The following is a 230686-nucleotide window of genomic DNA, read 5'->3' on the forward strand; positions in this document are numbered from 1 at the left end:
CAAGTATACTCAAACGATATAAAAGCTCAGGGAAAATCTCAGCATCACTTCTTATGGTGCTCTATTTTTTCAATATCATTATTGCCTTAAGTCAAAAACTTGATTTCTTGAAATATCTTACACCTTTTAAATATTTTGAAGCCAGTACATTGCTAAAAAATGGTGCTTTCGAGCTCAAGTACCTGATACTTTCACTTATAATTGTCATCGTTAGTATCATTGGAACTTATACGGTCTATCCACGAAGAGATTTGAGAATTTAATAAAATAAAAATAGACGCGTCATTAAACAGGGGGACGTATGCTTATCAGATATGCTACAGAAAAAGATATACCATCATGGCAAATGTTGGCCAAAGATGTTTCAGATATTTTTAGAGCACCTCTAATGTCTGAAGATCCTGAATTTATATCCTACATAAATTCAAAGATCATAAAGGACGAAGCGCTTGTTGCAGTAGACTTAATATCACAAAACTGTATGGGGTTCATTGGTTTTTCAAGAAAGAATAATAGAATCTCTTGGTTTGGCGTTTATAAGCAACATACAGGTAAGGGAATTGGCTCTAAGTTGTTAAAAGCTGCACTTGATATATTAGATCGAACACGAGAAATTACGGTAGAAACTTTTAGAGAAAGTTACGAACCCGGTGCAGCGGCAAGACATATCTACAAAAAATTTGGTTTTATAGATGTGGACAATACACTTTACGACAAAACCGGTAACTCAATTTGTAAAATGGCACTCAAACCTTATAAAGAAGAAACATTTAGTTATGTTGAAGAAACATTTCATAACAACAAAAACTTTTATCCCATGAAAATGATCAGAGAAATCCATCATTATGATTTAAGTCTTGATACACCTTCAGAAATTTCTGAAAATCGTGTTAAATATGAAATCCGTAAAGCTGCAAGAGCAGTTCTTTTAAACCCCAATGGTGAAATCTTTCTTTTACATGTAACTAAAGATAAGTACTATAAATTACCAGGTGGAGGTATCGAAGAAAACGAAGACCTACTTGATGCTCTTAGAAGAGAAGTTCTAGAAGAAGTAGGATGCCCAATCGATATCATTGCACCCATTGGATCAGTGATTGAATACAGAAAATATTTCGAACAATTACAGTTCTCATATGCTTTTTTATGCATACAAAACGGTCCAATTACACATACGCAATTTACTGATCAAGAAATAGAAGATGGCTTTATTGGCAACTGGTATTCTTATGATGCAGCCATAAACCTACTTGGTCAATTTCACGGAACTTCTTATATAGGAAAATTCATCACGAAAAGGGACTTTGACATCCTTGTTGAATCAAAGGAACAAATCAACAAAATACTTGGTGAAGGGGAGTTCAATGATTCGGTTGGCTACAATTAACGATGCACCAAGAATCGCCGAAATTAGTATTTACGGCTGGAGAACTGCTTATAAAAATTTGCTTCCTGAAACTTATCTCTATGGGAAACTCAGCACCATTAAACGCTATGAAATCTTACAAAAACAATTAGCCTCAAATGATTCATACTTTGTTTTTGAGGATGATCAGACTGGCCTTATAAAAGCTTTTATGGTGATTTCAGATTCAAGAGATCAACTATCCTTAGAAGAAAGTTCATTACCATCGCATGAACTAATTGCTATATATGTAGAACCTGCCTTTAAAGGACAGGGAATTGGAACGCAAATGATAAAATACTTTGAACAACTTGCTTATGAGTTGCAGAAATCACATACAATCATCTGGGTATTAAAAGAGAATTTTTCTAGTATAAAGTTTTATGAAAAAAATGGCTACAAATTCGATGGCAAAACCAAGAAGCTTGAACCATTTGGCCTTGAAGAAGTAAGGCTTAGTAAAATGAAGTGAATTAATGTAAAATGATTGATTTTAATTCAAAAAATAAAACTACCTCAAATGCTATAATGAGGTAGTTTTTTCTGGTGTAAAAAAAAATCCGATTTTTCAAAACAAACTGATTGACCGGTCGGTCTTTTAGTTGTATAATTTAGTTAAGCAATACAAGTTGGAGGTAAAAATGAATCAACAAGATAAGCGATTTGAAAAAGGAGAAGAAACTTATAGACGCGTCATACAAGCAGCACTTGAAATTATTTCTGAACAAGGTGTGAGTGGAATAACTGCATCAAAATTATCTGAAAGATCAAAGATTAGTAAAAGTAGCGTTTTTCATCACTTCTCATCAACTCAAGAGATTCCAGCAGCTGTTTTAAAGACGATCATGGAGATGATGATTAGACCTTTTGAATTGCCAGGGTCTAATGTAACGTTAGAGCAGTTTTTAATTGATCTGGGTGACGCACTTTTTAACATGGCAGAAGAACAAAGATATGTATATAAAGCATTTTTCTCGTTTTACCACGAAAGTATGTTCAACGAAGTATTAAGAGGTATGATAAAAACCTATTTGTATGCCTCAAAATCTGATTTGAAAAAGTTGTTGATCCAAGCTTTAGACGAGTGGAAAACGACACCTCATGATGAAGAAGAAAAAAATATAAGAGAACTTGAAGCAGAACAAATGAGTCTTTTGTTAATCTCAACTTTAGATGGTATTGGGTTACATTTACTTATGGGTGAGTCCGTACTGTCTTATAAAAATGCATGGCAGATGCAAGTAAAAAGTTTAAGGAGATATTTTCTATGAAAACAATTAAAATTCCAACATTTTTCCATGAAATATTAGGAGAAAGTCAAACGAAGATTGAATTAATAACCATTATGTGTTTTGCAGTTGTAGCCACAGCTACAGTACTTTATGGAACAATGTCTGAGTGGACAAGTTTAGGTGCATTAAAGCTAAGTGTTCTGATTTTACTTTATTTTGATATTTCTGGTGGCGTTATTGCGAACTTAAGTTATGGCACCAACCAACATTATAAAGTCAGTGTAAAAAGACGTCTTATATTTATTGCGATTCATATTCAGCCGTTACTTTTATCATTGGTTTTCTCTAATAGCTGGTGGATCTGCTTCTCGGTCTGGGGATATACAATTATCTCATCACTTTTAGTCAATCAATTTTATGGTCATCCAAGTCAAAAGATAATAGGGGGATTAATGTTGTTCATTGGCCTCATAGGATTACAGTTAATACCAGCTAATATTGTTGCACTTCAGATTATTTTGATGCTCTTTATGATAAAAGTGATCTATAGTTTTAGTGTGGACCATTATGCAAGTCGCTAAGTGGTTGGTTGATACTTTCGAAGCGGATCCCATGTTTCGATATGTTTTCGGTCAACAAAAAAAGAAGATGGAATCATTTTTCAATTTCCTAACGCGTAAGTCTAGCATTCTACATGAATGGGTTGTAACAGAAGAAGAAAATGGCGTCCCATTTGCTATCGCATTTGTGGAGACACCCAAAAGCAAAAAAGGCATATACATGTTCTTAAACCTCAAGTTTTGGAGTGAAACAATTCATTTAATCAAAGGAATAGGATTCCGAGGCTTTTCCAAATTGAATCATTACATGAAGTTAACTTCATCAGTAAGACTAAAGGAAAATCATTATTATTTGGTACTGATAGGTGTAGATGTAGCACATCAAGGAAACGGTGCTGGTAAACGTTTATTAAATAAAATTCATACTAGGGTAGACAATGATGATACTTCCACTGGAATTGGTTTAGATACAGAAAACCGTAATAATGTGACGTATTATGAGCACTTTGGCTATAAACTAGTAGAAGTAAAGCAACTAGGTGAAATAGAAGTATATTGTATGTTTCGAGGGAAAAATGCACAGGTATAACTTTAATGCCGTAGAATCAATATTCAAATTGATTCTACGGCATTTTTCTTAGTTTAACATTTATATTAAATTACATACTTGTAAAAATTACATACTTGTATTAAACTACAAATTTATATTGATTTACATATTATCAGTAATTTTTTCATAAACATCTAAACATTCGATTAGTAAATAACTTTAATATTATATTTAGCAATCAATGTAATTGGATGATAGGACTGTTTGGCTTTTTTGATCCCCTCAATGCCCATATCTTGTTCTCTGTTCACATAGATACACTGCTCTTTAACGAGATTGGCAAGTGAGTAATTAATCGCAGTATATGCCCCCATCACATCAGCTGCAGCTTTTTCAATGTGCACAAGAAAAGTATCATTCTGAATAAGTTCTCCAAAAGTTAGTGCTACTGGCGTATGATCTAAGTAAATCACGATACCAATTAAGCCTTTTCGACTATATGCATTCCATTCATTTAAGATGCGATAAATACCATTGTACTCATGGCAAAGATCATATGTTTCGCCACATCCATTAGCAATACACCAGTTTCTTGCAGCGGTGAGCGCATCATTTGCATTTGATGTGTCAATCGGTGAGATCACATACCGACCTTCATAGTTTTTGAAAAATTGATTCAAATGATTTTTTTTCTTGTGAAATTTGTTACCCGAAAGATTTGCAAGATTCTCAACCAAATATATATAATCATAGTCATCTTCGTTTGTATGAATATCTAATTTTACTTTTAAGTTTGAATTAAATAAAGCCTCGTCAGAATCAACATAAACAGTTAAAAACTGTTTAAACTCTTCGCTTACATGTCTAAAAACTATCCTAAATTTATATTGCGCCATATAATCAAATAGCATCTTTGTCGCTTTAGATAAGGCTGATAAATCTAAACTATCACCAACCGGTTCTGAAAGCATCATTTGATTAATATTATCTGGATGATAAACAAACCATACATAACCGCCGAGTTCAATATAGTGCAAATTGTATTTTTTATACCATATTGATAAATTAGTTAAATTAAGTTCACTCACGTGCGAAGTGTATTTCGTATAGTAAGGTCTTAATTTATCATACGCTTCAGGCGAAAAGGGGACAAAAATATCATATTCGTTATTCAACACTTTATCAGTTATTTCTTCAATTTGTATTTTATTAAAAGCATTCATAATATTCACCTCTAAACATGTATACCCAAGAATTCAATTGATAAAAGGATAAAAGGTGTCAGGTCATAGTTAGCCTTTTGGCTAACTATGACCTGACACCTTTTATCCTTTTTTATCTTATTTAGTTATTTAATTCTTGGGCAGCATACGTGCCGCCTAATCTACCTGATGTAAATGAGTAACCGATGCCTACACCATTGCCTACATAAGTGTCATTGAATAGTACGCCTTCTGATTCAAGACCAACAGCATACAAACCTTTCAATGGCACTCTATTATCATTAAGCACTTGGAACTTAGCGTTTACTAATAGACCACCCACTGAACCAAGGTTGTTGATTTCAGCTTTAATTGCATAGTAAGGACCTTCAGTACCCATCTCAGAAAGGTAAGCTGAATCTTTTCCAAAAGCTTCATCCTTACCCGTTGCAATTGCATTTTGATATTGATTAAAAGATTCTTTAAAAAGTTCAACATCCATCCCAGCATTCTTTGCTAAGTCTTCAACGGAACTACCTTTATAGCCATCTCCATTTGCAACCATTTGGTCTAAAACTGAAGCTATATTTTCCCATGGTGTATCAAGGGTAAACTGATCTGAAAAATCTGCATAAAATTCTGGTGGCATACCTGGAAGTCTAGGTGCTTCTATTCCTTGCATACCTAAAGTTTGAAGTTTATCAATTTGCTCTTGTGAAACAATAACATAATGATATGCACCGTTAAAGGCACTTGTATTCGCTGCAGCAACAGCTGTTAATGTCGCTGCTTCATCTCTAAAACGTGCACCAGATGGACCAACGTTCATAACTGTTGGTAAGTAGGTAAGCATTAAAGGATAACTTGCTTCAAAACTTGAGTATTCTTTCTTAAGTTTTGAAGTTGCTGATGCTAGAGTTTGATGTAGCATTTGACCACCAACATTGTCAGGTATTTTAGCACCTGCATCCCATGCCATTTTTAATCCTTCGCCAACATTTTGACCAAGTCCACCATTGATTCCTTCAAATCCGAACAATTCTTTTACCATTTCAGCATTTGCAGCATATCCACCGGTTGCTAGGATCACAATTTTAGCGTGAATTTCAACTTTTGTACCATCTAACTTCTCAGCAACTAAACCAGTAATTGCACCGTTTTCGTCTGTAATCAATGATTTACCTGTTGTTTCAGTCATTAACATACCACCGTTTGCTTCAACTGATTCTGAAATCATATTTCTAAGTAGTCCTTGTCTCGTTTCATATGGTGGTAACATGTGAAGTTGTTCCCCAAAAAAATTGATAAATGTTGTATTGTATCCTTTTGAAGAAAGCCAGTCGTATGTTTCACCAGATTTTACAACATATTGTCTTATCGCAGCAGCATCCACTCGCCAGTGATTGTTTACAATCCAACTAGAAATTTCATCTTCAACTGCTACCGTTAAGCCACTTGCAGTTGCCGCAGATGAATTATAAAATTTACCCGCCCAAGATAAATTGCTTGCACCACCAACCGTTGAAGTTTTTTCGATTAAAATTACTTTACTACCTTCATCTGCCGCTGAAACTGCTGCTGAAACACCTGAAGCACCTGCTCCAACAACCACGATATCCGTATCATAAGTTTCAACTTTATCAGCAGCTGATTTCACTACAGCTCTTGATTTTAAAACAGCAACATCGCCACCAGCCTCAAGAACTGCAGCTTCTACAGCTGATAAAAGTGCCTCACTTGAATACGATGCACCTGAAACCGAGTCAATTCCAAGCGATTGAGATTCAAGAATTTGAGTTTTCATACTTTCTAATGCTTCTTTACCTATGCCTTCTGTTTCTTGTTGATTTAATATTTCTATACTTTCGATTTTATCAGCAGAGAAGGTAACAGCTACTTCGATATTTCCTTCTTTACCTTCAGCAATACCATTAAATGTACCAACTGTGAATGACACTTCACTTTCTGAACTCTCTGTTGATACGACTTCTGTTAATACTGCAGTTGTCTCTGTATCTGCAGAGTTGTTACTACAGCCTGTAAACATCCCCATAATCATGATCACACACAACGATATGATCAGCCCTTTTTTAACTAACTTATTCATCAAATCCTCCTGACTATTTCTTAACAATCATATTTGCAGATGGCCATCTACTTTTCACCTTATGATAAACCTTAGTGCAATACCAAGGTCAAGTGATATTCGAAATATATTGTCTATTGATTAAATTTCAATTTTTGCATAGAATACTTTATGAACCAACGCACTTTTTAACAAATAACACTTACTACCCATAATTACGTAACATATAAAAAATAGGAGGCACCATGCGCTATTCAATTGGCGAATTTTCAGAATTAATCGGATTAACACCAGATACTTTACGTCTTTATGAAAAATACCATATTGTCAACCCAGTGAAAGACCCCAATAACGGTTACCGCTATTATGACGATTTAGACGTTAGAAATCTCCTCGCGTGCAGGCGTTTTAGAAGCTTTGATTTTCCGCTAGAGATAGCAGCGGAGTTAACAGTCAGTCCAAATATTGGTCGACTTGATGAAGCACTAAAAATTAAATTATCGGATATTGAGTCTGAAATTAAGCGCCTCGAGTGTATTAAAACTCAAATACATCAAACAATCAATACTGTTGAATTGGCGTATAAACAAGTACAGAACCAATACCTTTCTCCAATTACTGAAGTTGAATTACAAGGCATTTATCGATTGATACAAACCAATGAAAACACTTTGAGTCGAGAAATTTATCCATATAAGCATGATATTTCAAAATGGATGGAAGCCCTTCCAGATGTTATGTACTCATTTAAAACAGACCTTCAAAAGGACAGTAATTCAACATATACATGGGGAATGGCAATTGAAGAATCTAAGATGATCACACATAACCTTATATCCAATGATTATCTTGAATATTTGCCAGCTTCAAATTATTTAAAAGGATTATATTTAGCACCTAATTCAGAATACATGTCATCTGATATTTACTTGCCTTTGATTGAGTATGCAAAGGTAAACGACCTAGTCTACGGTGATTTTGTATGGGGAAAATTAATATCAACCATAAATGTAAAAAATCAAAATTGTACCTTGATGGAGGTCTACTTAAAAGTTAGCAAAAAGGTGTCAGGTCATAGTTAGCCTTTTGGCTAACTATGACCTGACACCTTTTTGCCTTGATGTTATTCTCTCCTCATGCTATAATAAATCGAATTTAATATTTCGGGAGCTCATGGATGGGCTGAGAGGGAACTTATAGTTTCGACCGTACCTGATTTGGATAATGCCAACGTAGGGAACACAACTGTGATTTTAAGGTTGTACCGTATTTTGGGGTGCAGCCTTTTTTATTTAATCTAAAAATTATAGATTAAAAGCGCACTCACTACACATCATTCATTTTAGAGATTTCTCATGTTCATCCAAGCCCTGTAAGGAGGCTATATGCAACATAAGGAATCTCTTTCTAATTTCAACCTAAGTATTTTATGGTTTGGCGCGGCAATCTCACTCGCCGAGATAATCACTGGTGCTTTAATTGCACCGCTTGGTCTTTCAAAAGGCTTGCTTGCTATCTTTATTGGCCATGTAATTGGATGCTTCATCTTATTACTAGCTGGTCAAATCGGCGCAAAGGAACAACTGCCAGCCATTGAAACCACCAGACTAAGCTTTGGTAATTTAGGTGCACCTTTTTTTGCAATCCTAAATATCATCCAATTAGTAGGCTGGACTGGCGTTATGATCGCAAACGGTACTGCTGCCATCAGTAGCCTTACACCGTTTAATACGTCTATGGTCAGTGTCTTAATCGCTGGTCTTATCGCACTTTGGATCATTATTGGATTTAATAAGATGAAATGGCTGAATTTGGCTGCAGTTATAAGTTTGTTTATCGTCAGCATCCTCTTAGGTGTGATTACTTTTGGCTCTCATGAAACAGTAACCTTTACTTCAGCTGATTTTTTATCTTTTGGAATGGCAATTGAGCTAAGTATTGTTATGCCACTATCATGGCTTCCGCTTATCTCTGACTACACCATGCTTTCGAAGTCGAAAAAGTTTGGACCAACTTCAAGTGCTATTGGCTATTTTTTGGGAAGTACTTTTATGTATGTGATTGGACTTGGCGCTGCACTTTATGCTGGTACAAGTGATATAGCTGTAATTTTATCCGCTGCCGGTCTTCCAGTGATCGCCATACTAATTGTCATACTTTCAACACTCACCACTACATTTTTAGATGTCTATTCTGCCGCGGTTAGCTTCAATGTCCTAAAAAAAGCCAACACAAAGGTAGTTTCACTATTCATCTGCATATTTGGTGCAATTCTTGCAATCTTAGTGCCAACCAGTCAATACGAGAATTTTCTGTATTTAATTGGTTCTGCATTTGCACCGATGTTTGCAATCCTTTTAACGGATTATTTTCTTCTACGTAAAGGCAATACGAGCACTCCAAATGGCTACTTGAATTTAGGCATCTGGGCTATAGGTGTGATCATCTATCGTTTTATGATGCAAGTAGATACACCTATAGGCAATAGTTTACCTACCATGCTCATCGTCATGGTGTTGATGTGGGGGATACAAAGGTTAAAAGTAAGAATTCATTCATAGCAATTATTTAGTTTGAATCAGATACAATCGCAAATTATCAAATTATTATATCAATCAAACAAACATTACACTTATAAACTATTTAATATGGAGGGCTACATGAAAAGAATTAACATTTCAGAAAATGAAGCTTTAAGAAATCAACTTATTGAGGCAAGAACGAAAGTCAAATCTGTACATCCACTAGTTCACAACATCACGAACTATGTCACTGTAAACGATTGTGCCAATATCTTACTCTCTGCAAATGCTTCGCCGATTATGTCAGACGACCTTATGGAAGTTGAAGAGATTACTAGCATCTGTGGTGCACTTGTTCTCAATATTGGCACGTTAAATGAGCGCACCATCAAAGCGATGCTGCTCGCTGGTAAAAAAGCAAGCGAGCTCGGTCATCCAATTGTTCTTGATCCTGTTGGTGCAGGTGCGTCAAAGCTAAGAACAAACACTGCTTTGGCTTTAATTGAGGCACTTGATGTGACGGTTATAAGAGGTAATATCTCTGAGCTAAAGGCACTATATCTTGGGGATTCTAGTACTCAGGGGGTTGATGCCAATGATGTAGATGCTATCTCTGAAAAGAATCTTGAAGGTGCCATCAAACTTGTCAATCAGATGGCGAAGCACTTTGGCACCATTATCGCCGTAACGGGTGCTATCGATATCGTTACAAATGGGGAAGAAGCATATGTCATCAAAAATGGTCATGAGAAGATGAAATACATCACTGGAACAGGTTGTATGCTGACTTCGCTGATTGGGGCATATGTGAGGGCTAACTCTGAGAATCCGGTTTTAGGTGTGGCGGCTGTAGTTTCACTTATGGGGAGTTGCGGAGAGCTTGCATGGTCATATTGTGATGAGCATAAGCTAGGAACGGGGACTATGAAAACGAGACTCATCGATCTCATCGGGAGTATCGATGATGCTAATTTTGCTTCGCTTATGAAAATTGAGAGAGTGGAATTAGATAAAAATGAGGGCATTTGATATGATGAATTTACCTATAAATGAAATGACTGATCACTTTCTGAAACATCGCTATCTAAATCGTATGAAATACGCATTATACCTCGTTACCGACCAAAGCTGGACTGACAATACGACGCTTGAGGCGCAAGTAGAAGCGGCTATATTGGGTGGGGTAACCATGGTACAGATTCGAGAGAAGACACTTGACGATGTGGCGTTTCTGGCTCTTGCAAAGAATGTTAAATCGGTTACTGACCGCTATAATGTACCTCTAATTATCAATGATAATCTCTATGTTGCAAAAGAAGCTGGGTGTTCTGGTGTACATGTAGGGCAAAGCGACGCTGAGTGCTTGCTAGCAAGAAAAGTACTTGGTGCTGGTGCAATCGTTGGGGTTTCTGTTACTACTGTTGAGGAGGCAATCAAGGCTGAAGCTGAAGGGGCAGATTATCTAGGTGTTGGGGCGATGTTCGCGACGCTTTCAAAAGAGGATGCTGCTTCAGTGAGTTTAGAAACGCTGAGTGAAATCACTTCGGCGGTAAATATACCAGTTGTGGCGATTGGTGGCATTAATCATGAAAACTTACGACAATTTAAAGGCACTGGTATAGCGGGTATATCTGTTATTTCAGCAATTTTATCACATCGAGAACCTCAGCTAATTACAAAGGCGTCTTGCGAACTTTATAATGGCATTTGTGCGACTTTGGAACTTACCACGCCAAGGTTAACGCCAGTTTTGACCATTGCGGGTTCTGACTGTAGTGGCGGCGCAGGTATCCAAGCGGATCTTAAGACTTTTGCAGCCCATGGCAAATACGGCATGAGTGTGATCACAGCTTTAACAGCTCAAAATACGCTAGGTGTCACCAATATTGCTAATTTATCGCCTGATTTTGTAAGGGATCAACTGAAAGCTGTTTTTGAAGATATCAAACCAAGTGCTATCAAGATTGGTATGGTTTCTAGTCCAGATATCATAAGGGTTATTGCGGATGAACTGGCGAGGTTAAATGAGTATGGTGAATCTTCTAAAATCCCAATTGTACTGGACCCGGTAATGGTTTCCACTAGTGGGAGCAAGTTAATTGAGGATGAAGCAATTTCAGCATTAATCTCGGATTTAATGCCGCTAGTTATGATGATTACACCTAATATCCATGAAGCTGAACTTCTTTCTAAAATAAAAATCGAGTCAAAGGAAGATATGATAAGAGCAGCGCAAATCATCAGTACTTTTTATTCAGGTGCAATCCTCATTAAAGGTGGACACTTAAAAGAGAGTAGTGCGGATCTGTTATACTATCCAACAGAAAAAGATGGAAAGATCGCGAAATACGAAAAATACGAAAAATACGAAAAAACAGGATTTAATGATACCGCATACTATACACATTGGTTTGAGCAAATACGCATATCTAACCCCAACACTCATGGTACAGGCTGCACTTTATCATCAGCTATTGCCTGTGCACTCGCTGAAACAACTAATCTTACAGAGGCCGTAGCCGAAGCCAAAGCTTATGTCACTGGTGCATTATATTCAGGTCTTGATCTCGGTATGGGAAGTGGACCACTTAATCACGGATGGCTAAAAGGTGTCAGGTCATAGTTAGCATTTATCCATAATATGGGATTTCAATGGATTATCTTTAAAAAACAAAAAAACCTAAACTAAGGAATTCTAGTAAGCTATACTAGTGCCTAGTTTAGGTTTTTTCATTTAAATCAATTACACTTTAATAATTCATTTTCTTATCAAACGTTGTAACTTTTCCTTCTGTATCTGTAATTGTAAATTCAAAAATGAATTTGTCATTTAAATCATCATTTATATTTGCTGTGAATTTTGCAGTATCATGTGCTTCATAAATTTCGTTAAAACTGTAGGTATCATGCGACTGCTTTAAAATTCCTTCTTTAATTAAAACATTTTCATATAATACTTTGTAAGTAATACTGCTAATTCCTTTTGAGTTTAACCATTCATTATCCGGATAAATCAATATTTTATCATTAATGAGTAAGTTGCCATAACTTTGGTCGAGTGCTCTATATACGTTTATATTATAGTTGATATAACCCTTATCAGGGGATCTCACACCCAACTCATTATAATAAACTTCCGCATTATAGACAGGGTCCATCCATTCAAGAACAGGTATTGCACCTAGTTTTTCTCTAAAGACTTGCGTTGGAGTCTCAATTACAAAGGTATATTCATAGTTTTTTTCATAGCTTAGATTTAAATCAGCTGTATAAACATTTTTTTGATCTGACGTAAGTGTGACTGTTTTAATAGCAGAATATTCCATTTGTTTTACATTTTCATCAATATACGCATTATATGGACCATATCGGTTATTTTGAACAGGATAATGCTCTGAATATTCTAAAACTTCTAATGAATATTTTGCATCAGCAGGTAATTTTGAAAAAGTTATTCTCATCTGAGTAGAATATTTCTTTTTATCATCTGCAAATTTGGAATCATTAAATATAATGCCGTCAAGTATGTAGTCAGCTTTTTCAGCATTTAACTGATAGATCTGCTGACTTATATCATTTCTAATCATTCTGATTTCATTCATCACTTGACCAACCGAAGTTTGAACATCATTTACCTTTTGAAAGTATGAATATTGAAAAAGTCCAAAAACTATTATTAAAACGATTGTTATCAATGTGCTATAATTTTTTTTCATTTAATAATCCTCCTATATTCAATTAAATTATACATGAGTTTTCATGTGCCATCTATAAACCAATTGAATTCTAATGTTAATTTAATCCGTTTGTATTATATAGCGTTATAGGTTCGCATGTTGTAATTTGACTAACTATTAAGTAACCATGACTCCTTTTGGATAACTATGGATAACTATGACCTGACACCTTTTAGCTTTTTTGTTGACAACTTATACAAATAGTACTATATTATCTATAACGAACACAACAAACAGCGTTGACGAGGAGGAGTACATTTTAGACGGATGCGTAGAGAGAAGATGGATGGTGAAAGTCTTCGTGAAGTCGAAATGGAAGTAGCCTTAGAGCTTTGAATTGAACGATATAACTGCTAAAATGCGTTATATTTATTAGACTTCAACGGATTTCCTCCGTTACTGGGAAACTATATCGGCCTTGGCCCGTATAGATAAAGTGCAGAGATTACTCTGAATTTAGGTGGTACCACGGACGCATAGTCCGCCCTAAGCGAAAGCTTAAGGCGGGCTTTTTTGTTTGTGTTTTCGTTGTTTTAGCAAAAATAAACGACCATTTAAAAAGGAGATTAAGATGAAAAAACATTACTGTGCACAGACAAGCGAAAAAGAGATGCAAGAACTATGGAGCGATACAGGCATCAACAAATTTAATCCAGATTCAACAAAGCCACTTTACAGCATAGATACACCACCACCAACCGTAAGCGGTAGCTTACACATAAGACACATCTTCTCATATTCACAAGCTGAGATCATCGCAAGATTTAGACGTATGACAGGCTTCAATGTATTTTATCCATTTGGTTTTGATGACAACGGTTTACCCACAGAAAGACTCGTAGAAAAGGTACTTGGAATCAAAGCGCACGAGATGCCAAGAAGTGAATTTATCACGTCGTGTATGGAGACTACAAAAAGCTATGAAGATGAATTCAAAGCACTTTGGTCATCACTTGGGTTTTCATGTGATTGGGAGATGCAATATGAGACCATAAGTCCAGAATCTCAGAGAATTAGCCAAACCTCATTTATCGAACTCTATAATAAGGGCAAAGCATACACAAAAGATTCACCCGTTTTATGGTGTACTGAGTGTGGAACTTCCATAGCACAGGCTGAGCTAGAAACTGCAGAAAAGGAAACCCATTTTTATACGCTAAAATTTATGTTAACGCAAATAGACAGTGAATCAGATGCCCAAGTAGATAGTGATGCAAATTCTGAGTCTTACCTCGAAGTTGCCACCACTAGACCAGAACTGCTTTATGGCTGCGTTTGTTTATTTATTCATCCAGATGATCCAAGAGCTACTAAACTAAAAGGCAAATCAGTTAATGTACCAATTTACAATTATGAAATCCCCATATTGACTGACGACACCGTTGACCCTCAAAAGGGATCAGGCATCGTAATGTGTGCCACATACGGCGATGCAACAGATGTAGAATGGGTAGAAAAACACAATTTACCCTACCGACGTACGATCACTGCAGATGGTCATATCGAGCCAACCATCCCACATATAGGAGGCATGACCATCCGCAAAGGGAGACAACAAATCGTAAACTTACTTGGACAAAATCAGTTAATCACAAAAGATGAAGCCATAAACCACATGATCGGCATCCACGAAAGATGTGGTACGCCTACAGAGATCATCCCGTCGAAACAATGGTACATCGATATTCTCACAGATAAGGAAAAATACCTTGAAGCTGGTGGTAAAATCAACTGGTATCCAACATATATGAAGCATCGCTACGTAAATTGGGTAGAAAACCTAAAATGGGATTGGTGTATTTCTAGACAAAGGTATTTTGGCGTACCAATACCTGTTTGGTACTGCACAAAATGTGGCTTGCCAAAGGCAGCAGACATCAAACAACTCCCAGTAAACCCACTAGAAACAACGCCTATAACTGCTTGCACATGTGGCAGTCACGACTTTACACCTGAAACAGGCGTTTTAGATACATGGGCAACTTCATCAATGAGCCCACAAATCAACGCTCACTGGAAGGGTGAAGGTGACATCAGCGAACAGTTACTTCCCATGAGCATGCACACACAAGCACATGAAATTATCAGAACATGGGCATTTTATTCCATCGTAAAAAGTCTCTACCATACTGGTGAAATTCCATGGAAAGATCTCATGATCTGCGGCTTCGTACTTGCTAAAAAAGGGGAGAAGATCAGTAAATCTAAAAATAACGCGGCACAGTCACCATCACAGCTAATTGAGGCGCACTCGGCCGATGCGCTAAGATACTGGGTTGCAGGTGCAAAACTAGGCACTGACACATTTTTCGATGCAGAAGAACTCGCCATTTCCAAACGTCTCATCAACAAACTCTGGAATGCATCTAAATTTTGTTTTATGCAGCTTGAAGGCTTCAAACCAGAACTAGAAGAACTTATAAATAGTGGGGGAAGTAGCTTCGCTTCTCAGGAACTAGATAGACAAAACGACACATTATTGCCACTAGACTGCTGGATCTTAAATGCGCTACAAAGAACAACTAATGAGGCAACAAGCGCACTTAACCAATATGAACTTGGACTAGCAAGGCATGCCATTGATCATTTTTTCTGGGATGACTTTTGCGACAACTACCTTGAACTTGCAAAAGAAAGACTCTATCAACCAGAAAAACACGGACTAAAGGCACAGCGCTCAGGCCGCATTGCACTATATCAACTTTTACTTGGCATCCTAAAGCTCTACGCACCCTATATGCCGCATATCACTGAGTACCTTTATCAGTATTTTTATAAAGACTTTGAAAAATCCATCTCACTACATCAACTTCAGTGGGATCAAACCAAAGAAATTGACACATTATACCTCACATTTGGAGAACAAATCAAAACTGCAATCACTGATGCTAGGCGCTATAAATCTGCAAACAACTTGTCCATGAAAACAGAGATTCCGTCACTTACGATTTCTGCAACACTAGAGACAAAACCACTGATAGAAGAAAGTATTAGCGACATAATAGCCTGCACACACGCAAACCACTGCAAAATCAACATTGGCTAATAGGTGTCAGGTCATTGTTAGCCAAATCTCAAATATAATTAGCTAAGATTACACAGAAGGAGGAGAAGATGAAGCTAAAAGTATATCATCGTAAAAAGTATTACTTAGTTCTGATACTTTGTTTAGTGGCTATTACAACGTTTATAGCTTCCTGCTCAAATTCCATTTCAGATCCCAACACAACTTCATCTTCTCAGCCTAGCTCTGAAAAACCATTGACTCAAAATCATACAGTAGACACCACTAATACATCCGGCACCGTTGAGGAAGCAAAGCCAACCTCTGAAAATGTTAAGAGCAACTCGCTGTATGCATTGGATGGGACGGTTGATACCAAGTTCTACCAGACAGCATCACCAGAGTCACAAGGTATGTCATCTGAAATACTCTATGATATGTATCAAGAAATCGATACAAGAGGACTTGATTTTCATCATATTATGATTTTAAGGAATGGGAAGATTGTAACTGAGGCACATTATTATCCTTATGGTGCAGATGATCTTCATATCGTTAACTCAATTACAAAAGATTTCACATCAGCACTTATTGGCATCGCCATAGATGACGGATTAATTGGTGGCGTAGATGATCCTGTCATCAACTATTTTGAAAACCGGATTATCAATAATATGTCTGATAACAAGCGAAAACTCACAATTGAAAACCTACTAACCATGACCGCTGGTATGGATTGGACTGAAGTTGGAAATTATGGTGGTAATCAGGACACCTATACACAAATGTGGCAAAGTGATGATCAAATTCAATTTATACTCGACCGAGATATTGTAGAACTACCTGGCACCACATTTTATTACAACACTGGCGCATCACATCTGTTGTCTGGCATCCTTACAAATGCAAGTGGCAAATCAGCATTTGATTATGGAACAGAAAAATTGTTTAAACCACTTGGTATTCACAAACTATACTGGAGTACAGATAATCAAGGTGTCAGTTCGGGTGGTAGTAGACTTTTTATTACACCTATCGACCTGGCAAAATTTGGCATGCTATATTTAAACCAAGGAAAATTTCAAGGCAAACAACTCATTCAAGAAGATTGGATCAGCACTTCAACATCCAAAATAATTGACACCCCACATGGACTTGCAGGACAGTGGGGTTATGGGTATCAGTGGTGGATGAATCCCTTTGGAGGATATTCTGGTAGAGGATACGCTGGGCAATATTTGTTCATATTGCCTGAGCAAAATATCGTTGCAGTTTTTATGGGATCCATGGGAGATAATTTTTATGCACCTGAACAACTAATGCGAGATTATGTCTTTAAGTCAGTGTTGTCAGACAGCAGTATTACTGCCAACAACATGTCAGACAACAAGCTTAAAGCATTGGAAAAAGAGCTTCCCATTGAACCTAATGCTTATACTGTTCCACTGATGCCTCAAATTGCCAGCATCGTGGACACCAAGACATTTACCTTGGATAGTGGTGAAAGTTTTATGTTGGATTTTGATCTAGATGCACCAAATACTTCAAACAAACAAATATCTAACAGCTCTTTTGCTACATTAACATGGCATGTTGAAGACTCAAATTATATCGTTAAAGTTGGACTTGATGGCATTTATCGCTTTGCAAATTGCTTAGATTTTTATGCAGATGGCAAAGTATCAGAAGTAGGTTTTATGGGGTCATGGGTGAACGACCATACATTTCAAATTAAGATTTGTCCAACTGATGCGGATTCAACCTATACACTTACACTTGAATACAGTGAAAACAAGCTAAACAAAACGCTCATTACAGATATGCTTGGATATTAAAATTATACAATTCAAGATTTTTTTAATTCATTTTAGGAAGGCTCATTTTAACTCAATTTCAGTATCATCATCTAGATCCTCGCATAAAAAAACAAAAGGTGTCCTGTCATAATTTGCCAAATGGCAAACAATGACCTGACACCTTTTATCTTTTCTTTAACTGTGGTACTATAAACCTTGAAAATCTACATCAGAAAATCAGGAGGCATTTCATGAAAAAAACCTTCATCGTACTTATGCTTATTATAGTAGTACTGATTGGTATGTTATTTACTCAGCGTCAAAAGATGTTGGGGAATATAGATGAATTTATTAAACCAAATGTAGTTGTCAACTTAGAAGGAACATCATTTGAAAACTTTAAATTTCCCGAAAATTTTGATATAAGAAAATACGAAGGAATCACACTAAACTTTATCGTTGAAAATAACCTCAATGCCAATATACTTTCACTAGAGAGCGAAGAATTCACCAAATTAACTGGTATCAATATCAAAATCAGACCTACTGACTACGATACATTTATACAGAAAATCAACCTTGATTTCATCTCAAAAGCAGGGGATTACCAGTTAATATATTCTGATCCATATCAAACACTCAATAGATTTCATGAAGACCTAGAACCTCTAAATAACTATACCCATAATTCAGAACTACCTACACTTCAAGTTTCACTTGATGATTTCTTTGAAAACCAGCTCAAAGTTTGCTCATACTTTAATAGTTCTGATCAGCTTTATGCCATTCCCTTTGATTCCACAACCATGATTATGTACTATCGAGAAGATGTTTTTAGAGATTTTAAAGATGATTTTTTTGAGGACAAAGGGTATGACTGGACACCGGGTGGTCCTGATTTTACTTGGGAGCGGTATATAGAAATTGCCAAATGGATAGATACCTATGTCCCTAACGAAATAGTGGAATATGGTAGTGGTCAAATGGCTCAAGCCCACAACTCAGTATTTTGCGAATTTTCTAATGTACTTGCTTCAAATGGTGGCGATTATTTTAGAGATGAAGGCATCAATACTTATGGTCTTAAAGCATTTAATAAGCTTGATGTCATGAGCGATACCTTTATCAAATCCCTTGAACAATATAAGAAAATAGTCGCTGCTGCTGCACCAGATAGCGTCAACTGGAACTGGGAAGATGCTGCTGATGCCTTTAGCAAAGGCAAAATTGCAATGATGGTTAACTGGGATGAAAACTATGCAACCTTAAACAACTCTTCTAACTTTAGAGTCCGCGGAAACGTAGGAACTGCCATCTTACCTTATGGTGATGTTAAAAGTGCAAACATTTATGGCGGATCAGGTATAGGGATAAATAAATATGCTTCTAAAGAAGAAAAAGAAGCTGCATGGTTTTTTATCTCATGGGCAACATCAAAAGAGATGCAACTTCGCATATTAACTGAGCCAACAGGTGGCGCTCTACCAACCATCAAATCGGCATACAAAGCAATAGATCCAGAGTTTAGAGCTTCTCATCCTCAGATAGATACAGTTCTAAGGGCATGGCAACCAGAAAATATCTATCTAAGACCTAAACTTGAAAATTTTTATTATATTGAACAAGCAATAATCGATAGTCTTCATACGATGATACTCGATAACCTTGATCCTAAAGACGTTGCACTAGACCTTTACAAAAAAATCTTAAGCAAGAGGTAGACCATGAGAAAAATAAAATTCTATAACAGCTTAAGATTTCAGCTGATCATCATCGTCGTCTTTTTCATCATCATACCTGTTCTAGTCCTATTTACACTTTTATCTAATACAGTCAAAGATACATTTAACGAAAAATACAGTGCCGTTGCCCAGCAATCTATCACAGAAACAGGTGGCAAAATCAACTATTTGTTAAGCGATATAGAAGACTATACAACCACAATTCTTGCCAATCGAACATTTCTTGATATGGTGTCAAACAATAAAACCCCAGATAGCGATATCAACGAAATTTTAAGAGGCTTTCTTGCTTCTCGCAACGATATCGACGGGATCTCACTAATTAACACTAAGAGCACATACTCCATAGGAACAAATAAAACGACGCCGCTTATATCTATTCAACAGATGCTAAGCGAGAGCAATGACAGTAGGCCCGTTTGGCTATCCACCGTTAAACAGAACATCAAGATTCTCTCAGGTATCTCTACACGCTATTATTTCTCAATCGCAAGAAATATCATCGATTTTAATACACTAGAGAACTACGGTACACTTGATGTAGATATAGAAGAAGTATTACTTGAACAAGCCTATGAAAATTTAATCGCAGATGATGGAGAAGTATTCATCATCGATGCAAATGGCACAATTGTAAGTCATCCAGATAAAAGTAAAATTGGAAAAACCATAGATACATCACCTTATTATCAAGAACTCAAACTCGCAAAACTTATAAAAACAAGTGGTAATATCCCATTTTATGAAGATGGGCAAGAAGAGATCGCATTTTATAGTGAACTAGAGACCAATGGCTGGCATATCATCAAAACCATCTCAAAAAACGATTTGTATGCAGAAATCACACAAATACAATCATTTTTCTTAATCGGTGCTGGCATATACGCTACACTCATGCTCATGTTCATCCTCGGTTTATCTTTTCAATACACCGAGCCGATGCTTAAAATCATACATGACCTCAAACGCGTTGAAAAAGGTGACTTAACCGTCAGGACAAAAGTTAACACAACAAACGAGATTTCAGAACTCAGTGACAGCATCAATAATATGATTGGCGAGATGGAACTCCTCATCGACAAACTAGTCACAGAAGAACGCAATAAGAGAGAAGTCGAACTTGAAGCACTCCATGCACAGATCAATCCACACTTTTTATATAACACACTTAACACCATCAAATGGATGGCTAAAATTCAAGGTGCAAACAGTGTAAGCAATGCCATTGTAGCACTTGTAAAACTGCTTAGAATCAGCATCAACATCAGCAGTGATTTTATCACGCTCAAAGAAGAAATGGAATACATTCAAAATTATGTTGTCATTCAAAAACTGAGGTTTAACGAAGATTTTGAAATTGATTACCAAATCCCAGATGAACTGATGGACTTGCTGCTCCCAAAACTGATCTTACAACCGATCATAGAAAACAGTATCATCTATGGCATGGAAAATGCAGAAAAACTTGCCATCATCATAGAGAGTTTTATCGAAGATAACAATACCGATTACACCATCAGAATCGTTGATAATGGCCCAGGTATCCCTGAAGAGGTACTCAGTCAAATTTCAAAAGACATAAACGTTGGATCAAAATTCAGCAAAGCTGGACTCAACAATATAAGTCAGAGAATCAAACTATTTTGCGGCGAACAGTACGGACTAGAAATCTTGACAAGCGAAGGAAATGGCACTACAGTATTGGTTAGATTACCAATAAAACGCTTAGACGAAATAGGAGGTTCAAATGTATAAGGTACTAATCGTTGATGATGAAGTGCTTGTAAGAATTGGACTTAAAAATACAATAGACTGGGAAGAAATTGGCTTCACAGTGATTGGAGAAGCCTCAAATGGAGAGCAAGGTTATTCCCAGTTTCTTAAGCTTGAACCAGATGTCATCATAACAGACATCAAGATGCCCAAACAAGATGGACTCTGGCTTACAGATAAAATTCATAGAGAAAATAAGAGCACGCGCATCTTGGTATTAACCTGCTATGATGAATTTCAATATGCCCGTACTGCACTTAAGAACGGCGCATATGATTATATCCTCAAATCAGAAATTGTGGATGACGAACTTATTGCACTTATGAAGAAACTCAAGACTTCACTGGACAACGAAAAGGGCGGCAGTGATCAAACACCTGCGAAGCATCACAACCAAAATGCCCTGAAAAGGTCACTGCTCAACGATCTCATCAAAGTAAAATTCAGTCTAGACGAACGTTTGTCCTTTAGATTTGAAGAACAAAACTTTACAGTCACAGGTACCAAATACGCATTTATCTATCTCGAAAGCAAACTAAACGATAAGCAAAACAGCAAACAAATCAGCGAGACTACCATTAATCTCATCATAGATCAGCTAAACGAAAAGGGGATCCACTATCTTTTTAATGGTTACATGGATGAGCACCTATTTTTGATCTCATCACCAGAGCTTACACTAACTAGCATTAACCGCATCACATCAGCCGTTCAAAACGGCGCAGTTCAGTATTTTGGCATCGCAGTTAATTTAGTTTATACCAATGCTTTCGAAGAATTTGATGCACTAAATTCTCAGCATGAGCACCTTATGGAAAAAGTCGAAACACTCTACTATATCCCGCATGATGAAGTTTATATTGAAAACGTTGATCATATAAAACTCAACCAAGCAGACACGCAAGAACTTAAACTCAAATATACCACGCAGTTCATCGATTATATCGGACAGGAAGACCGAGAATCGATCACTAAGGATATTGATGATTTGCTGTCGCTATTCAGAAACAAAAATTATCCGCCTAGGATAGCTAAACTCTTCATGACCCAGCTCGTGGGAGAACTATACAATGTATTTCAATATGTATTTGACGCACCCGAAGTTGCTTTTTCTTACAGCACTTTTCATGAAACAGTCATTAAAACAAAACACGTAGATGCACTTAAAGAGATCATCATCTCCTTATTTACCGCCATCGTAAAGGAGCTTCAGTATATCCGAGATCATCAGTCGAAATACATCATCAAAAGAGCCATCAATTTTGTAGAACATAATTATGATCAAAATATCTCCCTAGAAGATGTCGCAAAAGTACTCAACCTTTCAAAACAATATGTTTGTAGTGTTTTCAAAAGAGAGACAGGTCAAAATCTATCTACTTTTATCAACCAGATTCGTATCGAAAAAGCCAAACAATTGTTGCTCAATCCTATGTATCCAAGCAAAGAAATCTTTCATATGGTAGGCTACTCAAACCAGCAATACTTTACAAGAGTGTTCAAAAAAATTACAGGAATGACCACATCTGAGTGGCAACACAGTAAAAAATCTGATGAGACTGTGCAAAATTAAGATTGGCATCTCTAAACTTCACAAATAACGTTAATTTTGTACAAACAAATCTTAATATAGTGCAAATTTCATCAAATTATTTAGAAGACATTTAATAATTTCATAATATTGTACTAAAACTTGTGAATCGAGGGCATATATTGTCCCTCGATTTTGTTTTATCCTTAATACATGATTTAAGTGTGTGTGACACAAAAAAGACGATTTTAATTGTGCTACACATAAGGGCAAAGGGGAGGCAAAAAAGGATGAATCACGACGTCAAATTGAGAGTCCAAAATATCGAAAAATCATTTCCCGGTGTTAAAGCACTAGATAAAATCGAATTTTCGGTACGTAAAGGAACAGTTCATGTACTATGCGGCGAAAACGGTGCAGGTAAATCAACACTGATGAAGATCATCAACGGGATTTATCAACCAGATGCTGGCCAAATTATAATAGATGGGGTTGAAGTTCATATCAAAAATCCAATACAAGCAAGACAGCTTGGTATTTCTATGATTTTTCAAGAACTTAACTACATCCCAGAAATGACCCTTGAAGAAAGCTTGTTCGTAGGGAACTGGCCACTTGACAAAGCAAAGAAAATCGATTGGAAAGAAATAAGAAAAAGAACACTTGCATTACTTGAAAAAGAGAATCTAAAGTACAAACCCGATACCAAACTAAAAGATCTAACTGTCTCCGATATACAAATGTTAGAAATTTTAAAAGCAATCTCATATAATTCAGAAATTATCATTATGGATGAACCTACTTCGGCGATTACCAACAAAGAAGTTGAGATTCTCTTTAAGAAAATCTTTGAACTAAAGGCAAGAGGAACAGCCATCATCTATATCAGTCATAAAATGGATGAAATCTTCAGAATTGCTGATGACATCACCGTTTTTAGAGATGGAAAAGTAATTGACTCTAAACCCAGAGAATCACTTGATATTGAAACCGTCATTGCACTTATGGTAGGTAGAAAACTGGGCAAAGATTTTCCGAAAATTGATGTGCCAATAGGTGAACCTGTTTTAAGTGTAAAGTCACTATCAGGTGAAAAATTTAAAGATATCACATTTGATGTGAAAAAAGGTGAAATTGTTGGTTTTGCAGGTTTAATGGGTGCCGGAAGAACTGAAGTCATGCGTGCAATTTTCGGACTAGATGCCATTCACTCTGGTGATGTTCTAAAAAACAATCACGTCGTCCAGATTAAATCAGTCAAAGACAGTATCGGTCATAAAGTCGTGATGCTCTCTGAAGACAGAAGACGATTTGGTATCCTTCCAATAAGAAGCGTTAGAGAAAACATCAGTATTACCAATCTAAAAAAATTCATCCATAAAGGTAAACTACACGCTAAAGATGAATATGAAGCAGTCAAATACTACTGCGATAAAATGAACGTTAAAACACCAACATATGAAACAAACATTTCATCGTTAAGTGGTGGGAATCAACAGAAAGTCATGCTCGCAAAATGGCTCATCACTGATCCAGATGTTTTCATCGTCGACGAACCTACAAGAGGGATTGACGTCGGCGCAAAACATGAAATTTATAAGCTCATCTCAGATCTCGTTACTGAGGGCAAAAGCGTCATCATAGTGTCATCAGAGCTGCCAGAACTTATTGGCATGTGTGACCGGATCTATGTTATGGCAAAAGGTGAAATTATGGGTGTTCTTGGAAAAGAAGATTTCACACAGGAAAATATTATGCGCCTAGCCACAGGCACCACATCAAACATTTAGGAGTTGAGTTATGAAAAATTTTCTTCAGAAACTAAAAAAATCGAATTTAATGGGCACATTTAGTATTTATTTTGTCTTATTGGCACTATTTCTCGTCAGTATGCTTGCAAATGAAAACTTTGCTACCATAGGTAACTTATCAAATATTTCCAGACAAATTGCAGTTGGAACGATACTCGCATTTGGACAAACAATCTTAATCATCAACGGTATGCTAGATTTATCATCTGGTTCAGTACTTGCACTTGCAGGTGTTCTATCTGTTGATGCATATGTAAAAACTGGTTCACTCATTATGGCATTTGCCGTAGGAATTATCGTAGCAGTTGCATGTAATATCTTAAACGGCTTGATGGTTACTAAGTTTAAAACGCCACCTTTCATTGCAACACTTGCAATGATGGCAATGGCAAGAGGTGCTGCGCTACTTTATACAAACGGCCAAAACATCTATCAAATAGGTGACTATGTAATCTTCGGCCAAGGCTCACTTCTTGGTATACCAAACCCTGTTTGGTTCTTAGTTGCGGCGATGGCAGTAACCTGGTATCTACTAAAACACACTGTTTTTGGTCGTTCAGTTTATGCCATTGGTGGCAATGAAGAAGCTTCAAATGCATCGGGTATAAATGTAGACCGCGTCAAAATGAAAGCTTACATCATTAACGGTATATTTGTTGGTATCGCTGGAATCATCTTCATGTCTCGTGTAAATGGGGGACTACCAAACGGCGCAAATGGTTACGAATTTAAAGCATTAACTGCAGCTGTTATCGGTGGTACATCGTTCTCAGGTGGCGTTGGTACAGCATCAGGGACACTAGCAGGTGCATTCATCGTTGGTTTCCTTGACAATATAATGGTCCTTGTGGGTGTTAACTCATATCTTCAACAAATCGTAAGAGGTGCAATTATTGCATTAGCTGTTATCTATGATATCTACTTTAAAACAACACGCAAAAAGAACAAAGCGGCGAAAGGTTAATCTCGATTAAGTTCGGTTTAACATAGAAGATGATTAAAAATCATAGGAGGAGAAAATGAGAAAGGTTTTAGCATTATTATTGGTATTTGTGCTGGCTATGGGGATGTTAGCAGGATGTAGCACGGGTTCTGACACGGCTACTACAGCAGCAACAACGGCAGCAGCAGGTGGGGAAACAGCAGAAACTTATAGAGTTGCTTATATCGCAAGAGCACAAGCAGATTCATTTGCAGCATGGCTTGCAAATGCGGTTATGGAAGAAGCAGACAAATATGAAAACATCACAGTAGATGTATTTGATGGTCAAGCAAGTGATGACATTGAAAATGGGTTGATTGAAAATGCAATCACAAATAAATACGATGCAATTATCGTTCAACCTAACAATGGAGAAGCACAAAGACCATATGTTGAAAAATCAGTTGCAGCAGGTATTGTAACTATTACAACAAATGCAAGAATTTCTGGTATCGAAGGCGCATCTTCAGTAGATGCTGATCCATACCTCCAAGCAAAAGTTAACGCAGATGCTGCAGTAGAGCAAATTCCACAAAACGCAAAAGTTGTTGTGTTATTGGGCCCTCCAGGAAACTTCCACGCTGATTCAAGACGTGAAAGCTGGCAAAAAGAATTCTTCGACAAAAGACCTGATGTAGAAATCGTTGGCGAAGAAATTGCAAACTGGAACAAGGACGAAGCAATGAACTACATGGAAACTTGGGTACAAGCAAATGATCAAATTGATGCAATCATTGCTATGAACGATAACATGGCTGCTGGTGCACTTGAAGTTATCAAAGACAATGCAAAATTTAATAACATCTTAGCTTATGGCGTTGATGGTACTGCTGAAGCTTGTTTACTCATCAAAGATGGCAAACTAACTTCTACAAGCTTACAATCAGCTTATGCACTTGCAGAAGGCTTACTTGATACAAGTAACAAATTATTAACTGGTCAAGAAACTCAAATCGACATTGATATCGACTGTCCACTAATTACTCTTGACAACGTAGATGAATATATCGAAATGCACAAAAAAGCTGGTGCAATTCAATAATACTAGTATTTTTTTAGTAATCTCCCTGCGTAAGCGGCTTCATCGGCCGCTTACCATACATATAGCAAATTGACGCTAAATATACCATAAACTGCGTTTTTTTGCATATTAATCTAAACAACCTAGGAGGTTTGACATGAAAAATAAAGCGGCGTTTATGTCCGGTACAAACAATATGATTTTCAAAGACATTCCAGTACCTGAAATTGCACCACATGAGGTTCTTGTAGAAATTGACGTAGTTGGTATCTGTGGTTCTGATGGCCACTACTATGAACATGGAAACATCGGCGATTTCGTCGTTCAAGGTGATTTTATCCTAGGTCACGAGAGTGCAGGTTTTGTTGCTGCCGTAGGTAGTGACGTAACTTCACTAAAAGTCGGCGATCGAGTTGCACTTGAACCAGGTGTAGTTTGTGGCAAGTGCGAGCAATGTCTATCAGGTAAATATAACTTATGTGAACACGTTGAATTCTTTGCAACACCTCCATATCATGGCGTTTTCGCAAACTACGTAAAGCATCCCGAAAATTTATGCTTTAAATTACCAGAAAACGTATCAAACATGGAAGGCGCACTTGTTGAACCTTTAGCTGTTGGACTACATGCAGCATCGCAAGGCGACGTTAAACTTGGAGATACAGTTGTTGTTTTTGGTGCAGGTTGCATAGGACTCGTTTCGATGCTCGCAAGTAAAGCAAGAGGTGCTTCAAAAGTATACGTTGTCGACATCATTGATAAGCGCTTAGAATTTGCAAAAAAATTAGGTGCTACTGAAGTGATCAATGCAAAGAATGAAGATGTTATTGCAAAAATTGATGCACTTACAGAAGGAAAAGGGGCTCATGTTGTGATAGAAACAGCTGGCTCACCGATAACTATCGGTCAAAGTGCAAGTGTTTTAAGAAAAGCTGGTACTGTTGTACTCGTTGGTATGACAATAAAACCCGAGACAAATTATGATTTCATGAAATTGATGAGTAAAGAAGGTACTATCAAAACGATCTTTAGATATAGAAACCTTTACCCCGTAGCTATTAACGCAATTAGTAGCGGTACAATAGATGTTAAAAGTATTGTGACACATGAATTTGACTTTGAAAATATCAAGGAAGCTTTCGACTTTGTTGCTGAGAATCCAACAGACGTTGTAAAAGCAGTTATCAAAATCAAATAGAAAAGGGGTTTTCAGTATGTATTTTATAGGCGTGGATCTAGGGACTTCATCAGTAAAAATTCTTGTGATGGATGATAAAGGGCAAATACTAAGCACTGTTACAAAGGATTATCCACTTTATTTTCCAAAGGCATTATGGTCCGAACAAAATCCTCAAGATTGGTTAGAACAGTCGTTAGTCGGCATAAAAGAGGCACTACTAGGTTTAGAAACTTCAAAAGTTAAAGCCATTAGTTTTAGTGGTCAGATGCATGGTCTCGTCATGCTTGATTCACACGACAATGTCATCAGACCAGCCATTTTATGGAATGACCAAAGAAGTATTATAGAGACAAATTATCTAAATGAGGAAATTGGTATAGATAAGCTGACAAGTTATACTGGGAACATTGCATTTCCAGGATTTACAGCGCCAAAACTTCTTTGGGTTAAAGAAAACGAACCAGAAAACTTTGCAAAAATTAATAAAGTGATGTTACCGAAAGATTATCTAGCCTATAAAATGACTGGGAACTTTGCAACAGATTATGCTGATGCTTCAGGTTCACTATACCTTGATGTTGAAAGCAAAACATGGTCACAAGACATGCTAGAAATACTTGGTATTGAAGATGCTGTATTGCCAAAACTATATGAATCTTATGCATCAATTGGTACACTTAGTGAAGAAGTATCACTTTATCTTGGTTTTGATCATGAAGTGACCGTTACAATCGGGAGCGGCGATCAAGCCTGTGCAGCAGTAGGTGGAGGCGTGGTGTCACCAGGTCGTTGTTCTGTATCTCTGGGGACATCAGGAGTTGTTTTTGTTCACAGTGATACCTTTATCAAAGACCCTAACAACGGCTTACATGCCTTTTGCCATGCAAATGGCGCATATCATCTAATGGGATGCATGCTCTCTGCAGCGGGTTCGCTCAAGTGGTGGGTCGAAGAAATATTAAAATCAAATGACTATGATCATTTAATGGATTATGCTGAAGAAGCAAAACTCGATAACGGTCTATATTTCTTGCCTTATCTTATGGGTGAAAGAAGCCCTCACAATGATCCACATGCAAGAGGTGTGTTTTGGGGACTTAACTTATCTCACAGTCAAGGTGATATGACAAGAGCCGTCATTGAAGGCGTCGCTTTTGGACTTCGTGATTCCTTTGAAATCGTTCAGTCACTTGGACAAGAAATCACTGAAATTCGCATCAATGGTGGCGGCTCTAAAAATGACTTTTGGTGTCAAATGATTGCTGATGTACTGAGCACAAAAGTTGTAAAACTCGAGACAGATGCAGGACCTGCCTATGGTGCAGCGATTCTGGCAGCAGTCGGATCCGGTCAATTTGAATCTGTGAAGCAAGCCTGTGATACATTGATCAAGACAACCGACAGCTATATGCCTAGTGAAACTCAAGCAATAGCTTATGATAAAAAATATAAATCATTTGCAAAACTGTATCCTGCACTTAAAGCACTTTTCCCTGAGGTGTAAGAAAGCTAAAAGGTGTCAGGTCATAGTTAGCCAAAAGGCTAACTATGACCTGACACCTTTTAGCTTTCTTATTGCAAAGTTTAATAACTATTTAATATTTATAGTAGATTTTTTTAATGTCGTAGAAATATGATGAGAGTGTAGAGATTATCGGAAAGTTGTGATATGCCTATGTGCAGTGTTTATATCAATTGCTAATCACACATATAAATGGTAAACTTTAGTAAAAGAATCAAACCTCATGAACCTGTGAGACCAATAATGATATATTAGATGGAGGTTTTGATATGGGATTTATAATTGCAATTGTACTGGTCGCTTTTTTACTGATATTAATTACTACAAACGTAAGGATTGTTCCACAGTCTGAGGCCTATGTCCTAGAAAGACTAGGCGCTTATCTCACAACTTGGGAAACAGGTATTCATTTTAAAATTCCACTCATCGATCGCATCGCTAAAAAAGTCTCTCTAAAAGAGATCGTTGCAGACTTTCCACCACAGCCTGTAATTACTAAAGACAATGTTACAATGAAAATAGATACCGTTATTTTCTTTCAAATTACGGATGCAAAGCTCTATACTTATGGCGTAACACAACCGATGTTCGCAATCGAAAGTATAACTGCGACCACGCTAAGAAACCTTATCGGAGAACTTGAACTAGACGAATCATTATCATCTAGAGATCATGTTAACTCATCTATGAGAACAATTTTAGACATTGCAACTGATCCATGGGGGATAAAAGTTAACCGTGTTGAACTTAAAAACATTTTACCGCCTAAAGAGATTCAAGAAGCGATGGAAAAACAGATGCGCGCTGAAAGAGGAAGAAGAGAAATTATACTCCGCGCTGAGGGTGAAAAAAGCTCTACAATTCTTGTAGCAGAAGGGGAGAAAGAATCTCTAATCTTAAATGCTGAAGCTGAAAAACAATCTGCAATCCTATATGCTGAAGGTCGTAAAATCCAAAAGATTACTGAAGCAGATGGTGAAGCAGTTGCTATTAGAACAATTCAAAGTGCTACCGCTAAAGGCCTTGAGATGTTAAAAGAAGTACATGTTGATGAAGCTGTTTTAACTATCAGGGGACTTGAAGCACTGGCTAAAGTTGCAGATGGTAAATCAACTAAATTGATAATTCCTACTGATATAACAAATACAAATTATATGGCCAAAAGGGAATTAAGCAACAAATAAACCAGAAAAATTAATTAATAAACGTTTATGTATAAAGTGTAGCTGAGCACATTTATACATAACATATATAAGACAGGATTTCAGTAGTTTATATACTTGAAATTCTGTCTTTTTTCACTGTTAAGACCAAATGTAACTTTTGATCTGTAAACTATATTTTAAATACATAGGAGGTAAATATGTTATCTATTTTGGCACGTTTCAAATGGTTTTTTATGATTATAGCCGTTGAACTTTTCTTTTACTCAAGAGCGCAACCTGAAAATTATGAGTTATTCTTTTTTGGATGGGGTTTACTTTCATTTCTTTTGCTCATCAACAATATATTTAGACGCAGCGATCGTATGCCAATGCTCGGTGCAGGCGCTAATTCAAGTACAAGATATGCATACATGTCTACAGCATTAGTCGAAGAACAGTTTGAAGAAGGGAAGAAAAAAAAATTTGGTGGAGGCATTTTTGATTTTGTAAATCTATCTTATCTGATCTTGCTAGTCGTTAATATCATCGCATATATCCTTATTATGCCAAAATAAGTATGTTGCGTACCATATAAGTCTTTACAGCACTCTTAATATCGTTTATAATAGCAAAGAGTAAATCAGATGATCGCGTGCCTTTGGTACGAGGAAAGTCCGAGCTCCATAGAGCAGGGTGCTGGGTAATACCCAGTGGAGGTGACTCCAAGGATAGTGCAACAGAAATAGACCGCCTCGCAAGAGGTAAGGATGGAAAGGTGAGGTAAGAGCTCACCAGCGTATAGGTGACTATGCGGCTCTGTAAACCCCATCTGGAGCAAGACCAAGTAGGGTGTAAAAAAGAGGCTGCTCGTCTCTCCCAGTGGTAGGTCGCTTGAGCGTCTCGGCAACGATTCGCCTAGATAGATGATCGTCTAATACAGAACTCGGCTTATAGATTTACTCAACAAAGAAACCGCTTCCTGCAAAGGAATGCGGTTTCTTTGTTTTCTAATATCATTTATGAGCTGCTCTTGTAATATATGTTGAAAAATCAGAATTAACAGACTGAGTTTACCTTTAAATTAATAAAATATATTTATTTAAAACGATTTATTGTTATGTAAATCATAGATCACATAAACACCTGTAATATCAGGTGTTTTTTTTATAAGATAATATTATGTCACATAGAAAATTATAAGTTGTATAAATAAATCTATATTAAACAAAAATTAATATTGTTTAATTATAGTTCAGTTGATATAATCATTTAAATAAGAGAGCTACAAGGTTTTTAGTTATTACAAAGACATTATTTGAACTGCATGTATGCATAAAGAAAACGCACTAAAATAGATTAATTTGTCTTATGATTTTGAATTTCAATGTAGCTTTTTTAATTAAAATTTAAAAGGAGTTTATAATGAACCATTGCAAAAAATGCAACAAAGAAATTGATTCAAATGAGCATATATGTGCTGACTGCTTGATAATTGAGCAAAGAAACAAATCTGAGAATCCCCCAAATTTAGATTCTAAATTTAAAAAAATGCTCGACACATTAAAAAACTTCACCATCAACGATTTTAAAAAAATCGGAGTATTAAGCGCTTTAACTTATATTTCAATTTTTATTTTATCTTTTTTACTCAATTTAATTTTTAAAATTATTGTCAATTCTAATGTAGAAAATATGCTTGGAGAGTTAGGATTACTTACAAATTATAAAGATGCTCTCAGTGTATTTTTCAATCCAATTCAAACTATTAATTTGTTATTTCGGAATAATATCATAATATCAATTAATGATGTTCAGTCTTTTACTACGTTCGGGATTGGCTTAATTTTTTTTCAAGTTTTATTAATGACTTCAATCTTTATAGCATATAAATTATATTACTTAATACTTAAACAAGATTATCTACGAGTAAGCTATATTTTCACTTCTACAATTATCATTGGTATTTTTAATGCAATCTTAAATGTTATATTTGCTAGTCGCTCTGAAATTGATCTAATAATAATTTCAACTAGTTTTACAATTAAGGGTTCGACACTATATGGGTTGTTTATTATCCCTATAATCATTTTTTTTATTGGATATCTTTCTAAACGATTCATTGAGACCAAGATAAAAATATCCTTAAAAAAAGAAACAATCAAAGTATTATCTCAAAGAAATATTCCTTTTACATTATTTTCAATCGGCTTAATTTTATCCACAGTTATTCGTTCTTTGACGCTTTCAATACAGCTTGAATTAGGAATAATCAAAACATTCATTATAACTTTGATAACTATTCCAAATGTAATATTAATGTCTTTTTTCAATAGTTTAGGAGTTCCAAATACAATTGCATTTAATAATGAAATTAAATATTTCTATGATTTTTATTTCTCAGGAAATTTCAACATTCTTATTGCAATTTTTAATCTTGCCATGATGATGTTATTTGTGCTATCTTTGTTCAATTTTATGCAAACACATCAAAACTCAGTTTTTAAAAAAAATACACTAACAAGAAATGCTATTTTTTCAATTATTTGTTTGCTATTTGTAATCTATTTTTCCAGAACCTCATTTAGCTCAAGCATTAGTTTTTTGGGCGAAACCGAAAAAACAACGTTCTATTTAGGTTTGCCTTATTTTCTAACACTGCTAATTGCTTCTTCTTGGATTTTAGCAACTTTCAATTTGAACCACTTTAAACCTGAGCTTGTGAACGGTATTTCAAGTCCTATTAATACTTTTTTGAATAGAAAATACGCATTAATCGCTATAATTCTTTTTACGCTTATTTTAAATTTTCCATACTCATTTGTATTTGATAAATCAAATGGAGCATCATCTAGTTCAGCACCCTGGGAATCAAATAGTGAAAAACTAACTGATTCAGGAGAGATATCATATCAGTCAATTTCTAATGGCGAACATTTATTAATCGATAATAAAACCATACTAATTTCAAATTATAGTGGGCTCTACAAAATTGATATTCATTCTAAAGCAATAGAAAAAATATCTGAAAAAATGGTTTTTAGTGACATAATTTATTCAAACGGAAATATTTTCACTATATCTCCTATGGGATTACAAATTATTGATATTAACGGTGAAGAAAAATCACTTATACCACTCGTTACAAACTATAATATCTCAATAGATGGCCAGGCAATCTTAGATAGAGATACTGATCGTGTATTCAATCTATCTGGAGACCCTCTATACAAAATCAGGATTCCTTATGCTAAAATTTATTTGCTCGATCTTAAAACAGCGCTTATTATTGATGAGAATAGAACCTTATTAACTTATGACTTAGAAAGTGAAACATCTGAAGAAATAGCTGATTTTACTGGTTCTATTTATATCTATAATGATACTTATATGTACTCATCTATTGACGAAACTGGCAATCAAATTTATAAGGTCTTGAATTCCGATGTAACACTAAAAGACTTTCCTCAAAACAATATAATAGTAAAAGGTGGAGAATGGTATTTGGATTTTGAGTTAAATCAATTACTATGGCTAAATAAAGATAATACCCTGAGCAAAGAAAATCGTCCTTTTAAATTCGGAAAAAATTTAATTGTTGACCAAGTTGATTTAAACAATAACTCCTTATTAATTCGATCAAATACTGACTACTTTATATTTGATGTTCAAACTGGTCTACTAAGAAGTTTGAACATCGAGATGAAAGGAGAACTTAAAAATGAATAAGAGAATTTTATTATTATTGTTACTCGTGCTCTCTGGTATAATCCTGTCAGGCTGTGGTGCCGATATTACGCATTATCTCAATATAAATTCAGATTTCTCTGGAGACCGCTCTATCATTGTTAAGGTAGATTCAGAAGATTTAGAAAACATAAAGGGTGGGGAACCTGCATTAACTAAAGTACTAACTGAAAATAAACCTTCAGATATGTTATTAACTATTGATAAATCTGTAGAAAACGAAGTAATCTATAATTTAGTCTACACTTTTGAAAATTTTGAAGAGTACAAGATAAAGACTGAACGTATCATTTCTACTCCATTTAATGCAACTTATAACAGCTCAGCAGTAGAGGATAATCCCTTTAAGCATCATACGGACTTAACTGAGGATAATATTTTCAATTTGCTAACAAAATGGGCAATTGATGCAATAGATGAAAGTAATATTGTTAGTGAATCAAGCAGTTACTTTATAAACAGTACTAAAACCTATATTAATTTAAATGGTGAAGAATTTAGCCAATCAAATTTCGGGAACAATTCCAAATTTCAAAAGGACATTTTAGTTCCTTTTGAAAACGTTGAAGTTAATCTTGATTTGGATGCTAATAATCATTCTATAATCATGAGTCTAGACAATGTAAAAGCATCTGTCTTAGAACTAGAAAACATCAAGAATCTCTTAAATGAAAAATACAATACTGAGATCAAAACTGATGATACCCAAACACATTTTATTATGCAGTTTAATGGCAATGTAGAATTTGAGAATTTTCTACAAAACTCAAATATAGGAAATTTTTACTTTATTTCCACTTTAGAAAATCCGTTAAATATGAATGAAAAATTTGATATGAATTTGGCTTTAAACTCACTATGGGACGGAAAAACCAAAGCCAATCTTTATGCCTTAAATGTATCCAAAATAAATGCATTTGAAAATGAATACTCTACTTTTAATAGTTCTTGTGAAACTGATTTGACTTCAAATGATTTGCTGCAATTTTCAAGTAAATATGACTTCATAAATTTTAACTATAATTTTTCTAAGGAACTAAATGCAGAAAATATCAATGTAAGCAAGATAATTGAATCTCAAGATGAAATATCTAATATCATTAATCTCAGTATAAATTCGGATCTCTTTAATGATTTTGATAGCAATGAGATCAAAACATACCTTGAATCCGAGGGGTATAAAGTTGAAATTTTAACAACCCCTGACATTACAAATATTGAGCTTGAACAGACTTTAAATACTGATCATTCAATATCAAATACAATGGGCCTTCAAAGTTTCTATAAAACAATAAGACAAAATATGTTTTCAGATTACTATATTCACTACTATCAAGACTATAATTATGATTTATTAATTCCCTCTAAAGAATTTAATGTTTTAATAAAAATAAATAAAAAAACGCATCCTGAGCTGGTCTCAATTGACCATTCAACATACGACAAAGAGAATATCAATAAGTTTCTAGTAGGGGAATATTATGAATTCGAATCCTCTATTTTACCAACTGGTAATTTAGAAATTTTACTTTCTCACAAATCTTCTATTATGACTATAGTTGTATTTTCAATTTCTGTAGCAACAGTAATCGTACTTATATTTATTATTATGAGAAAAAGAAAAAAAACACCCAAGACTTCTGTTGATGCCTTCAATACTGACAATACTATAACCCAATAAGAGAAAATTAAATTAGTTTCCTTATATATTAAAACAAAGTCTGCATAAAAGGTGCAGGCTTTGTTTTATATGTCATATATTAAATTAACATGTAACTTTAATCGCATTTTAATATTGCCATGCTATAATGTTTTAAGCGTCAACTTACCCTATGAAATCTAATCATACGTATTCAATATATTTTTGTTTTTTTTAAAAGAAAATAGGAAAGTCAAATATAATTGTGTATATTAGGAACTTTTTAAGTGGTATATTCGTCTTAACTAGATATGCGTAATTTCGCATAGAATGATTTAGAAAGAAGGTAAGACATGCCTAGCATCAAAAGAATGTTGCGTTTTTGCATGGCATTCTCTACTGTAATAATTTTGCTTTTACTCATAATCAATGCGCTTATACTTTATACCGTTAGTGATCAGTTCCTTACAGTCGATGATATAGAAAACCTAACAGATGTTGATTGTATAATTGTACTTGGCGCTGGTGTAAAGCCTGATCAAACGCCTAGTCTTATGCTTAAAGATCGATTGGATCGTAGTCTCGAACTTTATGAAGTTGGCGTTTCAAAGAGACTCTTAATGAGTGGTGATCATGGCAAAGAAAATTATGATGAAGTAAACGTCATGAAACAATATGCAATTAATGCAGGAGTAAATTCTTCAATGATCTTTATGGACCATGCAGGATTTTCAACTTACGAAAGTATTTACCGTGCAAAAGATATATTTGGAGCACGTAAAGTTGTAATCGTGAGTCAAAAGTACCATTTGTCACGTGCACTTTTCATAGCTAATCGATTAGGGTTAGATGCCTATGGCGTTGCCGCAGTTGATATACAATATTCAGGACAACTTCAAAGGGAATTTAGAGAAGTATTAGCAAGAAATAAAGATTTTATTGTCACATTATTTAAACCTGAACCAACTTTTTTAGGAGATTCAATCTCACTATTAGAAAATGGTGATTTCACAAATGATTAATTGAATAACATAAGATTTGCAGTTCTTGCATTTTTATAGGAGGACTAAATGAACAAAAAAATAAAAATTGCACTCACAACTATATTACTCCTTGCTACAGTTATTACCTTGGTGGTATGGTTTACTCGAGTTCCAGATTTTTCAACACTTTCACCTGCCGAAATCACAGTTATAGCATTGCCATCACCACCCGAAATTTTCAATATCCTTAATCCAGAAGACATCGAAAAAGTCATGACGTTATTAAATGATGCAACTTATAAAAAAACCATAATACCAGCTGATAAGGGTTGGGAAATAAGTCTTAGCTATCCCGGTACTGATATTCAACTTCTAGATCAATATATCACCGTAAATGGAAAAACATTTCTTGCAACAGTAAACATTTCAAATCAAGTCAAAACATTGTTAACTGAACTAGGATACCTCAATCATTAGCTTCTACTAATGATTGTTTTTTTTTACTTAAATATTTTACCAATATCACAATTTGATTGCACCAATGTTACACTTTTCCAGTTACATAGACTGTATTAGGGGTATCTGTTAAAATAAGACATGATATAAACATAACACAACTTTAATATGCAGCTAATGTGTTTACACAATATGGAGGAAATATGAAATTCAACACTTTAAATAAGCTACTAAAAACCAAAGGCCTTGTCTTATTATTGATTTTGTTAATTGGCACTTCTGCGTTTTCATTTGCAGCTGATGAACCAGAAGATTCATATGGTCAAATATTATATGATATACAGCTCATCACTGGCTATGACGGGGATTTAATGCTTGACAAGGAAATATCACGCGTTGAAATGATTGCAATTATAAGTAAATTATACCCTGATGAATTTTCGAGTTATTTACCACCAGAGACAGCTACATTTAAAGATGTGCCTGCCACGCATTGGGGATTTAAGTATGTAGAGTTTGCCTATATGAAAGGAATAACAAATGGGAAAGGGGCATCGCTTTTTGGTGTAGATGACTCCGTTAATTATAACCAAGCAAGTATCTTTCTCATTAAGGCTTTAGGGTTCTCAATTGATGATGTGCAGTACGAAACTGCCGCTTATGAGATTGGTGCTGAGTATGGTCTTAAGTTACTCCTTCCAACAGATAGTTCAAAGTACCTTAAACGCTCAGAGATATTTGAAATGATCTCAAAAGCATTAATTATGAATGATGCTTCAGATGAACTGGGACTTTCTATGTTACCAATTCCAACCTCTGCGCACGAAGAAATTGTACTTCGAATTACCGCTGTCATCAATACACCAGTTGCAGTCTATCAAAGCGGGGCGTTTTTCAATATTTATTATGCCAATGGCGATGTGTATACCGGAGAATTTGATGGTAAGAACATACAGGGGAATGGCATGACCAAATTTGCAAACGGCGATTTATATATTGGGCAGTATAAAGATGGTGTATTTAATGGCTACGGTATCTATTTGTGGAGTGATAATGAAAATTATGAAGGTTATTGGTTAGAAGGTGCTTATCACGGTCTTGGGACTTATACTTATATAAGTGGCGCCTACCAATATGGCGAATGGGAAGATGATGCACTTGTCACACCTATTGAAGAACTATCTGATGATGATATTGCTGCAGGACTTGGAACCGATTCACCTTATATTACAATTTCTCTTACAGATACAGATGGCAATCCTATGAAGGGAATTGCACTTTCAATTACAGATCAGTTTAACGGTGTTAGTCATAGCTTAGTGACAGATGAAGCCGGTGAATTTGTAATCCCTAAGACTGGTGAATTTTCAATACTAAGCTTAGTCCTCAACGAAAATAGTGCCTATAGTTTTGCGATTACAAATAATTCATTTATTGTCACAACTGCAGGCATTTATAAAAACAACGCTTCATTTGAATTGATTAAACGTTAATCAACATTTTTATAACAAAAATAATATTCTTAAATATTAAAAGACGAGTCCTATATTTAACCTATTTAATCAGGTAATCACAGGGCTCGTCTTTCTACATATCCATTACAATTATTTTTTTGATTGTTTACCGAAGAACGATCATACTATAACGATTATCTATAGCTTGTATTAAGTGCCTTTAAGAGTGTACGGATATCAAAATGATGCGGTGTTACTGGTGCGATCTTTTTAGGAATACCCATAAGAGTATAAACTGCAATTCTAGCGGCTCTTATAGAGAATTCTTCTGTGAATACCATATCTTCAGGTATCTCTACAAATTGGCTAATCATAGCAAAATTCGTTGATCCTTCTGGTACTACACTCGGTCTATCACTAATTGCTCTAGGCTGGAACATGGAGATAATATAAGGCATCATACACGGAATGACATTAACCACTGTGGACATGATTTCATCCATATCATCTTCCATATGAAGGTGATAGAGTAACTCTGTAAGTAACTCTTCACCAGTACAATCGCGCATTGGTTTTTTTACAAAGTCACCAAGTTTGTCTGTATACAGTCCGTAACCCCAAAAAATAGTAGTATCTTCTGGTTGGTTTTTAAAATGCGGCTGTTTAGCTACAACAATTGACATCAGCCAACTTGAATCTTTAAAAGTCATTAGTGCGCCACTGCCAGGTTTATTTCTTGAGTATTTTTCTATCATTTTTAAAAATTTATCACCTTTTAGTGTTACGGTGAAAGATTCCCAATTAGACTCCTCTGGTTTACCAAAGAAAGCATCCGGATTACCTAAACCCTCTTTTTTAGAGGCTATATTTTTCCAAAATGAACCCGACAGTGGATTTTCAGGCACAAATGGAGCAGGGGAATGAAAACTGCCAAGTGTTGCATTGTCTGTCATACTACCATTGGTCGCGATGCAAAGATCATTTTCGCCAAGCTCGATTAGACCTTTACCACTTGCATCTTCATAATGAATTTTTGTGACAGTGATGCCATCACCGTTTGCAAAGTCTAGATCAACTACTTTGCATTTTAAACTAAAATCAACGCCTTTTTCCTCTAAAAACACTTTCATAGGCAATATAATTGAATCGTATTGGTTATAAGGTGTACGTGTAACACCTTCAAGCGTTTGAATTCTTGAAAACTCAAATACCATGCGTTGCATATAACGCTTAAACTCAATTAAGCTAGACCATTTTTGAAAGGCAAAAGTTGTCTGCCACATATACCAAAAATTAGTTTCAAAGAAATGTGGTGTTTGCGCAAACCAGTCTGAAATTCTAAGACGTTCAATTTTCTGTTCTGGAGCTAGCATTAATTTACCAAGTGCCATACGATCTGCTGTGTTAAAGCCCATGGACATCACGTCTAAAATTTCACCTTCCTTGTTAATTAATCTTGCATTAGCATGTGTTGGATTTGCATGATCAAATTCGAGGATCTCATCGCATACAGATAATCCTGGACGGTCTAAAGAAGGGATATGACTTAAAAGTTCCCATGTGTTCTCATAAGTTTCTTCATTAAGCATCCTGCCACCACGACAGACAAAACCATTAATTGCGTCACCAGCGCCATCATTGCTACCACCGAGCAGTGGTAAACCTTCGAGTATATGGATATTTTTTCCTTCTACGCCGCAATCTCTTATTAAATATACAGCTCCTGCAAGTGATGCCAATCCGCCGCCTACAAAATATATTTCTCTTTTTAAATTACTTTCAAAATTTTTGTTATTTTCCATAATATCATCTCCTTTGTTTTTTATTACAAGATAAAGATACTATAGAAAATCTAACCGCAATATAGACAAAGCCCCCTGTTTGTCTAAAAATCTGACAAAGTGGGGGCTTTGTATAAAATATTAATCTCTATTGATATATTTATCTATTGCACGTGCAATATCACCATCTACAAGTTTACTTAATCGGTCTATGATGATTTCTGGTTTTTCTTTTGTACCAGATTTTAACCACTCGAGCATCAGACTTACAAATCCGTAGGTATAAAATTTTGCAATAAAAGCTTTGTCTTCATCTGATACACCTTTTCCCGTTGCAACTTCTTCGACGACACTTAGCAACAAATCAAACGTCAAAGCATTGAGAAATTGTTCAAGATGATCTCGCCCAAGTGAATGAAAAGTACTCACGCAAAATTCTCGATTTGCTTCAACATATTGGAATATCTTTAAAAAACCCAGTTGCCAAGTATCATAACTCTTATAATTTCTGATTGATTCAAGTGCCTCAGTTTTATAAATCCATCCAAGTAAATCATATATATCTTGAAAATGATAATAAAACGTCTGTCTATTTACACCACAGGCTGTCACAAGATCTTTTATCGTAATATGTTCTAAAGATGTTTTTGACATCAACTTTTTTAGGGTATTCGCAAGTTCAATTTTAGTCCGATTAGACATAGGCCACCTCTTTTATATGCTATAGAATATTGAGTTAAAATATCTACCTATTCATTTTAGCAGATTTTAGTTTATTTTTTAATTCACAAACCATAAAATTTTATATATAATAGAAAGGCAATTCGACCCATTTATGATTTTATATGATGATTTCATTATTCATAGATTACACTATCATTCAGAAAACTTGCTAGGAGGAAAAATGCTAAAAAAATGTGAAAAGTGCGGTAGATTTTTTGGAGATGATACAGGTGGCAATATTTGTTCAGCATGTAAGCTTTCCAATACAAAATTTAAAACTACAGGCAATATCGAACGCGATAAATTTATATGTGCTAGAGACCTCGTATACGACAATCCTGATATTTCACCTCAAGGTATTATAGAATACATGGCTGATTTAGGCATTGACATCACACTTCGTGAAATAATGAAATACGTAGATGAAGGGCGTTTATCTCTTAATACGATTAAAGAAGGTAATCACTGTATCAAGTGTGGTACTAAAATCGGTTTTGGTAAATACTGTGATAGATGCCGTATTCGTTTAGAACATGAGGGCAATGCAGTCCATAATTCTGATGATGAGCAATCAAATCGTATAAAAATGCATATATCTTCAAAAAAATAACTTCTTATTTTTTACTTATAAAACACAGCTCTACTGAGTTGTGTTTTTTTATGTGCGTTATCAATATCCACTTTACAATAGAACATATGTTCTGTATAATATAATCAAACGTATGTTCTGTTTGTGTCGGCAAACCCGCTTGCTCAAAAGTCTAAGCTTAACATCTTTGATTAGACACATTCAGATCATACGTCTTGAAAGGATGATATGTTATGTCTAAAGTTATATTCCATATAGATGTCAATAGTGCTTATCTATCCTGGGAAGCTGTTCATAGACTACAACACGGTGATCCACTTGATCTACGTACAGTTCCTTCAGCCGTTGGAGGTGATCCGATAAAAAGGCATGGCATTATACTTGCCAAAAGTATCCCTGCAAAACCCTTTAAAATACAAACTGGAGAGAGTCTGATGGCCGCTTTTCAAAAGTGTCCTACACTTAAAGTAGTTCCTCCGAGATATGACTTGTATTTGCGTTCAAGCAATGCAATGATTGAGCTCATCAGTGAGTATTCCTCACAGATTCAGCGTTATAGCATTGATGAATGTTTTGTAGACTTTACCGATATGATTAAACTTTTTGGCGATCCTATTGAAGTTGCATATCTCATCAAAGAACGAATAAAAAAAGAGCTGGGTTTTACAGTTAGCATCGGGGTTTCAAGCAATAAGCTTTTAGCAAAAGTCGCAAGTGATCTTAAAAAGCCTGATGCTGTGACAACTCTTTTTCCAGAAGAAATTTCACAAAAAATGTGGCCACTTCCAGTTGGGGAGTTGTTTATGGTTGGACGCGCTACTGTAAAGAAACTCAATTTTTTAGGTATCGAAACTATTGGCGATCTTGCCAACTATGATGTAGATATTTTGAAAGGAAGTCTTAAGTCTCAAGGAATCCTCGTATGGAATTATGCCAATGGCATTGAAAATTCTCCTGTAAAAAAGAGCAATCATCTTGCTATAAAAAGTATTGGTAATTCATCAACAATTCCATTTGATATTGACAATCAAAAAGAGGCTCATCTTATGCTATTAAGCCTAAGTGAAATGGTTGCTATGCGACTTAGAGATAGTCAATATCTTGCGCGCCTTGTAAGCATCACTTATAAAACAAACAACTTCAATTCACTTGGACATCAAAAAAAATTTGAAATTCCAACAGATCATACCACCGAAATTTATCATTATGCAAGAACTCTTTTTGATGAACTATGGGATGGTACACCACTTCGACATCTCGGTGTAAGGGTTTCTGAATTATGTGAAAACGATTTTGTCCAGCTTCATCTATTTGACGCATATGCTAGACGAAAAAATGGAAAACTTGACCAAGTTATAGATGAACTTCGAGGACGATTTGAACCTAAATCGATTATGAGAGGTTGTTTTGTTGGAAGTGGTATTAAGCCATTAACAGGTGGTGTAGGTGAAGATGACTTTCCACTTATGAGTAGCATATTATAAGGGGGCGTAATAACTAGGTATATTATATTAATATACGTTGATTTTACAAGAAATCTGTATGAAAGGTTTTTATGAAAATGTGTTAGAGGGTAGTGAAAGTATGAAAGTAGTTCGAAAAGAAATAGATGTACTTTGTTGGTTTGATCAACAAGGTTATCCCAATCCAGTAAGATTTAGATTACTCGATGAAACTGGGGCGCATGTAATAATCAAAATAGATAAAGTCATTACAAGAGAGTTTGAAAAACTGGCAGGGAATAAAATGTTTGTTTTTACCTGCCAGTGTGTCATTCAGAAGGCTTTGCGTACGGTCGTAATCAAATATGAAATGGACAATTGTCGATGGATTTTATTTAAATATTAAAATAAATCTATGTTTCCTTACTATTTATCATTCATTTTTGGGATTCTGTTGCAGATGAGAGATTAGTTATGTTATAATTTATAGGTATAAAACTAATACTTGTGCTCAAGTAGTTTGAGTGCAAAATCAAAATTTATTAATATTAGGAGTGTGGTTTTTTTTGGAAGCAGGCGCGAGTTGGCAGATTATACTACTGGCGGTGTTGATTGGAATGTCTGCATTTTTTTCAGCATCAGAAACAGCATTAATGTCACTCAGTAAAATCAGAATCCGGCATTTGGTGGACGAAAAAGTTCGAGGTGCCGAGGCCGTTAGCAAGTTGGTTGAAAACCCAAACAAATTATTGGGATCAATCCTCGTGGGTAACAATGTCGTCAATATTGGAGCATCAGCTCTTGCAACATCACTTGCAATTCATTATTTAGGTAATGCAGGGGTTGGAATTGCAACTGGTATCATGACGCTTTTAGTACTCATATTTGGTGAAATTACACCAAAATCCCTTGCTACGCAGCATTCAGAGTTTATATCTCTGAAAATCGCTGGGATTATCAATTTTTTTGTTGTTATTTTCAATCCAATCGTTTTTTTATTATTGTTTTTTACAAATGGACTAATAAGATTATTGGGTGGTAAACCAGGTCGTACGCAACCTTTTATCACTGAGGATGAACTCAAAACAATGGTTACAGTTAGTCACGAAGAAGGCGTTTTGGAAGTAGAAGAGAAACAGATGATTTATAATGTGTTCGAGTTTGGAGATTCGCAAGTTAAGGATGTGATGACTCCTAGAACTGACATGGTTGCATTAGAAATTAACTCTTCTTATGAAAAAATTATTGAAACTTTTAGGTCCGAGCAATTTTCTAGAATTCCAATTTACCAAGAAACAACTGATAACATCATCGGGATACTTTATATCAAAGATTTAATTTTTAAAACTAGCGAAAATAAATCCTTTGACATACACGATTACACACGTGAGCCTTATTTCACATTTGAATTCAAAAAAACAACTGAGCTTTTCAAAGAACTTAGAGCAAAAAGAATTCCTATGGCCATAGTGCTTGATGAATATGGTGGTACTGCTGGGATAGTTACTGTTGAAGATTTAATTGAAGAAATCGTTGGTGATATTCGTGATGAATATGACGATCATGAGCAAGATATCGAAGTCGTTAAAGAAGATGAATACATTGTAGAAGGAAGTACTAGAATTGATGAGCTCAACGAACTCATTGGCGTCAAAATTGAATCTGAAGATTTTGATACCATAGGTGGATTTATAGTTGGCGAATTTGGTTATATTCCTGAAGTAGATGAATCCATTGAATATGAAGGCATTCGATTTGTCATAGAAGAAGTGGATAGAAATAGAATAGAGAAACTGAGAATTCACACATAAAAGTACGTAAGAACCCTCATTGTGAGGGTTCTTTTTTACAGGAGGAAAAAGTGCTAAATCAATTTTCGAGAACAGAATTACTAATTGGGGAAGATGGCATTCAAAAATTAAATGCATCTACAGTTGCAATATTTGGAGTTGGGGGCGTAGGTTCTTTTGCAGTTGAGGCGCTTGCCAGAACAGGTGTTGGTACATTTTATCTATATGATGACGATAAAGTTTGTTTGACCAATATCAACAGACAACTTATTGCAACAAGAAAAACAGTAGGACGCGTTAAAGTAGAAGTTATGAGCGACCGAATTAAGGAAATCAACCCAGAAGCAATAGTATACGCCAATCGTTTATTTTTTGGTCCAGAAACTGTCGCTGAAATTGATTTTGGAAAATTCGACTATATCATAGATGCAATAGATACAGTTTCATCTAAACTCCTATTAATTGAACTTGCTAATCAAGCAGGCATCCCAATTATGAGTAGTATGGGAGCGGGTAACAAACTTGATCCCACTCAATTTGAAGTAACGGATATCTACAAAACATCGGTTTGTCCACTGGCTAGAGTTATGAGAAAAGAACTCAAAAATAGAGGCGTTAAAAACTTAAAAGTTGTTTACTCCAAAGAACCGGCCATGAAACCTATTGAAAAAGAAGAATCCAGCTGCAAAACAAACTGTATTTGTCCTAAAGATGTTCAGAGAAATTGTAGTGCCAAAAGACAAGTCCCAGGTTCTATTGCTTTTGTACCTTCAGTAGCAGGATTAATTATTGCGGGTGAAGTCATTAAAGATTTAATGCAATCAAAAATTGAAACTATAAGTACAAATCCTGTCATTAACTTCTAGTTAATGAGGCGCTAATTCATAGATTATAAACCATCAAGTATTGCGTAGCATTTAACTTGCTAACCAACCCTTGATGGCAACCTACATAGATAATTATCATAAGGAGGATTTAATGATAAAATTCATCGCACGACGTATTTTGCATACCATTCCTTTGCTACTTGTCATGACAATTGTAATATTTATCTTAGTTGACGCAATGCCTGGCGATGAGCTGACTGCTTATATAAACTCTATACCCGAAGGGGAACCTAGGCCCTCATATGAGCAAATTCAACAGATGAGACTTGTTCTCGAATTAGACAAACCATGGCACATTCGTTACTTTGAGTGGTTAGGCAAAGCTTTAAAGGGTGATTTTGGTGTTTCACTCCATTATAGGAAGCCCGCTACAGAAGTAGTTTCTGTACTTGTATGGCATACATTTATGATTAACTCTGTTGCTCTACTTTTAACTTTTCTTATTTCAATCCCAATAGGTGTACGTTCAGCAGCTAGAAAAAACGGTATTTTTGACCGTGTAATTTCTACCTCAACGCTTATTCTTATTTCATTGCCATCTTTTTTTATAGGGCTTTATCTCATGCGGCTCATGGCAGTAAAACTTGCTATTGTTCCTGCAACTGGCATGCATTCCGTTATTTCACTTGTTAAAGGATATGACACAAAAGCAGATGAAATAATAGATGTTTTACATCACATGATACTGCCAGTTCTCACACTTACATTAGTAGGTATTGGAAGTGTCTCTAGATATGTTAGAAATGCAGTATTAGAAGTAATCCATCAAGATTATATTAGAACAGCAAGATCAAAAGGACTAAAAGAACGTCTCGTCATTTATAAACATGCATTACGAAATGCCCTTATACCCATTATTTCGCTCCTTGGTATTATGCTACCAACACTTTTTGTAGGTAACATATTTGTAGAAGCTATCTTTTCCTGGCCGGGAATTGGTTTAGAATTTCTCTACTCAATTTACAGACGTGATGGCGCTATGATTACACTTATTATTATGTTTTTCTCAGTTGCTTCCATTATGGGAAATCTACTAGCAGATTTATTATACGGTGTAGCGGATCCACGTATGAAGATAGAATAGGAGGACATCATGATCAAAGAACAGAATACACCTTGGAAATTGGCAAAAAAAAGACTATTACGTAATAAAATAGCTCTATTTGGCGCTTTTCTTCTTATATCAATTTTATGCTTCACATATCTTGGCCCTCTTTTTTCACCTTATATTGATGATCAGATAGATGTCGTTATGAGATTTAAAGCACCTAGTTTTGCGCATCCATTTGGAACCGATCGCTTAGGGCATGATATGATGACACAAATCATGAGGGGTGGACAAGTATCACTTGCGATTGCATCACTATCAGCTATTGTAACGCTATTCTTCGGAACTCTAGTTGGTGTATTTTCAGGATATTATGGAAAATGGGTTGATCAACTACTAATGCGATTTACTGAATTTGTATACGTTTTGCCATTACTTCCAATGATTATTGCATTTACAGCCATTTTTGCTTTTGGAGTGCCTCCTATAATACGTATGATTGGGACGATGATTATTTTTGGTTTCTTAAGTTTTCCACCACTGGCACGGTTGATAAGGGCTGAAATTATATCTTTAAAAAAGTTAGAATTTATCAAAGCATCTGAATTGCTTGGTATTTCAAAATTTTCGCAGATTTTCAAGCACTTGCTTCCAAATGTAGTTGGTGTTATTGTTGCATCTTCCACATCAATAATTGCCAATGCTATTTTGCTAGAACTTACACTTTCTTTCGTTGGAATGGGGTTTCCACCACCAACACCAACATGGGGAAACTTGATTCCAAACATAAGAGGAGATAGTATGGTATCTTCAGGCTATTACTGGATGTGGTTTTATCCTGTAAGTTTTATATCACTAACAATTATAAGTATCAACCTTTTAGGAGAAGGGCTTAGGGATGCTCTTGATCCAAAATCTGAAGGAAGATGAGTGATATTTCCATTTAATTAAGAATATATTACAACACGACGGAGGACCTTCTTTTGTATATTGTTTGTGATAAACTAGGACTATAGTATCAAAATAATATTTGCAATAGCGAATTATATCATAAATAAATTACAAATTAATACTGGAGGTTTTCATGGAAAGATTGATTACATGGTTAAAAGAACATACTATTGCAATGTTATCTCTACTTATTGTAGCTCTTGTTGCAATTCTTAGTTTGACATATATTAATTCATCACTGAAAAAGGACGTGCTCTCACAAGAGGATAAAATAGGGATTCTTGAAAAAGAACTTACTGCTAAACAAGGGGCAATAGATAACTTAAATGCTGAAAAAGAAAGTATGATTGGTCAAATTGCACAAAATGCAGTTGAATACGATTCAGAAATTGCAGATTTAAAACTGCAAGTTGGTGAACTCAATGATAAACTATCCAATTCTTACCAGTACCCATCATATTACATTGATTACCTAGCGCAAAATGGATTCGCAAGTCCAAGTCTACTTATAGATACATTATCTGATGAAAGTGATTTGATACCTGTTAAAGGGATCCTGGGAGGTACGATGTACTGGATTCCTCAAAATTCAATATTACTCAATGACAAATTCGTTTTTGCAGCATTTGAAGATGGTCATGTTGCTGGATTTGCATTGCTTCAATATAGTTTAAAAGGACAGGGCGAAGTCACTTGGAAAATAATTGAAACATACATGGACTAGTTTATTGATTTATGATGTGGACATGAAAGGGGAGTGCAGAATGCAAGTCATTACTTATGATGTTGTTGATCCTGTAGGTTTTCATGCAAGACCAGTATCACGTCTCGTTCAAGAAGCAAATCTTTTTGTCTCAGATATTTATATTAATTATAAAGAGTCAAGCGCTAATCTAAAGTCCGTTTTTAGTATCCTTGCATTGACTATTCCTGTTCATGCTCAAATTAAAATCACTATTAATGGCGAAGATGAAATTATAGCAAAAAATCATATTGAAAAAGTCTTAAGTGCGTTATAATAAGTTTACAATACATGTACAACAGTTATCAATTTCACATGCTATATATCATATAACTTTCAAGGAGATTAATATGGAACTAGTAACGCTTGTAGATAACCTTGTCTATGGTGAAGGCTTAATTGGCGAACATGGTTCGTCTTTTCTCATAAAAACCAAAGGCAAAAAAATACTATTTGATACTGGTCAAACCAATGCGCTTATTTCAAATGCGATGTATTTGGCAGAGGATTTAACAGATGTAGATTATGTCATTTTAAGTCACGGTCACTATGATCATTGTGGTGGCTTAGAAGCCTTTTTAGAAATTAATCACACAGCAACCATATACCTAAAACCCAAAGCCTTTAACGAGAAAATCTCTATCAGAGAAAATATAGAACATTTTGTTGGCTTTAAATTAAAAAAAGCGATTACTGAATACCCCAATACATTTATGTTAATTGAGGAAGATATCCAACTCGCTAACGGAATAGAAATTATAGCAAATATTCACACTTACACACATGACTTAGTTGATACGAGCCGTTTTTTTGTTAAAGATCACACCAATCTTGTTCAAGATCAATTCAATGATGAACTTTTTCTGTTTATTACTGAAGGGGAGAATGCATTTCTTTTTACAGGATGTTCCCATAAAGGAATACTAAATATACTAAAAACTGCATATGAAAAAAACGCACATAAAGATATTCAGTACGTTTTTGGAGGGATGCATTTTAATGGAGAATTGTTACGTCACCTCGATCAATACCTCATGCAGTTTAAACATTTTGGAATTCAATCCTTCTATGTCAACCACTGTACCGGGATTGACGGCTACTTTAGATTAAGATTAAAATTCCCGCAAAAAGTGAATTACGCTTTTACGGGATTTCATGTTGAGCTGTAAAGTAAATGTAATAATGAATTCTTGTATTTTCTGATTTCATATGAATAAAAAAAAGAAGGAGGGGTATATAATCGATAGACTTGAGAAGACGATTTCTTCATAGTCTATTATATATTTCCCCCCTATTTCCTCTAGTCAACTAGGGGATTTTTTTTTGAAACCTATAGGATCTTACTATTCATCTATATTCCTTCATCGTTATATGGCACAATTGCTTTTCTTTTTAAAGGTGTCGAAAGAATTATAGCTGTTCTTGTATCACCAATAGCTTGTATTTTATCAAGTAATGCTTCAAGGTGATGCGTATCCTCGCATATGACCTTAACCGTCATACAATCTTCACCCGTTACATGATAGCATTCAATAATTTCTCTCTCCTCAGAAGCTAGTTTCTTGAATCTTTGATGAGAACTTACCTTCATAGAAACATGTACAATTGCTTCAACATGAAGTTTAAGTTTTTTTGGATTTATAATCGCTGAGTAACCTTCAATAATTCCATTTTCCTCTAATCTTTTAATTCGCTCTGATACTGCTGGAGAAGTAAGGTTAACTCTCTGTCCAAGTTCTTTCATAGAAATGCGCGCTTCTTGTTGTAAAATTTTTATTATTCTAATATCTGTGGAATCCATGATTTTCTCCCTAATAAAAATTATCGTAATCCAAGTACTTTGATTTTGTCACATTCGACTTGTGACCCAATAAAATAAAGTGTAAATTCAATTATATTTATTAAATTAACTAAGAATAGTCTATCACTTTTGCAATCGCCTGTACAGAAATATATACAAATGATAAACTTTGGATGAATAACCAAGCTCAAAAAAAGTGGGATTTAGCAATAGGAGGTTTAGCAATGGCTGCGATAAAAATTACTGAAACAATATTAAGAGATGCACATCAATCACTAATCGCTACACGACTAAAAACAGATGAAATGGTTCCGATTTTAGAGCAACTTGATGCTGTCGGATATCACGCACTAGAATGTTGGGGAGGTGCTACTTTTGATGCCTCACTAAGGTATTTAAATGAGAATCCATGGGAACGTCTTAGAATCATTCGTAAAAATGTAAAAAACACAAAACTTCAAATGCTTTTAAGAGGTCAAAATATACTAGGCTATAAACATTATCCAGATGATGTTGTCACAGAGTTTGTAAAACGAGCAATTTCAAATGGTATAGATATAGTTAGAATTTTTGACGCCCTTAACGATATAAGAAATATTGAGACTGCACTATTAACAACAAAAAAAGAAGGCGCACACGCACAAGCTGCTATTTCATATACCATCAGTCCAGCACATACTATTGAAAAATATGTTGCACTTGCAAAGGATATGGAATCAATGGGAGCAGATTCAATTTGTATAAAAGATATGTCAGGTCTACTTACGCCATATGAAACTGAGAAACTTGTAAAAGCTCTAAAAAGCTCAGTTAAAGTGCCTCTTGAGATTCATTCACACTATACAAGTGGTTTAGCATCTATGTCGTATCTTAAAGCAATAGAATCCGGAATAGATATCATTGATACAGCTATATCTCCATTTGCTCTAGGTACATCTCAACCTGCTACCGAACCAATGGTTGCAGCACTTAAAGGTACAGCGTTTGATACAGGACTTGATCTAGGTAAACTCGATAAAGTAACTCAATATTTTGCACCAATTAGAGAAAGAGCAATTGATACGGGCCTTTTAGATCCGAAGATGTTAGGTGTCGATATCAACACTTTGGTTTATCAAGTTCCAGGAGGTATGTTGTCAAATCTTGTCTCTCAACTAAAAGCACAAAATGCACTTGATAAATACGAAGAAGTCTTAAAAGAAGTTCCGCGAGTACGTGAGGATCTTGGTTTTCCACCACTTGTGACACCTACAAGCCAAATGGTGGGGACTCAAGCAGTTTTAAATGTTATAATGGGTGAACGTTATAAAATGGTGCCAAAAGAAATCAAAGAATACGTTAAGGGCATGTATGGGCGTCCAACAGTACCTATAAAAGAAGAAATTATAAAAAAAATAATTGGCGATGAAGAAGTGATCACTTGTAGACCTGCTGATTTATTGAAGCCAATTTTAGCACTTGAAAGAGAAAAGATAAAAGAGTATATTGAAGAAGATGAAGATGTTCTTTCTTATACACTTTTTCCTAATGTAGCAGAAGATTATTTTAAATTTAGACAAGCTAAGAAATATAAAATTGATTCTGACATGGTGAATAAAGAAGAGAAGACGCATCCAGTTTAAAACAAAAATGGAGGCATAAATGTTCAATAAAAAAGAAACACCCACAGATCGAGATGCAAAGAAAAAGGCTAGAGATGCTGAAAATGATAAGTTAGTTTATGATACATGGCCACAAACTAGAGAGCAAGGTAAACTAAAATTCACTTTTCGATTTGGTGCGTTAACGTGGGGTTTTCCAACATTTTTAATCTACTCAGCGATAATGATTATACTAAATTTTTTCATTAAAGAGAGTGTTAAATACAATATCATGCAAGCAGCTTTTTCGCTTTTCTTCTTCATACTCTTTGGTATGATATACGGCTTATTTTTGTGGAAGAAAAACGAAAAAGTATTTCTTAAAAAATATCCTTATGGTAAAAAAACTAAATAGTTATTGAGTTAAACTTAAAATACACATTTGAGAATGTGTATTTTTTTATGTATAATAATGGAATTTTGTGTTGCAATTGTAATATTATGGGTTTATAATTGATTTATCTTATTTTACATTTATTGGAATTTTTATCAAGAAGGTGGCATAATGCATTATTTAGTAGAAAATAATTACACTAGGCGACTATATCAGCAACTTAAAATTCAATCGAATAAATTTGAAATCATCAGTAGAAGTGAACTCGACTTACTTTCAGAAACAGATACATTGATCATTGATGAAAGTGATCTCAATTTTATAGAGGCTGTCATTACTTCAAAAGAACAAGTTATTGTCTTAGGCGAATCTATAACGCCTTACAAGTGTATATCGAAGTATCAAAGCTATCGAAATATTCAAGCACAATTAAGCAACGCTAAGCTTCCAATCTATTTATTTACTAGTGAATCAAATATTGAATGTAGTGATATTTTTTTCAAATCTCTCGCTACACAATTGGGAATAGAGTATATAGTTTCACTAAATTATGTACCTAATAGTAATTTTTCACTTTACCAATGGTCAATAGATTCATCTATCGAAATCCCCAAACACACAATCATAGACCTAATTTCCACTGTTCCAGATTTATTTAATTCACCAGTAGAAGAAATTTTAGGTTTTGTTGATGCCATATCTCTAAAAAGCAGTGTCCTCATCATCAGTTATCCTCTAAAAAGTTGTCTCGATAAAAAACTGCTTGAGATCGCTAATACTGTATTTTTAGTTACATCAAACTTCGAATCAGATTATCCAACTCGAATAAAGCAATTTACAAACGCTACAATTTACTCATTTCCATACAATATACAAGAAATTAAGCCTCATAAAAACAATTCTAACTTTTTTGAAGGAAACCTGCTGAAAAATATAGAGAAAATGCAAGGAGTTAAATAGTGTATCAAATAATTGAGAAAATAAAAAAGGAAATTCAAGAAGAGATTAGTTTATTTAGTGAACAAGAAATAAAACAAGCAATACACCATAAAATTGATCTCTTGAATATTTTTAGTTTAGAAGATAAAAAGAAAATTTCTCTACTAATAGAAGATTCGATTTTTGGCTATGGCCTCATTCAACCACTTCTTAATCGCACAGAAATAACTGAAATAATGATTAATGGTACTGATAAAATTTACATTGAAATCGATGGAAAACTCCAAGTTACTAATTTTGCTTACGAAAATAAAACACAATTAATGCAACTCATCCATAAAATTTCTACTGAAGTTGGTCGAGAAGTTAATCTAACTTATCCAACTTTAGACGCAAGATTAAAGGATGGTTCACGAGTCAATGTTATTCTAGATCCTATTGCATTGAAAGGCCCTATAGTAACCATTAGAAAATTTAAGCAGGCACTTAGCAGTAGCGAGGAACTCATTAAGTCTGGCATGTTTACACAGACTCTCTCACAGTTAATGGAAATCCTTATAAAATGTAAATTTAATTTATTTATCTGCGGTGGAACAGGTACTGGTAAAACCACACTACTCAATTGTCTATCATCATACATTGATACAAACGAACGCATTATTACCATTGAAGATGCTGCTGAGCTCAATTTAAAACACCACAAAAATGTCGTCACTTTAGAAACAAGAAAAGCTCAAGGAAACAATGAGATTACTATGAGTCATCTTATCAAAAATGCACTTCGTATGCGACCTGATCGAATCATTGTAGGCGAAGTACGTGGAGATGAAGTAATAGATATGCTTCAGGCTATGAACACTGGCCATGATGGCTCGCTTTCTACAGGCCATAGCAATTCACCCTTTGATATGTTAACACGTCTCGAAGTCATCGCAAGTAGCTATAGTGAGATAAACCATCTCCTTATTCGAAAACAAATTATATCAGCTATTGATTTTATAATTTTTGTAGAGAAGCTTCCTAATGGATTAAGAAGTATTACGCAAATAGCTGAAGTTGAAAAAGGAACCTCAGACTATATATTAAATACTCTTTTTTCGGATGATTCACCAAGTGAACTTACTATAGGAGAACTTATCTCTAAAATTTCCATGAATCATAAAATCAGGAGGTATCATGATAAAATTCAAGATGTTTTCAATCAATAATTTAGATCGCTCAAAATTTATATTTGATCTTATATTTTATGCACTTGGATTTTATGCTTTTTACGCCAATATCGGATTAGTCGTTGTAAGTATAATACTAAATATTGTTTTGCTAAAAGTCAGTAATTACTATGATAAAGATTTAAATGCATATTATTTAGATAGTTTTATAGATTTTCTCAACCAAATCAATTCAAATTTAGCGATTGGCATGGGGTTCGATTCAGCAATAATAGCCTCATCAAAAGAGCTCCATCATGATCAAAGTTATTCTAGTCAGACATTGCATATAATCAATCGTTCCATTCAACTAGGTATTGATGTACAATCTATTTTTGAAATTCTCAACGAACGATTTCCGATTCCAGAGGCAACTCTTTTTTCAAGAATGATGCTTTTAAGTAAAGAAACAGGTTCAAATCCATCGAACATAGCAGATATTACACTAGATAAACTCTACATGACATATAAAGTCAAACAAGAAATAAATACAATTCTCTTTCAAAAGAAAATGGAGCAAAGCATCTTATGCATCGCACCAATGGTTATTATACTTTTTATCAAATCAACTTCTTCAGATTTCATGGTTATATTGTACCAAACACTTATTGGGAAAGGAGTAATGAGTTTGTCCTTTTTATTAATTATCATTATGAAATTTATTTCTGAGAAAATAGTACGATTTGATATTTAGCTAACATGCCATAAAATCAACTAAAGGAGGAGGCTGATGCACTATATCTTTGACACTTTAGGACAACTCAACAAGAAACTAGAGCAACTAAATTCTAAACTAGATAGTGCTTTAATCAAAACAGGTTTAAAACAAAACAAGAAAAAAATCACCTATTTTGAAAAAGAGCTAGCAATTCTTATTCAAGAATTTTTAATCAACTATGGCGCAGGAATAACACTTGAGCGCTCATTAAAACTTACTTTGAAGTCTCATTGTAAAGATGAAGACCTTATCAAACTAATGGGCGTCAATGCTTCTGCAATTGAAGCGATTAATCGTTTTGCAACTCATCAAGATCGTAAAGAAATTTGGCGTTTCGTAAGGTTAATCAATCAAATTCATACTACTGGTGCGAGTACATCAGTCAGTGCACTTGAAAAATATCATGACGAGCTCTGGCAAAACAAACTTACCCAAGCGAGGATGAAGTCTGAAACTGTTACAATTCAATTGACATTTTTACTTATGCTATCTCTAATTAGTGTCATTATGGTTGTTCTTACACCAGTTATACTCATGTTTTAATACTATATAATAAGGGGAGAATTCTATGTTCTTAAATAACTTAAAGTCAATTATCACTAAGAAAACAATACGCGTAAAACACTGCCTAAACTTCAATTTAAATTCGGAGTCCGGTATGGGCACAATTGAAATTGTTATCATTATTGCTGTACTAATTGGTTTAGCATTTCTATTTAGAACCTTTGCTGTTTCATTTTTTAATGAACTCACGCAAGGTATAAAAGACAATAATCAAATTGATAGCTTGTTTAATAATTAGTACTTATAAATGAGGAGAATCGCTTGCAAACAAATAGAATAATTATTCATACACAACAATTAGAAAAGTTTGAAGCTGATATGATCAATGAGGTTGACATCATGTGTTTTCAAACTTTTGCAGTGCACCAACTTCAAAATCAAAATATGCAGTTTATTGAGCTTTCCTGGGAAAAGAAGGGGTGTTATCAAACGATTAAGGAACTATTAGATGCAAAGTATCTTGATTTCGCATTTTTATCACACTTTGCTGAGCAAATAATTGATTTATATAAAGCATGTGATGACTATTTACTTATTATTGATAAAATAGATTTTTCACCTTCAAATATCTATTATGACCATTTCTTAAATCAATTTTTTTGGCGCTATGTTCCTATTAAAGATTTTAAATCCGATTTTGAAATTTCACAACTAATTGCTATTGTACTCCTGAAATCTGATATAATTGATGACCTACAAACAATTGAAAATTTGAGTTTATCACCTAAAGAATTACTCAATTGGTTAAAGCAACTTTCCAACAAAAAAGAGGCGTCAAACAAAAAAAAAATTTGGCATAGAATATGTCCAAAAAAGAAGTCTAATCAACTTATCAATCAACAGAGTAAAACTACTCATAAGATTTCGCATCCAATTCTCATGGTCAAAGCTAATCCAAATGAAAATTACAAATTATACTTTGATCACATTGTAATTGGTAGAGAAGATACTTGTAACATCCATATAAATTCACCTTCTGTAAGTCGTGAGCACGCTCTTATAGTTAAAACAGGGCATCATTATCACGTGAAAGACCTGGGTTCTACAAATGGAACCTTTTTAAATGGTAAGCAAATCGATATTTCAACACCAATTGTCAATGGTGATTGTATCCAAATTGGAGAAAAAGAATTAATATTTATACGTTAACTTTTGTGATATTATAGTACTTGTGACTAACAAAACTATTAATAAACCGCAAAAGGAGAACAAAATGAAAAATGATGTTAAAGAAATTCTTTATTCAGAAGCTCAGTTAAATGAAAAGGTTGAAGAACTTGCTGCTAGAATTTCAGCTGATTATAAAGATAAAGATCTTTTATTGATAGGTGTGTTAAAAGGGGCGAATGTTTTTATGTGTGATTTGATGAGAAAAATACCTTTTCCAATTCAAATTGATTTTATTGCTGCTTCTAGCTATGGACATTCTACTGAAAGTTCAGGTGTTGTGAAAATTCTAAAAGACCTTGATTATAGCATAGAAGGAAAAGACGTCATTATAGTAGAAGATATTATCGATACAGGATTAACACTCCATTATCTAACCGAAAATTTTAATTCAAGAAAACCAAACAGTTTAGAAATATGTACGCTTTTAGATAAACCAGAAAGAAGAATTGCAAAACTTGATGTAAAATATATTGGCTATCAAATTCCTGATGAATTCATCGTTGGTTATGGAATCGACTTTGCTGAACGCTATAGAAATTTACCTTATATAGCAACTCTTAAAGAATCTGTTTACTCATAATAAGGGGATTTTATAATTTTACTATTGTAAACTTATTATAAAAACTAGGTTTCTTGTTTGACGATTGGGTATCAATCCAGTATGATTGAACTGAAAATAAATAAGAGGTGATTATATGAATATCGCAAAGACCATTGACCATACGATTCTTAAACCAAACGTTACTGACGCTGATGTCATCAAAATTTGTAACGAAGCAAAAACACATGGCTTTTTTTCAGTTTGTGTAAATCCTTACTTTGTTCCGTTAGTAGCTTCTGAACTTAAAGGATCAGAAGTGAAAGTTACGTCAGTAATTGGTTTTCCTTTAGGTGCAAGTACCACTTTTATCAAAGCTGCTGAAGCAAAAAAAGCAGTAGAAGATGGTGCAAATGAAATCGATATGGTAATTAATGTATCGGCTTTAAAAGATGGCAAATATGATTTTGTTAAATCCGATATTGCTGCAGTAGTTGAAGCAATAAAAGGCAATGCAATTTTGAAAGTTATCTTAGAGACTTGTTTACTTACGAAAGACGAAATCGTTAAAGCGTGTGAACTCTCTAAAGAAGCTGGTGCTCAGTTTGTTAAAACTTCAACTGGTTTTAGCACTGGTGGTGCTACAGCTGAGGATGTTGCACTTATGAAAAAAACAGTAGGAGAGGCACTCGAAGTGAAAGCATCTGGTGGCGTTAGAGATTATGAAACAGCTATGGCTATGATCAATGCTGGGGCTACAAGAATTGGTGCTTCTGCTTCAATTGACATTGCTAACAAAAGCAATACTAGTACTTCAGATTATTAATTAAATAAAATATCGAAGCGAGTTGTCATAATATATTTATGTCAACTCGCTTTTTAAGTTATATCTCTCTATTTTCCAATTAAATTACAACTCACTGTTTATATAGTTTTAATTTTATTTCATTCGCAAATCATATATAATATATATATTAATCAAAAATAATACTAACATCTACAATAGGAGCTCAAAATGAATCTGAGAGATATTAAAATCACTTCTTTTTCAAAACTGATTATCGTTGCTACTGTTTTAATTCTCATTTTGACAAAAACAGCACTCTGGAAATATATTGCCGCTGCGCTTGCTCCTATATTAATGGCCTTTATTTTGGCATATATTATGGATTATGTTGTTCGATTTTTAGAAAAACGCGTAAAATTATCTAGGATGATCTCCATTTTAATTACCGTGGTTTTATTTATTGCTTTACTGACTCTACTTGGGTTTGTAATTTTTCCAAATATAGTTGAAGCAGTTGCATCATTGATTAAAGCAATTGGTGCAATAGACATGACTAAAGCTGTAGACTTTTCCTTTCTTAACCAGATCGATTTTAATAACATTTATTTGAAACAACTTCAGCAAACTATTGTTGATACATTAACACCTATGCTTCAAAAGTTAACTAATTTTACAGGTACCGCTGTAATGATCATCGTGAATCAGCTTCAGCAAATAACGTCTGGTTTAATTTCATTTCTTATTTCGTTTGTTATTGCACTTTATATGCTCGCTGAAAAGAACGATCTTATTGCTCGAATAAAACGATTACTTTATGCATACTTTAATGACAAACAAGTTCAATGGGTGTTTTATATCTCAAGGATGAGTGATATGATCTTTAAAGATTTCGTTATCGGCAAGCTAATTGATAGTACCATAATCGGTCTTTTATCTTATTTCATCTTTGTGTCATTTGGATTTGAATATTCTGTTGTTATTGCTTTAATTGTTGGCATAACAAATATGATTCCATATTTCGGACCATTTATCGGTGCTATACCAGCAGGAATTATTACTTTAATTGCTAATCCTACTCATCCAATTGATGTCGTATACATCTTATTACTTATCTTGATCATTCAACAACTGGATGGACTCGTGATAGGACCTTTTATACTAGGTGATTCAGTAGGTGTTTCTGCTTTTTGGATAATCGTCGCTGTAACAATTGGTGGTGCATCTTTTGGTATTTTAGGGATGTTTTTGGGCGTACCTGTATGTGTTCTGATAAAAACTTTAATTGAAGAAGACATTGAGAGAAAACTTGCTGCTAAAGGATATGATGGACTTGAAGAACAAAACTTGAGATTTAGAAAAAAACATCATAAGTCAACTTAAGTAAGGGGGATTAAATGACAAATATCATGGTAATTGACATAAATGCAACGACAGTCTATCGAATCCGGAAAATTCTTGATGGTATTCCTGTTGAAATTGTTAGTGCCACAACGATGTATGAAGCTATCAATCGCGTTGGTAATTTACAATCTGTATTAGATCTAATCATTATTGATGTCAATTTAGGCTCTGAAGATGGATATGATTTAATTACAAAACTCAAAGAGATAAATCCTAACCTTATGGTCATTATCTCAACAAGCCTAAATACGAGAAAGTCATTTGTAAGGGCAATTAGGGTAGGAGCCAATGATTATATTCTTAAGCCTTTTGATGATGAATACATGAAACAAAAACTTTTAACACATATTAAATTTATTGATAGTGCAAAAACATTACCAGCAACTTCACAAAAACAGATTGATACTTCTATATATAAATCTATCAAGAAAGCAGTTCGAGAAAACCATGAATTATTAATAGGACTAATTTTAGTTTACAATAAAAAAAATCCTGCTCAACCTGCTAATAACGTACGAGATATCGCTATTATCAAAGGGTTATACAAAGACTTAGAAGAATCACTCAATATAGAAGATGAAGTAATTTCATACAGCAATAATGGCTTTGTTATTGTACTACATAAAAAGTCAATCCATATGAAAACGGAAGTAGTAGCATTGTATAAAGGTATTTGTGAATCCTATTTTATCAATAAAAATGTTGATGAATTTGGCTTTGATATAGAATTTATAAATTTACCAAACGAAATTGATCCAAGGCAAAATGCATTAAGTATTTTAGCTGGTCGAATTGAAAAAAATATAGGTTAGTTCCATGCAATAGATGTGCCAAAAATGACATGAATAAACCTTTCATGTCATTAAATTTCTTAAATTTAACTTTTTTGTTATTTTATTTTTTAAAAAAAGTATTATAATATATATTAGTTTGACTTTACATTACCTTTAACTTAAATTATAAATCTGACCGAGGTGTCAATATGAAACAAACTTATAATGTAGGAGTAGACGTAGGTTCTACTACTGTTAAAATGGTTATCTTAGATGAAGATAACCAAATTATTTTTAAAGATTATCGTCGTCATTTCTCAGATGTTAAAAATACGGTAAGTACTCTTTTTGAAGATGCAAAAAACACTTTAAATGCTGCAAAACTCAAATTAATGATTACAGGTTCTGCTGGTCTAGGACTTGCAGAAAGTCTTGGTGTAGGTTTTGTACAAGAGGTTGTTGCCTGTTCAAAAGCTATAAAAAAATATGCCCCTTCAACTGATGTTGCAATTGAACTCGGCGGTGAAGATGCTAAAATTATGTATTTTGGAACAAGTGTAGAACAGCGTATGAATGGAACATGTGCTGGTGGTACGGGTTCGTTTATTGATCAAATGTCATCCTTGCTAAAAACTGATGCAACAGGTCTAAATCTACTTGCTACTCAACATAAAGAGATATATCCAATTGCCTCACGTTGTGGTGTGTTTGCAAAGACAGATATTCAACCTTTACTTAATGAAGGTGCATCCAGAGAAGATATTGCAGCGTCTGTACTACAAGCTGTTGTTAACCAAACGATCAGTGGACTTGCTTGCGGTAAACCTATTCGTGGTAAAGTTGCTTTTCTTGGTGGACCTTTATCATTTCTTTCAGAACTTAGAAAAAGATTTGAAGTAACTTTAAACTTAGCTGATGAAGATATTATAGCTATTGATAATCCTCAATATTTTGTAGCAATAGGTGCAGCTCTTCAGTCGTTTAATGCTGAAGCTTTGGAACCACAATGTATCTACGATAAAATGCCTAATATATATTGCGTTGGCCCTGACACGGATGGGCAACTTGACAAACTGTTTGAAACAGATGATGATTATGAATCATTTAAAGCAAGACACGCACTCCATAAAGTAAAACGCGGATCACTTTCTGATGTAACAGGAAATTTATATTTGGGCATCGATGCTGGTTCAACCACTACAAAAATAGCAGTAATTGATGATGCAAAAAATCTTGTCTTCAGCCATTATGGATCAAATGAAGGCAATCCATTAAGTACTACAATCGCTGCACTTAAACAGTTTTATAGCGAAAAACATCCTGAAGCTAAAATCGTTTATAGTACGGTTACTGGATATGGTGAAAGTTTAATAAAAGCTGCACTAAAAATTGATCATGGTGAAATTGAAACAGTTGCACATTACAAAGGCGCTGACTACTTTTTACCTGGCGTTGATTCAATTTTAGATATCGGCGGCCAAGATATGAAAAGCCTACGTATCAATGATGGTGTTATCAACTCAATTATGTTAAATGAAGCATGTTCATCTGGTTGTGGTTCATTTATTGAGACCTTTGCAAATTCAGTTAATCATACTGTACAAGATTTTTCAAAACTTGGTTTAATGTCGGAAAAACCTGTTGATCTAGGTACTCGTTGTACTGTTTTCATGAATTCACGTGTAAAACAAGCACAAAAAGACGGTGCAACTGTTGGAGATATATCAGCAGGAATATCTATGTCTGTTGTTAAAAATGCATTATTTAAAGTAATCAGAATGCGTTCAATTGAAGATTTGGGCGAAAAAATTGTTGTACAAGGTGGGACATTCTATAATGACGCTGTTCTTAGAGCACTAGAAAAAGTGTCTGGTAAAGAGGTTGTTAGACCTGATATCGCCGGCATCATGGGGGCATTTGGTTCTGCTTTAATCTCAAAAGAACGTTATAGTGAAGACTATGTAAGTGCAATGTTAAGGGACGATGCCTTAAACGATTTTAGTACTAAAACAGAGACAAAACACTGTAACCTTTGTGGTAATCATTGTCAACTCACTGTTAATCACTTTTCTGATAATCGACAATACATTACCGGCAATCGTTGTGAAAGAGGTGCGGGGATCGAGGTTTCTGAAAATACGCTTCCCAACTTATACGATTATAAATACAATAGGGTTTTTGATTATCCTGTTCTAAGTCGAAAAGAAGCACCTCGTGGAACGATTGGTATCCCAAGAGTTCTAAACATTTATGAAGACTATCCATTTTGGGTAACATTTTTCACTCAATTAGGATATAGAGTTGAACTTTCTACTCGTTCATCTAGAAAAATATATGAAATGGGTATGGAAACTATCCCATCAGAGAGTGTCTGTTATCCAGCTAAGTTAGTTCATGGTCATATTGAAGATTTAATCAATCGAAAAGTTGACAAGATATTTTATCCTTGTATTCCATACAATACTAAGGAAGATCAAAACGCTAACAATCATTACAATTGTCCTGTTGTTACCTCATATCCAGAGACAATTCACGTGAATGTAGATCATATAAAAAACAAACAAACAGCGTATCATCATCCATTTTTACCAATTGATTCGCCTGACCGCATGAAAAAAAGACTTTTTGAAGAACTAAAATCTTGGGGTCTAAATAAGGATGAAATCTATGGAGCAGTGGACAATGGATATGCTGCACTAGAAAAATACAAAGCCGATGTAAGACAACAAGGTGAATTGGCAATTCTATATTTAGAAAGACACAATATTAAAGGTATAATCCTTGCAGGAAGACCTTATCACGTCGATCCTGAAATCAACCACGGTATCCCAGAACTGATCAAGTCATATGGTTTTGCAGTTCTGTCTGAAGATGCAGTTGCACATCTTGACGATGTCAATAGACCTTTACGCGTGGTGGACCAATGGGTTTATCATACACGTCTGTATGCTGCTGCAACATTTGCTTCAAAACGAAAAGACATTGAACTTGTTCAGCTCAACTCATTTGGATGTGGTCTTGATGCGGTTACTTCTGATCAGGTTAAAGAAATTCTTGAAGGAACAGGTAAAATTAGCACACTCATCAAAATAGACGAGATCAACAACTTAGGCGCAATTAGAATTCGCGTAAGATCTTTAATCGCTGCTATCAACGAACGTGACAAAAGATGCTTTGTTCCTGTAGAATTTACTCCTGCAGCTGAGCGCGTCATTTTCACTGAAGAAATGAGAAAAACACATACAATTTTGGTTCCGCAAATGTCGCCAATTCACTTCCAATTTATTGAGGCTGCTTTGAAACCAGAAGGATATAATATCGAAGTTTTACCATCTATCGATACTGGTGCAATCGATGAGGGCTTAAAGTATGTTAATAATGATGCTTGCTATCCATCAATTTTAGTTGTCGGTCAAATGATGAATGCACTAAATTCTGGCAAATATGATTTGGATAAAACTGCATTAATCATCACTCAAACTGGTGGTGGATGTAGAGCGACTAACTATATCGCATTTATCAGACAAGCTCTAAAAAGTGCCAAAATGGATCATATTCCAGTTATCAGTCTCAACGCCTTGGGGTTAGAATCCAATCCTGGGTTTAAGATCACGAGACCACTACTAGAAAAACTTGTTCAAAGTATGTTATATGGTGATTTATTCATGCGTGTGCTCTATAAAACAAGACCTTATGAAGCTGTGAGCGGATCAGCAAATGCTCTTTATTCAGATTGGGTGGATAAATGTAAAGTATCACTTATGAAAGGGGACAAGAAAACTTTTAATAAAAATATTAAAGCTATTGTCGCTGATTTTGATGCTATTGCTTTAAATGATATTTACAAACCAAAAGTTGGTTTAGTGGGTGAGATTTTAGTGAAATTCCATCCAACTGCAAATAACAATATTGTTGAATTAATTGAAAAAGAAGGTGCTGAGGCAGTTATGCCAGATTTAATTGACTTCTTTTCATACACAGCATACAACAGCGTTATTAAGAACAAATATTTATCTGGTACTATGAAAGCAAGATTAACCAGCGAAGTGCTAATTGGATTAATTGAGTTTTATCGTAAGCCTATGGTTACTGCACTTAACAACAGTAACCGCTTTAGTGGTCCAAAACATATCAAAGAGCTTGGACGACTTGCTGAGCCACATCTATCTTTATGTAATCAAACTGGAGAAGGTTGGTTTCTAACTGCTGAGATGGTAGAACTAATTCATAGTGGCGTTGATAATATCGTCTGTATGCAACCCTTCGCCTGTTTACCAAATCATATAACTGGGAAAGGCATGATCAAAGAACTTAAACAAAGTTACCCAGAATCAAATATCGTTGCTATTGATTATGATCCTGGTGCTAGTGAAGTAAACCAAATCAACAGAATTAAGCTTATGTTAGCAACAGCGCACGAAAAAATATCACCTTCAAATGATAAATAAACTTTTTTAAATTTGTAAGGTATTGTTAAGCAGAACCTACTATAAGTGATTTATAGTAGGTTCTTATAATTTTTAATTAATATATTCTTTAATAAATAGACTGACGCTGTGTTAACCTTACATGGCAATCGTTTTTTATTTCTGATATAATGAAGTAGATAAATTATGGAGGTGTAGATTTGAGTACTCATATTAATGCAAAACTTGGCGATATCGCAGATATCGTATTATTACCTGGTGATCCGCTTAGAGCTAAATATATTGCTGAAACTTTCTTAGAAAATCCAGTATGTTACAATCAAGTTCGTGGAATGTCTGGCTTTACCGGAACTTATAATGGTGTTAGGGTATCTGTTCAAGGAACAGGTATGGGGATGCCATCTTTATCAATTTACGTTAACGAATTATTGCGCTTTTATGATGTTAAGAAACTAATTCGTGTTGGCTCGTGTGGTGCTATGAAACCACATGTAAAAATTAGAGATATCATTTTAGCTCAAGGTGCTTCTACAACATCAAATATGAATAATCGTCGTTTCGGTAGTGTAAATTTTGCTGCTATTGCTGACTTTGAATTACTTCATGAAACATATATGACAGCTAAAAGCAATGGCATGAAAGTTCATGTTGGTAATATTTTATCTGAAGATAGTTTCTATGAGGACTATAATAGCAATCGCAATGCTAAGTTAGTTGATTACAATATCTTAGCGGTTGAGATGGAGGCTGCTGAACTTTATACTTTAGCAGCTAAGTATGATGCCAGTGCACTATGCGTTTTAACAGTGAGTGATTCTTTAGTTACACAAGAAGAGACTACTGCTGAAGAAAGAGAGCGTACATTTGGCGAGATGATCAAATTAGTCTTAGATACTGTTACAAAATAATTAGCTGGTCTTAACGATAGATTAATTATCCTTGTCTCGTTTTTATGTCCTAATCGACCAAAACTTAATAAGTTTTAGACTTAGTAGGGTGCTTATGCACCCTTTTTTGTGTTATAATGTTGGATGAAATAGAGAAAGGGGCACTATTAATGGAAGATAAAATACTTATATTTGGTCATAAAAATCCCGACACAGATAGTGTAACCTCTGCGATTGCACTGTCATATTTAAAAAACAAATGTGGGCAGCTTACAGAACCATGTGTTTTAGGTGAAATTGCCAAAGAAGCTGAATTTGTACTTGATTATTTTGAAGTCCAGAAACCTCGAATGATTGAAAATGTCAAAATTCAGTTAAAAGATTTGGATTTTGATAGAATCTTGCCTTTGGAACCTTCAAATTCTATTCTAAAAGCGTATAATCATATGAATTCATATAAGATTAGAACTTTACCGATCGTAGATCCTGATGGATACCTCATCGGAATTATCACCATGAAAGATATTGCTATGAATGCAATCAATGGTGATTATCACGCTATACACACGACATTTAATAATATTAAGCAAGACTTAAATGCAGATATATTGAACTATGGTCACAGCGATATCAATGGGCATATTGTTATAACCGCATTTCATGAAACTACAATCATCAAACAGCATCGCATAGAACCTGATTCAATCGTCATCACAGGAGACCGTTTTGACATAATTGAACATGCTATTCTTACTAAAGTTCAGTTAATTATAGTAACAGGTGATTTGGAAATTCCGGAGTTGTTAATTGACAAGGCAAAAGTAAGTGGCGTTAACCTTATTCGTACATCGTATGACACTTATTCAACTTCAAAACTCATCAATCAAACGAACTTTGTCAGTACAATTATGAATACCAGTAGACTCATGAAGTTTAGAGTAGATGAATACCTTGAAAATTGTCGTGAAATTATCCAGACCTCTAAGCATTCAAAGTTTCCAGTGGTTGACGAACAAGGTAGATATCTAGGTATTATTGGTAGAACTCATTTTCTGAATCCAACAAAAAAGAATGTGATTCTTGTAGACCATAACGAATACTCACAGTCTGCAAACGGACTGGTTGAAGCAGAGGTGTTAGAAATTATTGATCACCATAAAATTGGTGATATCAATACCAATTTACCAATATCCTTTAGAAATATGCCTGTAGGAAGTACAAATACAATTATTTTTCAACTATTTAAAGAAGAAAATATCGATATTCCCAAAGAAATTGCAGGACTTATGCTTTCTGGAATTGTATCGGACACCTTATTTTTAAAATCACCTACTACAACTTATTTTGATGAACATGCCGTTTCAGTTTTAAAAGAAATTGCTGCGATTGATCTTTCAAAATATGCACTTGAAATGTTTAAAAATGGAACTTCTCTTGAAGGACGTACTGTCAGTGAAATTTTCTTTAATGATTTTAAAGAATTTGTTATTGAAGGGTATAAACTTGGTGTGTCTCAAGTTTTCACTCTTAATTTTGAAGAGATTATTGAAAATAAAGAAAAATACTTAAAATTAATTCAGAACATTCATGATGATAAGGATCATTTCTTAACTTTAATGCTCGTCACTGATATTATCAAAGAAGGCTCATATACTCTTTATGTAAGTAAGCACGATAGACTGATGAGCATGGCTTTTGAAAAATCAGTTGAACAAGGAACATTTATAGATAATATTGTTTCTCGAAAAAAACAAATTATTCCTATGCTTATTAACGCCATCAATATGATCAAATAGACCTCAAGGAGGAAACACAAATAAATGCTTAATAAATATAGCTATTATCACAAACTCGGAATTGAGCAAATTACGCTTTCTTATATTGAAAAGTGTGAAGCTCAAATTAATCCTCAATTTAAAGCTATTGATGACATTGCTGAGTTTAACCAGTTAAAAGTACTACATGCTATGCAAGAAAACAAATTATCAGATATACATTTTAACTGGAATACCGGTTATGGCTACGATGATATTGGTAGGGATGCTGTAGAAAATGTTTATAAGACTGTCTTCGGTGCAGAAGATGCTATTGTACGCCCGATTATCGTATCTGGAACTCATGCATTGACACTGATGTTAACGGGCATCCTTAGACCTAAACAACGAATGTTGAGCATCACAGGCAGACCATATGATACTCTTGAAAAAGTGATTGGACTGTCCAAATCAGAATCTATGTCTTTGTTAGACATAGGGGTAATCTATGATGAAGTTCCACTTAACCTGGAGGGTTCATTTGATGTGACAGCTATAAAAGAGGCTATGTCCAAACCAACTGATGTCATCTATATCCAACGTTCTGCTGGTTATGCATGGAGAAGGGGACTTAAGATCTCTGAAATAGCGGAAGTAATTAAACTAGTTAAAAAAATTGCTCCTAACTGTATAGTAATGGTGGATAACTGTTATGGTGAGTTCTTAGATTATCAAGAACCCACTGAGGTAGGCGCTGATTTAATAGCGGGAAGCTTAATTAAAAACCCCGGTGGTGGATTAGCACTTAGTGGTGGCTATATTGTAGGAAAAAGTCAACTAATTGAACAAGTTGCCGGACGTATGACATCTCCTGGAATTGGTAAAGAATGCGGATTGACATTTGGTCAAACACGTCCTATTTTACAAGGCCTTTTTATGGCACCAAAAGTCGTTAGCGGTGCGTTGAAAGGTGCGATACTATGTGCAAAAGTTTACGAAACACTTGGATACAAAGTAAATCCATCACCTGAAGCAAGCAGAAGTGACATCATACAAGCGATCGAATTTGGTACGCCTGACAAAGTCATTTCATTTTGTAGAGGTATACAAAGCGCATCACCAATTGATAGCTTTGTTACACCAGAACCATGGGCAATGCCTGGATATACCAGCGATGTCATAATGGCAGCAGGAGCTTTTGTACAAGGTTCTTCTATTGAACTAAGTGCTGACGCACCAATTAGACCTCCATACATTGCATATTTTCAAGGTGGTTTAACGTATGAACATTCTAAATTTGGAGTAATAAAATCTTTACAAACACTGCAAAATAGTAATTTAATTACTATCTAATAAAATCTATTAAATGGAGGGAACATGAATTATAATCAACGCGCACTTGAATTACACGAAGCTGCAAAAGGCAAAATCGAAGTAACAAGTAAAGTTAAACTTGAATCAAAAGATGACTTATCGATGGCTTACACACCAGGCGTTGCTGAACCATGTAGAAAAATTGCAGCTAATCCAGAAGATGTCTACAAGTACACATCTAAAGGCAACTTAGTTGCAGTAGTCTCTGATGGATCAGCCGTTTTAGGTTTAGGTAACATCGGCGCGAAAGCTGCTATTCCAGTCATGGAAGGCAAGGCTATACTTTTTAAAGCCTTTGCAAATGTTGATGCATTCCCAATTTGCGTAGAATCTCAGGAAGTCGATTCCATCGTCCAAACTGTAGTACAAATTGCTCCGGTATTTGGTGGTATTAATCTTGAAGACATTTCATCTCCTAGATGTGTTGAAGTTGAAAGGAAACTTAAGGAACTACTTGATATTCCTGTTTTCCATGACGATCAACATGGTACAGCTATCGTTGTTTGTTCAGCACTGATTAACGCACTTAAAATCGTTAACAAAAAAATTGAAGAAATAAAAATTGTTATTAACGGCGCAGGTTCAGCTGGTAATGCGATCGCTAGAATGCTTGTTGACTTAGGTGCTAAAAATATTCTTTCATGTGATCGTGCCGGAATCATTAGTAGAAACGTAAAACAAAAAAACTGGGTTCAAGATGAAATTGCACTAATAACCAATTCAAACTGTACAGAAGGTACATTAGCAGATGCAATGGATGGCGCTGACGTATTTATAGGCGTTTCATCCAAAGATGCAGTTTCAAAAGAAATGGTAACTTCAATGAATACTGATTCTATTGTTTTTGCGATGGCTAATCCAGATCCTGAAATTATGCCTGATTTAGCTAAAGAGGCAGGCGCAAGAATTGTAGGGACTGGTCGATCAGATTTTGCAAATCAAATCAATAACGTACTAGCTTTTCCAGGTATTTTCAGAGGCGCTTTAGATGCCAAAGCATCAGATATCAATGAAGCTATGAAAGTTGCAGCAGTTTATGCTATTGCAGACCTTATCTCTGCTGATGAATTAAATGATGAATATATCATCCCATCTGCACTTAACAAGAGCATTGGAGAAAAGGTTGCAACTGCAGTATACAAAGCAGCTGTTGATTCAGGTGTTTCTAGAGTATAGAAATAAATGTACAATAATAAAGCTAAAATAGCTTAAAGGGACATATAAAATGATATTTCATCATTTTATATGTCCCTTTAATAATTAGTTCAAGTATATCTCTATACGCTGATTTTAGTTAACTGTTACACTAGTTTTAGTTTAGTTTTATCAATTTTACCACTAAATAAAATAGTAATTATATTAGATTTTAGTAATCACCTTGAGCGATCATTGCATCAGCAACCTTTATAAATCCAGCGATATTTGCTCCTGCCACTAGATTATAGCCAAAACCGTAATCTTCAGATGCCTTTGCTGCGTTTTTATGGATGTTGATCATGATGTTTTTAAGTTTTGCATCAACTTCTTCAAATGTCCAAGAATAGCGCATAGAGTTTTGACTCATCTCAAGTGCAGAAGTCGCTACACCACCTGCATTTGCAGCTTTTGCAGGAGCAACTAGGATGTTATTATCAAGGAAGTACTTGACTGCTTCGTTGGTACATGGCATATTTGCGCCTTCACCAACAGCAGTAACACCATTAGCCACAAGTGTCTTCGCATGTTCCAATGTGATATCATTTTGAGTAGCACAAGGTAAAGCAACATCACATTTTATAGACCAAACAGCACCGTGACCTTCAACATATTTAGCTTCAGCATGTGTTTTGAGATACTCACTAATTCTTTTTCTTTCAACTTCTTTAAGTTGTTGAATCAAAGGTAAATCAATCCCATTCGCATCATATACATAACCGCTAGAATCTGACATCGCAACAACTTTTGCGCCTAATTGCGTTGCTTTTTGACAAGCATAAATCGCAACATTACCAGAACCGGAGATTGCAACAGTTTTTCCTTTCAAATCTTGACCATTGTGTTTAAGCATCTCTTCAACAAAATACACAAGACCATAGCCAGTAGCTTCTGTTCGAGCTAATGAACCGCCGTAAGTTAACCCTTTGCCAGTAAGTACACCATTTTCAAATGCGCCTCTTAAACGTCTATATTGACCATATAGGAAACCAATTTCACGCCCACCAACACCAATGTCCCCAGCTGGAACATCAACATCTGGTCCAATATGTCTATAAAGTTCAGTCATGAAACTTTGACAAAATCTCATAACCTCAGCATCTGATTTACCTTTTGGGTCAAAATCAGATCCACCTTTACCGCCACCAATAGGTAATCCAGTCAATGAATTTTTAAAAATCTGCTCGAATCCTAAAAATTTAACGATCCCAATATAAACAGAAGGGTGGAAGCGTAAACCACCTTTATATGGTCCAATCGCACCATTAAACTGCACTCTAAATCCACGATTGATATTTAAATTACCATGATCATCAACCCAAGGTACTCTAAAAACGATTTGTCTTTCTGGTTCAGTAATTCTTTCTAATATATTTGCTTTTTCATACTCTGGATGTTTTTTAATTACTGGTTCTAGTGATTCAAAAACTTCTTCTACAGCCTGTAAAAATTCCTTCTCATAAGGACTTCTAGTTTTAATACGCTCAAAAACAGATGTAATATACGACATACAAGTCTCCTTTAACAAATAATTTAGTACTACTAAAATAATATCACTTTTTTACGTTTAATAAAATAATCATTTTATAACAAAATAGTGATTTAATCACTTTCGTCCTAAAAAAGGCATCATTAAGTATAATTTACACTTAATGATGCCTTTTAAATTCTGTATTTGTAATTACATCTTTCTAAAAACACCTCTAACTTTTCCAAGAATCTGAACATCATCCACATAAATAGGAGACATAGATGCATTTTCTGGCTGCAATCTAACACGTGCTTTTTCTTTATAGAAAGTCTTAACTGTTGCACTATCATCAATCATAGCAACAACAATATCACCACTATTCGCGTCATCTTGCTTTTTAACTAAAACTAAATCTCTGTTAAAAATACCAGCTTCAATCATACTATCACCTTTAACTTTTAGCATAAAGTATACGCCTTCATCGACAAAATCAGAAGGAATGGGGAAGGTCTCATCAATACTTTCAACTGCTAAAATAGGTTGACCAGCAGTAATTTCACCAACTATTGGAACGAAACGTGTATCTCTAGCTAAAGAAACTACGTTTGAAACAGGTTCATTTTCCATATCGAAAATCTCTATTGCTCTAGGTTTAGTAGGATCTCTTCGGATCTTACCAAGCTCTTCTAATCTAGTAAGATGAGTATGAACAGTAGAAGTTGATTTAAGACCAACTGCTTGACAAATTTCACGTACCGAAGGTGGATAGCCTTTTTTTGAGACTTCGTCCTTTAAAAAATCTAAAATCATCTGTTGTTTCTTAGAGATAGAAGCACCCATATAATACCCCCTGTCATATTTTATATAGTTATCATTAAATTTATTATAGAACAAGTTTAAACTTAAAATAATATGCTCAATACCTTTAATTAAGCTGATTATAACATAAGCACTAAAAAAAATCAAACATTAGTTCTGTTTTTCTCTTTACAAAGAACGCACGTTCGTATATAATTGCATTATAAGAACACATGTTCTTTAAGTGCTAAAACTATAAGATAATATAAGAAAGGAAGTTGATCTTTATGAACCAATCAAAAAATCAGATGACATTCGACTATAATAGACAATCAGGCTACACTAAAACCAAAAAAAGAAAAAGATTATACATCGTCAATAGAGCGCGTTTTGTCATTATGACATTGATTACGCTTATATTGCTCAGTACAATCATTTCTTATATTTCTGGATTTATTATGTCTGAAGCTGCCACAAATCATACAGATATTTTTGTTAAAGTTGTTGCAGGGGATACGCTTTGGGATATTGCATCAAAATATAATTTTTATGAAGAGGATGTTCGTGCCGTTGTATATAGAATTAAAGAATACAACCACATGGATGAGAGTACCTTATTTATTGGACAGACCATTGCAGTTCCAACTTCTAATAGATAGACATTAAAACAATATTTGACATTAGTATTATGAATTGTTCTAAGGATAGCATCAATAAAACTTCAAATTTTACTTTTTATTTTTCTTCACTTCATTGTATTCATCTAGTAATTCATAATTATTAATCACATCACGCTTTGCATTCTTCTTATGTGCTGCGTAAAGCTGTGTTGTTGTTACATTATCATGATCAAGTAAATTTTGTACATCATATATAGAAAATCCATATTGAATTAATGAAGAGGCTGCAGTTGCACGTAATTTGTGCGGACTATAGCCTTTATCTCTAGAAGTCTGCATTGCAATTGATGTGTATTTTTTCACTAATTCTCTTATAGAGCGAACAGTCATTCTTGTACCTTGTAGTGATACAAAAAGAGGGTCATCAAGATTAATTGTATTTAATCTTTCTAATTTAACGTACTCATTAATTACAGATAACGCAGAATGATTTAAAGGCATATTAACTTCTTTTGCTCGTTTTCTATATATTTTAAATTCACCACGAGCATAGTTTATAGAACTGAGATTCAATTGCTGAATTTCACTAACTCTTAGGCCATAAGTTGTAAAAAGCACAAGCATCGCTTTATCTCTTAATTTAGTTTTTTCCCAATACTGTTTTTCTTTTTCCGTGAGTCCTTCACCAGTTTCAACAGCATTTATCATCCTTTGTACTTCTTCAATTTCAAGTCTCTTAATTGCATCAGGTTGTGGTTTGGGTAATTTTATAGGATTAAATCCTTCAGAGATGTTTTTTTCCATTAATTGATCTCTATAAAAGAACTTAAAAAGTACACTCAATGAAGATCGCTTACGTGCTAGGGAACGGTTGTGATTTTCCATAATATAATCAGCATTATCAGTTTCTACAATATAACGTGTACAAAAATCTGCAAGAAATAAATTAATATCTTTAGCTGTTATTTTATAAAACGCATCAGCGTCTATATCAACGGGTTTTTGAGCATCTGAAAATTGCAGCTCATTAACAAGATAATTACAAAAAAAGAGCACATCACTAAGGTATGCTAAGCGAGAGCTTAAAGCAACTGCATTTTTAAGATACATAAAGTAATCTGACATAAAATCAGGAAGTTGAGATTCTATCCATAAACATTTGCGAATCATTTCATTTTGTTTAATCACTATATTATCAGGAGTGTCAGATTTATTGTGTATTTTTAGTTTTTTATTTTTACTAAGTCGACTGTTTAGATCTCCTTGATTAATCCCAGTCAATTTGTTGGAATTAGAAGAGGGGGTCATTTTTTTCTTTGCCATATGCACTCCTTATTTTTCTATTTTCAACTATTCCCTAAATATACATTTGAGGAATAGTTGATACATACTTATTATAGCACACGTGAGCTATATTTACTATTAAAAAATCGCTCATATCTGTGTCTGCTTAACATCTAAGCTTTTCACTGATGTGAACGATTAATTAAACTTATTATTCTTTATCCACGATAAACTTCGATACAGGTTTAAGTGCATTCAATAGAATCATACCAATTCCAAATACTGAAACTAATTCACCCATTAAAACGCCACCCATAAGTACCAACAATCCATCTGGTATACCATAAGCAAGTTTTAATAAAAACCCAACAACTATTGTATTAATTAGTATTGGTGGCACGGTCACTAGCCATGCTTTTTTACGAAGCTTGTACGAAAGATACGCTGCTAACAAAGTGGCTAAACTACCAAATATTATATCCCAGATTACTGCACCGCCAACGATATTGGCAATCAGACAACCTACAAAAACACCAGGTATCGCAGCACTGGTAAAATAAGGCAAAATCGTCAACGCTTCAGCGATCCTAAATTGTATAGGCCCAAAACTGCTAAAACTAAATACCATAACGAGCACTACATAAAGCGCAGCAATTACACCTGCTTTTACCACATAATTTACATTTCTATTCATTTTTTCCTCCCTAGTTTTGTTTTATGACAGGATGGTTTCGAACTGTCACGCTTAAATGTGCTTCCTTACAAACAATTTATAAGTTATAAAATCATTAAAATACCCCCTAACAAACGTTAAGGGGTATAAAATAAACTTAAATATGACTTGATCAAAATCACGTATATAAGATTTAACACCCCTTGTTTTTTATAGTGGGTACCAAGGAAACACTATCATCTCGACTATTATAACATATTGTTTGATTTAGTAAATAAAATCATTCGTTTTTGTAGCATTTATACAAAAGAAAAAAAGTCACGCCACTAAAGCAGTTTATACCTACGTAATATACGAAGGGCATCTAAAGTTAATATGCCCGACCATTCACGCTTGGCAACTTCCCATTCCTCAAGATATGAATCCCAAGACCAACTCGGAATAATATGGCCAATTAGAGACAGTTTATTTAATAGAAATTGTAAGTTTTCATTTAACAAATCCTCTGATACTTCAAACAAATCAGCTTTGCTTAATTCTACAAATTTCAAAGGGTATGGCGTATAATTGTTCCAATCTTCAGGATTTATAGTAACTATTTTCTGATATGCAACAGTCAAGTACGGTAACATAATATCTTGATCGATGTCTGACATGTGATTGTACATTCTAATATAACACATAAGTTCATGTTCTTCGTCAAGATTACTAGATACAAGTTTGTTTAAGTAATAATTTTTAAGTTGTATGATGTCTAACTTGTCTCGAATATTTCTGAATTTGTATAAATACCCCACTATTTCAGCACTTGGGTTTCCACTTAACTCACGTTCAGTAGCTCGATACGTCCACCAAGGTGCATGTGGAAATAAATTAACCATTTTAGATGTTGACTCCCAACCCTTTAATTCTTCATTGTAGGTTGATTCCAGATACAATAGTGCTAAGTTGATTTGTTCAAGAGCACCTTCAGTCTCAGTAAATTCTGCCAATATTCTTAGGGCGATTGAAGTTGCCATTGGTGATGAAAATGACATTCTGAAATCTGGTTCTAAACCATTACCATATCCCCCATCTTTGTTTTGATACATCTTTAATGCCTTAACAACTTTCTCTCCACATGGTGATATAAAATAATGGCCTAACAATAATTTTTCGAGGTAACGAGCATTATTTAATATATAGCTTGAAGAAGCATCAAAAGCAGACTGATTAATGTTTTTCATAAATACCTCCAAAGTTATAGTTACTATTAATATAACCAATATTACTCAAGTTAAGCATTTATTTACCATTATATCGTCTGCTTTTTTAAATTTCATAATATAAAGCAATAATTTAACCAACCTAGACTTTTAAAGATACTTCCTTACCCAAAACATTGATATGTTTTTTTCTAATTGGTTCAACTTCACATTCTATAAATGTTGTGACTTGCTCTGAGCTTCTTCCTATATAATCTTGGGGATTAAGTAGTAGTTTAACATCATCGTGTGATAAGTTGAAAATCGGATCACTCACAATTCTATCTAATAAATCATTTTCTTTTCCTTCGATTTTTACTTGTTTGCCCGCTTCCATAGAATGCACACGGATTGCTTCATGTAATTCTTGTCGATCGCCGCCTTTTTTTACGGCTTCCATAATGATATTTTCTGTTGCCATAAAAGGAAGCTCAGCCATCACATGCTTTTCAATAACCCTTTCATAAACAACTAAGCCTGAGCTTACGTTATTTGCAATGTCGAGGCAAGCATCAATTGCTAAAAATGATTCTGAAACCGCCAAACGCTTATTCGCACTATCATCAAGTGTTCTTTCGAACCATTGTGTCGCAGCAACAAGCTGCGGACTTGTAGATAAAGACATCACATATTTACTTAAAGAGGATATCCTTTCACTTCTCATTGGATTTCTTTTATATGCCATTGCAGAAGATCCAATTTGTTTAGATTCAAAGGGCTCTTCAATCTCTTTTATCGATTGAAGCATTCTTAGATCATTGGTCATCTTGTGAAGAGAAATAGCTATACCATTTAAAACGCCTAAAACTTTAGCATCTATTTTGCGTGTATAGGTTTGTCCAGTAACACTTAGAGACTTTGCAAAACCCATTTTATGAGCAACCATTTCATCAAGTTTTATAACTTTCTCATGATCCCCATCAAATAAACTAAGGAACGATGCTTGTGTACCAGTAGTACCTTTTACACCTCTCATTTTAAGCTGTGACAGTAGTACTTCCAAATCTTCATAATCCATCACCAAATCCATCAACCAAAGTGTAGCTCTTTTACCAACCGTCGTCAGCTGAGCAGGTTGAAAGTGCGTATATCCCAACGTTGGAATGTGTTTAGTCTCATCTGCAAATTTTGATAATTTATCAATCAATATAGCTAACTTTTCTTTTACTAATAACAAGCCTTCACGCATTACAATTAAATCCGTATTATCACCCACATAGGCACTGGTTGCCCCTAAGTGAATAATTGGCTTAGCAGTTGGACATTGTTCTCCATATGCAAGGACATGGGACATAACATCATGTCTTACTTCTTTTTCGATTTGAGCAGCTCTTGCAAAATCTATATCATATATATGCATTTTCAACTCATCGATCTGAGCATCTGTAATATTAAGTCCAAGTTCTTTCTCACATTCAGCCAAGGCAATCCAAAGTTTTCTCCAATTTGAAAATTTATTATTTGGAGAAAATATCTTTAACATCTCTTCACTTGAATATCTTTCTATCAAAGGGTTTTGAAAAAATTCGTGCATTTGTTCCTCCTAAAATTTATTCTAGCTTTAATATACGAACATTTTTTTGCTAAAACTATTTAATATCCACTTTCTGTTTAATTATAATATAATACCACACCATTTACAAACAAAAAGAGCCTTAAAAGGCTCTTAATTAATATTTTTTAATTTTTTTATTCTTATCTAGGTTGAACAATTAATTTTATAGCAGTTCTTTCTTCACCATCGATGATGATATCAGAGAATGCTGGAATACATATCAAATCAATGCCTGAAGGAGAAACAAATCCTCTAGCAATAGCAATTGCTTTAATTGATTGATTAATTGCACCTGCACCAACTGCTTGTATCTCTGCGCCTCCATGTTCCCTAATTACACCGGCTAAAGCACCTGCGACAGAATTTGGATTTGATTTTGAGGATACTTTTAAAACTTCCATTTTAGGACCTCCATTATTATAATATATGCTTTTGTACGATTAGTTTAATTGCTGTTCTTTCTTCACCATTAATCTCTACTTCAGAAAAAGCCGGAATAAAAACCAAATCAAAACCACTTGGCAATAAAAAACCACGAGCAATGGCAATAGCCTTAATTGATTGATTAATTGCACCTGCGCCAATCGCTTGTATCTCAGCATGTCCTTGATCTCTTATGATACCAGCTAAAGCACCTGCGACTGAGTTTGGTTTCGAGTGCGTTGCTACTTTCAATACTTCCATTCCTACGATCCTCCTTAGTGCGAATGATATGAGAATATGTAGTTTTTATATACCCTTGATTTTTTATGTTAAACACATGTGATTTTTTCATTAAATTTGAAACAAAAAACATTATCAAAACAAAAAATTAAAAAGAAGAATTCACGAATGAATTCTTCTAATTTTCATAATAATTCTATGATTTATTTTGCAAAATCAGTTACCCTAGATTCTCTAATTACATTTACTTTAATTTGTCCAGGATAATCTAAATCTGCTTCAATTTTCTTGCTAATCTCTCTTGCTAATAAGAACATATCGTCATCACCAATTTTTTCAGGAATGACTACTACTCTAACTTCTCTTCCAGCTTGAATAGCAAAAGATTTTTCAACACCATCATAACCATTTGCAATATTCTCTAAAGATTCCAAACGTTTGATATATGTGTCTAATGTTTCTCTTCTCGCTCCCGGTCTTGCAGCAGACAATGCGTCAGCGGCAGTAACAAGAATCGCCTCGATAGACTCAGGCTCATAATCACCATGGTGTGTACTCATCGCATGGATGACTGCTTTTGATTCACGATATTTTCTAAGAATTTGCATACCTAATTCGATATGTGTTCCCTCTAAGTCATGATCTACAGCTTTTCCAATATCATGGAGAAGACCTGCACGTTTAGCTACTTTTACATCTGCACCAATCTCTGCTGCCATAAGTCCAGCAAGATGAGCTACTTCAATAGAATGCTTAAGAACATTCTGTCCATAACTAGTTCTATACTTCAATCGACCTACAAGCCTAATTAGCTCAGGATGTAAATTGTGAATGCCCACTTCAAAAGTTGCATTTTCACCTTCAGTTTTAATAATTTGTTCAATTTCTTTTTTAGACTTTTCAACCATTTCTTCTATTCGAGTTGGATGAATTCGACCATCAATAATTAATTTTTCAAGTGCCATTCTTGCAATTTCTCTTCTAATTGGATCAAAAGATGAAAGAATAACAGCTTCAGGGGTATCATCAATAATTAAATCTACTCCTGTTAACGTCTCAAGTGCTCTGATGTTACGTCCTTCTCTACCAATAATTCTGCCTTTCATCTCATCGTTAGGCAAGTTTACTAATGATACAGTACTTTCGGCTACGTAATCTGCAGCACACTTTTGAATCGCATAGGCTAAGATATCCTTCGCCTTTTTGTTCGCCTCTTCACGCGCTTTACCTTCAATTTCTTTTATAAGTACCACCGTGTCATGCTGAACATCTTTTTCTACATCCGCTAAAAGTTGATTCTTAGCTTCTTCTGTAGTTAATTGTGAGATGCGTTCTAATTCCTTGATTTGATTAGAGTATAAAATCTCAGCTTCCGCTTCTCTATCTTCAACAGTTTTAATCTTTACCGCAAGCTTATCTTCTTTCGTTTCAAGATTTAACGCTTTTTTATCAAGCGCTTCTTCTTTTTGAAGATTTCTGCGTTCAAGTTTTTGAATTTCGGCACGGCGATCCTTAGTTTCTCTATCAATTTCTTTGCGGATTTGATGTGCTTCTTCCTTAGCTTCTAAAACTTTTTCTTTCTTAACAGATTCTGCTGCTTTAGATGCTTCTGCAATGATTTCTTTAGCTTTAAATTCAGCGCTTAAAATTACTTTTTCAGCGGTATTTTTTCTAACCAAATAACCAACACCAAATGCAATTACTCCTGCTACAAGAGCAACTATTATAACTATTATTACAGGTACGTTTATGTCGTTCACCCCCTTACGTAAATTTTAAGACCAGCTTTACCGGTCTTTATATTCATGTATATAAGAAAATACAATCATACAATTAATTTTATAATTTTTCGCAAGAATTGTCAATACTAGTGATACGCCCAAAATCCCATAAATGCTATATTTGACATACTTTTTAACCGTTAACTGTCTATTTTCATAGAAGAAAAGCGTATGAATAAAGATCATACGCTAACTAAACAAAAGTTTATTCTATTTTTTCTATTTTTTCTTTCTTTTCTTTCTTCTCTCTCTTTGGTTCAATTGCTAAATTGAAAAAGACACGAACGTTATCTTCAATTATTTGGCAAGTTTCAGGATTTTGAATCAAATACTCTTTAGCGTTTTCTCTACCCTGTCCAATTTTATTGCCTTCATAGCTATACCAAGAACCTGATTTTTTAATGATGTCTGCATTACACGCAACATCCAGTATACTACCTTCTTTAGATATGCCTTGTCCATACATGATATCAAATTCAGCTTGCTTAAACGGAGGGGCAACTTTGTTTTTTACAACTTTTACTCTCGTTCTATTACCAATAACATCTGAATCTTTTTTAATTGAATCAATTCTTCTTACATCTAATCTTACAGAAGCATAAAACTTAAGTGCATTTCCACCAGTCGTAGTTTCTGGATTTCCAAACATTACGCCAATTTTCATCCTTAATTGATTGATGAAGATAACAGTACAATGTGACTTGTTAATAATGGCAGTTAGCTTTCTAAGCGCTTGAGACATCAATCTTGCCTGAAGTCCCATATGAGAATCACCCATTTCTCCAGTGATTTCTGCTTTTGGAACCAAAGCAGCAACTGAGTCAATTACAACAATATCAACTGCACCACTTCTCACAAGAGCATCTACAATTTCAAGAGCTTGTTCACCTGTATCAGGCTGCGAAACAATCAACTCATCTATATCAACACCAATCGCTTTTGCATAGACTGGATCTAAAGCATGCTCTGCATCTATAAATGCTGCTGTTCCACCTCTTTTTTGTACTTCTGCAATCATGTGAAGTGTAACAGTTGTCTTACCAGATGATTCAGGTCCAAAGATTTCGACGACACGTCCCTTAGGAATACCGCCAATTCCAAGAGCTATATCCAAATCAATCGAACCTGTTGGAATACTTTCGACATTCATTTTCGCAGACTCATCACCAAGTTTCATAATTGAACCTTTTCCAAATTGCTTCTCAATTTGTCCAAGTACATTTTCCAATGCTTTTTGTCTTTCACTCATAATCTATTACACCCGCTTTCATTATTAGAACGTTTGTTCTGTTTTATTATAGCATACATCCTTAAACATGCAAACACTTCTTTCAAATTATATCGTGAAAAGCATACAATGTCAATATTTTACATTTTTGATAGATAATCATACAATAATTTTAAAGCTTTATATACTGTTCTATTTTGAATCATCTCACGATCACCCGAAAATTTATTTTCAAAAGTATAAATATCGCCGCCGACCGCTATACCGATATAAACTAATCCTACAGGTTTCTCTGTGGTTCCGCCATTCGGACCTGCTACTCCAGTAATACTAATACCAATATCAACCCCTGTTTTTGTAATTAACCCTTTAACCATCTCATAACAGGTTTGGTGGCTTACTGCACCAAAAGTTTGTAATGTATCATGTGATACGTTCACATCTCTCATTTTTGCTTCGTTTGAGTATGTAACAATACCGCTGTCCACAACATCTGATGCGCCTGAATGTTTAATTAAAGAACTTACGAGTTTGCCACCAGTGCAAGATTCAACAAACGCGATTTTTTGTCTTTTTTCTTTTAAAAGACTAATAATCACGCGATCTATATCTTCACCTTTTTCAGAAACAATATAGTTGCCTATTCTATTTTTTATTATATCTACAAAACCATTAACGTCATCTATGTTCTTTTGAGCATCATCACCCGAAGCAGTTACTCTTAATAAAACTTTTCCATCTCCAGCATAGGTTGCTACAGTTGGGTTTGTCTGTCCCTCTATTAAATCAATTAACTTTTCTTCAACCGCAGATTCGCCATAATCATAAACGCTTAAATAGACAGAGTGCATCTTTGTAGCGTTTTTCTGTGTTAAATAGTTTTTAATATAAGTATCATATATATGTGCCATTTCACGTGGTGGTCCTGGTAAAACGATGATACATTGGTCACTCTCACTTATCTCAACAATACACGCTGGAGCAGTTCCTTTTGCATTATCAAGAATTATAGCTCCCTCTGGAAAATACGCTTGTCTTACGTTACTTTCAGGCATTGTACGATTAAACATTATAAACCTTTCTTTGATAATTGAAAGTGATCTTTCATCTAAAACCATTTTTAAGTTTAGAGCATCAGCAATAACTTCTTTTGATATATCATCAAGTGTTGGTCCTAATCCACCAGTAGTAATAATCACGTCGCAGGTATCTAAGAGCTCTAAAATCGCTTTTTTAATACGGTCTGGATTATCTCCAATCGTAAAGTGATAATAACTCCCGATCCCCAATGATGTTAATTCCCGACTTAAATAAGCAGCATTTGTATTCACTGTTTGTCCCATCAATAATTCTGTGCCAATTGCTAAAATTCCAGCTTTCATATATTGCCCTCCATAACTAGAATAATGTTAAATATGTTACAAAACGAAATGGTTGACATAATATCATTACGTCAACCATTTGGTTAATCTTTTAAAACTTGTTTATTTTTTACAATATAATCATAACCTGAGATAACTGTTAAAACAGTTGCTAATACGATCAAAACTTGATCCATTGGAAAATTAATCCATTCAAATGGATAATTATTAAGCAGTAATAGAATCACCATAAACATCTGGCTTATTGTTTTTGCCTTTCCCCACCAACTTGCAGCAATAACAATACCATCTGCTGCTGCAATTGCTCTAAAAATGCTAACTATGAATTCGCGAGATAGAATAATTATTACCACCCATGAATTTAGCACACCAAGTTCAACAAAACAAATTAACGCAGATGTAATCAACAATTTATCTGCTAATGGATCCATGAATTTTCCGAAATTTGTAATCAAATTATGTTTTCTTGCAAGATAGCCATCTAAAAAATCAGTAAATGATGCAAGTGAAAAAAAGATAAATGCCCACAATGAATATCCAGAAAGTAACATAAATACAAAAACTGGAATCATGAGTATTCTTAATAATGTTAATTTATTGGCGATATTCATGTTCATCATCTAACACTCCAATCAAGTCATATTCTAATGCATCAGTGATTTTAACATTAACAAAACTACCAAACTCTATTGATTTATCGGTATGAATATATACGACACCATCAATATCTGGCGAATCATATGCAGTACGTCCTACTAAAATTTTTCCTTCTTCAGCGACTTCTTCTACTACAACTTCATATATTCTTCCAATCCTGCTATAAGAAAGCGACTCAGATATAATCATCTGTTCAGACATAAGCGTATTTCTACGCTCTTGCTTGACTTCATCAGAAATCTTATTTTTTAACAGCATTGCAGGTGTATCTTCTTCATCCGAATATTCAAAAGCACCAAGTCGATCAAATTTTACTTTTTTAATAAACTTCATTAATATGTTAAAATCTTCTTTTGTTTCACCCGGAAATCCAACGATTACCGTTGTGCGAATAACAGAAAGAGGATCTTTCAATCGAATTTTATCAATAATTGATTCTATATCAGCTAAAGAAGTTCGTCGATTCATTAACTTGAGAATTTTATCACTTGCATGTTGAACTGGGATATCAAAGTAATTAATGACTTTATCATTTGAGAAAAAGCCTTCAAGTAATCGATCGTCTAAAATATCTGGATACGAATAATGCACACGAATCCAGTGTATTCCATCAATCTTTGCAAGCTCAGTCAACAAAACATCTAACTTGGGCATATCATAAATATCAATTCCATACCGACTTGTATCTTGAGCAATGATTAATAGTTCTTTAACACCCATTCCTGCTAAATCTTTAGCTTCATCGACAATATCTTCGATTTTTCTTGAGCGATATTTACCTCTTAACTTTGGAATAATACAATAAGTACACTTATTATCACACCCCTCCGAAATTTTTAAGTAGGCATAATGTTTAGGAGTCGTTAAAATTCTTGGTAATGATTCAGGTATTTCAATATCAATGTTTTTCATAAACATTTTTTCAGATTGATCCTTATAAATCAACTCAATTACATCATTGATCTCATAAAAGTTGCTTGTACCAATAATTGCATCTATTTCAGGAATTTCTTCAATTAGCGCTTCTGGATAACGTTGAGATAGACAGCCCGTAACAATTAGTTTTTCACAAGCAGCTGTCTGCTTAAGCCGAGAAAGCTCAAGGATTGCCTCTATAGACTCTTCTTTCGCATCATGGATAAACGAACAAGTATTTACAATCAATATCTGTGCATCAGATACATCATCACAGAGTTCATAATGGTCATCAAGGATTCCCAGCATAATTTCACTATCCGTTACATTTTTCGAGCATCCCAGTGTTTCAATGTAGACTTTTTTCATATATTCCTCACTTAAAATTCTTCTTGTTCATCATTATTTGAATTATCTTCTTCTTCAAAATCTGATTCATAGTTTGGTTCATAATCCGGTGTAAAATCAGGTTCCTCTTCTAGATTGCCTTGCCCTGTTATAGCACTAAGTTCTTCCACCGTGATTAGAACTTCTCTAGGCTTACTACCTCTACTAGGGCCTATAATGCCTCGTTCTTCCATGGCATCCACAAGTCTAGCAGCTCTGTTGTATCCAACCCTAAATCGTCTTTGCATTAGTGAAGCGGATGCTTGACCAGATTCAACTACGAAATTAATCGCATCTTCTAAATGCTCATCTACATCTTCCAAATTACTACCAATACTTTGAACCTCATCTAGAATTTCTTCATTATAAGAAACTTCATGATCTTGATTTTTGATATAGTCGACTAATGCTTCAACTTCTTCATCTGACATAAAAGCACCTTGTGCACGCTTAGGTTTTGATGCACCAATAGGGTAATAAAGCATATCTCCTTTACCTAACAATTTCTCAGCGCCACCCATATCAATTATTGTTCTTGAGTCAATTGATGAGGATACTGAAAAAGCTATACGAGATGGAATATTTGCCTTAATTAATCCAGTGATTACATCGACCGAAGGACGCTGAGTTGCAACAATAAGGTGAATACCAGCTGCACGTGCCATTTGAGCTAATCGGCAAATTGCGTCTTCTACTACATTAGGGGCAACCATCATTAAATCTGCAAGTTCATCAATAATTACCACGATTTGAGGCAAAATTTCCAGTCCATTTAGTTCTGCTTTTTTATTGTAGCTTTTCATATCTCTGACAACTTGTTCAGCAAACAATTTATAGCGACGCGTCATTTCATTAACAGCCCAATTAAGAGCTATTGAGGCTTTTTTGGGATCTGTTACTACTGGTAAAATAAGATGTGGAATGCCATTGTAATTACTCAATTCAACAACTTTTGGGTCAATCATTAAGAATTTAACTTCATCCGGTCTAGCGTTAAAAAGGATACTTGAAATAATCGTATTTACACAAACCGATTTTCCTGAACCAGTTGCACCAGCTATAAGTAAATGAGGCATACTAGCCAAATCGCCTATAATTGCATTGCCTGATATATCTTTTCCTAAGCCAATAGTAAGTTTTGATTTTTGTTTTTTAAACTCTGCTGAAGTAATTACTTCTCGTATCCTTACCATTGAAGTAACTTTGTTAGGCACTTCAATACCTATCGCTACCTTTCCAGGAATAGGTGCGATACGGACATGACTCGTCGCTAAATTAAGTGCGATATCATCACTCAAACCTACAATCTTACTAACTTTAACACCAGGGCTAGGTTGTACTTCAAACATAGTAATTGATGGTCCTCTTTTAACAGAAACAACTTTTGCATCCACATTAAAATTGTTAAGGGTATCTTCAAGTAATTTTGCCATTTCGATATATTCATTTTTATCTTCAACTTGTGATGATACATTCTCTTCTCTTAAAAGTTCAAGTGGTGGTAAATGATATGTTTCAATGACTTTCGTCGTATTTTGTTTGATTTCATCATTGACCGTTTGTCTCGTTTGAGGGTCAATATCAGACTCCTTGATTTTCTCGGGAGATTTCTCAACCATTTTGTCAACGGACTTGTCTGATGTCTGATTTCTATTGTTTGACGTCTTTTTATCATTATGATCAAAGAAGTCGATTGAGTTTGATTTGATTTCACTATTAGTAGCTGATTGCTTTATTTCATCATTCACATTATTTTCAACCTTGGGTGAAACTTTAACTGGTTCAGCATATGGATCAGCAATAATTTGAGCTTGCTCTTCATTAGGTTGTTTTTTCTGTTGCACTTTTGATGGAACTTTTGGTTGGGTTCCAGTTGCTTTAGAATTAGACGCTTCTATTTCATCTGTTTTGTTTTTCAAATTATCATTTTGTTTTTCATACGAGTCATAATCAAAAGATTTTACATCTTTTTTCTTGTTTCTTCGCATTGATTCAAGCTCACTTAAAAATCCTTGCTCAGCTGTTGAACCATTGGTATTCCATGTATTTTCAATTTTATCATTACTTTTTTCTTCTAGCTTTTGATTCTTTACATTTAACTTGTTCTCAACAATTGAAGCTTCAATCGCGCGTTCTTGTGCTTTTAACTGTTTTCTTTCTTCATTACTTCTTTTTTTCATTTCCCAAAGATCTTGTAAGGAAATTTTTGTGAAAATAATAAAGCCAATTAAAAAAGTAATTATTATCAACATATATGCACCAAAAATACCAATTAGCTTTATGGTACTTATTGTAAGAATATCACCAAAAACGCCTCCACCTTTTAATTCTGTTCCAAGTTCATATGCCAATTGAACACCACTTGATGCTAAATAGTCATCTCGTAAAATCAACTTTTGTTTTTCAATACCATCATAAGCGACTAAAGTAGAAAGCAAAAGTAATCCAACCATTATTAAAATCAATGATGTAGTCACTCTAACTTTAGCAGGCCTAAAATTTGGATTTAATCTAACAAAAACTAAAATAAAGAAGACAATTGGCAAACTATAACCAACATACGAAAATAGCCCTAGTATCGTTTGTGTAATTGCATGACCAATAACACCTACTGCACTAGTATATAAGCTGATCATCATAAAAAGCGTCACTGCAGCAAGCGATATCATCTTGAGTTCATATTTAATTTTGTAGTTTCGCTCTAGCTCTTGCTTGGTAGGCTTAGAAGTATTACGCTTTGCAGCAGGTCGCTTCGTCCCCGTTTTAGCAGTTGTACTAGAACGCGTTGTACTTTTCTTGGCAGTTGTCTTTGGCAAATGATCACCTCTTCTTATACACCAGTAGATCCAAATCCACCAGTTCCTCTATGTGTATCTTCAACATTTTCTACAGTTTCCCAATCAATTCTCTCATATTTTGCAATAATCAATTGGGCCACACGATCCCCTTTATTAATTGTAAAAGGTTCATTTCCTAAATTTATAATTGGGATTTTAAGTTCACCTCTATAATCACTATCAATTGTACCTACACAATTTACTAACGTAATACCATTTTTAATGGAAAGTCCACTACGTGCACGCACTTGTCCTTCATATCCAAGTGGAATTTCTACAAAAATACCTGTTGGTACTAATTGTCTTTCCATTGGTGCTATGGTTATCACCTCTTCATTATTAGAAAGTAAATCCATCCCCGATGCACCTAATGTCTTATATTCTGGCAATGGATTTTGTGATTGATTTACAATTTTTATTTTCATTTGTTCCCCCTACTTACTTTTCAATACTTTACAAAATTCTTCATAGAGCAGTGTTGTTTCCTGTGCTTCGATATCACCTACTATTGCAAGAGCAATTTGACTTGTATCCAAGCAAGAACCAATTAACTCTAATACACCATCTAATTGGATATTACTGATTTTATAAAGCATATCATCTATGTTTTTTTCTCTATGTGCAAATAATTCAATTCTGCCTATCATATCCATGTAGTTATCACTACCTTCTAAATTCAGAAAAAAACTACCTCTCAAATGATTTTTAGCATGTTCCATTGCTTCATTTGAAATTCGGTGTAACTTTATCTTATTGATTTCATCTGCAACAAGCATTAAAGTTTCTTTGAGATTCTCTTTTGAAACACCAAACGATATGCAAAGTGTACCTAAAGCATCATAAAAATTGGGTTCGGAATAGATTGAATAAACTAAACCACGATCTTCTCTAATACTTTGAAACAATCTCGAGCTATTAGTACCACCTAGAATATTGTTTAATACCATCATTTCATAACTTAGTTCATGATCAAACTTAATTCCCGGAAAATTAACAGCAACTTGAATTTGTTCAAAATCCTTTTTTCTTGATTCCACACCCCAATTATAAGTAGGATTTATCCTATGATCCTGTAAAGGAGATGTACTTTTCTTAAGTGATTTGAAATAATAATCAACTTTTTCTAATAAATCAACTTCATCAAAATCACCAGCAATTGAGATAACCATGTTTTCAGCTACATAATAAGTATCGAAATACGCTCTTATCATATGATGATTAAAACTATTCACTGTTTTTTTAGTTCCTAATATTGGGTATGAAAGTGGATGATCTTTAAAAGTGATTTCATTAATTAAATCAATCACCATTTCTTCAGCAGCATCTTCATACATGTTTATTTCATCGATTATTACTGTTTTCTCAGTTTCAATATGCTCAGCATTAAAAGTTGAATTTAATATCATATCTGATAAAATATCTAGACCAACTTCAAAGTCTAAACTAAGTGTCTTTGTATAAAAACAAGTACATTCTTTAGCGGTGTACGCGTTGATTTCACCACCGATTCCATCAATTAAGCTTGCAATCTCTTTAGCACTTCTATTTTTAGTCCCTTTAAAAAGCATGTGCTCGATGAAATGCGAAATACCATTGTTATCTTCATTTTCAAATGCGGAACCAGTCTTTACCCAAATACCTATAGAAATTGATTTGTATCCTTCTAATTTTTCGTAAACAACTGTGAGTCCATTATCTAATTGCACTTTATTATGCAAATGTTCACCTCTTATTTTAATATAACATATACATATCAAACCCCAGGCATCAGCGCATAGCGCCAAGACCTAGGGTTATTATTTATTACAAATTACTTATTATCTTCCAAAAGAACTTTTCTAGAAACATTGATACGACCTTGATCATCAATTTCAATAATCTTAACCGTTACTTCATCGCCGATATTTACTACATCTTCAACTTTAGCAACGCGTTTGTGATCTAATTGAGAGATATGACATAACCCTTCTTTACCATGACCTAACTCAACAAAAGCACCAAATTTCAAAATTCTAGTGATTTTTCCAGTATATACTTGTCCAACTTCCGGTACTTTTACAATACCTTGAATCTCAGCAAGTGCTTTTTCACCACCGATACCATCATTAGCAGTTATTAGTACAGAACCATCATCCGAGATATCGATTTTTACATTGTATGCTGAAGTAATTCTTGTAATTACTTTACCACCTGGTCCAATTACATCTCTGATTTTATCAGGGTTGATCTTGATTTGGAATACGCGTGGTGCATATTGTGACATTTCACTTCTTGGAGCACTCATAACTTCATTCATTTTACCTAAAATGTGTAATCTACCAATTCTAGCTTGTTCCATTGCAGTCTCTAACAATTCTTTGTTTAGACCATCTACTTTAATATCCATTTGAAGAGCGGTGATACCATTTTTAGTACCTGCAACTTTAAAGTCCATATCCCCAAGTGCATCTTCCATACCTTGAATATCACTTAAAATCTCGATTTTACCGTCTTCTTGAATAAGTCCCATCGCTATACCAGCAACTGAATCTTTAATTGGAACACCTGCATCTAATAATGAAAGTGTACTTCCGCAAATACTAGCTTGCGAACTTGAACCATTGCATGTTACAACTTCCGACACTACACGAATTGTATATGGGAAATCTTGTTCTGATGGAATAACTGGTAAAAGAGCACGCTCTCCTAAAGCACCATGTCCCACCGCACGTCTATTTACACGATTCATACCTACTTCACCAACAGAATAAGGTGGGAAGTTATAATGGTGCATATAACGTTTAGTTTCTTCAAGATCTAAGCCATCTATTCTTTGCGATTCACCCAGTGCGCCTAGTGTTGTTATACTTAAAGCTTGTGTTAAACCTCTAGTAAACAGCCCTGAGCCATGTGTTCTAGGTAACAAGCTAACATCACATGAGATCGGCCTAATTTGTGAAGGTGTTCTACCATCAGGTCTTAAACTTTCATTTACAATCATTCTTCTCATTGTTGTTTTTTCAATTGCTTTAAATTGACCTTTTAAGTACTCTGCACTATCAGGATGTGATTCTGAAAAATGAGCAATAAGCTCTTCTTCCAAGTCTTCTAAAGAAGCATTTCTATCGTGTTTATCAGTTATTCTAACCAACTGATTCATTTTTTCTTTTAAGAAATCGTTGATTTCAGCTTGGAATGCTTCGTCAACTTCTGGAACTGCGAATTCAAATTTTGTTTTACCAATTTCAGCAATGATGCCATTGATAAAAGCACAAATTTCTTTAATCGCTTCATGACCAAACATGATTGCGCCTAACATTACATCCTCTGGAAGAATGTCCGCACCAGCTTCAACCATTACTACTGCTTCATCTGTACCTGCAACAACTAGATTTAATTGAGATAACTCTTTTTCAGCAATTGTAGGGTTTAAAACATATTGTCCGTTCACATAGCCAACAGTTACTGCTCCAGCTGGTCCGTTGAATGGAATATCAGAAATACCAAGAGCTAAAGAAGCACCATTCATAGCAATTGTATCAGGCGTACAATCTTGATCTACTGAAAGGACAGTTGCAACAACTTGAACTTCATTTTTCATACCTTTTGGAAATAACGGTCTAATTGGTCTATCAATTAATCTAGATGTAAGAACAGCTCTTTCAGATGGACGTCCTTCTCTTTTGATAAAACCACCAGGAATTTTACCAACTGAATATAATTTTTCTTCAAATTCTACTGTAAGTGGGAAAAAATCAATTCCTAATTTTGGTTTTCTTGATGCCACAGCAGTTACAAGAACTACAGTTTCACCATAAGAGATCAGTGCAGATCCGTTAGCAAGATTGGCTACTTTACCAATTTCAACTTTGAAAGGTCTTCCTGCAATAGTTGTTTCAAAAATTTTTACTTCTTTTATCATGTCGCCGCCTAAAGCTTGGCAACCAGTTACTTGACTCATAAAGCCTCCTAGTTTAATAATGCCTTACGGAATTTATCCTACTTATTTCAAGTCAGTGCTCAAAAAAAGCATTCACTTCAAATAAGTAGGATATTAAGATAAATTCCACTAAGTGCAATTGTTTATAGTCTACTATATTATACTAAATTATATTGTAAATAGAAAGACATATTTAGTATCTGGGACAATTCCTGACACTCATAATTAGAAATTTTAACCATAATTTTATGACTAGCTAGATTAATTATAATAGAAATAAATTGTCACTCAAAAAACAAAGCTTGACCTAAGTCAAGCTTTAATTATCTAGATATTATTTTCTTAATCCAAGTTCAGCAATTAATTCTCTGTATTTTTCAAGTTGATTATTTTTCAAGTAGTTAAGAAGGTTTCTTCTTTTACCAACCATTTTAAGTAGGCCTCTTCTTGAATGGTGATCTTTCTTGTGTGTACCTAAATGCTCATTAAGTTCATTGATTCTGAATGTTAATAAAGCAATTTGTACTTCTGGAGAACCAGTGTCAGTTGGATGTGTTTTAAATTTCTCGATAATTTCCGTTTTTCTTTCTTTTGCGATCATAAGATCCCTCCTAGTTAAATTAAATATATGCCAACAGCCTAGTATTTCGTTGGAGACTCGAAAAACAAAGCTGTGGTAAACAACATATGAATTATATCATTTAGAGACTTTAATGTAAAGGAAAGATTGTTTATGCTAAATGTTGAAATAAGCCTTTGTTTTGCTCAAATCACCTTGCATAGCTACAATTAGTTCGTCAACATGATTAAACTTAATTTCAGCCCTTAATCGCTTCACAAAATGCACTTCAATAATTTCATCATACATTTCTTGATCAACACCCAAGATATAAGTTTCAAGATGAATACCCGTTTGTTCAAATGTAGGATTAAAACCAACATTTGTAACTGATGGATAAATATCACCTTTCCAAAGTGTCTCTGTAATATAGACCCCCGGTTTAATCGTGCTTATATTATCCTTGATTCGTAAGTTAGCAGTTGGGAAACCTAGTTTATGTCCCATTCCTTTTCCCCTGACTACTAAGCCTTTGATAAAATGTTTTCTACCTAAATAGAAATTTGCTTCTTCAATTCTTCCATCAGACAATAGTTCTCTTATAAGAGATGAAGATACTCTCACATCATTTCTCATAATTGGCTGAACAATTTCATACGTGTAGCCATATTTTTCTGATAGCTCAATTAACAGCGCTACATTCCCGTTAGCTTTTTTCCCAAATCGATAATCATATCCGACAGTTAAATGTTTCATGTTTAACTTATCAATTAAGATCGTTTTGACAAAATCTTCAGGTTCAAATAAAATCTGCGCCTCATCAAATCTAATCAAAGCCAGATAATCCACATCTACTCTTGTGAAAATTTGTACTTTTTCATCAATATCCATAATTTTAGGTGGAACTTGATCTGGCGTAAGAAACTCTTTAGGATGATTTGAAAAAGTATAAACAAATGATTTGAGGCCTTTTAAACGTGCAGCCTCCTTCATGATGTTTAAAACTTCAGCATGACCAATATGAAGTCCATCAAACGTTCCAAGAGCAACAGAAGTGGCTTCATTCTCTATATCTATTTCCTCAATTTCAAAAAAAATCTTCATTTTCTCACCTTGTTATAACAGATCTGATTCTTTCAATATTTTCTTAAAGAAAAGACCATTATCTTGTCGTTCAGCAATCCCCCAAAAGATGTCATCGATGTATACCTTGTATATCGATTCAGTTAACGACTCTTTGTAATGTTTTGCTAAATCTAGTTTTACACCATTATTCAGTAGTGTAATCATCTTAGGATTACCTCGCAGATACACGCTTGGCATCCACGAAAGTGCATCTTCTATGCTAACCATATAACTATCTATGTTTTCTAAACTAATCGCTTCGAGTTCTATCGCCATATCAAGATCAAAAGGTTCTGTCATCGTACGTCGTAATGCAGTCATATGTGCATAACAGCCCAGTTTCAAGCCAATATCATGACATAATGTTCTCACATAAGTTCCTTTTGAACAAACGACATCAAACTCAATTGTCTGTTGTCTGACAACTATATTTTCTAGTTCATATATCGTTCTTTTTCGAGCTTCTCTTTCAACGACTATTCCTTTTCTAGCCAAATCAACCAATTTCTCTCCACCAATTTTAAGTGCACTGTACATAGGTGGAATCTGATCAATTTCTCCGAGAAAAGTCTGCATCACAGTAAGAATTTCATCTTCACTTACATGAAATTCTTCTACTCGCTCCGTTACGGTTCCCCAGCAATCTTGCGTATCTGTAGCCATTCCAAGTTTCATTTCGCAATGATATGATTTTTTTCTATCTACTAAAAAATCTACAATTTTTGTAGCTCTTCCAATACAGATTGGCAATACGCCTGTAGCCATAGGATCAAGTGTACCTGTATGACCAATTTTTTTAGTTTTTAATTTTCGCCTCATTATCGCAACCACATCATGAGAAGTCATATTTTGAGGTTTGTCGATAACCACAACACCTGTTATTTCCAAAATAATTCCCCTTTTAATTTAAGGCTTTTGAAATCGCTTCAACTAATTTGCTTTCAATATTTTCAATTGTATCGTCCGATTTAAAACCAGCTGCTTTTGTATGTCCGCCACCTTTAAACGCAAGTGCTATTTCACTTACATCAAAGTTGTATTTTGATCTCATTGAAACCTTATGAGCGTGATCATATAAATGTCTGATGAAAACGACTACTTCAACACCACTTATATCTCTAACAAACTCAACAATTCCATCAGTATCATATTCGGATAATGCAAGTAAATCAATCAATTGTTTGCTTAATTTAACAACTGCACATTTACCATCACAATAAAGCTTTAAGGTTTCAAAAACTCTATTTAATAGCAGTAGTTTTTCATATGATTTATTCTGATATATCTCAACATTAAGACGATTAAAATCAAATCCAGTCGCCACTAATTTTTCACATATACTAAAAGTCAACGGTCTAGTGTTAGAATATCTAAAACTCCCAGTATCGGTAACGATAGCTGCGTATAGACCTTCTGCACTTTGTGCGTTGATAGTACAACCAAGCTCTTCCGTTAACATATAAACGATTTCGCCTGTTGATGATGCTTCAACTACAACGATATTAAGAGCAGCATAGTGCGTATTTGTTTTATGATGATCAATGCAAACTGTATGTTTACCCTTTCTAAAGAGAGGTTCTCTATCCTCAAAAAGTTTGGTTTCACCTGCATCAACTGCTATACATATGTCAAAAGCAACATCACTTACGTCGTCACTTTTCACGCATTTAAGTTCCCCTTCAAAAAGAAAGGATAAATTTGAGGGTATATCGTCATTTAAGACGATATACCCCATTTTGTTATATTGCTTTATTAAATGATAGACACCAATACATGAGCCTAAGGTATCACCATCAGGCATATTGTGAGGCAGAATTAAAACTGTCTCTAGTGATTGATCTTCTAACAATGCTTTTAATGCTTGAGTTTGTTCCATAATTTATTCCTCTTCATCTACTGTATCTTCGCTAGATTCTGCGTCAACATCAACTTCAGGTTCATCATGTTTAATATCAAGCGAACCCAATATTTCGTTAATATGCATCCCGTGTTCTACAGAATGATCTTGTTTAAATATTGGTTCTGGTGTATAGTGTAATTTTAGTTTTTTTCCAATCTCTTTACGGATAAAACCTTTTGCACTATTCAACCCATCGATATGTGTTTCCATATTATGATTCGGATCAAATACACTGATGTAAATAGTAGCAAATCTTAAATCATTTGTTACATCAACATGTGTTACCGAAGCAAGTTTAGAAACTCTTGGGTCTTTTATCTCAAACATCATAATATGACTTACTATTTTTTTAATCTCTTCAGAGATTTTTTTATTTCTAGATACAGACATTTGACGCCACCTTTCTATTGGATCTGTCAAAATTACCTTTTGACTTCTTCCATAATGAATGCTTCGATTTCGTCATTTTCCTTCAAATCATTGAATTTCTCAATGCCAATACCACATTCGTAGCCAGTTGCAACTTCTTTAACATCATCTTTAAAACGTTTTAACGAACTAATCTTTCCTTCGTTGATTACTATGCCCTCACGAATAACACGTACTTGAGCATTTCTAGTCACTTTACCAGTTGTTACATAACCACCAGCGATAACACCACCAGGAATTTTAAAAGTTGCACGAACTTGAATTCTTCCAAGAATAACTTCTTTATAAAGAGGATCAAGCATTCCTTTCATAGCAGTTTCAACATCATTGATTGCATTGTAAATAATTTGATAAGTTCTAATGTCAACGCCCTCTTGATCAGCAGTTGAAGTAACAATCGCTGAAGGTCTAACGTTAAAGCCAATGATGATTGCACTTGATGCCGATGCAAGTATAACATCAGATTCAGAAATCGCACCAACATCTGCTCTTATTATATTTACTCTAACTTCTTCGTTAGTGAGTTTTAGTAATGATTGCTTAATTGCTTCTACAGAACCTTGTACATCAGCTTTTATGATGATATTAAGTTCTTTCATTCCGCCTTCTTTAATACGTGAGAATATATCTTCGAGTGTAACACCAGGATTTTTGTTAAGCGATTTCTCTCTAAAGGCTATTGCATGTCTATCAGCAATTACACGAGCAGTTTTATCATCAGGTGTCACATAGATTTTTTCACCTGCTTGTGGAATATCACTTAAGCCATCAATTTCAACAGTAGTTGATGGTCCAATATGCTTAACTTTTTTACCTTTGTCATTATACATCGCTTTGATTTTACCAAATGTAGTTCCAGCAACTACTGGATCACCAACATTAAGTGTACCTTTTTCAAGGATAATTGTTGTAGCAGTACCACGACCTTTTACTACTTTAGCTTCAATAACAGTACCAACACCTGGACGCTTAGGATTAGCTTTAAGTTCTAGTACTTCTGAAACTAATAAAACCATTTCCAAAAGTTTATCTAGACCTTCACCAGTTTTAGCAGATACAGGCACTGCGATAACATCTCCACCCCACTCTTCAATTACTACCCCTCTATCAGATAGTTCTTGCTTAACGCGGTCAGGATTTGCATTTGGCTTATCAATTTTATTGATTGCAACGATAATTGGTACATTTGCAGCTTTACTATGGTCAATTGCTTCTATCGTTTGAGGCATTACACCATCATCTGCTGCAACCACTAGTATAGCTATATCAGTAACTTTTGCACCCCTAGCTCTAAGCGAAGTAAATGCCTCATGACCAGGTGTATCTAAAAATACGATTTTTTCGCCATTGTGAACAACTTCAGAAGCACCGATATGTTGCGTGATACCACCTGCTTCACCACTTGCTACTCCAGTGTTTCTAATCGCATCAAGCAATGATGTTTTACCATGGTCGACGTGACCCATAACAGTAACAACCGGTGCTCTTTTGACAAGGTCCTCTGGATTATCCGGTGTATCAAGATCAAAGATTTCAAATTGATTTTCGACTTCAACAACTTCTGCTTCTAAAAGAATATCATACTCTAATGCTACAGTTGCTGCAGTGTCATAATCAATCAGTTTATTTAATGAAGCCATATTGCCCATAGCCATTAATTTCATAATTACATCTGTAGCTGGCTTATTAATTGTTTCAGCAAAAGTTTTAATTGTCATTTCTGCAGGTACTAATACAACTTCTTTTGCTAGAATTTCATCTAATTTTTCTGATTTTTCTTTTTCTGTTTTTTCTTTGTATTTACCACTTTTTTGTTTTACTTTTTTACCAAAGTCAAACTCTCTTCTTGGATCAACTTCATTTACAATGATCTCTTCTTTGAGTAATTTTTTTGCTTTTTTTGATTTGTTTTCTAATTTATCTGTATCAAAAGTAACAACAATTTTATCTTTCTTCTGTTTTTTCTTCTTTGGTGTTTTTTCTTGAATATCCGATGTTGAAAAAGCACTCTTCATCGTATTGTCTAATTTTTTACCTTGAGAAGAACCGCCGCCTGAACCATATGGTCTAGAACCACCAGAACTGCCTGAACCAGATCTATTGTAACCGCCTTGACCGGAAGGTCTATTTCCTTTGTAGCCACCCTCGTTGTTATAGATTGGCTTACCATCCGGACCAACTGGTCTAGGTTTTCTCTCATATGCAGGTTTATTAGGATCATATGGTCTTTTCTCATATGCTGGCTTGTTAGGATCATATGGTCTTTTCTCATATGGTTTGTTAGGATCATATGGTCTTTTCTCATACGCTGGCTTGTTTGGATCATATGGTCTTTTTTCATATGGTTTTTTCTCATACGGTTTATTAGGATCATATGGTTTTTTCTCATATGCAGGTTTATTTGGATCGTATGGTTTTTTCTCATATGGTTTTCTATCGCCAGATCTATTATCATAAGAATTATTAGAGCGATTATAAGGTCTTTGTTGACCTTCACCCTGTGTTCCTTGTGAATTTTCACCTTGTGGTCTAGCTGGTCTATTTGGATCGTATGGTTTGCGTTCGTATGGTTTAGACGCATAACCTTGTTTTTGGTAATTATTATTATAAGGCTTTCTTTCACCACGATTATCCGTTGTTCCTTGACCTTGTGTAGTAGATTGTTCTGATGAAGACTGATTTGTGCCTTGGTTTGTGCGGTTATTATTATAATTTTTATTTCTGTTATCATATGGTCTGCTTTGAGATCTTCTATTTTCTTCTTCTTTGATCTCTTTAGTGCGATCATATATGATTTTATGATGCTTTTCAGGTTTTGGCTCCCCAGTTGTGGCATCTGTAGCAGGTGTACTACCTGATGTTACTGGTTTCGTTTCTTTTGTTTCATTTACTTTATCTGTTTTTGATTCTGTTCCTTCTGAAGCTTTCTTCATAAATCTTCCTTTTAGTTGTTTTATTTCCTGATCTTCTAACGTGCTCATATGGTTTTTAACTTCGTAACCAAGTTGATGCGCCGAGTCGATCAAATCTTTAGTAGATACATTAATTTCTTTTGCCAGTTCATGGATTCGGGTTTTTGACATTGCTTCACCTCCGGTTATAGAGCGTCAATTTTAGAAATTAAAGCCCGTGAAAATTTTTTGTTAGTTACGCCGAACAATCCATAGTTATCTTTGCCGATTGCTGCAGACAGTGACAACTTATTTGATAATACTCTATATGCAACACCTTCGGATTCACACAATCTCACCATTTTGGTCTTTGTGGATTCATTTAAATCTTCAGCAATGATGAGTAAAGATATCTTCTTGCTTTTAATGCCTTGTTCGCAAAGCGTTTCGCCAGGTACTAATTGGCCAGCCTTCCTTGCGAATCCCAAAAGTGATAAAACATTATTCATGTTCATCTAACCTTTCCTTTAATTTTTCGAACACTTCATCTTCAATTTTCGTCTCCAGTGCACGATTAAAGGCGTTCTTTTTTATAGCTAGATCAAAGCATGCTTTGTCTTTACAGATATAAGCGCCTCTTCCGTTTGCTTTACCTGTAAAATCTACAAATACTTCATTCTCATTATTTTTAACGACCCTGATCAATTCTTTCTTTGGTTTTTGTACACCGCAGGCAATGCATTTTCTCATGGGTATTTTTTTCATATTTATTCTTCATCTCCATATACTTCTTCATACTCGCCAATTTCTTTCAAGTATGCTTTATATTGTGTTTCATTCTTAATATCTATTTTCCAGCCTGTAAGTTTTGCAGCAAGTCTTGCATTCTGTCCTTCCTTACCAATTGCAAGTGACAATTGATAATCAGGTACAACTACTAATGCTGAATTGTCATCTTCATCTACTTCTACACGCATAACCTTCGAAGGACTAAGTGCGTTCGATATAAGAATAGCTGGATTTTCATTCCATTCTATTACATCGATTTTTTCACCTTGAAGTTCTTCAACGATATTTTGAACACGATGTCCTTTTTGACCAACACATGCGCCAACTGGATCAAGATCAGGATTTGATGAGTAAACTGCTATCTTCGTTCTAGAACCTGGTTCACGAGAAATACTCTTGATTTCAACTTCTCCATCATAAATCTCTGGCACTTCAAGTTCAAACAATCTTTTTACCAAACCAGGATGCGTTCTTGACACAAGAATTTGTGGTCCTTTAGTAGAGTTTTTAACTTCAGTAATAACAGTTTTAATTCTCTCGCCTTGAATATATTCTTCATGAGGAATTTGCTCATTTGGTTGCATGATTGCTTCTGTTCTACCTAGACTTATATATACTATACCTTTAGATACTCTATGAATAACGCCATTGACAATTTCACTCTCACGAGATGAATATTCATCATAAATCACGCCACGCTCAGCTTCTCTGATCTTTTGTACGACAACTTGTTTTGCAGATTGTGCTGCAATTCTACCGAAGTCTTTAGGAGCTACTTTTTCTCTTACGATGTCACCATTTTCAAAGTCCGGGTCAATAAGTTTAGCTTCTTCAACAGAAATTTGAGTGATTTCATCAATTACTTCATCAGCAACAATACGTACTGAATAAACATTTATTTCACCTGTATTTCTGTTCAGCTCAACTTCTACGTTATGCGTTGCTCCGAAATTGTTTTTGTATGCTTTTACCACAGCATCTTCAATCACGTCAAAAAGCATCGTAAGTTCAAGACCCTTTTCTTTTTCTAATTGCTCAAGCGCAAGTAATAATTCAGTTTTCACCTATATCCCTCCCTATTCAAATTCGACGACAAGTTTCGCCAAAGATACCTTACTTTTTGGAATTTCAATTTTTCCCATTGCTTCGTTTTCAATTACGATATGATCGTCAATTAATCCCACAAGCGTACCTGTAATTGCCTTTTGACCTTCAAAAGTATGAAACAATTTAAGTTGAATTACTCTACCTTTAAATTTTTCATAATCTTTATCTTTTTTTAGCACTCTTTCAACACCTGGTGAGGTAATTTCAAGAAAATACTGTTCTTCAATAGGGTCAACTTTATCTAGTTGTTCATTAAGATATTTACTAACAAGTTGGCAATCATCTAAGGTAACAGGCTCTTCTTTATCAATCGTTACTCTTAGATAACGATATGGACCTTCTTTTACAAACTCTACATCTACAATTTCCATATCGTGCGTTTTTACAAAGGGTGTCAATATATCTTCTACGACATCCACCACTCTCTTTTTTTTCATGTTTACACCTACTCTTTCACTTTCATTTATGTAGTAAAGATTTTATTTTTTACTGCCCAATAGTCCGCTCAATAACAAAGAGTGGGAAAACCCACTCTTGCTGTCAAAAACATATTTACTGGATTATTATAGCATAATTTTAGCTATTATGCAAATGAGAATAAAGACAACTGATTATCCTCAGGTAAGTCATCAAAGCATCCGTGCACCTTCATAGCCTCAATTACAGTTTTTGAAACTTTTGTTAATCTTTGAAAATCTTCAATGGATAAAAACTCAGAATTTTCATCACGAACATTTGAAATACTAAGTGCTGCCGACGCACCAACACCTTGAAGTGCTAAAAATGGTGGTAAGATTTTACCATCGACAATTTTAAACTGCACAGCATCTGACTTCATCAAATTAACTTTCATAAATGAGAAACCACGACTATAAAGCTCATCTGCAATTTCTAAGATTCCTTGTAAATCTTGTTCTTTTTTTGTTGGTTTTTCTAACCCTTCAAGTTCTTTTGTCTTTGCTCTAATCGCTTCAGTTCCTTTGCAAATAAGCTCAGCATCAAAATCATCAACTTTGGTCGAAAAATATGTTGCATAAAAGGCAAGAGGATGATGTACCTTAAAATAAGCTATTCTCACGGACATCATAACATAAGCCACAGCATGTGCCTTAGGGAACATGTATTGAATCGTTTGACATGACTCTATATACCAATCAGGAACATCCTTTTCTTTCATGGTTTTTATCTCATCTTCCTTTAAGCCTTTACCTTTACGTACATTTTCCATTATTTTAAATGCCGACAAAGGTTCCAGCTTCATTTGAAGCAAATAGTTCATAATGTCATCACGTGTTGCTATAACTTCTTTAATCGTTACAGTATTATTTCGAACTAAATCTTGTGCATTATTGACCCAAACATCGGTTCCGTGAGATAGTCCTGAAATCCTGACTAAGTCAGAAAATGTAGCAGGATTTGTATCTCTAAGCATTTGCCTTACAAATTTAGTTCCAAACTCAGGGATACCTAAACTACCTATATCCAAACTGTATTTTGGATCTTTGATTTTTAAGGGTTCAGCTGATGTAAAAATCTTCATCGTCTCACGATCATCAAGTGGTATATCAAAAACATTAACACCTGTTAATTCTTCAAGATACTTGATAATCGTCGGAACGTCATGCCCTAGTATATCTAGTTTTAGCAAGCGACCACTTATAGAATGGTAATCAAAATGTGTTGTAACAACCTCTGAACTCGTATCGTTAGCTGGAAACTGAATTGGGCAAAATTCATGTATATCACGATCAGCTGGTACAACCATAATCCCACCTGGATGCTGACCAGAAGTCCTCTTAACACCTGTTAATCCCTGAGACAAGCGTTCTATCTCAATTCGATGCATCTCGATTTCACGCTCTTCAAAGTACTTTTTAACATATCCATAAGCAGTTTTATCCGCAATAGTACCAATCGTACCAGCCTTAAACGTCTTACCTTTACCAAATAGCACTTCACAGTATTTATGAGCATTTGCTTGATAAACACCAGCAAAGTTAAGATCAATATCAGGTTCTTTATCACCATCGAAACCAAGAAAAGTTTCAAAAGGTATATCGAATCCATCTTTAAAATAAGTTGTACCGCAATGCGGGCAAACCTTATCTGGCATATCCACACCAGCACCAAAAACACCATCAGTAAAAAATTCAGAACTTTTGCAGTTTTTACAAATGTAATGAGGTGGTAATGGGTTTACTTCTGTTATATCACTCATAGTTGCAGCAAAAGAAGAACCAACAGACCCCCTTGAACCAACAAGATATCCGTCTTCAAGAGATTTTGCAACAAGCTTTTGAGCGATGATATACATAACCGCATAACCATTACCTATAATTGAATTTAATTCTCTTAATATTCTTTTTTCTACGATTTCAGGAAGCGGTACACCATATATTCGTTCAGCTTTTGCCATACACATGGATCTAAACTCATCATCAGCACCTTCAATTACAGGCGGAAACGTACCACTTGGAACAGGTTTTACATTTTCACATAAATCAGCGATTTTTCTAGGATTATCTATGACAAGTTCTTTAGCCCTATTGCCAAGATATTTAAACTCATCAAGCATTTCTTGTGTTGTTCTAAAATATAAAGGCGCTTGATTGTCTGCATCACTAAAACCGTTTCCCGCCATCAAAATTCTACGGTAAACTTCATCTTCAGGATTAAGAAAATGAACATCAGCAGTCGCGACTACGATTTTATCTAGTTGATCACCAATAGTTATTATCCGTTTATTAATTTCACGAATTTCATCAAGACTCTTAACTTTACCATTTGCGAGCATAAATGCATTGTTATCTACTGGTTGGATTTCTAAGTAATCATAGAAATCAGCTATTTCCAAAATTCTTTCGTTAGGTCTATTAATCATAATCGCTTTGTATAGCTCACCCGCTTCACATGCACTTCCTATTAAAAGCCCATCTCTTTTACTTCTCAATAGAGATTTAGGAATTCTAGGTTTTCTATAATACGTACGTAAATTTGAATGAGAAACAAGTTCATATAAATTTCTAAGACCACTTTGCGTTTGCGCTAATATAATAACATGTGACATCTCAAGCTGTGTATAATCATAATTTGCAATTGCATATCGGTTGATTTCTTGTAGTGTAAAGACTTCTTTTTCTTTCAACAGACCAATAAAGTGTGTAAATACCCTAGCAGTGGCAGAAGCATCTGCAACGGCTCTATGATGATCTGTAAGTGAAATTTTCAAATGTTTAGTTATCGCTTTTAGATTATGCTTTTTAATACTTGTTAAAAGCAATCTACTCAGAGCCAATGTATCGACGATAAGAGAAGTAAATGGTATTCCCATTTGTTCACAATAATACCTAATAAAAGAACAATCAAATGCAGCGTTATGTGCTACAACTGGTGCACCATCAACAAATTTCATAAATTCAGGCAAAACACTATCAAGTTTTGGCTCACCAGCAACCATCTCGTCAGAAATACCAGTTAAATCGGTGATGAGTGATGGAATGCTACGACCAGGATTGATTAATTGACTAAATTGATCAGTTATGACGCCATTGACAACTTTAACTGCACCAATCTCGATAATTGTATCCTTATGATATGAAAAACCAGTAGTTTCTATATCAAAAACAACAAAAGTATCTTCAACACTATAATCAGTAGCATGCTCAATAAGATCAACTTCATCATCAATGAGGTAACCTTCTAAACCATAGAGCACTTTGATCTTGTCACCTGCAGCTTGTGCTGCATCTGGAAAAGCTTGAAGGACACCATGATCTGTGATAGCAATTGCTGGATGCCCCCAATCTATTGCTGTTTGAATAATTTTTTTAACTGGTGCGATACCATCCATTTCACTCATATTTGTATGGAGATGGAGTTCAACACGTTTTTCTTCAGATGTATCAACACGTTTAGCTTCTACTTTACCTTTATTAACAGCAGAAAATAAAAGCACGGACTCTTTGTCAAACTGATCGTATCGATTGACACCCTCTACAATATACCAGTTACCTTGTTTAAGTTCAGGTAACAAACTTTCAAAATCATTCTTTTTAAGAAATTGCTTACATGCGATTGCATTGGACATATCAGAAAGAAAAAGTTTTAACAATATCTTTCCACCTTTGAGTTCACGTGACTCAAAATTCACCAATTTACCTTCAATTGCATAAGTTTCTTCTTCTTGATCTATATCGATAATTCGAGTTGTACTTCTTTTAATTTTATTTCTATAAAATACTTCTGGCGCATTAGACTTAACTGCTTTATAGGGGTCTCTAACTCTGAAATTTGAAGCCCCGTTTGAAGGACCATTTTGATTACTGTTTTGATTGCTACTCTGTTTCGCACTTTCTCTAATAGCTTCTTCGCTAAAACCACCCGTTGTACTGGCAACAATTGATTCGATTGTGGCATCTTGTTGTCTTGTAAACGCCTCATAACCCTCAACTTCACCTTTAATAGACTCAGTGGAAATTTCATAAGTTTTTTTTAGATTTTTTTCACAAATTAAGTGAATCATTTCATCAGTTTTATATTGGAAAAATGTGTTTTCAAGACCTTTATCATCAAACACAATGTGAATTCTACCATTATCAAACGAAATTTTTGAACGCTTTAATATGCTGGCTACAGCAGGATTTTTCCGGCGAATAACCATCAAAATATTATTCCAGTTCTCTTCAAGTTCAGCATTAGTACTTTCACTAGAATTTATATCTGAACTCACCTCAGGAGATGATGAGGGTGATTCCCCCCCACTCAAAGTCGAAATATTATTAACTACGTTTACACGAATATCAAATGTTTCGATAAAAGACAAATGTTTTTTTAAATTATGCTTAAAATCATTTATGTTGTTATCTGCAATTTGATTTTGAGCTTCCAGTAGAATACTTAAAACATCTTCACCACGTCTGTATTCAATTTTTTTCACTTCAACGTCATTAACCCTTAAAACTTCTTGGATTAACTGATTAAAAGGTTTCTTATCCATTTAATCACCTTTCATTCAACTGTTCCGATTACATACTCTCTATTTCCGAAAGTACAGCTTCAACAACTTCATCTTCTTTTAACTTTTTAATCACTAGACCTTTTTTAAAGAGTAAAAACTCATTTTTGCCACCAGCAATTCCAAGATCTGCTTCTTTCGCCTCACCTGGTCCATTGACAGCACACCCCATCACTGCAAGTGTAATTTGTTTGTTAATTCCTGCAACACGTTCTTCAAGAAGTTTTGCAATTCGCACCAAATCAACTTCTGTTCTACCGCATGTTGGACATGAGATGATTTTCACTCCAAAATGTCTAAGTTCAAGCACTTCTAAGATTTTCTTAGCCGCTTTAACCTCTTCAACTGGATCATCAGTTAGTGAAACACGTATCGTGCTTCCAATCCCATCATACAATAGTATCCCGATACCAATCGCCGACTTAACTGTCCCAGTATAATTTGTACCAGCCTCAGTAATCCCCAGATGAAGAGGATAATCCACTGTTTTACTGAGCAAACGATATGACTCTACAGTCAACTTGATATCTGAGGCCTTTAAAGATATAACTATATCATTAAAATTAAGTTCATCTAAAATGCTTATATGTCGCATTGCACTTTCTACAAGAGCTTCAGGTGTAACACCACCATGTTTTTGATAAAGCTCTTTATCTAAAGATCCACCATTAACACCAATTCGAATAGGAATCCCTTTGTCTTTTGCAAGTTCTATCACTTTCGTAACACGATCTTTACTTCCAATATTGCCGGGATTAAGTCGTATCTTGTCTACACCATTTTCCATTGCCGCTACTGCAAGTCTATAATCAAAGTGAATATCAGCAACGAGCGGAATATGAATTTGTTTTCTAATCTGTTTAATCGCATGGGCTGCTTCTAGAGTTGGCACAGCAACCCTAACAATTTCACAACCAGCATCTTCTAACCTCAGAATTTGAGAAACTGTTGCCTCAACGTTTTCTGTTTTTGTGTTACACATCGACTGTATTGCAACGGGAAAACCACCGCCAATATAACGATTCCCTATTTTCACTACTTTTTCTCTCATCATCTGTACCTACAATCTCTGTACATCTCGAATCACTAAAAATACCATCAATGCCATGAGAATTGCAAAACCGATAAAGTGTACATATCCTTCTTTTTCTCTATCGATTGGCTTTCCTTTGATCATCTCAATAATAACAAATATGATTCTACCACCATCAAGTGCTGGGAAAGGCAATAAATTTACAATCCCTAAGTTTATAGAGATATAAGCAGCAAGTAAGAGAAGATTCATAATACCAGTTTTAGAAACTTGTCCAACAATACTTACAAGCCCTACTGGACCAACAATATCACCTTGAACATTACCACGTCCTAACTGCGTAAAGAATTTGAAAATATCAGTGAAGAATGTACCGAACTGACGACCCGCCATTACAAAAGCTTGATCTACTTTCTTGACAAACTTAGTTTGGATACCAATTTGATAACCACTGCCCTCTTTAGGTTTAGGTGTTAAGGATAAATTAAGTGTATCATTACCACGTTTTACTGTAACTTCTATAGACTTTCCATCACTGCCATCAATACTTGCAATGACATCATCCCAACTTTTAATAGGTTGATCATCAATTGCTATGATTTCATCATTTACTTGTATACCAGCCTCTATTGCCGGATAATCCGCAATAACATCTCCAACATAATTAGAAGGTGCACCCATGCCAAACATGATAATCACCAATAATACATATGCCAAAATAAAGTTCATAATAGCACCCGCGGCTAATATAATTAACCTCGGTAAAGGCTTCTTATTTGAAAAACTTCTTGGATCATCAGAATCTTCATCTTCACCTTCCATTTTTACATAGCCACCTATAGGCAATGCTCTCAATGAATACAAAGTCTCTTTTCCTTGTTTTTTTAATATCACTGGACCCATACCAAGTGCAAATTCGTGAATTTTAATCCCATTTAACTTTGCGGTTGTAAAGTGACCCAATTCATGTGCAAATACAATCATACCAAATATAAAAACAAAACTAATAATTGTTAAAAACATAATGTCCATCCTTTCTGAATGAATACTTAAATTGCACCCCAACTAACCCAATAGTTTCTTAATGTATGTTCTGGTTTCTAAATCAGCTTCAAATATATCATCCAATGTTGGTTTTATAATGTTGGAAAATCTATTCATCGTACTTAAGATGGTATCGGAAATATCATAAAATCCAATTTTATCTTTTAGATATGATTCTACTAAGATTTCGTTTGCTGCATTCATAACCGTTGGCATCGTGCCCCCAAGCCTTAACGCCTCTATTGCTATGCCGAGACAAGGAAATCTATCTAGATCCGGTTTTTCAAATGTTAATGCACTTAATTTTGTAAAATCAAGTGGTTTCACAGAGTTAATATTTCTTTCCGGATAATCTAGAGCATAAATTATTGGTACGCGCATATCCGGCACTCCCAGTTGAGCAATCACTGAATGGTCTTTAAATTGTACCATGGAATGAATAATGCTTTGTGGATGTACAATGACTTCAATTTGCTCACTGGTCACATCGAATAACCATTTAGCTTCTATAAATTCAAGTCCTTTGTTCATAAGTGTCGCGGAATCAATGGTGATTTTTCTTCCCATAGTCCAGTTAGGATGTTTAAGTGCTTCTGATGCCTTTAAAATTCTAATTTCATCTTTAGAGTAATTTCTAAAAGCACCACCCGATGCAGTTAATATAATTTTATCTAAACTTTCAGAAGATTCACCATTTAAACACTGAAAAATAGCGCTATGTTCAGAATCTACAGGCAATATCTTGCTACCATATTGTTTTGCAAGTGGTATGATGATTTCGCCAGCAGTTACTAAAGTTTCTTTATTAGCAAGCGCTATTGTTTTACCCGCCTTAACTGCCTCAAGAGTCGGTTTAAGGCCTATATTCCCGACGACGGAAGTCAATACTATATCTACTTCTTTATCCGTCACAACTTGAATTAGACCGTCCATACCAACAAGGATATCAATAGATAAACTATCTAGTTCATATTTTAAAGATTTATAGTGTGTTTCATCAAAAACGACTACATAGCGAGGCGAAAAAAGTTTGGCTTGTTCAACTACTTTACTGATATTAGTATTGCAAGTTAATGCAAAAACCTCATACCGGTCACTTTCTCTAATGATATCAAGCGCTTGTGTACCAACTGAACCCGTTGACCCTAGAATTGTGATTTTCTTTTTTTGTTTGATCATAAGTTTCTCCATATAAAAACGAGCATATCACTATGCTCATTGTTTTCTATTATAAATAATTATTGATACTATTAAATAATACCATAAAATAGTACACAAGTGGTAAAGTGATGATTAAACTATCAAATCTATCCAACACACCACCATGTCCAGGCATGATTTTTCCAAAATCTTTGATTTCAAAGATCCGTTTTATTTTAGACGCTATTAAATCACCAATTTGTGAAAGAACACTTCCCACTAATCCAAGAAAAATTGCAAAAAATTGAAAATCCGGATTAAAGAAATATGCATATAAATAACTTACTATCAAACAAGCTATGATCCCCCCTAAGGAGCCTTCAACAGTCTTATTGGGACTAACAGTGGGAATCAATTTAGTCTTACCAATAAGTTTTCCTGTAAGATAAGCAAATGTATCCGTTACAAAAGCAATTATAAATGGATACCAAATGAAAAAATTATTATCTAAATTGGAGATCAATATAAGATGTGACAAAGAAAAAGCAACATAAAAGAAACCTAAAAAAGTCACCATCGCACCATTAATTGTCAATTTTGTAAAGACAACTAGCCCTAAGAGACAAAACGTAAAGACCGATACTAAGAATGTAAAGTAATCTTTAGAAAAAGCTCCGAAAAAACCTAAGTAAAGTGAAATGGTCATCAAATACCCCACCCAATTAGAGGCAATATATTTTTTTGAAAATGCTTTATAAAATTCGTATAATCCTATAATACTAATTGCAAAAGTTGCAATATATAGAAATACGCCTCCTTTTATAAGCACAAAGAAAAGCAAAGGCAGTGCAACTAAAGCAGATATTGTTCTCGTTAACATAATCGCTCCTTAAATCGCACCAAATCTGCGATTTCTTTTTTGATAATCATATAATGCTTTTTGATAAACTTGTTCATTGAAATCTGGCCAAAACACTGTCACAAATTCAAACTCCGAGTACGCTAATTGCCACAGGAGAAAATTACTAAGTCTTTTTTCACCACTTGTGCGTATCAACAAATCTGGATCAGGCATTCCATTCGTATATAGATACTGAGAAAACAAAGTCTCATCAATATTAGCACTATCTATTTTGCTAGATTTCACATCTTCTGAAATTTGTTTTACCGCACTGAGAAGTTCATCTCTAGCACCATAATTAAGCGCAATATTAAAGAACATGCTATCATTTTTTTCTGTTAACTTTATAGCATATTCAACTTGATCACGCGCATACTTAGGTAATCTATCTAAATCGCCTAATATATTTATTTTAATTTGATTTTCATGTATTTCATCCACTTCTGATTGAATAAATTTAACTAAAATATTCATTAAACCATTCACTTCATCCGATGGTCTCTTCCAATTTTCAGTTGAGAATGCATAAAAAGTAATATACTTAATACCAAGTCTCTTGCTTTCTTTTACAATTTTTTTTAAAGTTTCAGTTCCTGCATTATGTCCAACTAATCTTGGCATACCGCGACGTTTGGCCCATCTGCCATTTCCATCCATTATAAAGGCGACGTGTTGAGGCAAATTTTTTAGGTCCAATTCAATATGGCGCTTTTTAAAAAGCATATCACACCTCAAATATATGCCCTCCAATATGGAGGGCACTTGCATATTAAACTTCCATAATCTCTTCAGCTTTTTTTGTAACTGATTGATCAATATGAGCAACATATTCATCTACCATCTTTTGAACTTCCTTTTCACCTGATACTAAATCATCTTCAGATATTTCTTTTGCCTTTTCCATTTTTTTAAGGTGCTCAAGCGCATCTCTTCTTTCATTACGAAGTGCAACTTTAGCGTCTTCCCCAAGTTTCTTAATAAGTTTCTGAAGATCTTTTCTTCTTTCTTCAGTTAACATTGGAATAATTAATCTAAGCATTTTACCATCATTGCTAGGGTTAATACCTAAATCTGCTATTTGAATTGCTTTTTCAATATCTTTTAATATTGATGCATCATAAGGTTGGATTTGTAATATTCTTGGTTCTGGTACAGAAACACTTGCAAGTTGTTTAATCGGTGTTTCAGCGCCATAGTATTCCACTTTCACTTTATCAAGGATGAGTGGGTTCGCACGTCCTGCACGGATATGATTAAGCTCTTCTTTAAGTACACTTAAAGTTTTTTCCATTTTTTCGCTTAACGTTTCATGAACATGATTTCTCATTATTTCCTCCTAGATATTTTATTATTCGCCAGAAACAATTGTTCCAACGTTTTGTCCTTCACAAGCTTTCATAATATTCTCAGGAATATTGAGGTCGAAAACAGCAATTGGTATATGATTGTCCATACAAAGTGTGATTGCTGTAAAATCCATAACACCTAATTTTTTATTGAGAATTTCACTATAAGATAGCGTATCATATTTCTTAGCATCTGGATTTAGCATAGGATCTGAGTCATAAACACCATCAATCCTTTTAGCCAATAAAATCAATTCAGCATCCATCTCAGCAGCTCTAAGTGCAGCTGTAGTATCTGTAGAGAAAAACGGACTACCAGTACCTGCTGAAAAGATTACAACATCTCCTGCTTCAATGTACTGTACAGCTTTCTCGCGATTATAACTCTCAGCAAGAGGTGTCATTGGAATTGCACTAAGCATATGATTTTTAACACCTAAAAATTTTAAAGCGTCAGCCATGGCTAATGAGTTCATTACAGTTCCCATCATCCCCATATAATCAGCAGTAGTTCTTTCCATTCGTTTATTGCTTCTACCACGCCAAAAGTTTCCAGCACCAATAACAACACCAACTTGTATCCCTGCATCAGTAAGCTTTTTTACATAACCAGCTACATCTGCAACTACATCGTCGTCAACACCAAATCCTTTTTTACCTGCGAGTACTTCGCCACTTAATTTCAATATGACTCTTTTGTACTTATAGTCCACTTAAACTACCCCCGTTCACTCTTATTCTACAGCAATTTATAGTGCCATTCAAATATTTTTTCCTTAAAAAAGAGAACACAGCTTTGTGTTCTCTTCGCTTATTTCTAATAAAATTAACCTTGAAGTTGTTTAGCAACTTCTTCAGCAAAGTTTTCTTGTTTCTTTTCAAGGCCTTCACCAACTTCAAAACGTGAGAATCTTCTGATTGAAAGATTTTCGCCGATGAATGCAATTTTTTCTTTTAACAATTGACCAACTGTTTTATCTGGATCTTTGATAAACGGTTGCTCAAGTAAACAAACTTCTTTATAATATTTAGCGATTCTTCCATCAACCATCTTGTCAACGATTTGAGCAGGTTTGCCTTCGTTAAGCGCTTGATTTCTAAGAATTTCTTTTTCTTTTTCGATAGCATCAGTTGGTACATCTTCAATTCTGATATATAAAGGATTTGCTGCAGCAACTTGCATTGCAATATCTTTACCAAACTCTTGGAAATCAGCATTTTTAGCAACGAAATCAGTTTCACTGTTAATTTCAACAATTACACCAATTCTACCACTGTGGATGTATGATGCAATAATACCTTCTGACGCAACACGATCCATTTTTTTAGCAGCTTTTGCAATACCTTTTTCTCTAAGATATTTAACAGCTTCTTCAATATTACCATTTGTTTCAACAAGCGCTTTTTTACAATCCATCATACCAGCGCCAGTAGTTTCTCTAAGTTCTTTTACCATTGAAGCAGTAACTTCCATAATGTTCCTCCTCTTGTACTTGGTATTTACTTTTGTAAAACTCCAAGAACTCAATCTTCAAGCTTTATCATAAAGTTTATGACTTAAAAAAGGTAAGAGTAAGACTCTTACCTCTCAAATTATCAATACAATTAACTTTTACTTGTTATATAATTTATTCTGCTGGAACTTCAGCAACTGTTTCGTCAGTTAATTGCTCGCCTTGTTTAGCTTCAATAATAGCATCAGCCATTTTTCCAGCGATTAATTTTACTGCACGGATTGCATCATCATTACCTGGGATAACGAAATCAACTTCGTCTGGATCACAGTTAGTATCTACGATAGCAACTACAGGAATTCCTAAAGTTTTAGCTTCTTGAATAGCAATTTTTTCTTTTTTAGGATCAACAACAAACATAACACTTGGAAGTTTGTGCATATCCTTGATTCCACCTAAGAATTTCTCAAGTTTTTCTTTTTCAGCTCTTAATTTAATAACTTCTTTTTTAGGAAGTGCTTCAAAAGTACCGTCTAACTCCATTTTTTCAAGTTTGAATAATAAATCGATTCTTTTCTTGATTGTTTTGTAGTTAGTTAACATACCACCTAACCATCTTTGGTTAACGAAATACATACCTGATCTTCTAGCTTCAGTTTCGATAGCTTCTTGAGCTTGTTTTTTAGTACCAACAAATAATACAGTACCATTTTCATCAACAACACTTTTAACAAAAGAATATGCATCTTCAACTTTACCTACAGTTTTTTGTAAGTCGATGATATAGATACCATTTCTTTCTGTGAAGATGTATTCAGCCATTTTAGGGTTCCATCTTCTTGTTTGGTGACCAAAGTGTACACCAGCTTCTAGTAATTCTTTCATTGAAATTACAGACATTTTTGTTCCTCCTCGTTTTTTTCCTCCTTGCTTTTCATCTTTTAATGGGACTTTACAGCAACACCATCAAAATTGAAGCAAGTGTGATTTTTATTACCTTGGATATTATACCACAGCAAAAGCTATAGTACAACAAAATTTATTTTTTAAGTGATAAGAGCAATTGAATCTCGCCCATACCAATTCCAAGCTCTCTAGCTATCTGTGCTAACGATTTCCCAGTACTTCTCATTTCAATTATCTGATCAATAAGTTCTTGTTCATGATTATTATTTTTCCCTACTTCTAAAAGCTCCTGATCGGTAAAATCATTATCTAGTAATACTTGTTTTTTATCATCATTTTTTTTGTTCATATTGCTAATGTTTGCTCTAATCTCACCTGTACTATTGTGGGGTTTAGGTTCCAAGTGACTTGAAATAATTTGTTTTTTCAAAGTCTCAATCATTTGATTGATAAGTTCTATTTCTTTATCATGAATACTATATTTGCCTTCTAAATCTGAAGCAATATCATAAAAAGCCCTGTTCATCTCATCTATAGAAGATTGTAAATTTTCAAGCATATCAAAAAGATCGGAATCTTTATAAACTTTTGACTGTTCCAATAACATAGCTTGACTACGAACGGCTCTATTCAATTCAAAACGTATCAAAAAAATGGAACTGATAACAATAATCAGCCCAATTACAAAACTAACAATATACATTTTACACCTTCATATCAAAATGTGTCCCGAGAACACTTACTTTTTTATTCAGTTCTTGAGTTTTTTCATCTCCGTCTACATCATTTTTTTCTCTATCTGATTTGCCTTTACTGCGCTTTTTTCTCTTTTCTCGATCTTCTTCGTCTTCACTTTTTACGCGTCTCAAATCAGATCTTTCTGTATTATTAACTGTATGTGTCTTTAAAACAATTTCTTCTTTGTTCCGTGTTTGTGCCTGTGCCAGTTCATTATCAAGTTTGCTGATTACTGTTTGTTTGGCAGAATGAATTTCCTGCGTTTTTTGAACTACTATCTGCATATCAACTGGTCGAATAGACATATCAAGCACCTCAATTCATTAATAACCTATCGCTACAACCTCACCTTTATCTTTCGTAATTACAGTATGAGATAGCGCAAATTTCACATAATAACTTGTACTTCCTATTTTAACTCTTGTTCCAGGGTATATAGTTTTTGCTTTTAATTGAGCTCCACGGATATTATTAACAAGTTCATTTAACATTTTTAATCTTAAACGCTTTTCAGATAATTTGCTATCCATATCCAAGAAACTTCCGCTGTACTTTTTAAGCATAAAGAGTGAACGCTCGTCATCTGGATTTTGATCAACTTTTATTTTGAGGATTTTAATTGATTTATCAAGTTTATCGTGCATTTCAATAAGTTCTTTAACCTCTATTGATAAATTCTTCAGTTCATCAATAATTTCAACATCGACACCCATCTTTATCGAAGTTATAATTCCCATTTCGGAGCCAACAACATTTGCCTCAATATCACTTTTACTTGTTATTTCACCACCAACGATTAAGCCTTTTTTTCCTTTTACGGTAATCTTACCATCAGATTTCACAATACTGTTCATGATGGCTCCAGTTTCTATGTCCCCTCTACAAACAATTGTTGCACTATTGATAAAATTACTAGTTAATTGTCCCTCACAATATATATCTGCTTCATCATGACCCTGTATCCCTCTAGAAATCACAATATTTGAATTAGATTTTAGTGTTGCACCTTCTACGACACCATTAATCACCAAATCACCTTCGCATTCTATTGAATAGCCATTAGTGACATTGCCATTTACAATTACTTGTCCTTGAAAGTTTATATTTCCTGTCTCAACGCCTACATCACCTTTAATTTCTAGCATCTGAATAACAGCTATTTTATCATTATCTACCGTAACGGTTCCGTCAACATCTGCTATGGCGTTTAAACCATCAGCAGAAAGTGTTATGTTTTTACCAATTTTAAAGACGGCCTCTTTGCCATCTTTCGCTCTAATCACTTTCCCAGTTACTGTTGTTCCATTTTTTCCTTTAGTAGCAGGTGTTTTAACAGCCAAAACATCACCTTGTTTAACCGTCTCAACAAATCCCATGTTTTTAAAATCAACTCTTCCATCATCTAAAATCTGAGGTTTAGCACGATGCTCTTTGTTGAAAGTTAAATCAATAGTTGCATCTTTACCATTTTCATGAGGAATACCTTCAGCAACTATTTCATTAAAAACTGTATTTCCATTTTTACATATTGCTTCAATAATATTATATTTTAACCCAAAAATAATATTTTTATCTTTTAAGACCTTCACGATCTCATCCGCTTTGATAGATACACCAGGCGATAAAAACTCAACCGAGATAAAGGCCTTATAATAGTCATCAGATATTCTTACTGAAATATCAAATTTACTCTTAGCTTCGCTCATTATTTCCCCCTTAGAAACAAAAAGTTGATTGTTTTATAATACATACATTAACCGTTTATACTATATCTATCGGCATAAACATATGTTTTTATAATAAAATTATAACATATTTTTAGGATTAACAAAATATTATAAAAAACACATCTATTTCTGCAATCAATAGAGAAACAAATGCGCCTTAGTATAGACTACTTAATGATATTTTTAGCTTAGCAATCGCTTTTGTATGAATCTGAGAAACTCTTGATTCTGAGATACCTAATATCTCAGCAATTTCTTTATATGTGAGCTCTGAATAATAATACAGCTGCATAACTTTCTTTTCTTTCTCAGGTAACTTATCTATAGTTTCAGCGAGAATTCGCTTTACTTCACGGTCGGTATAATTATCTTCAGGTTGAAAATCAACAGAATCTGAAGCAATATCAAAATTGGAATTATCTTCTAGTCGTTCTTCTAATGAAACAACAGAATATGTTGTCACTTCCCCTATAAGCTTACCGTACTCTTCCATACTAACGCCAAGTTCTTTTGCAATATGTTCATCGGTCATATCATTACCGTAAACTTTTTGAACCCTACTTATGGCTTCTTCAACACGTTTGTATTTTTGCCTTGTACTTCTTGGAATCCAATCCATATGCCTAATTTGATCTATAATAGCACCTCGGATTCTGATATTTGCGTATGTCTCAAATTTAATCTGTTTCTTGTGATCAAATTTTTCAATTGCATCAATCAACCCTATAATGCCATAACCAAGTAAATCATCAAATTCAACATGGGCATTATAACTTGTATAAAGTCTACCCGCAATTATTTTGACCAAAGCAACATAATGAATAATAAGTTCGTCTTTAGCTTCTTTTATGTTTCGTTCTTTGTAATTGATCCAAAGCTGCTCTGTCATGTATAACACCTTCAATTTTAGATTTCCTTTATTCCTTTACCTGCTGTTTTGATAATAAGCTTTCCATTTTCGCTATAAAATTCAATTGTTCTACCAAAGTTTCCTCCAGTGTCATCCGCTTTTATTGGAATGCCCATGTTTTTTAATATTTCTCTCACAGCCTCAGCATTTCGCTCACCTATTTTCATAGAATCATTCTGTGAAGTAAATGAGAACATCTGTGCACCACCTGCAATTTTAGCTACAAATCTAGATTTTCTCGCACCTAGTTTTTCCATTTGATCAATGAGTTCTACAATGGCTGTATCTGCAAATTTTGCAACATTTTCGTTTTTTCTGATGGCTTTGCTGGATGGCAACATTATATGTGCCATCCCAGTAACCTTTGTTGTCGCATCATAAAGGCAGATTCCAACACAAGAACCAAGTCCTAAAGTTGTTAGCGCATCAGGATGCGAAACAACTTTAAGATCTGCCATCCCAACTTTTACCATGGTGCTCATAGTGTCACTCCCAGGCTTCCTAATAAGATTTCATATGAATCTAAGTCCGGAATTAGGAAAAAGTAGCCATCGACACTTTTTGCCTCTAGGACCTCGATGAATTCATTTTGAATAATCATTACATTGTCACTTAACTGACCGAAATGTATTGCTGGGACGCTTAGAATAGCGCCTGCCATATCAATCGAAAGTGCAGGTATAGAAATTTTAATTTTCAAATTCGTCAATCCAGATAATGATGAAATATATGACCCCGCTAAAATATTACCTATTTCTTTTAAAGCAGAAACAGTAAATTCATCAAAATCAGCATTTTCACGCGGCATCAACAAATCAACTAAATTAAAAGCTGACTTTTGATCAAGAACGAACATAATGCTCCCTGTCATGTCACCTTCAATTTTAAAGAAAATACCACAAACAACGTTTTCGGGTCCCCCAAGTAGTTCAGGTACTTGATCAAAATCAAGTAACTTAACTACCGGTACCTTCATATCTATTTTTTTGTCTATCATTTTAGCAAGAGAAGTCGCTGCATTACCAGCACCAATATTGCCAATTTCTCTTAATACATCAAGAATAATCGTGTTATTCATGTTATCAAATTCAAATCCCATTGAAGTCTCCTATTCAACGTGCTCAATATTGAGCACCTTGTATAAATCTATCAACATGATAATGCGACCATTTTTTTTGCCAATGTTTTTAATGAATTCATTGTTAATTTCTTTCTTTACATTTGGCGCAGCATCAATATCATCTTCCATAATTTGCAACACTTCAGATGATGAATCAACCAACATACCAATCTTGTTTTCATCCAAATTAACGATGATTATTCTAGATTCTTCTGAAGTTGGTTTTTTATCAAGACCAAATCTTGCTCTTAGATCTACAACTGGTACAATAATACCTCTTAAATTTACGACACCTTTAATATAATTAAGTGTATATGGAATTCTAGTAATTGGTAATACTTTTTCTATATTCTCAACATTTTGTATGTTGATACCATAATACTCTTGATTTAGTCTAAAGGTTACAAACTCTCTGATTTCGCTCATCATATCACCTCTGTTAGAATAATTGGTTAGGATCGACAATAAGTGCTACACTACCATTTCCTAATATAGTAGCACCCGCTATCGCTTTAATGCCTGTTAAATATTTACCCAGTGATTTAATAACGATTTCTTGTTGTCCGATGAGACTATCAACAACTAAACCAGCCTCTATATCACCTTTCTTAACAATAACAACAATTAGTTCATCAAGTTCTTCGTGATCATATTCAATATCTAAAACATCTTTCATGCGAATAATTGGCAATGTTTTGTTTCTGTAAAGAACAACTTCTTGATCTTGAACCATAGTGATTTTGTTTGTTTCGATTGTTGTAATTTCTTTAATATTGTTAAGTGGAATAGCAAATTTTTCTTCATTTAAATTAACCATTAGTGCTTGGATAATTGCAAGAGTAAGTGGCAACCTAATAACAAACTTACTGCCTTGTCCCATATTTGAAACGACTTCAACAGTACCGTTAATTGCTTCAATCTTAGATTTTACAACATCTAGACCAACGCCTCTACCTGATAAATCGGTAACTTTATCTACAGTACTAAATCCTGCCTTAAACAGCAAATTGATAAGCTCTTTATCTGGCATTACATCTGCTTCTTCTTTAGTTACTATATTTTTTTCAATCGCTTTGCGTTTAATGACTTCAGGATTAATTCCTTTACCATCATCTTCAACTTCGATAACTACAGTATTGCCATCTGGATATGCTCTAAGAGCAACAAAACCAGTTTCCTCTTTTCCAAGTTTAGCTCTCTCAGCAGGAGATTCTATACCATGATCCAAAGAGTTTCTAATTAAATGAATTAATGGGTCTCCAATTTCATCAATAACAGTTCTATCAACTTCAGTTTCCTCACCTGACATAAATAGCTTAATATTTTTGCCAAGTTCTCTCGATAGGTCACGAACCAATCTAGGGAATCTATTAAAGGTTCTTTCAACCGGAACCATTCTAACTTTCATAACTGCATCATGAAGACTAGTTGTAATGCGTTCAAGATACTCGATTGCTTCATTCATATTATTTTTATTGCCTTGATCATCAGATTTCTGACTAGTTGTATCGAGATCTTCAAGTCTCGTCTTAATAATAATCAACTCACTTACAAGGTTCATAAGGTTATCTAATCTGCCAATTTCAACACGAACAGTTTTAGAAGTTTTTCCTTTTTCGCCTTTGCTTTGACTGTCTTCTTTAGTTTTAAGTTCAGACTCTTTCACTTCAACGTGTTCAAGGTCTACTTCTACATCTTCTTTCTTTTCCTCTACAGCAAACTCTATCTCAGTAAGAGGTTTTACTACAACAGCAGAAAGTTCAGAAATCCTCATCAGTTCAGTGTGAACATAACTCTCATCAAGTTTACTAAAATAAAGAATTTCAAATGAATCATCAAATCTTTCATCTTCTATTTCTTCAGCCAAGGGATATGATTTTAGAATTTCTCCAAATCTCTCGAGTGTATTAAAAACTATAAAAGCTCTTGCAGCTTTAAGCATACAACCGCTATCCAAAGTAATCTTGATAAGATAAGGTTTAACTCCCATCTCAAAAGCTTTATTTAACAAACTATCAATATCATTTAAAGGGATATGAAAATCACCTTCATCGGTTGAAGTTGTTGAAGTACTACTTGGTTGAACAGATTCGTCTTTTTTTGTTTTTGGTTTATCAGATGGTGAGCCAACTGTGCTTTTGTTTTCTGCAATAAAAGCAAGCTTCTTAACAAGTTCAGAAGAATCCAAATCACCTTCTTTGCCTGTTTTTTCGAGATTTTCAATATATTCTTCCAATGCATCAAAGCATTCAAACAATATATCAACGATTGTGCTATCCACTTTTAAAACACCATTTCTTACTAAATCGAGTACATTTTCCATCTTATGTGTTAAATCTGCAACTTTTGTGAACCCCATCGTCCCTGACATGCCTTTAAGTGTATGGGCAATTCTGAAAATTTCACCTAAATGTGATAAATTCTCTACGTCGCCTTCAAGTATGAGAAGGATTTCATTCATTGTCTGTAAATGCTCTTTTGATTCATCGATAAATATTTCTAAATATTGACTCATATCCATATGCACTACACCTCCATGGCTTTTACTATTTCGTTTGCAATATTATTAAGGCTTACAACCTTATCTACCACACCTAATTTAATTGTTGATTTTGGCATACCGAAAACCACACAACTTTCTTCATCTTGAGCAATGATATAACCACGATTAGCTTTAACTTTGACCAGGCCATCAGCCCCATCTGCACCCATCCCTGTCATAATCACACCTATAACATCACGGTCATTCAATTCCGCTATAGAATACATCATAGCATCAACTGATGGTTTATGTCCACTAACACGATCACCATTATCTAATTTTATCACAAATTGCCCCGCTTGTTTAGTCACTTTTATATGACTATCACCTGGAGCAAGGTATGCAACGCCTGCACAGATAATATCTCCATCCTCAGCTTCTTTCACTTGTATTTGACTCATACCGTCTAAACGTTCGGCTAGTGATTTTGTAAAGCCAGGTGGCATATGCTGAACGATTAGTATTCCAGCATCAATGTCTCTAGGTATATATGGAATAACATCTTGCAACGCTCTTGGACCACCTGTGGATGTCCCAATTGCTATCAGTTTTTTAAACTTAGTCCTTGAACCAATATTCTTTGTGCGGCTTTGCTCAGATTTTTGAACAACTGGCGTCGGCCTAGTCTGCCTCATCACCATAGAGGGTTTACTAATTTTAGTGCGACTAGCAATTCTAATTTTACTTAAAAGTTCTTCTCTAACTTCGGGGGTTGAAACTTTAATTAGAGACGTTGGCTTCGTAATAAAATCGAAAGCACCATAATCTAACGCCTTTAATGTCTCAACTGCTCCATTTGTGGTTAAACTGCTTAACATGATTACAGGCATTGGACTAACTTCCATAATCTGTTTAAGCGCAGTCAAACCATCCATCTTTGGCATTTCAACATCCATTGTGACAACCGCTGGTTTTAAAGAAACAATCATTTGAAGCGCTTCTTCACCATTTTTGGCAGTTCCAACTACCTCCATGCCAGCATCACTGGAAATCATATCTGCAATTACTTTTCTCATAAAAGCTGAATCATCAACTACTAATACTCTAATTTTCATCACATCAAACCCTTTTTAATTAAATTTCGTTCAACTTCAAACACATAAGCTACAATTTTTGATTGTGTAACTGAATCAAGCTCTAGAAACTTAATACCCACTTCATACCGTTTAGTATCTTTTTTCTCAATTCTTGTGACTTCACCTTTAAAAAGAACCCAAGAGCCAGAAATTTTAAATTCGCCCTTAACAAAATCACCACATTGAAATTCGATTTGTGTTACAACTTTTAACCCACCGCCACTTAAATCAAGTGTATCAAAAGCTACTTTCTCAGTAATGGTCTCATCTATAATAAATTCATTTTCGTTTTTGTACTTACGTAACATTCTTTCTCTCAATTGCTCTATCTCTTGATCACTCAGCCTTTTTTCGAATAAAAAATGTCCAATAGAGATTAAATTTACTCTGAAAAATTTTCTTCTTTGAATTCGTTTAATATCAGATTCAAGAGCAATTACGACACTCGGTAAGTTATCATACGAAATGCGTTCTATCATAATACCTTTAAATAAATACATCCCATTATTTTCTATAAAAAACCTAAAATAGTAAGTATAACTCTTTTCAAGAGGATAAAGAACACCATCTTTTATGGGGTTTGAGAGTATAATTTGTGTATTATGAGTTACCTCATAGACAAAAGAAGATAATGTTAAAGATTCATTGTTAGTCTTAAAAATCATTATATCAACTTCATCTGCAATTTTTAAATATTTCTCAAAGCCCTCCATACGCCACCTTTAATTTAAATTTTATTCATCAGTCGATTTAAAAATGATTTGAAGCTATTGTTACTCTTTGCGTATTTGTGATTATTATCTAGATTATATGCAATATTTTCAATACCTTTACTTGCTATAGCTCTAGGATACGCATCAAGAAGCGGTGTTTGTTTACGAACAGCACGCTTTAAATTAGAGTCTTCAAATATATACCCCAAATTTTCAAGTTCCCTATTAAGAAATTTTGTAACTGCTTGTTCCAACTTATTAAATACTTCGTCACCCTCTTCGTTACTATCTACTCTATTAATGATAAGTTTTATCCTTTTTTGGTCATCATTTGTAATATTCTTAATTAAAGCATATGCATCTGTAATCGAAGTTGGGTCTGGCGTAATGATAAGAACAACATCTGAGGCTGCCTCTACAAAAGATAGAACAGATTTACTTAGTCCAGCACCTGTATCTATCAAAATATAATCTGAAATTGTATTAAAATAACTTAACGTATGAATCAATTTCTCTAATTGATTCTGATCCAAATCAATGAGATCCATAATTCCAGAACCACCTGAAATAATATTTATATCATAAGGCCCCTTAACCATACTATCTTGAACAGATATTTCACCTTTAATAACATTAGACAAATTATATTTTGTCACAATTCCAAACAAGACATCAACATTAGCTAATCCCAAATCTGCATCAATAATTGTAACTCTTTTACCCAATTTTGCTAAAGCAATTCCCAAATTCACAGTAAAGTTAGTTTTTCCGACGCCACCTTTACCACTTGAAATCGTTATAATCCTGGCATCAGATACGTCGTTTGAACCTTCTCCAACAATATCTCTAAGCTTTTGTGCTTGATCCATCTCAATCCCCCGATTATTTATGTTGGTCAAAAATATATTGGATAATTCTTTCTTTGTCAGCTACTTCAATATCATCAGGAACACTTTGTCCTATAGTAAAGTACGATAGTGGTTTTCCAGTCAACACTTTCAAATTTAGAATATTACCAAAATTAGTTGCTTCATCAAGTTTTGTAAATAACAATCTGTACTCTTTAAGAAAGGAATAAGAATCTATAATACTTTTCATATCTTTAAAACTAGTCGTCATATTCATCACCAAGAAGATTTTAACTTCTTTAAGGTATCTCACTAATTCATCATAGTCCGACTTAAGTTCTTTGCTTTTGTGACTTCTTCCTGCTGTATCAATTAAAATATAGTCTTTATCTTGAAAACGGTCAATTGCATCTTGAAGTTCGCTTGCTTCATATATAACTTCAAGAGGAATTCCCAATATTTCACTATAAGTTTTTAGTTGCTCAACAGCAGCAATTCTATAGGTATCAGCGGTAATTAGACCTATCTTCTTATTATCAACTAGGGAAAGTCTAGCTGCAATTTTTGCTAAAGTCGTTGTTTTTCCCACACCGGTAGGACCAAGAAACATATATACGTTAGGCTTGTTAGGGATATCAGTATCAATAGTTTTAATGTCTCCTAGATACTCCCTAGCAATTACTTTCATAGCATTTAGAATTGTCTCATGATTTTTTTCATTGATATTAATTTGTCTTTGAACTATTTCTAGAATCTTTTTAGCAATAGACTCTTGAATGTCTAGTTCTTTTAAGAAATCAATATACTTTTCTTCAGGTGTTTGACTATGTGCTGGCGTTTGATGTTCAATGTTTTCAACTTTTTTAATCAGATTAGTAACCATCTGTTTAAGTTCTTGTAGCTCTTTGTTATCATATGGTACATTTGGGTGGTCTGCCCCAAGCTGATTTATATTGAGCTCCTGTTTCCTATTTGCTGGCATACTAGATAGTGGATTCGATACCAGAGGTTCTTGTACAATTGAACTTCTGTTAATGTCAATTTTCTCTTGTTCAAGTGTCTTGGACATCTCAAGTCTAGGAGCATTATCATTCTTAATATTTGTTTTCGGATTTTTTTCTTATCTTCAACAATTATAGGCTCATCAATAGCTGCAACAACTTCCAATAATGGCTTTTTAAAGAATTTAAAAAGACCACCCGTTTTAATCTTTCTAGTATTTAAAATTACAGCATCAATGCCTAGCTCGCTTTTGATTTTAATCATTGCTTCATTCATATCATTAACGATATATCGTTTGACTTTCATTAAATACTCACCATCCCAGCTGATTGTATGTCTATATCAGATTCAATCTCATTATACGAAAGTACAATAAGATCAGGAATCGCTTGCGCTGACATTCTTTTAAAGTAGAGTCTTACAATTGGTGCTGTTACAACTATAGGCATTTCACCCATTTGCATCAATTTTCTCACTTCTGTCGCAAGACTTGCTAAAATCCCTTGTGTTTTTATTGGATCAATGGCTAAATATGTGCCATTTTCATTTTGATCAATTGCCTCCATCAGCATATTTTCTAAATTTTGATCCAAAGTCACAACTTTAGCCTGACCAAAGGGAAAATATGTTTTCGATAATTGTTTCGATAATTTTTGTCTTGAATATTCAGTCAAGATATTAATATCTCTTGTTGATCTTGCATGGTCTGCCAATGCTTCTAAGACAGAAACTAAGTTTCGAACAGATATACCTTCAGCTAAAAGATTTGACAAAACCTTTTGGATATCACCAAGACTCATAAGTCCAGGAATTAACTCTTCAACTAGTGTTGGATTTGTTTCTTTCGCATTTTCAATTAATTGTTTTACATCCTCACGACTAATTAACTCATAGGCATATTTTTTAATGACTTCTGTTAAATGTGTAGAAATAACTGACGATGGATCTACAACTGTAAATCCAAGAAGTTCTGCCTTTTCACGCAAATCAGACTTAATCCATTTTGCTGGTAAACCAAATGCAGGTTCAATCGTTTCTATACCCTCAATTTCACCTTCAACAGCCCCAGGACTCATCGCAAGATAATGATCAAATACAATATTACCTTTTGCCATGTCATTGCCCTTAATCTTTATCAAATACTGATTTGAGTCAAGCTGAATATTGTCTCTAAGTCTTATAATAGGGACAATCAAACCTAACTCTAAAGCAATTTGTCGTCTAATCATAACTAATCTATCAAACAAATCACCACCTTGGTTTGGATCTGCTAAAGGAATAATACCGTAACCAAATTCAAGTTCTATAGGATCAACTTGCAAAAGCGGCATAATATTTTCTGGTCTTCGCATATCTTCTTTCGACGTATCAGGCTCAATTTCCTCCTGTTCTTGTTCAAAAGCTTCCTTTTTTTTACGATTTTGTGTAGCATAACCTGCAACCAAAATCAAAGTACCGATCAACAAGAATGGAAAATTTGGAAGTGGTGTCACAGCGCCAAGTATAATTACTACAATACCTACAATATATTGAACTTTACTCTGTGCAAACAATTGACCGATAACTTCAGTACCAAGATTCGCTTCTGAAGCTGACCGTGTAACGATAACACCAGTTGCTACAGAAATCATAAGTGCTGGTAACTGACTGACAAGACCATCACCAACTGTTAAAAGTGTAAAACGCTCAATTGATTGTGGCAACGTAAGCCCCATTGTCATTGCTCCAAGGATAAATCCAGCTAAAATATTTATCATGGTAATTAAAATACCAGCGATAGCATCACCTTTAACGAACTTACTGGCACCATCCATTGCACCATAAAAATCAGCTTCTCTTTGAATTTTTCTTCTTCTAATCTTTGCATCTGTTTCTGAAATTAATCCCGAGTTCAAATCGGCATCAATTGCCATCTGTTTACCAGGCATTGCGTCAAGTGTAAATCTAGCAGCAACCTCTGAAACCCGCTCAGAACCTTTTGTAATAACTAAGAACTGAATAATCATAATGATAAGAAATATGATAAAACCAACAATTGCATTTCCGCCGATAACAAAGGAACCAAAGGATGCGATTACTTCACCAGCAGTACCCGTGGATAAAATACTCATTGTAGTTCTTATGTTAAGTGCGAGCCTGAACAAAGTGGTTATTAATAGCATTGATGGAAAAACACTAAATTCAAGGGCCTCATTTACAAACATTGAGAGCATTAATATAGTTAATGAGAGAGAGATGTTAAGCGCTAAAAAAAAGTCCAATAGTCCTAATGGTACTGGAACGATAATTAGTACAATGATTGTAACGACAAGCATCGCGACTATAATGTCACTAAAGCGCATATTTCATGCCTCCTAATTTTTTTTCTTTAAAGAATAAACATATGCTAGTACTTCAGCTACTGCTTCATATAAATCTCCCGGTATAAAAGAACCAATGTCGACAGTTTTATATATCGTTTGAGCTAAAGGTTTGTTTTCTACTATTGGTACATTATTTTCTGAAGCAATTCGCTTAATATTTTGAGCGATCAAATCTTGTCCTTTGGCTGTTACAAGAGGTGCATCCCCGATACTGGCATCATATTTTAGCGCAACTGCAAAGTGAGTTGGATTAGTGATAATCACATCCGCCTTAGGTACTTCTTGCATCATTCGACTCATCGCCAAAGTCCGCTGTTTTTCTTTTATTTTCGATTTTAATTGAGGATCTCCCTCACTCTGTTTATATTCTTCTTTGATTTCTTGCTTAGACATCATTAAGTCTTTGTTGTTTTTCCAGCGTTTATAAGCAAAATCAAAAACAGCAATAACAAAAAGTAAAATTGCACATCGTATAACTACACCATAAATCAAGCTCCACATAACAAGTACAATAGGTCCAAGTTCGAGTTCCTGTGTAATTAGCAACTCCCTCATATGACCAGCGATATAACTTATTGCCACGTATAAAAGCAATACCGCTTTAGAAACTGATTTTAGCATCTCAACCAAAGATCTTGTTGAAAACATATTTTTCAGACCTTTTAAAGGATTGATTTTCTCCAGTTTAGGTTTTATCGTTTCAGTTGTGAAAATAAATCCTACTTGTATATAAGACAACAACAAACCAGATACAAGAGCAACGAGCAATAAAGGAAGTGACATTTTCAAAATGAAAAATATAGTTTCACTCATAAATTTGTTAATTCCATTAGAAGAAAATAAACTTGCTGTATCCACAGTAAGATTCATTGCGAACTGATAATAACCAATTAAATTTTCTACATAATAATTACTAAAAAAGGAAAAAGCCATAAAAACAGCTAATAAAGAAACCGCACCATTTAGATCTTTTGATTGTGGAATTTGTCCCTTTTCTCGTGAATCTTGCATTTTCTTAGAGGTAGGTTGTTCCGTTTTTTCTTCAGAGAATAATTGCAAATCAAAATAACGTAACATCTATTGTCCTCTCTACAACTAATATATGTTCAGATAATCACTGACGTACATAAAAACAGAATTTAATATGGTACTGAATATTTCATATAAATAGGGCATCAAAATAATAAACATTAAAAGACCAAAGAAAATTTTAAAAGGCATTCCTAATATAAATATATTCATACCAGGCATCGCTTTGGAAAGTAAACCCAATATTATATTGGCAATTAACACCGTAATCATAAAAGGTGCAGCTATTTGCAGACCAATGATAAAGGATTGGCCAACAACATCAAGTATCATTGGAAATGAGCCTGCTACATTAAAAAAAGACCCCAACTGTATCTTACTAAACGAAACCACCAGTGCAGTAATTAATTCATGATGCAAATTTAACTGTAGAAAAATCAATGTCGAAAAAACATAAAATACATTTGATGTGATCGGTATCTGCGATTCATCCATTGGGTTAATAACACTTACTATAGAAAACCCAAGCTCATGATCAATCATATCTCCTGCGAAATAAATAAAGTTAAAAAACACAGAAATCAATAATCCTATGAAAATACCGATTAATAGTTCGTTAGCCATCAATATAGCAAAACCAAGAAAGCTTGTCACATCATACGTAATGGTTGAATTTACAAAAGGATATACAATTAGTGTTGTGAAAAATATAAATCCAATTTTCATGGGAATCGGATAATTTCTACTGCCAAAAATTGGAGCGGTAAATACCATGCCTCCAATTCTACCGGCGACTAAAAATATATCAAGTAATGGAATCGAAAAAGTCATACTGCCACCTAATAGATAATAAGATCAATAAAATCCAAGATATAAATAGTATATGCCACAAGAGAATTAAGCATCCACGAACCCGTAAATAACATAACTGCAAATACAACAATAATCTTAGGAACAAAAGCCAGTGTTGCTTCTTGAATTTGTGTGGTAGCTTGAAAAATAGCTATAAGTAATCCAATCAATAACCCACTAAGTAGCATGGGGGCCGCTAGTAGCAAGATGGTTTTTATAGACTCTGTAAATAAATCAATTATCATTTCCTCGGTCATATTACCCTCCTACCTAATACTTAACACTAATTTTTCGACAATCAAGTGCCATCCATCAACTAAAATAAATAACAAAATTTTAATTGGCAGTGAGATCATAACAGGTGGTAGCATCATCATCCCCAGTGCCATCAGCGTCGAAGCGACAATCATATCTACAACTATAAACGGCATAAAGATTAAAAAGCCGATCTCAAAGCTCAATTTTAACTCGCTTAAAATAAATGCGGGAATCAGAACAGCCATAGAGATATCATCGTTTGAATTAACTTCATCCACTTGAGCAATATCCAAAAAAAGCGCCAAATCCTTTGAACGAACCTGTGCCAACATGAACTCTTTAAAAGGATCTGAGGCAAGGTCCACAGCTTCTTCTAAGGAAACAGTGCCTTCTTGCAATGGTACATATGCATTTTCATAAACATCTGTGAAAACGGGCGCCATAACAAAAAGTGTCAAAAACAAAGCTAAACCAATTAAGGTTTGATTTGGTGGTGTCGCCTGAAGTGATAAAGCACGGCGAACAAAACCCAAAACTATTATAAACCTTGTAAAAGATGTCATCATAATCAAAATTGATGGCGCTAATGACAAAACAGTTAATAAGATGAGTATTTGAATACTATTGGCTATTTGTACATCACCATCACCGCCAGAAACAGTTACGTTGATATCTGGAATTTGGAGGGTGGTTGCTGCAAAATCTATATTGGCTGGAATCATAAGGATTACCAAAAATGCCAATATGATTAACCCTTTAAAATGTCTACTAGTTAGAGTCATCCTTACTATCCTTTGTATTTTTTTGCGAATCTCTTTTCGAAATAGATGTTTTAAGTTGCTCAAAAAAAGCACCTGATTGAGGTTCAATTGACTTAGAAGACTCAATATTTAGATGCTCTCGTTTATCAATTAATCTCATACCATTTTTATCACTGCTGATCATATAATGTATACCATCAAGCTCAACTAAAAACAAGTACTTGTCATTAGTAATTGCAACACGTTCTATAACCTTCATGTTTTTGTTCCTGATGCCTACAAATTGTTTTTTTGTAAGGTATTTTGAAATACCCCACAATAAGAACAAAAACACTGTGGCCACAATAATATACTTTATCATGAACAAAGTGTCAGATGTACTTTTATATGGAGTCGTTAAACCCGCTAGAGAACAGGTGAAAATGTTCATAACATTTCACCTATCCTAAAACTTTCTTTACAGCTTCTATTACGCGATCTGCTTGAAATGGTTTAACAATAAAATCTCTCGCTCCAGCTTGAATAGATTCGATAACCATGGCTTGCTGACCCATAGCCGAACACATGACAACTTTTGCATTTGGATCAAATGATTTGATTTCTTTAACGGCTTGAATACCATCAACCTCAGGCATAGTAATATCCATAATTACTAACTCCGGTTTAAGTTCTTTATATTTTTCAATTGCTTTTTGGCCATTTTCAGCCTCTCCAACAACGTCATAGCCGTTTTTTGTTAATACATCTTTGATCATCATCCTCATAAATGCTGCATCATCGACTACTAATATTGTATTAGCCATATTTATCCTCCTTAAAAATTATTCACTTACTCTTCTTGGTATTATAATATCTGTGATCCTAATGCCGTAATTTTCATCAACAACGACAACCTCTCCCTTAGCAATTCGTTTGCCGTTTGCAAGAACATCAAGTGGTTCACCAACAAGACGATCTAACTCGATGACTGTTCCAACACCAAAATCGAGAATTTCATTAATCTTTTTACCTGTTTTACCTAATTCAACGGTAATTTCAAGCGGTACATCTCTGATTAAATCTATATCATTATTATAATACATTTGAGCAGAATTGCTATCAAAATTTTCAAATTGCAATGGAACTGCATTAACTTTTTCTCCTGTTACCCTTTGTTTCGGCTCATCTTCCTCATAATAATATTGGTTTTTAGGAGGTTCTTTCTTCGGCGAAATATTTTCTTCCGGTTGAGTTTCAGGCTTAGAAGCCTGTGGTTGCGCTGATACTACAGGTTCTTCATCATGTGTTGCACCAATAATCGTTGAAACCATTTGTTTAGCAACTTCAAGTGGTAACACCTGCATAATTTCACTATCAATTAAATCTCCAACGGTCATTCTAAACGCTATTTTAACAACTTGATCTTGCTTCGTTACACCAAATTGAGAATAGTCGAGTTCAGAAATCTTATCATGATAAGCCTCAGGAGGAGAAATATCAATTTTTTTACCTAACATTTCAGACAGAGAAGTTGAAGAAGAACCAATCATTTGATTCATTGCTTCACTAATTGCACTTAGATGCAGGTCATTAAGCTCATTAGAAATATTAGTACCATCGCCACCCATCATTAAATCAGTGATGATCTTAACATCTTTTTCATGAAGAATTAAAAAGTTAACGCCTTCAATACCTACTTTATAAGTAATGTTAATTAAAACTGAAGGATCTAAAAATTCTTTTGCGAGTTCTTCCATGGTTGTTTCAGATACTTTTGGTGTTGTAATTGTAACTTTTTTGTTTAGCAATGTAAATAAGGTCGTTGCAGCAGTACCCATACTTATATTACCAATTTCACCTATTGCATCTGCTTCTTCTGCAGTTAAACCTTCTATAGTTGAAGCTGAAGACGAAGGACCCCCACCACCTAGTAAAGCATCTATTTCTTCTTGGGATAGCATATCACTCATCTAATTCATCTCCTTCCTCAATTATTTCTGAAATCATAATGGCAACATTTTTCTTTTTGATACCTGGTTTAGCCTTATATTTCAGTTGATTTTCTACATAAATATCAAGCGGTTCCTCTACATTTTTGTTAAGTAAAATAATATCGCCTTTTTGTAAATTAAGAAGTTCAGATACCGTTATATTTGAACCACCTACTACAGCAGTCATATTTAACCTTGAACGACTAATTCCCGTTTCAAGCGCTTCACGTTCCTCATCAGTAACTTCTTTCTTGTTACTAGTAGCAAACCATAACCTCGAACTTAAACTCGGTAGAATAGGTTCAATAACGAAATGTGGTATACATATGTTGATCATTCCTTCATTTTCACCAATGTGTAAATTAAAAGTAATTAAAGCAACCGATTCTGCCGGTGATACAATTTGAGCAAACTGTGCATTTGTTTCAATATTTTCAAGCTTAGGTCTAAGTTCAACTATATTTCCCCAAGGTTCTTTTAGTAAGTTGATAAATTTTATCAAAATATTTCTTAAAAGTGTCATCTCAATTTCTGTTAAAGATCTACTTTCTTTAGACGACATCCCAGATGCTTTTCCTGTTCCACCTAAAACTCTTTCGATCATGGCATTGGCTATATCAGCTGAAACATCGATGATAACTTGACCATCAAATGGCGCAAAATCAACAATTCCTAAAATTGCAGGATTTGATATAGAGTTACTAAATTCAGTATAAATTAAACTTTGTACAGAGATTACATCTACTTCAATATAAGTTCGTAAATACCCAGAAAGAAAGTTATTTAGTAATCTAGAAAAATTCTCATGGATAATTTCAAGCGTTCTTAGTTGATCTTTTGCAAATTTATCAGGACGGCTGAAATCATATTTTCTAACTTTCTTCTCTTTTTTCTCTTCTTCTATCTCACTGACGTCCACTTCGCCAGTGCTAAGCGCCGCGAGTAGTTCGTCAATTTCGTTTTGGGATAAAACGTCAGGCATGATTTCACCTCCTTTAGTTCTTAGAATATCTTTATACTTTCAAGATGAATATCGGCTATATTGTGGTAAAACTTAACCTTGAATCACAAAAGGTTGTATATAAATATTTGTAATGACTTCTTCATCAGATTCTAGAAGTTCAATTACCATGTCTTTTATACGATCTCTTAATTTTTGCTTGCCATTTGCTTTTTCAATATCCGTTGAAAGGGTAGCGCGCATAATTTCGTCAATATTATTTCGCAGCTTAATTTTATTTGTATCAAAAACAGCCAACATAGTTTCGTCAGTGTATTCAATGGTAACTTGATACTTCACAATTTTCCCACTATTTTCGTCTAGTAAATTTGAATATTCTTCATCAAATGTATATACAAAATAAACAATAGGTTTCTCAGTTGGCGTTCTAGTTAATAGAAATACAGCTGCTCCAGCTCCAATTACAACTACTAAAACGACTGCAATTATAATAATTAACATTTTTTTATTCATTGATTTCCTCCGGCATTTGTCGTATCTTGAGTTGCCGCCACAGCTTTCTTAATCACAACTATATCAACGCGTCTATTGGCTGAACGCCCCTCAGCGCTATCATTTGTATCTATAGGGTGATATTCACTATAACCTGCAGCAGAAAGTCTCGCTGGTGTAAAAGTTGATTGTTCTATAAAATAGCGCACCACATTTGTCGCTCTTGCAGTTGAAAGTTCCCAGTTAGAAGGATATTGAGCAGAGATATTGGGCACGTTATCAGTATGACCTTCAACACGAATCTCTTCGTTGATCAATTCTTCTGTCGTTAATAATTGACTTAAAAAATCTAATATGCCAAAAGAACCTTGTTTAACCGTTGCACTTCCAGGATCAAATAAAACATTATCTTTAAATCTGATAATAAGACCACGGTCCTCGAGTTCGATGTCAACTTGATTTTGCATCTGATTTTGTTCTAAGTATTGCTCAACTTGCTCTTTTAAATTTTCAAGTTTAGACTGCTCAACAACTTGTTGTGATGAAGTCTGACTTTCTGGCATTCCATCAAAAACCAAAGGCGCTTCTGATAGAGACTTACCCCCAGACAATACACCAGCAGATCCTTGAAAAGACTGCATTACAGCTTCAAATTTTTGAGCATCTATCGAAGAAAACGCAAAGAGTAGAACGAAAAAGCACATTAGCAGCGTAACAAGGTCACCATACGTACCCATCCATTCGGGTAAACCAGCTTTACATTCGGGACATTTATCCTTAGCCATTGTCTGATTTCGCCTCCTGTGTGCCTACTTTTTTCCTTACTGATGGCGGTAAGAATACTTTTAGTTTTTCCTCAATAATCCTAGGGTTCTCACCAGCTTGAATTGAAAGTAGTCCTTCTATCATAACATTTCTAATTAACAACTCTTCATTGCTCTTTAGAGCAAGTTTTCCTGCCATAGGAATAAAAATTAAGTTAGCAAGTATTGCACCGTAAAAAGTGGTAATTAAAGCAACTGCCATAGCAGGTCCGATTGAAGAAGGATCTGATAGGTTTTGAAGCATGGCAACAAGACCAATCAAGGTTCCGATCATACCAAATGCAGGACCAAGAGATCCAAAAGTATCCATCATCGACTTCCCTTTACTATGTCTAGCAGATATGTTTTCAATTTCAGTTTCTAAAATATTTTTAACCAACTCAGGGTCTGTACCATCTACGATTAACATAACGCCCTTTTGAAGAAAATCATCCTTAATTTCAGATACAGCTTCTTCAAGTGCTAGGAGACCTTCTCTTCTAGCAACATTCGCAAGCTCAATGATCTTTGTGATGATTTGATCAATATCAAATTCGTTATTTTTCATAGTTTTACCGAAAATTTTACCTAGATTAAGCACTTCCTTAAGTGGAAACGCAACTAAAAAGCCGGAAAACATACCCCCGACAACTACAACCACAGAGGGCGCATCAAAGTACCATCCCAGTTGTCCCCCAAGTAAAATTGACCATACTATAAAACCTGCACCCAATACGAGTCCTAAAATCGTTGTTATATCCAATGTGAACACCTCTTTTATTTAATATGAAAATTTCTTCAGACTTTACTTATATATTGACTGATTTTAGAGTTATATTCAATGATTCTTTCTATAACATACTCAATATTTTCTTTTATAATCACTTTTTTTCCAGTTGTAAGTGTGATCATTGTATCAGGTGTCGCTTCAATGAATTCAATTAAGTTCGAATTAAGGTAGATTGGCTCCCCGTTTAGTCTAGTCACTTTTATCATCTGTAAGCATCCTTTCTCACATCCTGAAAACTATCATAAGTACAAATCAAGAGTGAATCCATTCGGATTCACTCCGACTTATCTTCTATTATCGCTTAAGATTAACTAACTCTTGTAAAATCTCATCACTAGTTGTGATGACACGTGAGTTCGCTTGAAATCCTCTTTGTGTTGTTATCATATCCGTAAATTGAGCCGCTAAATCAACATTACTCATCTCAAGCGCTCCTGGTGTAACCGCCCCAAAACTACCAGTTGCTGGCGCACCGTATTTAGGCGTACCTGAGTTAGGTGTATTTTGAAACAAGTTTCCACCAATTTTTTCCAAACCAGCCGGGTTGTCAAAATCAACAAGGCCTAACGTTTGAAGTACTTTCCTCTCGCCGTTTGTATAAATTCCAATAATTTCACCTTTAGAAGATATATTAAAAGTATCTATAGAACCAGCTGAGTTACCATTAAGTTGAACGCCTTTTGCATCTGACTCTTTTGAAACTTGTGTGAAAGTTCTTACTCCACCAGCTATATCAGCATTTGCAAAGAACATTGATCGATCAAGTGGAATAGTAATATCAGCAGCGCCTGGAACTGTCATAGTTAAGGTACCCGAAACTGAAACATCAGGAGTAGAATCCGGATCTGCAAGAGTATTGAGCGTTACAAGGTCAACTATTTCGCCGCTTTCATTAAATTTAGCATATATATGACCAGCAGTAGTTGCCGAAGCTGCAGGATCAGGATAAACTTGCGTACCAGCAGTATTAGAAATGGTTATTTCTCTATAAGAGTAATTGTAAACAGCTGCAGATGCGGCAGGATCATATTTTGGATCATTAGGATCAACGGTTTTTTTCGCTGTAGTTATAAGTGGTGCATTTTTAAAATTAACGTTTATTGTATGCACATCACCTAGCGAATCATAAAGGTCTGCTGTTGTTGTATAATTTGTATCGGTAAAATTTAAATTACCACTAATTGTTAAGTTAGTTGTTGCAGTTGCATTTTTAGTATCAGACATATTGACTTGAATTGGTTTCATATTTACATCTAGTACTTTTAAACCTTCAGTTGTAACTAAATAACCTTGTTCATCCATTTGAAAGTTACCCGCTCTAGTGTAGTATTTATTTTGAGCATTGGCATCATTAGTTACGACGAAAAAACCAGAACCATCAATCATCAAATCTGTCGCTACATCTGTTCTTTGAATAGAACCTTTTGAATGATTTACAGCTATCGAAGCCACATTCGCTCCTAAGCCGACTTGCATTGGGTTAGTTCCACCTCGTGAATCAGAAGATGAACTTGCACCTTTTAATGTTTGACTATACATTTCAGAAAAAGAAACTGAAGATGCTTTAAATCCAACAGTGTTAACATTTGCGATATTGTTACCAATAACGTCCATTCTTAACTGGTGAGCTCTTAAAGAAGATACACCAGAAAACATTGATCTCATCATAAAATTAACCTCCTAACACAGTGGGGTCTATCATTCGGATATTCCCCTATAGCTTCCTTAAAAGGTCCAGCTACACTATTACCGCGCCATCTATATTAGTAAATACATTGTCTTTTAATTGCTCATCTAAAGCAGCAGTTATAATCGTCTTATTTTGTACACTTGCGACAAACACTTTGTTATCCATCATAATAAGTGCTTCTCTAACGCCCTTTGTTTTCGCTTTATCAACACCATTGTTGATTCGACCTAATTCATCATCCGATAACTCGATATTTCTAGAACTCAATCGATCCATTGCATGTTTTGAAAATTTCACATGATCAATTGATTTGATTTTACTTAAAACATCGTTAAACGAAGGACCTGTTACATTGGTCTTTGAATTGTTTGAATCACCACTAACAGGTTTAGGCGATACCACTTGCGAGCGTCTAATCATATAATCGTTATTCATATTTTTAAAATCACTCATCTTATCACCACCCTAGTGTCCAAGTAAAGAATACACCTCTTCATCAGTTACAGGTTCTGTACTATCTGCACCAACATAACTTGATAGTAATGCATTCATTTTTACAAGTTCATTAAGAATTTTAGTATTTTGTTCTATAATCTCTTTTTGACTATTAACCATATCTTCTGAGCCTTCAGATGTGCCAGAAAGTTTTTCAATCGCCGCTGCCATATCTTCCATCTGTTTTGACATTAAAGCACTTAACTGATTAGTCGTTTCAGATGATGCTGCAATATTTGACAACTGCTCTACCGATGAAAATTGAGCCATTTGGTTCATGTATTCAGTATTATCAGTTGGATTTAAAGGATTTTGGTTTTGTAGTTGAACCATCATCAATTTAAGAAAAGCATCTTTATCCAACACTTGATTTTTTTGTCTAGTTGCGTTTTCAGCATCATTAGAAATTGCATTTAAACGCTTTATTTGATCTTCAGTGAAAGATCCGCTTACATTAAAAGCCATATTTACCTCCTAACCATAATAACTAAAAGTCGATCCTTCTAGTTCGTTTAACTCATACCGGCTAATCTGCTCTAATGGCTCTATATCTAAATTGCCTTCAAGTCTATTACCGTTTTTTTTCTGTTGATCTTTCCCGCGTCCTTGAAAATCAAATGCTTCTTGACCTTCTTTTTTCCCACTATCAACGCTTACGTTAATTTGATCAACTGCATAGCCTTTATTACTTAATGACTGTTTCAAATCGTCTAAGTTCGATTCAATAGCAGCTTTAACAATTTCATTCTCAACCTTTAATTCAGCTAATACTACACCTTTTTGAATATTAAGTTTTAACTCTACGTTGCCAAGTTGTTCTGGTTGTAATTTTACGATCATTGATGTGCCTTGATCGCTTAACTTAATTTGACCTTTTATAGCCTCCATAAGTTGCGATACAACTTCTTGTTTTAACGCTGGAGTAACTGCAACGGTCTGTGTTGTTACAGAATTTCCATTCTTCATCGTCACTTGATGTAAAGAAACACCATTGCTATCTTCAACAACCTTCACTTCAGTTTCTACTGGTACCGAATCAGTTACAACACTTTGCGTTGGTTTAGTAGCTACATTTTGAGAAACAACACTCTCTGATACAACGTTCGATTGATTCACTTTATTCTGCGATTGATTATTCTCTGATTTTGAATCACTATCATTTGAATCAGTATTATTTGATGTAGTTGTCTCAACAATTGAGGCGTTCATCTTAGCGCCTGTAGACACTTCTAAATCTGGTTGTTCAACCGTTTCAGTTAACTTTGAATTGGTTTCATTTGTTGATATAGCTGACAGTAGTGTTTGACTCAATTCTTGTGGCATTACTTCAGTACTTGTATCTGTGGCTTCTAATGTGCTAACGACTTGAGAAATTTTTTGAATCAACTGACTCTCAAAAGATTTGCTCTCAGATTTGTCTTGATCAACTTCTTTAGTTGCTATTTTATCGAGAGTTTCAATCACTTGATTGAGTTGTTTTACGATTTGACTGATATCTTTTGATGATAAATTTTGTCCTAAAGCTGAATCGATTTCAAGTGAGTCTAAAATATCACCCATTGTCTTAAGCATTTCTCCTAGCTCAGGACCACCATCTAACAACTTTTGTAATCCAGTTACATCTAAATTTAAAGATGCTAACAATTGATCAAGCTGTTCATCGTTCATTCCTGTTTCTTTTTTTAACTTTTGCTTTAGCTTTTCAGTCAAATCACTTTTCACATCATCTTTTTCAGCATTTTTAGACGCCTTTTCAATTTTCTGTGATGGTTTATTTTGGAATTTATCATCATCATAAACATCATTATTTTCATTTGATGATTTTGAAACCCCAATATCTGATTGTTTCTTACCCGCATTATTCACTTCAGAAGCAATAGATTTCAATGAAAACTGGTTGTCTTTTTTCTCATATTCATTTTTGGTGTTTAAGCTTCTATCACTATAGCTGGAGCTTTTCACATCCGGCTTAGTGATTGACTCATTTTTTCTAGTAAGGATTTGATTGAAAACATCAACACTAGAATTTTGAGCAACATTTTTAATTTCAATTAAAGGATTGAGAGCTTGCTTATTGTTGAGCAATTCTCGTAGTTGCATACACACCTCCTAATTTTGTGGTAGTGCGAGTTTTCTTGTCAATTCGGAGGACAACGTTTGATCTAATGACGAAAGAATTGTAGCAATCTTATCTTGTGGGAAACTTGTAAGAATCCTCAATATCAAATCTTCATCAGAAATAGTGATCAAATCGCCATTATTGAGCTCATATACCTTTGATGGAGAGGCATTAAGCATCATGTTCTTAACAATTGATACTACCTTTGTCGTATCCATCTTAGAATAGACATTGATTAACTCTTTAACATTATCGTCAAATTCTCGGTATATCTTTAGCGATTTTAATATATCTGGCGTTAATAAATCTTTTCCAGAATCCAGTAACTCATTGGCTTTGATTTTAGCTACTACATCAAAGACAAAAGCTTCATTATTTGATTTTGCTAAAACCTCGCCTGCTTTTTTTGCTCCCAAGTTTTTATAGATTATCGCAAGGTCTTCAAGTGAGTAAATAGAAGTGTCTCCAATGGTATTTACAAGGCTATCCGCGGCTTCCGAAGAATATACACCTGCTATTTGAATCAAGTCCTCTTCACGTCTTTGTAAGCTACTATATGCATTCTTAATTGAAAGTGCCTTAGCGTCAGATAGAGCAGCATAAATTTTATCTCGATCAACTTGATCCAACTGATACAGCAAATTTACTGCAGTGTTATCATCAATATACTCGAAAATAGCTGCTGCATTTTTATGACCATTGATACTATCTTCAATAATCTTATTGACTTCATCTACACCAGCGGTAAGTGGCAAACCTGAAATATAAGCTGCTTGAGCCTTTAAATCATCAGCTTGTTCAGACGAAATCCCCTGAACAGTATTGGCTAGTGCGTCTTTATTTACAGTAGCCTCACGAATTGCTTCAAGAATATTCTTAGTTTTATTGGGATTAATTCTCAACATATCTTTAATGACATCATCATAGGCACGATTATCATCCTTTTGTAAAATTAACAACTTATCTACTGCTCTTGACTCATCAAGACCTAACATATAATCTGAAACGACTCTTATCTGCTCAAGTTCTTCAGCTCTAGTTGGAAATTTTTCGAAATATGTACCCACTGGTCCTGGTGCATTTGACATAATACCATTAACAGTAAGTTTAAAATCTTTATTAAAAAAATAAAGCGTTCCCAATGCCAATAACGGAGTCAAGAACAAAATCAATAAAACGACAAGGCATCCACCTTTACCGCCAGATTTTTTTTCTTTGTCCTTAGATTCAGATTTGGGGATTTCGGGTATTTTTTCAGCCATATTTAATCTCCATTCTTTTTGTTATTGGAAAAATTGACTACTTCTTCAATTAATTTCGCATCAGCTTCGTTTATTGCTTCAATAAATTCATTTAACGCTTGTTCTTTTAATTTATCCATTATTTTTCGCTCTTTCATAGCCTCAACTAATTTTGATTGTGTCAATATGATTTGCTCATCTAATTTAACTATTTCACCTAATAGTTTTTCTCTTTTTTTCTTATAATAAGTTTTGCCTTGATTAAACTGGGACATCTCTGATCTTGCAGTCCCCTCGTTAAGTAACTTTTCAATATGGTGGTTATAGCTTAGGGCATTCTCATTTAAAGCGTCCAAAGCTTCAAGCTTAGTTTGTCTTAACGAAATATATTTTGCAAGTTCGTTCTTTACTTGATCTTCTTTATCCATTCGCATTTTTAAAACGCTTTCATACCTAAATGAGAATTTCTTCATAACCTATACCAAACTCCTTAGGACTACTTAACAATTTCTTTTAGCACATCTAAACTGGTGTCAAATTCTGCACGTTCGTTCGTTCTTTGTTTTAGAAAAGCGTTGATTTGATCAATTTTTGATATTGCAAGGTCAATATGAGGATTTGTCCCCTTTGCATAAGCGCCAATATTGATTAAATCTTCTGAATTGCGATATGTTGCCAAAATTTCTTTAAATCGTAAAGCTGCAAGCAAATGCTCTTCATCTATAATATTAGGCATTACCCTACTAGCACTATCTAAAACATCAATTGCTGGATAATGACCAAGTGCGGCAAGTTTTCTTGTCAAAATAATATGACCATCTAAGATTCCTCTAACGGCATCAGAAATAGGTTCATTAAAGTCATCTCCATCAACTAGAACAGTATAAAGCCCCGTAATTGAGCCAACCGCAGAGTTCCCCGCACGTTCAAGCAATCTAGGTAATACAGCAAAAACTGATGGTGTGTACCCTCTTGTCACTGGTGGTTCTCCTATAGCCAGTCCTATTTCTCTTTGAGCCATAGAAAAACGAGTTACAGAATCCATCATGAGTATGACATTTTTACCTTTGTCTCTAAAATACTCAGCGATTGAAGTTGCAATTAATGCAGCTTTTACCCTTACAAGTGCCGGTTTATCTGATGTAGCAACAACAACAACTGATCGTTTAAGCCCTTCTTCGCCTAAGTCATTATCAATAAACTCTCTAACTTCTCTTCCTCTCTCTCCTACCAGTGCGATGACATTGACATCCGCTTTAGTATACTTTGCAATCATTCCCAAAAGTGTACTTTTACCTACTCCAGAACCTGCAAATATACCTATACGTTGTCCTCTGCCACAAGTTAAAAGCGCATCTAAAGTACGTATCCCTAGTGGAATTGGCTCAACAATTTTATCCCTAAAAAGCGGATTAGGTGGATCGTTGTTAGCAGCATACTTTTTATCTGCAGCTGGTTTACCAAGTTCATCTATTGGGTTACCAAGCCCATCTAGTATTCGGCCTAATAATGCTTCAGAAACATCAACTTGAAGGGCATGACCTAAGGCAACTACTTTGCTCCCCGGTCCTATTCCTTTCATATCACCTAAAGGCATGATCAGTACTTTATCGTTATTAAAACCAACAACTTCACCTTTTAATGGTTCCGTATTTTTTATCGGATAAATATCGCATACTTCACCGATTTCCACTGCTGGGCCAATTGACTCTATCATCATCCCGATAATCTTAGAAACTCTACCACTGAATTTAAGAACGGCATTTTCTTTAAGTGCAGTGCTATATTTTTCTAGCATATCAATCACCTTTCAATAAATCATCAAACAACTTCTTAATTTGTTCCAGCTGAGTACTTAAACTACTGTCTATACTGCCAGATTCAGTGTCGATGATACAAGAGCCATTTTGCAAGGAAGGATCTCTTTTTATATCTATTTCTTCAATTTTATCACTGGTAGCTAAAAGCATTGGCTTTATAGAAAGTGCTTGATTATAATCTTCATTAGAAACACGAATAGAGACCAAATGTGATTTTGTCACTCGACTTATACCTTGTCTAATCAAAGATTCGATTAAAGTCTGATCGGTCTCTACTTTATAATCCAACACTTTTTCCAAAGCTTCCACAACAATATTGATCATCTCAGGTTCAGTTTTTCGAAACAAGTCTTGTCTCATCTGTAACCATTCTTCTTTTATCGCGATCGCTTCGTCAATTATTTGTTTAGCAATTTCCTGACTATCATCAACACCTCTATTATATCCATCTTGGTAACCTTCTGCTTTGGACTGCTCCATGATTCCTTTGGCTTGATCGTAGGCATTGGCAACTATAGCATCACTGCTATTTTGCGCACTTGTCATTTTTTGCTCATACTCACGGTCTGCTTCTTCTAGTATTTGATTCGCTTCGACCTTTGCAGATTCAATTATTTGATTAGCTGCCAAATTAGGTTCATTCCCTTCATTGGCAGCTATTTCTTCAACTTCTATCGTAGACTCGATTTCATGAGCTTTAGTAGATAACACAAAAGCCTTGTCATCTATCACAACTCGCGACGATTTAAACACCTTAGACAATTAATTCATCTCCTCCGCCTCTAGCGATAATGATTTCATTTGCTTCTTCAAGTTTTCTGATGATATTAACAATTTTTTGTTGTGCTTCTTCAACATCTCTGAGTCTTACTGGCCCCATAAAGTCCATATCTTCACGCAGCATCTCGGTCATACGCTTTGACATGTTTGCAAAGATCATCTCTTTAACTTCTTCAGTCGCACCTTTAAGCGCAATCGCTAAATCGCTGTTGTCCACTTCTCTGATAAAACGTTGGATACCAACGCTGTCCAAATTGACAATATCTTCGAAAACAAACATTTTTTTGCGAATTTCTTCAACAAGCTCAGCATTTTGAATTTCCAGTGTTTCAAGAATATATTTTTCAGTACCTCTGTCAACAGAGTTAAGAATATCAACAATACACTGAATTCCACCCGTTGCAGAATAATCTTGCGTAACCATTGAAGACAATTTTCGTTCTAAGACCAGCTCAACTTCCTTGATAATCTCAGGAGATGTACTTCCCATAGTTGCTATTCTCTGTGCAACATCAGCTTGCTTTTCTTGAGGTAAAGCAGATAATACTTGCGCAGATTGATTTGGGTTGAGATATGACAAAATCAAAGCTAAAGTCTGCGGATGTTCGTTCTGGATAAAGTTTAACAATTGATTTGCATCTGTTTTTTTAACAAAATCAAATGGTTTAACTTGAAGTGACGAAGTTAATTTATTGATAATTTCAAGTGCTTTTTGAGAGCCCATCGCTTTTTCAAGGACTTCTTTAGCATAGTTGATACCACCTTCTGATATAAACTCTTGTGCCAAACATACTTGATAGAACTCTTCAAGAACGCTTTCTCTTTCTTCGGGTGTGATTCTATTTACATTTGCAATTTCCAAAGTAAGTTCTTCAATTTCATCATCATGCATATGGCTAAACAGCGCGGCCGAACGTTCTGGTCCAAGGGCAATTAGCAAAATGGCAGCTTTGGTCTTTCCAGAAATTTTTCCTTTTTTAGTAGCCATCTTCCCTCCTAATTATCATTTAACCAAGCACGCAATAACGCTGCTGCGGCTTCTGGATTATTGTCAACAAATTTTTCGATATGGTATTTAGGACTACCTTTATCTTCAGGTGTAGATTCAATTTCTTCAAGTGATTTTTCGATTTCTGCATCTCTAATTGCTGCTTGTTCTGCATCATCACGTTTTTTACGATTTCTTCTTAGAATCATGATTCCTACAATTACTGCTACAAGCGTAATAAGACCTGCTATAATCAAAACTAAAATTGGTATACCAAATATTGTGCCCGCTGTATCCTGTCCAGTATATACATTGTAATATTCCATCGGATCTTGGAATTCTTGTACAAGCACTTGGATATTGCCGTTGTCTGTTCCCGCAGACATAGCGATCAAACTCACCAATTCTGTTTTATGTTCATCTGTAAGTTGTCCATCTACAAGAGATTTAGAGTTTAATAAAACACCTATAGAAAGTGACTTGACATCTCCCTGTGATTTAACTATTTCACGATAAATTTCGTTGAGTTCATAATTTAAGGTTTCACTCGCTTTTTCATATGTTGATCCAGCGCCAGTATTTTCTACAACAGAAGTCGCATCTCCAGTATTAGAATCCGTACCAGGTACACCAGTAGCTGAATCACTAATTACATTTTCCTTGATATTAGTAGCACTTCGTACCATGCCATTAATTTCACCTTCAATTGGTGGACTAAAAAGCGTTTGAGTTTCAGTTTGTTGGTTAAAATCAAGTACTAAGTTCGGTTGAACTTCCACATTGCCAACGCCATATAGTTTTTCTAAAAAAGTCGTTAAATCTTGTTGTAATTGTTTTTGAACACGTTGTTGTAAATCAAATTGTGTATTCGCATTAAAACCTGATCCTGACTCTTGATTGTTAAGTTGTATACCTGAATCATCTAGGATTGTAACATTTTCAGGTTTCAGATCTTTTACAGCGTTGATAATTAAATTAACAATACCACTTACCTGTGCTTCACTTATATTAACACCTGGCTTAAAACTAATTACAACTGAAGCTTTAGATTGTATATCATCTTTAATAAAATAATTGCTTTCTTTTGGGATTTGTAATATTACTGTTGCATTTTCTACAGCTGTAATCGTCTCAATTGATTTTTCAACTGCCGCAGCTGTAGCTTGTATATACATTTGATCTCGCGTTTGAGATGTCATTGTAATTGACTCACTACTAAAAACATCTGACCAACTAAAATTACCTGCTTGTCCAGATACAGCAAGTTCCATACGCGCCTTAGATACATCGGCTTCAGGAACAGAAACAACAGAAGTATCATTACTATCCTTCCATGCAATTCCCATATCGTCTAACTTGGTAGTAATTACTTGTGCTTCAGCGGGTGTCAAACCTTGTGCAACAACTACATATTTTGTACGCGTCAAAAACAGGATACCAAAAGTGACTAGCAAAATTGCCACTATAGTTCCTGCAATAACTAATATTTTATTATTTCGACTTAAACTATTAAACAGATTGACGACACGCTCGCGAAGCTGGTTAAAAAAATTCCCCATGAATTACACCTCGTAGTTATTGTTTGGCATCATAATTGAAGCCTCATAATTTCACTGTAGGCAGCAAGCACCTTATTGGTGACTTCAACAGCTAAATTAATTGACAAATCTGCTTTCATTGCAGCTATTGTAACATCAGACACATTATCAATAGCACCAATTGAAAATAAACTGTCCATTTTTTCTGAATACAATTGATCATCACTTACCTTTTGAAGAGATTGTGCGAGCAATTCTGAGAAATTAACACTTTCATCTTGCAATGTGTTATTAATATCTATCAATTTTTTATCTTTAACCAAAATCGAATTTTGGAGTTGATCAATTTTCAAAATAGCACCACACCTTTCTTATAAAACTATAACAAATGTCACTTTTATAGTATACATGATTTTTATCAAATTACATCCTAGACTATTTTCCTATTTCCAATGCTTTCATAGCCATAGTTTTTGTTGTGTTAACAGCAGTAATATTTGCTTCGTAAGCCCTAGAAGCCGAAATCAAATTGATCATTTCATTGACAACTTCTACATTGGGCAAATTAACATATCCGTTTTCATCTGCATCTGGATGATTGGGATTATATTCTTTCTTAAAAGCAGATTGATCTTCAACAATCCCAGCAATTTCAACACCATTACCAACAGTAGAAGTACCTGAAGCTGAGTTTAGCATTTGCTCAAATGAATTTGCTTCTTGTGCTCGAAATACAGCAACTTTTCTACGATAAGGCGTACCACTTGCGGTCCTAGTTACATTTGCATTCGCAATATTTTCTGATATCAAATCCATTCTTAATCGCTCTGCTGTTAATCCTGATGCACTTACATTAATTGAATTGAAAAAGCCCATAACATCATCTCCTATTTATTAATTCTAAAAGCAGTCTTAAGTCTTGAAAATTGTCCATTTACTTCATTGACGACAGTATTGTAATAAATAGTGTTCTTTGCCATTTCCGCATTTTCCACATCAATGTCTACGTTATTACCATCAACTCTGTAACTTGTATCACTAATGGTTTCTGCTGTTATATCTTCCGTATAAGCTGAAGCAATATGCTTTGGATTAGTCTTAGTCATTGTAACTGACTGGTTGTAATTCATTTGATTTTTAAGAACTTCTTCAAAATTAACTGTTTGTCGTTTATAACCAGGTGTATTTACATTTGCAATGTTATTGGAAATTGCACTATTCTTTTGCCAAGACCCACTTAATGCTTTGCCCATTAAGTCGATTTTTTGAAATGAATTTTTTAACATATCATCGCCTCCAATTATTTATGTTTAATTTATCGGTCATTCAAGCTTAAATGTTGAATTTCACTCAAAATTTTTACCTATACAAGATATACTTTCCTAAACTATATTTTAAACTATATATTGTAGAAAATAAAGTGTTTTTCAGAAAAACACTACTATTGAGGCATCTCACATCCATATTTCTATAAAAAAATAAAAAACCAGCAACAAGTGCTGGTTCTAAAATTAATTTTTGATTTTTCTCAGTTCATCAAGTAAGTGTTCATTTAAAACTTTAATATACGTCCCTTTCATACCGAGTGAACGCGTCTCTATAACGCCTGCACTTTCAAACTTTCTAAGTGCATTTACGATTACCGAACGTGTAATACCAGCTTTATCTGCAATTTTACTTGCAATCAACAAGCCTTCTTCACCATTAAGTTCCTCAAAAATATGAATAACTGCTTCAAATTCAGAATATGAAAGTGTACTAATTGCCATTTGAACAACAGCTTTTTTTCTTACAATATCTTCATGCGCATCACTTTTTGCCCTTATAATTTCAAGACCAATAATTGTTGCTGCATATTCAGCAAGAATCAAATCTTCTTCAAGGTAAATACGATCACGACGTGCAATTATGAATGTACCAAGTCGCTGTGCATTACCAATCACAGGTACAATTGTTGCAAACTTTGAATAACTGCCTAAATCATTTTTGAAAAGTTCAATTAATTTGTCTTGAGTTATATTGAAAAGCGTTTCATTTATTTTCAACAGTTGCTCTTGTTCTTCAGCATTATAGAACTGTTCACCTGCCTCAGTTGATACAACTGCGCTGTCTTCGTAATCGTATAAGCTCACACCTAAAATTTTTCCGCGCTTGCTCACGACATATACATTTGAGTCTAAAATATTCATCATTGTCGTACATAAATCCTTAAAGGATAGGTGCGTTGCACCTGACGTTTGAAGTATCGAATTCAACTTCCTCATTTTACCTAAAATATTGCTTTCCAACTCAATTCCTCCTAATTTTGTTCTACATAATCACAAGTAGAACTATGACACTTAATTAATTCTTGTTTTTTAGTTTTCTTAATCACTAACTGATCATCACATTTTGGGCATTTACGATCAATTGGCATATCCCAAGACACAAAATTACATCTAGGAAATTCTGAACAACCATAAAAAACCTTTAACTTCTTAGATTTTCTCTCGATTATCTCACCATCATCACATAAAGGACATTTTATGCCAAGTTTTTTTAGAATTGGTTTTGTATTATCACAATTTGGATAATCAGAACACGCTAAAAATTTACCATAACGCCCATGTCTAATCAACATTTTCTTGCCACATTTCTCACAATCGATATCTGTTTCCTCGGTTAAATCAACTTTCTCAATTTCTTGATCTGCTCTTTCAAGTAGTTCAACAAAAGGTTTATAGAAGTTTCGAATGATGTTTTTCCAACTTTCATCGCCCTCTTCAATATTGTCAAACTTCGTCTCCATTCCAGCAGTAAAATCAATATCAACTATATTAGAAAAATAGTCGCTCATAATTTCATCAATTATAAAGCCAAGTTCTGTTGGTTTTAAACTTTTCTTGTCTTTGTCTACATACCCTCTGCTTAAAATAGTAGAAATGGTAGGCGCATAAGTACTTGGTCTTCCAATTCCCTTTTCTTCCATCTCTTTAACAAGTGATGCTTCTGTAAATCTTGCAGGTGGTTGCGTAAAATGTTGGGTTGGATCATAACTTTCAATTGGTATAATCTCACCTTCATTTAAATCTGGTAAAATTCGATCCGCTTGATTTCCTAAGCTATAAACTTTCATAAAACCTTCAAACAATAGTTTACTACCATTTACTCTAAATAAATAGCTGCCTATTTTGATTTCAACACTGTGAGCTTCAAATTCAGCACTAGCCATTTGACTAGCCACGAATCTTGACCAAATCAAATCATATAGTTTCATCTGATCTTTGTTAAGCGCTGATTCAATATCTGATGGAGATAGCTCTACCATAGTAGGTCTAATCGCCTCATGTGCATCTTGAGAATTCTTTGAGTTTTTTTGTTTTTTTTCTTCTTTGCCCAGTAAATCTTCTCCGAACTTCTCGCTAATATATGCTCTACAGCTTTCTTTAGCTACTTCGGATATACGCGTTGAATCCGTTCTCATATATGTGATTAAACCAACAGTTCCATGACCTTTAATCGCAATACCTTCATACAATTGCTGAGCAATAATCATCGTTTTCTTTGTTGTAAATCCATATCTATTTGAAGCTTCTTGTTGCAATGAACTGGTAATAAAAGGTGCATAAGGGTTTCTATATTTCTTTTTCTTTTCCACTTTATTAATAACTGCATCTTTATTTTCTAAGTCAGAAAGAATTTTGTTAACACCGTCTTCATTCTCAGGTACAATTTTTCCTGATGCATCCCCATAAAAATCCAATTTTAATGGTTCTTTATCAGATATTAATTTTGTTGTAGCTTCTATTTTCCAGTATTCTTGTGGAACAAAATTAATAATATCCCTTTCGCGGTCGCATATAAGCTTTGTAGCAACTGATTGCACACGGCCAGCGCTCAAGCCTTTTTTAACTTTTCGCCACAATATAGGGCTAATTGAGTAACCAACTAAACGATCGAGAATACGCCTTGCTTGTTGCGCATCAACTAATTTTACATCAATTGCTCGCGGAACCTTTACAGCATTTTTAATTGCGTCTTTTGTGATTTCGTGGAAAGTTACACGACATGGTGAGGCCACATCAATTCCCAAGATAAAAGCTAAATGCCATGCGATCGCCTCACCTTCTCGGTCAGGGTCAGTTGCGAGATAAACTTTATCCGCCTTTTTAGCAGCGCTCTTTAGCGATTTAATTAAATCACCTTTACCTCTTATGTTAATATATTTGGGGTCAAAATCATTTTCTATGTCGACACCCATTGTGCTTTTTGGTAAATCTCTAACGTGACCGATAGAAGCAACTACTTTATAGTTTTTACCAAGAAATTTTTCTATTGTTTTCGCCTTTGCAGGTGATTCTACAATTACTAAGATATTTGACATTTACTTACTCCAATATGTTTTTTGCTTGCCTTTGAGTGTACTTAATAAATTTATATAGAAAAAAACTTCTTGTCAAGACTTTTTTATAACAAAGTTATTTCGTTTATCCCTGAATACTCGCATAAATCTTCTAATATCAACTCGCTTACTGCTGCGAAAATTTCAGAATATTCAAACTTAGTTGAGGCGACTATTTCATCTAAACTTAGATTCTTCATCTTTTTAACAATAAAATAGATCTGTTTTGCAAGTTTTGATAATCCCTCAGGAAAGTTTATTGAATCAGGCATAATTTCTATGTCGATCCCAATTGATTCAAGAACATGTTCAAAATTTATGAGCGGTGTTGCACCATCGTAAATCAATCGATTAGAGCCACTTGATTGTGGAGATAAAATACTGCCTGGTAAAGCATATACAGTTTTGCCTTGCTCAATTGCATGTTGTGCTGTAATCAATGAACCACTTTTTTCTCCTGCTTCAATAATAATTACAACATCTGAAATTGCACTGATAATTCTATTTCGTAAAGGAAATTGATAGCGATTTGGGGTGGTACAAGTTCTGCTTTCTGACAAAATTAGACTATCCGCTTCGAGAATGTTTTGATAGATTTTTGTGTTTGTTTGTGGATATACATGGTTTACATCGGTAGGAAGTACTGCTACAGTATTTCCGCCAGCATCCAGTGCACCCTTGTGAGCCATTGCATCAATGCCAAGAGCAAGTCCACTTACTATAGTAACACCTCTATGTGCTAAATATTTAGACAAATCATAAGCTATTTTTCTACCATATGCTGTAGGTTTTCTACTCCCAATAATGGCAATTCGATTACCGGATGTTAAAAGACTTTTATTGCCTTTTACATACAACAATTTAACTAAAGGTTTATAATTACGTAGCACCAATGGAAATGTATAATTAAGAGGTGAAATCACTTCTACTCCACACTCAATCATCTCAGATAATTCCTGCCTGCTTTTATCTTTAATTATTTTAAGTTCAACCGCAGAGTATTCAATTTTATGACATTCAGATTCAAAATGCAACTTATTTTCAATAATATATTGCCATCTAATATGTTGATAGTCTCCAAAGTACTGTAAAACTCTTTTTTTAATGCTATTATCCCAAGGTATTGACTCTAACATCCAGCAATTGATAATATATTGTTCCATTTTCACCTCATGTAAAAAAATTAGACATTTGTTGGTTGGTTAGGTATGAATAGGCTTCTAGTAAATGATTTTTTTCAACATGCTCACTGCATGCTAAGTCAGCTATAGTCCTAGCGATGCCTACTAATTTGCCGAGGCTTCGCATAGATAATTTCCCCTTCGAATGATATTTAATAGCGATTGATCTCGCCCCCTCATCTAGACCATATAGTATGTTATCATCAAGGATCCCATTGGATTCTTTGGTTGATTTTTCATGTTTTGCCTCCATCACTCTATTCTGTCTAAAAGTAATTGCCTTTTGAATATTGCCCCGTATTTCTAAAGAACTGACTTTCTGATTTGAAGCATTGCTTATCTCACTATTTTCGACTCGATCCATAAATAGGGTCATATCAATTCTATCCAAAATCGGCCATGATAGTTTTCCTATATACCTTTTCACTTCATAATGAGAACAAGTACAAAGATCTTCTTTTGATAAATAATGGCCGCACGGACATGGATTCATAGTTGCAATTAAGGCAAACCTAGAAGGATAATTTAGCGATCGACCTCCTCTAGAGAGATTTACACTTCCGCTTGATAAGGGTTCACGCAATGCTTCAATAGCATCTGATTTGAATTCTCCAACCTCATCAAGGTAGAGAATCCCATTATGTGCTTTTGATATTTCTCCAGGTAAAATCGCCGATCCTCCACCTACCAGTCCAATTCTACTGATCGTGTGGTGTGGTGATCTAAAAGGTCTATACTGAATCAGCCCTTTTGGACTTTCCTCTTCTGAAACACTATAGATTTTTGTAAGTTCAATTTTTTCTTCTAATGTAATCTTAGGCATAATTGTTTCTAACCGTTGAGCAATCATGCTTTTTCCACATCCAGGTGGGCCTATAATCAAGAGATTATGAGTGCCAGCTATTGCTATTTCAGCTGCACGAATCGCTTGTTTTTGTCCAATCACTTCTGAGAAATCCTTGTCAAATTTTCTTTCCTTAACTTCATATGAAACCAATTTTGATCCAACTTTAAGTGAATTTGACTCAATATCTCTAATTAAGGTATCTAAACGCTCATATGGATAAATATCTAGTCCTTTGACAAAAGAAGCCTCCAAATAATTTTCATGTGGTAGTACAACACGTTTTACGCCAGATGTTTTTAAACCTTCAAGCAGGCTCAGTACTCCCTGAATCGGTAAAATACCCCCTTCTAAAGTCAATTCACCAATAAATGCAAAAGTTTCTACAATTTTATAACTTTCCTTTACTATGCAAACATAGATCCCCATTGCCATAGCTAAATCAAGATGTGAACCATCTTTCTTGAGGTTGGCCGGATAAAGATTTTGAATGATTCGATCATCAGGATATCTTATACCTGATGATTTTAATGCAGATTTAATTCTTTCTTTTGATTCCTTTACGATGGTACTTGGTAGTCCAACAATAATATGATTAGGCAGTCCTCTTAGTATATTGGTTTCAATTTCTACGGGTTGTCCTTCTATACCCCAAATAACAGACGCATGAATTCTACTGTACATTTCGCCTCCAAATAATGTAACATATTTATATATTAACCATTATTTTACATTTTGTAAACAAAAAAAAGACATTCCATAATAAGAGTTCAATATAAAAATGCATAAAATTTCAATTTTTTCAGTTGTATAATTATTGTTTGTTAAGAAAATATATTTTCTATCCAATCATATTCAATATTCTCTTCCACCTTAAGAATACCAAGGAAACTCACATTAAACTTGAGAAAAGTGTTACTTTGGGTTTTAACATAGTGCAAAGCAGTTTTCTTCATTCGTTCCATCTTCTTAGCATTAATTGCCTGTCTAGGGGAGCCGTAAGCTAAGCTTGAACGATACTTAACTTCAACAAAATAAAGTATACTTTTTTTGGAAAGTATCAAGTCAATCTCTCCAAAAGGGCAAAAATAGTTCTTATCTACCAATATAAAACCTTTATCTTCAAGATGTTTTAGGGCTAATTCCTCATATATTTTTCCAATTGAACGTTTGTTTTTCATCTACCATTCCTTTATCTTGATCAAGTTTCTTCTATATATAATACAGCAGGTCAATAGCTTTATTACTTCAAATTATTTTTTTTAGACTGATCGACTTGACTAATAAATACCAGAACTTCAGCTACAACTTCATATAATTCGTATGGAATTTGTTCCCCTAGTTCTAATTGCTTCAACTGATTAGATAACTTTTCATCTTCATAGATAGGTATATCATACTCTTTTGCTTTTTTAAGTATATTTTCCGCAATCAACCCCACACCTTTGGCAATAAGTTGAGGCGCAGCATCTTTTTCAGGATTAAATCTCAATGCATTGGCAATTTTTGTTTTTTGATTATGCGCCATTTTTTCACCTATACCTTTATATCAAATCCGAATCCATTTTCTTCATAATCAAACGTATTAAGCTCAAACTTTTGATTCTCTCTTAAGCTAAAGCTCAAATTAAACTGGTATTGGCTAAAAGTATTCAACGATTCGGTTAATAGACCTTTTGAATCTTCAAACACTTTTTTGGTAAGATCAGTTTCAAAATTAAAAGCCAAAGAAACTTGATTTTTCAATTTATGAATTACACATCTTACTTCACCACAATAATCAGTATTTAAAGCTACTAACATAGTAAAATCTTCAAAATCAGATTTTTTTTGATTTTTTTTATAATATAATGAAACCTTTTGGTCACGCTCTCCTTGTTGAATATTGATTGGCATGTACACAACTTGATCATTTACTGGCTTAGATAATACTGCATGCTCTTTGAGCATTGCTATATCTTGTTCTAACTTAGTCTTAACTTCAGAGTCAGGCAACTTAGTTCTGATCAAATCAGAAAGTTTTGTTAACTTTTCAATATCTTCATCTTCACTTTTCATAACTTCAAGTAGTGCGATCACACTTTCTTTATCAAACTTCAAATTGCTCATATGACTTAAGATAGAGTCAAATTTTTGGACAATAATATCTTTATTATTTATTTGTTCGTTAGCTGCAAAAACAGTTTTAATCGAGACTGGTTGTTCATTTTTCAAATGTAGTATATCCGACTCTAAGTTGAATTCTAACAATAAGTTTTTAATTGCTTCAGCCGTGTTTCCACTGTCATTAAATTTATTTACGATTAAATTCAATAACTGTTTTGCATCCTTTTCTAGAAAATTTGAATTTAAATGGATTTCTTCATTAAGACGAGTATTAACGCCTTCATTAGCATTAAGATTGGTTTGGATTTCATTCGCAGTTATAGCTGATGGGTTTTGTGCAGTTGGCGTTTGTGGTAGTGACAAATTGGATATATTACTTTGACTTGAAGGATTTTGGGTCATTACACTCTCTTTTGGGACCGTGTTTGTCAACTCAACTAAATTTGAAGTTTGAGCGGCCTGATCTGGCGAGATTTTAGACGCATTATTGGGCGTATTTCCCGAACTCGTTTGCGCTTCACTTTGTTGAATCAACTTCATAACAAGCGCCTTAATAGGCGTAGACAATTCTTTTGAAAAATCCACTGTCACGCCCTGTTTAAGCTCGCCTACGAGCGTTTTGACTTCTATTAAGCTTTGTCTAATTGCTTGAAAATTTTCCTTTGTCATTGGAACATTAGCGGATTTCATCGCTTCCACTATTTCTCCATTTTCAGCACTAATGATCACACCTAATTTATTAAGTATTTCAGAGGCATTTACACTTGATTGTGAATCGTTTGCCAATTGACCATTTGTTTCGGTCATTATATTGGCGATCAATGCCCCCTCTTTATAATCAACAATCTTTAGCGTCAAAGCTTGTTGATCAGATAATTTAGCATCTCCTATATTAACAAGTAATTGCTGTTCGCCCGAAACAAAAAGAGCAGTTTGATTTTGAGTAGCACCAGAAATATGCCCCTGCAAAACTTTTCCTACCATAGATTTTAATTCTGTATTTGTTTGACCTTTGACGAAACTAATCGTGCTTTGAACGATATTATTTTGGGAGATCCTCATTTTCAACCCCCTTTAAAAAACTTCTACGATGCTCAGGTAATAAGCCATGAGCGCGAATAGCTTTATAGTGAACGTCTGTACCATATCCCTTATTTGATTCAAAACCATAATCAGGGTACATTTTAGCAAGCTTGAGCATCATGCGATCTCGACTTACTTTAGCTAAAATAGATGCCGCTGCGATACTAACACTTTTTGAATCACCTTTAATGATGTCTTTTTGCGGTAGATCGATATTGGGTAGCTTGAGCGCATCTATTAATAAGTAATCTGGTGCTATTTCCATAGCGGATATAGCTCTACTCATCGCAAGTTTAGTTGCATTTAGAATATTGATTTCATCAATTTCGATGTGGTCAGCAACGCCTATACCATAAGAAACAGCTTCACTTACAATCACATCAAACAAGCGTTCTCTTTGTTCAGCCGATAGTTTTTTTGAATCATCTATACCTGTAAAATCCATATCGGGTTTAAGTATTACTGCTGCGGCAACAACAGGGCCAATTAAAGGGCCTCTACCCGCTTCATCAAGTCCAGCAACAAAACAATATCCATTTTGCCATGCAAGTTGTTCAAACTGAACAATCTTTTCCAAACGTTCAATTTCTAGCCTTCTTAACTCCATTTTTCGTTCCATTGTTTTTGCAATTTGTTGACAAGCAACTCTACCATCATTTCTTAGTAACTTGATAAAAGATTCACGATCAGACACTTCAAGACTTTCAACATTTAATTTAATTTCTTTGATGCTATATCTACTTAAATCCGTTGCTGATATAATCTCACTTCTATCTTTAGACATATTGATAACCTCTATATCGGTATTTTATCATATAAACTATATTGTCGATTCACTTTTTATTTCAATGTCTTCTTGGACTTCATCTGAATCTTTAATTGGAATTTCTAACGTGATTTTACCAATAATACCTTTTCTAAAATCGTCGACAATTAACCTAGATGCTTTTTCTAGATCAACTTCATTGCCCTTAACAAGACAACCTCGTTTACGTCCTATTGCAGTCATTATCTCAACCGTATCTTCGATTGATTCATCAATTTTATAGCGTTCTTTGAACAAGTGATCATAATCTACCTTAAGTAAGTTAATCAAATGAAAAGCTATATCTTCAATATTTAGGACTTCATCTTTAATAGCACCTGAACAAGCTAATTTGATACCCATCATATCTTCTTCAATTTTAGGCCAAAGTATACCTGGTGTGTCGAACAACTCTAAATCCTTGTTTAGTCTAATCCATTGCTTGCCTCTTGTTACGCCTGGTTTATTGCCTGTTTTTGCTGCACTTTTTCCTGCAAGCTTATTTATCAACGATGATTTACCAACGTTAGGTATACCTACAATCATAGCTCTAATTGGTCGCATGAGTCGTCCTTGACGCTTTGCTTTTTCAATGACTTCTATAGAAGCAGCTCTTGCTTCATTAATTAATTCCGCCACGCCTTCACCCGTCAAAGAATTGATAGGGATTGCTTTTATACCTAACCCCTCATAGTATTGTATCCATCGTTTTGTTCGCTGTGGGTCTGCTAAATCGAATTTGTTAAGGGCAACAACTCGATTTTTATGTCCTACTAATTGATCAAATTGAGGATTTCTGCTACTAATGGGAATTCTAGCATCTAACAATTCGATTACGACATCTACTAATTTGAGATTTGCTTCAATCAAATCTCTTGTTTTTTTCATATGCCCTGGATACCAGTTTATACTCATTCATTACTCCTTTATAGTCATATGTTAATTTTAACATATTCTTGTGATTACTAGAAACGCTTTATAATATGTCTATATAAATCTAAAGGGACCTATAAAGGTCCCTTTTGATTATTTGGTCAAGATTACTTGAATTTTTTCTTTTCTTTAACTTTAGCAGATTTGCCAAGTCTAGCTCTTAAATAATTCAATTTAGCTCTTCTTACTTTACCTTCTCTTACTACTTCGATTTTCTCGATTTTTGGAGAATGTAATGGTAATGTTTTCTCAACGCCTACACCGTAAGAAATTTTTCTTACTGTGAAAGTTTCAGAAACGCCGCCGTTTTGTCTCTTAAGAACAGTTCCTTCGAAAAGCTGAATTCTCTCTCTCTTACCTTCTTTTACTTTAAGGTGTACTTTTACAGTATCACCAACGTTAAAAGCTGGAAGATCATTTCTTAATTGTTCATTATCGATAGTCTTAATGATATTTTGGTTCATATAACTACCTCCTTCCTTCGTAGACGTTCTTAATAGCGATTGCTAAAAGAGGACCATCCGTATTACAACAAAATGTATTATATCATCTAAACGCACTGATTACAAGTACTTTTTAAGCAATTTAAGTACTGATTTTTCATGCGGTTTATTCTTATATTTTTCAAACAAATCAGGTCTTCTTTCTTTGGTAACCATCATCGATTGTTCTAGTCGCCACTTGGCTATCTCTCCATGGTGTCCAGAAAGTAAAACATCTGGTATTTTAATACCATCAATTTGGGCTGGCCTCGTATAATGTGGATATTCTAAAAGATCCATTGCAAAGCTTTCTTCATCGGCAGAAGAATGATTGGTGAGTACACTATCCACCATACGGCTCACACTATCTACAACGACCATGGCTGCAAGTTCTCCACCTGTGAGTACATAATCTCCTATAGATAACTCTTCATCCACATAGTTATCTATGAAGCGCTGGTCCACACCTTCATAGTGCCCACACACCAAAACTAACTCATCCAATTTTGAAAGTTCAACAACTTTCTCATGATTAAGTGTTGTTCCTCTTGGAGACATGTAGATCACCTTAGAATTTCGTTTTCTTTCAATTGATTCAAGTGCATCTCGGAGCGGTTGCACAGCCATAACCATGCCAGCACCACCACCGAATGGATAATCATCAACTTTTTTGTGCTTGTCTTTCGAAAAATCTCGTATTTGCACCGTATCAATTGAAATTACTTTTTTGTCCACTGCATTACCAATAATACTCGTTTCCATAAAACTTGTAAATTGTTCGGGAAACAAAGTTAAGATATGAAACTTCATTCCATCATCCCCTCAATTAAATGAACGGTGATTTTTTTCTGTTTAATGTCAATTTGTTTTACAAACTCATCAACTACTGGGATATAAAATATTTTTCCGTCAGACACCTTTTTAATTTCATATAAGTCTTGTGCTGTATTTTGTAGTACATCTTTTAAGTGTCCTAGCAAGTCACCATTTTCATCCAATATTTCACAACCAATCAAGTCCACAACATAATGACCCTCGCCATCATCAGGGCTATCTTTTCTTTCAATATAAACATTTTTATTAAGAAGTTCTGTAATTTTGTTAATATCATCGTAGCCTTTAAATTTAAGCAGCACCATGTTTTTATGTACTCTTGAAGATTCAATCAAGTACTTCGCTTTACCAAAGCCTTCAATATACAAGTAATCAAAAAATTCAAATTTATCTAGATCGTCTGTATAAGGATAAATTTTAATTTCTCCTTTGACGCCATGTGTATTGACAATCTTGCCCATGTTAAAGCAGCCTTCCATAGTTCCTCCAATTTATCTTACATATAGTTAAAATTATGCTTATGAAAATAGCTATTTCAAGTAGACTCACAAGAAATAGCTAATATCATTAATTATTGTATGATTTCTACAACAACTCTCTTGTTTTCTTTAGTTGCAGCAGCCTTGACAACTGTACGAATTGCCTTAGCGATTCTACCTTGTTTACCAATCACTTTGCCCATATCTTCTGGAGCAACCTTAAGCTCGATGATAACAGATTGAGAACCCTCAACCTCTCTAACTTCAACGCTTTCTGGATGATCTACCAAGGAAGCCGCAATGATTTTTACCAATTCGCTCATTTCATCACCTCGTATGCTAATTACTTCGCATCGTAAACGCCGTGTTTTTTGAAAAGCGCTTTTACAGTTTCAGTAGGTTGTGCACCATTGCTTAACCATTGATTTGCTTTTTCAGTATCAAGTTTAACTTGTTCAGTTTCTAAAAGTGGATTAAAGTAACCGATTTGATCGATAAACTTACCATCTCTTGGAGATCTTGAATCTGCAACAACAACTCTATAGAAAGGTTTTTTCTTAGAACCCATTCTTGTTAATCTGATCTTAACTGCCATAATTTTCACCTCCTTAATTTATTTACTCTTATCATGAATATAAAATATGAAAAGCTATATCAAAAGAACGGAAATTTAAAGCCCCCGCCTCTTTTCATCTTTTTCTCCATACCACCAAATTGCTTCATCATCTTCTTCGTTTGCTCAAATTGCTTTAGCAAACGATTTACTTCCGACACATGAACACCACAGCCAGTAGCGATTCTTTTCTTTCTGCTACCATTGATGATATCGGGCGTTTGTCTTTCTTTTGGCGTCATAGACTGTATAATCGCCTTTGTGCGCACCAAATCTTTATCATTAACTTCGACACCTTTCATTGCTTTGCTGTTCATCCCCGGAAGCATGCCCAACAAGTCTCCAATTGGTCCCATATTCTGAATTTGTTCAAGTTGATCTAAGAAATCTTCTAAATCAAAACTTTGATTCTTCATTTTCTTTTCAAGCTTCTTAGCTTTTTCCTCATCGAAATTTTCTTGTGCTTTTTCGATAAGAGAAAGTACATCACCCATACCAAGGATACGAGATGCCATACGATCAGGATAAAACTCTTCAATATCAGTTAGTTTTTCTCCTATACATGCATATTTAATCGGCTTGCCTGTTACAGCGCGAACAGATAGTGCCGCTCCACCACGCGTATCTCCATCAAGTTTAGTGAGAATTACACCACTAATTTCAAGTTGGCTATTAAAATGTTCTGCTACATTAACAGCATCTTGCCCTGTCATAGAATCCAGTACCAAAAGAATCTCGTTTGGTGTAACAGCATCTTTAATTTGTATCAATTCTTGCATCAAATTTTCATCAATGTGCAAACGTCCAGCTGTATCAATAATGACGACATCATTGTTGAAGTGTATCGCGTGCGCCAAACCCGCTTTTGCAATATCAACAGGGCTTTTTTCATTGCCTTGCTCAAATACTGGTACATCTACTTTTTCACCAACAACTTTCAATTGTTGAATAGCTGCCGGTCTATAAACGTCACAAGCGACCAAGAGTGGTCTTTTACCTTGCTTTTTTAATATGCTACCGAGTTTACCACAAGTCGTTGTTTTACCAGCACCTTGGAGACCAGCCATCAATATAACTGTAGGCGGTTTAGATCCAAAGTCTATTTTACTTTGTGTTTTACCCATCAAGTTGGTTAATTCTTCATTTACTAATTTAATAACCTGTTGACCAGGTGTCAAACTTTGTAAAACAGATTCGCCAATAGCTCTTTCAGTAAGTGTATTGATAAAGTCTTTAACGACCTTGAAATTTACATCAGCTTCTAAAAGTGCAAGCTTGACTTCTCTCATAGCGTCTTTGACATCTTTTTCGTTTAATTTTCCTTTACCCCGCAACTGGTTAAAGGCGCCTTGTAGTTTTTCAGCTAAGCTTTCAAATGCCACTTATTGCCCTCCTATATGAGCTTCGTTTATTCGATTTCTTTTTCGATGATTTTTCGTACATCTAAAATCAAACTTTCCGAATGCGTCGTTTCATATTCTTCAATCAGCTGAAGGATTTTTTCAAATGCTTTTTGTTTGTCACTAAATCGCTCATACAAACCCAACTGGTTTTCATAGTTCTCAAGTACTTTTTCAGTTCTTTTAATGGTATCATGAACCGCTTGTCGACTTATGTTGTTTAGTTCTGAGATTTCACCAAGAGAGTAATCAAGGTTACAAAATAAATCCATAATCTCATTTTGTTTATCTGTCAACATCTTACCATAGAACAAATATAAAGCGTCCAGTCGCATCTTTTTCTCAAACATAGCATCCTCACAAATTATAAATCATATCGTAGTGTCTGTCAAGCAAAAAACCTTTACAACTTTTTTAATTGAATAAAGCCTCAACAAAATCATGTGGATCAAAATTTTGAAGATCTTCAATCCCTTCACCCACACCTATAAGTTTTACTGGAATTCCAAGTTCTGAGTTAATTGCCATGACAACGCCTCCCTTAGCAGTTCCATCTAATTTTGTCAGAACAATTCCCGATACATTTGCAGCTTCATTAAACACTTTTGCTTGTTGAATCGCATTTTGACCTGTAGTCGCATCAAGCACTAGAAGCACTTCACGTTTTGTATTGGGATATTCTCTATCAATTACTCTAAAAACTTTTGAGAGTTCATTCATCAAATTAACTTTGTTATGAAGTCTTCCTGCAGTATCACAGATTAAGACATCTGTCTTCTTAGCTTTTGCTGATTGAATTGCATCAAAAATTACTGCCGCAGGATCAGAACCTTCCGACTGATGAACGACATTGACACCCACTCGCTCACCCCAGACCATCAATTGGTCTATCGCGGCTGCTCTAAAAGTATCTGCAGCAGCAATAAGCACTGATTTACCCTCAGACTTTATATGATGTGCGATTTTGCCGATTGAAGTTGTCTTTCCGACACCATTTACACCAATAACAATTACAATCGTCGGTTCATCTCCAACATTAAATGGAACACTGTTGTTCTCACGTAACATATCTTCAACTACATCTTTAAAAACATCTTTAACACCAGAAGCATCTTTGATCTTTCTTTGTTTAAGCGTTTCTCTAAGTCTTTCTATTAATTTATGCGTGGTTGGAATACCAACATCTGCAATTATTAATATTTCTTCTAATTCATCAAATAATTCATCATCAATTTCACCATAATTATTAAATAAATCATCAATTTTATCTGTTATGCCTTTTCTAGTTTTATCTAGTCCGTCTTTTAGTTTATTAAAAAATGAAAATGCCATAATGCCTCCTATAGTGTCTAAATGAATTTCCTTTATTACTTTTGATTGATTCTATTTTATATTTAATCTAGCTGAGCTGCAATATCTTCAAGTTTGACACTTAACACTTTGGAGATGCCATACTCCTCCATGGTCACACCATAAAGTGTATCTGCAACTTCCATTGTACCTTTACGGTGTGTGATGACAACAAACTGTGAATTCGCAGCATATTCTTTTATGAAATCAGCAAAACGATAGACATTGACATCATCCAGCGCGGCTTCAATCTCATCAAGTATACAAAATGGTGTTGGTTTAGTTGATAAAATTGCAAATAAAAGTGCTATTGCAGTTAATGCCTTTTCACCACCTGAAAGCAAGTTAATGCTTTGAAGTTTTTTTCCAGGTGGCTGTGCAATAATTTCAATATCACACTCTAAGATGTCATCATAATCAGTAAGAATAAGTTCAGCATCTCCACCATTAAAGAGAGATTTAAAAGTCCCTTTAAAATAATCATTGATAATCTCAAAATTCTCTTTGAACATGACAATCATTTTCTTTTCAAGGTCTACAATTATTTTTTCTAGCTGCCCAATAGCCTCAAGTAAATCTTTCTTTTGTTCCGTTAAGAAAGTAAATCGTGTAGAAACCTCTTCATATTCTTTAATCGCGTTAATATTTACAGTACCCAACAGCTTAAGTTCCGACCTCAACTGTTTCATCTCAGATTTTTGATAAGGTACTTCCTCGATTTGTAATGCTTCAGCAATACTCATTTCGTATTTTTCCCAAAGTTCTGATACAACTGTATCTTTTTCAACTTCAATTTTTGCTTTCTTAACTTCGAGTTTATGCAATTGATCTTTTGTGCTTTCGTGTTTAGTACTTAAATTAGTAAGTTCTTTAGTTATCTGATCCAACGCCTTATATTCGCCTTGTTTAACCACAGATCTCTCTTCGATATCCTTTTTACAAGCTTGTAAGTCTGTACTTATTTGAATCAATCTCTTTGACATTTCTGCAACTTGTTCGTCATATACTGCATTACGTTCATTAAAATCGACAATTTGTTTTTTTCTCATTTCAAGACGTTGTTCATGCGTCTCCATATCATCTTGGATCCTAAGTACCTCACGTTGTTTAAAAGCAATTGTTTGATCAAGTGAAGCAATCTTAATTTTCAGTGCATTACTATCCTCTGTAAGGCGTTTAACTTCTATTTCCAGTGCTTCAAGGCTGTCATTTGCATCGGTTAGAGCGTTTTCAACTGCACTCACTTCTTTTGTAAGAGATGCAATCAACAATTTATTAGATTCAATTGTTTCAAGCGATTCATCGTATTCTTGTAAAAGAGTAGTGTAATCGGCTTTATACTTTTCATATACATCTTTCGAAGCCCCAACAGCTTGATCGTGATTGTCTCTTACATGCTCTAACCTGATAATCTCAAGCCTTAACTTATCTTGATCTTCACGAATCATCTTCACACGCATCTCATGATCTAACACAGTCATATTTAGCTGTTCTATTTTCTCCGAAAGACTAGACTTTGATGCTGTTAGTTTATCTATGAGCTCTCCTAGTTCTGTGATACGTCGTTTCCGCCCTAATATATTTGAGACTTTTGATCTAAAAGAACCACCAGAGATCGCGCCTCCTGGTACAAGTATATCTCCTTGAAGTGTAATTACTTTATACTTTAGATTTTTGATGCGAATCAGACGACTTGCGGTATCAAAGTCCTCTACAATCAGAATTCTACCAAGTAAAAACTCAGAAAGATTTTCAAATTTTTTATCTACTTTAACAAGGTCTTTCGCTACACCTATAAATCCGGCTTCGTTCTTAGCTTTATTGATTAGCTCTGATTGTTGACCTTTTTCTTCTAAATTCTCAAGTGGCAAAAAAGTCACACGACCTAAATTGTTTTTTCTCAAATAATCAATTGATCTTTTAGCATCCGAAATTTTTTCACATACAATATTTTGTATCGCACGACCTAAAGCGACTTCAATAGCAACTTCATATTTCTTTGGCACTTCAATTATTGTTGCAACTATACCGATAATTCCCGATTGATCTTCGAGTCTCATCAAGATATCTTTAACGCCTTTATCGTAACCATCAAACTCTTCTTCTAAAGTTTTTAATAGCTTGTGTTCCGTTTCAGCTTGTGACAATTGATTATTTGTTATTTCAAATTCTTTAACTGACTCAAGCTGCGTTTTTTTATTGTACTCCATAAATTGAATAGCACTTGCAAGCTTTTCATTTAAATCGCTTTTTTGTTGATTTGAAGACTCTAGAATCTTAAGAACTGCTTCTTTATCAGTGGTTGATTGCTCTATAATCGTATTTTGTAGTGCCAGTTGTTCCTTTAAACCTAAGATTTTTTCATTTAAAGTGCCACTTAAACGCGTCAAAGTATCATTCTCTTGTTTCTTCAGTTCAATCTGATTTAACTGATCAATAACACCGCGTTTGTGCTGATCATTGGCAAATTTGGTATCTATCAAAGACTGTTCAGCACCACTTAGTTTATCAAGCAAAGCACTAAGTTTTTCAGTATTTATTTTATGTTCTTCATCTAACGCTTCTTTTTCATCTGATAGTAGTTCCAACCCTCGAGTCGTATTTTTCTTACTATCTTCAAGCTCACCCAATTCTTCTTCAAGTCTTTTGATATTTAAAGTTGTATTGGCGATTTTTTCTTGAACAAGCTCCTTGTCACCATGAGTTTTACTTTCGTAGTTCTGAAGTTCATGAAACTGTGCTTCAAGCGCCCTTATTTCTTTATTGATGTCATACATTTGACGATCTTTGTCATTGTAAACTGCTTTAAGATCGACCTGACTATCATCAATTGCTTTAAGAAGATCTTCTAAAGAGCGCATCTGTTCTAAATATTCTAACAGAGATTGTTCACATTCCAAATAACGCTTAGCATAATAATTAAGTTCAATATTTTTAAGCGCTTCCGTTAAGTCTATATATTGTTTTGCTCTTTCACTTTCAAGTTTAAGTGGTTCTACGCGATCTTCGATCTCAGATAGAATATCTTGAATACGAAGTAAATTTTCGTTAGTTGCTTTTAACTTCTTTTGAGACTCTTGTTTTCTCGACTTATACTTGATAATGCCTGCTGCTTCTTCAAATAACAATCGACGTTCATCTTTATTGTTACTTAAAATCTCATCAATCCTGCCTTGTCCAATAATCGAATAGCCTTCACGTCCAATTCCTGTATCCATAAAAAGCTCTCTAACATCTTTTAGACGACAAGGTAATTGGTTGATGAAATATTCACTTTCACCAGATCTATGAACGCGCCTGACAACAGTAATTTCTTCATAATCTAGCGGGAAAAACTGACTGGTATTATCAAAAGTTAATTTAACTTCTGCAAGTCCTAGTGATTTACGATGTTTAGTTCCATTAAAGATAACATCTTCCATTTTGTTTCCGCGTAGTGTCTTAACACGTTGCTCCCCTAAGACCCACCTTACCGCATCAGTAATATTGCTTTTTCCACTTCCGTTAGGTCCCACAACACATGTTACGCCCTCTCGAAATTCTACTACTGTTTTATCAGCAAAGGATTTAAACCCTCTCATCTCTACTCGTTTTAAATACACAGATGCACCTCTATCAATTCATTATTGTTATTTTGGTTATATGATCATCTATAGCAATCCATACTGTATTGTAATCAACTTCCAAATTACTTTTAATTACCATTTGTTTATGACCAATCGATAACATATCAAAAAAAGATTTTAAATTTATTTTATTTTGACCAATCATCATGGATAGTTGGGACGGATGTGTCCATATGCTAATACACTTAAAATTGTTGACCTTCTGAATATTATTTTTAAGCCAAGCCTCAACTTTGTTTTTAAAAACTTTACTTAAAACCAATTCTCCAAAAGCAGGATGAAATGGACCTGCTATAACTGCGCTATCAAAATCTATTAAATCAGTTCTTTGAAGGCCCATGCGAATAACTGGAATATGATGATGATTTAATTCATTTAGAGCCCAAGCACACCACAGCATTGCATCATCAACCGTTAGTGGCTTGTACATTCCATTTAAATAGATCGCTTCAAGCTCAGTGTCTTTAATCACCAAAGCTGGATACAACCTTACACAGCTTGGTTCCAGTCGAACAGTCTCAGCAACAGAGCTTCGAAATTTTTCAAAATTATCACCTGGTAACCCCAACATCAACTGAATTCCCACTTCAATTCCAGCAATTTTTAGTCTAGTTACTGCCTCAGCAACTACAGAACTTGAGTGTCCACGCTTTGAAACGATTAAAACTTGATCATCAAAAGATTGACACCCCAGTTCAACTAAGTCCACTTTGTACTTAATCAGGGTTTTGATCACCTTTTCATCTACATAATCAGGGCGAGTGGACAATCGAATTTTATCAACCAAACCACGCTGTTTTAAATCAGAAGCCACGCTCAGGTATGCATCTTGCCTCACCTTTTCTATACCAGTGAAACTACCACCAAAAAAAGCGAGCTCGATTTGATCTCGCTTCATGGTTTCTAAATAACTTTGCACAAAAGCTTCAAGTTCATTGGGTGAAATGGCATCGTCTACACCGTTTATTTTACGTTGGTTACAAAACACACAATCATTAGGACATCCCATATGTGAAACAAAAACTGGGATAATTCCAACACTATTTTTCATTAGTAACAAGCCTCTTTAATCCTTCTTTTGCTGCTTCCTGTTCAGATTCTTTTTTACTATGACCAGAACCGATACCTATCGTCTCATCGTTAAGTTTAACTTCAGTAAAGAAAATTTTCGAATGATCTGGGCCCTCTTCTCTTACAATTTCATATTTTATACGATTGCCTTTTTGAACCTGTATGACTTCCTGTAACCTTGTCTTATAATCTACAAAGAGCTTTCCTTGTACAGCATCCTCTATAATTGGTTTTAATTGACTTAGAACAAATTTCCTTGCACATTCCATACCACCATCTAGAAAAATAGCTGCAATTAAAGCTTCAAACGCATCTGATAAAATAGACGTTCTTTCTCTACCACCTGTAAGTTCTTCTCCTCTACCAAAGAGCATAAACTCACCTATGCGTAAAGCTCTAGAAGCTTCGCCTAAAGATGCCTCGCAGACAATCTTTGCTCTGATTTTAGTAAGTTGACCTTCTTCGAGTTGCGCGTAGTGACTAAATAAAAATTCACTGATAGTTAGTCCCAAAACGGAATCACCTAAGAATTCTAATCGTTCGTTATTTTTTAATTTTGCTTTTTTGTTCTCATTTGAATATGAGCTATGTGTTAAAGCTCTAATCAAATAATGTGAATCCTGAAACTTGTAGCCAATAAGGCTCTCCAATTCAACAAATCTTGCTTCCATAATTTTTCCTTTCTTCATCTAGAAAGGGCACTTAAATATATTATTACTCTTTGGAGTCAATCATTGCGTCATAATATATTTAAACGACCTTTAAATGGGCACACTATTCATTTTATAATTTTACTTAGAAAAAGACAATGCTTTAATTAAAAAAAGCCCTTGTCAGACAAGAACAAGGGCTTAGGTCCTAATTTATTTCTGGTTTTACTTTTTTACTTTCGGTTACAGATTACTTTTAGAATTTTCTTTAGTTTATACTTCTGATTCTTGTTCCTCTTTCATCTCTGGCTTTGGAAATGAAGCAACTTTTTTCTTGATTTCTTCAACCAAATGACTATCTAGACCAATTTGTGCATATTTAATTGCATTCATAAAAGCTTTGGCATTGGAAGAACCGTGTGCCTTAACAACAAGTCCATTGAGACCTAGAAGTGGCGCTCCACCGTATTCTGTGTAATCAAGCATCTTCTTGAAGTCGCTCAAATTGTTTTTAAGGATCATACCACCTATTTTTCCAATCATATTTTTCATAATTTGCGTTTTTAGTCCCGCTACAAGCTGTAGTGCAACACCTTCAGTTAACTTAAGTATGATGTTACCCGTAAAGCCATCTGCGACAATTACATCTACGTTGCCACTAGGAACGTCTCTTCCTTCGACATTCCCAACAAAGTTTAGATCCGTCTCTTTTAACAGTTGATGTGTTTCAATATAAAGTGGGGTGCCTTTGGTTTCTTCAGCACCAATATTTACAAGTGCAACTTTAGGCTGCTTGATCCCAATTACCTTTTCTGCATACATACTTCCCATATATGCAAATTCAATAAGATTTCTTGATTTACATTCTGCGTTTGCACCTGCATCGACTAAAACAGATGCACCAACCATTGTTGGATATATTGTACACAGTGCAGGTCTACTTATACCCTTGATTCGTCCAACTTTTAGCAGTCCACCCGCTAGAAGTGCTCCTGTATTTCCAGCAGATACAAAAGCATCGATTTCACCTTTTCTAAGTGCTTTTAGACCTACAACCATAGATGAATCATCTTTTGATTTAATAGCCTTAACAGGTTTATCATCGTTTTCTATAACTTCAGTAGTATGTACAACTTCTATTCTTGATTGTTCGTACTTATACTTGTTCAGTTCATTTTTAATTTTAACCTCATCGCCATAGATGACTATGTTACTAGCAACAAGAGATAGTGCGTCTACAGCACCTTTTACTGTTTCTATCGGGCCATGATCGCCACCCATTCCGTCAAAACCAATTTTCATTTTGCACCTCATCTAATTCTCTTTATTTACAACACTTGTTTTTATTTATTTTAATGATAAAGAAAAAAAGTAAAAAAGGCAATAGCCTAATTGACTATTGCCTTTGCAAGAAGCTCATGCCTCTAATTATTTTGCGTCTCTGCTGTGGTAATATCCACACTCAGCACATTCTCTGTGTGATACATTTGCCGCTTTACATTTTGGACATTCGATAATGTTTGGAGCTACCATTTTGATATTTGATGCTCTTCTCTTATCTCTTCTCGCTTTACCTATCTTACGCTTAGGTACTGCCATATCTTAACACCTCCTTAATCTAAGTGAATAAATTCTTAAGTGCCTCAAGTCTCGGGTCAATTTTCGTTTCATCACACTCACACATACCCTTGTTAAGATCTTTTCCACATTGAGGACAAAGTCCTGCGCAATCTTCATTACAAAGTATTTGTAGTGGCAAATTTAATGTTATATCTTCCTCAAGTACAGGCATAAGCTCTAGAACACCGTCCTTAACCTCAACAAAGTCTTCACTTTCTTCAGTTTCTAAGGGCGTCACCAATATGCGTTCAACTGTACTTTGGAGGTTAACGTTAACGTCTTTTAAGCATCTGTGGCATTCGAAAACCAAATCTCCAGAATAAGAGAGGGTTAATTCATAGCGCTTACCCATCTTTTTGATAGTACCCAAAACATGGATTGCTGATGCGTTCACACACTCAATTGACTCTAAAAAAGACTTGTCAAGATCAAGACTCGACTCAAAATCCGCTTGATTTTGAAGTCCTTTTATAACCTTTGAAAAATCAAGGATCATTTTTTCACCTCTTCAATGCAACATTAATATTATAATTACTGCAAAGAGGTTTGTCAAGTAAAACTACTTAACTAATTCTAAAGTATCTCTAGCAATAGTTAATTCCTCATTTGTAGGAACAACCATGATTTTTACTTTAGAATCATCTGTATTAACAAAAGCTTCTTTGCCTCTAACCTTATTTTTTACCGGATCTAATACAGCTCCCATAAACTCAAGGTTTTTACAAATTTCCTCTCTGCTTTCTACGCCATTTTCGCCTAATCCAGCAGTAAATACGATTGCGTCTACACCACCGAGAACAGCAGCGTATGCAGCAATATATTTTCTCACGTTGCTGTGGTATATGTCAAGTGCTAAAATTGCTCTTTCATTACCAGCTGCAGCCGCATCTTCTACATCTCTAAAGTCACTGCTAACGCCAGAAATTCCAAGCACACCTGATTTTTTGTTCATAATATCATTCATTTGCTCAAGTGTTATGTTTTCTTTACCCATAACATAAGTTACAATTTGTGGATCGATATCGCCACAACGTGTTCCCATTACTAAACCTTCAAGTGGTGTGAATCCCATTGAAGTATCTACAGATTTTCCACCGTCAATTGCTGCAAGTGAAGCGCCATTACCAAGGTGACATGTGATAATCTTAGTTTCACTAAGTGGCTTTCCTAAAAGTTCTGCAGTTCTTTGAGATACATATCTATGACTTGTTCCGTGGAAACCATATCTTCTCACATGATCTTTTTCATAGTATTCATAAGGAAGTGCATATACATATGCACTTGCAGGCATAGTTTGGTGGAATGCAGTATCAAATACAGCTACATTTTTAACACCAGGTAATAATTCTTCAATTGCACTGATACCAATGATGTTAGGTGGATTATGAAGTGGTGCAAGTTCAATACACTCTTCGAGTGCAGCCATAACTGACTTGTCCACAATAACTGACGCACTGTATTTTTCACCAGCATGTACAACACGATGTCCTACGGCATTAATTTCTTGAAGTGAAGCAATCGCGCCATGCTCTGGATGAACAATTGCATCAAGAACTTGTGCAAGTGCATCCTTATGATCTTTCATTGCTACTTCAATCGTTTTTTTATCTTTTCCCTCTACTTCATGTTTAAGCCTAGAGCCTTCAATTCCTATTCTCTCTACAAGACCCTTTGCTAAAACACTCTCATCTTCCATGTTAAACAATTGGTATTTGAGTGATGAGCTCCCACAATTGATAACTAAAACATTCATTAAATGCCCTCCTTGATATATATATCTTAAGATATAGTAATTAGTAGTGATTTCGGTCATACATTTATATTATAATGTAATTGAGTGAATTTTCAATACTAACGGAGGATATTGATGAAAATTATTGGCATCGTATCAGAATATAACCCTTTTCACAACGGACACGCCTATCAAGTACAAAAATCAATACAAGAATTAGATGCCGATGGCGTAATCGCTATCATGAGTGGTAATTTTGTTCAGCGTGGGCACCCTGCTTTTATGGACAAATGGACACGGGCTAAAATGGCCGTCGTATCTGGTGTTAACTTAGTCATAGAATTGCCAACTTATTTCGCAACATCTAGTGCAGAAGCCTTTGCATATGGCGCAGTAGCACTTTTAGAATCAACTGGAGTTGTTACACATCTCTCTTTCGGCTCTGAAACTGATCACTTAAATGTATTAAAAGAAATTGCTTACGCGCTAGTTTTTCCAAATAAAGTATATCAAGATTCATTTTCACTAGCTTTAGAAAAAGGAATTTCCTTCCCCGCTGCTAGATCGCAAGCGCTTCAAATAGCATACCCTGATCTCATGGCAAATATTGACCTCAACCAATCCAACACAATCCTAGTGATAGAGTATCTCAAAGCACTTATTCAGCTTGAAAGCAACATTGAGCCTTTTCTCGTTAAACGCATAGGCAAAAGCTATCATGATACTTCCACAAATGATAAATATGTAAGTGCTACAGGTATTAGAGAAGCACTTTATCACCATCAAGATATCACGTCACATTTACCAAAAGAGGCTTACGACATCCTTTCAAAATCAATCTACTCCCCAGTTTTTATGAAAGATTTTGAAACGATGCTACTATACAGACTTCGATTAATGACCAAACAAGAACTTGCCTTAGTTAGAGATGTCAATGAGGGACTAGAAAACAAAATTGTTGATGGCGCTGTTAGATGTAGTTCCTATGAAGACTTAACCAATCATTTAAAATCAAAACGCTATACCATGACACGCATCAATAGAGTCCTAACAAATGCTTTACTTAATATAAATCAAGATAAGTTAGATCTAAGACAGTATGGTTATATAAGAGTGCTTGCATTTGATGAAGTCGGTCAAAAAATTCTTCGTCAAATGAAAAAAAATGGGTATTATCCTATTATCACAAATATCAATAAACATCAGGACTATCTAAAAGACAATCCATTGATGCAACTTGATATACGTGCTTCTAATCTCTATCAGCTTTCACAAAGAGATATTGCGCTTAGAATAGGCGGTAGGGATTATTTAGAAAAACCATATATGCATCAGAAAATAGGGAGGAACGAATGAAAAAAGTATTAGGCAATGGCTACGTAAGATTAGTTGATGTGATGGGCAGTGATTTATCTGTAGTCAATTCTGCACGTGTTAGTTATAACAAAGCCACCAACGAACTTAGACCAGAAGATGAGAAACTCATCAACTTTTTAGCACGTAACGACCATACCAGCCCCTTTAGGCATGCAACACTTCAATTTGAGGTCTATGCACCACTAATGTGCGCTCGGCAATGGTGGAAATACTTGATTGGTTCATCGCATCAAGACCCCTTCACAGCTTGGAACGAATCAAGTAGACGCTATGTAACAGAAGAGATTGAGTTTTATTTACCCGCAAGTGATGCTTGGAGAAGCAAACCTGAAAATTCAAAGCAAGGTAGCGGACCTTGTCTAGACGAAAAAATAGGAGGCGAAGCACTTAATCGTTTGCTGAAACAGATAGATTATGGCATGGAAAATTATAACTGGGCTATAGAAAACGGTGTTGCTACTGAACAAGCTAGATTATTTATACCAAGCGCCTACGGCCTAATGGTGAGATGGTACTGGACAGCTTCTCTACAAGGTGTAGCGCACTTTTTAGCACAAAGAACCGATGGACATGCACAGTCCGAAATTAGAGAATATGCAAACGCAGTTAAAGAGTTAGCGACAGAACGATTTCCAGTCTCCATCGCAGCACTCCTTCAAAATTTATAATAAAATTTACCAAGTTATGTAAAAAACAAAAGCGTCAAGCACAAGATTAATTTATGTGTTTGACGCTTTTAAATATTTGATTTTCAAATTATTTATTTGAACTCATCTAATTCATCGATATTTTCTTTGATTGTGTATAGGATCTTCGAGATGTTGAGTTCCACTCGCTTCATTACTTCTTCAGCATATTCATAAGAACCGCTTCTTATACCTTCAGCTCTATTTTCAGCTTCATGTATAAGTTCTTGTGCTTTAGCGCGTGCATGCCTCATAATTTCATGCTCATTAATTAATTCTTTCGCACGATTAGTAGCATCGATAAGAATCTCTGTTTCTTGAGCCTTTGCAGTCTCAATAATTCTTAACTCCTCATGTCTAGCGTTGTTCACTAATTCATCTGCAAGACTAGTAGCCTCCTCGATAATTTGAACCTTTTGAGACTTAATAAATCTTACCTGTTGGTATTCATCAGGCAACAACATATTGATATCTTTGATAATACTTAATAGTTCTTGACGATCTACTAAAATCTTTCCAGTTAATGGAACAGTTGGAGAAGCCTCAAGTTTATCCTCAAATTCTTCAAGGAGTTCAAGAACTCTTAACTCTAATTCTTGTTTATTATTACCGCTCATTGCTACCTCCTACTTTTTGCTCAATAGCATCTCGTACTTCTGGTGTAACAAAGTTAGTGATATCACCACCGAAACTTGCAACTTCTTTAACGATACTAGAGCTAAGATACATATAATCTGTTCTTGTCATTATAAATGTTGTTTCTATCTCTCTACATAACTTTTGGTTAACACTTGCCATTTGAAATTCCGCTTCAAAGTCTGAAATAGCTCTTAAACCTTTAACTAAAATTCTCAAATTGTTCTGTTTTAAATAATCTATAAGTAACCCTTCATGTTGATCCACTTCCACATTTTCGATATGTTCAGTTGCTGTTTTAAGAAGTGCAACTCTTTCGTCCACATCAAACATAGGTTTTTTACTTTTGTTATACATCACTGTAACAATCACTTTATCAAAAATTTTACTTGAACGTTCAATAATATCTAAATGTCCTAACGTTACCGGATCAAAACTTCCAGGATATACAGCTGTCTTCATGTACGCCTCCTAAACACTGTCACACCAATTTTACCATATTTTTTAGTTTTTAACGACTCGAAATATTCAGAAGTCGTAATTATTTCCAAATCTCCAATAGCATGCTCAATGACTAGCAACCCATTTTCTGCAAGGACGTCAAACTTCTCAACCGCTTCTAAACACTTTACAATATGACCTGATAAGTAAGGCGGATCCATCACGATTAAATCAATTTTTGTATCATTTAAGTTTCCTAGCACATCATATACATCTCGATTGAGTATCGTAGCTCCCTCTTCAAGTTTTGTCTTTAAAATATTACGCTCAATAATTTCTTTTGATCTAGGATTTTTCTCAACAAAAATAACACTTTCAGCACCTCGGCTTAAGAGTTCAATTCCCAGCGCACCAGAACCAGAAAACAAATCTAAACAATTTGCGCCATAAATTCGGGTTTGAATCATACTAAATATCGCTTCTTTAACACGATCAGTTGTTGGTCTTGTATCAAGCCCTTCAAGGGTTTCAAGAGTGACTCCTCTTGCACTTCCTGAAATTACACGCATCTCTTCACTTCCCATCTATTTTTTATAAAGTAAACCATTTCTCTAGATTATGACTCTGACGATTAATCAATCCTACATAATCTTGATTATCCATATTGTATTCATCTAAAATAAAACGGATATGTTTTTGAACTTCCACAATCACATCCTTATGCTTCGTAAGATCAGCTAATTTAAGTTCAGGAATACCGTGTTGCCTCAATCCAAAAACCTCACCTGGTCCCCTAATTTCAAGATCTTTTTCAGCAACAACAAAACCATCACCAGAATTAACAAGCGTTTCTACCCTGAGTTTAGCAGTTGCAGATAATTTCTCACTCACTAAAAAACAATATGACTGTTCAGCACCTCTTCCAACTCGCCCCCTAAGTTGATGTAATTGCGACAAACCAAACCTCTCAGTATTCATAATCACCATAATCGTAGCATTGGCAACATGTATACCTACTTCGATCACAGTCGTCGATACAAGCAAATCAACCTCACCGGATTTAAACGCATGCATCAGCAGTTCTTTTTCCTGCGCCTTCATTTTACCATGAATAAGCCCAACCTTAAACGACTCAAATCTCTTCTGCATCTCTTTATAAATTTCTTCTGCAGAATTTAAGTCTAATGTTTCAGAGGACTCTATCAAAGGACATACGATATACCCCTGTCTGCCCTCCTCTAGTTTACTCCGTATAAAAGTATACATTTCTTCTTTTTTGGATTTATTGATAAAATGTGTTTTAATGGGCTTTCTACCCTGTGGCATCTGAGCAATCACAGAAACATCCATATCTCCGTATATAATCAGAGACAATGTTCGCGGAATTGGTGTAGCAGACATTATAAGTGCATGTGGTCTATCAGATTTTTGCAGTGCAAGTAAGCGTTGTCTTATTCCAAAGCGATGTTGCTCGTCAGTAATAACAACACCAAGTTCTTTAAAAATCACATCCTCTTGCAAAACAGCGTGTGTCCCAATAATCACCTTGATTTCACCATTTTTAATAGCCTCTTTTAGTTTTTTCTTTTGAGAAGCTATTACATTTGAAGTTAAAAGACAAACACTAATTTCTGGATAAAACATTTTAAAAGTCTCGTAATGTTGCTCAGCTAACAGTGTCGTAGGCGCAACTAAAGTACCTTGTTTGCCATTTGTCACTGCTGCAAGCAATGTCAAAAAAGCAATGACTGTCTTACCCGAACCAACATCGCCTTGCACCAGTCTGTTCATACTATAACCGCTTTTCATATCATCATAAATCTGAGTCATAACTTGTTTTTGCGCTTCTGTAAGCTCAAAAGGTAAGGCGTTTTGATATTCATCTAATTGCTTTGTGATTATATAAGGTTTTAAAGTCGGTTTATGATAATTGCGTTTTAACAAAATTAGTCTTAGCTGAAGTAAAAACAATTCTTCATATATCAATCGATTTCTTGCCGCCTTGTAATTTTCTTTTGATGTTGGAAAATGAATTTCACGAAGCGCAAATGATAATGGTGCAAGTCCGGCCATTTTTATCAAAGACTCCGGTAATGTTTCTTCTAAATTCGCAAGACAGTAACTTAACACTTGTCTATGTATCGCTACAAGTTCAGATTGATGAATACCAAGTGTTGCGTTGTATATAGGTAATATCGATAGAAAAGACTTTTCATTTGCCTCAGCATATTCTGGTTGCTTAATCTTAAATGTAGGTCCGTTTTTTTCAATTTTTCCATGAAAAAAATAGAGCTGATTTTCAGTGAAGTGCCCCATAATATACGTTGCTGAAAAAAAGATGATTTCTCCAGTAAAATAACCATCTGTAACATCTAAGATTAGCATCTCTTTTTTTATTTTAGGCAAAAACTTCGTACGTTTACGCACAATCTTTGCTTGAATAACACCAATTTCTTCATGTCCTATTTCAGACACATGCCTAACTTTTCTTCTATCCACATATCGAAAAGGATAGTCATAAAGAACATCTTGGTATGTTTCCAAGCCAATTTTTTTTAGTTTTTGCGCTTTTTTCTCACCTACACCCTTTAAAAGAGTCAATGGTTGTTGAAACACACATACACCTCATTAAATAATGATCATACTCAGTTTGATTATAGATTCTCAACTGTAACGACCTGAAAAAAAAGGCAAGGCTAAGCAAATAAGCTTATTTGCAAGTCTTGCCTTCATTCATACTCAAATTTTTATAATCTATTCTATCGAACAAACATAATAATAAATGGGTTGACCACCTGAATAAATATCAATTTCAAGCTCTGGATACGCCTCACTAATAACGTCTACAATCTCTTCAGCATCTTGCTTAGTCACATCAGAACCGTAGTACAAAGATAATATTTCAGAATCGTCGTTAATCGTATTTTTAATTGAATCTAAGATAACATTTTTAATTTCTTTACCAACGCCTTTGATTTCACCATCTGCAACTGCTAAATAATCATCTTTTTCTATCGCTAAATCATTAAAAGTAGTATTTCTTACAGAATACGTAATCTGAATAGTCTTGACATTAGAAAGACTTTGAACCATTGCCTGATAATTCTCATCAGCACTTTTATCTCTATCAAATTCCAACATAGCGGTGATACATTGGGGCATAGTTTTTGATGGAATAACATATACATCTTTATCCGAAAGTTCTTTCGCTTGATTTGCAGCCATAATTATATTGCTGTTATTAGGGAAAATAAAGATGTGTTTTGAAGGACAATTTGCAATTTCTTTCATAAAATCTTCTGTACTCGGGTTCATAGTTTGTCCACCCGTGATACTACCATGAATTCCCAAGTCTTTAAAAATATTTACGAAACCATCACCCATAGCAACACCTATAAAACCATAGTCTTCTTCATATGGCAGTTCCGCGTTCACGTCTTTTTTATCTTCAACTTTATCAGCTAATTTGTCTTGATCATGGGCACCTTCTATAATTGTGCTGTGTTGATCCCTCATATTTTCGATTTTAACTTTTTTCAGAGAACCATACTTAAGTGCTTCTTCTAGGGCAGTACCTGGATTGTTGGTATGAACATGTACTTTGATCAAATCATCATCTTGAACAAATACCATGCTATCGCCCATTTTTTCAATAATTTGACGTAATTCTTGTCCATTCATTGAATCGCCTTCGATAATAAACTCAGTGCAATATGCAAATTCTATATCATCAGTATTAATTATATTTTGAGCAGGCATAATAGACTCTTCTTCAGTTTTAATAGCATCAAAGCTAGATTCAACACCTTGCATGGCATCTAGACATCCTTGCAATATACATATAAGGCCTTTACCACCTGCATCAACCACACCTGCTTGTTTAAGCACTGGTAGATATTCAGGTGTTAGTTCTAAAGTTTCTTCACCAATCTTGATTAAAAGTTTCATGAGATCAACAAGTTCCAAATCTTCATGAACATATTCCATACTCTTATCAGCAATTTTTCTAATGACCGTTAAAATTGTTCCTTCCACTGGCTTAAGTACAGCACTATATGCAGTATCAGCAGCATCTTTAAAAGCTATACACAAATCTGTAGAAGTTAACTCAGTTTTTCCCTTACAGCCCTTTGCAAAACCACGAAAAATTTGTGATAATATAACGCCAGAATTTCCTCTTGCGCCCATTAAAGAACCCTTCGAAATAGATTTTGATACTTCTTCAACTGTTTCAAAACTTTGTTTTGTTAGCCCTTCAATTGCAGAATTCATCGTAAGTGACATATTCGTACCTGTATCCCCATCTGGTACTGGGAAAACATTTAGTGAATCTACTAATCCTTTGTTTTTATTTAGCTCTACAGTTCCTTGCTTAAACATTTTGGCAAGCAACTCAGCATTAATGGTTTTAAGTTCCACGTGACTTCCTCCCTGTTACTCCTGTACTTTGACGCCTTCAATGTTTAAGTTTACCTCAAGAACATTTAAGCCCGTTTGCGTTTCAACATTATACTTCACTTTTTCAATGATGTTTTCAGCAACAACAGAGAGTTTAGTACCGTATTGAACGATTACAAATAAATCTATACGAATGCCTTCTTCTTCTACACCAATCTCAACACCTTTCGAAAGATGTTCTCCTTTGAGAATTTTAGCAAGTCCGCTCTTAGCCGATTTATATGTCATACCGACGAGACCATAGCACTCCATTGCAGAAACAGCAGCAATAGTAGCCACGACTTCGCTTTTAATGGTAATATCACCAATTTCATTATTTATCTTTATAGACATGATTTACCTCCTTTATAGACATAACTTTACCATGTTATAATTATTTTAAAGGAATATCCACTTAATATCAAGTTAATAAGGTATGAACACATAAATAATTACAAAAAATACATGGTCAAAACGATTTTTTACTTGAAATATGGTGTCTGCTCTGTTAAAATAAATTTGTTATGTTACGAGTCATTCACTCGAAGGAGGTGTAATAAATGGGAAGATCGTGTGAAGTATGTGGCAAGGGTAAAGTTTCAGGTAACACTGTCAGCCACGCAAATAATCACAACAGAAGAACTTGGTCACCTAACCTTAGAAGCGTTAAAGCTTCTGTAAATGGTGGTACTAAGAGAATCAAGGTTTGCAGCAGATGTTTACGTTCTGGTAAAGTTGAAAGAGCGGTTTAATCAAACGACAAACGCAAAAATTAGGTCATGCACATGCATGACCTTTTTTTAATTTGATTTATACATAATACGATTAATCACTGGATATAATCAGATAACCACTGCCTTCAGTTATATGAACTGTAGCATGTTCTTCTGACAATTCATTACTGATGCCAACAGTCTCGGCAAACTTGATATTTGCTTCATAGAGCGGATACTTAAAACCGCGTAGGTTAACGCCTTTAAAACCGTTTTCTAATGGAATCAACGAAATATAACGCTTTTGCACTAGTACTTCTGGCATTTCTTTATAGTAAGGAGCATCAATTTTTTCAATATAGTTTTGTTCATCTATCAAGATAAAATTTTCTTCTCGTGCAAGTAAGAATAATACGCTTAGCATATGATCTGCTCGCCCACCTAACCCCCCGATAACTACAACTTTATCTAAGGCGTGTCTTTTTACAAGATCAAAGGCAAGTTCTGCATCTGTAAAGTCTTTTTCAGCTGGATACGTATGAACCCGTGCATCAGGCCATAACTCTTTATATACTTCTAAATCAACAATAGAATCAAAATCACCTAAAATCTCTGTTGCATTAATTTTCAATTTGCTTAACAATTGACAACCACCGTCTACACCCAAAACCACTTCAATATGTCGCGGATCAACATACCTTTTAATTTGTTGATCAAGTTCCAAAACGGAGGAATAAGAGCCGTTGAGAGAAATCAACCCCCATCTCATAATCTTTGACGAAAAGCCTTTACAGTTTCATCGATATTGGGTGTATTGAAAATCGCTGAGCCTGCAACAATTATGTCTGCTCCAGCAGTTACTACTTCTCTAACATTGTCTAGATTTATACCACCATCTACTTCGATTTCACAATTAAGTCCCGCATCTTTAATCATTTTTTTAAGACGTACTATTTTATCTGTGGTTGATTTGATATAACTTTGACCACCAAAACCAGGATTTACTGACATTAGTAACACCATATCTAGTTCGGGTAAAATCTCCTCTAATGTATGAATAGGCGTTCCAGGGTTAAGTGTAACAGCAGCTCTTACGCCATAACTCTTAATCAATTGTATTGTCCTATGAATATGAGGACAAGCTTCTATATGCACATTGATGAGGTCTGCACCTGCATCAACAAAGTCTTTAACATACAAGTCAGGATTTTCAATCATCAAGTGAACATCTGTAAAAAGCTTTGTTTTCCCTTTTAACGACTTTAAAATCGGAGCACCAAAAGAGATGTTCGGAACAAAATGCCCATCCATTACATCAATGTGCAGATACTCAACGCCTGCACGCTCTACTTCTTTAACATGTTCTAGCAACCTTGAAAAGTCAGCTGATAATATTGAAGGTGCAATCTTTACCATTTGTTTAATCTCCTTCTCTGTTCAACAATTTCATTATAAATATAAATATAAGCATCATATCTTTGTTTATTAATTAAGTCCTCATTCAAAGCTTTCTTCACTTCACATCCTGGCTCATTTTGATGTAAACAGTTATCAAATCTGCAAAGTTCAGCATATTTTTTAAACTCCGGAAAATAATCGGGCAAATCTTCCGGATCAACTTCAGAAACTGAAAGTGATGTAAATCCTGGTGTATCGACTATGATACCGCCATTTATAATCTCAAAAAGTTCAGAATGTCTTGTTGTATGCTTACCCCTTTTGATTTTCGCACTTACCTCACCAGTCTCAACAGCATAATCAGCGATTGCATTAAGCAAAGAAGATTTACCAGCTCCTGAAGGACCTGAAAACACATTAATCTTACCCGCTAGCGTCTCGATCAACTCATCAACCCCCGCTTTGGATAGTGCACAAGTTTTTAAAACTTTATATCCAGCGGCTTCATAGATCTTCTTATAAGCATCAAAATCAAAATTAACATCCAAATCAGCTTTGTTAAAACAGACAACCACATCAAGCGCTGAATGTTCTGCAAGAACGATCATTTTATCCAAAAGTGTCATATTGGGCATTGGATCCTTAATTGAAAAAACGACTACCGCTTGATCAACGTTTGCTACAACTGGCCGAATTAAACTGTTTCTTCTTTCGTGAATTTCTTCGATCATGCCTAACTTTTTCTCAGCATCATGAACTGAAATCGTAACATAATCACCCACCATAGGAATAATTTTATCATTTTTAAATTTACCACGCGCTTTGCATTCGTAGAGAATTCCATCTCGCTTAACATAATAGAACCCTCCAATGCCTTTGAAAATTATTCCATGTGACATTATTTATACTCCTTAGAATTGTATGTCTTGTTCAAGTCTCACGATATCGCCATAATAAACACGTATTTTTGCATTTCCAGAGCCTTTCACTGTCGTTTGTACTACAATATCTGTTCCTTCAGATTTAGAATGTACTTTTTCATATACAACAGTGTTTTGATCTCCTTGAATCATTATAATCTTTATATTCTCAGTTTCACTTTCAAATTTATCAGTTTCGATTGTAACAGTGAGTTTTAGCTCGCTAGATACCTCTTCAGATGTTGGTTCAGTTGAAGCCTCAACCGTTGTCTCTTCTGGACCACTACTTACGACAACTTCAACAAAAGTACCTTGATCCACTTCAGTTCCTACTCTCGTGTTGGAAATTATTTGACCTTTTTCTATTGTTTCACTTGTTTCATATGTGATGTTTCCAAGTTTTAGTCCAATTGAATTTAAGGTACTTTCTGCTTCTCTTATTGTCTTAGTTTCTAATGAAGGTACCATTACAGTTTTAGTTTCAAGACCTTGACTGACAACAATGTCAATCACAGTGCCTTGAGGCATTTTGATACCAGCTTTAGGTGTCTGACTGATAATCATACCTTCTGGTAAATCGTTAAACTCATAAGTAGGTTCTCCTACAACAAAACCATCATTTTCAATCATCACTTTTGCTTCTGTTAAGGTTTGTTGCTTGACATTTGGTATAATCGATTGAATTCCACCACTACTTATGACAAGTTTAATGGTAAATCCTTCTTTAACTTCATCACCTTCATTATAAGACTGAGAAATAACATGTCCCTCTTCGATATCATTATGAACCCTTTGTTCAGTAGTATCAGCTTTTAGACCAACGTTGTTCAGCTCTCTTATAGCATCTTCGGTTGTCATGTTTATGACATTTGGAACTTGAACAGTGCCTACATCAAAAATATCTTTAAATTTACCAACAGCTACAATACCAAAAACGATCATTGCCAAAACAAGTGCTGCTAAAATGACTAAAGTCATGTTTAGTTTATTCTTTTCAGGTGATGGTGTGTTCCCACTTGAATTTACAGGACTCTTCTTTTGTGGGTTAACAGAATTTGGCGATCTTTTTTTAGTTTGATATGCCATGAGTTCCTCCTCTGTTATTTTCGGTAAAACTGCGGTTTCATGATTATCATAGTGATCAAGTGGAACAACAAAATTTTTGTCTGTACGCAAACTTTTAAGATCTTCAATTAATTCAAGGATAGATTGGTAACGGTCATTGGGCATTTTTTCTGTAGCCTTGAGAATAATTGAAGCCAATCCATCACTTACTGTTTCATTAATCATTTGCGGATTTGGCATCTCATCTTTTATTTGCTTTAAAGCGATAGTAACAGGTGAATCTCCTTCAAAAGGCAAAGTTTTGGTTGCAAGCTCATATAACAATATGCCAAGTGAATAAATATCACTTCTTGCATCTACAAAACCACCTCGTGCTTGTTCAGGTGATGCATAATGTACTGATCCAATTACTTCTTTAGTATTGACGATAGTAGCAGTTGTAGCTGCACGAGCTATCCCAAAATCTGCAACCTTAACGCTTCCATTTTCATTGATCAGAATATTTTGAGATTTAATATCACGATGTACGATTTCATTTTGGTGCGCTTGAGATAACGCCGATCCAATCTGAAGGCCTATGTTTAAAATTGCATCTTCCTTCATGAAACCTTGCATCTTATTGAGGTAGTCTCTTAAAGTGTTTCCATTGACAAGTTCCATCACGATATAGTGAACATCACTATTAAAGCCTACATCAAACACATTTACTATGTTTGGGTGAGACAAACTTGCAGCTGCTTGTGACTCTTTTTGAAATTTCTTAACAAACTCTTCATCCGCATTGAACTCAGGCTTTAAAACTTTCACTGCGACCAATCTATTTAGCACGTTGTCTCTTCCTTTGTAAACAACTGCCATGCCTCCAACACCTAGTATCTCTATAATCTCATATCTATTTCCTAAGTTAGTACCTATTAACTGTGACATTTGTTCCTCCTTAAAGTTCAACGCAAATTACAGTAATGTTATCTTTTCCACCACTGTTATTTGCTGAGTCTACCATCGTTTTGGGAATTTCATCAAACGGTCTACTGTTGACAATTTCCAGAAGTTCATGAGATGTCACCATATTGGTTAAGCCATCAGAACATAAGATAATATGACTAAATTCTTGTACGTTAAATTTTTTTGTAAATATTTCAAACTTTCGATCTACACCAAGTGCACTTGTTATTATATTACGATCCGGATGAATCGCAGCTTCATCAGCACTTATGCTACCTATTTTCACCAATTCAGCAACCAGTGAATGGTCCTCGGAAAGCTGAACCAAGTTACCCTTTTGAACACCATAGCATCTGCTATCTCCTACATTAAAGACCCAAAGTTCATCACCGTAGACACATGCAATGACTGCTGTAGTTCCCATTCCACGACATTCAGGATGACTTTTGACATATTCTAGTATGGCTTCATTTGCTTTGTTTAACAAATTGGGGATATCTCTTTCAAGATCTGGAGAAGTTAGCGCATTATACCCTTCCATAAGTGTAACTGCAGCAATTTCTGATGCAACTTCCCCCGCTTGATAACCTCCCATGCCATCAGCAATTATAAAGATTTCTAAATTTTCATGTATTAAATAGTAATCTTCATTATTTTCTCTTGTGATGCCAACATCTGTAAGTGCTATAGCTCTCATTTTATACCTCTTTAATCGACAACTGTCTATTTATAATTCACATAACATTTAGAGTGTCATTTTTTTCATCTTAGCTATAAAAAAACCATCTGTTTGATGTACACTTGGAAATAGTGTCAAATAGCTTTGATCAGAGATGTTCTCAATTTCAAAGTCTGGATGATCTGATAAAAAAGAATCTACAATTTCCTGATTTTCATGCACGTTTAAAGTACAAGTACTGTAAAGCAAAGTTCCGCCCGGTTTTACATATCTACTTGATATAGATAATATTTCACTTTGAATTGGAACCAGTTCATTTAAACTTTCTAGGGATTTATTATATTTTATATCTGGTTTTCGTCGAATGATACCTAGGCCTGAACATGGTGCATCAACCATCACGATATCCGCCTGCTCAATTAGTGTTTCATCAACCAGCATCGCATCAAACTGCTCTATCTTGATATTTTTAAGATTAAGTCTTTGAGCATTTTCAGAGATCAGTTTTAATTTTTCTTCATGTAAATCTCGCGCAATAACTTGCCCAGTTTGATTTAAAAGTTGAGCTACATGCGTCGTTTTTCCACCTGGCGCTGCACAAACATCTATTATTACATCACCATCTTTAACACCTGCATATTTTCCAACACACATTGAACTTATATCCTGAATTGCAAACGCACCATTTTCAAAGCCTGGAATTTCCTTTACTGAATAACCATTTAGGTCATCAATTAATAGCCCTTCCTCAATAAGTTCTGACTCTTTATATTTTATACCCACTTGATCTAAAGTGAGTTTAAAAGCATCAACAGAGATGCTGTTTGTATTAACTCGTATAGATAATTTAGGTGTCTTATTGCTGCTAAACATTAGTTTTTCAGCAAATGCTATACCATATTGTTCAATCCAAAATGCTACTAACCACTCTGGAAAAGAATACATTATACTCAGATGAGTAATTGGATGTTGTTTGCGATTTGGAAGTTCAATATTTTTACCTTTCCTAATGAAATTACGCAATATCCCATTCACAAAACTTCCATTTGATTGAGAAATACTTTTAGCAAGCTTTACTGACTCATCAACTGCAGCAGATTCTGGTATTTTATCCATGAATTTTAACTGGTAAAAACCCATTCTTAAAATATTGACAACACTTCTATCAATTCGAGTGAACCTTTGTGCAGATAGTTTTCTTATATAATAGTCAAGTAATAGCTTGTTTTCCAAAACACCAAAAACAAGCTGTGAAGTTAAACGTCGATCCGCTGAATCAATCTCATACTGATTAAGGGTTCTCCCCAATACAACATGAGAAAACTCATGCATTTGTTCTATTTCATCTAAAATTCTTAACGATAATTTTCTTGCATTAATTTTCATATATTCTCCTTGCTTATCTGAACCATTATACCAAAGAAACAGTACGAATTTAAGTCATATAAGTGAATTATCAATTATTTTTAATATGTACGCAATAAATAGTGATAAAAGAAGACCACCAAACAAGATATAAGTTATCTTACCTGGTGGCCTTGTGAATAAGAATCAATCTCCTCTTCTATTAAGCAACAACATCCTTACCAATTGGCCAATTGCCATTGCGGCTGCTGCTACATATGTCATTGCAGCTGCACGAAGCACTTTTCTAGCATCTGTATTTTCATCTGAACTTAGTATGCCATACGATTCCATCATATTGATCGCTCTAGAACTTGCGTTAAATTCAACCGGTAAAGTTACCAATTGGAAAACAACAGAAAAAGAAAAGAAAATAATACCAATCGTGATAAATTGCGGCATAGAAAGTATTATTCCTATAAAAAACAAAGGCCATAAAGCTTGAGAGCCTAGTTGAGCAGCAGGTAAAATTGCTGTTCTAAACTTAAGTGGCACATAACCATTTGCATGTTGTAGTGCATGTCCAGTTTCGTGACAAGCGACACTTACCGAAGCAATAGAAGGATTATCATAAACTGGTTCTGAAAGTCTCACTGTTTTGGTTCTAGGATCATAATGATCTGTTAAATATCCTGAAACTCTCTCAATTCTAACATCTGTTAGTCCATTGTTTCTAAGAATCATTGCAGCAGCTTCTGCGCCTGTCAACCCTCTCATATTTCTAACTTTGTGATATTTGCTAAACGTCGATTTCACACCCATACTCGCTAAAGAAGCAAGTATAAAAAGTATAAAAATCATAAAATAACCGCTACCACCGTATAACATAACTTACCTCCTTATATTAGTATTTTTCCTATTTCCACGTCATTTCCTAGTAAAAAAGCCTGCGTTAACATCCTTTTATTACTGCCAAGTTGAAGTTCATCAACTCGTAACACACCTTCACCAGTTTTAACATATATTGCTTTTTTATCTTTGAATACAATTTCCCCTGGCACTGAAGTTTTGAATATATTTATGTCAGATGCACTTAGATTGGAAAGACTGCTAAACTCCTCATTATCTAAATTCTTCGCACTAAAAATCTTGAAAGTTACCTCGTCTAACTGAGTATGAGCTATTGGCCAAGGGTTAAATCCTCTTATTCTATTTTCAATCTGTTTTGCACTCATATGCCAATCGATTCGAGTTACGTTTTTGTCAAGCATCATGGCGTGAGAGCTTTCAGCATCAATCTGTGGTACAGGAATAATTGTTCCCTTTTCAAGTCGTTCCAATGTCTCAATTAACAAATCAGCACCAACTACTGCAAGTTCTTCAAACAACTCACCTGCTGTTTTTCGATCTACTGAAACTTCAGATTTTAACAACATATCACCTGTATCAATTCCCGCTGCCATCAACATCGTCGTTACACCTGTAGTTTCTAAGCCATCAGCGATCGCCCAATTAATAGGTGCAGCACCTCTGTAACTCGGCAAAAGTGAACCATGTACATTGATACAACCAAACTTTGGTATGTCTAAAATCTCTTGAGATAAAATCTGACCATATGCGACTACAACTATTACATCCGGTTTATAATCTTTGATAAGTGTTGGCCAATGTTCTTTTCTAATTTTATCAGGTTGATATACTGTAAAACCAAGTTCTTCAGCAACTAATTTTACAGGTGGAGATGCTAACTTCTTGCCTCTTCCCTTGGGTTTGTCAGGTTGTGTGAACACTGCCAATACTTCATGGTGTTTTGCAACTGACTTTAAAGTCTCTACTGCAAAATCAGGTGTTCCCATATATATTACTTTCATCTAACAATCATCCTTTAAATTTATTTATTCTGCTTTATCTTCTAATACAACTTGCTTATCAATGTATAAGATACCATCTAGATGATCAATTTCATGGCATAAAATTCTTGCCATTAAATCTTCACCCTCTATTTCATAGGTCTCACCATCTAAATCTTCAAACTGAACCGTTACTGATAAAGGTCTTTTTACCATGCCATGTCTTCCAGGTAAACTTAAGCACCCTTCTTCCTCCATCTGCAAACCACTTTGATCAACAATTCTAGGATTTATAAGTGCCATTGGACCATCTTCATCATACAAGTCAAAAACAATTACACGTTTTAAGACACCAATTTGTGGAGCCGCAAGACCAACGCCATCTGCATGGTGCATCGTTTCAATCATATCTTCAACTAAAACATCTAACTTTTTATCAAAAGCAGTAACTTCCTTTGATACTTTTCTTAAGATAGGATCATTATCCGTTCTAATAATGCGAATTGCCATTTGTGCCTCCTAAAAATATAATCTATATCATTATAATATATTTGTTGCGTCTAAATCCATACTTATTTTGCAATTTCTAACCCCTGCGAAGTGTTCTTCCAATGATTTTAATGCCGACTTAATATCATTTACGCTTTCAGGTTTTACTTTAATTAGGATTTGCCATCTATAAACGTTATCTATTTTCTTTAATAATGCAGGATTTGCAGGGTATAATTCAATATCATTTTGTAAACCTTTTTTTAACAATTTTTTTGACAAGTAAACATGGCTTCTTTTCGCATAATTTTCAACGTCTTCAGCTTTACTCGATGAAAAGACTAAATTGATCAATTGATAAAAAGGTGGATATTTTAGAGCTTTACGATAAGCAATTTCATATTCATAAAAAGACTCATAATTTTCTTGATTCAGTGCATAATGATCAGGAGAGTAAGTTTGAAGTATAACTTCACCTTCAAGTTCACCTCTACCCGCTCTACCTGCAACCTGATTAAACAGTTGATACGCACGCTCGGCAGCTTGGTATTGAGGTAAATTTAACAACAAATCAGCGGATAAAATGCCAATGAGGGTAACCTTTCTAAAATCCAATCCCTTAGCAACCATCTGTGTTCCGATTAGTATATCCGTTTCTTCTGCCTCTACTTCTGAGATGATCCGTTCAACACTTCCTTTTTTAGAGGTAGTCGTCTTATCCATACGTGTGATTCTAGCCTCAGGAAAAATCTCAGCAAGTTGTTCTTCAACCTTTTCTGTTCCTACACCAAAAAACTTAAAGTACTTACTTTCACACTTAGGGCATATCTTAGGAACGTATGTCTCATAGTTACAATAATTACATTTTACTGTTTTAGCTCCTTTAAAGTATGTTAATGTCACATCACAATTTGGGCAAGCTAAAGTAAACCCGCAACTTCTGCAAGAAACAAAAGTACTATGTCCTTTTCGATTTAAGAATATGATAATCTGTTCCTTTTTTTCTAGGCGTTCACGCATAGCTTCATAAAGTCTTTCACTTAAAATAGACTTGTTCCCCTTAGTAAGTTCTTGTCTCATATCAATCACTTCTAATTTTGGAACTTGCATATCGTTAAATCTTTGGTTTAATTTGATTAAGTGCTTTTTCTCATTTAAAGCTTCATAATACTCTTTAATAGACGGGGTCGCCGAACCAGAAACAAGGAGCCCTTGGCTTTGGTTAACTCTAAATTTCGCAACTTCATAAGTTGCATATTTGGGCCGTTTTTCAGATCTATATGCAGTCTCGTGACTTTCATCTATAATAATTACACCGATGTCATCACATGGTGCAAAAACAGCTGACCTAGCACCAATTATGATGTCAAATTTTCCTTCTCTTATTCCTTTCCATTGATCATAGCGTTCGCCAGCTGAGATTTTCGAATGCATCAGTGCTATTCGTTCTTCACCAAATCGACTTGCGAAACGTGCTACAATTTGAGGTGTTAGCGATATCTCTGGAACTACCAAAATCGCTTTTTTACCTTGATCAAGAACATATTTAATAAGTTCAGCATAAACTTCAGTTTTACCACTTCCCGTAACACCATGTACTAAAAAATCATTAGATTGATTTGATTCATAGCGCGAAATTATTTCATCGTATATCATCTTTTGCTGATCATTGAGCTTTACACCACTTTTATCAAATTTACTTTTCATAAAAATTGGCATTCTAAGATCATCTTTTTCTTCAATTTCTATAACACCACTAGAGACAAATCCATCTATGACACTTTTAGGAATTTTTAAAGCATCTTGAACTTCAAGACGCTTTACCACTGGATTTTCGACTAGATATTTTGCAAGTTTAAGCTTTGCAGAATGTGATTTAGGAATACTTTCAATATACTGAATTAAATCTCCTGAAACTACAAGCCATTCTACTTTTCTCTCTTTAACATTTTGCTCATAACCATATTCAAGTTCAATCGCACCTAGTGCAAGAAGTCTATTTAGCGCATTTTTTTTTGTTGATTCTTTTAATGCAGCACCAATAGACGAAAATTCCTTTTCACCACTTTGTAACTCGTTAAGAATTTCTTGTTCATTTTTTTTAATTTGATGTGCTTCAAAGTCAAATGCTAGATTTTTAGAATAATAGCGCTTTTGAGTCACTAAAGTTCCAGAGGGTAAAAAAAGTTGTATAGCTTCAGCATAAGCACATAAGGTATCATCGACAATGGCTTGCACACAGGCTAACATATTTTCTGACAAATTGATGCCATCTTGGAAAACATAGTGAATTTTCTTGATCTTAACCTCTTCTCCATGAAGATGAGACTCCGAAATTGCCCAGACGATTCCCTCTATATAGCCTGATGTACCAAATGAAACCAATACTCTAGACCCTATTTTCACTCTACTTATAAAGTTACTTGGAATTTCATAAGTAAAAGTTCTATCAATCTCTGAAGCGTTTCTCAAAATTATTATTTCTGCATACATGTCATCACAATCCTTTAACTGCTTTGTATCTTAGCAACTTTCACTATTAAAAACCCTAGTCTGTATTTATGGTAACAGTCTAGGGTCAGTTTTAATCTGATTATAAATTCTTATAGCTTCTGAAATACTTTATCTAAAATAATAGCGGCTACTTCTGATTTTGCCATGCAATCATAAACATCAGCCGATCCATCTTTATCATATATTGTTATGATATTCGTATCGACATCAAATCCTGCTCCTTTTGCAGTAACATCATTAGCGACTATAAAGTCAAGGTTCTTCTCAACCAGTTTTTTCTTTGCATAAGCTTCAACATTTTGCGTTTCAGCAGCAAATCCCACTAAAACTTGATGTGTCTTAAGTTCACCAACGCGCTTTAAGATATCAGGATTTTTTTCAAAATTCATCTTCATTTGACCGTCGGTTTTTTTGATTTTTTCTTCACTATAATTGACTATTTTATAATCCGAAGGGGCAGCAGCTTTAATAACTACGTCTACCTCTAGATTATCCATAACTGCATCATACATCTCCCTCGTTGATGTCACTGGTATAAAATTAAGTCCTCTTGGGGGAGTAAGTTGTGTCGGTCCACTTATGAGTGTCACATCTGCACCTTGGTCAACAGCTACCTGGGCAATCGCATAACCCATTTTACCACTAGAATGATTGGTAATATATCTCACTGGATCAATTGCTTCTCTCGTTGGTCCAGCTGTAATCAATATGCGTTTTCCTGACAATGGTTTAGACTTGGTAAAATAATCTACAACATTTTGAACGATAAATTCAGGATCAGCGAGCTTACCTGCACCAACATCACCACAAGCGAGCCTACCAGATTCAGGTAAAATCATATGATAACCAAATTCTTGTAATTTCTTTACATTTGATTGCATGATGCGATTTTCATACATCTTTGTATTCATAGCTAGGGCAAAATATACGGGTGCAACTGTTGCCATCAGTGTTGTTGTTAAGAAATCATCTGCAATCCCACCTGCGACTTTACCTATTATGTTAGCTGTAGCAGGTACAACGAGGAACAAATCCGCTCTCTTTGCAAGTGATATATGTTCAACATCCCAAGTTTTGGGATCTTCAAACATATCAGTAACAACATAATTTTGAGAAATAGATTGAAAAGTCAGTGGCTGAATAAACTTAGTGCTATGTTCAGTCATTATCACATAAACATTTGCACCTTGTTTCTTTAAACGACTGACTACATCTGCTGCTTTATATGCTGCAATTCCGCCAGTTACCCCTATGACAATATTTTTTCCATTTAACATAATGGGTTCCTTCCTATCTAGATACGGTCTTGTGGCTCTTCAGGAATATTGACTTTTACTTCATCATGCATGATTTCATCAATTGCAATAGATAATGGTTTTTCAATATCAAAATCGATTGAATCATCATCTCCGTTAATTATAAATCTCGCTCTTTTAGCAGCAACGATACAAAGTGCGTAACGATTACCTACCTTTTCAATTAATTCATCGATTGATGGCTTTAACATTATTTTTCCTCCTTAAATCTACAAACAATTTCTTCTATATCGGCGTTAACACGGCATTTTTCTGCAGTTATAATCGCCTGTAATGTATCAGTAGCATTTGTAACTGTATCATTTACGATAAAATAATCGTAATTTTTAATAAGTTCAATCTCACTAACAGCACTTGAAAGCCTTTTTTTAAGACTCTCTGGTGTCTCGGATCCCCTACCTTCAATACGTGTTTTTAACGTTTTCATCGAAGGCGGTAAGATAAAGACAAAAACACCTTCAGGATATTTTTTCTTAACTTGGAGCGCACCTTGAATATCTATTTCTAAAAGCACATTATTTCCTGCGGAAATTTGATCTACAACAAAATCTTTAGGTGTGCCGTAATAATTATCATAGACACAGGCATGTTCTAAGAAACCGTCTTCTTCGATAAGTCCAACGAATTGATCTCTGGATAAAAAATGATAGCTAACCCCGTCAACTTCTCCATTTCTAGGTTGACGCGTTGTAGCTGATACTGAAACTAAAATACCACTGTCTCTCTTAAGTAGCTCTTTACATATAGTACCTTTTCCAGCACCGGAAGGTCCAGAAACAATGATCAATAACCCCTTGCGATTCATACACACTCCCTTTATCTACTCAATATTTTGAATTTGCTCTCTAATTTGTTCAATATCACTTTTGAGTTCGATGACTAGGTTAGATATGTCGATATCTGGAGATTTCGACCCGATTGTATTAATTTCTCTATTTAATTCTTGAACTAAGAAGTCTAGTTTTCTGCCAACAGGTTCAGTCGAAGTCAATATTGTATCAATTTGCTCTAAGTGAGAATATATTCTTACAATTTCTTCATTGATATTAGTTTTATCCGCATAGATAGCGATCTCGTTGGCTAACCTCATCTCATCAATCTCAGCTTTCATATCAAGTAGCAAATCTGAAATTCTTTCTCTAGTCTTAGCACGATAATTTTCGACAATCCTTGGTGTGTGTACTTCGATTGCAGATAAAGTGTTTTTGATGTTTGCAACTTTGCTTAAAATATCACCGCGTAGTTGTTCACCTTCAAGTGCTCTCATCGCTACTATTCTATCAATCGCTTGATCTATAGCAGGTTCAATAGCAAGCCAATAATCTTCCTCACCTCTCTCAAGATACGAAACCTCGATTCCCTCTTGCACACGTGTGAGCATAGATAAATTCAGATCATCTTTAATCCCATAACGACTTTGGATTTCTTTATAAACTTTTACGTATTTATCCAATACTTCAAAATTCGCCGAAACTTCGTAATTATCGTAAGCCTTTTCTTCTAAGTTGACATATACATCGATGCGACCACGCGAAAGTTTGGCTTTAATTTTATTCTTCATTCGATCTTCGAAAACATTGAGTTTCTTCGGCATCTTGATGATGATGTCGCAATATCTATTGTTGACTGACTTAATCTCCAAAGTCACATCAAATGCTTCGTTACTAAATTCGCCACGGCCAAAACCCGTCATGCTATATATCATTATAACCTCCAAAATCTTTACATCATTAAATTATAGCATAATTCAATTTGTTTATTCAAGGAATTTGACGAAACAACATGATATTGTGATATTTACCCCGATTGATGATTGTTTAAATTAATGTTATACTTTCAGATGTAACTTTTACATTCATAAAGGAGGCCAATATGGCATTTGACGGTCTACTCATGCACCAACTAAGCTCAGAGCTACAAACGCTTTTGGTTGGCGGTCGTATCGACAAGGTATTTCAGCCTGAAAAGGATGAACTCACTATAAATATAAGGGGCAACTTAGGAAATCAAAATCTATTTATCTCAGTTGATTCCTCAATGCCTTTCATCACTTGTATCTCTGATAGAAAAGAAAACCCGCAAGCGCCACCAATGTTTTGTATGCTCATGCGTAAACACCTCACCGGCGGTAAAATTCATGCAGTTGAGCAAATTGATTATGAACGTGTTTTTGTCTTCACTATTGAATCTAAAAACGAACTCGGTGATCCAGAGATGAAAAAACTCATCGTAGAGATTATGGGTAAACACTCTAATATTATTTTGACCAAAGAAGACTTTACAATTATTGATAGCATCAAACGCATCACACCAGATATGAGCAGAGTGAGAAGCATCCTACCTGGATTAGAATATACATTTTTAGAAACTGAGAAAATTTCTTTTTCAAAGTCAAATTCTGAAATCATAGCGCATTTAAAAAAACACGCGAATACACAAAAACTATACAAATCTTTTTATGAAAATATTCAAGGCTTTAGCCCACTTGCCTCAAAATGGTTATGTAGACGTTTAAATCTTGATCCCTCAATGGCATTTGACGCACTTGTTGATGCTGACTATGCACGTATGGGCGCTTTTTTTGATGAATTAAGAATCCCAACAAATCAAGATGGTAAAGGCTATGTGTATTATGATCATCAAGAAAATGCAAAGATGATTTATTATATGGATAACATGGATCCACTGTTAGTCTCTCACTCTTATCCAACATTGATACGAGCAGTTGAAAAGTTTTATCTTCGTACAAATCGCGAAAATAAAATGCATCAACGTACGCAATCACTTAAAAAGTTAGTGGCACAACGTATCGAACGTTATACAACAAAACTTGCAAAACAGGAGCTTGAACTTATTGATGCAGAAAATGCAGATGATGCACGAAAAATTGGTGATTTAATATTATCAAATATCTATGCGATCTCTAAAGGTATGAATAGAATTGATCTTTTGGATTATTACGTAGACCCACCTGTTATGAGACAGATAGAACTCGATACACGACTTGAACCTTCAGAAAATGCACAGCTTCATTTTAAAAAATATAACAAACTAAAAAACGCACTTCTTGAACTAACGCGTCAAATTGAAGATACGCGTGCCGATGTTGTTTATCTAGAAAATGTATTAACTCATCTTGAGCACAGTGAAGACATGAAACTTGTTGATGAGATAAAAGATGAGCTCATTGGTCAAGGATATATTAAAGGTAGACCTCAGAAAAAAGCACACAAAACTGCAAAACTTAGTTACAAGAAATACCAGTCTAGTTCAGGCTTTGAAATATGGGTTGGTAAAAGCAGTTTACAGAACGATTTAATTACTACAAAACTCGCATCAAACAAAGACATGTGGCTTCATACAAAAGATATACCTGGTTCTCATGTGCTCATAAGAACTGGAGGAAGTACACCTGATGAACAAACCCTGTATGAAGCTGCTATGATCGCTGCTTTCTACTCAAAAGCAAGGGAATCAAGCAACGTTCCAGTGGATTACACTTTAATCAAGAACGTATCTAAGCCAAGTGGTGCAAAACCTGGTATGGTGATCTACGTTGGCAATAAAACGCTTTATGTTACCCCTAAACACGAAATGATAGAATCGCTTGAAATCCCTCAAAAACATTAAGGAGAATTTGATTATGAATCAAAAAAAAAATCCTTTACTCATTATTTTGATCTTGGTACTTGCATGTACTGTCATAGCCATAAATTTTTGGGAAATTAATCTAAGAAAGAATACTTTAACAATTGGTTTAACCCCTCAGCAAATGACGTTACTAAGCAGTAAAGTACCTTTTGATCTTGGAGATCCTTTTAAAGTCAAACTTGTTACTTACGAGACTGAACAAGCGCTACTGCAAGCTATCTATGCTAAAAAAGTTGATGTATATATTCTAGATACTTACCGCTATATAGAACAGTTTGCCAAGCTCCCTGGTTCAAGAGCAGTCTTTGGTATCCCAAGCGATTATTTTCTCATTACCCTTTCAGACGAACAAGTTAAAAGACCACGAGTTGGGATGCTAAGTAACAGTATTTCAGAACATCTACTCAAGGGAAAAGTATATTCCGAACATCTATATAGTGATTACAAAGAATGCTTGCAAGCACTTAATAATGGGCTTATAGATCAAGCTGTCCTTCAAGAAAGATATGTCGACGAATCAAAATTTAAAGTGCTCTCTAAACTGAGCTCACTTGGCTATAAAGAAGACCTATTAATCGTCTCTACCTCTTGGCTTGAAAAAAACGATGATGAAGATCTTGCGCTTTTAAATAATATTGCTTCTATGTATGAAATGAATCTCGAAAAACCTAATGAGACACAATTGGTTGATGTCATGACAGAACTTTTTACATCGGAAAACATTCCAACAAGATACTATTACAAGGACCTCGTTTATACAACTGGTTTATAAAACTGGTTATAAAACTTTAAAAATTCATTTTAAGATACCGTTTTGTTTATATTTTATTCATAATTATATTCTATACTCAAATGTATAAGATAAAGTGCATTATTAAACAGGTTGGTGAATTATGACTCAAGAAAATCGATTTAACACAATACAAGTATTAGGCTTGATTTTAGCTGTTTTAGGGCTAATCTTCGTTGCCTTTCCAACAATTATAGGTATTTTTGCTGTCACTGTTATTACTTTGATGTTTCTTGTCATAGGCTTCTTTGCAATGACTTTTGCAATTTTTGTTAAGAGTCGTTTATCGATGCTTGTAAGTTTAGTAATAATTGGTGTTGGTTTTTATGCACTTGCAAATCCACAATACGTTCTTTTTCTAATCGGACTCGCTTGTATGTTTGCTGGTGTAAATGGCGTGGTTTTAACTTTCTCAAAACTTAAAAATAAAAATGAAGGTACTATAATCTCTTCAATCTTGTTGATGCTTTTGGGGGTTTTTGCCATGATCAATACAAAAGCAGCTCTTTCAACTGTTGTAATGATTCTAGGTATTATCATTGTCATTATGGGGATTATTGTATTTTTCGTAGGGACAACGTTACCTAAGAAAAAAAATAAGACTTTCTTTTATTCCTTCACCTCTGCGTCATATGCTCACGATAATGAAAGTGACAAACCTAAAACAAGCAACAGAGTAATTGTTAATATAGACAATGATGACGTTGAAGAAATTGAATACAAAGATATTTAATTAGATTCTAAAAATGGCTACACGCTTCTTACTGAAGTTGTGTAGCTTTTTTACTTTTTTGTAGACAACAAAATAGTGATTATTCTATAAATACATGGTAAAATAAAATAAATTTTGATAATTTTGAATTGTCACATAATTCGTCGTTGCTTTTATCTTACTTACAAGGGGTGTCTACTATGAAATTTAAATCTTTATCAATGCGTTTCTTTATTTCAATACTTATTTTTTATGCGGCAATGGTTGGACTGAGCGTTATGAAGGTGGAAATTTTAACTCTATCTTTATCTATGCTTGCATTATTTCTAGTTCTAGCTTTTCTGTATCGCCTGTACATCAACAAGCAAGTTAAACTGGTCTCAGACTATCTCGAAAAAATTGGTACTGGAGATGTAACAGCAACACTTGATCATCACGTATCATATGAACTCAAAAAAGTGACGGATATAGTTGCTCAGTCAAATAAAAGTACAAAGACAATTATCGGGAAAATGCTAACAACATCAGAACAATTACTTAACTTGATCGAAAAAATCAAGCATTCTGGGGATGACATGGAAAATTCTTTCACACTTGTTTCTAGGAATATCAACGAAATCTCTAATTCCATAGATAATATGTCTAAAGAGTCTTTAGATATGCAACAAGAAGCTGAACAAATGCGTGATGAAATGCAAGTTGTTTCAAGCAATTCCGAGACTGCAGAAGATATTGCAAAACTAATGAAAGCCAATTTAGATATGAACAACAAAAACACACTAGATCTTATCAATCGCATGAAATCTAGTGCTGATAGAAACACACAAATTTCTCATGAAGTTGCACAGTTACAAGCTGAAATGAACAAAATTATAGAAATTGTAAATGTAATCAGTAATATTTCCTCTCAAACAAACTTATTGGCACTCAACGCGTCTATAGAAGCTGCCCGTGCTGGCGAAGCTGGTAGAGGCTTTGCAGTAGTAGCAGATGAGGTGAGAAAACTTGCCGAGCAATCTAACACCTCCTCAGAAGGTATCAGTAAGATGATAGATGAAATAGTACATAAAACTGAGCAAATTACTGTTAAAATCACTAATGAAGTTAAAAATGCAAACGACAATGTCGCTTTTGCCGATGAGTCAAATGAACTTTTAACAGTTAGTTATGAGTCTGTAGATAACACCATTGATATTATTAAAAACATCATCGATCAGATTGAACATCAAAGTAGTTCTACAGATGATGTTTACAAACTCATTAAAAATATCTCTGAAGAAAGCCAAGAAGTTACTGCTAATGTGGAAGAAACGGCTGCCTTAACTGATGTGCAACTTTCAAACCTCAGTACAATTGTTTCATCTTTAGAAAATTTACTAGCGATTTCAAACGATCTTGGCGCTGTTGTAAGCGAATATAAGAAAGGGTTGGTAATAAGTCCAGAGGTAAAATCCAAAATTGATCAATCATTAAAGTTTTTAAAAGAACAAGCAAACAAATTTTCAGCTAAAAATATCAAAGAAATTAACAACACGCATTTAGCAGAAGTTAAAAGAAAATCATCTGATTATGAGCTGGTAGCACTCTTAGATGCAACAGGAACAGCATTTGCATTTTCTCAAGATGTTGGTGTTTCAAAACTTGATGCCTCTCATAGACCGTTCTATAAACAAAGCATTTTAGGAAACGATTATCATTCTGAACCTTATATCTCGTCTATTACAAATGATTACTGCGTCAGCGTCTCTACTCCCATTAGACAAGAAGGGAAAGTTACAGGTATTCTAGTACTAGATCTCACCATCTAATTAATCACCATTTAGGTGCACTTTAAAACTACATGATAATTACAACATCAACTGCATCGGTGTGTGATGAATAAAAAAGGAGCGACAAAATGATTGATCAGATCATTTATGTCGCTCTTATTTATAGCCTTTTCTAATTTTGATAAATACTTACTTCACTTGCATCGTCCATTTCTTCAAGCTTTACTTTTACTACTTCTTTACTTGAGGTAGGGACATTTTTACCAACATAATCCGGTCTAATTGGTAATTCTCTATGTCCTCTATCCACCAAAACTGCAAGTTGAATTGAACTTGGACGTCCATAATCTATGATAGCATCCATTGCCGCTCTAACAGTTCTTCCCGTATAAATAACATCATCTACCAGAATCACTATTTTTCCATCGATTTTAAAATCCAGTACCAATCCTTTAACATCTGGCTCATAACTCTTTAAAGACAAGTCATCTCTGTAAAGGGTTATATCAAGTTCGCCAACAGGTAACTGTTTCCCTTCAATCAAAGCGATCTTACTCGCTAAGCGATGGGCTAAAGGAACACCTCTTGATTTGATGCCAATTAAAACAACATCTTCGATTCCTTTGTTTTTCTCAATAATTTCATGTGCCAATCGTGTCAATGATCGATCGATCATCTTGTCATCTAATAGTTTAGCCTTGAATTCCATAACAGCTACTTCTCCTATCCTTTAATTAGTTCATTCATTATTTCAATCCCTGACATTTTCTCAAAAGTTCTTGAAAATAAAATGGGATATCAGAATCAAAAGTCATTAGTTCCATTGTTGTGGGATGTACAAATCCAATTTTTTTAGCGTGAAGCGCTTGCCCATCGTGTTTAACACGTTCATTCTTTTGTCCATAAATAGGATCACCAAGAATAGGATGACCAATAGACGCCATATGAACTCTAATTTGATGCGTCCTCCCCGTCTCAAGTCTCAATCTAACAAACGTATGGTATTTATACCTTTCAATCACTTCAAAATGAGTAACCGCATTTCGGCCAGTACTGATAATAGCCATTTTTTTTCTATCTTGAGGATGACGACCAAGCGGTGCATCAACAGTACCACTCTCTTTACTTATCGTACCATTTACTATAGCAATATATTTTCTAATTGTCGTTTTTTCTTTAAGTTGATGCGCCAACCACTCATGTGATTTATCGTTTTTAGCTACCATAAGAAGCCCCGATGTATCTTTGTCTATACGGTGTACAATACCTGGACGGATAACACCATTTATAGTCGATAACCTCTCTGATATATACATAAGCGCATTTACCAATGTACCTGTATAATTCCCTGGAGCGGGGTGTACAACCATGCCCTGAGGTTTATTTACGATAATGACATCATCATCTTCATATATGATCTCTAGTGGAATGTTTTCAGCTGTAATTTCCAAGACTTGAGGATCGGGAATTTGAACTTCTACCTCGTCATCAATTTTAACTAAAAACTTCTTAACTGTATTAACAGTTCCATTGACACTTACATGACCTTCTCCAATTAATTTTTGAATATAATTTCTTGAGAGATCTTCAAGTTCACTACTTACAAATTGATCCAATCGCATTTCTTCAGTTTCACATATTAAACTAATTTTATTGTTCATTTTACCATCCTAATTTTTCTAATGTCTTTTTATTATATCCACTATCAAAGATTTAATCAATTTATTACAATAAAAACGCATACTTCTATTTATTATTTGATATAATATTTCAATAGTTGTGCATTTTGATTGTACAACATCCTGGAGGAAAAATGGAACTACAAATTGAAATTAAAAGAGTTATACGAATTGCTACTAGAACCGGTAGAATTATGCTTCAAAATGGAGCTGAAACATATAGAGTTGAAGATACTGTTAAGCGGATGGTTGAATCGAGGGTTATCTCATCTAAAAAATTTGAAACTGTAAATGTTTTTGTTATTCCTACTGGGATTATATTAAGTGCGGATTATGAAAATGAAACTACCACTGTTTTAGAAAGAGTTTATCCCGAAGGCATTGATCTCGAATGTATAGATCGTGCCAATGAATTTTCCAGAAAATTTACTAATGGTATTATGAGCTTAGAACAAGCCGAAAGCGCCCTCGAAGAACTTTCAAATCCACCAAAATTCTCTAAAGTTATCCGTATTTTAGCAAGTGGTATGGGTGGTGGCTTTTTCATTTTTCTTTTTGGAGGCACTCTAACTGAGTTTTTCTTAGCCTATATTGCATCAGCGGCTACTATTTTATGTATGGATGGTCTCGCGTCTAAACACCTTAATTTTTTTATCAAAAATATCATTGGTGGTTTTGCAGCATCGCTTTTAGGTGTTATCTTAGTGCAGTTTACCCGATGGATTGGCTTTGAAGCAAACCTAAACATCGTCATCATTGGACCTTTAATGACACTTGTTCCAGGCGTTTCATTAACCAATGGAATACGCGATTTGATCTCAGGTGAATTACTCGCCGGAAGTGCAAAAATTATGGAAGCCTTATTTATCGCAATCGCACTCGCTTTTGGTGTTGGCATGGTTCTACAATTTAGCTTGAAACTTATATAAGGAGGCGACATATGGTTTATATTTCACAAGCAATTTACTCATTTCTCAGCGTCGTCGGATTTTCAGTTTTATTTAACTTACCTCGCAAATTGATATTTGCAGCGAGTATATCTGGTATGTTTGGTTGGTTACTTTATTACTTTTTCCAGTCATTTAGCACAAATTTCATCGTCCCAGCCTTTGTAGGATCAATAGTGGTAGGACTCATTGGAGAAGTCCTTGCTGCAGTAAAAAAACATCCCGCTACAATTTTCACTATCCCTGGAATTATTCCATTTGTTCCAGGCTATGGTATATATTACACCATGCTTCATATTGTAGAGAAAGACTTTGATTTGGCTTTAACAACTGGTGCAGAGTCTCTATTTATAGCGATCTCTATTGCATGTGGTATTGTTCTAGCAACTTCATTTGTTAGGATAATTAAGCCAAATATAGAAAAATTGTTGCGCTAATTTCAAATTATATTTAAAATATTCGCATCTTAAAAAATGGGCTGTTTCAACTTGAAACAGCCCATTGTCATACTATTTTACTTAGGTGGCATAACCATTGCTTTACCGTCAATCACTATCTCACCGTGCTGGTTTGTACATGTTGTTCTAAGAATCAAACGATTTTTCTCTTCAATTCTTTCTATAACTTCAACTTTAGCTTCAATTGTGTCACCAAATCTAACAGGTTTTCTAAAGCTCAACTCTTGTGATAAATAAATTGTCCCTGGACCTGGTAAATGGCATCCCAACACAGTAGAAATCAAACTTGCTGTTAACATACCATGTGCAATTCTCTCTTTAAACATTCCTTTTTCTGCTTCTACAGCATTGATATGAGCTGGATTGAAATCACCGCTAATACCTGCATACATATAGACATCTGATTCTGAAATTGTCTTAGTGAAACTTGCAGTATCTCCAACTTGGATTTTATCAATAGTCTTTAACATATAAAGCCTCCTATAATCGTAAACCACCGTTTACAGATAAATTGTGACCTGTTATAAATGATGCTTCGTCACTTGCTAAGAATAGAACTGCATTTGCAATTTCTTGTGGCTCGCCTAATCTACCTAACATTGTTTTAGCTCTAATAGGATCTAAAACTTTATCAGGTACTGTTTTCATCATTTCTGTATTTACATAACCAGGAGCTACTGAGTTTACGCGAATCGCTTCGCCTTTTCTTGAAAATTCTTTAGCCCAAGTTTTAGCAAGCGCAATAACTCCAGCTTTTGTAGCAGCATAGTTTGATTGACCCACATTACCATATTCACCAACTACTGAAGCAATATTGATAATAGAACCAGTCTTTTGCTCTAACATAACAGGTGCAACTGCTTGTGTTAGGTTAAATACGCCTTTAAGATTTACATCAATAACAAGATCCCACATTTCTTCAGTCATCTTGTTTACAAGTGCATCTCTAGTGATACCAGCATTATTAACTAAGATATCAATGTGTCCGTATTTCTTTACAGTTTCCGCAATAAACTGTTCAATATCTGAACGTTTAGTCACGTTAAGCTTGTATCCTTCTACATTCTCGCATGTGTAAGATAAATCTGACATATCTACAGCGATTACTTTAGCGCCTTCTCTTGCAAAGGTTTCACTAATGCATTGTCCAATACCTTGTGCGCCGCCAGTTACAACAGCTACCTTACCTTCAAGTCTTTTCATTTCAAACCTCCTAAAATCCCATTGAAATTTCTTCGACAATAAACATTGCAATTCTTATGCCAATATTTTAGATTTAAACCTATTAAACAGAAAAAAAAATTTATTTATCTTTAAAATTAGTCTGTTCAATTTGTAAATCTAAAGATACAATACTATTATAACAAAAACTACTATATTTGGGAGGTAAATATGTCAAACAATATAAATAATGAGAAAATTAATGCTTTCTTTGATTATTTCAATAACACTTCGCGTACAACTGTAGAATTTTTAGTAGATGGCATCGGTTGGTTAGTCGTTTTGAAAGAAAACATAGAAATTGTATCTGACAATTGGTTTGCATCTACAAAATATACTTCATCTACATGTAAGGTTTTAGAACCCGATACTGCAAGCTTGATATGCTTCACAAATATATATCAAAAAAATTCGACTTTTGTTGAAAATAACAATAATGTGAAATATAATTTACTTTTTGATGAAATCTGTATTTTCGTTGATAAAATAGTAGCATTCCACTAAGCTGAAAATAATTAAATTAATTTGAGTCATAAAAAAGCAACATGAAAACGTTAATTCGTTTTATCATGTTGCTTTTGTTTTACATAGATTGTTCTGCAATTTTAGCAAGCGGACTGCGTTCAACTTGCTTAAGTGTAACATGTCCTGTAAGTGGATAGGGTTTCATCTTCTCGATGGTATAAACCAATCCATTTGATTTGGCATCTACAAGTACATTATCAATTTGATTGTCACTTGGATCACCTATAAATACAAACTTAGAACCAAAACCAGCACGAGTAAGCATAAGTTTAGCCAAATGTGGGGTAATTTCTTGAGCTTCATCGACAATTACCAAAGCATCTGTTAGCGTTCTACCTCTCATATAGGTAAATGTTTTAGTTTCAATGACACCAAAACGTCTATATTGTTCTATAAAGTCGTCTACGCTAAACTCTGGCTTTTCAGAGTAAACCATATGCCTTCCTTTACCAATCGTCTCTTTTTGCTTCTTGAGTACTTTTTGATCGACGAGGCTTTCTATCGCATCATAAAAACTACCCATCCACGGTCTAAGTTTTTCTTCTTCAGTCCCAGGCAAATAACCAATGTCATTTCCAGCAGGTACAACAGGTCTAACAAAAACCACTTTTCTATATTGTCCTTGCTCGATGACCTTTTGAAGTGCAACTGCTGTTGCAAGTATCGTTTTCCCCGAACCTGCACCTCCAGAGATTGTAACAAAATGAATGTCAGGGTTTAAAAGTAATTCGTATGCCATTTTTTGTTCTCTATTGATGGGCACTAATCCCCAAGAGACCTCAGACTGATATTTCAGTGGCACAATTTTATCCCCATCATATCTTGCCAAAATTTCATGACCATCACGATCCAGACTTTTAATGTGCAAGAACTCATTTGGAAATAGAGTCTTTTCTAATTCTTTAGGAACGTTTAACCCGCCTGCATATATCGCATCAATGTCTTTGCTATACATTTCAGTATCCATATAACCTCTGTAAAGGTCGTCTGTTTCAACTTTATCGTTTTGATAGTCCTGTATGTCAAGTCCGATTGCATCGCCCTTAATCGCCATATACAAGTCTTTAGTGACAAGTATAGTTTGGGTGGGTTCGTATATTTCCTGTAATTTTTTAGCTACTGCCAATATCTTTGTATCATTTTTATTATAATCCAAGCCATCTGGTAATGATGTAAAATCCATATGGTTGAGTTCTATTCTTAAGGTTCCACCATTTTCTAGCTTAACACCTTCAGATAAGCTACCAGTTTTTCTGATATTACTGAGTTCTCTAGCAGCACTTCTTGCGTGATAACCTACAATTCCCTCTCTCTTTTTAAGATGGTCAAGTTCTTCAACACAAATTATGGGGATAATGATGTGGTTATCTTCAAATTTGTAAAAGCAAAGCGGATCATGGATCATGACATTGGTATCTAAAATATAATTTTTAATCATAATTGCCTCCTTTAGCTTCTAATACTCATAAGTTTAAACTACAAAGATTATTAACGTGTTTGAAGGAAATCAAGAACTTGTAAAATTAAATCATGAAATTATAATAATTTTTCAATGGCTTTTGCGTAAATCTGAGTACATTTTATAAAAGCATTTATATCAATATATTCATCCGTTTGATGTGCAACCTTTTCTTGACCAGGAAAGACAGGTCCGAAAGCAACTATATTGGGCATAGACCTCGCATAAGTGGCTCCGCCTGTGGAGATGGGTTCTCCTGAGAGACCTGTCTCTTCCTCATAGATTCCAACTAACGTTTTCACTAAAAAAGAGTCTCTTTCAGCATACAGAGGCGCCAAATAGTCAACTTCTTCATACTCAAGTCCATACTTTTCTGCAACTCTAGTAATACCATCAACAACGAATTTTTTCTCAATTGTTACAGGTATTCTCATATCGATTCCAAGTATTTCTCCATAGTTACTAAGATCAATTTGGTTTACAGATAAAGTCAACACACCCGAAGGACCATCTTCACAACTACCAAAGATTAACTCACCATGATGTGTAAAGCCAATTTTTTCTGTTAAAAAGTCAACAACTGGTGATTCAATACCTATCCCTTGTAATGCACACGCCATTCTAACAATCGCATTGATTCCTGCAGATGGTTTAGCAGCATGAGCACTTCTACCGATTACATAGAGTTCATCTTCTTCAATTTCATAATCGAACCCTAATTTTTTAAGTTGTTTTTCAAGCCTAAATAAATGATCACCAATATAGAAAGCAGATTCCGGAACAGCGTTCATCGCTGTGCCTCCTCTTACTCTTAGTTCTGATTTCTTACCTGACTTAAGCCTGAATTGTAGCAATCCCTTTTCAGCATAGATTACCGGAAAATTAGAATCAGGCGTAAATCCCATAATAGGTAATTCTTCCTTGCTTACATACTGACAGATGCCTCTCCATGAATTTTCTTCATCAGTACCAATAATAATCCTCACACGTTTTTTAAATTTTACTTGTGCATCAATCAATGCCTTAACTGCATAAATAGCGGCAATCAAAGGACCTTTATCGTCGATAGCACCTCTTCCAAATAATTTTCCATTTTCTATTTCTCCATTATACGGCGGATGCTTCCAATTGTCTTTATCACCCTCAGAAACCACATCAATATGACCTAAAATCCCTATCAAATCATCTCCACTGCCATATTCTGCATAGCCATAATAACCTTCAGGATCATAGTACGTTTTAAAACCAATTTTTTCACATATCTCAAGTGTTTTCTTTAAAGCAAGATCGATCGCATTACCAAAAGGTTTTGTTTCATCAGTTTCATCTATTACACTAGGAATACTGAGCAGTTCAACAAGAGCTTTAATCATTTCATCTTGATTGGATATCACATTATTTCGAATTTGCATACCTTCGCCCCCTCACCTTATAACCACCTTAGTGATCATGATTTATTTAATATATAACCTCTATTTAAATCAACAATCAACTATTTCACACTATGTAGTTGTTTTTTTTTATGTTTTTCTAGAATTTCATAAAGCAACCCCCGCTAAACCTATAAATTTAGCAGGGGTAAAAGTTATGCTTTCTTATATTTTTGTGATATAAAGACCAACCTCATGACCATTAAGTTGATGCCATTCATAAGGTTGTTCAGAATTTGGTAAAAGTTCAGTTGCAAGTGTTTCTGATTTTACATAATCAGCATATTCTTCTATTGCACTTTCAAATACTTCTGGTGCTTTGTAGTATATCGTAATTTGATCCATCATTTCAAAATCATTTGATTTTCTAAGTTGTTGAACTCTAGAAACTAATTCTCTTGCATATCCTTCTTTGATCAACGCTTCAGTTAAATGTGTATCAAGTATAATAAATCGATTGTTTTCCATTTTAACTGTAAAACCTTCTTTTGCGTTAATATTTACTAGAACATGCTCTGCTGCTGCGTCAAATGCTTCTCCAGCGACTTGAAGTGTTACAGTTTCGCCAGAATCAAACTTCATTGCATAAACCTGTGGATCAAGTTCAGCTAATGCTTTTCCAAAAGCACCCATGTTTTTACCCATGATTGGACCAAGCACTTTGAAATTAGGTTTGAGTTGGAAGTTCATATAGTTTGGTAAATCATAAGTGAACTTCACATTTTTAACGTTTAACTCTTCTTTAATTAAATCTACTAAGTCACTGATCAGTTCTTCGTGTTTTCCATCCACTATAACCTCTTGGATTGGTTGTCTAACCTTGATCTTAACAGATTCTCTAGCCGATCTCCCCAGTGTTACGAGCTCTCTGATTAAGTCCATTCTCGCTTCAACATGTTTATCGATAAGGTCGATTTTAACAACTGGATACTCGCTTACATGAACTGAAGTATCGCCTGTAAGGTTTCTGTAGATCTCCTCTGTTAAGAACGGGGCAAAAGGTGCTGCAAGCTGACAAACTGCAATCAAAACTTCATTTGTAGTATTGTAAACAGATTTTTTGTCTTCAGTAAGTTCAGAATCCCAGAAGCGTCTTCTAGATCTTCTGATATACCAATTAGACAGATCTTCGCTCACAAATTCTTGAATTTTTCTAACGGCTTTTGTCATGTCAAACACATCTAGATCATCTCTAACTGCTTTGGTTAAAGAATTGAGTTTTGAAAGAATCCAGCGATCAAGTTCAGGTCTCTCTTTGGGCTCAACATAGAAACTATTAACATCGATTTTGTCAGTGTTTGCATAGAGTGTAAAGAAATTATATACGTTCTTAATTGTTCCAAAGAACTTAGAATTAACTTCAATTAGCCCATCTTCATCGAACTTTGTTGGTGTCCAAGCTGGAGATACATAATAAAGATACCATCTTACTACATCAGCCCCATATTTATCAAGAAGTTCAAATGCATCTACACCATTGCCTCTTGATTTCGACATTTTTTTACCGTGTTTATCTAAGATCAAATCATTTACAAGTACATTTTTATAAGGTGCTGTCCCCATTACAAAAGTACTGATCGCTATCAGTGAATAAAACCATCCTCTTGTTTGGTCAATTCCCTCACAGATAAAGTCAGCTGGGAAAAGCGAATCAAATTCTTCTTTGTTTTCAAAAGGATAATGGTGTTGCGCAAACGGCATCGCCCCACTATCAAACCAGCAGTCTATTACATCTGGAACGCGGTGCATCACATCACCACACTGATCACACTTCAAGTGAACATCATCCACGTATGGTCTATGCAGTTCAATATCTGCACTTATTTCTTCAATTGCCCTTTCTGCGAGTTCTGCTCTAGAACTCACTGAAGTTGTGTGACCACAGTTACATCTCCAAATATTTAGAGGCGTTCCCCAATATCTACTCCTAGAAATTGCCCAATCATTAAGATTTTCAAGCCAGTTTCCAAAACGTTTCTCTCCAACATAATCGGGATACCAATTTACTTTATTGTTATTTTCAATTAGTAAATCTTTAAGTTTTGTCATTTCGATGTACCAACTAGGTTTTGCATAATAAAGAAGAGGTGTACTACATCTCCAACAATGCGGATAGTTGTGTTCCATTTTTTGACGTTTGAACAATTTGTTATTCTCAGCAAGCCATGTTACAATCTCAGGATCGGCATCAATTACAAATGTCCCTTTCCATGGTGTTTCTGTATATTTTCCTTCTTCATCAACAGGCTGAAGCACTGGCAAGCCATATCTTACACCTGTATTATAATCATCTTCACCAAAAGCAGGTGCCGTATGAACAATACCTGTTCCATCTTCTACAGTAACATAATCAGCACATGTAACAAAAAATGCTTTTTTATCAACATTGACAAACGGCATAATTTGCTCATATTCTACATACTCAAGTTCTTTACCTTTAAGTTCCTCAAGCACTTCAAATTCACCTTCTAGAACTTTAGGGGCAAGATTTTTTTCAATATATAATACTTCATCATTATATTTTACTTTTACATAAGTCTCATTTGGATTAACGGTCAATGCAACATTTGAAGCTAATGTCCAAGGTGTAGTTGTCCATACAAGGAAGTACTCGTCAACATCTTTTCTTTTAAATTTAACATATACCGTCACAGTCTTAATTTCTTGGTAGCCTTGAGCCACTTCATGTGAAGCAAGACCAGTTCCACATCTTGGACAGTAAGGCAGAATTTTATGTCCTTCATAGATATAGCCTTCTTTGAAGAACTTATCTAAAATCCACCACTCACTTTCAATATAATTATTCTCAAGTGTAATATATGGATGGTCTAGATCTATCAAGTAAGCCATTTTCTTAGTCATTTCTCGCCATGCATCTTCATATTCAAACACTGACGAACGACATTGATGATTAAAATTTTCAATTCCATATGCTTCAATCGCTGTTTTGTCGTTAAGATTTAATCGTTTCTCAACTTCAATTTCTACAGGTAAGCCATGAGTATCCCATCCTGCCTTTCTTTTCACTTGATAGCCTTGCATGGTTTTAATTCTACATACTGAGTCTTTTAAAGCACGCGCCAAAACGTGATGAATACCAGGCTTTCCATTTGCTGTTGGGGGGCCTTCATAGAAAATAAATGATGGTTTTCCCTCTCTAGATTCAACACTTAATTTTAATAAATCGATGTCTTCCCAATAATCTCTGACTAGTTTTTCATTTTCTGCAACTAATTTTTTTGTCAATTCTTTGTAACTCATCATTGCCATCCTTTCAAATATATTCTCAAAAAAATAAAATCCCATAGCGTAAGCTATGGGACGAATAAACCGTGGTACCACCCAAATTACATCTAACCTAAATTAAATGTGTCTTTCTCATGATAACGGTATTTAACCGGTCTGACCTACTTTGGGTATTTCGAACAGACAACTATGGGTGATATTCATCTTACAAAAGCGTATCAGTTCGCACCAAACACTGACTCTCTTAACGGTTGTAAAATTACTCGTCCCAATTTTAGTTTATATCTTATGATTTTTTTATAATTATAGCTGAATACTGTATACTCGTCAACTATGGAATGAAAAATTAGCTTTATTCATTTGCAGTTTCTTCAAGTGCCTTCAACTGGTTTTCTACTAAGACTTTAAATCGCATTTGAAAAGTTTGAAGTGCATGTTTTGCTTCTTCATGTCTTTTCAGAACATTAAGCACTTCATTGTTCGCATCACTGATCATGCGCTTAGCTTGTTCATCAGCACGTTCTATAATAAAATCTGCTTTATCATTGGCTGACTTAATCATATCCTCTGAAGTTCTTTGTGCTAGAATCATAGCCTCGTTGATGGTCTTTTCCATTGCTTGATAACGTTCTAACTGTTTTTCATAATCATGTATTTTCGCAGTTGTATCGATGTTAACTTGTATCAAGTCTTCCATGCTACGCACAATTAGCGCTAAAAACTCTTCCACTTCAACTTCGTTATAACCTCTTAGTCCCTTACGAAAATGCTTATTTTGTATATCGAGTGGTGTTAACATAGTTCCCCCTATCCATCAGCGTGTGATCACGGATAAAACAATCCGAATTCTATCTTTTTTTGTCACGCCTAAAACCTCATCTACATGAAAACGACCATATCCCCTTACAGAAATCAAATCGGTCTCTTTAGGAGAATATTCAGGTTTAGATATAACTTGATGATTAACTTTAACTTTTTCACCCTGCACTAAAACCTGCGCTTGAGATCGAGAAAGATTATAGCATGTAGCAATGACACTATCTAATCTTAAGGATTTAACAGTCGCGTTAATTTTTTTAGTTTCATTTTGCTTAATTCGTACTTGGTCACAAGAAATTCGCTTGATGGAAACGCCAGCTCTACCAACTTTATCGACGCTATTTTCAAAATAACTTGATAATTCAGATGAAACAGCCACTTGGAATCCACCCTCAAAAACAACTATATCACCAATTTTATTGCGCTTAATTCCTAATGCCATAAGTGCACCTAAAGCGTCCTTATGTTCTAAAGTATTAAATTTTTGATTATAAGAGACTTCTAAAAGTGCGATACTTTTATCAAGACTTGGCACTTCTACATACTCTGGTAAAAACACAAGTTTAGCTCTTTCAAAATCAGAAAACACACCCCACTTTATAAGTGTAAGTTCCGTATGTTGATGACATATTTGATCAAATGCATATATCAAGTCCGGAGATAGAAATTCAGTGATTTGTATCTCAAAAAAACTATCAGCTCGCATCAACAAATCCAATGTTTTGATAAAAAGACCATCCTCATCAATAAAATTAGCATAATGATGAATGACCCATTTTCGATCTATCATAAAACTGCTAAAACCACAGCCATGAGAATTTGAACCAATATAAGTGCCGCTAAAGGACTAAAATCCACCATATTGCCGCCAATTTTCATTCTAAACAGAAAACTTCTGATAGGACTAAGTATCGGTTCTGTTACAGCAATTAGAATTCTCATAATGGGATTGTTAGGATCTTTAATAAACCAAGATAGCATAGCACGACCAAAAATCAAATAGGTAACGAACTGTAAAAAATAATATATTGCGACTTTAAGCTCTAACATAATTCTCCCCTCTATTATTCGCGAAGCCAAGTACTAGCAGGCGTTTCGCTTTTGTTAATTACATCTCCTGTAATATCGACATTTTGTGGTGCAAGCACAAAAATGCCTTTTGCAACTTGTTGAATGTGACCATCAAGCGCATAAAGTGCACCTGAACAAAAATCAAAGATCTTTCTACCTAAATCTTTCTCAAGTTCAGAAATATTCATAACTACTGGTCTTCTACTCTTTAAAGTGTCAACAATATGAGTAGACTCTTCAAAACTCTTTGGATTGAATAAAACAACATTCATCTGAGCATTAGAATGAATATTCAAAATTTTATTAGATGTTTTTATCGTATTCATAGATTTTTGAGTTGCATCTGAAATTGCATTTAGCGTCATATTTGTTTCTTCCATTTCTAAATCCGTACGCTTCATGTCCTCATAAAAATCTTCAGTACGATCTTCTTCTTCATGAGAATCTACGCCCCAGAAAAATTTAATCTTATCAATAAAACGATCAGCCATATATGCTCCTCCTTTAAGGATTTTATATTCTTTTTCCATAGATTTTAGTTCCGATACGCAACATATTAGAACCTTCTTCTAGTGCTACCTCATAATCATTTGACATTCCCATTGATAAGTAGGTCGACTTTACATTTTCAAAATTGTAGTCTTCTAACCCATCAAAAAGTTGTTTCATTATCTTAAAATCATCTCTCAACATTTCAGGATCATCTAAAAATGGGGCTATGTTCATAAGCCCACACACTCTGATATGAGGTAAATTTGATATGTCTTTCAACAATGTTTTCAATTCTTCAGGAGAAACACCAAATTTTTGAGTTTCATCAGCCACATTAACTTGGATGAGGATATCTTGAGTTTTGCCAATCCTACCTGCTCTAGTAGAAATTTCTTGTGCCAATTTCAGGCTATCTACTGAGTGAATTAAATCTACCTTATCAATAATATATTTTACTTTATTTGTTTGTAAATGTCCAATAAGATGCCATTTTACACCCTTATTTACATCATCAAATTTTCTAATCACTTCTTGTACTCGATTTTCTGCTACATTTTGGATCCCATACTCAATAGAAGCATTCATTACATCTGCTTCATATGTTTTTGTAACGCCAAGAAGTGTAATTTCTTCGGCTGATTTACCAATTCTGTTGCAGACTGCTGCAATATCCTTTTTAACTTCATTGATATGTTCAGCCAAATATGAATAGCTCAAGAACTAACCCCCCTCAAAAAAAATATTATTCCATACGGTCGCCAGTTTTATACTTACTTCCATCTCTGACAACTTCTTGATTTAACTTTATGCTTCTTACAATCCCCGTTTTTTCATCGAAAAATTGTTCATTGTAAACAATTGCATATTCGTCATCATAACCAAGTATTTTTACAGGTGTAAAAACTAGTTTTCGCTCTTTATCAACCGTATATACACCTATAGTCCCGTCGATGTTCACGATAGAATCCATGAAAATCTTTAAACCTCTATAATTCTCTCTAACAATACTACAATTGATCAATCTTCTACTAAAGAAACCATCAAAACCTTCTCTAAGTTGAATTACAGCAACTGCTTTTTCATTGTTTGTAAAGACATCATAAACTTCTCCCTCTAATGTCTTTCCATCTATAACAGCAGAAATACTTTGCACATTTTTATAAGTGTCAATCTCTTCGTTTGCAACAACAGCAGCGATAAAATAGTTGGCATTGTCGACAATTTTAAAGAGTTTGTCTTTTGGTTTTACAGAAGTATGGATTAATGAACTCTCTTGCAATTCTAAAGAACTAATTTCATCATAATTGATATTATAAAGGTTATCAATAGTCAGAAAGTCCTCATAACCATCCATTTTATACGTTAAAACACCACTTGCGGGTGAATAAATCGCTTGTTTTTGACCTTCCATCAAAGCGCCTTCTCCAATGGTCTTTTCAGAGTATGATGCGGTTCTATTGGATAAAAATTTGTTCTCATTTTGCAATTTATCCAGCCGTTCGAGTTTCTGAATTAACTCTTGTTTTAAAGATGGAATAAGATCATACTGTCCTGCCGACATTTGAAAAAGGATTTCATTTTTCAAAGTCGTAATATCATATTCAAGTAAATTATAATCAAACTCTATTTTCTTTCTATTCAATTCCCTCTCAGTAGCTTCTTCTTCAATTGCTTCTGAGCCATCATTAAAAATCTCAGCGATTTGATGGTTTTTTTCAACAACTTCACCTTCATTCGCAAAATAAGTGATTTTACCCGTCAAATTGGTATCAACAACGAGCTCATTACGAAGCACAAGTGCTTGATATTGATTTTCAATGTTCAAATTGCCCACTTCGACTAAGTAAGTCTTTTGTTCACTGTAAAACAGATCAATTCCAAGTCTGACAATGAAATAGATAAAAATTCCAAAGACTGCCAAGCTCATAATGATACGTCCATATTTGGGTCTGCGCTTTTTCCGAATCGGTTTGGTCATGAATAACCCCTTCTAGAGAAAATAAATTAATTCCAGTTTTCTAAATTTGTGGCATACTCATCAAGTTCATGTTTTCTTTGACGCGTCATAAGATGATTGACAGCTTCCCTTGCATTTTTGTTTTCATACAAAACTTGATAAAGTTCTTTTGTAATAGGCATCTCTAATCCATGTTTCTTCATCAGTACATACGCCGCTTTTACTGTATAAGCACCTTCAACTACCATGCCAACTTTTTCAATCGCTTCAGTTAATGTTAATCCTTGACCTAGCATAATCCCGCATCGACGATTTCTACTGTGCATACTTGTACAAGTAACGATTAAGTCACCAACACCTGCTAATCCTTTAAAAGTCTCAGCGTTGGCACCCATTGCAATTCCTAAAATAGCAATTTCACGTATACCTCTTGTGATTAGTGCCGCCTTGGCGTTGTCACCATAACCCAAACCATCGCTAACACCAGCACCAAGTGCAATTATATTTTTAAGTGCGCCACTGATCTCTACACCGATTACATCAGGGTTCGTATAAACCCTTAGAAAATCATTGGAAAACAAATCTTGTATGCACTCAGCTGCTACACGTGATTTTGATGCTGAAACCAATGCAGTTGGAAGACCTAGTGCAACTTCTTCTGCATGGGATGGACCAGACAGTGCTACGAAAGTAGCCTTTGGTAAAATCCGTTCTGTAATTTGAGATACAGTTTCCAGTGTCTCCATGTCAATGCCCTTAGAAACATTTACAATGATTACATCCTCTTTGATGAGATTTTCATCTACAAAAGAGGCTAACGTTTTACTGTATTGCTGCGAAGGTACAGAAAAAAGAATCACATCAGCATGATTAAATGCTTTAATTTTATCATTTGTAAACTCTATATTTTCAGAAATAATTACACCTGGTAGATATTTCTCGTTTTTACGTGTTTGATTGATTAAATCTATTTGTTCTTTACCTCTTGCCCATACAGTCACATGATGACCATTCTCATTTAAAACCATTGAAAGAGCAGTTCCCCAGCTGCCAGCTGCTATCACCGTTATTTTCAAATTATACCTCCTTAAGATGCTGCATACAATTAGACTCTAAAGGTTATTATAACACAATTTGAAGCACGAAACCATCACTCAAAAGCTAATTAAAATTTCCTTCATCTTCATCAAAATCGTCTTCATCTTCGTCATAGTCGTCTTCATCTTCGTCATAGTCGTCTTCGTCGTCTTCGTCATAATCATCATCTTCATAAGGTTCATCATCAGTTTGTGGGGTTCTTATTAATGGATTGCCATCATCATCTTCCTCTTCAATCAAATCATCATCAATATCATCTTCTGGTCTTGGCGCTTCATCAAATGGATATTCTGTCATATAAGTCCCCTTTAGATTTGACTTTAAAAAAAAGACACAGAAATTTACTGTGTCTTTTGACACGTTATGTGCCTATTACTCGCCCCTTGCTTTAACTTTAAACACAATTGGCGTTCCTTCATAGTTAAAGTTTTTGCGTATTTGATTTTCTAGATAACGCACATATGAAAAGTGTGCTAGTTCTGCTAAATTTACAAAAAGTACAAAAGTTGGTGGCTTAACAGATACTTGAGTTGCATAGTAAATCTTAAGTCTTTTTCCTTTATCAGAAGGCACCTGATTTAGTGCAATTGCTTCATTGATAATATCATTTAACACGCCTGTTGAAATTCTAAGTGCATGGTTATTGGATACATATTTCGCTTGTTCTAGCAACTGGTTTATCCGCTGCCCTGTTAAGGCTGAAACGAACATCACAGGTGCATACATCATAAAAGGAAATTCTTCTTTAACGCGCATTTTGAATTCGTTAAACGTATGGTTATCTTTTTCGAGAAGATCCCATTTATTAATAACAAATATAGAAGCTTTTCCAGCTTCATGTGCATAACCAGCAACTTTTTTATCTTGATCAGTTATACCTTCAGCTGCATCAATGAGGATAAAGCATACATCAGAACGTTCAATCGCAGTAATTGTTCTGAGAACACTGTAACGTTCAATTGACTCATTAACTTTTGATTTTCTTCTTATACCTGCTGTATCTATTAAGACATATTTCTGATCCTTATATTCAAAAGGCGTATCTATTGCATCACGAGTTGTACCAGCAACATCAGAAACGATAACTCTATTCTCACCAATGATCTTATTAACCATTGATGATTTTCCAACATTTGGCTTACCTATTAGCGCGATACGAATTGTATCATCATCTTCTTCTAAAGCTTCATGAGGTGGAAACATTTTTACAACATCATCTAGTAAATCTCCAAGCCCCATAGCGTTAACAGAAGAAATCATAACAGGTTCACCTAAACCTAAATCAAAATAGTCATAAAAATGATCTGGTTTTTTGTATTGATCAATTTTGTTAAGTACTAGTAAAACTGGTTTTTTTGATCTTCTAAGCATTTGAGCAATATCTTCGTCAGCTGTTGTATACGAATGCTTACCATCACAAACAAAGATGATAACATCAGCAGTGTCAATTGCTATTTGAGCTTGGTCTCTCATTTGAGACATGATGATGTCAGTTGAGTCAGGTTCAATACCACCTGTATCAATCATTGCAAATTGATGCGTTAACCACTCACAATCTGCATAAATTCTATCTCTTGTAACACCTGGTGTATCTTCAACGATCGAGATACGTGAACCTGCGATTCTATTGAAAAAAGTGGATTTTCCCACATTTGGTCGTCCTACGACCGCAACTATTGGTTTTCTAAGCATGCTTTCCTCCATATAATAAATGCTGTAAAAGCGCCTCGCCTTCACAATCCACCTTTACAAATGGAATTCCAAAGCGCTGCTTTAAGTCATCAATTGACACATCGTCTAACAATATTTCTTCATCTGATCTAAACATAGAAGCTGGCATCAAAGCCAAATCATACTCAGAAACTTTTAAGTCTGATTCAAGTTGATCTTTAATATCTTTTCCAGTTATGAGTCCTGCAACAGTGATTTTCTCTCCAAAGAAATGATTTACAATGCTTTTAACACGTACTTCGAGATTAGGAAAAGCATTCACAACCTGAGACATCATTTCTTCAAGAAATGGTCGAGCCGCTGTACCAGTAATGACGACAACTTTATGCGTTTTATTTGTATTTATCAAACGACTTGTATTACTATTTTTTATTATTGCTTCATTTAATTCAGTGCGTAACTTCCGAATCATACCGATGCCATCTTCAAGCTGAATATAGCTCTCATAAGCATCATCTTCAGGAAAGTCTTGCTCTGCTAAGATATAAAACTCATCTGCTAAAAAAGCAAACCTAGTTCCAATTTTATCTAGGGCTAATTGTTGTAACTCATGTACAATAGAAATCGTTTCATAAGCTTCATCTTTATTAAACCCACGCATAGGTAATAGTCCTTCTCTATGGTTTGTTAAACCAATAGGCACAATTGCTACACTATTTAGATGTGGACGTAATGTCATTAAATCCAAAATTGTACTTTTGAGTGCTGAGCCATCATTATAATTTGGACAAAGTACAATTTGAGCATTGACAGTTATACCACCGTCCGTTAACTGCTTAAGTCTAGACATAACATTACCAGCAAATCTATTATTAAGCATCTTTTGTCTCAACTCTGGATCTGTAGTATGAACGGATACATTAATCGGACTAATTCTATATCTAATAATTCTATCGATATCTTCATCTTTTAAATTCGTCAATGTCACAAAATTACCCTGTAAAAAAGATAACCTAGAGTCATCATCCTTAAAGTATAGTGAATCTCTCATCCCTTTAGGCAATTGATCAATAAAACAAAACACACAATTGTTTGTACAACTTCTTGCATGATCAATAATTGGATTTTCAAATTCAACCCCTAAGGTTTCATCAAATTCTTTATCAATCTCAAGTTCCCAGATGTCACCATCTTTTTTTTCTATCTCAACTTCAATATATTCATCATTTATTAAAAACATATAGTCGATGATATCCACAATAGGCTGTCCATTTATAGAAAGAAGTATATCTCCAACTTCAATTTCAAGCTCTTCAGCTAGTGAATTCTTATCAACTGATTTTATGCGATTCATTCGTTAACCTCTCTTACAATAAACCTTTCGACATCTCGTCTTTAGGTTTTGTCACTACAAATTGTAACTATATTATCAGTTATGCAACCAGTATATAATTGTATTACACCTGATTGTGAATTACAACTTTTATTTTTTTGCGATAAAAGTACTCATTGAACCTCTTGGGTAGCCAGTTCTTCTATGAGAATGGAATTCCTCAGCATTACATATAGTACAGTCATCATTCACCTCTATCTGCGACAGCGTTATTCCTTGTTTCATCAAAGCAATCACATTGGCTTGTTTGAGATCCATCATATATTTTCCATTTTCTTTTGGAATTAGAAAGGCGGTCATCTGATCATTGGAAAAATTTTCTCTAAACGCTTGAATCACAGGTTCATCAACTTCATAACAGCAAACCGCTGCACAATGGCCGATACCGATATTGAGATGTGTCACAGGGATACCTAAGTGGTTGAATTTCTTAATTACTTCCTGGCCCATCAAATGCGCTGTACCCTTCCATCCACTATGTACAGTAGCAATATAACCCGACTCCTCGTCATGATAGACTAGAGGCACACAGTCCGCATAAAAGGTCATCAAGACTAGGTCCTCACGCGATGTCATTAGACCGTCTGTTTCAGACGCGACATAGAGTCCATATTCGGACAAATCTGAATCAGAAGTATCTATTTTTTTCAGTGTATCAAAATCAAAAGCTGAATCTATTAGTAAGACTTTGTTTGAATGTACCTGTTGCGTCGCAACAATTGTCTTAGATGTAATTCCAAGCTCATTAAGCGCACGTTTGATGTTTGCAAATACATGACTTGGATTATCTACACCAAAGAAACTAGTATTCATCGACTCAAAAGCGCCAAGACTAACGCCGCCTTTTCTAGTTGTAATTCCATGTGGTGCAGTTATATTTGTAAATTTTCTCATATGCCTCACCCACTTGTAAACTCTTCTCGAATTAATAAAAAGCAGTTTTCACTGCTTTTGATGGATCACTGATGTGTTTTTTCTTGCAACAATTTAGTTAACTCATTGATAAATGTGTTGATGTCTTTAAATTGACGATACACCGAAGCAAATCTAACATAAGCGACTTCATCAAGGTCTTTAAGACCTGACATTACAAGTTCACCTATTAATTCCGATTGTATCTCTTTTTCCATTGAAGTGTGCATACGTGTCTCAATTAGATCAATCAAACGCTCCATTTGTTCCATTGAAACAGGTCTTTTTTCACAGGCTCTTATGATGCCATTAAGAACCTTCATCCTATTGTACGATTCACGGGTGCCATCTTTTTTTACGATAATAATAGGTATCTCTTCAATTTTCTCATAGGTTGTAAATCTCTGATTACAATTGATACATTCTCTACGTCTTCTAATCACATGACCGTCATCCGTTGGTCTTGAGTCAATAACTTTTGATTCAAGACTGCTACAATATGGACATTTCATTGCTTCACCTCGATTTCATAATGAGCTACATTATTATTTAAAATCTTCGGGTGTCGAGCCCGGAGATGTTATCACAAACTAGCGGTGATTTAAAAAAAACCTTGCTAGAAGCAAGGTTATCTTTTCTTTCTTAAAAACGTTGGTATATCAAAAGTATCATCCTCTGCCGGGTCAGCTTCTGCAGGTTGAACCCTAACAGTTTCATTTTTAATTGGTTTATTAATTTTAGACTCTGACTTAGGTTCAGGTTTAGCTGAATCAAATCCAGTAGCGATTACAGTGACTGTAATTTCATCCTTTAATGATTCATCAATAACTGCACCCATGATGATATTTGCATCTGGATCAGCCTCTTGGTATACTAAATCGGCAGCTTGTTGAATTTCCATCATACCTAAAGATTTGCCACCACGTATATTTAACAAGATTCCCTTTGAACCTCTGATTGATGTCTCTAGTAAAGGACTATGAATCGCTTGGTTTGTTGCATCAATTGCTCGATCATCTCCACTGGAAGAACCAATTCCCATATGTGCTAGACCTTGCTCAAACATAATAGTCTTAACATCTGCAAAGTCAACATTGATGAGACCCGTTTCAGTGATAGTATTTGAAATACCTTGTACACCTTGACGTAAGACATCATCAGCAATTGTAAATGCGTCTAATATCGATGTTCTTTTTTCAACGATCTCTAATAAACGATCATTTGGGATTGTAATTAACGTATCCACGCGTCTTTTAAGTTCTTCAATACCTTCTTCAGCGTGTTTCATTCTTCTTTTTCCTTCAAAAGAAAAAGGTTTTGTAACGACACCAACAGTTAATATGCCCATTTCTTTAGCAATCTCAGCTACGATAGGCGCTGCACCAGTACCAGTTCCGCCACCCATACCAGCAGTAATAAACACCATATCAGCACCCTGAAGTGCTTGAAATATATCGTCACGGCTTTCTTCAGCTGCCTTCTTACCCACTTCTGGGTTAGCACCTGCACCAAGTCCACGTGTTAATTTCTCACCAATTTGTAACTTATATTCTGCTGCCGAGCTATAAAGTGCTTGTTTATCAGTATTGATCGCAATAAACTGAACACCTTTTAAATTAGATTTAATCATTCGGTTAACAGCATTGTTACCTCCGCCGCCAACGCCAATTACTTTTAGCTGGGCAAATTCTTCAACAGCAACATCAAATTCTAACATGAAAATCCTCCTTATCCCGCAAAGTAATAATTCTCGGGTGTTTATAATCTCTCTATATATAAACAATTTGCTTTAACTTCTACATAATCATTGTCATCTTATAAAACGCCCCTGATTAAAGCAGAAATAAACCTATGAATTCCGCAACATATATTGCTTAAAATACCTAGTTTTCCACTACATATAGTATATACTCTTTTTTATTTTTTTGGAATATTTTTTTTTGTAAAAATGACTATTTTAGCTGATTTGAGAGCAATATAGGTCTCTTGACCTAAAAAAGCACACTATTTTTCTTGCTTTTTATGAGTTTTTTGACTTTTTAACAATATTTTTACACAATATTTAGCGTCTACATTACTATTTACCACGATATCTGTCAATTGTGTATCTTCTAATCGCCCCTATATTATTAAACAATCGCGTCCCAAAAACAAAAATAGCTGCATAATAAATTGGCACACCTAATTTATCTCCCAAATACGATAATAATATCGCAAGTATCGCATTGACAAAAAAACCACTTATAAAAATAATACCATCAAATTTACCTTCAAGACTTGCTCTTAAAGCACCAATTATCGAATCTATCGCCGCCAAAATCCCTACAGAAATATAAAGCGAAGAAATCGTAGAAAATTCAAATGGAATATAAAGACCTAGTAAAATGCCTAATAAAATTCCCAATAAAGCAATAATCATAATAACACCATCCTTAGTTAAGAAATTCGTAACTTACAAAACCTTCATATGCTGGAATCGTTACACTTATAGATGTATTTACTTCCACAAAAACACCCCAGCTTCTCAAATCTTCACTAAAGCTTCCCGGTGCGTTAATAGCCGACTCTAAAAAACGTCGATCTCCAATCGCTTCGATGATATAGGGTGGTGCAAAAACTTGGTCGTTAATTTTTATTGTTGGTCCAGTACATTGAATATTAGATTTATTAAAAACAACTCTTTGACCATTGATAGCAATTGCCTCTGCACCTGCATTTCTAAGATCATCCACCATAGCTCTTATATCTAAATCATGGACGATGATATTTGCAGGATCTTCATTTTCAATAAGCTCTCTTGTACCATCAGTGATGATAATCACAACACCAGGACCTTCTAATTTTGTAAGTCCTGCAATTTGCTTAGTTGCTTCTATTTCGTTGATCAAAAATTGTTCATAATCAACTTGAACATCCTCTTTTGCAGTTTGGTATGCATCGATTTGAGAACGCAACTCTTCTACTTTGCTATTCAGTTGTGTTAGCTCAGACTTTTGGCTTTCAAGTTCAATACTCTGTGTGTACATTTCTTTTATTGATAAGTATTTAACCCCTGAATTAAGCGTTTTAAATTGAAGGGCAATTAAAACCCCCAGTAAAACTGTAAGCGCTAATATCCTCTTTTTCTTTGCACTCCATTTCATCTATTTCACCGTATTTGCATATCTAAATTTCATGCTCCCATTGAAAGCACCAATTTCAAGATTTTCAACTTGCCTAACTTCAACATAATAACCAGATTCTTGTAGATTTTGTACTATCCCAAAGCGAATATTAACAGCTCCATCTAAAGTACTTGGACTGCCAATAGCCTTAATGATAAAAGGCGGACTAATTGGAATTGTATTGACATTTACTTGGCTTCCAGCAAGTCTAATTTCAGTGCTATTAACCATCCTTTGTTCATTAATCGATATTGCTTCAGCGCCAGCAGAATTAAGTTCATTGATCAAATCCAATAACATCTTATAATCTAGTGCAATGTTTTTTTCTAGACCTACGTTTAGATCCTTTGGTGGGTTATCAATCGTTACCATGATACCAGTGCCAGTAACCTTGGTCATCCCAGAAAAAGCTTTAAAACGATTTAGCTCATCCGTTAGGTTTTTAACAACTGCACTCTCTTCTGATGCTGAATTTTGAATTTTGTCGAGTTGATCTTGTAATCGCTCAATTTCTTCAACAAGTCTTTCTTTTTCTGCCTTTACAACTGTAAGTTCATTTATGATTTCAGTTGTTTTCTGTGTTGGACTCGCACCATTAAGGTAAGTCCCTTGGATAAATTTCATCTGAAATGCGATGAATACACCAAGTACGACACATGCAAGTCCAATCCATATATTATCTTTTTTCATCATAATCTACTCTCCGAAGGGCCTATAAACAGGCAAGCCATCACTACTAACATCAATAATACCATTTTTAATACCATCATTTTTAAGTGCTTCATATATATTGATAAACGCATTATATTTTGATTCAATATTTTCACCAACACCAAATTTAATCTTGATTTGATCAATTGTTAAAACGATATTTCTATCTTTAAATAAAATCAGCGGATTACACTCGAGTTCACTTTGCTGAACCAATTTTAACAAATCAACTATATTCTCAAGAATATAGAGTTGACTCACATCTATTACATTTCCAGTTGAAAAACTATCAAATGCAAAACCCTCAACAGTAAACCCTTCATTTTCACTTGCAAGCACCTCAAGCACATGAAGTTGATCATCAAGCGATAAAACGATGTCAGAGTATCTAATGTTGAAAAAATGCTTTCTATAGACCACATCAAAAATCACTGTATTGGGAAATTGCTTAGTGGCTGTCGCATATCTCACATACGGATGAGACATCAAATTGTTAGCAGCCACGTCAGTGTCTACTTCAAAATATGGGGTACCCTTTTGAACACCAGAATATCTCATGATGTCATACAAGTCCATATGTTCGTTTTCGTTGAACTGAACATCTTGGATGCGAAGTAAATCCGTATTGAAATAAAGATATATACCACCACTTATGATGCCTACAATTATTAAAAACATGAATATCCGTTTAATTACCTTTATCAAATTTTCTCTCCATTAATCGGTTAATTTTCGAATCACAGCAGAAATGGCATCCAGTGTTTTAGACAAATCCATCTTCTCACAGTTTTGTCTCATGATGTTTAGTTTAGAAGGATCTTTATTAAAATCTTGGATTGTATGCACCATTAATTCTTCGTTTAAATCCTCTTCCTTTATAACAACTCCCATACCATATTTATCCATCAATTGCGCATTGAGGAGTTGATGATTATTTGCAACATTTGGTGAAGGAATGATAACAGAAGGTGCTTTTGAAGCGATTATTTCATTAATGGTTGATGCGCCAGCTCTTGATATCACAAGATCTGCAGCATTTAAATAAACATGCATCTCTTTTATATAGCCCAAGATTTTGACATTATCACCCACTTCGTAGATTCCATTTTTAATATCTTCCATCACATATGGATAGTATCTCGTGCCTGACTGATGAATAAATTTAATGTTTTTAATCTCCGAAAACTGATGATAACTAGAAAGCATCACCTGATTTAATTTCATCGCCCCATTACTACCACCTACAGTAACAATAAGCATTTCTTCATCAGCTATACCCAATTTAGTACGGGATTGTTCTCTTGATGTTGAAAAATACGTATCAAGAATTGGCATCCCAGTATAAATTACTTTTTCTGGATGCTTAAAATGAACTTTTGAGTCTTCAAACGACACCATAATATAGTCCACAAATCGACTTAAAATCCGATTGGTCAATCCTGGATATGCATTTTGTTCATGGATCGCTGAAGGTACACCTCTTAAAGCGCCAACCATTACCAAAGAACCTGCAACATAACCACCTGTTCCTATAATTACATCTGGCTTGAACCTTTTAATAAGGCGATTGGCTTGCCACAACCCCTTAAATAAAGTCCCAATCGCTTTAAATGTTTTTCTTGATAACTTTTTATTTAAGGGTGCAACATCCATCCCCACATAAGTAATTCCTTTTTTGGGAACTATATCTTTCTCCATACCATTTTTTGAACCTACATACACAAGTTCAAGGGGTCTAAAATCTTTTTTTAACCGTTCTGCAATGGCTATAGCAGGATAAATATGTCCTCCTGTACCGCCACCGGTGATCAATACTCTCATAGTTATCTCCAGTTAACACTTAATCGTCATTTTTATGTGTTCTTTTTATAGTTGATTTTGAAATATTCAGCATAATACCTATTGAACCTAACAGAATGGATATACTGGTACCACCATAGCTAATAAAAGGTAGAGAAACACCTGTTGCTGGCATTGATGAAGTGGCAACTGCATAATTCATTAGTATTTGAAGTCCGAGCATCGTAGAAATCCCCGTTGCAAGCAGCGTCGAAAAAATGTCAGGAGCATTCATTGCAATTTTAACACAACGATAAAGCAATATCAAAAACAATATTAGAAGTCCAACTGTACCAATCAAACCCAATTCTTCTCCAACAGTCGCTAGAATGAAGTCATTTTGTGGTTCTGGAATATATAATTTATTTTGAGTACTCATACCTATACCAACGCCAAAAATACCACCGGTTCCAAGCGCATATAGTGAGTTAATCACTTGCCATGATTCATCATTTTTATATTTAAAAGGGTCTAAAAAGGCAATCATCCTGTTAAGACGATATGGTGCATTATGCACCAATAACCAACCTATAAAACCACCTGCAGCACCGAATAATAGAACATAAATCCAGCGCAAGCCAGCAACAAAGAGCATAACTGCCATCACACCTGCCAATATAACCGCTGTACTCATATTTGGCTGTTTCATAATCAGTAGCACTACTGAAGCAATGATTAACACATAAACCCCAAGAATCTTAGGTTGATTAAGTTTGGTATAATTTTTTTCTAAACTAAAAGCAAAGAACATAATCAATCCAATTTTTGCAACTTCAGCAGGTTGAAACCTTTGTCCCGCTACTGTGATCCATCTTCTTGCATCATTAACCACTGTTCCCTTAAACAAAACATATATAAGTAAGAACATACTTAGAAAAAATAATGGAATTGCAAACTTTCGATAGACTTTATAATCAACAGCTGATGCAACTAACATTGCAAACACACCTAGTATGATAAAGCTAAGGTCTGCTGTGAAAAAGTGCATCTTATTCTGCATCTTGTCAATAGCAAAATAGTAGCTAGAACTAAATACCATTAACAGCCCAAACGAAACCAAGATTAATGTAATCACAAGCAATGGATAATCCATTTTATTTTGTTTCATAATTCCCCCATCAGATCCTAAACCTCATAGTTATGAACACATTTTTTAAAGTGTTCACCGCGTTTTTCAAAATTTGCATACATCCCCCAGCTTGCACAAGCTGGTGATAGCAATACCGCATCGCCACTAACAGCATTTTCATATGCAAAAGCAACTGCTTCTTCCATATTTTCTACAAAAACAATTTGATCGTATCCCTTAGCCCTTGCAGCAAATGCAAATTTATCTTTGGTAGCACCCATTAAGATCAGTTTTTTTATTTTACCATTGAACACATCAAAAATTGGTGCGAAATCACTTTCTTTGTCGTAACCACCTGCGATTAAAAAAGTAGGTGAAGTCATAGCATCTACTGCACATATTGTAGAATCTGGATTCGTTCCTTTTGAATCATTATAATATTTAACACCATTAATTTCAGCAGTGAACTCAATTCTATGTGCTACACCTTTAAAACTGATAAGCCCCTGAGCGATAACATCAACAGGAATTCCAGCTAGTCGACAAATCAATGCAGCTGCAAGTGCATTTTCTTCGTTGTGACGACCAAATATCAGCATTTCATCTATCGGACAAACCGTTTCGATCTGTTCATTACAATTTAATTTAATCAGGCCCTCTTGAATAAATGCACTTTGACCTTCAGTTATTTCTCTGCTGAAATAATGTACTTTCCCTTTTGAATGAACAGATAATGCTCGTGTTAGTACATCATCATAGTTTAGGATTAAATGGTCTTGTGTAGTTTGATTTTCAAAAATTCGCATTTTAGCCTCAATATAGCCATCCATCGTCTTATGCCTATTGAGATGATCCGGTTTCAAATTCAAAATCGCAGCGATTTTAGCTCTGAAATCAACTATTGTTTCAAGCTGAAAACTGCTGACTTCTGTAACCATAGTAGTCTCACCATCAGATTCAAGAGCTTTGGAAACTGCTGGCAAACCAATGTTTCCTACAACAAAGTGTTTTCTACTAGATAAATCAAATATCTCGCCAGTTAAAGCTGTCGTTGTAGTTTTGCCATTGGTTCCGGTAATACCTATGAAACTTCCTTTAGAAAGTTGATATGCAAGTTCAATCTCACCTATTATCTTTACACCAGCAGCTTTCATCTGTGTAACAAAAGGTAAATCAAGTGGTACTCCTGGGCTCATCACAGCATATTCAAAACGTTCAAGATCAGTAGGATGACTTCCTAAAATAGCCGCTTTGATATATGGTTTGACTTCTGAATAAAGCTCACTTAATTCTTCAACTGATTTTATATCCGTTATGGTAGCATTTGCACCCACATCATTTAATGCAATAATCGCAGAAACGCCTGACTTTGCCAAACCAACAACCAATACTTCTACACCTTTAAAATTCATACAGCCCCCTAGTAGGATTTATTATCTTATATATAAATAAAGTAACTTAACAGACACATTAAAATTGTCAACACTGAGAATCGAGTCACGATCTTTACTTCATTCCATCCAATCATTTCAAAATGATGATGAATCGGCGCCATTTTAAAGACTCTTTTTTTAGTTTTCTTGTAAACACCGACCTGTATCATAACAGATAAAGTCTCGATAAAGTAAATCAAACCAAATAAAGGGATAAATAAAGGCATCTTTAAAAGAACTGCCATTGCACCCACATAGCCACCAAGAGCAAGTGAACCCGTATCCCCCATAAAGACTTTTGCTGGATACCAGTTAAACTTTAGATAGGCGATCAAGCCACCCAACATACCCGCAGATAAATAGATGACAATACTCTCATTTTGAACAAATCCCATGATCATAAAAAATACACTCACTATTGCTGTAATACTTGAAGCAAGGCCATCCAATCCATCTGTCAAATTAACTGCGTTATCAATCGCTAAAAACATAATGAACAGTAAAGGTATATATAACCATCCGAGATCGACAACACCTGCTACAAACGGAATATGCGTATCAGTCCCCCATGCTAATGACAATAGCGCGAAAATGACTGAAAGTATACTTTGTAAGATGAATTTATGTTTTGCTCTTAATCCAAGGTTGTGCTTTTTAACTACCTTTAAGTAATCATCTAAATATCCCACTGCCCCAAAACAAAAAATCGCCATTGTGACATAAGCTACTTGTGGCACATCAAAAGTAAGCGTAAAGGATATTGGCATTAAAAACGCTACAATGAATATTAAGCCTCCCATAGTTGGCGTTCCAGTTTTTTGCAGATGAGACTGTGGTCCCTCTTCTCTAATCGCTTGTCCAAACTTAAGTTTTGTAAGTCTTGGGATAATAATCGGGCCAAGTACAAGTCCTGCCACTCCACTTATAACGAAAAACATCATTGCATTTAGTATTGGATTTGAAAATAAATTCATCTTACCTTTTCTCCTAGTTTTAAATTATATATTTTATTTTAAATCATATATTTTGTTATATCTTAACCAAATTTATGATGTCTTACTAGCTGCTATTATTCCTCTACTGAAATAATCACTAAACTGTCTGAATCTACTTTTGTTCCTGCAGCGGGGTATTGATTCGTCACTGGAAGTGTATGATCTTCTACACCAACTGGCGATGTAGAATATGCAAGTCCAAGTTTATCAAGTTTTTCAATGGCAGCTTCTAAAGTAAGTCCCATCAAACTTGGCACTTCAATGTTGTGTTCAATTTCAACATTAGGTACTATATTTTTGTACCTTAAAATATCTTGTAAGATGGCTTTAACCACTGGGGCAGCCACGATACTTCCGTAGAACTCATCTTTTGGCTCATCTACAACGACTAGTACAACATATTGTGGATCTTCAATAGGTGCAATTCCTACAAATGACAAAACAACGACTTCGCTTTCATAACCGTTTTCAGTATATTTTTCAGTTGTACCCGACTTGCCCCCAACTCTGATACCTTCAATATAAGCGTTTTTACCACCACCAGATTTCACTGCGCTTTCAAGTAAAATTCGCATATTATCTGAGGTTTCTTTAGATATCACTTGGGATAACACTTTGGGTTCAAATGTTTCTACTATAACTCCCTCTGAGGATTCAATTGAATTCACAAGCTGAGGCTCTATTAAATAACCACCATTTACTATTGTTGATATGATGCGAATTAATTGAATCATTGTGATGTTAAGTCCATGACCATATGACATCGTTGCAAGTTCAACTGGGCCAATTTTTTCTTTATCACGAACAAGTGAATTTCCCTCAGCAGGCAATGAAATTGCTGTCTTTTCAAACACACCAAATTTCTCTAAATAGTCATAGAGTGTATCAACTCCTATTTTTTGTCCAATCTCGATAAACGCAGGATTACATGAATTTACAAACGCTTGTGTCAATGTTTCAAGTCCGTGTCCCAAAGGATTTGCACAATTAAGTATCTGTCCACTAACATCTTTAGATCCCGTACAATAAAAAGTCGTATTAAAATCTATCAATTTTTCTTCTAGAGCTACAGCAGCAATCAAAGCTTTAAATGTAGAACCTGGTTCAAAAGTATCGCTGATAACATTATTTCGCCACCTGCTATTCCAATAGTTCATCCGTTCATCGTCTGACATCGCTGCCCATGTTGCATCATCAATTGAATCATCAGGTGTTCTAGGATTGTTGAGATCAAAATCTGGTTTTGAAGCCATTGCTAAGATTTCACCTGTTTTAGGATCCATAACTATTGCAGAAACTGATTTGGCATCGTGTAACTCTAAAGCAGCTTCTAAGCGATCTTCAACAAAAAACTGAATGCTATTGTCTAAGGTCAATCTTAATGAGTCACCATTTTGGGGTGCTTTAAGTTCATCCTCACCATAAGCTAGCTGGCGACCATATACGTCTGTTGTAACATGAAGTAGTCCTGGCTCACCTATTAAAATGTCATTAAAATAATATTCTAATCCAGTAAGACCGACTCCATCAGTAGTAACATTCCCGATAACATGTGAAGCCAATGAGTTATAAGGGTAAAGCCTCTTCGTATCTTCGGTAACAGAAATTCCACGAATACCCTTGCTTTTTAATAATTCTTCTTCACTTTTAGTTATATTACTCACTAATTTAACATTAGTCGATTGCGCATTAAGTAACTTTTCAATTATTGGCTCTGGTGCAATCTCAAGTGTTTCTGCTATTAAGTTTGCAGTTTCAGACTGCTTCGTAATTTCTGAAGCCTGCGCCCAAACCGAATATGTTTTCACACTAAAAGCCAACTTGTCTCCATTTCGATCTAAAATAGCACCCCGCTGCGCAGGAATCGGTATATTTTTATTTTGTTGTGCCTTAGCCATTTCAGAAAGCTCATCACTCCACACAACCTGTATGTATACTAGACGACCTACCAAAGCCAAAATCAACAAAGAAACGATAAGATAAAAAAAGAAAAGTCGCTTTCTAAACACATTCATAAATTGCCTCCAAATAATCACTAATACTATTATAGCGTACAGCAAGAAATTATCAATTTAAACTCCACCTTAAAAATAGTGAAAACCCTAGACTACGGCAAAATAGCTAAGACTAGGGTTTATAACTTTTATTAATATTTATGTCACGTATCGCTCTCAGTTCGAATTAAACAAAGCTGTAAACAATTGCTCGAATATTGGTTTTTTAGAAACAACTTGAACCGGTTCGGCATACAATTCTCCGCTTTGGTCCTTCAACGCATAGTGATAATTCGCATCAATATATACCATTTGTTCTTGTGTAGGGTACACCATATTTAATTGCTCCATCGCAATTTTTTCAATGTTTTTCAGCTCAGTTTGATTTTCTATACTTGCACTAAGTTCTTCTATTTTCGCATTAAGAGATTTGATTTCTGACTTCAAATTAAATATGTCGTATTTCGCTTCGTTTACCATTGAATTCTTATAGATATATGAGCTAAACAATCCGGCTATTATAAGCACTATCGCAATCGAAGCAAGCATATTTACGAAGTTTTGAAATGCAATTTTCTTCGCATTTTCCTTCTCCATACGCTTCTTACGAATACTCACAATTTTAGCGTGCTGTGAAACGTTGAATTGTTCAATTTCTTCATCATACAGTTCAACTAAAGCCGACATAGGTAACCCCCACTAATCTATTTTTTCTCTGCAACCCTTAATTTTGCACTTCTTGCTCTTGGATTTGATTCAACCTCTTGGTCAGAAGGTAAAATTGGTTTTTTGGTTATAATCTTAACAACTGGTTTTCCCCCACAAATACATACCGGAAACTCAGGTGGACAAGTACAGCCTTGTGCAAGCTTTTTAAATGCATTTTTCACAATTCTATCTTCTAAAGAATGGAATGTGATGATCGCAATCCTGCCGCCCTTATTCATACTTGCTACTGCAGCTT

Annotated in this window: 222 protein-coding genes, 1 other RNA gene, 1 pseudogene, 1 riboswitch and 2 other annotated features (1 of these 227 cut by a window edge); of the genes and pseudogenes, 67 read left to right on the forward strand and 157 right to left on the reverse strand. The window is 34.7% G+C overall.

Annotated elements, in window-relative coordinates:
- The 6 genes from QE109_RS00005 to QE109_RS00030 form a co-directional block, all read left to right on the forward strand.
- Positions 1–263 (forward strand): ABC transporter permease subunit (locus tag QE109_RS00005; protein WP_425365098.1); only part of this gene is annotated, 263 nt, incomplete at its 5' end.
- A gap of 38 nt (positions 264–301) precedes the next feature.
- Positions 302–1387 carry a GNAT family N-acetyltransferase gene (locus QE109_RS00010; RefSeq protein ID WP_281092306.1) on the forward strand — a complete coding sequence of 362 codons (1086 nt, stop codon included), beginning with the start codon at positions 302–304 and terminating at the stop codon, positions 1385–1387.
- Entirely contained in the window at positions 1365–1877 is a 513-nt protein-coding gene (locus tag QE109_RS00015) for a GNAT family N-acetyltransferase (protein ID WP_281092307.1), read from the forward strand. The genes QE109_RS00010 and QE109_RS00015 overlap by 23 nt, the downstream gene beginning before the upstream one ends.
- Positions 1878–2046: 169 nt before the next feature.
- The gene (locus tag QE109_RS00020) at positions 2047–2676 is read left to right on the forward strand and encodes a TetR/AcrR family transcriptional regulator (RefSeq protein WP_281092308.1); all 630 of its coding nucleotides are present in this window, start codon (positions 2047–2049) and stop codon (positions 2674–2676) included.
- Positions 2673–3218: a hypothetical protein gene (locus tag QE109_RS00025; RefSeq protein ID WP_281092309.1), complete on the forward strand. Its 546-nt coding sequence runs from the start codon at positions 2673–2675 to the stop codon at positions 3216–3218. The genes QE109_RS00020 and QE109_RS00025 overlap by 4 nt, the downstream gene beginning before the upstream one ends.
- Complete coding sequence (locus QE109_RS00030; protein ID WP_281092310.1) at positions 3205–3786, forward strand: GNAT family N-acetyltransferase; 582 nt, start codon at positions 3205–3207, stop codon at positions 3784–3786. The genes QE109_RS00025 and QE109_RS00030 overlap by 14 nt, the downstream gene beginning before the upstream one ends.
- Before the next feature lie 167 nt (positions 3787–3953).
- Here QE109_RS00030 and QE109_RS00035 read toward each other — a convergent pair whose 3' ends face one another.
- Positions 3954–4970: a DUF2156 domain-containing protein gene (locus tag QE109_RS00035; protein ID WP_281092311.1), complete on the reverse strand. Its 1017-nt coding sequence runs from the start codon at positions 4968–4970 to the stop codon at positions 3954–3956.
- Between the two features lie 121 nt (positions 4971–5091).
- Positions 5092–7056 carry an FAD-dependent oxidoreductase gene (locus QE109_RS00040; RefSeq protein ID WP_281092312.1) on the reverse strand — a complete coding sequence of 655 codons (1965 nt, stop codon included), beginning with the start codon at positions 7054–7056 and terminating at the stop codon, positions 5092–5094.
- A 224-nt stretch (positions 7057–7280) separates the two neighbouring features.
- On the opposite strand from QE109_RS00040, the gene QE109_RS00045 reads away from it, so the two are divergent.
- The 5 genes and pseudogenes from QE109_RS00045 (at position 7281) to thiD (ending at position 12180) form a co-directional block, all read left to right on the forward strand.
- The gene (locus tag QE109_RS00045) at positions 7281–8117 is read left to right on the forward strand and encodes a helix-turn-helix domain-containing protein (RefSeq protein ID WP_281092313.1); all 837 of its coding nucleotides are present in this window, start codon (positions 7281–7283) and stop codon (positions 8115–8117) included.
- Between the two features lie 71 nt (positions 8118–8188).
- Positions 8189–8292, forward strand: a riboswitch (TPP riboswitch).
- Between the two features lie 128 nt (positions 8293–8420).
- Positions 8421–9596, forward strand: coding sequence for a putative hydroxymethylpyrimidine transporter CytX (gene cytX / locus QE109_RS00050; protein ID WP_281092314.1), 1176 nt, complete (start codon positions 8421–8423; stop codon positions 9594–9596).
- A 99-nt stretch (positions 9597–9695) separates the two neighbouring features.
- Positions 9696–10586, forward strand: a complete 891-nt coding sequence (gene thiM / locus QE109_RS00055) for a hydroxyethylthiazole kinase (RefSeq protein ID WP_281092315.1) — start codon at positions 9696–9698, stop codon at positions 10584–10586.
- Between the two features lie 64 nt (positions 10587–10650).
- Positions 10651–11226: pseudogene (thiE, locus tag QE109_RS00060) on the forward strand (thiamine phosphate synthase); the annotation flags it as partial.
- 48 nt (positions 11227–11274) lie between these two features.
- Complete coding sequence (gene thiD, locus QE109_RS00065) at positions 11275–12180, forward strand: bifunctional hydroxymethylpyrimidine kinase/phosphomethylpyrimidine kinase (protein ID WP_281092972.1); 906 nt, start codon at positions 11275–11277, stop codon at positions 12178–12180.
- Positions 12181–12307: 127 nt separating this feature from the next.
- Here thiD and QE109_RS00070 read toward each other — a convergent pair whose 3' ends face one another.
- On the reverse strand, positions 12308–13273 hold the full coding sequence (locus QE109_RS00070; RefSeq protein ID WP_281092316.1) for a hypothetical protein: 966 nt from the start codon (positions 13271–13273) through the stop codon (positions 12308–12310).
- Between the two features lie 251 nt (positions 13274–13524).
- Positions 13525–13786: a binding site (T-box leader), on the forward strand.
- A 79-nt stretch (positions 13787–13865) separates the two neighbouring features.
- On the opposite strand from QE109_RS00070, the gene QE109_RS00075 reads away from it, so the two are divergent.
- The 18 genes from QE109_RS00075 to QE109_RS00160 all read left to right on the forward strand — a co-directional run bounded on the left by QE109_RS00075 (position 13866) and on the right by QE109_RS00160 (position 39116).
- Positions 13866–16340 (forward strand): valine--tRNA ligase, encoded by a 2475-nt coding sequence (locus tag QE109_RS00075; RefSeq protein ID WP_281092317.1) that lies wholly within the window; start codon positions 13866–13868, stop codon positions 16338–16340.
- A gap of 68 nt (positions 16341–16408) precedes the next feature.
- The gene (locus tag QE109_RS00080) at positions 16409–18133 is read left to right on the forward strand and encodes a serine hydrolase domain-containing protein (protein WP_281092318.1); all 1725 of its coding nucleotides are present in this window, start codon (positions 16409–16411) and stop codon (positions 18131–18133) included.
- 212 nt (positions 18134–18345) lie between these two features.
- A complete protein-coding gene (locus tag QE109_RS00085) occupies positions 18346–19815 on the forward strand; it encodes an extracellular solute-binding protein (protein ID WP_281092319.1) in 1470 nt (489 codons plus the stop codon).
- Between the two features lie 3 nt (positions 19816–19818).
- Positions 19819–21591, forward strand: a complete 1773-nt coding sequence (locus tag QE109_RS00090; protein WP_281092320.1) for a sensor histidine kinase — start codon at positions 19819–19821, stop codon at positions 21589–21591.
- Positions 21584–23182 (forward strand): response regulator transcription factor, encoded by a 1599-nt coding sequence (locus tag QE109_RS00095; RefSeq protein ID WP_281092321.1) that lies wholly within the window; start codon positions 21584–21586, stop codon positions 23180–23182. The genes QE109_RS00090 and QE109_RS00095 overlap by 8 nt, the downstream gene beginning before the upstream one ends.
- Before the next feature lie 248 nt (positions 23183–23430).
- Positions 23431–24930 carry a sugar ABC transporter ATP-binding protein gene (locus QE109_RS00100; RefSeq protein ID WP_281092322.1) on the forward strand — a complete coding sequence of 500 codons (1500 nt, stop codon included), beginning with the start codon at positions 23431–23433 and terminating at the stop codon, positions 24928–24930.
- Positions 24931–24940: 10 nt separating this feature from the next.
- A complete protein-coding gene (locus tag QE109_RS00105) occupies positions 24941–25915 on the forward strand; it encodes an ABC transporter permease (protein WP_281092323.1) in 975 nt (324 codons plus the stop codon).
- A 55-nt stretch (positions 25916–25970) separates the two neighbouring features.
- Positions 25971–26975 (forward strand): sugar ABC transporter substrate-binding protein, encoded by a 1005-nt coding sequence (locus QE109_RS00110; RefSeq protein WP_281092324.1) that lies wholly within the window; start codon positions 25971–25973, stop codon positions 26973–26975.
- Positions 26976–27111: 136 nt separating this feature from the next.
- Positions 27112–28152, forward strand: a complete 1041-nt coding sequence (locus QE109_RS00115; RefSeq protein WP_281092325.1) for an NAD(P)-dependent alcohol dehydrogenase — start codon at positions 27112–27114, stop codon at positions 28150–28152.
- Between the two features lie 16 nt (positions 28153–28168).
- Positions 28169–29638 (forward strand): xylulokinase, encoded by a 1470-nt coding sequence (xylB, locus tag QE109_RS00120; protein WP_281092326.1) that lies wholly within the window; start codon positions 28169–28171, stop codon positions 29636–29638.
- Between the two features lie 287 nt (positions 29639–29925).
- Complete coding sequence (locus tag QE109_RS00125) at positions 29926–30840, forward strand: SPFH domain-containing protein (protein ID WP_281092327.1); 915 nt, start codon at positions 29926–29928, stop codon at positions 30838–30840.
- 179 nt (positions 30841–31019) lie between these two features.
- Positions 31020–31376, forward strand: a complete 357-nt coding sequence (locus QE109_RS00130; protein WP_281092328.1) for a hypothetical protein — start codon at positions 31020–31022, stop codon at positions 31374–31376.
- Positions 31377–31433: 57 nt separating this feature from the next.
- An RNA gene (rnpB, locus tag QE109_RS00135) (RNase P RNA component class A) lies at positions 31434–31768 on the forward strand.
- A gap of 455 nt (positions 31769–32223) precedes the next feature.
- Positions 32224–34527, forward strand: a complete 2304-nt coding sequence (locus QE109_RS00140; RefSeq protein WP_281092329.1) for a hypothetical protein — start codon at positions 32224–32226, stop codon at positions 34525–34527.
- On the forward strand, positions 34520–36226 hold the full coding sequence (locus tag QE109_RS00145) for a transcriptional regulator (protein ID WP_281092330.1): 1707 nt from the start codon (positions 34520–34522) through the stop codon (positions 36224–36226). Before QE109_RS00140 ends, QE109_RS00145 begins: the two co-directional genes overlap by 8 nt.
- A 311-nt stretch (positions 36227–36537) precedes the next feature.
- Positions 36538–37206, forward strand: a complete 669-nt coding sequence (locus tag QE109_RS00150) for a SanA/YdcF family protein (protein ID WP_281092331.1) — start codon at positions 36538–36540, stop codon at positions 37204–37206.
- Positions 37207–37254: 48 nt separating this feature from the next.
- Positions 37255–37644, forward strand: coding sequence for a hypothetical protein (locus tag QE109_RS00155; RefSeq protein WP_281092332.1), 390 nt, complete (start codon positions 37255–37257; stop codon positions 37642–37644).
- A 182-nt stretch (positions 37645–37826) separates the two neighbouring features.
- Positions 37827–39116 carry an S-layer homology domain-containing protein gene (locus QE109_RS00160; protein WP_281092333.1) on the forward strand — a complete coding sequence of 430 codons (1290 nt, stop codon included), beginning with the start codon at positions 37827–37829 and terminating at the stop codon, positions 39114–39116.
- A gap of 155 nt (positions 39117–39271) precedes the next feature.
- Here QE109_RS00160 and QE109_RS00165 read toward each other — a convergent pair whose 3' ends face one another.
- Both QE109_RS00165 and QE109_RS00170 read right to left on the reverse strand, forming a co-directional pair.
- Positions 39272–40879, reverse strand: a complete 1608-nt coding sequence (locus tag QE109_RS00165) for an oleate hydratase (RefSeq protein ID WP_281092334.1) — start codon at positions 40877–40879, stop codon at positions 39272–39274.
- A gap of 120 nt (positions 40880–40999) precedes the next feature.
- Complete coding sequence (locus QE109_RS00170) at positions 41000–41560, reverse strand: TetR/AcrR family transcriptional regulator (RefSeq protein ID WP_281092335.1); 561 nt, start codon at positions 41558–41560, stop codon at positions 41000–41002.
- Positions 41561–41762: 202 nt separating this feature from the next.
- On the opposite strand from QE109_RS00170, the gene QE109_RS00175 reads away from it, so the two are divergent.
- The 10 genes from QE109_RS00175 (at position 41763) to QE109_RS00220 (ending at position 50199) form a co-directional block, all read left to right on the forward strand.
- Positions 41763–42191, forward strand: a complete 429-nt coding sequence (locus QE109_RS00175; protein WP_281092336.1) for a hypothetical protein — start codon at positions 41763–41765, stop codon at positions 42189–42191.
- 212 nt (positions 42192–42403) lie between these two features.
- On the forward strand, positions 42404–43654 hold the full coding sequence (locus tag QE109_RS00180; RefSeq protein WP_281092337.1) for a DNA polymerase Y family protein: 1251 nt from the start codon (positions 42404–42406) through the stop codon (positions 43652–43654).
- A gap of 100 nt (positions 43655–43754) precedes the next feature.
- The gene (locus QE109_RS00185; RefSeq protein WP_281092338.1) at positions 43755–44018 is read left to right on the forward strand and encodes a hypothetical protein; all 264 of its coding nucleotides are present in this window, start codon (positions 43755–43757) and stop codon (positions 44016–44018) included.
- A 160-nt stretch (positions 44019–44178) separates the two neighbouring features.
- On the forward strand, positions 44179–45423 hold the full coding sequence (locus QE109_RS00190) for an HlyC/CorC family transporter (protein ID WP_281092339.1): 1245 nt from the start codon (positions 44179–44181) through the stop codon (positions 45421–45423).
- Between the two features lie 50 nt (positions 45424–45473).
- Positions 45474–46268 carry a tRNA threonylcarbamoyladenosine dehydratase gene (locus QE109_RS00195; RefSeq protein ID WP_281092340.1) on the forward strand — a complete coding sequence of 265 codons (795 nt, stop codon included), beginning with the start codon at positions 45474–45476 and terminating at the stop codon, positions 46266–46268.
- A gap of 112 nt (positions 46269–46380) precedes the next feature.
- On the forward strand, positions 46381–47373 hold the full coding sequence (locus tag QE109_RS00200; RefSeq protein WP_281092341.1) for an ABC transporter permease: 993 nt from the start codon (positions 46381–46383) through the stop codon (positions 47371–47373).
- 9 nt (positions 47374–47382) lie between these two features.
- Positions 47383–48267 carry an ABC transporter permease gene (locus QE109_RS00205; protein WP_281092342.1) on the forward strand — a complete coding sequence of 295 codons (885 nt, stop codon included), beginning with the start codon at positions 47383–47385 and terminating at the stop codon, positions 48265–48267.
- Positions 48268–48421: 154 nt separating this feature from the next.
- Entirely contained in the window at positions 48422–49012 is a 591-nt protein-coding gene (locus QE109_RS00210) for a serine--tRNA ligase (protein WP_281092343.1), read from the forward strand.
- Positions 49013–49052: 40 nt separating this feature from the next.
- Positions 49053–49307, forward strand: coding sequence for an HPr family phosphocarrier protein (locus QE109_RS00215; protein ID WP_281092344.1), 255 nt, complete (start codon positions 49053–49055; stop codon positions 49305–49307).
- Positions 49308–49380: 73 nt separating this feature from the next.
- Positions 49381–50199, forward strand: coding sequence for an MBL fold metallo-hydrolase (locus QE109_RS00220; protein WP_281092345.1), 819 nt, complete (start codon positions 49381–49383; stop codon positions 50197–50199).
- A 182-nt stretch (positions 50200–50381) separates the two neighbouring features.
- On the opposite strand, the gene QE109_RS00225 is transcribed toward QE109_RS00220, so the two are convergent.
- Positions 50382–50831 carry an Lrp/AsnC family transcriptional regulator gene (locus QE109_RS00225; RefSeq protein WP_281092346.1) on the reverse strand — a complete coding sequence of 150 codons (450 nt, stop codon included), beginning with the start codon at positions 50829–50831 and terminating at the stop codon, positions 50382–50384.
- Between the two features lie 224 nt (positions 50832–51055).
- On the opposite strand from QE109_RS00225, the gene QE109_RS00230 reads away from it, so the two are divergent.
- The 17 genes from QE109_RS00230 (at position 51056) to QE109_RS00310 (ending at position 70521) form a co-directional block, all read left to right on the forward strand.
- Positions 51056–52453: an oxaloacetate decarboxylase subunit alpha gene (locus QE109_RS00230; protein WP_281092347.1), complete on the forward strand. Its 1398-nt coding sequence runs from the start codon at positions 51056–51058 to the stop codon at positions 52451–52453.
- A 19-nt stretch (positions 52454–52472) separates the two neighbouring features.
- A complete protein-coding gene (locus QE109_RS00235) occupies positions 52473–52826 on the forward strand; it encodes a hypothetical protein (RefSeq protein WP_281092348.1) in 354 nt (117 codons plus the stop codon).
- A 150-nt stretch (positions 52827–52976) separates the two neighbouring features.
- Entirely contained in the window at positions 52977–53765 is a 789-nt protein-coding gene (locus tag QE109_RS00240) for a hypothetical protein (RefSeq protein WP_281092349.1), read from the forward strand.
- A complete protein-coding gene (locus QE109_RS00245) occupies positions 53765–54952 on the forward strand; it encodes a CpaF family protein (RefSeq protein WP_281092350.1) in 1188 nt (395 codons plus the stop codon). Before QE109_RS00240 ends, QE109_RS00245 begins: the two co-directional genes overlap by 1 nt.
- Positions 54921–55646, forward strand: coding sequence for a type II secretion system F family protein (locus QE109_RS00250; RefSeq protein WP_281092351.1), 726 nt, complete (start codon positions 54921–54923; stop codon positions 55644–55646). Before QE109_RS00245 ends, QE109_RS00250 begins: the two co-directional genes overlap by 32 nt.
- Before the next feature lie 36 nt (positions 55647–55682).
- Positions 55683–56213 carry a hypothetical protein gene (locus tag QE109_RS00255; protein ID WP_281092352.1) on the forward strand — a complete coding sequence of 177 codons (531 nt, stop codon included), beginning with the start codon at positions 55683–55685 and terminating at the stop codon, positions 56211–56213.
- 25 nt (positions 56214–56238) lie between these two features.
- A complete protein-coding gene (locus tag QE109_RS00260) occupies positions 56239–56472 on the forward strand; it encodes a Flp1 family type IVb pilin (RefSeq protein ID WP_281092353.1) in 234 nt (77 codons plus the stop codon).
- A gap of 23 nt (positions 56473–56495) precedes the next feature.
- Complete coding sequence (locus QE109_RS00265) at positions 56496–57383, forward strand: FHA domain-containing protein (protein ID WP_281092354.1); 888 nt, start codon at positions 56496–56498, stop codon at positions 57381–57383.
- Positions 57384–57447: 64 nt separating this feature from the next.
- A complete protein-coding gene (gene hpt, locus QE109_RS00270) occupies positions 57448–57984 on the forward strand; it encodes a hypoxanthine phosphoribosyltransferase (RefSeq protein WP_281092355.1) in 537 nt (178 codons plus the stop codon).
- A gap of 115 nt (positions 57985–58099) precedes the next feature.
- The gene (deoC, locus tag QE109_RS00275; protein ID WP_281092356.1) at positions 58100–58768 is read left to right on the forward strand and encodes a deoxyribose-phosphate aldolase; all 669 of its coding nucleotides are present in this window, start codon (positions 58100–58102) and stop codon (positions 58766–58768) included.
- Positions 58769–58957: 189 nt separating this feature from the next.
- Entirely contained in the window at positions 58958–60109 is a 1152-nt protein-coding gene (locus tag QE109_RS00280) for an AI-2E family transporter (protein WP_281092357.1), read from the forward strand.
- Between the two features lie 14 nt (positions 60110–60123).
- On the forward strand, positions 60124–60942 hold the full coding sequence (locus tag QE109_RS00285) for a response regulator (RefSeq protein WP_281092358.1): 819 nt from the start codon (positions 60124–60126) through the stop codon (positions 60940–60942).
- A 170-nt stretch (positions 60943–61112) separates the two neighbouring features.
- Positions 61113–65351 (forward strand): 2-hydroxyacyl-CoA dehydratase, encoded by a 4239-nt coding sequence (locus QE109_RS00290; protein WP_281092359.1) that lies wholly within the window; start codon positions 61113–61115, stop codon positions 65349–65351.
- Between the two features lie 179 nt (positions 65352–65530).
- A complete protein-coding gene (gene deoD, locus QE109_RS00295; protein ID WP_281092360.1) occupies positions 65531–66238 on the forward strand; it encodes a purine-nucleoside phosphorylase in 708 nt (235 codons plus the stop codon).
- Between the two features lie 149 nt (positions 66239–66387).
- Positions 66388–68013, forward strand: a complete 1626-nt coding sequence (locus QE109_RS00300) for a putative manganese-dependent inorganic diphosphatase (RefSeq protein ID WP_281092361.1) — start codon at positions 66388–66390, stop codon at positions 68011–68013.
- A 24-nt stretch (positions 68014–68037) separates the two neighbouring features.
- On the forward strand, positions 68038–69324 hold the full coding sequence (locus QE109_RS00305; protein WP_281092362.1) for a methionine gamma-lyase family protein: 1287 nt from the start codon (positions 68038–68040) through the stop codon (positions 69322–69324).
- A 24-nt stretch (positions 69325–69348) separates the two neighbouring features.
- Positions 69349–70521, forward strand: a complete 1173-nt coding sequence (locus tag QE109_RS00310; protein ID WP_281092363.1) for an NAD(P)-dependent malic enzyme — start codon at positions 69349–69351, stop codon at positions 70519–70521.
- Positions 70522–70711: 190 nt separating this feature from the next.
- Here the strand turns inward: QE109_RS00310 and gdhA are convergent, their stop codons facing one another.
- Both gdhA and lexA read right to left on the reverse strand, forming a co-directional pair.
- The gene (gene gdhA / locus QE109_RS00315) at positions 70712–72049 is read right to left on the reverse strand and encodes an NADP-specific glutamate dehydrogenase (protein ID WP_281092364.1); all 1338 of its coding nucleotides are present in this window, start codon (positions 72047–72049) and stop codon (positions 70712–70714) included.
- A gap of 171 nt (positions 72050–72220) precedes the next feature.
- Entirely contained in the window at positions 72221–72850 is a 630-nt protein-coding gene (gene lexA / locus QE109_RS00320) for a transcriptional repressor LexA (protein WP_281092365.1), read from the reverse strand.
- A gap of 245 nt (positions 72851–73095) precedes the next feature.
- Here lexA and QE109_RS00325 point away from each other — a divergent pair, with 245 nt between their 5' ends.
- Entirely contained in the window at positions 73096–73467 is a 372-nt protein-coding gene (locus tag QE109_RS00325) for a LysM peptidoglycan-binding domain-containing protein (RefSeq protein ID WP_281092366.1), read from the forward strand.
- 69 nt (positions 73468–73536) lie between these two features.
- Here QE109_RS00325 and QE109_RS00330 read toward each other — a convergent pair whose 3' ends face one another.
- The 98 genes from QE109_RS00330 to QE109_RS00815 all read right to left on the reverse strand — a co-directional run bounded on the left by QE109_RS00330 (position 73537) and on the right by QE109_RS00815 (position 170428).
- A complete protein-coding gene (locus QE109_RS00330; protein ID WP_281092367.1) occupies positions 73537–74751 on the reverse strand; it encodes a tyrosine-type recombinase/integrase in 1215 nt (404 codons plus the stop codon).
- 172 nt (positions 74752–74923) lie between these two features.
- On the reverse strand, positions 74924–75406 hold the full coding sequence (locus tag QE109_RS00335; protein WP_281092368.1) for a QueT transporter family protein: 483 nt from the start codon (positions 75404–75406) through the stop codon (positions 74924–74926).
- Positions 75407–75711: 305 nt separating this feature from the next.
- On the reverse strand, positions 75712–76611 hold the full coding sequence (locus QE109_RS00340; RefSeq protein WP_281092369.1) for a hypothetical protein: 900 nt from the start codon (positions 76609–76611) through the stop codon (positions 75712–75714).
- Positions 76612–76732: 121 nt separating this feature from the next.
- Positions 76733–78163: an adenylosuccinate lyase gene (purB, locus tag QE109_RS00345; protein WP_281092370.1), complete on the reverse strand. Its 1431-nt coding sequence runs from the start codon at positions 78161–78163 to the stop codon at positions 76733–76735.
- Between the two features lie 161 nt (positions 78164–78324).
- The gene (locus QE109_RS00350) at positions 78325–78585 is read right to left on the reverse strand and encodes a stage V sporulation protein S (RefSeq protein ID WP_281092371.1); all 261 of its coding nucleotides are present in this window, start codon (positions 78583–78585) and stop codon (positions 78325–78327) included.
- A 16-nt stretch (positions 78586–78601) separates the two neighbouring features.
- Positions 78602–78868 (reverse strand): stage V sporulation protein S, encoded by a 267-nt coding sequence (locus QE109_RS00355; RefSeq protein ID WP_281092372.1) that lies wholly within the window; start codon positions 78866–78868, stop codon positions 78602–78604.
- A gap of 182 nt (positions 78869–79050) precedes the next feature.
- The gene (gene rny, locus QE109_RS00360) at positions 79051–80607 is read right to left on the reverse strand and encodes a ribonuclease Y (protein ID WP_281092373.1); all 1557 of its coding nucleotides are present in this window, start codon (positions 80605–80607) and stop codon (positions 79051–79053) included.
- A 226-nt stretch (positions 80608–80833) separates the two neighbouring features.
- Positions 80834–81877 carry a recombinase RecA gene (gene recA, locus QE109_RS00365; protein WP_281092374.1) on the reverse strand — a complete coding sequence of 348 codons (1044 nt, stop codon included), beginning with the start codon at positions 81875–81877 and terminating at the stop codon, positions 80834–80836.
- Positions 81878–81996: 119 nt separating this feature from the next.
- Positions 81997–83238, reverse strand: coding sequence for a competence/damage-inducible protein A (locus QE109_RS00370; RefSeq protein WP_281092375.1), 1242 nt, complete (start codon positions 83236–83238; stop codon positions 81997–81999).
- An 83-nt stretch (positions 83239–83321) separates the two neighbouring features.
- Entirely contained in the window at positions 83322–83849 is a 528-nt protein-coding gene (gene pgsA, locus QE109_RS00375) for a CDP-diacylglycerol--glycerol-3-phosphate 3-phosphatidyltransferase (RefSeq protein ID WP_281092973.1), read from the reverse strand.
- Entirely contained in the window at positions 83833–85179 is a 1347-nt protein-coding gene (gene rimO / locus QE109_RS00380; RefSeq protein ID WP_281092376.1) for a 30S ribosomal protein S12 methylthiotransferase RimO, read from the reverse strand. The genes pgsA and rimO overlap by 17 nt, the downstream gene beginning before the upstream one ends.
- Positions 85180–85190: 11 nt before the next feature.
- Entirely contained in the window at positions 85191–88013 is a 2823-nt protein-coding gene (locus tag QE109_RS00385) for a DNA translocase FtsK (RefSeq protein WP_281092377.1), read from the reverse strand.
- Between the two features lie 14 nt (positions 88014–88027).
- Complete coding sequence (dut, locus tag QE109_RS00390) at positions 88028–88459, reverse strand: dUTP diphosphatase (RefSeq protein WP_281092378.1); 432 nt, start codon at positions 88457–88459, stop codon at positions 88028–88030.
- Positions 88460–88468: 9 nt separating this feature from the next.
- Entirely contained in the window at positions 88469–89752 is a 1284-nt protein-coding gene (locus QE109_RS00395) for a M16 family metallopeptidase (protein WP_281092379.1), read from the reverse strand.
- A gap of 92 nt (positions 89753–89844) precedes the next feature.
- The gene (pnp, locus tag QE109_RS00400) at positions 89845–91974 is read right to left on the reverse strand and encodes a polyribonucleotide nucleotidyltransferase (RefSeq protein ID WP_281092380.1); all 2130 of its coding nucleotides are present in this window, start codon (positions 91972–91974) and stop codon (positions 89845–89847) included.
- Between the two features lie 313 nt (positions 91975–92287).
- A complete protein-coding gene (gene rpsO / locus QE109_RS00405; RefSeq protein WP_281092381.1) occupies positions 92288–92554 on the reverse strand; it encodes a 30S ribosomal protein S15 in 267 nt (88 codons plus the stop codon).
- 135 nt (positions 92555–92689) lie between these two features.
- On the reverse strand, positions 92690–93616 hold the full coding sequence (locus QE109_RS00410; RefSeq protein ID WP_281092382.1) for a bifunctional riboflavin kinase/FAD synthetase: 927 nt from the start codon (positions 93614–93616) through the stop codon (positions 92690–92692).
- A 12-nt stretch (positions 93617–93628) separates the two neighbouring features.
- Positions 93629–94525, reverse strand: coding sequence for a tRNA pseudouridine(55) synthase TruB (gene truB / locus QE109_RS00415; protein ID WP_281092383.1), 897 nt, complete (start codon positions 94523–94525; stop codon positions 93629–93631).
- Positions 94526–94538: 13 nt separating this feature from the next.
- A complete protein-coding gene (locus QE109_RS00420; protein ID WP_281092384.1) occupies positions 94539–95513 on the reverse strand; it encodes a DHH family phosphoesterase in 975 nt (324 codons plus the stop codon).
- 3 nt (positions 95514–95516) lie between these two features.
- On the reverse strand, positions 95517–95927 hold the full coding sequence (gene rbfA, locus QE109_RS00425; RefSeq protein WP_281092385.1) for a 30S ribosome-binding factor RbfA: 411 nt from the start codon (positions 95925–95927) through the stop codon (positions 95517–95519).
- Positions 95928–95959: 32 nt separating this feature from the next.
- Positions 95960–99049, reverse strand: a complete 3090-nt coding sequence (gene infB, locus QE109_RS00430) for a translation initiation factor IF-2 (protein WP_281092386.1) — start codon at positions 99047–99049, stop codon at positions 95960–95962.
- 14 nt (positions 99050–99063) lie between these two features.
- Positions 99064–99372, reverse strand: coding sequence for a L7Ae/L30e/S12e/Gadd45 family ribosomal protein (locus tag QE109_RS00435; RefSeq protein WP_281092387.1), 309 nt, complete (start codon positions 99370–99372; stop codon positions 99064–99066).
- A complete protein-coding gene (gene rnpM, locus QE109_RS00440) occupies positions 99359–99628 on the reverse strand; it encodes an RNase P modulator RnpM (protein WP_281092974.1) in 270 nt (89 codons plus the stop codon). Before rnpM ends, QE109_RS00435 begins: the two co-directional genes overlap by 14 nt.
- A complete protein-coding gene (nusA, locus tag QE109_RS00445; protein WP_281092388.1) occupies positions 99625–100710 on the reverse strand; it encodes a transcription termination factor NusA in 1086 nt (361 codons plus the stop codon). Before nusA ends, rnpM begins: the two co-directional genes overlap by 4 nt.
- Before the next feature lie 12 nt (positions 100711–100722).
- Positions 100723–101190: a ribosome maturation factor RimP gene (locus QE109_RS00450; protein WP_281092389.1), complete on the reverse strand. Its 468-nt coding sequence runs from the start codon at positions 101188–101190 to the stop codon at positions 100723–100725.
- A gap of 146 nt (positions 101191–101336) precedes the next feature.
- On the reverse strand, positions 101337–105749 hold the full coding sequence (locus QE109_RS00455; RefSeq protein ID WP_281092390.1) for a PolC-type DNA polymerase III: 4413 nt from the start codon (positions 105747–105749) through the stop codon (positions 101337–101339).
- 28 nt (positions 105750–105777) lie between these two features.
- Positions 105778–106818 carry a flavodoxin-dependent (E)-4-hydroxy-3-methylbut-2-enyl-diphosphate synthase gene (gene ispG, locus QE109_RS00460; RefSeq protein ID WP_425365103.1) on the reverse strand — a complete coding sequence of 347 codons (1041 nt, stop codon included), beginning with the start codon at positions 106816–106818 and terminating at the stop codon, positions 105778–105780.
- Positions 106819–106827: 9 nt separating this feature from the next.
- Positions 106828–107823 carry an RIP metalloprotease RseP gene (gene rseP / locus QE109_RS00465; RefSeq protein WP_281092392.1) on the reverse strand — a complete coding sequence of 332 codons (996 nt, stop codon included), beginning with the start codon at positions 107821–107823 and terminating at the stop codon, positions 106828–106830.
- Between the two features lie 42 nt (positions 107824–107865).
- A complete protein-coding gene (locus tag QE109_RS00470; protein ID WP_281092393.1) occupies positions 107866–109023 on the reverse strand; it encodes a 1-deoxy-D-xylulose-5-phosphate reductoisomerase in 1158 nt (385 codons plus the stop codon).
- A 49-nt stretch (positions 109024–109072) separates the two neighbouring features.
- Positions 109073–109864: a phosphatidate cytidylyltransferase gene (locus QE109_RS00475; protein WP_281092394.1), complete on the reverse strand. Its 792-nt coding sequence runs from the start codon at positions 109862–109864 to the stop codon at positions 109073–109075.
- Positions 109865–109873: 9 nt separating this feature from the next.
- Positions 109874–110608 (reverse strand): isoprenyl transferase, encoded by a 735-nt coding sequence (locus QE109_RS00480; RefSeq protein WP_281092395.1) that lies wholly within the window; start codon positions 110606–110608, stop codon positions 109874–109876.
- Between the two features lie 46 nt (positions 110609–110654).
- Positions 110655–111212 carry a ribosome recycling factor gene (frr, locus tag QE109_RS00485; protein WP_281092396.1) on the reverse strand — a complete coding sequence of 186 codons (558 nt, stop codon included), beginning with the start codon at positions 111210–111212 and terminating at the stop codon, positions 110655–110657.
- 21 nt (positions 111213–111233) lie between these two features.
- Positions 111234–111944, reverse strand: a complete 711-nt coding sequence (gene pyrH / locus QE109_RS00490; RefSeq protein WP_281092397.1) for a UMP kinase — start codon at positions 111942–111944, stop codon at positions 111234–111236.
- A gap of 113 nt (positions 111945–112057) precedes the next feature.
- On the reverse strand, positions 112058–112705 hold the full coding sequence (tsf, locus tag QE109_RS00495) for a translation elongation factor Ts (RefSeq protein WP_281092398.1): 648 nt from the start codon (positions 112703–112705) through the stop codon (positions 112058–112060).
- Positions 112706–112859: 154 nt separating this feature from the next.
- A complete protein-coding gene (gene rpsB, locus QE109_RS00500; RefSeq protein ID WP_281092399.1) occupies positions 112860–113585 on the reverse strand; it encodes a 30S ribosomal protein S2 in 726 nt (241 codons plus the stop codon).
- Positions 113586–113724: 139 nt separating this feature from the next.
- The gene (locus QE109_RS00505) at positions 113725–114294 is read right to left on the reverse strand and encodes a DUF6115 domain-containing protein (RefSeq protein ID WP_281092400.1); all 570 of its coding nucleotides are present in this window, start codon (positions 114292–114294) and stop codon (positions 113725–113727) included.
- Between the two features lies 1 nt (position 114295).
- Positions 114296–114634 carry a hypothetical protein gene (locus tag QE109_RS00510; RefSeq protein WP_281092401.1) on the reverse strand — a complete coding sequence of 113 codons (339 nt, stop codon included), beginning with the start codon at positions 114632–114634 and terminating at the stop codon, positions 114296–114298.
- Positions 114635–114652: 18 nt separating this feature from the next.
- Positions 114653–116035, reverse strand: coding sequence for a DUF342 domain-containing protein (locus QE109_RS00515; protein ID WP_281092402.1), 1383 nt, complete (start codon positions 116033–116035; stop codon positions 114653–114655).
- Positions 116036–116213: 178 nt separating this feature from the next.
- Complete coding sequence (locus QE109_RS00520) at positions 116214–116945, reverse strand: FliA/WhiG family RNA polymerase sigma factor (protein WP_281092403.1); 732 nt, start codon at positions 116943–116945, stop codon at positions 116214–116216.
- 17 nt (positions 116946–116962) lie between these two features.
- Positions 116963–117448: a chemotaxis protein CheD gene (locus tag QE109_RS00525; RefSeq protein WP_281092404.1), complete on the reverse strand. Its 486-nt coding sequence runs from the start codon at positions 117446–117448 to the stop codon at positions 116963–116965.
- Positions 117445–118065, reverse strand: a complete 621-nt coding sequence (locus QE109_RS00530; protein ID WP_281092405.1) for a chemotaxis protein CheC — start codon at positions 118063–118065, stop codon at positions 117445–117447. Before QE109_RS00530 ends, QE109_RS00525 begins: the two co-directional genes overlap by 4 nt.
- A gap of 9 nt (positions 118066–118074) precedes the next feature.
- Positions 118075–118512, reverse strand: a complete 438-nt coding sequence (locus QE109_RS00535) for a chemotaxis protein CheW (RefSeq protein WP_281092406.1) — start codon at positions 118510–118512, stop codon at positions 118075–118077.
- A 13-nt stretch (positions 118513–118525) separates the two neighbouring features.
- Positions 118526–120607, reverse strand: coding sequence for a chemotaxis protein CheA (locus QE109_RS00540; protein ID WP_281092407.1), 2082 nt, complete (start codon positions 120605–120607; stop codon positions 118526–118528).
- 5 nt (positions 120608–120612) lie between these two features.
- Complete coding sequence (locus QE109_RS00545) at positions 120613–121683, reverse strand: protein-glutamate methylesterase/protein-glutamine glutaminase (RefSeq protein WP_281092408.1); 1071 nt, start codon at positions 121681–121683, stop codon at positions 120613–120615.
- On the reverse strand, positions 121683–122417 hold the full coding sequence (locus QE109_RS00550; protein WP_281092409.1) for a flagellar brake protein: 735 nt from the start codon (positions 122415–122417) through the stop codon (positions 121683–121685). The genes QE109_RS00545 and QE109_RS00550 overlap by 1 nt, the downstream gene beginning before the upstream one ends.
- Positions 122418–122431: 14 nt before the next feature.
- Positions 122432–123286 carry a MinD/ParA family protein gene (locus QE109_RS00555; RefSeq protein WP_281092410.1) on the reverse strand — a complete coding sequence of 285 codons (855 nt, stop codon included), beginning with the start codon at positions 123284–123286 and terminating at the stop codon, positions 122432–122434.
- A gap of 13 nt (positions 123287–123299) precedes the next feature.
- Positions 123300–124307: a flagellar biosynthesis protein FlhF gene (gene flhF, locus QE109_RS00560; RefSeq protein WP_281092975.1), complete on the reverse strand. Its 1008-nt coding sequence runs from the start codon at positions 124305–124307 to the stop codon at positions 123300–123302.
- Positions 124214–124543 (reverse strand): hypothetical protein, encoded by a 330-nt coding sequence (locus QE109_RS00565; protein ID WP_281092986.1) that lies wholly within the window; start codon positions 124541–124543, stop codon positions 124214–124216. Before QE109_RS00565 ends, flhF begins: the two co-directional genes overlap by 94 nt.
- A 29-nt stretch (positions 124544–124572) precedes the next feature.
- A complete protein-coding gene (flhA, locus tag QE109_RS00570; protein WP_281092411.1) occupies positions 124573–126609 on the reverse strand; it encodes a flagellar biosynthesis protein FlhA in 2037 nt (678 codons plus the stop codon).
- Between the two features lie 12 nt (positions 126610–126621).
- Positions 126622–127707 (reverse strand): flagellar biosynthesis protein FlhB, encoded by a 1086-nt coding sequence (gene flhB, locus QE109_RS00575; protein WP_281092412.1) that lies wholly within the window; start codon positions 127705–127707, stop codon positions 126622–126624.
- A gap of 18 nt (positions 127708–127725) precedes the next feature.
- The gene (fliR, locus tag QE109_RS00580; RefSeq protein WP_281092413.1) at positions 127726–128490 is read right to left on the reverse strand and encodes a flagellar biosynthetic protein FliR; all 765 of its coding nucleotides are present in this window, start codon (positions 128488–128490) and stop codon (positions 127726–127728) included.
- An 8-nt stretch (positions 128491–128498) separates the two neighbouring features.
- Positions 128499–128768 (reverse strand): flagellar biosynthesis protein FliQ, encoded by a 270-nt coding sequence (gene fliQ / locus QE109_RS00585; RefSeq protein WP_281092414.1) that lies wholly within the window; start codon positions 128766–128768, stop codon positions 128499–128501.
- Between the two features lie 9 nt (positions 128769–128777).
- Complete coding sequence (gene fliP, locus QE109_RS00590; protein WP_281092415.1) at positions 128778–129551, reverse strand: flagellar type III secretion system pore protein FliP; 774 nt, start codon at positions 129549–129551, stop codon at positions 128778–128780.
- Positions 129538–129960, reverse strand: a complete 423-nt coding sequence (locus QE109_RS00595; RefSeq protein WP_281092416.1) for a flagellar biosynthetic protein FliO — start codon at positions 129958–129960, stop codon at positions 129538–129540. The genes fliP and QE109_RS00595 overlap by 14 nt, the downstream gene beginning before the upstream one ends.
- A gap of 10 nt (positions 129961–129970) precedes the next feature.
- A complete protein-coding gene (locus QE109_RS00600) occupies positions 129971–130333 on the reverse strand; it encodes a response regulator (RefSeq protein ID WP_281092417.1) in 363 nt (120 codons plus the stop codon).
- 18 nt (positions 130334–130351) lie between these two features.
- Positions 130352–131479, reverse strand: coding sequence for a flagellar motor switch phosphatase FliY (gene fliY / locus QE109_RS00605; RefSeq protein WP_281092418.1), 1128 nt, complete (start codon positions 131477–131479; stop codon positions 130352–130354).
- Positions 131472–132482 carry a flagellar motor switch protein FliM gene (gene fliM, locus QE109_RS00610; protein WP_281092419.1) on the reverse strand — a complete coding sequence of 337 codons (1011 nt, stop codon included), beginning with the start codon at positions 132480–132482 and terminating at the stop codon, positions 131472–131474. Before fliM ends, fliY begins: the two co-directional genes overlap by 8 nt.
- A 72-nt stretch (positions 132483–132554) precedes the next feature.
- Positions 132555–132974: a flagellar basal body-associated FliL family protein gene (locus tag QE109_RS00615; protein ID WP_281092420.1), complete on the reverse strand. Its 420-nt coding sequence runs from the start codon at positions 132972–132974 to the stop codon at positions 132555–132557.
- Entirely contained in the window at positions 132971–133738 is a 768-nt protein-coding gene (locus tag QE109_RS00620; protein WP_281092421.1) for an OmpA/MotB family protein, read from the reverse strand. The genes QE109_RS00615 and QE109_RS00620 overlap by 4 nt, the downstream gene beginning before the upstream one ends.
- Complete coding sequence (locus tag QE109_RS00625; RefSeq protein WP_425365099.1) at positions 133731–134528, reverse strand: motility protein A; 798 nt, start codon at positions 134526–134528, stop codon at positions 133731–133733. Before QE109_RS00625 ends, QE109_RS00620 begins: the two co-directional genes overlap by 8 nt.
- Before the next feature lie 26 nt (positions 134529–134554).
- Positions 134555–134752, reverse strand: a complete 198-nt coding sequence (locus QE109_RS00630; protein WP_281092424.1) for a flagellar FlbD family protein — start codon at positions 134750–134752, stop codon at positions 134555–134557.
- A gap of 88 nt (positions 134753–134840) precedes the next feature.
- Positions 134841–136214: a flagellar hook protein FlgE gene (locus tag QE109_RS00635; RefSeq protein WP_281092425.1), complete on the reverse strand. Its 1374-nt coding sequence runs from the start codon at positions 136212–136214 to the stop codon at positions 134841–134843.
- A gap of 70 nt (positions 136215–136284) precedes the next feature.
- On the reverse strand, positions 136285–136689 hold the full coding sequence (locus tag QE109_RS00640) for a TIGR02530 family flagellar biosynthesis protein (protein ID WP_281092426.1): 405 nt from the start codon (positions 136687–136689) through the stop codon (positions 136285–136287).
- Positions 136690–136701: 12 nt separating this feature from the next.
- Positions 136702–137196 (reverse strand): flagellar hook assembly protein FlgD, encoded by a 495-nt coding sequence (locus QE109_RS00645; RefSeq protein WP_281092427.1) that lies wholly within the window; start codon positions 137194–137196, stop codon positions 136702–136704.
- Positions 137197–137205: 9 nt separating this feature from the next.
- Positions 137206–138831 carry a flagellar hook-length control protein FliK gene (locus QE109_RS00650; protein WP_281092428.1) on the reverse strand — a complete coding sequence of 542 codons (1626 nt, stop codon included), beginning with the start codon at positions 138829–138831 and terminating at the stop codon, positions 137206–137208.
- A 9-nt stretch (positions 138832–138840) separates the two neighbouring features.
- The gene (locus tag QE109_RS00655; protein WP_281092429.1) at positions 138841–140112 is read right to left on the reverse strand and encodes a hypothetical protein; all 1272 of its coding nucleotides are present in this window, start codon (positions 140110–140112) and stop codon (positions 138841–138843) included.
- Between the two features lie 2 nt (positions 140113–140114).
- Positions 140115–140564 (reverse strand): flagellar export protein FliJ, encoded by a 450-nt coding sequence (gene fliJ / locus QE109_RS00660; RefSeq protein WP_281092430.1) that lies wholly within the window; start codon positions 140562–140564, stop codon positions 140115–140117.
- A 23-nt stretch (positions 140565–140587) separates the two neighbouring features.
- On the reverse strand, positions 140588–141889 hold the full coding sequence (fliI, locus tag QE109_RS00665; RefSeq protein WP_281092431.1) for a flagellar protein export ATPase FliI: 1302 nt from the start codon (positions 141887–141889) through the stop codon (positions 140588–140590).
- Between the two features lies 1 nt (position 141890).
- Entirely contained in the window at positions 141891–142664 is a 774-nt protein-coding gene (locus tag QE109_RS00670) for a FliH/SctL family protein (protein ID WP_281092976.1), read from the reverse strand.
- A 1-nt stretch (position 142665) separates the two neighbouring features.
- A complete protein-coding gene (gene fliG, locus QE109_RS00675) occupies positions 142666–143679 on the reverse strand; it encodes a flagellar motor switch protein FliG (protein ID WP_281092432.1) in 1014 nt (337 codons plus the stop codon).
- 8 nt (positions 143680–143687) lie between these two features.
- Entirely contained in the window at positions 143688–145238 is a 1551-nt protein-coding gene (gene fliF / locus QE109_RS00680; protein ID WP_281092433.1) for a flagellar basal-body MS-ring/collar protein FliF, read from the reverse strand.
- Between the two features lie 29 nt (positions 145239–145267).
- A complete protein-coding gene (fliE, locus tag QE109_RS00685; protein ID WP_281092434.1) occupies positions 145268–145570 on the reverse strand; it encodes a flagellar hook-basal body complex protein FliE in 303 nt (100 codons plus the stop codon).
- 82 nt (positions 145571–145652) lie between these two features.
- The gene (gene flgC / locus QE109_RS00690) at positions 145653–146093 is read right to left on the reverse strand and encodes a flagellar basal body rod protein FlgC (protein WP_281092435.1); all 441 of its coding nucleotides are present in this window, start codon (positions 146091–146093) and stop codon (positions 145653–145655) included.
- 11 nt (positions 146094–146104) lie between these two features.
- Positions 146105–146503, reverse strand: a complete 399-nt coding sequence (gene flgB / locus QE109_RS00695) for a flagellar basal body rod protein FlgB (protein WP_281092436.1) — start codon at positions 146501–146503, stop codon at positions 146105–146107.
- A gap of 225 nt (positions 146504–146728) precedes the next feature.
- Positions 146729–147505: a GTP-sensing pleiotropic transcriptional regulator CodY gene (gene codY / locus QE109_RS00700; protein WP_281092437.1), complete on the reverse strand. Its 777-nt coding sequence runs from the start codon at positions 147503–147505 to the stop codon at positions 146729–146731.
- An 11-nt stretch (positions 147506–147516) separates the two neighbouring features.
- On the reverse strand, positions 147517–149580 hold the full coding sequence (gene topA, locus QE109_RS00705) for a type I DNA topoisomerase (protein ID WP_281092438.1): 2064 nt from the start codon (positions 149578–149580) through the stop codon (positions 147517–147519).
- A gap of 83 nt (positions 149581–149663) precedes the next feature.
- On the reverse strand, positions 149664–150761 hold the full coding sequence (gene dprA, locus QE109_RS00710) for a DNA-processing protein DprA (protein WP_281092439.1): 1098 nt from the start codon (positions 150759–150761) through the stop codon (positions 149664–149666).
- A gap of 7 nt (positions 150762–150768) precedes the next feature.
- Positions 150769–152307: a YifB family Mg chelatase-like AAA ATPase gene (locus QE109_RS00715; RefSeq protein ID WP_281092440.1), complete on the reverse strand. Its 1539-nt coding sequence runs from the start codon at positions 152305–152307 to the stop codon at positions 150769–150771.
- 140 nt (positions 152308–152447) lie between these two features.
- Complete coding sequence (locus QE109_RS00720; protein ID WP_281092441.1) at positions 152448–152804, reverse strand: YraN family protein; 357 nt, start codon at positions 152802–152804, stop codon at positions 152448–152450.
- A gap of 62 nt (positions 152805–152866) precedes the next feature.
- Complete coding sequence (locus QE109_RS00725) at positions 152867–153151, reverse strand: EscU/YscU/HrcU family type III secretion system export apparatus switch protein (protein WP_281092442.1); 285 nt, start codon at positions 153149–153151, stop codon at positions 152867–152869.
- A gap of 8 nt (positions 153152–153159) precedes the next feature.
- Positions 153160–154791, reverse strand: coding sequence for a hypothetical protein (locus tag QE109_RS00730; protein ID WP_281092443.1), 1632 nt, complete (start codon positions 154789–154791; stop codon positions 153160–153162).
- Entirely contained in the window at positions 154772–155596 is an 825-nt protein-coding gene (locus QE109_RS00735; RefSeq protein WP_281092444.1) for a ribonuclease HII, read from the reverse strand. The genes QE109_RS00730 and QE109_RS00735 overlap by 20 nt, the downstream gene beginning before the upstream one ends.
- Positions 155597–155632: 36 nt before the next feature.
- Complete coding sequence (gene ylqF, locus QE109_RS00740; protein WP_281092445.1) at positions 155633–156532, reverse strand: ribosome biogenesis GTPase YlqF; 900 nt, start codon at positions 156530–156532, stop codon at positions 155633–155635.
- A 125-nt stretch (positions 156533–156657) separates the two neighbouring features.
- On the reverse strand, positions 156658–157014 hold the full coding sequence (gene rplS, locus QE109_RS00745; protein WP_281092446.1) for a 50S ribosomal protein L19: 357 nt from the start codon (positions 157012–157014) through the stop codon (positions 156658–156660).
- 99 nt (positions 157015–157113) lie between these two features.
- Positions 157114–157842, reverse strand: coding sequence for a tRNA (guanosine(37)-N1)-methyltransferase TrmD (gene trmD, locus QE109_RS00750; RefSeq protein ID WP_281092447.1), 729 nt, complete (start codon positions 157840–157842; stop codon positions 157114–157116).
- The gene (rimM, locus tag QE109_RS00755) at positions 157839–158345 is read right to left on the reverse strand and encodes a ribosome maturation factor RimM (RefSeq protein ID WP_281092448.1); all 507 of its coding nucleotides are present in this window, start codon (positions 158343–158345) and stop codon (positions 157839–157841) included. Before rimM ends, trmD begins: the two co-directional genes overlap by 4 nt.
- A gap of 92 nt (positions 158346–158437) precedes the next feature.
- Positions 158438–158668, reverse strand: coding sequence for a KH domain-containing protein (locus QE109_RS00760; protein ID WP_281092449.1), 231 nt, complete (start codon positions 158666–158668; stop codon positions 158438–158440).
- A gap of 20 nt (positions 158669–158688) precedes the next feature.
- Positions 158689–158940 (reverse strand): 30S ribosomal protein S16, encoded by a 252-nt coding sequence (rpsP, locus tag QE109_RS00765; RefSeq protein ID WP_281092450.1) that lies wholly within the window; start codon positions 158938–158940, stop codon positions 158689–158691.
- Positions 158941–158999: 59 nt separating this feature from the next.
- Positions 159000–160340: a signal recognition particle protein gene (gene ffh / locus QE109_RS00770; RefSeq protein WP_281092451.1), complete on the reverse strand. Its 1341-nt coding sequence runs from the start codon at positions 160338–160340 to the stop codon at positions 159000–159002.
- Positions 160341–160366: 26 nt separating this feature from the next.
- Positions 160367–160708 (reverse strand): YlxM family DNA-binding protein, encoded by a 342-nt coding sequence (gene ylxM, locus QE109_RS00775; protein ID WP_281092452.1) that lies wholly within the window; start codon positions 160706–160708, stop codon positions 160367–160369.
- Positions 160709–160772: 64 nt separating this feature from the next.
- Positions 160773–161690: a signal recognition particle-docking protein FtsY gene (gene ftsY / locus QE109_RS00780; RefSeq protein ID WP_281092453.1), complete on the reverse strand. Its 918-nt coding sequence runs from the start codon at positions 161688–161690 to the stop codon at positions 160773–160775.
- Positions 161691–161752: 62 nt separating this feature from the next.
- Complete coding sequence (gene smc, locus QE109_RS00785; protein WP_425365100.1) at positions 161753–165289, reverse strand: chromosome segregation protein SMC; 3537 nt, start codon at positions 165287–165289, stop codon at positions 161753–161755.
- A 34-nt stretch (positions 165290–165323) separates the two neighbouring features.
- On the reverse strand, positions 165324–166385 hold the full coding sequence (locus QE109_RS00790; protein ID WP_281092455.1) for an elongator complex protein 3: 1062 nt from the start codon (positions 166383–166385) through the stop codon (positions 165324–165326).
- Positions 166375–167079 (reverse strand): ribonuclease III, encoded by a 705-nt coding sequence (rnc, locus tag QE109_RS00795; RefSeq protein ID WP_425365104.1) that lies wholly within the window; start codon positions 167077–167079, stop codon positions 166375–166377. The genes QE109_RS00790 and rnc overlap by 11 nt, the downstream gene beginning before the upstream one ends.
- A gap of 249 nt (positions 167080–167328) precedes the next feature.
- The gene (gene plsX, locus QE109_RS00800) at positions 167329–168357 is read right to left on the reverse strand and encodes a phosphate acyltransferase PlsX (RefSeq protein ID WP_281092457.1); all 1029 of its coding nucleotides are present in this window, start codon (positions 168355–168357) and stop codon (positions 167329–167331) included.
- A gap of 126 nt (positions 168358–168483) precedes the next feature.
- Complete coding sequence (gene rpmF / locus QE109_RS00805; RefSeq protein ID WP_281092458.1) at positions 168484–168654, reverse strand: 50S ribosomal protein L32; 171 nt, start codon at positions 168652–168654, stop codon at positions 168484–168486.
- Positions 168655–168673: 19 nt separating this feature from the next.
- Entirely contained in the window at positions 168674–169171 is a 498-nt protein-coding gene (locus tag QE109_RS00810) for a YceD family protein (RefSeq protein ID WP_281092459.1), read from the reverse strand.
- Positions 169172–169234: 63 nt separating this feature from the next.
- Complete coding sequence (locus QE109_RS00815; RefSeq protein ID WP_281092460.1) at positions 169235–170428, reverse strand: acetate/propionate family kinase; 1194 nt, start codon at positions 170426–170428, stop codon at positions 169235–169237.
- Between the two features lie 114 nt (positions 170429–170542).
- On the opposite strand from QE109_RS00815, the gene QE109_RS00820 reads away from it, so the two are divergent.
- Complete coding sequence (locus tag QE109_RS00820) at positions 170543–171763, forward strand: nucleotidyltransferase (protein WP_281092461.1); 1221 nt, start codon at positions 170543–170545, stop codon at positions 171761–171763.
- The gene (gene thyX / locus QE109_RS00825; protein WP_281092462.1) at positions 171760–172452 is read left to right on the forward strand and encodes an FAD-dependent thymidylate synthase; all 693 of its coding nucleotides are present in this window, start codon (positions 171760–171762) and stop codon (positions 172450–172452) included. Before QE109_RS00820 ends, thyX begins: the two co-directional genes overlap by 4 nt.
- A 92-nt stretch (positions 172453–172544) precedes the next feature.
- Here the strand turns inward: thyX and QE109_RS00830 are convergent, their stop codons facing one another.
- From QE109_RS00830 to QE109_RS00855, 6 genes are all read right to left on the reverse strand, one after another.
- Positions 172545–173087: a hypothetical protein gene (locus tag QE109_RS00830; protein WP_281092463.1), complete on the reverse strand. Its 543-nt coding sequence runs from the start codon at positions 173085–173087 to the stop codon at positions 172545–172547.
- Positions 173077–173568, reverse strand: coding sequence for a pantetheine-phosphate adenylyltransferase (gene coaD, locus QE109_RS00835; protein ID WP_281092464.1), 492 nt, complete (start codon positions 173566–173568; stop codon positions 173077–173079). The genes QE109_RS00830 and coaD overlap by 11 nt, the downstream gene beginning before the upstream one ends.
- A complete protein-coding gene (rsmD, locus tag QE109_RS00840; protein ID WP_281092465.1) occupies positions 173565–174116 on the reverse strand; it encodes a 16S rRNA (guanine(966)-N(2))-methyltransferase RsmD in 552 nt (183 codons plus the stop codon). The genes coaD and rsmD overlap by 4 nt, the downstream gene beginning before the upstream one ends.
- A 22-nt stretch (positions 174117–174138) precedes the next feature.
- Positions 174139–176163, reverse strand: coding sequence for an ATP-dependent DNA helicase RecG (gene recG / locus QE109_RS00845; protein ID WP_281092466.1), 2025 nt, complete (start codon positions 176161–176163; stop codon positions 174139–174141).
- Positions 176164–176301: 138 nt separating this feature from the next.
- A complete protein-coding gene (locus QE109_RS00850) occupies positions 176302–177966 on the reverse strand; it encodes a DAK2 domain-containing protein (protein WP_281092467.1) in 1665 nt (554 codons plus the stop codon).
- A gap of 15 nt (positions 177967–177981) precedes the next feature.
- Positions 177982–178338: an Asp23/Gls24 family envelope stress response protein gene (locus QE109_RS00855; protein WP_281092468.1), complete on the reverse strand. Its 357-nt coding sequence runs from the start codon at positions 178336–178338 to the stop codon at positions 177982–177984.
- 206 nt (positions 178339–178544) lie between these two features.
- Here QE109_RS00855 and rpmB point away from each other — a divergent pair, with 206 nt between their 5' ends.
- Positions 178545–178736 (forward strand): 50S ribosomal protein L28, encoded by a 192-nt coding sequence (rpmB, locus tag QE109_RS00860; RefSeq protein WP_281092469.1) that lies wholly within the window; start codon positions 178545–178547, stop codon positions 178734–178736.
- A gap of 73 nt (positions 178737–178809) precedes the next feature.
- Here rpmB and QE109_RS00865 read toward each other — a convergent pair whose 3' ends face one another.
- The 14 genes from QE109_RS00865 to QE109_RS00930 form a co-directional block, all read right to left on the reverse strand.
- Positions 178810–179421 (reverse strand): thiamine diphosphokinase, encoded by a 612-nt coding sequence (locus QE109_RS00865; protein WP_281092470.1) that lies wholly within the window; start codon positions 179419–179421, stop codon positions 178810–178812.
- Positions 179422–179462: 41 nt separating this feature from the next.
- Positions 179463–180113 (reverse strand): ribulose-phosphate 3-epimerase, encoded by a 651-nt coding sequence (rpe, locus tag QE109_RS00870; RefSeq protein ID WP_281092471.1) that lies wholly within the window; start codon positions 180111–180113, stop codon positions 179463–179465.
- Positions 180107–180994, reverse strand: a complete 888-nt coding sequence (gene rsgA, locus QE109_RS00875; RefSeq protein ID WP_281092472.1) for a ribosome small subunit-dependent GTPase A — start codon at positions 180992–180994, stop codon at positions 180107–180109. The genes rpe and rsgA overlap by 7 nt, the downstream gene beginning before the upstream one ends.
- Before the next feature lie 12 nt (positions 180995–181006).
- Entirely contained in the window at positions 181007–183007 is a 2001-nt protein-coding gene (gene pknB / locus QE109_RS00880; RefSeq protein WP_281092473.1) for a Stk1 family PASTA domain-containing Ser/Thr kinase, read from the reverse strand.
- A 10-nt stretch (positions 183008–183017) separates the two neighbouring features.
- Complete coding sequence (locus QE109_RS00885; protein ID WP_281092474.1) at positions 183018–183722, reverse strand: Stp1/IreP family PP2C-type Ser/Thr phosphatase; 705 nt, start codon at positions 183720–183722, stop codon at positions 183018–183020.
- A gap of 48 nt (positions 183723–183770) precedes the next feature.
- On the reverse strand, positions 183771–185090 hold the full coding sequence (gene rsmB / locus QE109_RS00890) for a 16S rRNA (cytosine(967)-C(5))-methyltransferase RsmB (protein WP_281092475.1): 1320 nt from the start codon (positions 185088–185090) through the stop codon (positions 183771–183773).
- Between the two features lie 165 nt (positions 185091–185255).
- A complete protein-coding gene (locus tag QE109_RS00895) occupies positions 185256–185936 on the reverse strand; it encodes a zinc metallopeptidase (protein WP_281092476.1) in 681 nt (226 codons plus the stop codon).
- Between the two features lie 11 nt (positions 185937–185947).
- Complete coding sequence (fmt, locus tag QE109_RS00900; protein ID WP_281092477.1) at positions 185948–186919, reverse strand: methionyl-tRNA formyltransferase; 972 nt, start codon at positions 186917–186919, stop codon at positions 185948–185950.
- Positions 186920–186943: 24 nt separating this feature from the next.
- Positions 186944–187408, reverse strand: coding sequence for a peptide deformylase (gene def, locus QE109_RS00905; RefSeq protein ID WP_281092478.1), 465 nt, complete (start codon positions 187406–187408; stop codon positions 186944–186946).
- 30 nt (positions 187409–187438) lie between these two features.
- The gene (priA, locus tag QE109_RS00910; RefSeq protein ID WP_281092479.1) at positions 187439–189880 is read right to left on the reverse strand and encodes a replication restart helicase PriA; all 2442 of its coding nucleotides are present in this window, start codon (positions 189878–189880) and stop codon (positions 187439–187441) included.
- A 110-nt stretch (positions 189881–189990) separates the two neighbouring features.
- Positions 189991–191178 (reverse strand): bifunctional phosphopantothenoylcysteine decarboxylase/phosphopantothenate--cysteine ligase CoaBC, encoded by a 1188-nt coding sequence (gene coaBC / locus QE109_RS00915; protein WP_281092480.1) that lies wholly within the window; start codon positions 191176–191178, stop codon positions 189991–189993.
- A gap of 17 nt (positions 191179–191195) precedes the next feature.
- On the reverse strand, positions 191196–191408 hold the full coding sequence (gene rpoZ / locus QE109_RS00920; protein ID WP_281092481.1) for a DNA-directed RNA polymerase subunit omega: 213 nt from the start codon (positions 191406–191408) through the stop codon (positions 191196–191198).
- Positions 191408–192022 (reverse strand): guanylate kinase, encoded by a 615-nt coding sequence (gmk, locus tag QE109_RS00925; RefSeq protein WP_281092482.1) that lies wholly within the window; start codon positions 192020–192022, stop codon positions 191408–191410. Before gmk ends, rpoZ begins: the two co-directional genes overlap by 1 nt.
- Before the next feature lie 15 nt (positions 192023–192037).
- Positions 192038–192922: a YicC/YloC family endoribonuclease gene (locus QE109_RS00930; RefSeq protein WP_281092483.1), complete on the reverse strand. Its 885-nt coding sequence runs from the start codon at positions 192920–192922 to the stop codon at positions 192038–192040.
- 167 nt (positions 192923–193089) lie between these two features.
- Here QE109_RS00930 and QE109_RS00935 point away from each other — a divergent pair, with 167 nt between their 5' ends.
- The 4 genes from QE109_RS00935 to QE109_RS00950 all read left to right on the forward strand — a co-directional run bounded on the left by QE109_RS00935 (position 193090) and on the right by QE109_RS00950 (position 198178).
- Entirely contained in the window at positions 193090–194847 is a 1758-nt protein-coding gene (locus tag QE109_RS00935) for an Rqc2 family fibronectin-binding protein (protein ID WP_281092484.1), read from the forward strand.
- A 13-nt stretch (positions 194848–194860) separates the two neighbouring features.
- Positions 194861–195640, forward strand: a complete 780-nt coding sequence (locus QE109_RS00940; protein ID WP_281092485.1) for a substrate-binding domain-containing protein — start codon at positions 194861–194863, stop codon at positions 195638–195640.
- 121 nt (positions 195641–195761) lie between these two features.
- Complete coding sequence (locus tag QE109_RS00945) at positions 195762–196391, forward strand: DUF308 domain-containing protein (RefSeq protein ID WP_281092486.1); 630 nt, start codon at positions 195762–195764, stop codon at positions 196389–196391.
- A 179-nt stretch (positions 196392–196570) separates the two neighbouring features.
- Positions 196571–198178, forward strand: coding sequence for a methyl-accepting chemotaxis protein (locus QE109_RS00950; protein WP_281092487.1), 1608 nt, complete (start codon positions 196571–196573; stop codon positions 198176–198178).
- Positions 198179–198311: 133 nt separating this feature from the next.
- Here QE109_RS00950 and pyrR read toward each other — a convergent pair whose 3' ends face one another.
- Together pyrR and QE109_RS00960 are read right to left on the reverse strand one after the other, a co-directional pair.
- Complete coding sequence (pyrR, locus tag QE109_RS00955) at positions 198312–198848, reverse strand: bifunctional pyr operon transcriptional regulator/uracil phosphoribosyltransferase PyrR (RefSeq protein WP_281092488.1); 537 nt, start codon at positions 198846–198848, stop codon at positions 198312–198314.
- Positions 198849–198885: 37 nt separating this feature from the next.
- Positions 198886–199800, reverse strand: a complete 915-nt coding sequence (locus QE109_RS00960) for an RluA family pseudouridine synthase (protein ID WP_281092489.1) — start codon at positions 199798–199800, stop codon at positions 198886–198888.
- A 152-nt stretch (positions 199801–199952) separates the two neighbouring features.
- On the opposite strand from QE109_RS00960, the gene QE109_RS00965 reads away from it, so the two are divergent.
- Positions 199953–200747 carry a threonine/serine exporter family protein gene (locus QE109_RS00965; RefSeq protein ID WP_281092490.1) on the forward strand — a complete coding sequence of 265 codons (795 nt, stop codon included), beginning with the start codon at positions 199953–199955 and terminating at the stop codon, positions 200745–200747.
- Between the two features lie 11 nt (positions 200748–200758).
- On the forward strand, positions 200759–201202 hold the full coding sequence (locus QE109_RS00970) for a threonine/serine exporter family protein (RefSeq protein WP_281092491.1): 444 nt from the start codon (positions 200759–200761) through the stop codon (positions 201200–201202).
- A gap of 77 nt (positions 201203–201279) precedes the next feature.
- On the opposite strand, the gene QE109_RS00975 is transcribed toward QE109_RS00970, so the two are convergent.
- Both QE109_RS00975 and QE109_RS00980 read right to left on the reverse strand, forming a co-directional pair.
- Positions 201280–201693, reverse strand: a complete 414-nt coding sequence (locus tag QE109_RS00975) for a MaoC family dehydratase (protein WP_281092492.1) — start codon at positions 201691–201693, stop codon at positions 201280–201282.
- Positions 201694–201703: 10 nt separating this feature from the next.
- A complete protein-coding gene (locus QE109_RS00980) occupies positions 201704–202426 on the reverse strand; it encodes a beta-ketoacyl-ACP reductase (RefSeq protein WP_281092493.1) in 723 nt (240 codons plus the stop codon).
- A gap of 189 nt (positions 202427–202615) precedes the next feature.
- On the opposite strand from QE109_RS00980, the gene QE109_RS00985 reads away from it, so the two are divergent.
- Positions 202616–202948: a hypothetical protein gene (locus QE109_RS00985; protein ID WP_281092494.1), complete on the forward strand. Its 333-nt coding sequence runs from the start codon at positions 202616–202618 to the stop codon at positions 202946–202948.
- Positions 202949–203027: 79 nt separating this feature from the next.
- Here QE109_RS00985 and QE109_RS00990 read toward each other — a convergent pair whose 3' ends face one another.
- The 27 genes from QE109_RS00990 to rsmH all read right to left on the reverse strand — a co-directional run.
- Entirely contained in the window at positions 203028–204407 is a 1380-nt protein-coding gene (locus QE109_RS00990) for a PhoH family protein (RefSeq protein ID WP_281092495.1), read from the reverse strand.
- Positions 204408–204505: 98 nt separating this feature from the next.
- Positions 204506–205840, reverse strand: coding sequence for a Sapep family Mn(2+)-dependent dipeptidase (locus QE109_RS00995; RefSeq protein ID WP_281092496.1), 1335 nt, complete (start codon positions 205838–205840; stop codon positions 204506–204508).
- 183 nt (positions 205841–206023) lie between these two features.
- The gene (ileS, locus tag QE109_RS01000) at positions 206024–209122 is read right to left on the reverse strand and encodes an isoleucine--tRNA ligase (protein WP_281092977.1); all 3099 of its coding nucleotides are present in this window, start codon (positions 209120–209122) and stop codon (positions 206024–206026) included.
- 50 nt (positions 209123–209172) lie between these two features.
- Positions 209173–209389: a binding site (T-box leader), on the reverse strand.
- A 67-nt stretch (positions 209390–209456) separates the two neighbouring features.
- The gene (locus tag QE109_RS01005; RefSeq protein ID WP_281092497.1) at positions 209457–209903 is read right to left on the reverse strand and encodes a DivIVA domain-containing protein; all 447 of its coding nucleotides are present in this window, start codon (positions 209901–209903) and stop codon (positions 209457–209459) included.
- A 15-nt stretch (positions 209904–209918) separates the two neighbouring features.
- Positions 209919–210713, reverse strand: coding sequence for a YlmH family RNA-binding protein (locus tag QE109_RS01010; protein WP_281092498.1), 795 nt, complete (start codon positions 210711–210713; stop codon positions 209919–209921).
- Positions 210710–210973 carry a YggT family protein gene (locus tag QE109_RS01015; RefSeq protein WP_281092499.1) on the reverse strand — a complete coding sequence of 88 codons (264 nt, stop codon included), beginning with the start codon at positions 210971–210973 and terminating at the stop codon, positions 210710–210712. Before QE109_RS01015 ends, QE109_RS01010 begins: the two co-directional genes overlap by 4 nt.
- Positions 210974–210987: 14 nt before the next feature.
- Entirely contained in the window at positions 210988–211485 is a 498-nt protein-coding gene (locus QE109_RS01020) for a cell division protein SepF (RefSeq protein WP_281092500.1), read from the reverse strand.
- A gap of 22 nt (positions 211486–211507) precedes the next feature.
- Entirely contained in the window at positions 211508–212203 is a 696-nt protein-coding gene (locus tag QE109_RS01025; RefSeq protein ID WP_281092501.1) for a YggS family pyridoxal phosphate-dependent enzyme, read from the reverse strand.
- A 25-nt stretch (positions 212204–212228) separates the two neighbouring features.
- Positions 212229–213464, reverse strand: coding sequence for an HlyD family efflux transporter periplasmic adaptor subunit (locus tag QE109_RS01030; protein WP_281092502.1), 1236 nt, complete (start codon positions 213462–213464; stop codon positions 212229–212231).
- 26 nt (positions 213465–213490) lie between these two features.
- On the reverse strand, positions 213491–214549 hold the full coding sequence (locus tag QE109_RS01035) for an NAD(P)H-dependent glycerol-3-phosphate dehydrogenase (RefSeq protein WP_459251422.1): 1059 nt from the start codon (positions 214547–214549) through the stop codon (positions 213491–213493).
- Between the two features lie 55 nt (positions 214550–214604).
- Complete coding sequence (locus QE109_RS01040) at positions 214605–214838, reverse strand: hypothetical protein (RefSeq protein ID WP_281092504.1); 234 nt, start codon at positions 214836–214838, stop codon at positions 214605–214607.
- Between the two features lie 75 nt (positions 214839–214913).
- Positions 214914–216233 (reverse strand): ribosome biogenesis GTPase Der, encoded by a 1320-nt coding sequence (gene der, locus QE109_RS01045; protein WP_281092505.1) that lies wholly within the window; start codon positions 216231–216233, stop codon positions 214914–214916.
- A complete protein-coding gene (locus QE109_RS01050; RefSeq protein ID WP_281092506.1) occupies positions 216226–217566 on the reverse strand; it encodes a DUF512 domain-containing protein in 1341 nt (446 codons plus the stop codon). The genes der and QE109_RS01050 overlap by 8 nt, the downstream gene beginning before the upstream one ends.
- A gap of 129 nt (positions 217567–217695) precedes the next feature.
- Complete coding sequence (pgeF, locus tag QE109_RS01055; protein ID WP_281092507.1) at positions 217696–218499, reverse strand: peptidoglycan editing factor PgeF; 804 nt, start codon at positions 218497–218499, stop codon at positions 217696–217698.
- A 65-nt stretch (positions 218500–218564) separates the two neighbouring features.
- Entirely contained in the window at positions 218565–219029 is a 465-nt protein-coding gene (gene nrdR / locus QE109_RS01060) for a transcriptional regulator NrdR (RefSeq protein ID WP_281092508.1), read from the reverse strand.
- Positions 219030–219145: 116 nt separating this feature from the next.
- Positions 219146–220234 carry a cell division protein FtsZ gene (gene ftsZ, locus QE109_RS01065; protein ID WP_281092509.1) on the reverse strand — a complete coding sequence of 363 codons (1089 nt, stop codon included), beginning with the start codon at positions 220232–220234 and terminating at the stop codon, positions 219146–219148.
- Between the two features lie 360 nt (positions 220235–220594).
- Positions 220595–220933 (reverse strand): small basic family protein, encoded by a 339-nt coding sequence (locus QE109_RS01070; protein WP_342637106.1) that lies wholly within the window; start codon positions 220931–220933, stop codon positions 220595–220597.
- A gap of 16 nt (positions 220934–220949) precedes the next feature.
- Positions 220950–221660 (reverse strand): DUF881 domain-containing protein, encoded by a 711-nt coding sequence (locus QE109_RS01075; RefSeq protein ID WP_281092511.1) that lies wholly within the window; start codon positions 221658–221660, stop codon positions 220950–220952.
- Positions 221661–222374: a DUF881 domain-containing protein gene (locus QE109_RS01080; RefSeq protein WP_281092512.1), complete on the reverse strand. Its 714-nt coding sequence runs from the start codon at positions 222372–222374 to the stop codon at positions 221661–221663. It abuts the gene before it with no gap.
- 3 nt (positions 222375–222377) lie between these two features.
- Positions 222378–223070, reverse strand: a complete 693-nt coding sequence (locus QE109_RS01085; protein WP_281092513.1) for a cell division protein FtsQ/DivIB — start codon at positions 223068–223070, stop codon at positions 222378–222380.
- Between the two features lie 39 nt (positions 223071–223109).
- On the reverse strand, positions 223110–224213 hold the full coding sequence (murG, locus tag QE109_RS01090) for an undecaprenyldiphospho-muramoylpentapeptide beta-N-acetylglucosaminyltransferase (protein ID WP_281092514.1): 1104 nt from the start codon (positions 224211–224213) through the stop codon (positions 223110–223112).
- 19 nt (positions 224214–224232) lie between these two features.
- Positions 224233–225339, reverse strand: a complete 1107-nt coding sequence (gene ftsW / locus QE109_RS01095) for a putative lipid II flippase FtsW (protein WP_281092515.1) — start codon at positions 225337–225339, stop codon at positions 224233–224235.
- A 17-nt stretch (positions 225340–225356) separates the two neighbouring features.
- Positions 225357–226712, reverse strand: a complete 1356-nt coding sequence (murD, locus tag QE109_RS01100; RefSeq protein WP_281092516.1) for a UDP-N-acetylmuramoyl-L-alanine--D-glutamate ligase — start codon at positions 226710–226712, stop codon at positions 225357–225359.
- A 26-nt stretch (positions 226713–226738) separates the two neighbouring features.
- Positions 226739–227707: a phospho-N-acetylmuramoyl-pentapeptide-transferase gene (mraY, locus tag QE109_RS01105; protein WP_281092517.1), complete on the reverse strand. Its 969-nt coding sequence runs from the start codon at positions 227705–227707 to the stop codon at positions 226739–226741.
- Positions 227708–227802: 95 nt separating this feature from the next.
- Positions 227803–229743 (reverse strand): penicillin-binding transpeptidase domain-containing protein, encoded by a 1941-nt coding sequence (locus tag QE109_RS01110; protein WP_281092518.1) that lies wholly within the window; start codon positions 229741–229743, stop codon positions 227803–227805.
- Between the two features lie 156 nt (positions 229744–229899).
- Entirely contained in the window at positions 229900–230409 is a 510-nt protein-coding gene (locus tag QE109_RS01115; protein ID WP_281092519.1) for a hypothetical protein, read from the reverse strand.
- A 17-nt stretch (positions 230410–230426) separates the two neighbouring features.
- On the reverse strand, positions 230427–230686 hold the 3' portion of the coding sequence (gene rsmH, locus QE109_RS01120; RefSeq protein ID WP_281092520.1) for a 16S rRNA (cytosine(1402)-N(4))-methyltransferase RsmH. Its footprint extends 673 nt past the window's final position; 260 of the gene's 933 nt are visible here — the last part of the coding sequence; its start codon lies beyond the right edge, outside the window; it ends in the stop codon at positions 230427–230429.

This window comes from Fusibacter bizertensis, assembly GCF_029914245.1.
In the GTDB taxonomy this organism is placed as follows: Bacteria; Bacillota; Clostridia; order Peptostreptococcales; family Acidaminobacteraceae; genus Fusibacter_C; species Fusibacter_C bizertensis.

Excerpts from the sequence above, each read along its gene's own strand:
- QE109_RS01110 (WP_281092518.1), bottom strand. The coding sequence starts at position 229,743 with ATGAATGTGTTTAGAAAGCGACTTTTCTTTTTTTATCTTATCGTTTCT.
- fmt (WP_281092477.1), bottom strand. The coding sequence starts at position 186,919 with ATGAAAGTAATATATATGGGAACACCTGATTTTGCAGTAGAGACTTTA.
- def (WP_281092478.1), bottom strand. The coding sequence starts at position 187,408 with ATGGCAATTCGCATTATTAGAACGGATAATGATCCTATCTTAAGAAAA.
- QE109_RS00970 (WP_281092491.1), top strand. The coding sequence starts at position 200,759 with ATGGTTTATATTTCACAAGCAATTTACTCATTTCTCAGCGTCGTCGGA.
- coaD (WP_281092464.1), bottom strand. The coding sequence starts at position 173,568 with ATGAAGACAGCTGTATATCCTGGAAGTTTTGATCCGGTAACGTTAGGA.
- QE109_RS00215 (WP_281092344.1), top strand. The coding sequence starts at position 49,053 with ATGCAAGTCATTACTTATGATGTTGTTGATCCTGTAGGTTTTCATGCA.
- pknB (WP_281092473.1), bottom strand. The coding sequence starts at position 183,007 with ATGTCACAGTTAATAGGTACTAACTTAGGAAATAGATATGAGATTATA.
- pgsA (WP_281092973.1), bottom strand. The coding sequence starts at position 83,849 with ATGAATATCGCCAATAAATTAACATTATTAAGAATACTCATGATTCCA.
- QE109_RS00715 (WP_281092440.1), bottom strand. The coding sequence starts at position 152,307 with ATGTACAGTAGAATTCATGCGTCTGTTATTTGGGGTATAGAAGGACAA.
- QE109_RS01015 (WP_281092499.1), bottom strand. The coding sequence starts at position 210,973 with ATGTTAGAGCTTAAAGTCGCAATATATTATTTTTTACAGTTCGTTACC.
- QE109_RS00250 (WP_281092351.1), top strand. The coding sequence starts at position 54,921 with ATGATAAAATTCAAGATGTTTTCAATCAATAATTTAGATCGCTCAAAA.
- QE109_RS00525 (WP_281092404.1), bottom strand. The coding sequence starts at position 117,448 with ATGAGCACCATGGTAAAAGTTGGGATGGCAGATCTTAAAGTTGTTTCG.
- fliY (WP_281092418.1), bottom strand. The coding sequence starts at position 131,479 with ATGAGTGATATGCTATCCCAAGAAGAAATAGATGCTTTACTAGGTGGT.
- QE109_RS00530 (WP_281092405.1), bottom strand. The coding sequence starts at position 118,065 with ATGGGATTTGAATTTGATAACATGAATAACACGATTATTCTTGATGTA.
- murD (WP_281092516.1), bottom strand. The coding sequence starts at position 226,712 with ATGAATTTTAAAGGTGTAGAAGTATTGGTTGTTGGTTTGGCAAAGTCA.
- QE109_RS00995 (WP_281092496.1), bottom strand. The coding sequence starts at position 205,840 with ATGCAAATTCGAAATAATGTGATATCCAATCAAGATGAAATGATTAAA.
- rimO (WP_281092376.1), bottom strand. The coding sequence starts at position 85,179 with ATGAAAAAAGTCTACATTGAAACACTGGGATGCTCGAAAAATGTAACG.
- fliI (WP_281092431.1), bottom strand. The coding sequence starts at position 141,889 with ATGCTAGAAAAATATAGCACTGCACTTAAAGAAAATGCCGTTCTTAAA.
- QE109_RS01020 (WP_281092500.1), bottom strand. The coding sequence starts at position 211,485 with ATGGCTGATCGTTTTATTGATAAGATTAAATTTTTCTGGGGCGTAGAT.
- QE109_RS00170 (WP_281092335.1), bottom strand. The coding sequence starts at position 41,560 with ATGTCTAATCGGACTAAAATTGAACTTGCGAATACCCTAAAAAAGTTG.
- QE109_RS00895 (WP_281092476.1), bottom strand. The coding sequence starts at position 185,936 with ATGTTATACGGTGGTAGCGGTTATTTTATGATTTTTATACTTTTTATA.
- fliF (WP_281092433.1), bottom strand. The coding sequence starts at position 145,238 with ATGGGGAATTTTTTTAACCAGCTTCGCGAGCGTGTCGTCAATCTGTTT.
- QE109_RS00945 (WP_281092486.1), top strand. The coding sequence starts at position 195,762 with ATGACTCAAGAAAATCGATTTAACACAATACAAGTATTAGGCTTGATT.
- rpe (WP_281092471.1), bottom strand. The coding sequence starts at position 180,113 with ATGGTAAAGATTGCACCTTCAATATTATCAGCTGACTTTTCAAGGTTG.
- pyrR (WP_281092488.1), bottom strand. The coding sequence starts at position 198,848 with ATGGAATTCAAGGCTAAACTATTAGATGACAAGATGATCGATCGATCA.
- QE109_RS00550 (WP_281092409.1), bottom strand. The coding sequence starts at position 122,417 with ATGGAGGGCTTTGAGAAATATTTAAAAATTGCAGATGAAGTTGATATA.
- QE109_RS00335 (WP_281092368.1), bottom strand. The coding sequence starts at position 75,406 with ATGAATAGAAATGTAAATTATGTGGTAAAAGCAGGTGTAATTGCTGCG.
- QE109_RS00045 (WP_281092313.1), top strand. The coding sequence starts at position 7,281 with ATGCGCTATTCAATTGGCGAATTTTCAGAATTAATCGGATTAACACCA.
- QE109_RS00310 (WP_281092363.1), top strand. The coding sequence starts at position 69,349 with ATGAATTATAATCAACGCGCACTTGAATTACACGAAGCTGCAAAAGGC.
- fliQ (WP_281092414.1), bottom strand. The coding sequence starts at position 128,768 with ATGACCGAGGAAATGATAATTGATTTATTTACAGAGTCTATAAAAACC.
- gdhA (WP_281092364.1), bottom strand. The coding sequence starts at position 72,049 with ATGTCGTATATTACATCTGTTTTTGAGCGTATTAAAACTAGAAGTCCT.
- QE109_RS00990 (WP_281092495.1), bottom strand. The coding sequence starts at position 204,407 with ATGATTAAAAATTATATTTTAGATACCAATGTCATGATCCATGATCCG.
- QE109_RS01040 (WP_281092504.1), bottom strand. The coding sequence starts at position 214,838 with ATGACAGAATATCCATTTGATGAAGCGCCAAGACCAGAAGATGATATT.
- QE109_RS00330 (WP_281092367.1), bottom strand. The coding sequence starts at position 74,751 with ATGGCAAAGAAAAAAATGACCCCCTCTTCTAATTCCAACAAATTGACT.
- dprA (WP_281092439.1), bottom strand. The coding sequence starts at position 150,761 with ATGGAACAATATATTATCAATTGCTGGATGTTAGAGTCAATACCTTGG.
- QE109_RS00130 (WP_281092328.1), top strand. The coding sequence starts at position 31,020 with ATGTTATCTATTTTGGCACGTTTCAAATGGTTTTTTATGATTATAGCC.
- frr (WP_281092396.1), bottom strand. The coding sequence starts at position 111,212 with ATGAGAAATCATGTTCATGAAACGTTAAGCGAAAAAATGGAAAAAACT.
- QE109_RS00630 (WP_281092424.1), bottom strand. The coding sequence starts at position 134,752 with ATGATAAAAGTGACTAGACTAAACGGGGAGCCAATCTACCTTAATTCG.
- ylqF (WP_281092445.1), bottom strand. The coding sequence starts at position 156,532 with ATGAGTATAAACTGGTATCCAGGGCATATGAAAAAAACAAGAGATTTG.
- QE109_RS00200 (WP_281092341.1), top strand. The coding sequence starts at position 46,381 with ATGATAAAATTCATCGCACGACGTATTTTGCATACCATTCCTTTGCTA.
- QE109_RS00545 (WP_281092408.1), bottom strand. The coding sequence starts at position 121,683 with ATGAAAATTAGAGTATTAGTAGTTGATGATTCAGCTTTTATGAGAAAA.
- QE109_RS00510 (WP_281092401.1), bottom strand. The coding sequence starts at position 114,634 with ATGTCTATTCGACCAGTTGATATGCAGATAGTAGTTCAAAAAACGCAG.
- QE109_RS00305 (WP_281092362.1), top strand. The coding sequence starts at position 68,038 with ATGCTTAATAAATATAGCTATTATCACAAACTCGGAATTGAGCAAATT.
- QE109_RS00595 (WP_281092416.1), bottom strand. The coding sequence starts at position 129,960 with ATGAACATTTTCACCTGTTCTCTAGCGGGTTTAACGACTCCATATAAA.
- QE109_RS00830 (WP_281092463.1), bottom strand. The coding sequence starts at position 173,087 with ATGAGCGGTAATAATAAACAAGAATTAGAGTTAAGAGTTCTTGAACTC.
- QE109_RS00960 (WP_281092489.1), bottom strand. The coding sequence starts at position 199,800 with ATGAACAATAAAATTAGTTTAATATGTGAAACTGAAGAAATGCGATTG.
- QE109_RS00640 (WP_281092426.1), bottom strand. The coding sequence starts at position 136,689 with ATGAGTGATTTTAAAAATATGAATAACGATTATATGATTAGACGCTCG.
- QE109_RS00435 (WP_281092387.1), bottom strand. The coding sequence starts at position 99,372 with ATGAACATGAATAATGTTTTATCACTTTTGGGATTCGCAAGGAAGGCT.
- QE109_RS00645 (WP_281092427.1), bottom strand. The coding sequence starts at position 137,196 with ATGGCTTTTAATGTAAGCGGATCTTTCACTGAAGATCAAATAAAGCGT.
- QE109_RS00505 (WP_281092400.1), bottom strand. The coding sequence starts at position 114,294 with ATGTATATTGTTAGTTTTGTAATTGGGCTGATTATTGTTATCAGTTCC.
- QE109_RS00205 (WP_281092342.1), top strand. The coding sequence starts at position 47,383 with ATGATCAAAGAACAGAATACACCTTGGAAATTGGCAAAAAAAAGACTA.
- QE109_RS00225 (WP_281092346.1), bottom strand. The coding sequence starts at position 50,831 with ATGGATTCCACAGATATTAGAATAATAAAAATTTTACAACAAGAAGCG.
- deoC (WP_281092356.1), top strand. The coding sequence starts at position 58,100 with ATGAATATCGCAAAGACCATTGACCATACGATTCTTAAACCAAACGTT.
- QE109_RS00420 (WP_281092384.1), bottom strand. The coding sequence starts at position 95,513 with ATGGAACAAACTCAAGCATTAAAAGCATTGTTAGAAGATCAATCACTA.
- QE109_RS00290 (WP_281092359.1), top strand. The coding sequence starts at position 61,113 with ATGAAACAAACTTATAATGTAGGAGTAGACGTAGGTTCTACTACTGTT.
- QE109_RS00935 (WP_281092484.1), top strand. The coding sequence starts at position 193,090 with ATGGCATTTGACGGTCTACTCATGCACCAACTAAGCTCAGAGCTACAA.
- pnp (WP_281092380.1), bottom strand. The coding sequence starts at position 91,974 with ATGAGTCAAGTAACTGGTTGCCAAGCTTTAGGCGGCGACATGATAAAA.
- QE109_RS00815 (WP_281092460.1), bottom strand. The coding sequence starts at position 170,428 with ATGAATGTTTTAGTTATCAATTGTGGGAGCTCATCACTCAAATACCAA.
- QE109_RS00980 (WP_281092493.1), bottom strand. The coding sequence starts at position 202,426 with ATGAAAAGACTTGAAGGTAAGGTAGCTGTTGTAACTGGCGGCGCACAA.
- QE109_RS00930 (WP_281092483.1), bottom strand. The coding sequence starts at position 192,922 with ATGATATATAGCATGACGGGTTTTGGCCGTGGCGAATTTAGTAACGAA.
- QE109_RS00615 (WP_281092420.1), bottom strand. The coding sequence starts at position 132,974 with ATGAATAAAAAAATGTTAATTATTATAATTGCAGTCGTTTTAGTAGTT.
- QE109_RS00085 (WP_281092319.1), top strand. The coding sequence starts at position 18,346 with ATGAAAAAAACCTTCATCGTACTTATGCTTATTATAGTAGTACTGATT.
- QE109_RS00255 (WP_281092352.1), top strand. The coding sequence starts at position 55,683 with ATGCACTATATCTTTGACACTTTAGGACAACTCAACAAGAAACTAGAG.
- fliJ (WP_281092430.1), bottom strand. The coding sequence starts at position 140,564 with ATGAAGAAATTCTCATTTAGGTATGAAAGCGTTTTAAAAATGCGAATG.
- ftsZ (WP_281092509.1), bottom strand. The coding sequence starts at position 220,234 with ATGTTAGAATTTGATGTTGCTGTTGAAGAATTTGCCCAGCTAAAAGTA.
- der (WP_281092505.1), bottom strand. The coding sequence starts at position 216,233 with ATGCTTAGAAAACCAATAGTTGCGGTCGTAGGACGACCAAATGTGGGA.
- dut (WP_281092378.1), bottom strand. The coding sequence starts at position 88,459 with ATGAAAATAAAAATTGTAAATCAATCACAAAATCCATTGCCAGAATAT.
- lexA (WP_281092365.1), bottom strand. The coding sequence starts at position 72,850 with ATGGGTGCTTCTATCTCTAAGAAACAACAGATGATTTTAGATTTTTTA.
- QE109_RS01080 (WP_281092512.1), bottom strand. The coding sequence starts at position 222,374 with ATGATGAAAAAAGATAATATATGGATTGGACTTGCATGTGTCGTACTT.
- QE109_RS00650 (WP_281092428.1), bottom strand. The coding sequence starts at position 138,831 with ATGCAACTACGAGAATTGCTCAACAATAAGCAAGCTCTCAATCCTTTA.
- QE109_RS00620 (WP_281092421.1), bottom strand. The coding sequence starts at position 133,738 with ATGGCTAAGGATAAATGTCCCGAATGTAAAGCTGGTTTACCCGAATGG.
- QE109_RS00020 (WP_281092308.1), top strand. The coding sequence starts at position 2,047 with ATGAATCAACAAGATAAGCGATTTGAAAAAGGAGAAGAAACTTATAGA.
- QE109_RS00975 (WP_281092492.1), bottom strand. The coding sequence starts at position 201,693 with ATGTTAAAGACTATTGATAAAATCCAAGTTGGAGATACTGCAAGTTTC.
- QE109_RS00140 (WP_281092329.1), top strand. The coding sequence starts at position 32,224 with ATGAACCATTGCAAAAAATGCAACAAAGAAATTGATTCAAATGAGCAT.
- QE109_RS01115 (WP_281092519.1), bottom strand. The coding sequence starts at position 230,409 with ATGTCGGCTTTAGTTGAACTGTATGATGAAGAAATTGAACAATTCAAC.
- QE109_RS00030 (WP_281092310.1), top strand. The coding sequence starts at position 3,205 with ATGCAAGTCGCTAAGTGGTTGGTTGATACTTTCGAAGCGGATCCCATG.
- ylxM (WP_281092452.1), bottom strand. The coding sequence starts at position 160,708 with ATGTTTGAGAAAAAGATGCGACTGGACGCTTTATATTTGTTCTATGGT.
- QE109_RS00635 (WP_281092425.1), bottom strand. The coding sequence starts at position 136,214 with ATGATGAGATCAATGTTTTCTGGTGTATCTTCTTTAAGAGCTCACCAG.
- QE109_RS00985 (WP_281092494.1), top strand. The coding sequence starts at position 202,616 with ATGTCAAACAATATAAATAATGAGAAAATTAATGCTTTCTTTGATTAT.
- QE109_RS00125 (WP_281092327.1), top strand. The coding sequence starts at position 29,926 with ATGGGATTTATAATTGCAATTGTACTGGTCGCTTTTTTACTGATATTA.
- mraY (WP_281092517.1), bottom strand. The coding sequence starts at position 227,707 with ATGAATTTATTTTCAAATCCAATACTAAATGCAATGATGTTTTTCGTT.
- QE109_RS00035 (WP_281092311.1), bottom strand. The coding sequence starts at position 4,970 with ATGAATGCTTTTAATAAAATACAAATTGAAGAAATAACTGATAAAGTG.
- rsgA (WP_281092472.1), bottom strand. The coding sequence starts at position 180,994 with ATGTCACATGGAATAATTTTCAAAGGCATTGGAGGGTTCTATTATGTT.
- QE109_RS00370 (WP_281092375.1), bottom strand. The coding sequence starts at position 83,238 with ATGAAAGCTGGAATTTTAGCAATTGGCACAGAATTATTGATGGGACAA.
- QE109_RS00810 (WP_281092459.1), bottom strand. The coding sequence starts at position 169,171 with ATGATCCTTGATTTTTCAAAGGTTATAAAAGGACTTCAAAATCAAGCG.
- rsmB (WP_281092475.1), bottom strand. The coding sequence starts at position 185,090 with ATGAAAATTAATGCAAGAAAATTATCGTTAAGAATTTTAGATGAAATA.
- QE109_RS00235 (WP_281092348.1), top strand. The coding sequence starts at position 52,473 with ATGTTCAATAAAAAAGAAACACCCACAGATCGAGATGCAAAGAAAAAG.
- thyX (WP_281092462.1), top strand. The coding sequence starts at position 171,760 with ATGAAAAAAGTATTAGGCAATGGCTACGTAAGATTAGTTGATGTGATG.
- trmD (WP_281092447.1), bottom strand. The coding sequence starts at position 157,842 with ATGAAGTTTCATATCTTAACTTTGTTTCCCGAACAATTTACAAGTTTT.
- QE109_RS00655 (WP_281092429.1), bottom strand. The coding sequence starts at position 140,112 with ATGGCTGAAAAAATACCCGAAATCCCCAAATCTGAATCTAAGGACAAA.
- QE109_RS00100 (WP_281092322.1), top strand. The coding sequence starts at position 23,431 with ATGAATCACGACGTCAAATTGAGAGTCCAAAATATCGAAAAATCATTT.
- plsX (WP_281092457.1), bottom strand. The coding sequence starts at position 168,357 with ATGAAAATTGGTTTTGACGGAATGGGTGGCGATCATGGCCCGATAGAA.
- infB (WP_281092386.1), bottom strand. The coding sequence starts at position 99,049 with ATGTCAAAAACCCGAATCCATGAACTGGCAAAAGAAATTAATGTATCT.
- QE109_RS00210 (WP_281092343.1), top strand. The coding sequence starts at position 48,422 with ATGGAAAGATTGATTACATGGTTAAAAGAACATACTATTGCAATGTTA.
- QE109_RS00285 (WP_281092358.1), top strand. The coding sequence starts at position 60,124 with ATGACAAATATCATGGTAATTGACATAAATGCAACGACAGTCTATCGA.
- QE109_RS00470 (WP_281092393.1), bottom strand. The coding sequence starts at position 109,023 with ATGATCAAACAAAAAAAGAAAATCACAATTCTAGGGTCAACGGGTTCA.
- QE109_RS00600 (WP_281092417.1), bottom strand. The coding sequence starts at position 130,333 with ATGGCTAATACAATATTAGTAGTCGATGATGCAGCATTTATGAGGATG.
- ileS (WP_281092977.1), bottom strand. The coding sequence starts at position 209,122 with ATGATGAGTTACAAAGAATTGACAAAAAAATTAGTTGCAGAAAATGAA.
- recA (WP_281092374.1), bottom strand. The coding sequence starts at position 81,877 with ATGAGTGAAAGACAAAAAGCATTGGAAAATGTACTTGGACAAATTGAG.
- QE109_RS00515 (WP_281092402.1), bottom strand. The coding sequence starts at position 116,035 with ATGAGCGAAGCTAAGAGTAAATTTGATATTTCAGTAAGAATATCTGAT.
- rpmB (WP_281092469.1), top strand. The coding sequence starts at position 178,545 with ATGGGAAGATCGTGTGAAGTATGTGGCAAGGGTAAAGTTTCAGGTAAC.
- QE109_RS00950 (WP_281092487.1), top strand. The coding sequence starts at position 196,571 with ATGAAATTTAAATCTTTATCAATGCGTTTCTTTATTTCAATACTTATT.
- QE109_RS00015 (WP_281092307.1), top strand. The coding sequence starts at position 1,365 with ATGATTCGGTTGGCTACAATTAACGATGCACCAAGAATCGCCGAAATT.
- fliP (WP_281092415.1), bottom strand. The coding sequence starts at position 129,551 with ATGACTCTAACTAGTAGACATTTTAAAGGGTTAATCATATTGGCATTT.
- QE109_RS00855 (WP_281092468.1), bottom strand. The coding sequence starts at position 178,338 with ATGTCTATAAAGATAAATAATGAAATTGGTGATATTACCATTAAAAGC.
- QE109_RS01075 (WP_281092511.1), bottom strand. The coding sequence starts at position 221,660 with ATGAAATGGAGTGCAAAGAAAAAGAGGATATTAGCGCTTACAGTTTTA.
- QE109_RS01030 (WP_281092502.1), bottom strand. The coding sequence starts at position 213,464 with ATGACCAAACCGATTCGGAAAAAGCGCAGACCCAAATATGGACGTATC.
- rpsB (WP_281092399.1), bottom strand. The coding sequence starts at position 113,585 with ATGTCTGTAATTTCAATGAAAGAATTACTAGAAGCTGGTGTACACTTT.
- QE109_RS00175 (WP_281092336.1), top strand. The coding sequence starts at position 41,763 with ATGCTAAAAAAATGTGAAAAGTGCGGTAGATTTTTTGGAGATGATACA.
- QE109_RS00325 (WP_281092366.1), top strand. The coding sequence starts at position 73,096 with ATGAACCAATCAAAAAATCAGATGACATTCGACTATAATAGACAATCA.
- QE109_RS01085 (WP_281092513.1), bottom strand. The coding sequence starts at position 223,070 with ATGTTTTTAATAATTGTAGGCATCATAAGTGGTGGTATATATCTTTAT.
- cytX (WP_281092314.1), top strand. The coding sequence starts at position 8,421 with ATGCAACATAAGGAATCTCTTTCTAATTTCAACCTAAGTATTTTATGG.
- rseP (WP_281092392.1), bottom strand. The coding sequence starts at position 107,823 with ATGTTTTTAACAATTATTAGTTTTGTTTTTATATTTGGTATGATTGTA.
- QE109_RS00145 (WP_281092330.1), top strand. The coding sequence starts at position 34,520 with ATGAATAAGAGAATTTTATTATTATTGTTACTCGTGCTCTCTGGTATA.
- xylB (WP_281092326.1), top strand. The coding sequence starts at position 28,169 with ATGTATTTTATAGGCGTGGATCTAGGGACTTCATCAGTAAAAATTCTT.
- purB (WP_281092370.1), bottom strand. The coding sequence starts at position 78,163 with ATGCACGAATTTTTTCAAAACCCTTTGATAGAAAGATATTCAAGTGAA.
- thiM (WP_281092315.1), top strand. The coding sequence starts at position 9,696 with ATGAAAAGAATTAACATTTCAGAAAATGAAGCTTTAAGAAATCAACTT.
- QE109_RS00350 (WP_281092371.1), bottom strand. The coding sequence starts at position 78,585 with ATGGAAGTTTTAAAAGTATCCTCAAAATCAAATCCAAATTCTGTCGCA.
- rimM (WP_281092448.1), bottom strand. The coding sequence starts at position 158,345 with ATGGAAGGCTGCTTTAACATGGGCAAGATTGTCAATACACATGGCGTC.
- QE109_RS00110 (WP_281092324.1), top strand. The coding sequence starts at position 25,971 with ATGAGAAAGGTTTTAGCATTATTATTGGTATTTGTGCTGGCTATGGGG.
- QE109_RS00075 (WP_281092317.1), top strand. The coding sequence starts at position 13,866 with ATGAAAAAACATTACTGTGCACAGACAAGCGAAAAAGAGATGCAAGAA.
- topA (WP_281092438.1), bottom strand. The coding sequence starts at position 149,580 with ATGTCAAATATCTTAGTAATTGTAGAATCACCTGCAAAGGCGAAAACA.
- QE109_RS00070 (WP_281092316.1), bottom strand. The coding sequence starts at position 13,273 with ATGAAAAAAAATTATAGCACATTGATAACAATCGTTTTAATAATAGTT.
- QE109_RS00455 (WP_281092390.1), bottom strand. The coding sequence starts at position 105,749 with ATGGATAAGAAACCTTTTAATCAGTTAATCCAAGAAGTTTTAAGGGTT.
- QE109_RS00160 (WP_281092333.1), top strand. The coding sequence starts at position 37,827 with ATGAAATTCAACACTTTAAATAAGCTACTAAAAACCAAAGGCCTTGTC.
- QE109_RS00340 (WP_281092369.1), bottom strand. The coding sequence starts at position 76,611 with ATGAAAAACATTAATCAGTCTGCTTTTGATGCTTCTTCAAGCTATATA.
- QE109_RS00760 (WP_281092449.1), bottom strand. The coding sequence starts at position 158,668 with ATGAGCGAATTGGTAAAAATCATTGCGGCTTCCTTGGTAGATCATCCA.
- QE109_RS00010 (WP_281092306.1), top strand. The coding sequence starts at position 302 with ATGCTTATCAGATATGCTACAGAAAAAGATATACCATCATGGCAAATG.
- priA (WP_281092479.1), bottom strand. The coding sequence starts at position 189,880 with ATGTATGCAGAAATAATAATTTTGAGAAACGCTTCAGAGATTGATAGA.
- QE109_RS00220 (WP_281092345.1), top strand. The coding sequence starts at position 49,381 with ATGGAACTAGTAACGCTTGTAGATAACCTTGTCTATGGTGAAGGCTTA.
- QE109_RS00185 (WP_281092338.1), top strand. The coding sequence starts at position 43,755 with ATGAAAGTAGTTCGAAAAGAAATAGATGTACTTTGTTGGTTTGATCAA.
- flgB (WP_281092436.1), bottom strand. The coding sequence starts at position 146,503 with ATGTTAAAAAATTCATTTCAAAAAATCGACTTAATGGGCAAAGCATTA.
- QE109_RS00535 (WP_281092406.1), bottom strand. The coding sequence starts at position 118,512 with ATGAGCGAAATCAGAGAGTTTGTAACCTTTAGACTAAATCAAGAGTAT.
- QE109_RS01010 (WP_281092498.1), bottom strand. The coding sequence starts at position 210,713 with ATGATAGATCGAAAATGGGTCATTCATCATTATGCTAATTTTATTGAT.
- fliG (WP_281092432.1), bottom strand. The coding sequence starts at position 143,679 with ATGGCTACTAAAAAAGGAAAAATTTCTGGAAAGACCAAAGCTGCCATT.
- rpmF (WP_281092458.1), bottom strand. The coding sequence starts at position 168,654 with ATGGCAGTACCTAAGCGTAAGATAGGTAAAGCGAGAAGAGATAAGAGA.
- rpsO (WP_281092381.1), bottom strand. The coding sequence starts at position 92,554 with ATGATCGCAAAAGAAAGAAAAACGGAAATTATCGAGAAATTTAAAACA.
- QE109_RS00730 (WP_281092443.1), bottom strand. The coding sequence starts at position 154,791 with ATGAGGATCTCCCAAAATAATATCGTTCAAAGCACGATTAGTTTCGTC.
- QE109_RS00180 (WP_281092337.1), top strand. The coding sequence starts at position 42,404 with ATGTCTAAAGTTATATTCCATATAGATGTCAATAGTGCTTATCTATCC.
- QE109_RS00450 (WP_281092389.1), bottom strand. The coding sequence starts at position 101,190 with ATGAAAAAAAAGAGAGTGGTGGATGTCGTAGAAGATATATTGACACCC.
- QE109_RS00720 (WP_281092441.1), bottom strand. The coding sequence starts at position 152,804 with ATGAAAAACAAACGTTCAATTGGAAAAATATATGAGGAATTAGCCCTA.
- rpsP (WP_281092450.1), bottom strand. The coding sequence starts at position 158,940 with ATGGCAGTTAAGATCAGATTAACAAGAATGGGTTCTAAGAAAAAACCT.
- hpt (WP_281092355.1), top strand. The coding sequence starts at position 57,448 with ATGAAAAATGATGTTAAAGAAATTCTTTATTCAGAAGCTCAGTTAAAT.
- gmk (WP_281092482.1), bottom strand. The coding sequence starts at position 192,022 with ATGAATCGCAAGGGGTTATTGATCATTGTTTCTGGACCTTCCGGTGCT.
- murG (WP_281092514.1), bottom strand. The coding sequence starts at position 224,213 with ATGAGAGTATTGATCACCGGTGGCGGTACAGGAGGACATATTTATCCT.
- flhA (WP_281092411.1), bottom strand. The coding sequence starts at position 126,609 with ATGCGCTTTAGTGACATTATAGTCGCGATGCTTGTCGTTACAATCATT.
- QE109_RS00240 (WP_281092349.1), top strand. The coding sequence starts at position 52,977 with ATGCATTATTTAGTAGAAAATAATTACACTAGGCGACTATATCAGCAA.
- QE109_RS00080 (WP_281092318.1), top strand. The coding sequence starts at position 16,409 with ATGAAGCTAAAAGTATATCATCGTAAAAAGTATTACTTAGTTCTGATA.
- ispG (WP_425365103.1), bottom strand. The coding sequence starts at position 106,818 with ATGAGAGAAAAAGTAGTGAAAATAGGGAATCGTTATATTGGCGGTGGT.
- QE109_RS00790 (WP_281092455.1), bottom strand. The coding sequence starts at position 166,385 with ATGAAAAATAGTGTTGGAATTATCCCAGTTTTTGTTTCACATATGGGA.
- fliR (WP_281092413.1), bottom strand. The coding sequence starts at position 128,490 with ATGACTTTTTCGATTCCATTACTTGATATATTTTTAGTCGCCGGTAGA.
- QE109_RS00150 (WP_281092331.1), top strand. The coding sequence starts at position 36,538 with ATGCCTAGCATCAAAAGAATGTTGCGTTTTTGCATGGCATTCTCTACT.
- QE109_RS00475 (WP_281092394.1), bottom strand. The coding sequence starts at position 109,864 with ATGTTAACGAGAACAATATCTGCTTTAGTTGCACTGCCTTTGCTTTTC.
- QE109_RS00820 (WP_281092461.1), top strand. The coding sequence starts at position 170,543 with ATGAAAATTATTGGCATCGTATCAGAATATAACCCTTTTCACAACGGA.
- QE109_RS00090 (WP_281092320.1), top strand. The coding sequence starts at position 19,819 with ATGAGAAAAATAAAATTCTATAACAGCTTAAGATTTCAGCTGATCATC.
- fliM (WP_281092419.1), bottom strand. The coding sequence starts at position 132,482 with ATGCCTGACGTTTTATCCCAAAACGAAATTGACGAACTACTCGCGGCG.
- flgC (WP_281092435.1), bottom strand. The coding sequence starts at position 146,093 with ATGGGCTTTTTCAATTCAATTAATGTAAGTGCATCAGGATTAACAGCA.
- QE109_RS00940 (WP_281092485.1), top strand. The coding sequence starts at position 194,861 with ATGAATCAAAAAAAAAATCCTTTACTCATTATTTTGATCTTGGTACTT.
- QE109_RS00280 (WP_281092357.1), top strand. The coding sequence starts at position 58,958 with ATGAATCTGAGAGATATTAAAATCACTTCTTTTTCAAAACTGATTATC.
- QE109_RS00410 (WP_281092382.1), bottom strand. The coding sequence starts at position 93,616 with ATGAAGATTTTTTTTGAAATTGAGGAAATAGATATAGAGAATGAAGCC.
- tsf (WP_281092398.1), bottom strand. The coding sequence starts at position 112,705 with ATGGAAGTTACTGCTTCAATGGTAAAAGAACTTAGAGAAACTACTGGC.
- QE109_RS00965 (WP_281092490.1), top strand. The coding sequence starts at position 199,953 with ATGGAACTACAAATTGAAATTAAAAGAGTTATACGAATTGCTACTAGA.
- ftsW (WP_281092515.1), bottom strand. The coding sequence starts at position 225,339 with ATGAAACAAAATAAAATGGATTATCCATTGCTTGTGATTACATTAATC.
- QE109_RS00230 (WP_281092347.1), top strand. The coding sequence starts at position 51,056 with ATGGCTGCGATAAAAATTACTGAAACAATATTAAGAGATGCACATCAA.
- QE109_RS00040 (WP_281092312.1), bottom strand. The coding sequence starts at position 7,056 with ATGAATAAGTTAGTTAAAAAAGGGCTGATCATATCGTTGTGTGTGATC.
- rpoZ (WP_281092481.1), bottom strand. The coding sequence starts at position 191,408 with ATGTTAAAGCCATCAATCGATGAATTAATTGAAAAGGTAGGTAATCGT.
- QE109_RS00095 (WP_281092321.1), top strand. The coding sequence starts at position 21,584 with ATGTATAAGGTACTAATCGTTGATGATGAAGTGCTTGTAAGAATTGGA.
- rsmD (WP_281092465.1), bottom strand. The coding sequence starts at position 174,116 with ATGCGTGTAATTTCAGGAAGTGCAAGAGGAGTCACTCTTGAAACCCTT.
- QE109_RS00520 (WP_281092403.1), bottom strand. The coding sequence starts at position 116,945 with ATGACAGAGCAGCTTTGGATCAATTACAAAGAACGAAACATAAAAGAA.
- smc (WP_425365100.1), bottom strand. The coding sequence starts at position 165,289 with ATGAGAGGGTTTAAATCCTTTGCTGATAAAACAGTAGTAGAATTTCGA.
- QE109_RS00155 (WP_281092332.1), top strand. The coding sequence starts at position 37,255 with ATGAACAAAAAAATAAAAATTGCACTCACAACTATATTACTCCTTGCT.
- QE109_RS00300 (WP_281092361.1), top strand. The coding sequence starts at position 66,388 with ATGGAAGATAAAATACTTATATTTGGTCATAAAAATCCCGACACAGAT.
- QE109_RS00105 (WP_281092323.1), top strand. The coding sequence starts at position 24,941 with ATGAAAAATTTTCTTCAGAAACTAAAAAAATCGAATTTAATGGGCACA.
- QE109_RS01050 (WP_281092506.1), bottom strand. The coding sequence starts at position 217,566 with ATGAATCGCATAAAATCAGTTGATAAGAATTCACTAGCTGAAGAGCTT.
- QE109_RS00115 (WP_281092325.1), top strand. The coding sequence starts at position 27,112 with ATGAAAAATAAAGCGGCGTTTATGTCCGGTACAAACAATATGATTTTC.
- QE109_RS00165 (WP_281092334.1), bottom strand. The coding sequence starts at position 40,879 with ATGGAAAATAACAAAAATTTTGAAAGTAATTTAAAAAGAGAAATATAT.
- ftsY (WP_281092453.1), bottom strand. The coding sequence starts at position 161,690 with ATGGCATTTTCATTTTTTAATAAACTAAAAGACGGACTAGATAAAACT.
- QE109_RS00480 (WP_281092395.1), bottom strand. The coding sequence starts at position 110,608 with ATGCTTTTTAAAAAGCGCCATATTGAATTGGACCTAAAAAATTTGCCT.
- QE109_RS00555 (WP_281092410.1), bottom strand. The coding sequence starts at position 123,286 with ATGGATCAAGCACAAAAGCTTAGAGATATTGTTGGAGAAGGTTCAAAC.
- QE109_RS00355 (WP_281092372.1), bottom strand. The coding sequence starts at position 78,868 with ATGGAAGTATTGAAAGTAGCAACGCACTCGAAACCAAACTCAGTCGCA.
- flhB (WP_281092412.1), bottom strand. The coding sequence starts at position 127,707 with ATGTTACGTTATTTTGATTTGCAATTATTCTCTGAAGAAAAAACGGAA.
- QE109_RS01005 (WP_281092497.1), bottom strand. The coding sequence starts at position 209,903 with ATGTTAACACCACTCGATATACAAAATAAGCATTTTCGTAAGGGACTA.
- pgeF (WP_281092507.1), bottom strand. The coding sequence starts at position 218,499 with ATGAGAAAATTTACAAATATAACTGCACCACATGGAATTACAACTAGA.
- QE109_RS00735 (WP_281092444.1), bottom strand. The coding sequence starts at position 155,596 with ATGTCTAAAGATAGAAGTGAGATTATATCAGCAACGGATTTAAGTAGA.
- QE109_RS00885 (WP_281092474.1), bottom strand. The coding sequence starts at position 183,722 with ATGAGAGCTATAGCACTTACAGATGTTGGCATCACAAGAGAAAATAAT.
- rplS (WP_281092446.1), bottom strand. The coding sequence starts at position 157,014 with ATGAACCAAAATATCATTAAGACTATCGATAATGAACAATTAAGAAAT.
- QE109_RS00725 (WP_281092442.1), bottom strand. The coding sequence starts at position 153,151 with ATGGCGCATAATCAAAAAACAAAAATTGCCAATGCATTGAGATTTAAT.
- rbfA (WP_281092385.1), bottom strand. The coding sequence starts at position 95,927 with ATGTCTGTATCTAGAAATAAAAAAATCTCTGAAGAGATTAAAAAAATA.
- QE109_RS00260 (WP_281092353.1), top strand. The coding sequence starts at position 56,239 with ATGTTCTTAAATAACTTAAAGTCAATTATCACTAAGAAAACAATACGC.
- QE109_RS00540 (WP_281092407.1), bottom strand. The coding sequence starts at position 120,607 with ATGGATATGAGTCAATATTTAGAAATATTTATCGATGAATCAAAAGAG.
- QE109_RS00565 (WP_281092986.1), bottom strand. The coding sequence starts at position 124,543 with ATGAATGAAGCAATGATTAAAATCAAAAGCGAGCTAGGCATTGATGCT.
- coaBC (WP_281092480.1), bottom strand. The coding sequence starts at position 191,178 with ATGTTAAATGGAAAAAATATTGTCATAGGGGTAACTGGCGGAATTGCA.
- nrdR (WP_281092508.1), bottom strand. The coding sequence starts at position 219,029 with ATGAAATGTCCATATTGTAGCAGTCTTGAATCAAAAGTTATTGACTCA.
- QE109_RS00025 (WP_281092309.1), top strand. The coding sequence starts at position 2,673 with ATGAAAACAATTAAAATTCCAACATTTTTCCATGAAATATTAGGAGAA.